The 228404-nt window shown below is 71.7% G+C and carries 192 protein-coding genes and 2 pseudogenes (2 of these 194 only partly in view); 106 read left to right on the forward strand and 88 right to left on the reverse strand.

The features are described from left to right. Positions 1-78 carry the start of an alpha/beta fold hydrolase gene (locus ACFY0P_RS20355; RefSeq protein WP_388914628.1) on the reverse strand. It extends 693 nt beyond the left edge of the window, so the window shows 78 of its 771 coding nt (coding positions 1-78); its start codon is at positions 76-78; its stop codon lies beyond the left edge, outside the window. A 1763-nt stretch (positions 79-1841) separates the two neighbouring features. On the opposite strand from ACFY0P_RS20355, the gene ACFY0P_RS20360 reads away from it, so the two are divergent. From ACFY0P_RS20360 to ACFY0P_RS20390, 7 genes are all read left to right on the forward strand, one after another. Beyond that, on the forward strand, positions 1842-2780 hold the full coding sequence (locus ACFY0P_RS20360) for a hypothetical protein (RefSeq protein WP_388914631.1): 939 nt from the start codon (positions 1842-1844) through the stop codon (positions 2778-2780). Between the two features lie 671 nt (positions 2781-3451). After that, positions 3452-4168 (forward strand): hypothetical protein, encoded by a 717-nt coding sequence (locus tag ACFY0P_RS20365; protein WP_388914634.1) that lies wholly within the window; start codon positions 3452-3454, stop codon positions 4166-4168. Then, positions 4165-4755: a cytochrome c oxidase subunit 3 gene (locus ACFY0P_RS20370; protein WP_388914637.1), complete on the forward strand. Its 591-nt coding sequence runs from the start codon at positions 4165-4167 to the stop codon at positions 4753-4755. Before ACFY0P_RS20365 ends, ACFY0P_RS20370 begins: the two co-directional genes overlap by 4 nt. Positions 4756-4758: 3 nt before the next feature. Next, entirely contained in the window at positions 4759-4995 is a 237-nt protein-coding gene (locus ACFY0P_RS20375) for a cytochrome C oxidase subunit IV family protein (RefSeq protein ID WP_388914640.1), read from the forward strand. Positions 4996-5183: 188 nt separating this feature from the next. Beyond that, positions 5184-5837: an MFS transporter gene (locus tag ACFY0P_RS20380; RefSeq protein ID WP_388914643.1), complete on the forward strand. Its 654-nt coding sequence runs from the start codon at positions 5184-5186 to the stop codon at positions 5835-5837. Positions 5838-5867: 30 nt separating this feature from the next. Next, a complete protein-coding gene (locus ACFY0P_RS20385; RefSeq protein ID WP_388914645.1) occupies positions 5868-5999 on the forward strand; it encodes a hypothetical protein in 132 nt (43 codons plus the stop codon). A 534-nt stretch (positions 6000-6533) separates the two neighbouring features. Continuing rightward, complete coding sequence (locus tag ACFY0P_RS20390; RefSeq protein ID WP_388914648.1) at positions 6534-7274, forward strand: alpha/beta hydrolase; 741 nt, start codon at positions 6534-6536, stop codon at positions 7272-7274. Here the strand turns inward: ACFY0P_RS20390 and ACFY0P_RS20395 are convergent. Further along, on the reverse strand, positions 7255-8145 hold the full coding sequence (locus ACFY0P_RS20395) for a hypothetical protein (RefSeq protein WP_388914650.1): 891 nt from the start codon (positions 8143-8145) through the stop codon (positions 7255-7257). The genes ACFY0P_RS20390 and ACFY0P_RS20395 overlap by 20 nt on opposite strands. Positions 8146-8701: 556 nt before the next feature. Between ACFY0P_RS20395 and ACFY0P_RS20400 the strand changes: the two genes are divergently transcribed. Next, positions 8702-9580, forward strand: a complete 879-nt coding sequence (locus tag ACFY0P_RS20400; RefSeq protein WP_388914652.1) for a LysR family transcriptional regulator — start codon at positions 8702-8704, stop codon at positions 9578-9580. Positions 9581-9748: 168 nt separating this feature from the next. Here ACFY0P_RS20400 and ACFY0P_RS20405 read toward each other — a convergent pair whose 3' ends face one another. Further along, positions 9749-10279 (reverse strand): hypothetical protein, encoded by a 531-nt coding sequence (locus tag ACFY0P_RS20405; protein ID WP_388914655.1) that lies wholly within the window; start codon positions 10277-10279, stop codon positions 9749-9751. Positions 10280-10289: 10 nt separating this feature from the next. Between ACFY0P_RS20405 and ACFY0P_RS20410 the strand changes: the two genes are divergently transcribed. Continuing rightward, the gene (locus tag ACFY0P_RS20410; protein ID WP_388914658.1) at positions 10290-10718 is read left to right on the forward strand and encodes a hypothetical protein; all 429 of its coding nucleotides are present in this window, start codon (positions 10290-10292) and stop codon (positions 10716-10718) included. Here ACFY0P_RS20410 and ACFY0P_RS20415 read toward each other — a convergent pair. Beyond that, positions 10637-12166, reverse strand: coding sequence for a glycosyltransferase family 39 protein (locus ACFY0P_RS20415; RefSeq protein WP_388914661.1), 1530 nt, complete (start codon positions 12164-12166; stop codon positions 10637-10639). The two genes, ACFY0P_RS20410 and ACFY0P_RS20415, sit on opposite strands and share 82 nt — an antisense overlap. A 128-nt stretch (positions 12167-12294) precedes the next feature. On the opposite strand from ACFY0P_RS20415, the gene ACFY0P_RS20420 reads away from it, so the two are divergent. Both ACFY0P_RS20420 and ACFY0P_RS20425 read left to right on the forward strand, forming a co-directional pair. After that, the gene (locus ACFY0P_RS20420; protein WP_388914663.1) at positions 12295-12975 is read left to right on the forward strand and encodes a response regulator transcription factor; all 681 of its coding nucleotides are present in this window, start codon (positions 12295-12297) and stop codon (positions 12973-12975) included. After that, the gene (locus ACFY0P_RS20425; protein ID WP_388914666.1) at positions 12962-14437 is read left to right on the forward strand and encodes a sensor histidine kinase; all 1476 of its coding nucleotides are present in this window, start codon (positions 12962-12964) and stop codon (positions 14435-14437) included. The genes ACFY0P_RS20420 and ACFY0P_RS20425 overlap by 14 nt, the downstream gene beginning before the upstream one ends. Before the next feature lie 188 nt (positions 14438-14625). On the opposite strand, the gene ACFY0P_RS20430 is transcribed toward ACFY0P_RS20425, so the two are convergent. Continuing rightward, the gene (locus ACFY0P_RS20430; RefSeq protein WP_388914669.1) at positions 14626-15243 is read right to left on the reverse strand and encodes an NAD(P)-dependent oxidoreductase; all 618 of its coding nucleotides are present in this window, start codon (positions 15241-15243) and stop codon (positions 14626-14628) included. A gap of 44 nt (positions 15244-15287) precedes the next feature. Beyond that, entirely contained in the window at positions 15288-16139 is an 852-nt protein-coding gene (locus ACFY0P_RS20435) for an inositol monophosphatase family protein (RefSeq protein WP_388914672.1), read from the reverse strand. Positions 16140-16258: 119 nt separating this feature from the next. Between ACFY0P_RS20435 and ACFY0P_RS20440 the strand changes: the two genes are divergently transcribed. The 7 genes from ACFY0P_RS20440 (at position 16259) to ACFY0P_RS20470 (ending at position 26691) form a co-directional block, all read left to right on the forward strand. Then, complete coding sequence (locus ACFY0P_RS20440) at positions 16259-17212, forward strand: LysR family transcriptional regulator (RefSeq protein ID WP_388914675.1); 954 nt, start codon at positions 16259-16261, stop codon at positions 17210-17212. 741 nt (positions 17213-17953) lie between these two features. Next, on the forward strand, positions 17954-18862 hold the full coding sequence (locus ACFY0P_RS20445; RefSeq protein WP_388914678.1) for a hypothetical protein: 909 nt from the start codon (positions 17954-17956) through the stop codon (positions 18860-18862). Between the two features lie 55 nt (positions 18863-18917). Beyond that, a complete protein-coding gene (locus ACFY0P_RS20450) occupies positions 18918-19331 on the forward strand; it encodes a hypothetical protein (protein ID WP_388914681.1) in 414 nt (137 codons plus the stop codon). After that, positions 19331-21238, forward strand: a complete 1908-nt coding sequence (locus ACFY0P_RS20455) for a GMC family oxidoreductase (RefSeq protein ID WP_388914683.1) — start codon at positions 19331-19333, stop codon at positions 21236-21238. The genes ACFY0P_RS20450 and ACFY0P_RS20455 overlap by 1 nt, the downstream gene beginning before the upstream one ends. A 59-nt stretch (positions 21239-21297) precedes the next feature. Then, positions 21298-23151: a peroxidase family protein gene (locus tag ACFY0P_RS20460; protein WP_388914686.1), complete on the forward strand. Its 1854-nt coding sequence runs from the start codon at positions 21298-21300 to the stop codon at positions 23149-23151. Between the two features lies 1 nt (position 23152). Then, positions 23153-25183: a trypsin-like serine peptidase gene (locus tag ACFY0P_RS20465; protein WP_388914689.1), complete on the forward strand. Its 2031-nt coding sequence runs from the start codon at positions 23153-23155 to the stop codon at positions 25181-25183. 263 nt (positions 25184-25446) lie between these two features. Next, complete coding sequence (locus tag ACFY0P_RS20470; protein WP_388914692.1) at positions 25447-26691, forward strand: serine hydrolase domain-containing protein; 1245 nt, start codon at positions 25447-25449, stop codon at positions 26689-26691. On the opposite strand, the gene ACFY0P_RS20475 is transcribed toward ACFY0P_RS20470, so the two are convergent. Then, positions 26692-29466 carry an AAA family ATPase gene (locus ACFY0P_RS20475; RefSeq protein WP_388914695.1) on the reverse strand — a complete coding sequence of 925 codons (2775 nt, stop codon included), beginning with the start codon at positions 29464-29466 and terminating at the stop codon, positions 26692-26694. Between the two features lie 214 nt (positions 29467-29680). Between ACFY0P_RS20475 and ACFY0P_RS20480 the strand changes: the two genes are divergently transcribed. The 5 genes from ACFY0P_RS20480 to ACFY0P_RS20500 all read left to right on the forward strand — a co-directional run bounded on the left by ACFY0P_RS20480 (position 29681) and on the right by ACFY0P_RS20500 (position 36648). Further along, positions 29681-32797: an AAA family ATPase gene (locus tag ACFY0P_RS20480; RefSeq protein ID WP_388914698.1), complete on the forward strand. Its 3117-nt coding sequence runs from the start codon at positions 29681-29683 to the stop codon at positions 32795-32797. Positions 32798-32828: 31 nt separating this feature from the next. After that, positions 32829-33839 (forward strand): alpha/beta hydrolase, encoded by a 1011-nt coding sequence (locus ACFY0P_RS20485; protein ID WP_388914701.1) that lies wholly within the window; start codon positions 32829-32831, stop codon positions 33837-33839. A 35-nt stretch (positions 33840-33874) separates the two neighbouring features. Beyond that, positions 33875-34903, forward strand: coding sequence for a helix-turn-helix domain-containing protein (locus tag ACFY0P_RS20490; protein ID WP_388914704.1), 1029 nt, complete (start codon positions 33875-33877; stop codon positions 34901-34903). Beyond that, on the forward strand, positions 34897-35856 hold the full coding sequence (locus ACFY0P_RS20495; protein WP_388914707.1) for a helix-turn-helix domain-containing protein: 960 nt from the start codon (positions 34897-34899) through the stop codon (positions 35854-35856). Before ACFY0P_RS20490 ends, ACFY0P_RS20495 begins: the two co-directional genes overlap by 7 nt. Before the next feature lie 327 nt (positions 35857-36183). Then, on the forward strand, positions 36184-36648 hold the full coding sequence (locus ACFY0P_RS20500; RefSeq protein WP_388914710.1) for a DUF5709 domain-containing protein: 465 nt from the start codon (positions 36184-36186) through the stop codon (positions 36646-36648). A 116-nt stretch (positions 36649-36764) separates the two neighbouring features. On the opposite strand, the gene ACFY0P_RS20505 is transcribed toward ACFY0P_RS20500, so the two are convergent. From ACFY0P_RS20505 to ACFY0P_RS20515, 3 genes are all read right to left on the reverse strand, one after another. Then, the gene (locus tag ACFY0P_RS20505; RefSeq protein WP_388914713.1) at positions 36765-37634 is read right to left on the reverse strand and encodes a LysR family transcriptional regulator; all 870 of its coding nucleotides are present in this window, start codon (positions 37632-37634) and stop codon (positions 36765-36767) included. 88 nt (positions 37635-37722) lie between these two features. After that, complete coding sequence (locus ACFY0P_RS20510) at positions 37723-38310, reverse strand: Dps family protein (protein ID WP_388914716.1); 588 nt, start codon at positions 38308-38310, stop codon at positions 37723-37725. A gap of 246 nt (positions 38311-38556) precedes the next feature. After that, positions 38557-39723: an MFS transporter gene (locus ACFY0P_RS20515; RefSeq protein ID WP_388915374.1), complete on the reverse strand. Its 1167-nt coding sequence runs from the start codon at positions 39721-39723 to the stop codon at positions 38557-38559. Positions 39724-40100: 377 nt separating this feature from the next. Here ACFY0P_RS20515 and ACFY0P_RS20520 point away from each other — a divergent pair, with 377 nt between their 5' ends. The 5 genes from ACFY0P_RS20520 (at position 40101) to ACFY0P_RS20540 (ending at position 44476) form a co-directional block, all read left to right on the forward strand. After that, entirely contained in the window at positions 40101-41072 is a 972-nt protein-coding gene (locus ACFY0P_RS20520; protein ID WP_388914719.1) for an alpha/beta hydrolase, read from the forward strand. Between the two features lie 301 nt (positions 41073-41373). After that, positions 41374-42099: an alpha/beta fold hydrolase gene (locus ACFY0P_RS20525; RefSeq protein WP_388915377.1), complete on the forward strand. Its 726-nt coding sequence runs from the start codon at positions 41374-41376 to the stop codon at positions 42097-42099. Between the two features lie 117 nt (positions 42100-42216). Next, complete coding sequence (locus ACFY0P_RS20530) at positions 42217-42939, forward strand: hypothetical protein (protein ID WP_388914722.1); 723 nt, start codon at positions 42217-42219, stop codon at positions 42937-42939. 166 nt (positions 42940-43105) lie between these two features. Then, positions 43106-43768, forward strand: a complete 663-nt coding sequence (locus tag ACFY0P_RS20535; protein ID WP_388914725.1) for a hypothetical protein — start codon at positions 43106-43108, stop codon at positions 43766-43768. Positions 43769-43900: 132 nt separating this feature from the next. Continuing rightward, on the forward strand, positions 43901-44476 hold the full coding sequence (locus ACFY0P_RS20540) for a sigma-70 family RNA polymerase sigma factor (protein ID WP_388914728.1): 576 nt from the start codon (positions 43901-43903) through the stop codon (positions 44474-44476). On the opposite strand, the gene meaB is transcribed toward ACFY0P_RS20540, so the two are convergent. The 4 genes from meaB to ACFY0P_RS20560 all read right to left on the reverse strand — a co-directional run bounded on the left by meaB (position 44464) and on the right by ACFY0P_RS20560 (position 50049). Next, positions 44464-45462, reverse strand: a complete 999-nt coding sequence (gene meaB, locus ACFY0P_RS20545; RefSeq protein ID WP_388914731.1) for a methylmalonyl Co-A mutase-associated GTPase MeaB — start codon at positions 45460-45462, stop codon at positions 44464-44466. The two genes, ACFY0P_RS20540 and meaB, sit on opposite strands and share 13 nt — an antisense overlap. Continuing rightward, positions 45459-47633 carry a methylmalonyl-CoA mutase gene (gene scpA / locus ACFY0P_RS20550; protein ID WP_388914733.1) on the reverse strand — a complete coding sequence of 725 codons (2175 nt, stop codon included), beginning with the start codon at positions 47631-47633 and terminating at the stop codon, positions 45459-45461. Before scpA ends, meaB begins: the two co-directional genes overlap by 4 nt. After that, positions 47633-49438 (reverse strand): methylmalonyl-CoA mutase family protein, encoded by a 1806-nt coding sequence (locus ACFY0P_RS20555; RefSeq protein ID WP_388914736.1) that lies wholly within the window; start codon positions 49436-49438, stop codon positions 47633-47635. Before ACFY0P_RS20555 ends, scpA begins: the two co-directional genes overlap by 1 nt. 113 nt (positions 49439-49551) lie before the next feature. After that, positions 49552-50049 carry a MarR family winged helix-turn-helix transcriptional regulator gene (locus ACFY0P_RS20560; RefSeq protein ID WP_388914739.1) on the reverse strand — a complete coding sequence of 166 codons (498 nt, stop codon included), beginning with the start codon at positions 50047-50049 and terminating at the stop codon, positions 49552-49554. Between the two features lie 101 nt (positions 50050-50150). Between ACFY0P_RS20560 and ACFY0P_RS20565 the strand changes: the two genes are divergently transcribed. Beyond that, complete coding sequence (locus ACFY0P_RS20565) at positions 50151-50666, forward strand: YceI family protein (RefSeq protein WP_388914742.1); 516 nt, start codon at positions 50151-50153, stop codon at positions 50664-50666. A gap of 17 nt (positions 50667-50683) precedes the next feature. On the opposite strand, the gene ACFY0P_RS20570 is transcribed toward ACFY0P_RS20565, so the two are convergent. Then, on the reverse strand, positions 50684-52435 hold the full coding sequence (locus ACFY0P_RS20570; protein WP_388914745.1) for a hypothetical protein: 1752 nt from the start codon (positions 52433-52435) through the stop codon (positions 50684-50686). 238 nt (positions 52436-52673) lie between these two features. Here ACFY0P_RS20570 and ACFY0P_RS20575 point away from each other — a divergent pair, with 238 nt between their 5' ends. The 4 genes from ACFY0P_RS20575 (at position 52674) to ACFY0P_RS20590 (ending at position 55553) form a co-directional block, all read left to right on the forward strand. Further along, positions 52674-53063, forward strand: a complete 390-nt coding sequence (locus tag ACFY0P_RS20575; protein WP_294005825.1) for a cell division protein SepF — start codon at positions 52674-52676, stop codon at positions 53061-53063. Between the two features lie 217 nt (positions 53064-53280). Then, positions 53281-54573, forward strand: a complete 1293-nt coding sequence (locus ACFY0P_RS20580; RefSeq protein ID WP_388914748.1) for an ATP-binding protein — start codon at positions 53281-53283, stop codon at positions 54571-54573. Next, positions 54570-54899 (forward strand): nucleotide pyrophosphohydrolase, encoded by a 330-nt coding sequence (locus ACFY0P_RS20585; RefSeq protein ID WP_388914751.1) that lies wholly within the window; start codon positions 54570-54572, stop codon positions 54897-54899. The genes ACFY0P_RS20580 and ACFY0P_RS20585 overlap by 4 nt, the downstream gene beginning before the upstream one ends. A gap of 195 nt (positions 54900-55094) precedes the next feature. Continuing rightward, positions 55095-55553 (forward strand): DUF6099 family protein, encoded by a 459-nt coding sequence (locus ACFY0P_RS20590; RefSeq protein ID WP_388914754.1) that lies wholly within the window; start codon positions 55095-55097, stop codon positions 55551-55553. A gap of 51 nt (positions 55554-55604) precedes the next feature. Here the strand turns inward: ACFY0P_RS20590 and ACFY0P_RS20595 are convergent, their stop codons facing one another. After that, positions 55605-55769 carry a hypothetical protein gene (locus tag ACFY0P_RS20595; RefSeq protein ID WP_388914757.1) on the reverse strand — a complete coding sequence of 55 codons (165 nt, stop codon included), beginning with the start codon at positions 55767-55769 and terminating at the stop codon, positions 55605-55607. A 244-nt stretch (positions 55770-56013) separates the two neighbouring features. On the opposite strand from ACFY0P_RS20595, the gene ACFY0P_RS20600 reads away from it, so the two are divergent. From ACFY0P_RS20600 to ACFY0P_RS20615, 4 genes are all read left to right on the forward strand, one after another. Next, on the forward strand, positions 56014-56937 hold the full coding sequence (locus tag ACFY0P_RS20600; RefSeq protein ID WP_388914760.1) for an LLM class F420-dependent oxidoreductase: 924 nt from the start codon (positions 56014-56016) through the stop codon (positions 56935-56937). Positions 56938-57057: 120 nt separating this feature from the next. Beyond that, positions 57058-57984 (forward strand): DUF4232 domain-containing protein, encoded by a 927-nt coding sequence (locus tag ACFY0P_RS20605; RefSeq protein ID WP_388914763.1) that lies wholly within the window; start codon positions 57058-57060, stop codon positions 57982-57984. Positions 57985-58147: 163 nt separating this feature from the next. Next, a complete protein-coding gene (locus ACFY0P_RS20610) occupies positions 58148-59611 on the forward strand; it encodes a 3' terminal RNA ribose 2'-O-methyltransferase Hen1 (protein WP_388914766.1) in 1464 nt (487 codons plus the stop codon). Next, entirely contained in the window at positions 59608-62154 is a 2547-nt protein-coding gene (locus ACFY0P_RS20615) for a polynucleotide kinase-phosphatase (RefSeq protein WP_388914769.1), read from the forward strand. Before ACFY0P_RS20610 ends, ACFY0P_RS20615 begins: the two co-directional genes overlap by 4 nt. Before the next feature lie 37 nt (positions 62155-62191). On the opposite strand, the gene ACFY0P_RS20620 is transcribed toward ACFY0P_RS20615, so the two are convergent. Together ACFY0P_RS20620 and ACFY0P_RS20625 are read right to left on the reverse strand one after the other, a co-directional pair. After that, on the reverse strand, positions 62192-63091 hold the full coding sequence (locus tag ACFY0P_RS20620) for a hypothetical protein (RefSeq protein ID WP_388914772.1): 900 nt from the start codon (positions 63089-63091) through the stop codon (positions 62192-62194). Beyond that, a complete protein-coding gene (locus ACFY0P_RS20625; protein ID WP_388914775.1) occupies positions 63088-64155 on the reverse strand; it encodes an SPFH domain-containing protein in 1068 nt (355 codons plus the stop codon). The genes ACFY0P_RS20620 and ACFY0P_RS20625 overlap by 4 nt, the downstream gene beginning before the upstream one ends. A gap of 148 nt (positions 64156-64303) precedes the next feature. Between ACFY0P_RS20625 and ACFY0P_RS20630 the strand changes: the two genes are divergently transcribed. The 3 genes from ACFY0P_RS20630 to ACFY0P_RS20640 all read left to right on the forward strand — a co-directional run bounded on the left by ACFY0P_RS20630 (position 64304) and on the right by ACFY0P_RS20640 (position 68224). Then, entirely contained in the window at positions 64304-65527 is a 1224-nt protein-coding gene (locus ACFY0P_RS20630; RefSeq protein WP_388914777.1) for an arginine deiminase, read from the forward strand. A gap of 136 nt (positions 65528-65663) precedes the next feature. Beyond that, positions 65664-66671 (forward strand): ornithine carbamoyltransferase, encoded by a 1008-nt coding sequence (argF, locus tag ACFY0P_RS20635; protein WP_388914780.1) that lies wholly within the window; start codon positions 65664-65666, stop codon positions 66669-66671. A 116-nt stretch (positions 66672-66787) separates the two neighbouring features. Beyond that, on the forward strand, positions 66788-68224 hold the full coding sequence (locus ACFY0P_RS20640) for an amino acid permease (protein WP_388914783.1): 1437 nt from the start codon (positions 66788-66790) through the stop codon (positions 68222-68224). Here the strand turns inward: ACFY0P_RS20640 and ACFY0P_RS20645 are convergent. The 6 genes from ACFY0P_RS20645 to ACFY0P_RS20670 form a co-directional block, all read right to left on the reverse strand. Next, positions 68184-68633 (reverse strand): ATP-binding protein, encoded by a 450-nt coding sequence (locus ACFY0P_RS20645; RefSeq protein WP_388914786.1) that lies wholly within the window; start codon positions 68631-68633, stop codon positions 68184-68186. The genes ACFY0P_RS20640 and ACFY0P_RS20645 overlap by 41 nt on opposite strands. A gap of 242 nt (positions 68634-68875) precedes the next feature. Further along, a complete protein-coding gene (locus tag ACFY0P_RS20650; RefSeq protein WP_388914789.1) occupies positions 68876-70090 on the reverse strand; it encodes a sulfate adenylyltransferase subunit 1 in 1215 nt (404 codons plus the stop codon). A 2-nt stretch (positions 70091-70092) separates the two neighbouring features. Continuing rightward, a complete protein-coding gene (gene cysD, locus ACFY0P_RS20655; protein ID WP_388914792.1) occupies positions 70093-70995 on the reverse strand; it encodes a sulfate adenylyltransferase subunit CysD in 903 nt (300 codons plus the stop codon). After that, entirely contained in the window at positions 70992-71546 is a 555-nt protein-coding gene (gene cysC / locus ACFY0P_RS20660; RefSeq protein WP_388914795.1) for an adenylyl-sulfate kinase, read from the reverse strand. The genes cysD and cysC overlap by 4 nt, the downstream gene beginning before the upstream one ends. A gap of 202 nt (positions 71547-71748) precedes the next feature. After that, complete coding sequence (locus ACFY0P_RS20665) at positions 71749-72561, reverse strand: PaaX family transcriptional regulator C-terminal domain-containing protein (RefSeq protein WP_388914798.1); 813 nt, start codon at positions 72559-72561, stop codon at positions 71749-71751. A gap of 106 nt (positions 72562-72667) precedes the next feature. Beyond that, positions 72668-72862: a DUF5999 family protein gene (locus ACFY0P_RS20670; protein WP_388914800.1), complete on the reverse strand. Its 195-nt coding sequence runs from the start codon at positions 72860-72862 to the stop codon at positions 72668-72670. Between the two features lie 271 nt (positions 72863-73133). On the opposite strand from ACFY0P_RS20670, the gene ACFY0P_RS20675 reads away from it, so the two are divergent. Then, a complete protein-coding gene (locus ACFY0P_RS20675) occupies positions 73134-73571 on the forward strand; it encodes a DUF6299 family protein (RefSeq protein ID WP_388914803.1) in 438 nt (145 codons plus the stop codon). Positions 73572-73632: 61 nt separating this feature from the next. On the opposite strand, the gene ACFY0P_RS20680 is transcribed toward ACFY0P_RS20675, so the two are convergent. Beyond that, complete coding sequence (locus ACFY0P_RS20680) at positions 73633-74511, reverse strand: alpha/beta fold hydrolase (protein WP_388914806.1); 879 nt, start codon at positions 74509-74511, stop codon at positions 73633-73635. Between the two features lie 57 nt (positions 74512-74568). Between ACFY0P_RS20680 and ACFY0P_RS20685 the strand changes: the two genes are divergently transcribed. Continuing rightward, positions 74569-76563, forward strand: coding sequence for a BTAD domain-containing putative transcriptional regulator (locus ACFY0P_RS20685; protein ID WP_388914809.1), 1995 nt, complete (start codon positions 74569-74571; stop codon positions 76561-76563). 120 nt (positions 76564-76683) lie between these two features. Here ACFY0P_RS20685 and ACFY0P_RS20690 read toward each other — a convergent pair whose 3' ends face one another. From ACFY0P_RS20690 to ACFY0P_RS20705, 4 genes are read right to left on the reverse strand one after another with little or no spacing between them, the layout of a single operon-like run. Then, positions 76684-77550: a sugar phosphate isomerase/epimerase family protein gene (locus tag ACFY0P_RS20690; RefSeq protein ID WP_388914812.1), complete on the reverse strand. Its 867-nt coding sequence runs from the start codon at positions 77548-77550 to the stop codon at positions 76684-76686. Then, positions 77547-78563, reverse strand: a complete 1017-nt coding sequence (locus ACFY0P_RS20695) for a Gfo/Idh/MocA family oxidoreductase (protein ID WP_388914815.1) — start codon at positions 78561-78563, stop codon at positions 77547-77549. The genes ACFY0P_RS20690 and ACFY0P_RS20695 overlap by 4 nt, the downstream gene beginning before the upstream one ends. An 18-nt stretch (positions 78564-78581) precedes the next feature. Further along, complete coding sequence (locus tag ACFY0P_RS20700; protein WP_388914818.1) at positions 78582-80006, reverse strand: sugar porter family MFS transporter; 1425 nt, start codon at positions 80004-80006, stop codon at positions 78582-78584. 12 nt (positions 80007-80018) lie between these two features. Beyond that, complete coding sequence (locus tag ACFY0P_RS20705) at positions 80019-80969, reverse strand: TIM barrel protein (protein WP_388914821.1); 951 nt, start codon at positions 80967-80969, stop codon at positions 80019-80021. Positions 80970-81183: 214 nt separating this feature from the next. On the opposite strand from ACFY0P_RS20705, the gene ACFY0P_RS20710 reads away from it, so the two are divergent. After that, complete coding sequence (locus tag ACFY0P_RS20710) at positions 81184-82197, forward strand: LacI family DNA-binding transcriptional regulator (protein ID WP_388915380.1); 1014 nt, start codon at positions 81184-81186, stop codon at positions 82195-82197. A 14-nt stretch (positions 82198-82211) separates the two neighbouring features. Here the strand turns inward: ACFY0P_RS20710 and ACFY0P_RS20715 are convergent, their stop codons facing one another. Continuing rightward, on the reverse strand, positions 82212-83216 hold the full coding sequence (locus tag ACFY0P_RS20715) for a substrate-binding domain-containing protein (protein ID WP_388914824.1): 1005 nt from the start codon (positions 83214-83216) through the stop codon (positions 82212-82214). A 488-nt stretch (positions 83217-83704) separates the two neighbouring features. Between ACFY0P_RS20715 and ACFY0P_RS20720 the strand changes: the two genes are divergently transcribed. Then, positions 83705-84823, forward strand: a complete 1119-nt coding sequence (locus ACFY0P_RS20720) for a CapA family protein (RefSeq protein ID WP_388914827.1) — start codon at positions 83705-83707, stop codon at positions 84821-84823. 4 nt (positions 84824-84827) lie between these two features. On the opposite strand, the gene ACFY0P_RS20725 is transcribed toward ACFY0P_RS20720, so the two are convergent. Beyond that, positions 84828-85535 (reverse strand): hypothetical protein, encoded by a 708-nt coding sequence (locus ACFY0P_RS20725; protein WP_388914830.1) that lies wholly within the window; start codon positions 85533-85535, stop codon positions 84828-84830. Positions 85536-85548: 13 nt separating this feature from the next. Next, entirely contained in the window at positions 85549-86223 is a 675-nt protein-coding gene (locus tag ACFY0P_RS20730; RefSeq protein WP_388914833.1) for an HAD family hydrolase, read from the reverse strand. Positions 86224-86309: 86 nt separating this feature from the next. Here ACFY0P_RS20730 and ACFY0P_RS20735 point away from each other — a divergent pair, with 86 nt between their 5' ends. Further along, entirely contained in the window at positions 86310-86735 is a 426-nt protein-coding gene (locus ACFY0P_RS20735) for a hypothetical protein (RefSeq protein ID WP_388914836.1), read from the forward strand. Positions 86736-86749: 14 nt separating this feature from the next. Here ACFY0P_RS20735 and ACFY0P_RS20740 read toward each other — a convergent pair whose 3' ends face one another. Continuing rightward, positions 86750-90019, reverse strand: a complete 3270-nt coding sequence (locus ACFY0P_RS20740; RefSeq protein WP_388914839.1) for a tetratricopeptide repeat protein — start codon at positions 90017-90019, stop codon at positions 86750-86752. 153 nt (positions 90020-90172) lie between these two features. Next, on the reverse strand, positions 90173-90577 hold the full coding sequence (locus ACFY0P_RS20745) for a hypothetical protein (RefSeq protein ID WP_388914842.1): 405 nt from the start codon (positions 90575-90577) through the stop codon (positions 90173-90175). Positions 90578-90781: 204 nt separating this feature from the next. Between ACFY0P_RS20745 and ACFY0P_RS20750 the strand changes: the two genes are divergently transcribed. The 4 genes from ACFY0P_RS20750 (at position 90782) to ACFY0P_RS20765 (ending at position 96742) form a co-directional block, all read left to right on the forward strand. Continuing rightward, on the forward strand, positions 90782-92296 hold the full coding sequence (locus tag ACFY0P_RS20750; RefSeq protein ID WP_388915383.1) for an SDR family oxidoreductase: 1515 nt from the start codon (positions 90782-90784) through the stop codon (positions 92294-92296). Between the two features lie 742 nt (positions 92297-93038). Continuing rightward, positions 93039-94145 (forward strand): sensor histidine kinase, encoded by a 1107-nt coding sequence (locus tag ACFY0P_RS20755; RefSeq protein ID WP_388914845.1) that lies wholly within the window; start codon positions 93039-93041, stop codon positions 94143-94145. Beyond that, positions 94142-94840, forward strand: coding sequence for a response regulator (locus tag ACFY0P_RS20760; RefSeq protein ID WP_388914848.1), 699 nt, complete (start codon positions 94142-94144; stop codon positions 94838-94840). Before ACFY0P_RS20755 ends, ACFY0P_RS20760 begins: the two co-directional genes overlap by 4 nt. Before the next feature lie 297 nt (positions 94841-95137). Continuing rightward, entirely contained in the window at positions 95138-96742 is a 1605-nt protein-coding gene (locus ACFY0P_RS20765; protein ID WP_388914851.1) for an alpha/beta hydrolase, read from the forward strand. A 273-nt stretch (positions 96743-97015) separates the two neighbouring features. On the opposite strand, the gene ACFY0P_RS20770 is transcribed toward ACFY0P_RS20765, so the two are convergent. Beyond that, positions 97016-97639: a TetR/AcrR family transcriptional regulator gene (locus ACFY0P_RS20770; RefSeq protein ID WP_388914854.1), complete on the reverse strand. Its 624-nt coding sequence runs from the start codon at positions 97637-97639 to the stop codon at positions 97016-97018. A 97-nt stretch (positions 97640-97736) separates the two neighbouring features. On the opposite strand from ACFY0P_RS20770, the gene ACFY0P_RS20775 reads away from it, so the two are divergent. Beyond that, entirely contained in the window at positions 97737-98552 is an 816-nt protein-coding gene (locus ACFY0P_RS20775; protein ID WP_388914857.1) for an SDR family NAD(P)-dependent oxidoreductase, read from the forward strand. A gap of 214 nt (positions 98553-98766) precedes the next feature. Here ACFY0P_RS20775 and ACFY0P_RS20780 read toward each other — a convergent pair whose 3' ends face one another. Continuing rightward, positions 98767-100296: a helix-turn-helix domain-containing protein gene (locus tag ACFY0P_RS20780; RefSeq protein ID WP_388914860.1), complete on the reverse strand. Its 1530-nt coding sequence runs from the start codon at positions 100294-100296 to the stop codon at positions 98767-98769. A gap of 198 nt (positions 100297-100494) precedes the next feature. On the opposite strand from ACFY0P_RS20780, the gene ACFY0P_RS20785 reads away from it, so the two are divergent. Both ACFY0P_RS20785 and ACFY0P_RS20790 read left to right on the forward strand, forming a co-directional pair. Next, complete coding sequence (locus ACFY0P_RS20785; protein WP_388914863.1) at positions 100495-100656, forward strand: hypothetical protein; 162 nt, start codon at positions 100495-100497, stop codon at positions 100654-100656. Between the two features lie 208 nt (positions 100657-100864). Further along, positions 100865-101557, forward strand: a complete 693-nt coding sequence (locus tag ACFY0P_RS20790) for a hypothetical protein (protein WP_388914866.1) — start codon at positions 100865-100867, stop codon at positions 101555-101557. A 73-nt stretch (positions 101558-101630) separates the two neighbouring features. On the opposite strand, the gene ACFY0P_RS20795 is transcribed toward ACFY0P_RS20790, so the two are convergent. Both ACFY0P_RS20795 and ACFY0P_RS20800 read right to left on the reverse strand, forming a co-directional pair. Beyond that, the gene (locus ACFY0P_RS20795; RefSeq protein WP_388914868.1) at positions 101631-101828 is read right to left on the reverse strand and encodes a DUF4236 domain-containing protein; all 198 of its coding nucleotides are present in this window, start codon (positions 101826-101828) and stop codon (positions 101631-101633) included. A 182-nt stretch (positions 101829-102010) separates the two neighbouring features. Then, complete coding sequence (locus tag ACFY0P_RS20800; protein WP_388915386.1) at positions 102011-102934, reverse strand: GNAT family N-acetyltransferase; 924 nt, start codon at positions 102932-102934, stop codon at positions 102011-102013. Between the two features lie 819 nt (positions 102935-103753). Here ACFY0P_RS20800 and acnA point away from each other — a divergent pair. Further along, positions 103754-106468, forward strand: a complete 2715-nt coding sequence (acnA, locus tag ACFY0P_RS20805) for an aconitate hydratase AcnA (RefSeq protein ID WP_388914871.1) — start codon at positions 103754-103756, stop codon at positions 106466-106468. Between the two features lie 64 nt (positions 106469-106532). On the opposite strand, the gene ACFY0P_RS20810 is transcribed toward acnA, so the two are convergent. Both ACFY0P_RS20810 and ACFY0P_RS20815 read right to left on the reverse strand, forming a co-directional pair. Then, positions 106533-107474 carry a response regulator transcription factor gene (locus ACFY0P_RS20810; RefSeq protein WP_388914874.1) on the reverse strand — a complete coding sequence of 314 codons (942 nt, stop codon included), beginning with the start codon at positions 107472-107474 and terminating at the stop codon, positions 106533-106535. Positions 107475-107591: 117 nt separating this feature from the next. Then, positions 107592-111278 carry a S8 family serine peptidase gene (locus tag ACFY0P_RS20815; protein WP_388914877.1) on the reverse strand — a complete coding sequence of 1229 codons (3687 nt, stop codon included), beginning with the start codon at positions 111276-111278 and terminating at the stop codon, positions 107592-107594. Positions 111279-111569: 291 nt separating this feature from the next. On the opposite strand from ACFY0P_RS20815, the gene ACFY0P_RS20820 reads away from it, so the two are divergent. Together ACFY0P_RS20820 and ACFY0P_RS20825 are read left to right on the forward strand one after the other, a co-directional pair. Then, a complete protein-coding gene (locus ACFY0P_RS20820; protein WP_388914880.1) occupies positions 111570-112295 on the forward strand; it encodes a response regulator transcription factor in 726 nt (241 codons plus the stop codon). Next, entirely contained in the window at positions 112292-113806 is a 1515-nt protein-coding gene (locus tag ACFY0P_RS20825) for an ATP-binding protein (protein ID WP_388914883.1), read from the forward strand. Before ACFY0P_RS20820 ends, ACFY0P_RS20825 begins: the two co-directional genes overlap by 4 nt. Positions 113807-113830: 24 nt before the next feature. Here ACFY0P_RS20825 and ACFY0P_RS20830 read toward each other — a convergent pair whose 3' ends face one another. After that, complete coding sequence (locus ACFY0P_RS20830; RefSeq protein ID WP_388914886.1) at positions 113831-114433, reverse strand: Uma2 family endonuclease; 603 nt, start codon at positions 114431-114433, stop codon at positions 113831-113833. A gap of 264 nt (positions 114434-114697) precedes the next feature. On the opposite strand from ACFY0P_RS20830, the gene ACFY0P_RS20835 reads away from it, so the two are divergent. Together ACFY0P_RS20835 and ACFY0P_RS20840 are read left to right on the forward strand one after the other, a co-directional pair. Then, the gene (locus ACFY0P_RS20835) at positions 114698-115789 is read left to right on the forward strand and encodes a lytic polysaccharide monooxygenase (protein ID WP_388914889.1); all 1092 of its coding nucleotides are present in this window, start codon (positions 114698-114700) and stop codon (positions 115787-115789) included. A 360-nt stretch (positions 115790-116149) separates the two neighbouring features. Beyond that, positions 116150-119422: a GH92 family glycosyl hydrolase gene (locus ACFY0P_RS20840; protein ID WP_388914892.1), complete on the forward strand. Its 3273-nt coding sequence runs from the start codon at positions 116150-116152 to the stop codon at positions 119420-119422. Between the two features lie 59 nt (positions 119423-119481). Here ACFY0P_RS20840 and ACFY0P_RS20845 read toward each other — a convergent pair whose 3' ends face one another. After that, positions 119482-123225, reverse strand: coding sequence for a GH92 family glycosyl hydrolase (locus ACFY0P_RS20845; RefSeq protein ID WP_388915389.1), 3744 nt, complete (start codon positions 123223-123225; stop codon positions 119482-119484). Positions 123226-123648: 423 nt separating this feature from the next. On the opposite strand from ACFY0P_RS20845, the gene ngcE reads away from it, so the two are divergent. From ngcE to ACFY0P_RS20895, 10 genes are all read left to right on the forward strand, one after another. Further along, complete coding sequence (gene ngcE, locus ACFY0P_RS20850; protein WP_388914895.1) at positions 123649-125100, forward strand: N-acetylglucosamine/diacetylchitobiose ABC transporter substrate-binding protein; 1452 nt, start codon at positions 123649-123651, stop codon at positions 125098-125100. A 29-nt stretch (positions 125101-125129) separates the two neighbouring features. Next, complete coding sequence (locus ACFY0P_RS20855; RefSeq protein ID WP_388914898.1) at positions 125130-126056, forward strand: carbohydrate ABC transporter permease; 927 nt, start codon at positions 125130-125132, stop codon at positions 126054-126056. 4 nt (positions 126057-126060) lie between these two features. After that, complete coding sequence (locus ACFY0P_RS20860) at positions 126061-126963, forward strand: carbohydrate ABC transporter permease (protein WP_388914901.1); 903 nt, start codon at positions 126061-126063, stop codon at positions 126961-126963. 349 nt (positions 126964-127312) lie between these two features. Next, complete coding sequence (locus ACFY0P_RS20865; RefSeq protein ID WP_293993554.1) at positions 127313-128512, forward strand: ROK family transcriptional regulator; 1200 nt, start codon at positions 127313-127315, stop codon at positions 128510-128512. Between the two features lie 134 nt (positions 128513-128646). Beyond that, a complete protein-coding gene (locus ACFY0P_RS20870) occupies positions 128647-129738 on the forward strand; it encodes a substrate-binding domain-containing protein (protein WP_351490023.1) in 1092 nt (363 codons plus the stop codon). A gap of 322 nt (positions 129739-130060) precedes the next feature. Next, positions 130061-130852 carry an ATP-binding cassette domain-containing protein gene (locus ACFY0P_RS20875; protein ID WP_388915392.1) on the forward strand — a complete coding sequence of 264 codons (792 nt, stop codon included), beginning with the start codon at positions 130061-130063 and terminating at the stop codon, positions 130850-130852. Beyond that, positions 130849-132201 carry a sugar ABC transporter permease gene (locus tag ACFY0P_RS20880; RefSeq protein ID WP_388914904.1) on the forward strand — a complete coding sequence of 451 codons (1353 nt, stop codon included), beginning with the start codon at positions 130849-130851 and terminating at the stop codon, positions 132199-132201. The genes ACFY0P_RS20875 and ACFY0P_RS20880 overlap by 4 nt, the downstream gene beginning before the upstream one ends. Before the next feature lie 283 nt (positions 132202-132484). Beyond that, the gene (gene dxs / locus ACFY0P_RS20885) at positions 132485-134401 is read left to right on the forward strand and encodes a 1-deoxy-D-xylulose-5-phosphate synthase (RefSeq protein ID WP_388914907.1); all 1917 of its coding nucleotides are present in this window, start codon (positions 132485-132487) and stop codon (positions 134399-134401) included. Positions 134402-134654: 253 nt separating this feature from the next. Beyond that, the gene (locus ACFY0P_RS20890) at positions 134655-136151 is read left to right on the forward strand and encodes an amino acid permease (protein ID WP_388914910.1); all 1497 of its coding nucleotides are present in this window, start codon (positions 134655-134657) and stop codon (positions 136149-136151) included. Between the two features lie 72 nt (positions 136152-136223). Further along, positions 136224-137672 carry an ArnT family glycosyltransferase gene (locus tag ACFY0P_RS20895; protein WP_388914913.1) on the forward strand — a complete coding sequence of 483 codons (1449 nt, stop codon included), beginning with the start codon at positions 136224-136226 and terminating at the stop codon, positions 137670-137672. A gap of 14 nt (positions 137673-137686) precedes the next feature. On the opposite strand, the gene ACFY0P_RS20900 is transcribed toward ACFY0P_RS20895, so the two are convergent. Beyond that, a complete protein-coding gene (locus ACFY0P_RS20900; RefSeq protein WP_388914916.1) occupies positions 137687-138058 on the reverse strand; it encodes an NTP pyrophosphohydrolase in 372 nt (123 codons plus the stop codon). Positions 138059-138448: 390 nt separating this feature from the next. Between ACFY0P_RS20900 and ACFY0P_RS20905 the strand changes: the two genes are divergently transcribed. Further along, on the forward strand, positions 138449-139465 hold the full coding sequence (locus ACFY0P_RS20905) for a hypothetical protein (protein ID WP_388914918.1): 1017 nt from the start codon (positions 138449-138451) through the stop codon (positions 139463-139465). 11 nt (positions 139466-139476) lie between these two features. Here the strand turns inward: ACFY0P_RS20905 and ACFY0P_RS20910 are convergent. Then, a pseudogene (locus tag ACFY0P_RS20910) lies at positions 139477-139749 on the reverse strand (LytR family transcriptional regulator); the annotation flags it as partial. Positions 139750-139918: 169 nt separating this feature from the next. On the opposite strand from ACFY0P_RS20910, the gene ACFY0P_RS20915 reads away from it, so the two are divergent. Beyond that, positions 139919-140083 (forward strand): hypothetical protein, encoded by a 165-nt coding sequence (locus ACFY0P_RS20915; protein WP_388914921.1) that lies wholly within the window; start codon positions 139919-139921, stop codon positions 140081-140083. 71 nt (positions 140084-140154) lie between these two features. On the opposite strand, the gene ACFY0P_RS20920 is transcribed toward ACFY0P_RS20915, so the two are convergent. The 3 genes from ACFY0P_RS20920 to ACFY0P_RS20930 all read right to left on the reverse strand — a co-directional run bounded on the left by ACFY0P_RS20920 (position 140155) and on the right by ACFY0P_RS20930 (position 145008). Beyond that, entirely contained in the window at positions 140155-142284 is a 2130-nt protein-coding gene (locus tag ACFY0P_RS20920) for a 3-hydroxyacyl-CoA dehydrogenase NAD-binding domain-containing protein (protein WP_388914924.1), read from the reverse strand. Further along, positions 142281-143498: an acetyl-CoA C-acyltransferase gene (locus tag ACFY0P_RS20925; protein ID WP_352359847.1), complete on the reverse strand. Its 1218-nt coding sequence runs from the start codon at positions 143496-143498 to the stop codon at positions 142281-142283. The genes ACFY0P_RS20920 and ACFY0P_RS20925 overlap by 4 nt, the downstream gene beginning before the upstream one ends. Before the next feature lie 469 nt (positions 143499-143967). Then, positions 143968-145008, reverse strand: coding sequence for a hypothetical protein (locus ACFY0P_RS20930; protein WP_388914927.1), 1041 nt, complete (start codon positions 145006-145008; stop codon positions 143968-143970). Positions 145009-145622: 614 nt separating this feature from the next. Between ACFY0P_RS20930 and ACFY0P_RS20935 the strand changes: the two genes are divergently transcribed. Next, positions 145623-146357 (forward strand): TetR family transcriptional regulator, encoded by a 735-nt coding sequence (locus ACFY0P_RS20935; protein WP_388914929.1) that lies wholly within the window; start codon positions 145623-145625, stop codon positions 146355-146357. A 42-nt stretch (positions 146358-146399) separates the two neighbouring features. On the opposite strand, the gene ACFY0P_RS20940 is transcribed toward ACFY0P_RS20935, so the two are convergent. From ACFY0P_RS20940 to ACFY0P_RS20950, 3 genes are all read right to left on the reverse strand, one after another. Beyond that, positions 146400-147680, reverse strand: coding sequence for an HRDC domain-containing protein (locus ACFY0P_RS20940; protein ID WP_388914931.1), 1281 nt, complete (start codon positions 147678-147680; stop codon positions 146400-146402). Between the two features lie 275 nt (positions 147681-147955). Continuing rightward, positions 147956-148615: a response regulator transcription factor gene (locus ACFY0P_RS20945; RefSeq protein ID WP_089104714.1), complete on the reverse strand. Its 660-nt coding sequence runs from the start codon at positions 148613-148615 to the stop codon at positions 147956-147958. Between the two features lie 323 nt (positions 148616-148938). Beyond that, positions 148939-149625, reverse strand: coding sequence for a DUF3000 domain-containing protein (locus ACFY0P_RS20950; protein WP_388914933.1), 687 nt, complete (start codon positions 149623-149625; stop codon positions 148939-148941). Positions 149626-149733: 108 nt separating this feature from the next. Here ACFY0P_RS20950 and hemE point away from each other — a divergent pair, with 108 nt between their 5' ends. Further along, entirely contained in the window at positions 149734-150801 is a 1068-nt protein-coding gene (hemE, locus tag ACFY0P_RS20955) for a uroporphyrinogen decarboxylase (protein ID WP_388914935.1), read from the forward strand. Positions 150802-150810: 9 nt separating this feature from the next. Here hemE and ACFY0P_RS20960 read toward each other — a convergent pair whose 3' ends face one another. Next, positions 150811-151635 carry a rhomboid family intramembrane serine protease gene (locus ACFY0P_RS20960; RefSeq protein ID WP_388914937.1) on the reverse strand — a complete coding sequence of 275 codons (825 nt, stop codon included), beginning with the start codon at positions 151633-151635 and terminating at the stop codon, positions 150811-150813. A gap of 121 nt (positions 151636-151756) precedes the next feature. Between ACFY0P_RS20960 and ACFY0P_RS20965 the strand changes: the two genes are divergently transcribed. Then, entirely contained in the window at positions 151757-152059 is a 303-nt protein-coding gene (locus ACFY0P_RS20965) for a hypothetical protein (protein ID WP_388914939.1), read from the forward strand. A gap of 102 nt (positions 152060-152161) precedes the next feature. On the opposite strand, the gene ACFY0P_RS20970 is transcribed toward ACFY0P_RS20965, so the two are convergent. Both ACFY0P_RS20970 and ACFY0P_RS20975 read right to left on the reverse strand, forming a co-directional pair. Next, the gene (locus ACFY0P_RS20970) at positions 152162-153547 is read right to left on the reverse strand and encodes an FAD-dependent oxidoreductase (protein ID WP_388914941.1); all 1386 of its coding nucleotides are present in this window, start codon (positions 153545-153547) and stop codon (positions 152162-152164) included. Positions 153548-153584: 37 nt separating this feature from the next. Further along, a complete protein-coding gene (locus ACFY0P_RS20975; protein WP_388914943.1) occupies positions 153585-154475 on the reverse strand; it encodes a DUF4349 domain-containing protein in 891 nt (296 codons plus the stop codon). A gap of 155 nt (positions 154476-154630) precedes the next feature. Here ACFY0P_RS20975 and hemG point away from each other — a divergent pair, with 155 nt between their 5' ends. Together hemG and hemQ are read left to right on the forward strand one after the other, a co-directional pair. Next, entirely contained in the window at positions 154631-156082 is a 1452-nt protein-coding gene (gene hemG / locus ACFY0P_RS20980) for a protoporphyrinogen oxidase (RefSeq protein WP_388914946.1), read from the forward strand. A gap of 5 nt (positions 156083-156087) precedes the next feature. After that, on the forward strand, positions 156088-156819 hold the full coding sequence (hemQ, locus tag ACFY0P_RS20985) for a hydrogen peroxide-dependent heme synthase (protein ID WP_388914949.1): 732 nt from the start codon (positions 156088-156090) through the stop codon (positions 156817-156819). A gap of 6 nt (positions 156820-156825) precedes the next feature. Here the strand turns inward: hemQ and ACFY0P_RS20990 are convergent, their stop codons facing one another. The 6 genes from ACFY0P_RS20990 to ACFY0P_RS21015 form a co-directional block, all read right to left on the reverse strand. Further along, positions 156826-158472 (reverse strand): alpha/beta hydrolase, encoded by a 1647-nt coding sequence (locus ACFY0P_RS20990; RefSeq protein WP_388914952.1) that lies wholly within the window; start codon positions 158470-158472, stop codon positions 156826-156828. Between the two features lie 154 nt (positions 158473-158626). Next, positions 158627-159406 (reverse strand): TIGR04222 domain-containing membrane protein, encoded by a 780-nt coding sequence (locus tag ACFY0P_RS20995; protein WP_388914955.1) that lies wholly within the window; start codon positions 159404-159406, stop codon positions 158627-158629. A gap of 96 nt (positions 159407-159502) precedes the next feature. After that, positions 159503-160294, reverse strand: coding sequence for a DUF4142 domain-containing protein (locus ACFY0P_RS21000; RefSeq protein WP_388914958.1), 792 nt, complete (start codon positions 160292-160294; stop codon positions 159503-159505). Between the two features lie 334 nt (positions 160295-160628). Next, entirely contained in the window at positions 160629-161912 is a 1284-nt protein-coding gene (locus tag ACFY0P_RS21005) for a DUF692 domain-containing protein (RefSeq protein ID WP_388914961.1), read from the reverse strand. A 126-nt stretch (positions 161913-162038) separates the two neighbouring features. Further along, positions 162039-162830, reverse strand: a complete 792-nt coding sequence (locus ACFY0P_RS21010) for a DUF4142 domain-containing protein (RefSeq protein WP_388914964.1) — start codon at positions 162828-162830, stop codon at positions 162039-162041. 106 nt (positions 162831-162936) lie between these two features. Then, positions 162937-163629 (reverse strand): aminoacyl-tRNA hydrolase, encoded by a 693-nt coding sequence (locus ACFY0P_RS21015; protein ID WP_388914967.1) that lies wholly within the window; start codon positions 163627-163629, stop codon positions 162937-162939. Positions 163630-163736: 107 nt separating this feature from the next. Between ACFY0P_RS21015 and ACFY0P_RS21020 the strand changes: the two genes are divergently transcribed. Both ACFY0P_RS21020 and ACFY0P_RS21025 read left to right on the forward strand, forming a co-directional pair. After that, entirely contained in the window at positions 163737-164621 is an 885-nt protein-coding gene (locus ACFY0P_RS21020) for an ATP-binding cassette domain-containing protein (RefSeq protein WP_388914970.1), read from the forward strand. Next, positions 164618-165289: an ABC transporter gene (locus ACFY0P_RS21025; RefSeq protein WP_388914972.1), complete on the forward strand. Its 672-nt coding sequence runs from the start codon at positions 164618-164620 to the stop codon at positions 165287-165289. Before ACFY0P_RS21020 ends, ACFY0P_RS21025 begins: the two co-directional genes overlap by 4 nt. On the opposite strand, the pseudogene ACFY0P_RS21030 reads toward ACFY0P_RS21025, so the two are convergent. Further along, positions 165281-165500 (reverse strand): annotated as a pseudogene (locus ACFY0P_RS21030) (hypothetical protein). The gene ACFY0P_RS21025 and the pseudogene ACFY0P_RS21030 sit on opposite strands and share 9 nt — an antisense overlap. A 75-nt stretch (positions 165501-165575) precedes the next feature. Here ACFY0P_RS21030 and ACFY0P_RS21035 point away from each other — a divergent pair. Beyond that, positions 165576-165797 carry a hypothetical protein gene (locus tag ACFY0P_RS21035; RefSeq protein ID WP_388915395.1) on the forward strand — a complete coding sequence of 74 codons (222 nt, stop codon included), beginning with the start codon at positions 165576-165578 and terminating at the stop codon, positions 165795-165797. 147 nt (positions 165798-165944) lie between these two features. Here ACFY0P_RS21035 and ACFY0P_RS21040 read toward each other — a convergent pair whose 3' ends face one another. From ACFY0P_RS21040 to zapE, 6 genes are all read right to left on the reverse strand, one after another. Next, positions 165945-166799 (reverse strand): polysaccharide deacetylase family protein, encoded by an 855-nt coding sequence (locus ACFY0P_RS21040; protein ID WP_388914975.1) that lies wholly within the window; start codon positions 166797-166799, stop codon positions 165945-165947. A gap of 64 nt (positions 166800-166863) precedes the next feature. After that, positions 166864-167700 (reverse strand): slipin family protein, encoded by an 837-nt coding sequence (locus ACFY0P_RS21045; RefSeq protein WP_388914977.1) that lies wholly within the window; start codon positions 167698-167700, stop codon positions 166864-166866. 143 nt (positions 167701-167843) lie between these two features. After that, complete coding sequence (locus tag ACFY0P_RS21050; protein WP_388914981.1) at positions 167844-169298, reverse strand: SulP family inorganic anion transporter; 1455 nt, start codon at positions 169296-169298, stop codon at positions 167844-167846. A gap of 8 nt (positions 169299-169306) precedes the next feature. Next, positions 169307-169885, reverse strand: a complete 579-nt coding sequence (locus ACFY0P_RS21055; RefSeq protein WP_388914984.1) for a carbonic anhydrase — start codon at positions 169883-169885, stop codon at positions 169307-169309. Between the two features lie 102 nt (positions 169886-169987). Next, positions 169988-170386 (reverse strand): hypothetical protein, encoded by a 399-nt coding sequence (locus tag ACFY0P_RS21060; protein WP_388914987.1) that lies wholly within the window; start codon positions 170384-170386, stop codon positions 169988-169990. 193 nt (positions 170387-170579) lie between these two features. Continuing rightward, entirely contained in the window at positions 170580-171686 is a 1107-nt protein-coding gene (gene zapE, locus ACFY0P_RS21065; RefSeq protein WP_388914990.1) for a cell division protein ZapE, read from the reverse strand. Positions 171687-171723: 37 nt separating this feature from the next. Between zapE and ACFY0P_RS21070 the strand changes: the two genes are divergently transcribed. The 4 genes from ACFY0P_RS21070 to msrB all read left to right on the forward strand — a co-directional run bounded on the left by ACFY0P_RS21070 (position 171724) and on the right by msrB (position 175252). After that, positions 171724-172554: a pyrimidine reductase family protein gene (locus ACFY0P_RS21070; protein WP_388914993.1), complete on the forward strand. Its 831-nt coding sequence runs from the start codon at positions 171724-171726 to the stop codon at positions 172552-172554. A 153-nt stretch (positions 172555-172707) separates the two neighbouring features. Next, positions 172708-173181 carry an indole-3-glycerol phosphate synthase gene (locus ACFY0P_RS21075; protein ID WP_388914996.1) on the forward strand — a complete coding sequence of 158 codons (474 nt, stop codon included), beginning with the start codon at positions 172708-172710 and terminating at the stop codon, positions 173179-173181. A gap of 258 nt (positions 173182-173439) precedes the next feature. Beyond that, positions 173440-174831, forward strand: a complete 1392-nt coding sequence (murC, locus tag ACFY0P_RS21080; RefSeq protein ID WP_388914999.1) for a UDP-N-acetylmuramate--L-alanine ligase — start codon at positions 173440-173442, stop codon at positions 174829-174831. A 13-nt stretch (positions 174832-174844) separates the two neighbouring features. Beyond that, on the forward strand, positions 174845-175252 hold the full coding sequence (msrB, locus tag ACFY0P_RS21085) for a peptide-methionine (R)-S-oxide reductase MsrB (RefSeq protein ID WP_293993618.1): 408 nt from the start codon (positions 174845-174847) through the stop codon (positions 175250-175252). Between the two features lie 12 nt (positions 175253-175264). On the opposite strand, the gene ACFY0P_RS21090 is transcribed toward msrB, so the two are convergent. Both ACFY0P_RS21090 and ACFY0P_RS21095 read right to left on the reverse strand, forming a co-directional pair. Further along, positions 175265-175834 (reverse strand): MBL fold metallo-hydrolase, encoded by a 570-nt coding sequence (locus ACFY0P_RS21090; protein WP_388915002.1) that lies wholly within the window; start codon positions 175832-175834, stop codon positions 175265-175267. A 230-nt stretch (positions 175835-176064) separates the two neighbouring features. After that, the gene (locus tag ACFY0P_RS21095; protein WP_388915006.1) at positions 176065-177330 is read right to left on the reverse strand and encodes an MFS transporter; all 1266 of its coding nucleotides are present in this window, start codon (positions 177328-177330) and stop codon (positions 176065-176067) included. Positions 177331-177427: 97 nt separating this feature from the next. Between ACFY0P_RS21095 and ACFY0P_RS21100 the strand changes: the two genes are divergently transcribed. Then, positions 177428-177820: an ArsR/SmtB family transcription factor gene (locus ACFY0P_RS21100; RefSeq protein ID WP_388915009.1), complete on the forward strand. Its 393-nt coding sequence runs from the start codon at positions 177428-177430 to the stop codon at positions 177818-177820. 58 nt (positions 177821-177878) lie between these two features. After that, complete coding sequence (locus tag ACFY0P_RS21105) at positions 177879-179168, forward strand: PP2C family protein-serine/threonine phosphatase (RefSeq protein WP_388915012.1); 1290 nt, start codon at positions 177879-177881, stop codon at positions 179166-179168. Positions 179169-179289: 121 nt separating this feature from the next. Here the strand turns inward: ACFY0P_RS21105 and ACFY0P_RS21110 are convergent, their stop codons facing one another. After that, complete coding sequence (locus ACFY0P_RS21110) at positions 179290-180795, reverse strand: sensor histidine kinase (RefSeq protein ID WP_388915398.1); 1506 nt, start codon at positions 180793-180795, stop codon at positions 179290-179292. Positions 180796-180854: 59 nt separating this feature from the next. After that, the gene (locus ACFY0P_RS21115) at positions 180855-181550 is read right to left on the reverse strand and encodes a response regulator transcription factor (protein ID WP_388915015.1); all 696 of its coding nucleotides are present in this window, start codon (positions 181548-181550) and stop codon (positions 180855-180857) included. A gap of 151 nt (positions 181551-181701) precedes the next feature. On the opposite strand from ACFY0P_RS21115, the gene ACFY0P_RS21120 reads away from it, so the two are divergent. The 3 genes from ACFY0P_RS21120 to ACFY0P_RS21130 are packed head-to-tail and all read left to right on the forward strand — an operon-like array spanning position 181702 to position 184202. After that, complete coding sequence (locus ACFY0P_RS21120; RefSeq protein ID WP_388915017.1) at positions 181702-183039, forward strand: ferric reductase-like transmembrane domain-containing protein; 1338 nt, start codon at positions 181702-181704, stop codon at positions 183037-183039. A gap of 10 nt (positions 183040-183049) precedes the next feature. Continuing rightward, on the forward strand, positions 183050-183457 hold the full coding sequence (locus ACFY0P_RS21125) for an FMN-binding protein (RefSeq protein WP_388915020.1): 408 nt from the start codon (positions 183050-183052) through the stop codon (positions 183455-183457). A 4-nt stretch (positions 183458-183461) separates the two neighbouring features. Next, positions 183462-184202, forward strand: a complete 741-nt coding sequence (locus ACFY0P_RS21130; RefSeq protein ID WP_388915023.1) for an FAD:protein FMN transferase — start codon at positions 183462-183464, stop codon at positions 184200-184202. Between the two features lie 169 nt (positions 184203-184371). Here the strand turns inward: ACFY0P_RS21130 and ACFY0P_RS21135 are convergent, their stop codons facing one another. Continuing rightward, the gene (locus ACFY0P_RS21135) at positions 184372-186483 is read right to left on the reverse strand and encodes an ArnT family glycosyltransferase (protein WP_388915026.1); all 2112 of its coding nucleotides are present in this window, start codon (positions 186481-186483) and stop codon (positions 184372-184374) included. Next, positions 186480-187361: a glycosyltransferase gene (locus tag ACFY0P_RS21140; RefSeq protein WP_388915029.1), complete on the reverse strand. Its 882-nt coding sequence runs from the start codon at positions 187359-187361 to the stop codon at positions 186480-186482. Before ACFY0P_RS21140 ends, ACFY0P_RS21135 begins: the two co-directional genes overlap by 4 nt. Before the next feature lie 243 nt (positions 187362-187604). On the opposite strand from ACFY0P_RS21140, the gene ACFY0P_RS21145 reads away from it, so the two are divergent. The 3 genes from ACFY0P_RS21145 to ACFY0P_RS21155 are packed head-to-tail and all read left to right on the forward strand — an operon-like array spanning position 187605 to position 190044. Beyond that, positions 187605-188735 (forward strand): ABC transporter ATP-binding protein, encoded by a 1131-nt coding sequence (locus ACFY0P_RS21145; protein ID WP_388915032.1) that lies wholly within the window; start codon positions 187605-187607, stop codon positions 188733-188735. Further along, complete coding sequence (locus ACFY0P_RS21150) at positions 188732-189382, forward strand: ABC transporter permease (protein WP_388915034.1); 651 nt, start codon at positions 188732-188734, stop codon at positions 189380-189382. The genes ACFY0P_RS21145 and ACFY0P_RS21150 overlap by 4 nt, the downstream gene beginning before the upstream one ends. After that, positions 189379-190044, forward strand: a complete 666-nt coding sequence (locus ACFY0P_RS21155) for an ABC transporter permease (protein ID WP_388915037.1) — start codon at positions 189379-189381, stop codon at positions 190042-190044. The genes ACFY0P_RS21150 and ACFY0P_RS21155 overlap by 4 nt, the downstream gene beginning before the upstream one ends. 71 nt (positions 190045-190115) lie before the next feature. Here the strand turns inward: ACFY0P_RS21155 and ACFY0P_RS21160 are convergent, their stop codons facing one another. From ACFY0P_RS21160 to ACFY0P_RS21175, 4 genes are read right to left on the reverse strand one after another with little or no spacing between them, the layout of a single operon-like run. Further along, positions 190116-190712, reverse strand: a complete 597-nt coding sequence (locus ACFY0P_RS21160) for an ATP/GTP-binding protein (RefSeq protein ID WP_388915040.1) — start codon at positions 190710-190712, stop codon at positions 190116-190118. Then, entirely contained in the window at positions 190699-191109 is a 411-nt protein-coding gene (locus ACFY0P_RS21165; protein WP_351712296.1) for a DUF742 domain-containing protein, read from the reverse strand. Before ACFY0P_RS21165 ends, ACFY0P_RS21160 begins: the two co-directional genes overlap by 14 nt. Before the next feature lie 54 nt (positions 191110-191163). Continuing rightward, positions 191164-191640: a roadblock/LC7 domain-containing protein gene (locus tag ACFY0P_RS21170; protein ID WP_089104678.1), complete on the reverse strand. Its 477-nt coding sequence runs from the start codon at positions 191638-191640 to the stop codon at positions 191164-191166. Then, positions 191637-194105 carry an ATP-binding protein gene (locus ACFY0P_RS21175; RefSeq protein ID WP_388915044.1) on the reverse strand — a complete coding sequence of 823 codons (2469 nt, stop codon included), beginning with the start codon at positions 194103-194105 and terminating at the stop codon, positions 191637-191639. Before ACFY0P_RS21175 ends, ACFY0P_RS21170 begins: the two co-directional genes overlap by 4 nt. A gap of 358 nt (positions 194106-194463) precedes the next feature. On the opposite strand from ACFY0P_RS21175, the gene ACFY0P_RS21180 reads away from it, so the two are divergent. The 3 genes from ACFY0P_RS21180 to ACFY0P_RS21190 all read left to right on the forward strand — a co-directional run bounded on the left by ACFY0P_RS21180 (position 194464) and on the right by ACFY0P_RS21190 (position 198477). Continuing rightward, entirely contained in the window at positions 194464-195426 is a 963-nt protein-coding gene (locus ACFY0P_RS21180) for an ABC transporter substrate-binding protein (RefSeq protein ID WP_388915047.1), read from the forward strand. A gap of 39 nt (positions 195427-195465) precedes the next feature. Continuing rightward, positions 195466-196911 (forward strand): aromatic amino acid lyase, encoded by a 1446-nt coding sequence (locus ACFY0P_RS21185; RefSeq protein WP_388915050.1) that lies wholly within the window; start codon positions 195466-195468, stop codon positions 196909-196911. A gap of 195 nt (positions 196912-197106) precedes the next feature. Further along, entirely contained in the window at positions 197107-198477 is a 1371-nt protein-coding gene (locus ACFY0P_RS21190; protein WP_388915053.1) for an MFS transporter, read from the forward strand. A 40-nt stretch (positions 198478-198517) separates the two neighbouring features. Here the strand turns inward: ACFY0P_RS21190 and ACFY0P_RS21195 are convergent, their stop codons facing one another. Next, complete coding sequence (locus tag ACFY0P_RS21195; RefSeq protein WP_132890095.1) at positions 198518-198973, reverse strand: tellurite resistance TerB family protein; 456 nt, start codon at positions 198971-198973, stop codon at positions 198518-198520. A 173-nt stretch (positions 198974-199146) separates the two neighbouring features. Here ACFY0P_RS21195 and ACFY0P_RS21200 point away from each other — a divergent pair, with 173 nt between their 5' ends. From ACFY0P_RS21200 to tatA, 3 genes are all read left to right on the forward strand, one after another. Further along, positions 199147-199509: an ArsR/SmtB family transcription factor gene (locus tag ACFY0P_RS21200; protein ID WP_388915056.1), complete on the forward strand. Its 363-nt coding sequence runs from the start codon at positions 199147-199149 to the stop codon at positions 199507-199509. Then, positions 199499-202054 carry a magnesium-translocating P-type ATPase gene (gene mgtA, locus ACFY0P_RS21205; RefSeq protein WP_388915059.1) on the forward strand — a complete coding sequence of 852 codons (2556 nt, stop codon included), beginning with the start codon at positions 199499-199501 and terminating at the stop codon, positions 202052-202054. The genes ACFY0P_RS21200 and mgtA overlap by 11 nt, the downstream gene beginning before the upstream one ends. Positions 202055-202193: 139 nt before the next feature. Next, positions 202194-202466 (forward strand): Sec-independent protein translocase subunit TatA, encoded by a 273-nt coding sequence (gene tatA, locus ACFY0P_RS21210; RefSeq protein ID WP_388915062.1) that lies wholly within the window; start codon positions 202194-202196, stop codon positions 202464-202466. 13 nt (positions 202467-202479) lie between these two features. On the opposite strand, the gene ACFY0P_RS21215 is transcribed toward tatA, so the two are convergent. From ACFY0P_RS21215 to ACFY0P_RS21225, 3 genes are all read right to left on the reverse strand, one after another. After that, the gene (locus tag ACFY0P_RS21215) at positions 202480-203439 is read right to left on the reverse strand and encodes a sporulation protein (RefSeq protein ID WP_388915064.1); all 960 of its coding nucleotides are present in this window, start codon (positions 203437-203439) and stop codon (positions 202480-202482) included. A gap of 195 nt (positions 203440-203634) precedes the next feature. Beyond that, positions 203635-204087 carry a DUF6114 domain-containing protein gene (locus ACFY0P_RS21220; RefSeq protein ID WP_388915067.1) on the reverse strand — a complete coding sequence of 151 codons (453 nt, stop codon included), beginning with the start codon at positions 204085-204087 and terminating at the stop codon, positions 203635-203637. Further along, positions 204087-204785, reverse strand: coding sequence for a DUF6230 family protein (locus ACFY0P_RS21225; protein WP_388915069.1), 699 nt, complete (start codon positions 204783-204785; stop codon positions 204087-204089). The genes ACFY0P_RS21220 and ACFY0P_RS21225 overlap by 1 nt, the downstream gene beginning before the upstream one ends. A 607-nt stretch (positions 204786-205392) precedes the next feature. On the opposite strand from ACFY0P_RS21225, the gene ACFY0P_RS21230 reads away from it, so the two are divergent. After that, a complete protein-coding gene (locus ACFY0P_RS21230) occupies positions 205393-206037 on the forward strand; it encodes a Tat pathway signal sequence domain protein (protein WP_388915072.1) in 645 nt (214 codons plus the stop codon). A gap of 17 nt (positions 206038-206054) precedes the next feature. Here ACFY0P_RS21230 and ACFY0P_RS21235 read toward each other — a convergent pair whose 3' ends face one another. Further along, entirely contained in the window at positions 206055-206990 is a 936-nt protein-coding gene (locus ACFY0P_RS21235) for a lytic polysaccharide monooxygenase (protein ID WP_388915074.1), read from the reverse strand. A 464-nt stretch (positions 206991-207454) separates the two neighbouring features. On the opposite strand from ACFY0P_RS21235, the gene ACFY0P_RS21240 reads away from it, so the two are divergent. Continuing rightward, positions 207455-208102 (forward strand): ScbR family autoregulator-binding transcription factor, encoded by a 648-nt coding sequence (locus tag ACFY0P_RS21240; protein WP_388915077.1) that lies wholly within the window; start codon positions 207455-207457, stop codon positions 208100-208102. A 79-nt stretch (positions 208103-208181) separates the two neighbouring features. Beyond that, the gene (locus ACFY0P_RS21245; RefSeq protein ID WP_388915079.1) at positions 208182-209339 is read left to right on the forward strand and encodes a damage-control phosphatase ARMT1 family protein; all 1158 of its coding nucleotides are present in this window, start codon (positions 208182-208184) and stop codon (positions 209337-209339) included. Here the strand turns inward: ACFY0P_RS21245 and ACFY0P_RS21250 are convergent. Further along, positions 209311-210576 carry a cytochrome P450 gene (locus ACFY0P_RS21250; protein ID WP_388915082.1) on the reverse strand — a complete coding sequence of 422 codons (1266 nt, stop codon included), beginning with the start codon at positions 210574-210576 and terminating at the stop codon, positions 209311-209313. The two genes, ACFY0P_RS21245 and ACFY0P_RS21250, sit on opposite strands and share 29 nt — an antisense overlap. A 194-nt stretch (positions 210577-210770) precedes the next feature. On the opposite strand from ACFY0P_RS21250, the gene cyc2 reads away from it, so the two are divergent. Further along, positions 210771-212933, forward strand: a complete 2163-nt coding sequence (gene cyc2 / locus ACFY0P_RS21255; protein ID WP_388915085.1) for a germacradienol/geosmin synthase Cyc2 — start codon at positions 210771-210773, stop codon at positions 212931-212933. Positions 212934-212954: 21 nt separating this feature from the next. Here cyc2 and ACFY0P_RS21260 read toward each other — a convergent pair whose 3' ends face one another. After that, on the reverse strand, positions 212955-213788 hold the full coding sequence (locus ACFY0P_RS21260; RefSeq protein ID WP_388915087.1) for a hypothetical protein: 834 nt from the start codon (positions 213786-213788) through the stop codon (positions 212955-212957). A gap of 69 nt (positions 213789-213857) precedes the next feature. Then, on the reverse strand, positions 213858-214592 hold the full coding sequence (locus tag ACFY0P_RS21265; RefSeq protein ID WP_388915089.1) for a hypothetical protein: 735 nt from the start codon (positions 214590-214592) through the stop codon (positions 213858-213860). 87 nt (positions 214593-214679) lie between these two features. Here ACFY0P_RS21265 and ACFY0P_RS21270 point away from each other — a divergent pair, with 87 nt between their 5' ends. The 4 genes from ACFY0P_RS21270 (at position 214680) to ACFY0P_RS21285 (ending at position 218547) form a co-directional block, all read left to right on the forward strand. Further along, entirely contained in the window at positions 214680-215564 is an 885-nt protein-coding gene (locus ACFY0P_RS21270) for a LysR family transcriptional regulator (protein ID WP_388915092.1), read from the forward strand. A gap of 91 nt (positions 215565-215655) precedes the next feature. Then, on the forward strand, positions 215656-216210 hold the full coding sequence (locus ACFY0P_RS21275) for a PDZ domain-containing protein (protein WP_388915095.1): 555 nt from the start codon (positions 215656-215658) through the stop codon (positions 216208-216210). Positions 216211-216408: 198 nt separating this feature from the next. After that, complete coding sequence (locus ACFY0P_RS21280; protein ID WP_388915098.1) at positions 216409-217536, forward strand: aminopeptidase P family protein; 1128 nt, start codon at positions 216409-216411, stop codon at positions 217534-217536. 63 nt (positions 217537-217599) lie between these two features. Then, positions 217600-218547, forward strand: a complete 948-nt coding sequence (locus ACFY0P_RS21285) for an aminoglycoside phosphotransferase family protein (RefSeq protein WP_388915101.1) — start codon at positions 217600-217602, stop codon at positions 218545-218547. Positions 218548-218606: 59 nt separating this feature from the next. Here the strand turns inward: ACFY0P_RS21285 and treZ are convergent, their stop codons facing one another. Then, positions 218607-220352 carry a malto-oligosyltrehalose trehalohydrolase gene (gene treZ / locus ACFY0P_RS21290; protein WP_388915104.1) on the reverse strand — a complete coding sequence of 582 codons (1746 nt, stop codon included), beginning with the start codon at positions 220350-220352 and terminating at the stop codon, positions 218607-218609. A 176-nt stretch (positions 220353-220528) separates the two neighbouring features. Here treZ and ACFY0P_RS21295 point away from each other — a divergent pair, with 176 nt between their 5' ends. The 3 genes from ACFY0P_RS21295 (at position 220529) to ACFY0P_RS21305 (ending at position 223002) form a co-directional block, all read left to right on the forward strand. Continuing rightward, positions 220529-221080 (forward strand): FHA domain-containing protein, encoded by a 552-nt coding sequence (locus ACFY0P_RS21295; RefSeq protein WP_388915107.1) that lies wholly within the window; start codon positions 220529-220531, stop codon positions 221078-221080. Between the two features lie 141 nt (positions 221081-221221). Further along, positions 221222-222589, forward strand: coding sequence for a M14 family zinc carboxypeptidase (locus ACFY0P_RS21300; RefSeq protein WP_388915401.1), 1368 nt, complete (start codon positions 221222-221224; stop codon positions 222587-222589). Then, a complete protein-coding gene (locus ACFY0P_RS21305; protein WP_388915110.1) occupies positions 222586-223002 on the forward strand; it encodes an SSI family serine proteinase inhibitor in 417 nt (138 codons plus the stop codon). Before ACFY0P_RS21300 ends, ACFY0P_RS21305 begins: the two co-directional genes overlap by 4 nt. Positions 223003-223050: 48 nt before the next feature. Here the strand turns inward: ACFY0P_RS21305 and ACFY0P_RS21310 are convergent, their stop codons facing one another. The 3 genes from ACFY0P_RS21310 to glgX all read right to left on the reverse strand — a co-directional run. Next, positions 223051-224301, reverse strand: coding sequence for a M14 family zinc carboxypeptidase (locus tag ACFY0P_RS21310; RefSeq protein ID WP_388915113.1), 1251 nt, complete (start codon positions 224299-224301; stop codon positions 223051-223053). A 272-nt stretch (positions 224302-224573) separates the two neighbouring features. Continuing rightward, positions 224574-226925 carry a malto-oligosyltrehalose synthase gene (gene treY / locus ACFY0P_RS21315; protein WP_388915116.1) on the reverse strand — a complete coding sequence of 784 codons (2352 nt, stop codon included), beginning with the start codon at positions 226923-226925 and terminating at the stop codon, positions 224574-224576. 138 nt (positions 226926-227063) lie between these two features. Further along, on the reverse strand, positions 227064-228404 hold the 3' portion of the coding sequence (gene glgX, locus ACFY0P_RS21320; RefSeq protein ID WP_388915119.1) for a glycogen debranching protein GlgX. Its footprint extends 768 nt past the window's final position; 1341 of the gene's 2109 nt are visible here — the last part of the coding sequence; its start codon lies off the right edge, out of view; its stop codon occupies positions 227064-227066.

Genomic DNA, 228404 nt, shown 5'->3' on the forward strand with positions numbered 1-228404 from the left:
CGGCTTCGTGCGGTGCGCCGTCTGCGAGGCGACGGCGTGATCGTTCGCCCCGGTCGTGACGGCGCTCGCGTTCGTCACGGCCAGCGAGGCTACGACCGCGCCACTCACGAGCCCGGCAGCCGCGAGCGTTTTGATTCGAGCGGTGGACTTCATGTGGTGTTGTTCCTCTCGAGTTGTCCAACCGAATCGTCAGAGGAAGCGGCGTGGTCCGCATGGACACGGAAACCGTATGTGTTGCGGCCTGCGGCGCTTCGCAAAATTGACTATGGCGGCCGCATCGACGGAACGCTAATGCCAATTCTGCTTCCGTCCATGTCGATCCGGCATGAGCCGGCGAACACTCCCAACGCTCTTCATGGGTGGGGCAGTCGTGCTAGCGTTCCGCAAGCTCCCAAGGCACCCCGTATTTCCTGCGCAGAATTTCTGCCGATTAAAGCGCGCAGAACTGCAGGAAATTGGGTCACATCCAGGCGTCTCACTGTCGGAATCCCGGGATTTGCCGGTGCGGCAGCGCGAGCAACGGGCAAGCTCGGAGCTGCCGGACGGTGAGCAGCTGGCTTCTGAGGAGAGGTGTGGGCACTGCGACGGGTACGAACGGGCACGGTCGCCGCAGGGCGGCCGTCGTCCCGGTGACCGGACGACGACCATGTGAAGGCGGTGACGTCAGCATGCCGAAATCTGAATTCACGGGGCTCGAACCCCTGCCACTCATCCAGGACTTGGAGGTTCAGTGCACTACGGACTCCGGGGCACGAAGTCTCAGTTCAGTGAGCGGGTGGCGACTTCTCCATCCCGTCCGATGGCCCAGGCATTTTCCCGGACTTTTCGATGAGGCCCATGAACAGCCGACCGGCCCACCTCGATCGAGGAGAGCCTGGAAGCCGTCGCGTCCGGCACCGGGTTCATCGTCGTCCCGGCCGGCCTCGCCGATTTCTACCGTCGCCCCGACATCCGGTGCCTGCAGCTCACGGGTGTTGCCCCGCGCATGGTGGCGCTGGCGTACGCCGAGAATCGGAAGATGCCGTCCATCGACCAGTTCGCCAAGATCGTGATGGCGGCGCTCGGATCGGCATAGCAGCACCATCGGCCGGCAGATGAGTGCATCCGGCGCTGAGGAGCTGTGCCTTCGTCGGGATCGCGCTGTCCTCCACCGCGGCCTGGGGCCTCTCGGCGGCCGGGCGGACCTCGGCTGTGCACGAACCGAGGCCGGCCTGCTGCCTGTCGCTCGCGCAATGCGGACTAACCGGTCCCCCCACCGTCACGGTGGCGGGGGCGAGGGCGAGCGGAACCGCGCTGTCCTGACGTCATGCCCGGTCGGCATGACGGTTCGGGTAATCGGCATTGGCGCGGCGAATCGCGGGCCGCAAAGCTGGGTGGACGAAGGAACTCGGCTTGGCGGAAAAGGTTTTGACAATGTGTCGTCGCGGGTCGCTCGTGCATGATGCGGGGCAGGGAGGCCATGCACCTGTGTCCTGTGCCGCGACGCGACAGAGCCGGAGCTCTCCCGGGCTGCCGACTCCATCCGACGTGATGCGAGACGGCCCTGAGCACCGGACGAATGTCCGGCGAAAGGCCGCGCGGTGGCCCCTGAACACGAAGGCACGGTAATGGTGAAGTTCTTGTGGCGGACGGTGGACGAAACGCTCGTCGGAGCAGTGATCTACGCACTCACGTGCAGGGCTGCCTCGCGAACTGCCTCGTACGGGCGCTGTCCGCGCGAACGGCCAACAGTCCCGAACGCCCGTACAGCGGGACTGAATTCCATGGGCGCAGACGCCGGCGCCAGGCCATGACCGCCTTCCGTCTGACGGAGGGCCCGAACATCGAGAAGGTTTTGCTCTATGCCGAGCACTCAATGGCACGAAGTATTTCTGCCCGACGAGAGTACCCAGCACGCGGAACAGGTGCACGTCTTCAGTGAACTGCAACGTAAGCGTCTGAAAAAGCAAGGGCACGGGAGGGCGTTGCACCGCAATCAAGTCGCTGCCTTGAAGGCCGTCCTCGCGGTGGAAGAAGGTCTTCCTGATTATGCGCGGCAGGGAATTTTTGCCGCTCCCGCTGTCCTTGAGGCACATGTCCGGCTGTCCAACGGGAACTTCTCCGTCGACCGGGCTCCCGACATTCGTGGTTTCGCGATCAAGGTGCTCGGGGCCTCGACGCCGTCGTCCGTCGATGTCGAGCAGAACTTCACCCTGGTCAGCCAGGAGACCCTGCAGGTCCGCGGCAGCGCGGACGTCGTCGGGATCGTCGATCTGTCCACGAGCGCGCCCGGCGCCGCGCTGCGCAAGGCCGCGATGAAGCCGCAGATCACGCGCAGCGCCGTCGCGAACGTCCGGGACATGGTGAAACCGTTCAGCGGATTCGCCACGCACGACTTCTTCAGCATCATGCCCATCACGTTCGGCGACTACGCGGCCCGGTTGAAGCTGTGCGCCGCCTCAACGAAGATCAACAAAGCAGCCCGCAGGAATCTGGCCGCCGACCTCTACAGGCGACTCGCGGACGACGACCTGGAGTTCCTCTTCCAGGCCCAGTTCTTCGAGGACGAGAGCCGTACGCCGATCGAGGATTCGGCGGTCCGCTGGGACGCGCCGTGGCTCACCGTGGGGCGGCTGCGCCTGCCTCGGCAGGCTCCGGACGAGGCTTTGGCCGAGATGGTCGAGAAGAGCAGCTTCAACCCATGGATCGCGGCACCCGAGCATCGGCCTCTGGGAGAGTTGATGCGTGCTCGCCGAGCAGCCTATTCGGTCAGCTGGCGCAACCGAGGCGTCACACCCTGACATCCCGTCCGTAAAACGCCGGCCGATTGTCGCTCCGCAAAGGTGATCGGGGCACGGCGGCACGCTCCCGTGTGATCCCTCCCGAAATCGCGAGCCTCGTCGGCCGCACCACGTGCCGGCAAGAGGGCTGATGCCGGACCGGCATGCGGAACCACCGGATAGGCATTGGCGAAGCATGATCGGCCCGGGCCAGGATGTTCGACGTGACCCGCTTCGATCTCGGGGTGCCCGCGCGGCAGTGGTAACACACCGCTTCGCGACGACCTTGGGCACCTGAGCGCGGCAGTCGCAGAGCCGGAGTGCTCAGGTGCGACGCGCGTCAACGGTGGCTGCGGCAGGCCGCACCCGGCTCGGCGCAGGCCCCGGAACGGACACCGCGCTGCGAGCCGCGCTCGACCGATCGAGGTGGCCGGTGCCGCGGCAGCTCACTCGGGTCCGTGGAACCGAACGTCCCGATCGCTGTCCACACAACAACTGCCGAGTCGGCAAGGCATCGCCATCGCCATGCCTCGTCCTGCTCATCCCTCACCCCCGCCATGTCCGGCGCACCTCAACACCCCGGCCCGGCGGTCCCCCAGGTCGACCGCCGGGCCGGCTGCCCCACCACGTCCTCAGGTCCGAGCAGCGAAGCCCGCTCCGTACCCGTCCCTCACGGAACCAGGAGATTCCACATGTCCCGCCGAATCCTGATCGCCTGCGCGAGCTTCGGTTACCTGTTCATCGCGCTGTTCTTCGCCGCTCTGCTGATCGCCCACTGGATACCGCCGATGGCGCCGAGCTGGTCCGCGGAGCGGGTCGCGGCCTTCTATACGGACCATGCCGACTCGATCCGTACCGGCCTCGTGGTCATGCTCGTCGGCGCAGTGGTGACCGCACCTTTCGTCGCAGCGCTGTCGAGCCTGATCCGGCGTATCGACCCGCGGCTGGAGCCGCTGGCTTCCATACAACTCGTCTGTGGCGCTGCGAACGTGGCCGCGATCTTCGTACCGGTCCTGATCTTCACGGCGACGGCCTACCGGCCGGACCGCTCGCCCGACATCACGACGGCGCTCAACGACCTGGCCTGGATCACCTTGGTCATGAACGCGTTTCCGGCCATCGGGCAGGCCACCGTGGTCGGAGTGGCGATCCTGGCCGACAAGCGCCCCACGCCGCTCCTGCCCCGTTGGTCCGCGTACCTGAACTTCTGGATGGCCTTCCTCTTCCTGCCGAGCATCCTGCTGACGTTCTTCAAGACCGGCCCCTTCGCCTGGAACGGCATCCTCTCGTTCTGGGTCGCGGCCGGCGCCTTCGGCGCCTGGTTCCTCGTCATGACGCACCTGACGGTGCGGGCCGCGAGCCGGGTAGACGACGACCGAGCCCCGGCCGTCCTCGAACCCGCGGCATGACCGCCACCGCGGCCCGTACCGGGGAATCGGCACCCCAGCACCACCGCCACATCCCTGGCGAGCCGGGTCTCTGGATCTTCCTCCTCGGCGACATGATCATGTTCTCGGTGTTCTTCGGCTTCATCGCGGTGCTGCACGGCCGACACCCGATGATGTTCCGAGCTTCCCAGCGGGCCCTCCACCCGGACCTGGGACTGCTGAACACACTGCTCCTGCTGACCGCCTCGGCGCTGGTGGCTCGCGGGCTGCGGCAGCTGCGATCCGGCAGGCCCGCACGGACACTGCCATGGGCGCTTCTGTGCGCGCTCGGATTCACCGCCGTCAAGAGTTTCGAATACGCGCTGGTGATTCACGACGGACATACACCGAGCAGCAACGACTTCTTCATGTACTACTTCGTGTTCACCGGCATCCACCTGGTCCACCTGACGATCGGGACAGGAGCGCTGACGGTCCTCGTCGTCCTGTCCCGTCGGCGGGCCCTGAGCCGGGGCCACCTGCTGGTCGCCGAGGGGGCGGCGGCGTACTGGCACATGGTGGACCTGCTCTGGCTCATCCTCTTCCCGCTCTTCTACCTGGTGGCGTGACACATGTGGGTCTTTCCGGCACTCGTCCTGGCCACGCTGTCGAGCTGGCTGCTGGGCATCGAAGGCAGCACGTCGACCCCGATCGGCTGCGCGGTCGTGGCGATCGCGCTGATCAAGGTACGCCTGGTCGGCCTGCACTTCATGGAGTTGCGCAACGCCCCGCGGGCCCTCCGCGGTGCCTTCGAGGTCTATGTCGTGGTCACGGGCGCCACTCTGCTCGCCCTCTACCTCATCCTCTGAGAGGTCCCGTCGGTGTCGTAGATCCCTCGGCGTGCACCGAAGGTGATTCCGTCTGCCCCGACGTGGAATCACTGGACAATTCGCCAAGATATCGGTCGCCGAATCGGAATCCGCCCAACGCCGATGGGCCGATGCCGAGTTGGCATGGTCGACGACAACATCGGCATGTGCGGGCCCCACGTCCTTCGGTGCCGGCGCCACTGCGCCATTCCGCGTTCAGAAAGCTCTGGTCCGCCACCACTCTGGCCGCCCTGGGCGATGCCATCTCCTCGGTGGCCCTGCCGCTGGCCGCGATCGAGGTCCTGGACGCCGACGCCGTCCAAAGCGCCGTCCTGTCGGCCGTGATCTGGCTCCCGAGCCTCTTCCTGGCCATACCGGTCGGCTCCTTCGCCGACCGCACGGGATACCACCGCAGGCTCCTGGCCGGCGCCAATCTCCTGCGGGTCGCCGCCCTGAGCAGCGTGCCGCTCGCAACGGCCTTCGGCCTGCTCTCGCTCATCCAGCTGGCCGTCGTCCTGGCCGTCATCGGCCGGTGCTCGGTGCTGTCGAATGTCAGCGAGAGCGGCCTGTTCGCCACCACCCTGCCGCCCGAGCTCTACGTGGCCGGACAGGCGGCCTCCTACACGGGCCAGACCGCGGCGATCCTGGCCGGACCTTCCATCGGTGGATCGCTGGTCCAGCCGGCGGGCGTACCAGCGGCGGTCGGCGTGGACGCGGCCACCGCCGTCGCGGCCGCCTGTTCCTCCTCCGGCTGCGCGGGGTCGAGCGCCACCACGAGCCCGGCTCCTTGGAGAGCCGCGACCGGCGGCCGGGTCTGGCCTTCATCCGACGAAATCCGCTGATCAAAACGGCCCGCGACAGCAGGAATTCCCGTGGCGCTGTGGGTCGGCGCGATCGGCGGAACACTGGCCTGCCTCAGGCTTCTTCCCTCACGCCTGCTGTCATTTGGCGGTCAGGACGACCTGTCCGAGGAGCCGGAAAGCGCCACCGCGCTCGCGCAATGATGCAGGGGACCCCTGTGTGGACGTGCGCCGCGGAACCGGGCTATGAGCCCCCGGTGTCACCGCGCAGGGACTGGGTCTCACGTGCTGCTCTGTCGAGTGGTCAGCCCTGATGACCGGTTCCGTGTCCGCGGCGAGGCGGTGCGGGCTGCCGGCCTCCGCCGACTTGAAGTCACAGGTCGAAGGGCTGGTGTGATCGGTGCTCAGGGTGCTCACGCCGGTCATGGGTGGCTGTCTGCGCCGTAGATCGTCCGTCAGCGGTTGCTTGCCGGTTCCTCGGTGCTCGAAGTGGTGGCGGGCGCGTTTCCCGACCGTATCCGGCGTGACTCCGACGCCGTGGTGTCCGGCCACGGAGCCCCGCGAAAACACGTTGGCGGAACCACGGCGGCCACTGCTACGTTTCCGGAGGCCGGGCGAGAGAACGAGGAGGTGGTACCCGTGAACGCAGTATCGACATGGGTGCTCCCCTCCGGGGTCGCGGTCGGGCGATAGGTCGTCCGGGAGCGCCGTTCAATGGCACTCCTGAAAGGCACGACCATGCGCTTCACTTCCGAACATCGCCTCGACGACGGCGTCCTCGAGCGCGAGTTCACCCTCGGCGAGATCCCCGGCATCCTGTGGACACCCGCACCCGCACCCGCATCCGCACCGGCGCCGCTGATCCTGCTCGGCCACCCTCCCCTGGGGCTGCGCAAGATGTACCCCCGACTGGTGGCCCGGGCCCGGCACTCCGCGGCGGAGGGCTTCGCCACGGCCACCATCGAGCTCCCCGGAAGCGGCGACCGGCCCCGTTGGCCCGCCGCCGAGCAGGCCCGCGCCGACCTGCGCCGGGCGATGGAGGCCGGCGAGCCGGTCAGCGACGAAGTCATCGACGCACTCATCCTCCCACTGGTCGACAAGGCGGTCCCGGAATGGCAGGCCACCCTGGACGCCCTCCTTTCGCTGCCCGAGATCGGCGGCCCGGTCGGGTACTCGGGAGGCGTGATCTCCATCGGGATCCGGCTGGCGGTGGTCGAGCCGCGCCTCTCGGCCGCAGGTCTGTTCGCCGGGAGTTTCGTGCCTCGCGCCATCTTCGAGGAGGCCCGGCAGGTCACCATTCCGCTGCACGTCCTGCTGCAGTGGGACGACGAAGGGAACGACCGGCAGGCCGCCCTGGACCTGTTCGACGCCTTCGGATCCAAGGAGAAGACCCTGCACGCCAACATGGGCGGGCACACCGGCGTCCCGCAGTTCGCGGGGGACGACGCGGCCCGGTTCTTCACCCGACACCTGAAGTGACGCCGGACCGTCGGGCCGCCGGCAGACAGTAAACGGTGTCGGCCGTGAGGCCGCCCCTCCAGGGGCAGGTCCCCGGCCCACGCCCCGTAGGCGGGTTCTGTGCCAGGAGCAGGCGCCGGCCGGCCAGGAACGCGGACCAGTCGAACGCGGGACCGGTGAGTCCGGTGACGCGGACGTCCTCGACGAAGGCCAGGGCTCCGGCGCTGCGCAGACGGGCCGCCGGATCGGCGCGCTCGGCAGGGGCGGAGTTGTCGAGCAGCACGACGAAGGGCACGTACGGAGGTGTCAGATCGAAGCCGAGCCGGGCGGCACGCTCTTGGTCCTCCACTGTGACGGGCAGGTCGGTGCGGAGACGGTCGAAGAGGGTGCGCGCCCGGCGGTCGCCCTGCGCGGACGGCAGGTCGGCCTGGTCCGCGTAGGCCTGGGTGAACATCCGCGTGACCATGTCCAGGTAGCTGTCGAGATGACGCCGCCCCTGCTCGGTCCAGTCCGCCGGCTGTGCGCGTTCCTCCTCGGCGGCCAGGCCGAGGACGGCGTCCCAGAAGACGCGCACGCCCCGGCGATGGAGGAGCAGTCCGCCGTCCAGCGGCTGTCCGGCGGCGGCGCACTCCCGCGCCCGCTCGTACATCTCCGACAGGACGTGTGCGTCCGGGGGCGTGCCGTTCACCATCCAGTGCAGGAGCAGGCCGGCCTGCCGGCGTAGCGAGGCGCGAAGAGCGGAAGCCTCGCAGTCGCACGCGAGGCGCACGTATTCGGGCGTACGGCGAAGTACGGGTTCCATGCGCTTGGCCACGGCATCGGCGTCGAGATGTGCCAGGACGTCGCGCAATGCCGCTGTCACGACGGCAGCGCGTTCGGGTCTGTCGGTCATGACGGACAGACGCGAACCGGGAGAACCAGGAAGAGAAGCGAGCGCGATGCCGTGCCGTCGCCTGCCGCAGCGCTCGCGGTGTGTCCGGTGGACGGCGTGGCCCTGCTCCGCTGCCGGCGTAATCCCATGGCGATTCCTTTCGTGGGGCGCATCGGCCCCGCAGGCCGGATGCGTCCGGTGCCCGAGGACGCGGGCGTGCTCCCGTGCGTAGACAGTCGTGTGACCGTGTCCGCGTTGGACGCGCGTAGGGCCCCGTCGCCCCGTGGCCGTTCCCGATCGGCGACGGTTTCGTGGCGAACGGTGTGTATGCGGCATAAGGCCGACCATGTATGCGGCATAAAGCTGACGGTGTGCATACCCCCGATTCACGGCGCGCGCCCACTGTCCTCGCGTGCTGGGCGTCACGCACAACTCCTTCGGCAGCGGCGGCCGTTCCGGCTCTTCGCGTCGGTCTCACCATGGCGGACCGGTCGGGGGCGACCGTGCCGGTGCCTATCTGTTCGATTCTGGAGCCGTTTCGGCATATGCCGTGATGGGCGCGGCTACGATGAGCCACATGGACCTCGACATACGCCGGGTGCGTTACTTCGTGGCCGTGGCCGAGGAGTGCAGCTTCGTGCGGGCGGCGAGCCGCCTCTACATGACCCAGCCGGCACTCAGCCGTCAGATCCGGGCACTGGAGGAGGATCTGGACGTGGTCCTCTTCCTGCGGGACCGGCAGGGCACCGTACTGACGCGGGCGGGGCGCCAGTTGCTGGAGGACGCCCGGCCGATGCTGGCGATGGCACAGGCGGTGCAGCAGCGGGTGCGGACGGCGAACCGGGAGGTGAACCAGTTCACCATCGGCTTCATGCCGGGTGTCACGGTCACCCCCATCGTGCGGGAGTTCGCCCGGATGGCGCCGCAGCTCGACATCGATGTCGTGCACACCTCGATCACCGACCAGGTCGACTTCCTGCTCGACGGGCGGGTCGACGTCTGCTACGTGCGACTGCCGCTGCCGGAGGGCATGTTCGAGGTGGTCCCGCTCTTCCCGGAGCCCCGTGTGGTGGCGCTGTCCAGTGAGCATCCGTTCGCGGACCTCAAGGCGGTGCACGTCGAGGACCTGCGTGACATGACTTTGCTGCAGGATCCGCGGGACGTACCGGAATGGCGTGGGCAAGTACCGCGCGATCCGGTGGCGTCGCCGGGAGACACCGGCCGGTTCCCGGTGACGATCGAGGAATGCCTGGAGACCGTCGCCTTCGGGTCCGGATGCTATGTCATGCCGGCCGGCATGGCCGGCTTCTACCGCCGTGACGACGTCGTCTACCTGACGCTGGAGGGCGTCGCTCCGCGCATGGTCGCCCTGGCCTACTCCAAGCACCGGACCATGCCCGAGCTGCTCCAGTTCGCCGAGCTCTCGCGTCGCATGCTCGGCCCGGGCCCGGACTGACGCCCGGCTCCGGTCCGTCAGCGGCGAAGCTCCACCACGGAGCCGGCGGGGCCCTCGGCGCCTGCGTAGCCGGTGAGCGGCGCGGCGCCCGATATGGACTCGACGGTGACGGCCGTCGTCGTCACCGGATCCGCTGTGGACCTCACGATCCGCCGCCCACGACGTCCGTCAGCACCCAGGCGGGCCAGGCCGTTCAGGCCGGTGGCGGCAAGAGGCCGGTCCGTTCTGTCGGAGGAAGTCCGCGAAGTTCCGGTAGTCGCGGTTCTCGGTGAAGAGCCCGTCGGTCCGCACGCCGATGGTGGCACCGGGGCACTCGAGCTTCTTGCCGGTGGCAGGTATTCCCGGGTCGGGGTTGGCGCGGTCGTGGGTGCCGGAGAGGACCCATGCGAACGAGTAGACGCTCGGCAGACTCATGCCCATCCCGTCGATCAGCGCCTTGACCGCCTCCACGACGTCGACAACACCCTCCCCGCGCCGGGCACCCGCCGTGGTGGCTCCGTCGGATTCACGCGCACCATCCGCCGCGCCGTCATCGAGCCCCTCCGCCGGACTCGGCGCCGAAGCGAGGAAGACGACGGACCCATCCGGCAAGGCGGCACCCCCGGACCCGAGCGAGGTGGCATCGGCCTCGCCCGAATGGACGACATTGACCGTGCGGCACACCAGCAGTTGATGCCGGGGGGAGTCCTGGGAGACCAACCGGACGACCATGACGATGGAGACCGACGGCAACCTCGTCATCTACGACGAGGACCACCACCGGCGCTGGTCCTCGGGCACCGGCTACCGCGCCATCATGCAGGCCGACGGCAACCTCGTCGTCAACAACAAAGACACCTGGGGTGTCTGGAGCAGCGTCACTTCCGGCCAGGACGGCGCCTACCTCTTCTTCGGTACCGACGGCGACGTCAGCGTGGTCTACCAGGGCACCACCCTCTGGTCGGCCGGCACCCGGCACTCACCGGTCACCGGTTCCCACACCCCCGCCGGTCACCGGTTCCCACACCCCGCCGCCGGTCACCAGTTCCCACACCCCCGCGCCGACACCAGTCGCGGTCACCTCATCGCCGATCCGCTCGCTCCCGGGCTGCTGGGTCCAGGGCCGGCCTGCGGAGACGCGTCGTGGTCTCGGACATAGACGGTGACTCGCGCCCCGTTGACACGGGTTGTTCCGTACGCGCGGAAGTGGCGCCGCAGGGTGCTTGTCTTCGCTGCCTCCTGCGGGTTGGCCGACGAGTGCGCACCCGTCGCGCGGACCACGACGATCCGGCCGAATTCCAGCATGCGTGCCGCGATGTCCCGGGCGGGAAGCTCGACACCTGCAAGTGTGTTCGACGAAACGGGGTCCTGTGCCAGGGCGAGGTCCGTCAGGAAACGGGTGTCCTCGGGGTCGGCCGCGGTCAAGCTCCGGTACTGGCCGGGGAGATAGAGCAGTCCGTCGCCCGGATGGCCTTCCTCGCGTACGGCCGCGCCGATGGCGGTGACATCGTTGCTCCGGCTCTGGGGCGTCCTCAGCGACATGCTCGGCTGGACGAGCGCGGCCAGTACGGCAACCACCGCGATCCACGCGTTGCGGGAAGACCGCCGCAGCCGGTGGACGTAATCCATCCAGGCGCCCAGCAGCAACGCACCTCCGATACTGCTGTAGAGCACGTACCGGTCGACGAAAACGGGCTTGACCAGTGAGGCGATCAGCAGCAGAAGGGTCGGAAGCACAAGGATCGGCACAGCCAGCACGGAAAGCCGCACGGGCCCCCTCACCCCCAGGGGCGCTCGGGCACACGCCACGCCCAGGACCGCCACGACCAGGACACCGGGAAGCCGCACCGGCCCGCCGACCCAGGACACCTGCCCCGACTGTCCCGCACTGCAGACCGCCAGCGGCAACAGCCCGGCCACGACGCCCGCGGCAGTCGCACTCCACGCCTTCAGCACCGGTCGTGGAACACGGGAGACGACCAGCGTGACGCCGTGTGCCACCAGGGCGAGGACGGCGAACTCATGGAGCAGACAGGCCGGCAACATGGTGGAGCCGTAGACCGCCCACCGCCACCGCGCGCGATGCCGGACGCTGACCACGAGCGCGTAGGTGGCCCAGGTGACCAGGGCGCAGACCATGGCGTACGAGCGGCCTTCCTGCGCGTACTTCTGCACCTGGGGAAGGAGCGCGAACACCAGCCCGGCCAGCAGCCCGGCACGGGGTCCCGCCAGGCGTAGCCCCAGCAGCCCGACTCCACTCGCCGCCACGGACATGGCCAGCACGGACGGCAGCCGCAACGGCAGCAGCCCACCGCCGAAGAGACCGAAGATCTCATGCATCACGGCGTAGTAGAGGGCATGGACCAGATCGACATGCTGGGCGGTGAGCCATATCTGCGAAAGATCGCGGTGCGCGAGCTGATAGGTGACGGCCTCGTCCCCCCACATGGTGTTCTGCCTGCGGATACCCCACAGCCCCAGAGCGACGGTCAGCGCCGAGGGCACGATGACGACAACGGCTTCGGCGGGGCCCGGTGACTGCCGACGGGCGGGTACGGGAGGGGAAACCGTCCCGGCCACGGCGGGGCCTCGTACATCAAGGGACATCGGCGACAGGGCCTTTCAGCAGGGGCGAAGACACCGCGCCAGCGTGCCCGGACCTCGTTGACCGGCTGCTGACCCAACCTGACCGGCCGATCAGGAAGGCGGTTCGGCGCTGTGCGAGGCTGCACCGCATGCGCATCCTGGTGGTCGAAGACGAGGTGGACCTTGCCCACACCCTGCACAGCGGTCTGACCGCCGAGGGCTACAGCGTCGACCTCGCCCATGACGGCCGACAGGGACTGTGGATGGCACGGACCGGCGAATACGCCCTGGTCGTCCTGGACTTGATGCTGCCCGGACTCAACGGCTACAAGGTCTGCGCCCAGTTGCGCCGGGAGGGCAACGCGACCCCCATCCTGGTACTCACCGCCAAGGACGGGGACTGGGATCAGGCAGAGGCCCTGGACACGGGGGCCGACGACTACCTGGCCAAACCCTTCTCCTACATGGTGCTCGTCGCACGGCTGCGGGCCCTGGTCAGACGGGCCGCCACGGTCGCCCCGCCCGTCCTTGCCGTGGGCGACCTCTCGCTGGACGTCGCCGGCCGGGTCTGCCGCCGGGCCGGGGTCCGGGTGGAGCTCACCCCCCGGGAGTTCGCCGTCCTTGAGCTGCTGGCCCGCCGGGCGGGCCAGGCGGTCTCCAAAGCGGATCTGCTCTATCACGCGTGGCCCGACGAAGCCCAGGATCCCAACCTGGTGGAGGCACGCGTCAGCGCACTGCGCAAGAAGGTGGACTCCGCGTTCGGCCGGCGGTCCCTGCAGACCGTACGGGGTACCGGCTACCGGCTGGTGGACGACCGTGAACGCGACTGAGCCGCGACGCCGCTGGTGGCCGCGTTCGGTACGAGCCCGCACGGCCCTGGCCGCCGCCTCGGCCGCCGCCGTCATCCTGCTCGGCATCGGCTGGTGGCTGCACCACGACGTCTACCGCCAGGGCACGCAGATCGCCGAAGGACAAGCCGAGCAACAGCTCTGGTCTCTCGTCGATCAGCTGAACGAGGGTGTGGTTCCCGCTCGCAGAGGCAGCGTGCTGCCGTACGAGGTCGTCGCGACCGGCCGACGCACCCCTGTCGCCTACGGCGGAGCCATGGACGCCTTCGATCCCGGCACCCGCCATGTGCTGCCCGCCCCATCGGAGGCCAGGGAGCCCGGGCTCTTGACGATCCTTCCCCTCCGTATACCGGTGCGCGACTCCGACTCCAGGGACAGATTCGACATGGCCGGCCGGACCTACCCGGTCATGCTCGCCGATATCAGCGCCCATGAACTCAGCAGTGACAAGGTCGCCGCTCTGGGCGTAGCCGCCGACGCCACGCTGCGGGTCTATGTGGTGGTGCTCCCGAACACAGCTGAGGCGATCGCCGAGACCACCGACCTCCTGCTGCTGCGGGCCGGGCTCGTCAGCGTCGTACTGATCGCCGCCGTCACCTACTTCGCCGTCCGCATCGCGCTGCGGCCGGTCGAAGCCATCCGCGTCCTCACCGCCTCGGTCACCGCGAGCGACCCCCGCGAACGCGTCACCGTTCCCGCCACGGGACACGAGATCGCCGCCCTGGCCACCACCATCAACACCACCCTCCAACGTCTCGACAACGCCGCCGCCCGGCAACGCCGCTTCGTCGCGGACGCCGCCCACGAACTGCGCAGCCCCCTCACCACACTGCTGGCCAGCCTGGAGGTCGCGCTCGCCTACCCGGAACGCACCGACTGGCCCGCCGCGGCCACCACCGCCGCACGACAGACCCGCCGCCTCCAGGCCCTCGCCGAAGACCTGCTGCTCCTCGCGCGCCTCGACACCCGCACCCCCCCAACCGGCCGGGAGACCATCGACCTGACAGCCCTCGCCTCCCGGCTGACCGAGCAATACCCCCTCACCGAACGACCGTTGACCCTCACCTGCGACAGCACCGCCCCCGCACACGTACACGGAAACCCCGACGAACACGAACGGCTGCTGCGCAACCTCATCGACAACGCCGCCCGCCACGCCGCACACCGCATCCAGATCACCATCCGAAACCAGGACGACTGGGTCGTCCTCACGGTGCACGACGACGGACCGGGCGTGCCCACCGAGGACGCCGAGCGCATCTTCGAACGCTTCGTCCGGCTCGACGACGCCCGCTCCCGCGACCACGGCGGCACTGGTCTGGGCCTCGCCATCGCCCGCGACCTGGCCCACCGCCACCGAGGCACCCTCACCCTCACCCCCCGGACCCTCGGAGCATGCTTCCAACTACGTCTTCCCCGAGCCCCCACCCCAGCCGAGAAATGACGCGCTCCACCGCGGCTGCCCTTCGGCCCCTGCCGGCCGGCCGACGCCATGAACGCTGAGGTCTCCGCCCGGCAGGGCGGCCGGATGCCGGCGCCGCGGGCCGACCCCGGCGGCCCCGGCAGCCCGGCGAAGGACTCGTCCGTCGGCGGGCCGCGGTCTTCGGGTGGGCGCTCCTCGCCGGGTGGGGATCAGTCCCCGAGGGGCACGGCGATCCGGCCGGGAAAACGTGGGGTCTGTGCCTCGTCGAGCATGGCGGCGGCGACCGTCTCGCGGGTGACGCGGGCCGGGAAGAACCGCTTCGGGGTCTCGTCCAGTCCGACGGTGCGGCGCGTCGCGTTGACCGGGCCGTTCGCGAAGGGCCCGGAGTGGAAGACGGTGCCTCCGGCCGCCAGTACGGCGGCGTCGGCGGTGACCTTGTCGGTCAGTTCCGCGCCCATCGCCTTGAGCAGGGTGCGGGTGGCGAAGCCGGCGGCCTGCGCGGACGGGCCCGAGCCGTACGCGCCGAGCCAGATGATCCGGCGCGGGTGCGCGTCCAGCACCGCGCGGGCGCCGGCTGTGAGTGCGCCGGGCTTGTCTCCCTTGGCCACCCCTAGGCCGGACAGGACGACCTCGCTGCCGCGCAGTGCCTCCGCGACGGTCGCCGGATCGCGCACGTCGGCGGCCACACGGGTCAGCCGGGGGGAGTCGGGCACGGCGATACGCGCCGGGGTGCGAGCGACCGCGGTGACGGTGAATCCGCGCTCCAGGGCCTGACGGGTCAGTGCGAGCCCGACGGCGCCGGAGGCGGCCAGGATGGTCACGTTCATGACAGATTCCAGTTCTCGATGACGTCGGATGACCGCACGCCCGGTCAGACGACCGAGGCCAGGACCTGGACGGCCGGGGCGTGCAGTGCCGGAGCGGTGGCCAGAACGGTGTCGGCGCCCGGGGTCCACGGCGTGCCGTCGATGCGGGTGACCGTGCCGCCGGCCTCGGTGATCATCAGGGCGCCGGCCGCCACGCCGGGGAGGACCGGCTCGTACTGCCAGAACACGTCGTTGTGCCCGGCGGCCACCAGAAGCATCGGGAACGTGGAGGGCACGTCGGCACGCACCAGCAGGGCACTGTCGAGCATCGCCGTGATCGACCGCCCGATGCGGCGGTAGGTGCCCTCCTGGTCGGCTTCGGCCTGCCCGGTCACCACGATCGCGGCGTCCAGGTCGGTCTTCGCCGAGACCTTCAGCGCCGTGCCGTTGAGATGGGCGCCCCCGCCGCGCAGGGCGGTGTAGGTCAGGTCGCCGACGGGCTGACGCACCACGGCCAGCACCGTCTGCCCGTCGCGCACCAGCGCCACGGTCACCGCCCATTCGGGCAGTCCGTGCACGTGGTTGACGTTGCCCTCGACCTCGTCGACCACCCACCACTCGCCCGGCGGCAGCTCGGTGGTCTCGTACTCGTCGGTGAGCCAGCGGGCCTCGGGGCGCAGGGCGGTCAGGGCCGGGCGCAGGATGCCGAGCGACACCTGCCCGTCGGCCGTGCCCGTCCGGAACATGTCCTGCCGTCCGGCCGGGCGGGCCGCGGTCGAGTACCTCGCCTCCAGGGCGCGGCCGGCCTCCGTGGCGATCCCGGCCACGGCGTCCAGCAGCTTCCGGTCCTGGACCGGGGCGATCGGGGTGGCGGAGGCGTCGGTCGCGGTCGTGGTGGCGGCGGTGCGAACGGTCATGATGCAGCCCTTTCTCATGGATGCTCGGGACCGGTCGGCCCCTCACACCAAGAACGCTATGAGCCCGTTCACATGATTACCAGTGCACTCTTGTAAGGCCATCCGTTACCGTGGTGCATGTGGATCTGAACCTGCTGGTCGCCCTTGATGCCCTGCTGGAGGAGAACAGCGTCGCGGCGGCGGCCGAGAGGCTGCACCTGTCCCCGCCCGCCATGAGCCGCACGCTCGCGCGCATCCGCAAGGCCACCGGCGACGACATCCTCGTGCGCACCGGGCGGACGATGACTCCGACCCCGCACGCACTCGCGCTGCGCGAAGAAACCCGGGACCTGGTCACCCGGGCCACCGCGGTGCTCACGCCCGTGACCGCACTCGACCTCGACACGCTCGAGCGCGGCTTCACCCTGCGCTGCCACGACGCCCTCGTGTCGGCGCTCGCCCCGCTCCTGACGGCGGCCGTCGCCGACGCCGCGCCGAACGTCTCGATCAGAATCCTCGCCGAACCCTCCGTCGACGTCGCCGACCTCGCGCGCGGACACACCGACCTGGAGGTCGGTGCCGCGGCGCCCGGGCGGCCCGAGATCGCCGCCACCCGTGTCGGCACCGACCGGATGGTGGCCGTGATGCGCGCGGACCACCCGCTGGCCACCGGCACGCTCACGCCCCAGCGCTTCGCCGAGGCCGAGCACGTCACCGTCTCCCGCCGCGGACGGCTCACCGGCCCCATCGACGACGCCCTCGCCGGACTCGGCCTACGCCGACGCGTCCGCGCCGCCCTGCCCACCACCACGGCAGCACTCGAACTCGTCGCCCGCACCACCATGGTCACGGCGGTCGCCGAACAGGTGTGCCGACCGGCCTGCACCGGGCTGCGACTGCGCGCCCGCACCCTGCCCCTCGACCTGCCCCCCGTGCCGGTCATCGTCGCCTGGCACCGCAGATACGACACCGACCCCGCCCACACCTGGCTCCGCACCGAACTCCTGGCGGCGCTGCGCACCATCCTCACCGCACCGGACCCGGACACGGCCACCGGCGTGGCGATTCCGGAGCCGGTCACCAAGGGGGTGTGACCCGCTGCGCGGCCACTGCGCTGACCGGCACGATACTGCGTGATCGATGACCAGCAAGCGGAAGGAGAGAGCGACTTCCTTCCCTGCGCCGTCGAGGACACCGTGGAGCAGTTCCTGCGACGCTGTCACGGAGGGAGGGAACTTCACATTGCCCTCGCACAGTTGCGCAGGCCGGCCCGACTGAGCGCTCTGGTCTGCCGGGAGACGGAGTGCGGAGCGGATGTCCCCGCGGACGAAGACCTCTTGGAGTTCCACGACACCTGCGCGGTGGGTTCTCTGTCCTCAAGTGAACAGCCCTGGCGAGAAGTCGGGGCCTGAGCGAGCGGATGAGGATCCGCTCCCGCCGTTTCGGCAGACCGCCTGACCGGCTGGCGAACCACGGTCGATGACGCACAGGATCGCCTTGGCCGTTGCCTGACGCACAGCTCGTCCTTGCCGTTGAGGTAGTTCGAGTCGTAGTTGTCCACGGGCGAGGTGATCTTCGCGTCATGGACTTGCCCGCGCTGCGGATGCGGTGCGGCCGTGGACGGCGCACGATGAACAAGGACGGCCCACCACGAGCGTGGAACGAGCTCGACAGGGCAGCCCGGCACAGGCTCGGGCGGGGCAGGGCGGGGCTGGGTGTCCGAAGCGTGCGTGAGGGCCTCCCCCGCAGACCGCGCACGATCGCGGCGCGGGGGGTCTCCGGCGTGCCCCGACGGCCGACCGCACGCGTTCATGTGCGAGGAAAAGGGGAGAATCATGAGGAGATCCCTGGTGGTCGCACTGGCCACTGCCACGTCCGCGACGGCCGTCCTGCTGGCCGGTCCGGTCACGCCGGCGACCGCCGCTTCGCCCTACTGCGGCCGGACGACCCCGAACAGCTCGATCCTGTTCTACAAGGCCGGGACCGGCGAGGCCGGCACCGGAACCCTCTCGGCCGGCCACTGGCAGTACAAGGCGGCGTTCACCCTCCCGGCCAACTACACGCACGCTGCCGCGAGCCGCGACTCACTGCTGCTGTACAACAAGAACACCGGGGCCGGCGAGGTCGGCACCTTCAAGAACGGTACGTACTCCCGCACCCGGACCTTCGACAACTTCTCGACCGGCTGGACCTTCGTCGAGGCGTCCGGCGACTCCGTGCTGTTCTACAACGGGGACACCGGCCACGGCGTCACCGGCACCCTCGAGAACGGCAGGTACCAGGGGGTGCGCACGTACGACAACTTCAGCAAGGGCTGGGGAACCATGGCCAGTTCGTGTGACACCCTGGTCGCCGCGGCCGGGCAGGGGCCGGTCGAGTTCCCCGAGAGCAGAGTGGGCTACGGCACGCTCGAGGACGGCGTCTACACGCAGACGGGCAGCATCCCGCGGGACGCGTACCTGGGTGAACTGACCGCGACCAAGGACTCCCTGCTGTCGTCGGCGAAGAGCGGCGGCGAGCTCACGCACCGGGTGAGCGACGCGACCGACGGCACGGGCATCGACTTCCGTGAGATCGGCACCTCAGGCGTCTGGGAGAAGATCGGCCGGACCTCGGACAGCCTGTTCTTCTACAAGAACGACGGGACCGCCTGGATCTCGACGCTCGCCGGGGGCCACTACGCCAACGTCGGCGCGCTCCCCAACGTCTCCTCGGGCTGGACCCTCATCGAAGGCGGCGTGTGACCACGAAGTCAGGGCCCACCCGCACCCGTACGCTTCCGCACCCCCAGGAGCGATCATGGCCACGGCCCCTGTCGCCAGCCGCCCGGTCCCGGTATACCTCCTTGCCGGCATCAGAATCTTCAACGGAGCCGCCGGTCTGCTGGCACCGGAACTGCTCATCCGGCGGTTCGAACCCGACCGCGATCCGCCCAGCCCGGCGGCCGTCTACGCATTTCGTCTCTTCGGCATCCGCACGATCCTGCTCGGCCTCGATCTGCTGACCCACAGCGGCGAACAGCTGAGGGAGGACCTCCGCGAGGGGATCCTGATCCACGGCAGCGACACCGTGACAGCGGCCACGCTCGGCATCCACGGGCAGGTCTCGCCGCGCACCGCGGTCATGACCACCCTCATCTCGGCCGTCAACACCGCCCTGGCCGTCAGCGCCACGGCCGCGCTCGCCGACGCCGCGAAGGACAAGCCGACGTGATGGCCGGGACCGGGGCCGTTTCCCCCGCCGAGACGGGCTTCGACTACGTCGTCGTCGGCGCCGGCGCGGGTGGCGGACCGCTGGCGGCCAACCTCGCGGCCGCGGGCATGCGCACCCTGCTCCTGGACGCCGGCGGTGCCGAGGACAACGACAGCTACCTGGTGCCCGCGTTCCACGCCGACGCCTCCGAAGACCCCGTGCAGTGCTGGAACTACTTCGTACGGCACTACGCCGACGAGCAGCAGCAACGGCGCGACACCAAGTTCGTACCGGGCAGGGGCATCCTCTATCCGCGCGCCGGGACGATCGGCGGGTGCACCGCACACCATGCGCTGATCACCGTCTATCCCTACGACCGCGACTGGGACGCCATCGCGGCGGAGACCGGCGACACCACGTGGAGCAGCACGGCCATGCGCCGCTACTTCGAGCGGCTGGAGCGCTGCACCTACCGGCCGCGGCCCAAGAAGCTGCCCGGCAACCCGCTGCTGGCCGCGGTGGTGCGGAACCTGCCCGTCGTGTCTGCCCGGTACCGCAACGACGCCCGGCACGGGTTCGACGGCTGGCTCCCCACCGCGCTGGCCGACCCCCGACTCGCGGTGCAGGACGCGGAGTTGCTGAAGGTCATCCTCTCCGCCGCGCAGGACACGCTGGCCGGCTTCCTCGACCGGCCGCTGTCCCCGCTGGAAGGGTTCGGCTCCTTCGTCGACCCCAACGACCGGCGGGTGCAGACCCGGGCGCTGCAAGGGCTGTGGCAGATCCCCATCTCCACGGCCGGCGGCCGCCGCAGCGCCGTTCGCGAACGCGTCCGGGCCGTGCAGCGCGAACGGCCGGATCATCTGGTGGTGCGTACCCACGCGCTGGCCGCCCGGATCGTACTGGACGAGGAGAACGCGGCGACCGGCGTCGACTACCTGGACCAGGCGCACGCCTACCGGGCCGATCCCAGCACCCGGCCCGGCTCCGGGCCGGTGGCGCCGCACCGGGTCCTCGCCTCCCGCGAGGTGATCCTGGCCGCAGGGGCCTTCAACACGCCCCAGCTGCTGATGCTCTCGGGCATCGGACCACCGGAGGAACTGGCGCGCCACGGCATCCCGGTGCGCGTCGGCCTGCACGGGGTGGGCGGGAACCTCCAGGACCGGTACGAAGTCGGCGTGGTCAGCCAGATGCGCCGCGCGTTCCCGGTCGCCGGGGAGTGCGACTTCCACGCTCCGCAGCCCGGGACCGAACCGGATCCCTGTTATCGGGCCTGGCAGGAGGGCGGGGGCCTCTACACCACCAACGGCGCCGTGCTCGGCATCACCCGCAAGTCGCGTCCGGACCTGGACGCCCCCGACCTGTTCATCTTCGGCGGCCCGTTCGACTTCCGGGGCTACCGCCCCGGCTACTCCCACGACCTGACACGGCACAAGGACCGCTTCACCTGGGCCATTCTCAAGAGCCGTACCCACAACACGGGAGGCCGGGTCCGGCTGCGATCCACGGACCCGCGCGACACCCCGCTGGTCGATTTCCACTACTTCGCGGAGGGCACGGACAAGGAGGGCCTGGATCTCGAGGCGATGGCCGACGCCGTGGAGTTCGTACGCGGGATGAACCGCAAGGCCGACTCCGTGGTCCGTCAGGAGCTGTGGCCGGGCGAAGAGGTCGGTGACCGCGACGCCGTCCGCCGGTTCGTCCAGGACGAGGCCTGGGGCCACCACGCGTCGTGCACCTGCCGGATGGGACGCGCCGATGATCCCTCGGCCGTGGTCGACAGCGCGTTCCGGGTCCGCGGGGTGGACCGGCTGCGGATCGTCGACGCCTCGGTCTTCCCCCGGATCCCCGGCTTCTTCGTCGCCGCCCCCATCTACATGATCGGCGAGAAGGCGAGCGACGTGGTCCTCCGCGACGCCGCCCACGCCTGACCCCCACCACCACGCCGTCCCTGAACGACACGATCAGGAGCCATCCAAGGAGTATCGCGATGAGCACGCACCGAAGCGAACCACGGCGGTCCCCGGCCGGATACCGCACGACTTTCCCCTGGCGGATCGTCACCGGCGCCGCCCAGTACATCGACCGCCGCATCGGCTGGGACAGACTGCCCGTGCCGGCAGGCCTGCTGACGCTCTTCGGGCTGCGCGTCAGGCTCCGGCAGAAGAACCTGTACGACACCGGCGGGCTGCCCGCGGTCGACGAGCCCGAGCCCGCGCCCCCGTCCGTGAGCCATCAGGTCAACCGGACCGCCGACGGCAGCCACAACGACCTCGGCGAGCCGCGCATGGGCATGGCCGGCACCCGCTTCGGCCGGAACATTCCGCTGGAGTCCATCGCCCCGACCGCACCCGAGGACGTCCTGTCCGCGCCCAGCCCGCGCGAGGTCAGCCGAACCCTGCTCACCCGCGACGAGCTCATCCCGGCCGAATCCGTCAACTCCCTGGTCGCCGCCTGGCTCCAGTTCATGATCCGCGACTGGTTCAGCCACGGCACCAGCCCCACGGACCGGCCCTGGGAGGTCTCCCTGCTGGACGCCGACCCCTGGCCCGAACACCCCATGACCATCCTGCGGACCCCGGACGACCCCACCCGTGACCCGCAGGCGCCCCCCGGCACGCCCGACACCCGCGTCAACGTGTCCTCCCACTGGTGGGACGCGTCCCAGATCTACGGGAAGAACGAGGCCGAACAGCAGCAGTTGCGCACCGGAGAAGGGGGCCGGCTGCACCTGTGGGACGACGAGCGGGCTCCCGTTCCGGCCGACCCCTCCCAGGACCCCACGCACGTTCCCGGCTTCTGGCTGGGGCTCGCCATGATGCAGGATCTGTTCACCCGGGAGCACAACGCGATCTGCGGCCACCTGCACGCGGCCTACCCGTCCTGGAGCGACGAGGAGCTGTTCCAGCGTGCCCGGCTCGTCAACTCCGCGCTGCTCGCGAAGATCCACACCGTGGAGTGGACACCGGCCGTGATCAGCCATCCCACCACCGTCAAGGCGCTGCGCGCCAACTGGTGGGGCGTCGCGGGCGAACGCGTCCACAACCTGTTCGGGCGTCTCGGCGACAGCGAGGTCATCAGCGGCATCCCCGGCGGGGAGACGGATCACTACGGCGTCCCGTACGCCCTCACCGAGGAGTTCGTGGCGGTGTACCGCATGCACCCGCTGGTCCGCGACGACTGGCACCTGCGTTCCGTCGCCGACGACTCGACCCTGCGCCACTGCACCCTGCGCGACATCTCGGGCCCGCAAGCGCTGAAGTTCCTGGAGACCACGGAGATGGCCGACCTGCTCTACAGCTTCGGCACGCTCCATCCCGGACTGGTCACCCTGCACAACTTCCCCAGGTTCCTCCAGGAGTTCCAGCGGCCTGACGGGCATCTGCAGGACCTCGCCGCCACCGACATCCTGCGCTCCCGGGAACTGGGGGTGCCCCGCTACAACGAGTTCCGGCGGCTGCTGCGACTCAAGCCCGCGGCGAACTTCACGGAGCTGGCGCACGATCCGGCCTGGGCCGAGCGGATCGAGCGGCTCTACGACGGCGACATCGAGAAGGTCGACCTGATGGTCGGGTTGTACGCGGAGAAGCTGCCGGCCGGATTCGCCTTCAGCGACACGGCGTTCCGCATCTTCATTCTCATGGCCTCGCGCCGGCTGAACAGCGACCGGTTCTTCACCACCCACTACACCCCCGAGGTCTACTCCAAGGCCGGCATGGCCTGGATCGACGACAACAGCATGGTCACCGTCCTGCTGCGCCACCACCCCGAGCTGCGTACGGCCCTCTCCGGGCTGGCCAACGCCTTCGTGCCGTGGCACAGCGCCGCACCGAAGGAGACCTGAGATGGGAGCGACGGAGCGGACGGGGCAGGAGCGCGCACGCCAGGTCGCCGCGGCCGCGGACAGGTACCGCGCGACCAGTGACGAGCGCGGCGCCGTACAGCGGCAGATGGATGCCGGCGTGCCCTTCCCGGACTCGCGGCAGGCGCTCGCCGCGCGCGCCACGCGTCTGCTGGACCGGCAGGCGGTACCCGCCGCCATGGCCGTGGAGGCCGTACGCGCGCAGCCGCTGACCGCGCCCGACGCCTTCGAACGCATCCTCGGGGTGTCCAAGGAACTGCAGGCGTGGAGCTTCCTGCCGCGTGGTGCCCGGGCGGCGCGCACCGTCGCCCGGATATCGGTACGGGAGAACGGCCGGGAACTCCCGCTGGGCACCGGCTTCCTGGTGTCGCCGAGGCTGCTGATGACCAACCATCATGTGCTCACCGACGCACCGGCGGCCCGGCAGTGCTTCGTCGAGTTCGACGCCCAGGTCACCGTGGACAACACCCCGCAGCCGCCGACGCGGCTGGAGCTGGACCCGGACGCGTTCTTCGTGGCCGACGAGCGCCTGGACTTCGCCCTGGTCCTGGTCGCCCCGGACCCGGGCGGGCGGCCGCCGGGCGAGACGTTCGGCTGGAACCGCCTCAGCGCCCAACCGGGCAAGCTGGTCATCGGCGAGCCGGTCAACGTGATCGGCCACCCGATGGGGCGCCTGAAGGAGATCGCCGTCCGCGACAACATGCTCCAGGTGCGGCTCGACGACTTCCTCCACTACATGACGGACACCGAGCCCGGCAATTCCGGCTCCCCGGTCTTCAACGACCAGTGGGAGGTCGTCGCGCTCCACCACAGCGGGGTGCCGAAGACCGACGACCAGGGGCGCGTCCTGCGCAGGGACGGACAGGTGTGGCAGCCGGGTGACGGCGACGACGCCGTCGACTGGGTCGCCAACGAAGGCGTACGCGTCAGCTCCATCCTGCGGCACCTCGCGCAACTGCCGCCCGGCGGCCCGCCCGACCCGGCCCCGCTGGCGGAGATGGGCACCGAGTCGGGTCTGGGCCTGACGGAGTCCACCGCGCCCGCTCCGGCGCCCACCGTCACCGCACCGGGACCGGCCGCCGCGACGGCGGTCACGCACACCGGCCTGCGCGCCCGGGACGGGGCCTTCGGCGGCGCGCGCCATCTGGTCTTCCTGCACGGGCGCTCGCAGGAGGGCAAGGTCCCGGACGACCTGCGCCGCGAATGGGTCTCCGGCCTCAACCAGGGACTCGTCCGCGCCGGGCTCCCACCGGTCGATCCGGCCGACGCCTGGTTCCCCTACTACGGCGACCGGCTGGTGCAGGCGCTCCCGGCGCACGAGGCCGTGCCACGTCTCGCCGAGGGCATGAGTCTCTCCCCGGCCGAGGCGGTCGCTCCCGCGTCGCCCACCTCCCGAGCGGTGTACGAGGAGCTGATCGGCGAGGCCGCGGGCAGGTGGAACCTGCCACCGGAGAGGTTGTCGGAGGCCGAGCGGATCGGCCTGGGCGACGTCGTCGGACACCTTCAGCGCCAGTTGAGCTGGCTGGCCGCGAGGAGCGACATCGACGCGTGGACCATCGCCTTGGTCCTCCATGACGTGGCCGCTTATCTCGACGACCGCAGCGTCAGGGACGCGGTCCTGGACTGTGTGCTGGAGACGCTCCCGGAGGAGGGGGAGGTGATACTCGTCAGCCACAGCCTCGGCACGGTGGTGGGGATGGACCTCACCACACGGCTGTCGCCCGCACTGCGCATGATCCACCTCACCACGGTGGGCAGCCCGCTGGGGCTGGACAGCGTCTACAAGAGGCTGCTCATCGGCGGGCCGAAGCGCCCCGACGCGGTGACGGACTGGCTCAACGCGTGGTGCCCGTCCGACGCGGTGGCCATCGGGTGCCCGCTGGCCGACGACTGGGCGGGCACGGTGACCGACGTCGCCGTCATCAACGCCCGCGACCGGGCCCACAACATCGTGGAGTATCTCTCCCACCCCGAGGTCGCAGGGGAGATCGGCGCCCACCTCGAACTCGGCTGATCGCGCGCGCCTGGTGCGTGCCGACGACGGTGTCCGGCAGGGCGGGTCGCCCTGCCGGACACACGTGTCATGGAGGCGGCGGCGAGTCCCGTCGCCCGCCGCCGCCCCGCTCCCGCGCGCTCACTCCGGCGTCGGCCCGATTCCGGCAGGGGGGCTACGTACACCCCTCATCCGGTGGGAAATCCCATGCACACGCGCTTCCGGCTCCTGTTGGCTGGTGGTCGTCACCGACAGCCACACCCAGAAGCAACGGGGATCCGCACATGCAGATGTCGTCGCCGAAGAAGGCCGGGGCCGCCCTGCTGACCGCAGCGCTGCTCCTGCTCGCTTCACCCATGGCCGCGACCGCCGTCACCGCCGGACACCACCCGGCCACGCGCCACTCCTACGGCGCGGACACACTCCGCCAGGACCTGGCGGCCGTCCGGCAGGCAGCCGGAGGCGATGTGAACGTGCTCGCCAGGGTCGACCGGGCGGACGGGGCGCCGCTCATGGCACGCATCGGGACCCGGACCGCCGGCTCCTCGGACCCGGTCCCGTGGAACGCGCACTTCCGCGTGGCGAGCACGACGAAGACGTTCACGGCCGCGGTGGTCCTCCAACTCGCCGCGGAGAAGCGGCTGTCGCTGGACGACACCGTCGAGCACTGGCTGCCGGGAGTCGTCGCCGGCAACGGCAACGACGGCAGCCGCGTCACCGTCCGCGACCTGCTCCGCCAGACCAGCGGCCTGTACGACTACGTCGACGACCCGGAGGTCCAGGACCGGCTGGTCAACCACTTCGACGAGAACCGCTACGACACCACCCCGGCCGTCGACCTGGTCGCGGTGGCGATGAAGCACCGGCCGCTGTTCGTGCCGCGGCCCGGCGGGGCCACCCGATGGGCGTACTCGAACACCAACTACCTCGTCGCCGGGATGATCGCCGAGAAGGCCGGCGGCGCGAGCTGGCAGGACCTGGTCGCCCACCGGGTGATCGCGAAGCTGGGGCTGCGGAACACCTCCGTCCCCGGACTCGACCCGTATCTGCCGGAGCCGTATGTGCGCGCATACCTGACGACCGCGGACGGCACCCGTCTCGACGTCACCGAGCACAGCTTCCAGCACACCGCCGACTCCGGCGTGGTGAGCACCACCGCCGACCTGAACACCTTCTTCCGCGCCCTGGCCGGCGGCCGGCTGCTCCCCGCCGAGCAGTGGCGCGAGATGCGGCAGACCGTCGAACGGACCGACGACCCGGAGGACGTCGCCGAGATGCCCGAGGGCACCTACGGCCTCGGGCTGCGCAGGATCCCGCTCTCCTGCGGCGGTTACTACTACACGCACGAGGGCGACGGGGCGGGCGTCAACACCCGCCCCGCGGTGAGCGCGGACGGACGGCGCGCGGTGACCGTCTCCCTCACCACCACGACCGCGCCGCCGGACCTCGCCGCCCTCAACCGCGCCACGGGCGTGCTCGTCGACCACGCCCTGTGCGACCGGCCGGGCACGGGCGCGCGGCAGGGCTAGTCAGCCCTGGTCCTCCTGCGTGAGGGCGTCCCGGAGCTGGGCTCTGGCCGTGATGCCGAGCTTGGGGAAGATCTTGTGCAGGTGGTAGCCGACGGTACGGGGGGAGAGGTAGAGGCGGGCCGCGATGTCGCGGTTGGTCAGGCCCTGGGCGGCCAGTTCGGCGATCTGGCGTTCCTGCGGGGTGAGTTCGCCGGCGGGAGCAGTAGCCGTCGCCGCGCCCGCCGCCCTGAGCTCCGCCCTCGTGCGCTCGGTCCAGGGGCGGGCGTCCAGGCGCTGGAAGCACTCCAGGGCCGCGTTCAGGTGTGGGCGGGCCTCGGCGCTGCGACGGCGCCGGCGCAGCCACTCGCCGAAGTCGAGATGAGCGAGGGCCTTCTCGAACGGCCAGCAGTCGGTGGCCGGGTCGTCGAGGGCGGCGCGGAAGTGCCGTTCGGCGTCGTCGGTCTCGGTCAGCAGGGCGGTCGCCCGGTGCAGTACGGCGGCCAGGCGGGGCGAGGGGTCGGGCTTCAGGTCCTGCCGCACGGCGTCGACCACCGTGCGCGCCTCGTCCGCCCGCCCGGCGCGCACCGCCGCGGCCGCCAGGTCGCCCAGGTAGTAGAGCGAGGCGTGGTAGTGGACGGGCGCCGGGCGGAAGTCCCGGGTGAAGGTCGCACGCAACTGCTCGTAGGCGTCGGCGTGATCGCCGGTGACGAACGCGGCCATGCCCATGGCGTGCCGGTGGCGGACCTGAAGGCTCAGCGACCTGCGCAGGTCCACGCCCCGTACGGCCTGCGTCGCCTCGGTCCGGGCGCTCGCGGGGTCGCCCTGGAGCGCACGCAGGGTGGCCCGCAGGATGCGGGCGCCCACGGTCACGTTGTCCGCCCCCGCCTCCGTCGCCATCCAGAACGCATCGTGCGCCGCGTCCTGGGCCGCCGTCCACGAGCCGTTCTCGAACAGGGCGAGGGCGAGCGCCTGGGTCACGGTCGCGTTCGTGCCCGCGCTGCCGGCCCGCCGCAGGAGGTCCATGGTCCTCCCGAGGACGCGCACGGCCTGCTCGGTCTCGTCCAGGATCCAGGTCGCGCCGCCCAGCGCGGTGAGGTTGCCGAGCGACTCGTCCTGCGCCAGGGCGGCCAGTCCCTCCGCCAAGTGCCGTGCCAGATGCGGCCGTTCGTGGACGGGGTCGATGACCGACCGGGCCCAGGCACGGCCGGCGGGGTCGCCGTCCCCGTGGATCAGGCCGCCGATCCTGTCGAGTTCGGCGCGGTAGTAGGGGGCGCCGGAGTTGTAGACGGAGGTGGCGGCGGTGCTCAGGGCGCCGAGGGCGAGGCCGGGGGCGGAGGCGGCGGTGGCTTCGGCGACGCCCAACAGGAGTGCCAGCGCCTCCTCGTGACGGAGTGTCACTCCAAGGGCCCAGCCGCCCAGCAGCGAGGCCTCGGCACGCAGCCGGGGATCCTCCGTCATCCCGCCGACGCGGCCGCTCAGCTCGCCGACCCACTGCGGATGACCGGCGAACATCGCCGCCTGCGCGGCCGTCAGCAGGCGCCGGGCCCGCAGGTCCGGCGCAGGGGTCAGCTCGGCGGCGCGTTCCAGCGCGGTCGCGGCCGCCGCGTAGCCGCCCCGGCTCCGGGCCCGCTCGGCGCTCTCCGCCAGGGCGTCGGCGACCTCCGCGTCCTGGCCGGTCGCCGCGGCGGCCAGGTGCCAGGCCCGGCGGTCGGGTTCCCCGGCCAGCGCGGCGGCCAGGGCGAGATGGGCCTGCCGGCGCTCGTGGAAGGAGGCCGCGTGGTAGACGGCCGAGCGCACCAGCGGGTGCCGCAGCAGCACCCCGCCGTCCGCCACCCGCACCAGGCCGGCGCGTTCGGCGGGGTCCAGCGCCGCTACGACGTCCAGCTCGGGGGCGGCCCGCATGAGGTCCGTCAGCCGGGCCGGGCCGGCCGCGGCCACCAGGAGCAGGGCCGCCCGGGTGGGCGCGGGCAGGCCGGGCAGGTCGGCGGCGAACAGGTTCTCCAGCCGCGCGGTCAGCGGCAGGGTGGCGCCCCCGGCTCCGCCGGCTCCCATGTCCCCGCTCCGGCCGCGGGCCAGGGCGCGGGGAAGCTCGATCAGGGCCAGCGGGTTGCCGGCCGCCTGCTGGAGGATCTCGGCCCGTACCTTGCCGCGCGGCGGATCCGGCTGCGCGTCCAGGAGCTGCCCGGCCGCGGTACGGCTCAGCGGGCCCAGGGTGATCTGCGGGAAGGCCCGGTCGAAGCGGGCTGGTACGCCGTCCTCGCGGGCGGCGAGCAGCAGCACCACCGGCCTGCCCTCGAGCCGCCGGGCGAGGAAGGCCAGTACGTCCACCGAGCCGAGGTCCAGCCACTGGGCGTCGTCCACCAGCAGGAGCAGCGGCCGGCGCGCGGCGGCCTCGGTGATGAGCCCGAGCACGCCGACGCACAGCGACAGCTGATCGAGTTTCAGCTCGTACCGGGCCGCGTCCGGCCCGAAGGCGCGGTCCAGCGCCTCCCGTTGCCCCGCGGGCAGGCCCTCGCCGGGCAGCAGCGGATGCAGCAACTGGTGCACGCCCGACAGCCCGAGACCGGCCTCGCCCTCGCTGCCGCGCACCCGCAGAATCCCGAGGCCCCGGTCCCGGCCCCGTTCGGCAGCCCGGTCGACGAGGGTGCTCTTGCCCGCCCCCGGCTCCCCGGTCAGCACCAGCACCTGCGGGCCGCCGCCGTCCACCGCCCCCAGCAGCCGGTCCAGGCGCCCCAGCTCGGCGGCCCGCCCCAGGATGCCCGGATCGGAGGGGTGGTCGGTGGTGCCGGCGTGCATGAACCGTCCTTGTCGTCGAGCCGCTGATACGACAATCCTGCCAGCGGCCGGTGGTGTGACGGGAACCGCGGGCCCGGCGGCGGGACCGGAGCCCCACCTGCACCGACCAGGCGTGAGGCGCAGGTGACTGGTCATGTGACAGAAGCGCACCACTCCGGACTCCGCGATGATGGCTCTGGTCAGGGAAAACGCGCACCGCCCGGGGAGTCAGTGCATGACGGTCCACCCACCCCAGCAGTCCACGATCGGCGAGGAGGCCGGCGGCGTCCTGGGCCGGGACGGCGAGATCGAGCGGATTCTGCGGTGCGTGACCCGCGAGCCCGGCACTCCTCAGACCCTGCTGCTCGTCGGCGAGGAGGGGATCGGGCGTACGACGCTGCTCCGGCACGTCCGGGACCGCGCCACCGCCGAGGGCGTGCTGGTGCTGTCCGCCCAGGGCTGGGCCGAGGACCCGCGGCATGCGCACGCCTGTCTGCACCAGCTGCTGACGCCGCCGGTGCGGGACGAGCTGGCCGCCCTGCCCGCCGACCGGCAACGGGCGCTGACGGCCGTACCGCCGGCGGACGGCCAGGTGGACGAGGCCGGGCTGCACGCGGCGCTGACGGCGCTGCTGGACCGGCTCGCCGGGGCCGGTCCGGTGCTGGTGTGCGTGGACGACGCCGACCTGTGCGGCCGTGCCTTCCCTGAGGCGCTGTTCGCGGCGGTCCGGCAGCTGGCCGGCCGTGCGCTGACGGTGCTGCTCGCCGCCCGCCACGAGGCGGCCCTGCCAGGTCCGCCGCCCGGCACCGAGACCCTGCGGCTGGGCCCGCTGAGCGGCACCGCGGCCGCAGCCCTCCTCGACCGGCAGCCGACGCCGCCCACCGGTCGGCACCGGCTGGAGATCCTGGCCGAGGCCGAGGGCAACCCGCTGGCCCTCGTGGAACTGGGCCGCGGCGCACCGGGCCCCGCAAAAGCGGTGCGGCACGCGCCCGTGGCGCGCGTCTTCGGCGTTCGGGTCGACGCGCTTCCCGCCGAGACCCGCCGGGCGCTGCTGTACGCGGCGACCGCGGGATCCGGCGGGGCCGTGGCCCCGGTCATGGCCGCCCTCGGCACCGGCGACCTGGCGGTGTGGGCACCGGCGGAGGCGGCCGGGCTGATCGCGCTGGCCGAGGACCGGTTCGACTTCCGGCATCCGCTGGCCCGCTCGGCCGCCTACCTCGGGCGCCCGGCCGGCGAGCGCCAGCAGGCCCACCGGGACCTCGCCAGGGCCGCCGGGCAGCCCGAGGTCAGGGCCCGGCACCTGGCCGCCGCCACCGTGGGCGCCAACGCGTTCGTCGCCGCCGCCCTGGAGGCCTCCGCCTGGCGGCGCGGGGACGCGGTGGAGGCCGCACGTGCCCTCGAACATGCGGCCAGGCTCAGCCCGCGGCCTACGGAACGCGCCCGCCGACTGGCCGAGGCCCTGACCGCGGCCCACGCGGCGGGTGACCCCGGCTGGGTCCGCGAGCTGTACGAACGGCTCGTCCAGGAACATGCCGAGCCGGAGTTCGGCTGTGCCGCGGCCGGTGCGCTGGCCTCCGCCCTCTCCCACGAGTCCGCCCAGCGCGAGGCCTTCGAGCTGCTGGCCGACGCCTCGGAGCACTTTCCCGTCGTCGACCGGTCGCTCGCGCTCGCCCTCACCGGCCTGGCGGCGGGCATCGCCGCCCAGTCCGGGCTGCCGGAGCACACGGCGGCCCTGCCCGCGCTGCTCGACCGGGCCCGGCAGGCCGACGCGTCCGGGCGGTGGCGGCCCGCCACGACCGGACCGCTGGCCCGCCTGGACACCCCGCACACCCGGCGGGCCCTGGCCGCACTGGTCACCGCGGTCGCCCGGCCGCGCTCCGCCACCGGCGGTCCGTCCGGCCGCGGTGACCAGCGCGGGCAGGGCCCGATGCACAGTGACTTGCTCGGCCGTGGTGCGATGCACAGTGACCTGCTCGGCCGCGGTGCGATGCACAGTGACCTGCTCGGCCGCGGCGCGATGCACAGTGACCTGCTCGGCCGCGGCGCGATGCACAGCGACCCGCTCGGCCGCGGTGCGATGCACAGTGACCTGCTCGGCCACCGCCCGACGCACAGTGACCCGCCTGGCCGCGGCGCGACGCACAGCGCGCCGCCCGATCCCGATCGGGCAACCGGCACCCCACCCGGCCCCGACCGGCAGCACAACACCCCGCACGATGTCCCACCCTCCCTCGGCCACCACCGCCACGTCCGCCACCCCGCCCAGCCCGGCGACCCGGCCGCCCGCGCGGTTCTCGCCGCCGTGGCCCACCAGGCGGACGAGGCGGACGTGGACCTCGGGCAGTCGCGGACGGCCGACGAGCGGCTGCGCGGCGCCCGCGCCTTCGGACTGCGCGGCTGGTCGGTGCTCCCGCTCGTGGACACCCTGCTGGCCACCGGGCGGTTCGCCGAGGCCGGGAGCGTGATCGAGGACGCCCTGACACAGGCCACGGTGCTGCGCCTGCCGCGCCTGCGGGCCGACCTGGAGACGCAGTCGCTGACCGTACGGGCGCTGCGCGGCACCCTGCCGCCGGAGCCCTGGTTCACCCCCTCCGTGTGGCGGGTCGTCTCCCTGGACGAGAACCGGGCCACCCATGCCCGGCTGCTGCGCGCCCGCGGACTCGCCTCCTTCACGCGCGGGGACATGGAGGACGCCTGGCGGCAGCTGCGCGGCCTGTTCACCGCCGACGGCTCGCCCCTGCACCCCTTCCTGTCCGCGCGGGCCGTCGCCGAACTCGCCGTCACCGCCCAGCGCACCGGCCGGTCGGCCGAGGCACTGCCGATCCTGGAACGGGTCGTGGCGGAGCAGGGAGACCGCCCCAGCACCCGGATGACGCTGCTGCTGCACCACGCCGCCGCCCTGGTCGGCCCGGACTGCGAGGCCGAACAGCACTTCCAGCTCGCGCTCGTCAACCACGGGGCGAACCGCTGGCCGTGGGAGTGCGCCCACGTCCGCCTCAACTACGCCATCTGGCTGCGCCGTTGCCGCCGGACCCTGGAGGCGCGCCAGCAGCTGACCACGGTCCTGGAGACCGCCGAACGCCTCGGCGCCGGCGCCCTCGCGGCCGCCGCCGGCGGCGAGCTGCGCGCCAGCGGTGCGGCCCCGGCCCCGGCGGACGCGGGGCTGCTGGAGCAACTGACCGCGCAGCAGCAACAGATCGTCGAGCTGGTCGCGCGCGGCCTGTCGAACCGGGAGATCGGCGAGCGGCTCTTCCTCTCGCCGCGTACGGTCGGCTCGCACCTGTACAACGTGTATCCCAAGCTCGGCATCAGCAGCCGCCATCAGCTCCGTGACCTGGTGCAGGGCCGGTGAGGGTGCCCGAGGGCAGGTCGGAGGAGCGCCCATGACACCCGGAGCACCGGGGCCGGCTGCCGCCGTCGTCCTCGACCCCGTGGTGCAGCGCCTGGTCAGCGCCGCCGCCGTGCCGCCCGCCCTCGACGACCTCGGACCGGACGCCGCGCGGCAGGCGCTGCAGGAGACCCAGGCCGACCGGTTCGAGGACTTCACCGTGGACGCGGTCTTCCACGTGGCGCAGGTCGGCCCGGCGCGGCTGCTCGGCTTCTGGACCGTACGCCCGGCCGGCGCGCGCGGCCCGCTCCCGGCCCTGCTGTACCTGCACGGCGGCCGGTGGGCGCTCGGCGACGCCCAGACGCACGCCCGGCTCATCAGCGAACTCGTCACCGGCGCCGGCGTGTGCGCCGTCGTCCCCGAGTACAGCCGCGCCCCCGAGGCCCGCTACCCGGTGGCGCTCGAGGAGTGCTACGCCCTGCTGGCCTGGGCGGTCACCCAGGCCGACGCGCTCGCGCTGGACCCCGGCCGGCTGGCGGTCGCCGGCGACTGCGCCGGAGCCACGCTGGCGGCCGCCGTCACCATGCTGGCGAAGACCCGGCACGGACCTCGGATCAGCGCGCAGCTGCTCTACTACCCGCTCACCGACGCCCGGTGCGACAGCCCCTCGCAACACCAGTTCGCCACCGGCTACCTGCTCAATCGCAGGGCGCTGCGCACCTATTGGAAGCGGTACGTCGCCGACCCGGCCCAGCGGAGCGAGCCCACCGCGGTCCCGCTGCGGGCGCGCCCGCAGGAGCTGGCGGGGCTGCCGCCGGCCCTGGTCGTCACCGCCGAGGCCGACGTGGCCCGCGACGAGGGCGAGCAGTACGCGCGGCAGCTGTCCGAGGCCGGCGTCGACGCGCTGTCCATGCGGTTCCTCGGGACCATCCACGACTTCGTGGCCCTGCACGCCCTCGCCGACAGCGCGCCCACCCGGGCGGCGCTGGCGACCGGTTGTGCCTTTCTCCGCGCCCGACTGCGGGTGACGGGTACGGCACCGGCCGAGGACCAGTCGGCCGACTGATGCGTCGGTACCGGTCGCCGGGCGAGGCTGACGGCATGGCAACCGCGATCGACTCCTACGAGGAGGGACGCCGGCCTCCGACGGGCGCGGCGAGCGAACGGACCAGGGTGCTGACCACGCGCTCGGTTCCGCCGGACGAGAGCCTGGAGTACTGGCACGACGCCGTGTTCGACACCCTGGTGGGGATGGACATCGCCGCCGAGGGCCGTACCTACGACGCCACCCTGCGCACCGACCGCCTCGGGGTCCTGCGGATCACCACGGTGGAGGCGGATCCCGGCCGGGTCCACCGGGCGCCTCGGTTCATCGCCCGCGGCGACGGCCGGGAGATCTTCGTGGCCGTCCAGAGCACCGGCCGTGCCCGGGTCGAACAGGACGGCCGCAGCACCGAGTTGCGGACCGGTGACATCGGGTTCTTCGAGACCCTGCGCCCCTTCCGCGCCACCTTCCCGGACCGCTTCCGGCTGAAGATCTTCGCCGTACCGCGCCCGCTGCTGGAGCTCGCCGAGGCCGACGTACGGCAGCTCACCGGCCGCGCGATCCACCCGGGCGACGGGCTCCCCGCCCTGCTCGGGCCGCTGCTGGAACGGCTGGCGGACACCTCCGCGTCGTACGCGACACCCACGGCCGAGCGGCTGGCCGCGAGCGTCATCGACCTGGTGGCGGCCACCGCCGCGGACCAGGTCGGGGCGGACCCCGCCGACCTGCGCGGCGCCGACGGCGTGCTGCTCCTGCGGATCAGGACGTACATCCGCTGGCACCTGTCGGACCCTGGGCTGACCCCGACCGTCATCGCCCGGGTGCACGGCATCTCGGTGCGCTATCTGCACCGGCTGTTCCAGACCGAGGGCACCACCGTGTGCCAGTGGATCCGCGACCTGCGGCTGCGCGAGTGCCGCCGGGAACTCGCGGCGCGGCCCTCGGGCTCGGTCAACCTGGGCCAGGTCGCCCGGCGCTGGGGGTTCAGCGGCGCGGCCGGGTTCGGCAAGGCCTTCCGCGGCTCCTTCGGGCTGTCCCCGACGGACTGGCTGGACCGGGTGCGGGCGGACGGTCCGCCATGCTGACCGCGGTGTCCTGCGCCACCCGGGACCTGGCACCCGGCGACCGCCTCGACGCCTGGCAGCGCGCCCTCTCCCGGACCTTCGTGGACGTCGAGGTCACCGCGGAGCGAGACCGCGCCTGGACCGGCGAACTGACCGCCGAACGGCTCGGTGCCCTCCAGATCGCCACCGAGGACTTCGGCCCCGGCACGATCCTGCGCCGCGCCCGCACGGCCGCCGCCGATCCCCGCACCCACATCCTGGTCCGCCGGCAGCTGACCGGCACCGCCCTGCTGCTCCAGGACGGCCGCACCGCCGAGCTCCACCCCGGCGCCCTGGCCTTCCACGACGCGCGGCGCCCGTTCCGGATCGTGCTCCCCGAGCGGCAGCGGGCCCGGATCCTCATGGTGCCCCGCGCCCTGCTGCGCCTGGAGGAACGGCAGCTGCACGCCCTCACGGCCACGGCGGTGGACGAGGCCGAGGGGGGTGCGGCGGCCCTGCTGCTGCCGCTGCTCGACGGACTGGTCGACGAGGTCACCCGGGTCACTCCGGCCCGCCGCGAACAGCTCGCCCGCACCGTCGTCGAGATTCTCGCCACCGTGGCCCTGGAGCGGATCGGCGGGCAGCCCGAGTCGGCTCTGTGGGAGCGGATCACCGGGTCCGTCCGGGCCCGGCTCGGCGAACCCGGACTCGCCCCGCAGGACATCGCCGACCAGCACGCCATCTCGCTGCGCTACCTGCACCGGCTCTTCCAGCGTCAGGGCACCACCGTGGGTGCCTGGGTCCGGGCGCGCCGGCTCGAGGCGGCCCACGAAGAGCTGGCCCTGCCCGGCGCCGCCCACCGGTCGATCGCCGCGGTGGCCGCTCGCTGGGGCTTCACCAGCCCCTCCCACTTCAGCCGGGCCTTCCGCGAGACGTACGGGATGTCGCCGGCGCAGTGGCGGCGGACGGCGGGCGCCGCCGGCCAGGGCGGCTGACGCCGTGCGCCGCCGCCTTCCGGCCCCGCCGGACGCCGTGCCCGATCCACCGGCCTGCGAGAGGGACGTACGGCGACAGGCTCTCCCGGGGCCGGCGCCGCGGGCTCGCCCTCGCGCGGGCCGTGCCGCGGGATCCGCGGGCCCCGCTGCCGGACGAGCCCACCGCCGGACCCGGCCGGGCCACCGCCCGCCGGGTCCTGGCCGCCGTCCGCGCACCCTTCCCACCACCGCTTTCGTGATCGCACCGCCCGACCGCGACCACGACCTCCTACTCTTTCCGGTTGACGGCCGGATCGAACTGACGGCCCGAGTGACGATGGAGCGCGTATGACCGACGAGGCGATGGGTGATGAGGTCTACCAGCCGGACGGTTCGGAGGTGCAGGACGACGCCGGTCTGCTGGATGCCTCGGACACGCTGGACTACCGGGCCGGCGAGGAGGCCCTGGACGAGGGCTACTCGCCGCCGGAGCGGCCCTGGGCCGTGGAGCACACGGGAGTGACGGCGGCGGAGGGGCTGCGCGGGGAGACCCTGGACGAGCGGCTCGCCGAGGAGGTGCCGGACATCGGCGTCCCGGAGGGCGACGACCTCGGCGACGTCTGGGACACCGACGGCGAACTCCTCGACGACGAGGTCGGCGACGACCGCGCCGGACGGCTGCTCGCACCGGACGAGGGCGCGCACGAGGTCACCGACTCCGACCTGTTCGCCTCCGACCGGGGCCTGGACGGCGCCGGGGCGTCGGCGGAGGAGGCCGCGATGCACGTGATCCCCGAGTCCGAGAACTACTGAGGCGACGCGGGCGGCACACGCGGGCGCGGGGACGGTTTCCGTCCCCGCGCCCGTGCCGCTCCCGCCAACCGAGGAGGGGTTCTGCGTCGCGTCGGTGTGGCCGAGGGGGAATCCGGTCACGTGATGTGGCGCAGCAGTGCCGCGACGGCGGCCGGGGGCTCTCCCGGCGGCCGTACCACCATCACCTGCCAGCTCGGCGCGTGCCGGGCGAACCGGTAGGTCGTCAGGTCCGGGAAGCGGTGGGCGATGGTCGGCGGCATGACGCAGACGCCGAGGTCGGCCCGGACCAGTTCGGAGGCGGCCACGATGTCGTTGACCTCGAAGGTCGTGGCGCGTTCGACGCCGGCCGCCCGGAACGCGCGGTCGGCCGCGTCGCGGATCGCCCAGCCGGGGGTGAACTCCACCTGTGGCAGCTCGGCGATGTCGGCCAGGTCGATCGTGCCGTCGGCACGGTTCGTGGTGAGGCTCCGGCGGGGCGAGGCCACCAGGACCATCTCCTCGCGGGCCAGCAGCCGGGTCACCAGACCGCGCTGCTGCTGGCGGTCCAGCGCCACCACCGCCAGGTCCACCGTGCCCTCGCGCAGCGCCTGGCGGATGTCGACGACCGCCGCCTGCCGCAACTGGACCACCACCCGCGGATGTTCCGCCCGCAGCGCGGCCAGCGCGCGGTGCAGGTCCGCCCAGACCCCCTGCATGGTGCCGACCGTCACCCGGCCGCGCAGCTCGCCCTTCGCCGCGTCGACCGCCTCGCGGGCCAGCTCGGCGGCGCGCAGGGCCTGCCGGGCCGCCGGGACGAACGCCTCACCGGCCGGGGTGAGCCCGACCCGGTGCGTGGTCCGGGTGAACAGCGCCGTGCCCAGCTCGCGTTCCAGGGCGCGGACCGTGCCGGAGACGGCGGACTGGACCACGTGCAGCCGCCGCGCGGCCGCCGTGAACCCGCCCGCGTCCGCCACGGCGACCACGACTTCCATCTGCCGCAGGTCCATGATCTGCTCCCGGTGGCACGGCGCCCGCCTCGGTGCGGCGGCGGTCTCCGCCGCATCCTAGGCAGGCGTCCGCTTCTCCCGGGTTCTCTCAGGCGCGGACCAGGGGAGTGTCCACCAGGTGCTCCGCCAGGAACCAGGCCTGCAGCTCCCCGGTGCGGATCACCTGCGAGACCAGCAGGTCGTTGGTGCCGTCGTCGCCCATCTCGGCGGCCCGGGCGGCCGCGTCGTGGGCGTCGACCAGGATCGTCTCGTGGGCCTCCAGGAGCCGCGAGAGCATCGCCGGGACCTCCTCGACACCGTCCGGCGGACGCGGGATCGACGTGATCTCGGCGACGTGCCGCGGGTCGCCCACCGCGACCCCGCCCAGGGTCTGGACCCGCTCGGCGACCGTGTCCACGAGGGCCAGCTGGTCGTCCGCGTGCTTGTCCAGCAGCAGGTGCAGCTGGTAGAAGGTCGCGCCGCGCAGCAGCCAGTGGTGCTTCTTGTAGAGGCCGTAGAGGATCTGGGTGTCCGCCAGGACCCGGTTCAGGCGCTGGCAGGAGTACATGCGCGCCTCGTACGAGAGGCCGAGGGGGAACTGCTTGACGGTCCCGAACTCCTGGATGACCTCGCCCTTCTGGTGCAGCCACGGCTGACTGTGCTGCAGGGCTTTCCCGGGCTCGGAGCTGGTGGTCATGGCGCGCCTCCTGGCGGATGTCCGATGCGGCTGGGTACGTGGGTGACGCTAGGCGCGGCGGCGGGGGAGGCGTTGCCCGGGAGCGCCCGGTCCGGCACCCGTGAGCGCACCCGGTTCACTCCACGGGCCGGGAGGCGGGGGCTTCCTCAAGCCGGTCGAGGACGCCGGCCGGGGTGTCCCGGCCGGCGCGACATGATCTACGCCTCCCCGGCCTTCCGTCGATCGGTCGAGGCGGCCCTGGCGGCTCTACGCTGAGCGCTTCGTGTTGTTCCTGTGTTCGGTGAGCCAGTACAGCAGGCCCAGCACCGGCAGGGCGGCCCCGAACAGGCTGACGGCGCTCCAGCCGCCGGACCGGTAGGCGATCGAGCCGAGCTGGGAGCCGAGGGCGCCGCCGATGAAGAAGATCGCGATGAAGGCGCTGTTGAGGCGGGCCCGGGCGAGGGGATCGAGTTGGTAGACGGTGTGCTGGCCGAGGATCAGGCTGGTCTGGACGGCCATGTCGAGGGCGACGGCCGCGAGTCCGATCAGGACGACGCTGTGCTGACCGAAGCCGGCGATCGCGAAGGCCAGTGCGGCGACGGCGAACGCGGCACCGGTCATCCGCCGGGTCAGCCCGCGGTCGGCCCAGTGCCCGGCCAGCGGTGCCACGGCCGCACCGGCGGCGCCGACCAGCGCGAACACCCCGACGCCGATGGCGGAGTAGTGGAAGCGGGGGCCGGTCAGGACGTACGAGACGGTGGTCCAGAAGGCGCTGAAGGCACCGAACATCGCCGCCTGGTAGAGGCCGCGGCGCACCAGCGCGGGGTGCGTGCGCACCAGCGCCGCGGTGGAGCGCAGCACGTGGTGGTACGGCACGGAGGTGGTCGGTGCGTGCTTGGGGAGGGCCAGTCGCAGGGCCAGGCCCAGCAGGGCCATCAGGACGGCCGAGCCGAGGTAGACGATCCGCCAGCCGGCGAGGCTGGAGACCAGGCTGCTGAGTGTGCGGGACAGCAGGATGCCGGTGAGCAGACCGCTCATCACCCGGCCCACCACCCGGCCGCGGGCGTGGTCGGGCGCCAGGCTCGCGGCGAAGGGGACGAGGATCTGTGCGACCACGGAGGTGGCCCCGCTGATCAGCGAGGCGATCAGCAGCATCGGGAACCCGGTGGCCAGGCCGGCCGCGACCAGGGCGAGCGTGGTGATGGTCAGCAGGGCGGTGATCAGGCTCCGTTTCTCCAGCCGGTCGCCGAGCGGGACCAGGAAGACCATGCCGATCACGTAGCCGACCTGGGTGAGCGTGATCAGCAGACCCGCGGTGGCCTCGCTGATGTGGAAGACACCGCGCAGCTCGGACAGCAGGGGCTGGGCGTAGTACAGGTTCGCGACCGTCATGCCTGAGGCGACGGCGAACAGCGCGATCAGCCAGCCCGGCACCCCGGGGGCCGCCTCGGCGGCTGCCTCCCGGCGCGGGGCGCGGACTTCGGACGACGACGACGGGGACACGGACACGGGGACCTTCCTCACAGGAGGCGTTGCTCTCGTCACCCATCAGCGCTTCGCCGCCCGCCATGCTTCCCTCTCCACGGCGATGGTTCGGGATGTCAGTCATCTCGGCAGGAGATGACCGTAGCCATCTCCCACCGACATCGCCGCCGAGCTGGTCGAGACCCGGTGCGCCCGGGCCTCGGGGTGCGCTGCGGGACGGGTGGCCCTGCACTCGGGGGCAACTGCCCGCCACACCGGGCTCCTACGGTGAATCGCGGCGGCGCCGGACGGCCCGGTGTGCCGCACGCAATCCCAGGAGACTCGCAATGTCCGAAGCCGTCACGCCCGTCACGCCGGTGCTCGAGCCCGCCGCCCAGGCCTTCGTCGAGGCCACCGCCGACCCGCCCTACCTCTTCGACCTCGCCCCGGCCGAGGGCCGCAAGGCCGTCGACGAGGTCCAGTCCGGCGAGATCGCCAAGCCGGCGGTCGACGAGGAATGGATCACCGTCGAGGGCGGCCCCACCGGAAGCGTCCGCGCCCGCATCGTCAAGCCGGCCGGTGCCACCGGCACCCTGCCCGTCGTCATCTACATCCACGGCGCCGGCTGGGTCTTCGGCAACGCCCACACCCACGACCGCCTGGTCCGCGAACTCGCCGTCGGCGCGAACGCCGCCGTCGTCTTCCCCGAGTACGACCTCTCGCCCGAGGCCCGCTACCCCGTCGCCATCGAGCAGAACTGGACCGTCGCCCAGTGGGTCGTCGCCCACGGCGCGACCAAGGGCCTGGACGCCACCCGGATCGCGGTCGCCGGCGACTCCGTCGGCGGCAACATGACCGCCGCCCTCACCCTGATGGCCAAGGAACGCGGCGGCCTGCCCCTGCTCCAGCAGGTGCTGTTCTACCCCGTCACCGACGCGAGCTTCGACACCAACTCCTACCACCAGTTCGCCACCGGCTACTTCCTGCGCCGCGACGGCATGTTCTGGTTCTGGGACCAGTACACGACCGACGAGACCGAGCGCGCCCAGATCACCGCCTCCCCGCTGCGCGCCACCACCGAGCAGCTCACCGGCCTGCCCCCGGCCCTGGTCATCGTCGCCGAGGCCGACGTCCTGCGCGACGAGGGCGAGGCCTACGCCAACAAGCTCCGCGAGGCCGGCGTACCCGTCACCGCCGTCCGCTTCCAGGGCATCATCCACGACTTCGTCATGCTCAACGCCCTGCGCGAGACCCACGCCGCCGAGGCCGCCATCTCCCTGGCCGTCCGCACCCTGCACACCGCCCTGCACACCGCCTGATCCGGGAGCCGGTGTGACCACGAACGAGACGTCGGAACCGTCGGAGCCGTCCGCCCACGACGGCCACCCGCGCCTGCGGCACCTCAAGGACCAGCTGACCGAGCACCACCGCCGGGCCAAGGCGGAGCGCGAGGAAGCGGAACTGGAGGAGGCCGTCAAGACGGCGGCCTTCGACCTGGGGACCGACATCGCGCACCCCGCCCCCGGCCACGCGGAAGCCGCCTACGACATCGACACCGACATCGGCGTCGACCCGCGCCGGCCGCCCGCCCACGCCTCGCACAGCCGACAAGGAACTCCCATGACCGACTCCACACCCACCGTCGTCCTCGTGCACGGTGCCTTCGCCGACGCGTCCAGCTTCGCCCGGGTGATCCCCGAACTGCTGGCCGACGGCGTGAAGGTGCTCGCCCCGGCCGTGCCCAACCGCAGCCTCACCGGCGACGCCGCCTACATCGCGTCGGTGGTCCGGGCGATTCCCGGTCCCGTCGTCCTGGTGGGCCACTCCTACGGCGGTGCGGTCATCACCGTCGCGGGCGCCGAGGACAACGTGCGGGCCCTGGTCTACCTGGCCGGCTACGCCCTGGAGGAGGGCGAGAGCCTCGGCGAGCTGCAGGGCCGGTTCCCCGACTCCGAACTCGCCTCGGCCCTGGTGTACACGCCGTTCCCGGTCGAGGGCTCGGACGAGCCCGGCACCGACGTGACCGTCGAGATCGACAGGTTCCCCGCGATCTTCGCCGCCGACGTGGACCCGGACCTCGCCCGGGTGCTCGCCGTCTCCCAGCGCCCGCTGGCCGGCGCGGCCTTCGCCGAGGCGGCCCCGGTCGCGGCCTGGAAGACCAAGCCGTCCTGGGGCCTGGTGTCCTCCTCGGACCACACCATCAACCCCGACGTCGAGCGCTACGGCTACGAGCGCGCCGGCATGACCACGGTCGAGGTCGACTCCTCCCATCTGGTCATGCTCGCGCACCCGAAGAAGGTCGCGGAACTGATCCGCGAGGCCGTCCGGAGCCTCGGTACGGAGTAAACGGCGCACCCCGCACGGGTGATGCCGAGCGGGCCGCGCACCGGTGCCGACCGGGCGCGGCCCGTCCGCATGTAGGTACATGTCATGCGGACTGCGGCGACGAAGGTACGAGCACGGATGCGATCCCCCTGGACCTGGACGGCCCTCGCCGCCGTCACGGGCGTGTGCGCGACCCTGCCGTTCCTCCTCGCCGACGGCGACGGTCCCCGCCCTCTGTCGGCGGCCGAGGCCCGGCGCTTGGCCCTCACCCCGCTCCGCGCGTACCGGGACAGCCCGGCCGAGGTGACGGTACGGGCGCCGCTGCCCGGCGGTACGGCCGTGGTCCGCGCGGTGGTCGACGAGCAGCGGCACCGGGCGGTGGGCTGGTTCGACACCGGCGACGCGGCGGAGCGGGGGCTGCTGGCGTGGGACGGCGCGGGGCTGGAGGTCGCCCGCCCCAAGGTGGACGGCAGCGCGGGCCCGCTGGCGAGACCGGCGTCGACGGCGGAGGCGGTACGGGACGCTGCGCGGCTGAGGCCGACGGCGTGGATCCGCCGCAGCTACGGGCCCGCCTCGCTGGACACGGCCCTGCGGCTGACGCTGTCCCTGGCCGCCGCCCGCCCGGACGACGCACGCCGGATCGCCCGCTCGGGCCGCCGCCACCTGGGAACGGACCGGATCGACGGCCGTCGCTACGACGTCTTCTCCGCAGGGGATGCGCCGGTGCGGTACTGGATCGACGGGGAGGGGCGGTTGCGCCGGGTCAGGGAGGACCTGGACGACGACCGCACGATCGTGGTGGACGTGACGGGGGCGAGGGTGCGGCCGGGGGTGCCGGAGGGACCGTGGGTGAAGGGCTGAGCTGGGCTGGGGCCGGGGGAGGAACTGCGCGACCAGCCCCCACCGGCCCGCAGCCGACATGCGGCCGCTGTGAACCACCCCACACCACCTGTGAGTTGAGCGCACTGCCTGTGGATCTCCGTACCACTCCCTGACGCGGTTGATCCAGATGCAAGGATGATGCGCCATGACGGCAGGGTGGTGTGCACGCACGATACGGTCCGCGGTGTTCGCGGCCGTCTGCGTGCTGCTCGCCGCCCTCGGCCACGTCCTGATGTCCGGGACCCGGGTGCCCGCCTGGGCCCTGGCCGCCGCTCTGGCGCTCACCGCCGCCCTCGGCTGGGCCCTGTCCGGACGCGAACGCGGGCTGCCGCTGGTCGTGTCCGCCGCGGTGGCCGCCCAGACGGCACTGCACTCCGGCTTCTCCGCGGCTCAGGTGTGGACCACCCACACTGCACCCATGGGCTCCATGCACATGGACATGGCCGGGGACATGGGCGCCATGAACATGGGGTCGATGCACATGGGCCCCGCCCACACCGACCCCGTCGAATACCTGGGCTTCGGCACCGGCGGCACCGCCTCCACCGGAATGTTCGCCGCCCACCTCCTCGCCGCGCTGCTGTGCGGACTCTGGCTCGGCCACGGCGAACGCGCAGCGTTCCGTATCGTCCGGGCCGTCGCCGGCCGCCTCGTGGCGCCGCTCCGGCTGCTGCTGGCCCTGCCGGCCACCCCCGAGCGACCGCGTCCCCGGCTGCGCCGCCGCCGTTCGGACCGGGCGCCACGGCTGCTTCTCCTCGTCCACGCGATCACTTCCCGGGGTCCGCCCGTGCGGACGGCTGTCGCCTGACGACAGCTGGTGCTCCGGGGCGCCCACCCGCGCCCCGGACGAACACGGCGGCCGCACGCCCGATCGAGCCCCGCGCCGCGGCGGGCATCACAGGGCCGTCTCCCCCTTCTCCCTTTCTCACAAGGACACCGAGTGATCACTTCCGTCCTGCCCGCACGCCCTGCGCCGGACGAGAAACGCGACGCGTCGATCACGGCCTGGGCGCTCGCCGCCCGGTCCGGCGACACGGCCGCCGTGGACGCGTTCGTACGGGCTCTGCACCGCGACGTCCTCCGCTACGTCGCCCATCTCTGCGCCGACCCGCAGGCGGTCGACGACCTCGCCCAGGACACGTTCCTGCGTGCGCTGGGCAGCCTGCACCGCTTCGAGGGCCGTTCGTCGGCCCGCTCCTGGCTGCTGTCGATCGCCCGCCGGGCCGTCGTGGACAGCCATCGGTACGCCGCCGCCAGGCCCCGCCCGGCGGACGTCCCCGACTGGCAACAGGCGGTCGAACGGGCCCAGCCGAACGGGCTCCCCGGCTTCGACGACGGCGTCGCGCTCCTCGACCTCCTGGCGGCGCTGCCCGACGAGCGGCGCGAGGCGTTCGTCCTCACCCAGCTCGTCGGGCTGCCGTACGCGGAGGCCGCCGAGGTCAGTGACTGTCCCGTCGGCACGGTCCGCTCCCGCGTGGCCCGGGCCCGCGAGGCGCTCCAGGATCAGCTGGCCTGAGGGCCGTCCGGGGATTCGCCGAACGCCTTCAGGATGCGCTCGGCGGCCAGGGTCGCCGTCAACGTGCCGTCCCTGACCTGTTGTTCGAGGCCGGGGGCGGCCGCGCGCACCGCCGGGTGGGCGGCGAGCCGCCCGAGCAGGTCGTCCCGGACCATCGACCAGGTCCAGCCCACCTGCTGCTCCCGCCGCTTGTCCGCGAGCCGCCCGGTGGAGTCGAGCAGCGACCGGTGCTGCTCGAGGCGTTCCCAGACGACGTCCAGACCCGTCGATTCACGGGCGCTGCAGCTCAGCACCGGGGGAGTCCAGAAGGCGTCCTTGCCGTGCATCAGGCGCAGCGCGCCCGCCAGCTCCCGGGCCGCGGAACGGGCGTCACGCTCGTGCGGGCCGTCCGCCTTGTTGATCGCGATCACGTCGGCCAGTTCCAGGACGCCCTTCTTGATGCCCTGGAGCTGGTCGCCGGTGCGGGCCAGGCTGAGCAGCAGGAAGGAGTCGACCATGTCGGCGACCGCGGTCTCCGACTGGCCGACGCCGACCGTCTCGACCAGGATCACGTCGTATCCGGCCGCCTCCATGACCACCATCGATTCGCGGGTCGCCTTCGCGACACCGCCCAGGGTGCCCGCGCTGGGGGAGGGGCGGACGAAGGCGTCCGGGTCGACCGCCAGCCGCTCCATGCGCGTCTTGTCACCGAGGATCGAGCCCCCGGTCCGCGTCGACGACGGGTCCACGGCCAGGACGGCGACCCGGTACCCCAGCCCCGTCAGCAGCGTGCCGAACGCGTCGATGAACGTCGACTTGCCCACGCCCGGCACCCCGCTGATGCCGATCCGCCGGGCCCGGCCGCTGTGCGGGAGCAGCTCGGTGAGCAACTCCTGTGCCAGCACCCGGTGCTGTGGCCGGGTGGACTCGACGAGGGTGATGGCGCGGGCGACGACCGCGCGCTTCCCGTCGAGCACACCCTTCACATAGGCGTCGACATCGATCACAGGTCGTGCCCGAGTTCCGCCGACAGCCGCTTCACCAGGTCGTAGGCCGCGTCCGGAATCACCGTCCCGGGCGGGAACACGGCCGTGGCGCCCATCTCCAGGAGGGTCGGCACGTCCTGCGGCGGGATGACACCGCCGACCACGATCATGATGTCCGCCCGGCCCTCCTCGGCCAGCTGCTCGCGCAGCGCCGGGACGAGGGTGAGGTGGCCTGCCGCCAGCGAGGACACGCCGACCACGTGGACGTCCGCCTCCACCGCCTGACGGGCGACCTCCTGAGGGGTCTGGAAGAGCGGGCCGACGTCGACGTCGAAGCCGAGGTCGGCGAAGGCGGTCGCGATCACCTTCTGGCCGCGGTCGTGACCGTCCTGGCCCATCTTGGCGACCAGGATGCGCGGGCGGCGCCCCTCGGCCTCGTCGAAGGCGTCGACCAGGGCCCGGGTGCGGTCCACGTTCGGGGACTCGCCGGCTTCGTTGCGGTACACACCGGAGATCGTACGGATCTGGCTCGCGTGCCGGCCGTACACCTTCTCCAGAGCGTCCGAGATCTCGCCGACGGTCGCCTTGGCGCGGGCCGCGTTCACCGCCAGCTCCAGCAGGTTTCCGTCGCCGTCCGCCGCCCGGGTCAGCGCGTCGAGTGCGTCCCGGCACGCCGTCTCGTCCCGCTCCGCGCGCAGCCTTCGCAGCTTCTCGATCTGCTGCGCACGCACCGAGGAGTTGTCGACCTTGAGCACCTCGATCTGCTCGTCGCTGTCCACCCGGTACTTGTTGACGCCGATCACCGGCTGCCGTCCGGAGTCGATCCGGGCCTGGGTGCGGGCCGCGGCCTCCTCCACCCGGAGCTTCGGGATCCCCGCGTCGATGGCCTGGGCCATGCCGCCGGCCTGCTCGACCTCCTGGATGTGCGCCCAGGCCTTGCGCGCGAGGTCGTACGTGAGCCGCTCCACGTACGCGCTGCCGCCCCACGGGTCGATGACCCGGGTCGTGCCCGACTCCTGCTGGATCAGCAGCTGGGTGTTGCGGGCGATGCGCGCCGAGAAGTCCGTCGGGAGCGCGAGGGCCTCGTCGAGGGCGTTGGTGTGCAGCGACTGGGTGTGGCCCTGGGTGGCGGCCATGGCCTCCACGCAGGTCCGCGTGACGTTGTTGAAGACGTCCTGCGCGGTCAGCGACCAGCCCGAGGTCTGCGAATGGGTGCGCAGGGAGAGGGACTTGGTGTTCTTCGGCTCGAACTGCGAGACCAGCTTGGCCCACAGCAGCCGCGCCGCCCGCAACTTGGCGATCTCCATGAAGAAGTTCATGCCGATCGCCCAGAAGAAGGAGAGCCGGGGCGCGAACGCGTCCACGTCCAGGCCGGCTTCGCGTCCCGCCCGGAGGTACTCGACGCCGTCCGCGAGCGTGTACGCCAGCTCCAGGTCGGCCGTCGCGCCCGCCTCCTGGATGTGGTAGCCGGAGATGGAGATCGAGTTGTAGCGGGGCATCCGCTGCGAGGTGTAGGCGAAGATGTCGGAGATGATCCGCATCGACGGCTTCGGCGGATAGATGTAGGTGTTGCGGACCATGAACTCCTTGAGGATGTCGTTCTGGATGGTCCCGGCCAGCTTCTCGGGCGGTACGCCCTGTTCCTCCGCCGCCACGATGTAGAGCGCGAGCACGGGGAGCACCGCGCCGTTCATCGTCATCGACACGGTCATCCTGTCCAGCGGGATGCCGTCGAACAGCTGACGCATGTCGTAGATCGAGTCGATCGCCACGCCCGCCATGCCGACGTCACCGGTCACGCGCGGGTGGTCGCTGTCGTAACCCCGGTGCGTGGGCAGGTCGAAGGCGACCGACAGGCCCTTCTGGCCGGCCGTCAGGTTGCGCCGGTAGAACGCGTTGGACTCCTCGGCGGTGGAGAAGCCGGCGTACTGGCGGATGGTCCAGGGCTGGTTGACGTACATCGTGGGGTAGGGGCCGCGCAGGTACGGCGCGATGCCCGGGTAGGTCCCGAGGAAGTCGAGGCCCTCCAGGTCACGGCCGGTGTAGAGCGGCTTGACCCCGATGCCCTCGGGGGTCTCCCACAACGGGGCCTCGCTGCCCGTGGCGTGCTTGACGGCCGTACGCCACTCGGTGTCACCGCCCTCGGTGACGGGGGTCCCCAGCTCGATGCCGGAGAAGTCGGGGATTCCCATCAGGACACTCCCATGCGGTCGAGGGTCTCGGACAGCACGGCCACGGCGTCGCAGCCCGCGAAGACGTAGGAGTCGACACCGGCGAACTCGCCCCGGCCCGCGAGGACCACGTGCCGGGCGCCGGCCGCCTTCAGCGACTCGGCGGTCTGCGCGGCCTGCTCGGCGTAGAGCGCGTCGCTGGAGCAGAGCACCGCCTCGGTGGCGCCGCTCTCCTCGAAACTGCCCTCGGCGACGGGTTCGATGCCACCGGCCTGGAAGAGGTTGGCGGCGAAGCCGGCCCGGGCGGTGTACGCGGCGGCCGGGCCGAGCGTGGCCAGGTAGATCCGGGGGCGGCTGCCGGTCGCCGCGAGGTGGGCGTCCGAGCGGGCGCGCAGCTCCTCGTACGCCTCGTCGCGGCGGACCCGGGGCAGGCCTCCGGACGGCGGCTCGGGCGCGGGCTCGCGCTCCACCGGCCTCTCCGCCAGCAGCGGGAACTCGCTGACGCCGGTGACGGGTTCGCGGCGCTTGGCGAGCTTCTTGGACCGCTCGGCCCAGGTGGTCGCGAGGTCCGTGCGCAGGCGGCCGGAGCGGAGCACGGCCGCCTGGCCGCCGTCCCGCTCGACGGTCCGGAAGAACTCCCAGGCCGCGTGGGCGAGTTCGTCGGTGAGCCGCTCCACGTACCAGGAACCGCCCGCCGGGTCGATGACCCGGGCCAGGTGGGACTCCTCGACCAGGATCGTCGAGGTGTTGCGGGCGATCCGGCGGGCGAACGCGTCCGGCAGGCCGATCGCGTGGTCGAACGGCAGCACCGTGACGGAGTCGGCGCCGCCCACCCCGGCGGCCAGCGTCGCGACCGTCGTGCGGAGCATGTTCACCCACGGGTCGCGGCGGCTCATCATCACCGGCGAGGTGACCGCGTGCTGCACCTGCGCACCCGCGTCGGCGGCCCCGCTGACCTCGGCGACCCGCGCCCACAGCCGGCGGGCCGCGCGCAGCTTGGCGATCGTCAGGAACTGGTCGGCACTCGCCGCGTACCGGAACTCCAGCTGCCCGAGGGCCTGCTCGACGCCGAGACCGGCCTCGGTCAGCTCCCGCAGGTAGGCCACCCCGGTGGCCAGCGAGGCACCCAGCTCCTGCGCGGCCGAGCCGCCCGCCTCGTGATACGGCAGCGCGTCCACGGTCAGCGCGCGCAGGCCCGGGAACTCCTCGACGCAGCGCCGCGCCAGGGCGGCGACGGGCGCGAAGGCCGGCGCCTCGCCCGTGCGGGCCTCGTACCCCAGCGGGTCGGCGCCCAGGTTGCCGCGCACCGTCTTGGGGTCGACGCCCCTCTCGTCGTACAAGCGGAACAGCTCGGCCGCCGCTGCCTCGGTGTCCCGGCCGGCGTCCAGGACCACCGGGGCCAGGTCCAGGTAGACGCCGTCGAGGGCACGGGCGAGGCCGGGCACGGGGATGCCGCCCCGGCCCACGAGCAGCCAGAGCGAGGTGACGCCGTTCTCCAGGTCGGTCACGAGCGCACCGTCGGGGGCCGCCGCGTGCCGCTGCCGTACGTCCCAGCCGCCGGCGATGCCGCCCTCCGGACGGCCGCCGCGCACGTACGGCGCGAAGCCGGGCAGACCGGGGTCGGGTGCGGAGTCGTGCGCGGTGTACAGGGGACGGGTGCGCAGCCCGTCCTCCAGCGTCGTGGACAGGGCGTCCTCGGCGGCCTCGCCCGAGACTTCCCTGCCGGACTTGCGCAGCACACCTTCGACCAGGCGTTGCCACTGCTCTTGCGTCGCGTCAGGGAACTCGGCGGCCAGTGAGAGCCCGTCGTCAGGCAGGACCGTCATGCTCGGATGCTAGGGCAGACCGCTTGAGTCGACCTGGTGACAGGGCTGTGACCTTGCCCTCCCCGTGGTTGTGACCTGTGCCTCCCGGGGGTGAAGTGGCCGGATTCGTACGGTCAGGGCGTCTCGTCGGCGAGCTCCGGGATCAGCGCGCACAGCGCCTCGCGCTGCTCCGGACCGATGACGTGGCCGACCGCCTGCCCGACCGTCTCGGCGAGGGCGGCGGAGGCGTCCTGGATCTGGCGGCGGGCCTTGTCGGTGAGGGCGACCTCGATGCCGCGCTTGTCGCCGCAGGCGGCCTTGCGGGTGACGAGACCGGCGTGCTGGAGGCAGGCGATCTGGTAGGTGAGGCGGGTCTTGGGGCGGCCCAGGAGCTCGGCGATCCGGGTCATGCGCAGACCCTCGCGCGGCAGTTCGGCCAGCAGGCACAGGATCAGGAACTCGTCGTGCGAGACGTCCAGCGTCTCCTTCACCACCGAGCGCAGCCGCTGCTCCACCGCGCCGGTCGCGGCCAGCAGCAGCATCCACGCGCGCAGTTCGGCCGGGAGCAGCCCGCCGCCCGTGTGGGACGGGCATGGGGGCAGCTCTGCGGGGTGTTCCTGGGCGGCGGCCATGGCATCGAGTCTACCTGTTGTCCAAATTTGGATATTGGGCTAGCGTGCAGTCGTCCCTGTAGTCATCCAAATTTGAATCATCAATGGATCGGAGTACGGCCATGACCGTCACCGTGGAAACCGGCCTCTGGCAGCTCGACCCGACCGCCTCCACCGTCGCCGTCCGGCACAAGAGCTTCTGGGGCCTGGTCACCGTCAAGGGCACCTTCACGGGCGTCACCGGCCGGGGCGAGGTCACCGCCGACGGCGCCGCCACCGGAAGCCTGACGATCGACGCGGCCTCCCTGGACACCAAGAACAAGAAGCGGGACGACCACCTGCGCTCGGCCGACTTCTTCGACGCCGGGAACCACCCGGAGATGACCTTCGCGGTGCGCGGTGCCGAGCGGGGTGCGGGCGACGCGGTGCACGTCGACGGTCAGCTCACCGTCCGGGGCATCAGCAGGCCGCAGCAGGTCACCGCGAAGCTGGTCTCGGCGGACGCCGACGGGCTCACGCTGGAGGCGGAGTTCACGGTCGTGCGCGAGGAGTTCGGCATCACGTTCAACCAGATGCGCATGATGGGCGGCCCGACCACGGTGACCGCCACCCTGCGCTTCACCCGCGCGACGGCCTGACGGGGCGTCCGGCGGACCTAGCGGGCCGTCCTGCGGAGTTTGACGTCCTGGCTGGACAGCGTCTGCGGATCCGCCGTGAAGGCACGCAGCCGGATCCGGGTGCTCGGCTTGGCCGGGATGCCGAACCGGCCGTTGTCCGGCTTGAGTTCGACACTCGCCGTGCCGTGCCCGGGGATCGTCGCCGGCCCCCGCACCAGCAGCCAGTACCTGCTCATGCCCTGGCCGGTGGTGAGCGTGTAGTGCGGGGTGAGCGGCACGCTCCCCGTGTTGACCACCTTCAGCGTCATCGTCCTGACCACCGAGGCCTGCTGCCCGGTGCGCCGCAGCGCGGTGATCTCCATCCGCAGCGGCGGTCTGCCGGACACCGCGAGCGCCGCGCTCACCAGCGCCGGCGTGAGCAGCAGGACGACCGTCACGATCAGGGCGGGGCGCCGGCGGGAGCCGGTCAGCAGGGCCGGGCGCGGCTGCCAGGCACGCTCGAACTCCGAGAGCGGGGCCGTGACGGCCGCCGCCAGCCACAGCGGGGTCATCAGCAGGTAGTAGCCGTCCTGGGAGCGGGTCGCCAGGAAGAAGGCGAGCCACGGCAGCACGGTCGCCGCCGGGCCGAGACGCCGTACGAACAGCACGAACAGGGCGAGCAGGGCCGCCGCGAGGAGCATGCTCGCGTGCGAGTACCAGTCGATGCGGTCGCTGCCGTTCGTGTAGTAGAGCGTGATGTCCACCAGGCCCTGGCCGTGCACCACGGCGCCCTGGGTCAGCGGCAGCGCGATCCCGCCCAGCCAGCGGCCGGGCTCGGACGCGATGAAGTACGTGTTGATCAGCAGCCACACCGTGACGGCCAGCCCGGCGATCCGCAGGACCACCAGGGCGGCGGCCCGGCCGCCGAGCTCCCCGCGCCGCACGGCGTAGATGCCGGCCAGCAGGAACGGCGTGACGAACCACGGCAGTTGCTGCGCCGCGCACGCGGCCCCGAGGCATGCCGCCCGCGCGATCCCGGCCGCGCCCAGCCGGCCGCCCTGCCCGATCCGCGGCCAGCGCACCACCACCGGGATCAGCAGCGCCAGGGCGATGACCGCCGGGTAGCCGACCCGGGCGTACGTCGAGAGGAAGCCGAAGCCCAGGCAGGACAGCGTCGCCGCCGACCGCCACGGCACCGGGAGCATCCGCCACAGCGCGACCGTGCCGGCGATCAGCGCGCCCGCGCACGCCGCCGTCGCCGGAGCGCCGTGGTGGCCGAGCCACAACAGCGGGACGGTCAGCAGCGGCGCCAGCGGGGGATAGCCGTACGTGTAGTCGTAGCCGCCGCCTATCGTCGGCGTGAGGGCGATGCCCGTGTCGTGGAACAGCCACGGCCAGGCCTGGCCGTAGATGGGGTGGCCGGCGAGCAGTTCCCTGGCGGCCTGGGTGGTGAGGGCGCCCTCGTCGCCGCCGTTGTGGTTCAGGATCCAGGCGCACAGCGCGAGCGTCACCGCCGTGACCAGGACGACCAGGTCGAGGCGGGCCAGCGACCGGGTGCTGCGGACCGTCAGCGTCAGCACGCCGGTCACCAGGATCGAGACGTAGCAGAGGGAGATCAGGACTGCCAGGACCAGGTGGTGCGTCACCGCCTGCGTCCACACCGACCGGGTGCCGATGAACAGACCGATGTCGGCGAGGAGGGTCAGGACCCGGTGCCAGGGAGCGGGGGCTCCGGCATCGCCCGGACCGGCGGACACCGCCGACTGTGTCCGCCGGTCGGGTGTCACCTGTTGTGTTTCTGCCAAGTGCACGGACCGGACGGTAATCGCGGGCGGTGAGCAGGGCGGCACAGGAGGAGAAGAGTCCGGTGTGAGGGCGGTAAGAAGCCCCCAATGCGCGGCAATCGCCTGAATAGTGACAAGATCACTTCTTTCGTGCACGGGCGCCCGGAAACGCTCGCCCTTCGTGTCGCTGTTGGGCCGAACGGGTGACTTGGCGTAAGAATTGGCTGGTGCAGGCATCGAGTGTGAGTCAGGTCAGGGGGAGCCGGTGAGCCGTTACGACGTCACCGATGAACAGTGGGAGGGGCTCGCCCAGGTGGTGCCGCTGCGGGGCCGCGACGCCTGGCCGTCGGCGGTGGACCACCGGGCGCTGCCGGACGCGGAGACCGAGACGCGCCGCCGTTTCGTCGTCCTGCGGGTCAACGTCTTCGCCGACGCCCGCGACGTCGCCGAGACGCTGATGGCCGGGATACCGGTCCTGCTCGACCTCACCGGCGCCGAGACGGAGGTCGCCAAGCGCGTCCTCGACTTCAGCACGGGCGTGGTCTTCGGCCTGGCCAGCGGAATGCACCGGGTCGACCGCAATGTCTTCCTCCTCACCCCGCCCGGCACGGAGGTCAGCGGGCTGATGGAGGGGGCGGGGGTCTCCGGGGGCTGAGTGCCCGTCCCCCGATCGTAGGAAGGTCCCGACGAGGGAACGGTTCGCCGGGCGGCCGGAGCCCTACGGTCCGCATATGGCCGTGCCCTCCGCCTCGTCCGCGTCCCACCCCTCTCCTTCCGCCCGCTGCGCCCGTTCCGCTCCGGGCGATACGCCGGTCCCGTCGCCGTCGCCGTCGCCTTTGCTGCCGCTGTCGCCCGAAGGCAGGGTGCCGTCGGTGGCGCCGAACGTCCCGGCGGGGCCCGGCGGCCCGGCGCCCGAGCGGACCCGTCCGGCAGGCTCCGGCGCGTCCGCCGAGCCGTCGGAAACCGTCCCGCGCGCCTGCTCGGGCGGCCGGGGATCGCCACCGGCCGCCGCCCCGGCTCCCCGCCCGGCGCCTGCCGCCCCGCCCCGTCGCGACCCCCGCCCCCGGGTCACCGAGCTCCGGCTCTCCGCCTTCGCCCGGCATCGTGGTGCGACCTTCCCCGTCGGGCAGGTCACGCTGTTCGCCGGGCCCAGCGGGAGCGGGAAGAGCGCGGCGCTCGCGGCCTACGAGGCGCTCGCCCGGCTCGGCGGCGGGGCCGCGCTCGCGGAGGTGTTCCCGGACCCGGGCGCGCTGGTGCCGGAGCGGGCCCGGCCCGACGCGCAGCGGCGCCGGGGGTTCCGTATCGGGTGTACGGCCGACGGCGCCGAGGGGCCGGTGCGGCTCGACCTCGCCGTGCAGGCCGAGCCCGAACTGCGCATCGTCGGCGAACGGTTGACCGCGGGCGGCCTCGTGCTCCTGGAGACCGCGCTGCGCGACCCGAGCCGCCCGTCCGTGCAGGCCGCCTGGCACACCGCGGGCTCCGCGCCGGTGACCCGGGCCCCGCTCCCCGACGACCGCCTCGGCACCGCCCTGCTGCCGCTGCGCGTCGCCGGGAAGACCGACGGGCAGCGGCAGGTCCTCGCCGCAGCCGAGCAGATGGTCGTCGCCCTGCGGTCGGTGTTCCCCTGCGATCCGCGGCCCGACGGCATGCGTACCCCCGTCCTGACCGGCTCCGGCCGGCTGCTGCGCGGCTGCGACAACCTCGCCGACGTGGTGTGGCGCACCCGCTCCGAGTGCGGGCGCCGGCACGGTCTGCTCGTCGACGCGGTGCGCACCGGCTGCGCCGGCCCCGTCGTCGACCTGCTCGCCGAGCCGCTCGGCGACGGCACGGTACGGGCGCTCCTCGACCGCGGCGACGGCCACCGCACGGAGCTGGAGCGGCTCGGCGACGGTGAACTGCGCTACGTCGCCCTCGCCCTGGTCCTCTTCACCGGCCCCGGCGTCCTGGCGGTCGACGCACCCGGCGAGGTTCCCGACGCCATGCGCGGTCTCACCGTCCTCGCCGACGGCTTCGACCGCAGCCTCGACCCGGGCCAGCGCGCCGAACTCCTGCGCACGGCCGTCCTGATGGGCGAGCGCGGCCACATCCGGCTGGTCGGCGCGGTGAGCGACGCCTCGTGGGCCGACGGAGCGGGGGCGATCACAGTGGTACACCTGGACGTGTGACCGACGAACCCCTGGACGTGGCGGGACTCCAGCGCCGGCTGGCCGAGTTCGCCGCCGCCCGCGACTGGCGGCAGTACCACACCCCCAAGAACCTCGTCTCCGCCCTCAGCGTGGAGGCCTCCGAACTGGTCGAGATCTTCCAGTGGCTGACCCCGGAGGAGTCGTCCCGCGTGATGGCCGACCCCGGCACCGCCCACCGGGTCACGGACGAGGTCGCCGACGTCCTGTCGTACCTCCTCCAGCTCTGCGACGTCCTGGACATCGACCCGCTGGCCGCACTGGCCGCGAAGATCGACCGCAACGAGGAGCGTTTCCCGCCCGCCTGAGGGGCCGTCGGTACGGCCTGGGCGAGGAGTACGGCACTCCGGTTTAACGCTCAGTAGCCATCATCCCGCCCGAATCCGAATTGTTGTCCACAGATTTCCGTCTTCCCCTGGCTCCGTGTCTCAGGAACCCTCACTCTGGGTAGTGAACTACTGAGTGCGGCAAGGCAGTTCGGACCGACGGGGACGGGGCGACGGATGGACGCGATGCGGCTCATCGTGGCGAGCAGACAGGCGCTGGCGCACGGCGCGGGCGTTCCGGAGATGATGACCGAGGTGTGGCAGGCTCAGGCCCTGGCCCAGGCGATCGGCAGCCGGCTGGCCGTCTCCGGCCCGCCGGAGCTGCGCGGCGAGGCCCTCGGCCTGACCGAGCTCGCGGGCCGGGGCTGCGGCGTGCTGGGCACCCCCGATCTGGACCCCGGCACCCTGCGCGCCGCCCAGCTCACCGAACTGGACGACGCCCGTGCCACGCTTCTCTCCCTCGGCGGCCTCCTTGCCGAGGTCGGCATCGCGCTGGTCGGCATGGCCAGTGCCGCGGCCGACGAAGCGACGTACTGGCAGTGCATGGAGGCCATCGACGCGGCCGACGAGTCCCGGGACAGGGTCCTGGAGATGCTCCGCAAGCTGGCGGCCCGGGAGGAGGTCCGCGAGGGGTAGTTAGGGGCTGGGAGGAGGTCCGCGAGGGCTGGCTAGGACTGGGAGGAGGTCCTAGCCGAGGTGGTCGGCCTCTATCCGCGGGGGCCGCTGCAGGTCCGCGTCCAGGGCGGAAAGGTCCGCGTTCAACGCCGCCATGAGTTCCTCCATCTGCTGGAGCAGCCCCTTCGGCTGACCGGACGAGGGGCCACCCTGCGGTGGAACGGGCTCTTCGGACAAGACGGCCTCCTCGACCCCCCGGCCCGCCGTCGGCGGCGGGCCACGAACGACGCGCGGCGACGGCGACCGTCCGGCGCGGGTGCCGGACGGCCCGGCTCCCCCCACCCAACGATCACTGCACTGGCCGGTCACTGGCCCGCGCCGCCCGGTGGCCCCGCCGTTGACGATATTCACCCGAGGGTGGACGCCCGTGACGGGTGGCGCCGATGCGGTTGACGGGGCGGGAGCCGTGCAGGATAGGTATATGGACCTTCGTATCTTCACCGAGCCCCAGCAGGGCGCGAGCTACGACACCCTCCTCACCGTCGCCAAGGCCACCGAGGACCTCGGGTTCGAGGCCTTCTTCCGGTCCGACCACTACATGAAGATGGGCGACGTGGACGGCCTGCCCGGCCCCACCGACGCCTGGATCACCCTCGCCGGACTCGCCCGCGAGACCAAGCGGATCCGCCTCGGCACCCTGATGACCGCAGGAACCTTCCGCCTGCCCGGCGTGCTCGCCATCCAGGTCGCCCAGGTCGACCAGATGTCCGGCGGCCGGATCGAACTCGGCCTCGGCGCAGGCTGGTTCGAGGAGGAGCACAAGGCGTACGGCATCCCCTTCCCGAAGGAGAAGTTCGGCCGCCTGGAGGAGCAGCTGGCGATCGTCACCGGGCTCTGGGAGACCAAGCTCGGCGACACCTTCGACTTCCACGGCACCTACTACGACCTCACCGACTCGCCCGCGCTGCCCAAGCCCGCCCAGGCGCGGATCCCGGTGCTGATCGGCGGCCACGGCGCCACCCGCACCCCGAAGCTGGCCGCGCGGTACGCCGACGAGTTCAACATGCCGTTCGCCTCGGTCGAGGACAGTGAGCGGCAGTTCGGCCGGGTGCGGGCCGCCGCCGAGGCGGCCGGCCGCGGGGCGGACGAGCTGACATACTCCAACGCCCTCGTCGTCTGCGTCGGCAAGGACGACCAGGAGGTCGCCCGTCGCGCCGCCGCGATCGGCCGCGAGGTCGCCGAACTGAAGGAGAACGGCCTGGCCGGCACCCCCGCCGAGGTCGTCGAGAAGATCGGCCGCTACGCCGAGATCGGCTCCCGCCGCTTCTACCTCCAGGTCCTCGACCTCTCCGACCTGGACCACCTGGAGCTGATCTCCGCCCAGGTCCAGCCGCAGCTGTCGTAACCGGCCGGGTCCTCGCGCATCCGGTCAGCGGCCGGGTATCCGGTCCGCTGTGACAGGGCTGTGACCGGAGTTATGGCTTCCGTCACAGTCGCCCGGCGTTCGCCCTGATGGGGTGACCGGATGCGCAGACCCCGCCCTCGTCTCCTCGCCCCTGCCGCCGTCCTCCTCCTGGCCACGGCCTGCGGCACGGAGCACCCGGACACCGGCGGCGGAGCCCGCGCGGCCGTCCCGGCGCCCTCCGCCGCCGTCACCGACCCCCCGGTGGACGGCGTCCGGATCACCTCGGTCACCATCCCCTCCGCCTCCCCGGCCCCGTCCGCCTCCCCGGGCTCGGTGCACGCGGACCGGCTGCCCGGCGACTCCGGCATCTCCGCCGCCTACCAGGTCGGCAACGACGGCGACGAGGCCATGACCTACACCGTGCTCTTCGCCTTCACGACGGACACCGGCGCGGTCATGGACACCACGGAGGTGACCGTGCCCGAGGTGGCGCCGGGCCGCACCACGACCGGAACCGTCGACCTGGGCACGCTCGCCCCGGGAGCCTCCCCGGTGACCAGGGTGAAGGTCGAGAAGGTCACCAAGGTCCCCGCCGCCGAGGCACCCGCCAGGACCGGCGCCTGCCCCGCCTCCGGTGTGCGGCTGTGGGCCGACGACGGCGACGCCGCGATGGGCCTGCGGGTCGTCGGACTCCACCTGGAGAACTGCGGGAAACGGGACTACGCGCTCGACGGCTATCCCGAGCTGAGCCTCCTGGACGAGAACCGCCGGCCCGTCGACGGCATCCGCATCCTGCACGGCGGCGCCGCCGTCGCCACGGGAACCGGCTTCGACGACCCGCCGAGCCGGCTGGTCCTGAAGCCCGGTGAGACCGCCCTCTCCGGCCTGACCTGGCGCAACACGACCCTTGCGGGCACGGCCGTGAACGTGCCCTACGTCCGGGTCCTGGCGAAGCCGGGCGCCGACCCCGTCATGGTCACCCCGCACCTGGATCTCGGCACCACGGGCAAGCTCGGCGTCGGCGCCTGGAAACGGGCCGACGGCTGAGCGTTCCGCTTGTCTGGCCGCGCTGCGCCGTCGTTCGTCTGCCCCGCTCTGCCGGGAGAAATTCCGCGCACCCGCCCCGCGTCCCTAGGTACGTTGGAACCGCGAACATCCGCGCGACCAGCGCTTTCGCGCCCTTCCCTGACCCTTTTCGAGGCGACCCACCGTGTTCCTGACGATCACCACCACCGGCACTCCCGAACGTCCCGCGACCGACCTCGGGTTCCTGCTGCACAAGCACCCCGACAACGCGCAGACCTTCACCACCTCGCACGGCGTCGCGCACGTCTTCTACCCCGAGGCGGACGCCGAGCGCTGCACGGCGGCGCTGCTCCTGGAGGTGGACGCGGTGGCGCTGGTGCGGCGCGGCAAGGGCAGGGGACGCGGCGGAGCACCCGACGCGGCGCTCGCGCAGTACGTCAACGACCGCCCGTACGCGGCCTCCTCACTCCTCGCGGTGGCGATCGGCAACGTCTTCTCCAGCGCGATGCGTGGCGTCTGCAAGGCCCGCCCCGAAGCCCCGGCGCGGACAAGGCCGTTGCGTGTCGAGGTGCCCGCGCTGCCCGCCCGTGGCGGCCCCGACCTCGTACGGAAGCTCTTCGAGCCGCTCGGCTGGACGGTGACCGCCGAACCGGTCGCCCTGGACACTGCGTTCCCGGAGTGGGGAGAGTCGCGGTACGTCGGACTGGTCCTGGAGTCCGAGGCGCTGACCCTCTCCGAGGCGCTGCGCCACCTCTACGTCCTGCTCCCCGTCCTCGACGACGCCAAGCACTACTGGGTCTCCTCCGAAGAGGTCGACAAGCTGCTGCGCGCGGGCGAGGGCTGGCTGCCCGGCCACCCCGAGCAGAAGCTCATCACCAGCCGCTACCTCTCCCGCCGCTGGTCGCTGACCCGGCAGGCGATGGAACGGCTGGAGCTGGTACGGCTCGCCGAGGCCGACGACAGCGAGGTCGAGGAGATCGACAACGCGGTCGAGGAGGAGACGGAGACCGAGGAGAAGCCGACCCCGCTCGCCGTGCAGCGCCGCGAGGCGATCATCGAGGGGCTGCGGCGCGCCGGTGCCGCCCGGGTCCTCGACCTCGGCTGTGGGCAGGGCCAGTTGGTGCAGGCGCTGCTGAAGGACCCGTCCTTCACCGAGATCGTCGGCGTCGACGTGTCGATGCGGGCGCTCACCATCGCCTCCCGGCGGCTCAAGCTGGACCGGATGGGGGAGCGGCAGGCGTCCCGCGTCACGCTCTTCCAGGGCTCGCTCGCCTACACCGACAAGCGACTCAAGGGATACGACGCCGCCGTGCTCAGCGAGGTGATCGAACACCTCGACCTGCCGCGGCTGCCCGCCCTGGAGTACGCCGTGTTCGGCGCCGCCCGCCCCCGCACGGTCCTCGTCACCACGCCGAACGTCGAGTACAACGTCCGCTGGGAGACCCTCCCCGCCGGCCACACCCGGCACGGCGACCACCGCTTCGAGTGGACCCGCGAGGAGTTCCGCGCCTGGGCCCGCCGGGTCGCCGAACTCCACGGCTACGACGTCGAGTTCACCCCCGTCGGCCCGGAGGACCCCGAGGTCGGCCCGCCCACCCAGATGGCCACATTCACCGTTTACATCGCGAAGGAGGCGAAGGCGGCATGACCGAGACACAGCGCACCGGGCGGGTCCTCCCCGTCACCGACCTCTCCCTGGTCGTCCTCGTCGGCGCCTCCGGCTCCGGCAAGTCCACCTTCGCCCGGCGCCACTTCAAGCCGACCGAGGTCATCTCCTCCGACTTCTGCCGGGGTCTGGTCTCCGACGACGAGAACGACCAGAGCGTCACGAAGGACGCCTTCGACGTCCTCCACTACATCGCCGGCAAGCGGCTCGCCGCCGGCCGCCGTACGGTCGTCGACGCGACCAGTGTGCAGCAGGAGTCCCGGCGGCAGCTGATCGACCTGGCCAGGCGGTACGACGTGCTGCCCATCGCCGTCGTCCTCGACGTGCCCGAGGAGGTGTGCGCCGAACGCAACGCGGCCCGCACCGACCGCGCCGACATGCCCCGCCGGGTCATCCAGCGCCACATCCGCGAACTCCGCCGCTCCCTGCGCCACCTGGAGCGCGAGGGCTTCCGCAAGGTGCACGTCCTGCGCGGTGTCGAGGAGATCGAGTCGGCGACCGTCGTCACCGAGAAGCGGTTCAACGACCTGACCCACCTCACCGGCCCCTTCGACATCGTCGGCGACATCCACGGCTGCGCGAGCGAACTGGAGTCCCTGCTCGCCAAGCTGGGCTACCAGGACGGCGTCCACCCCGAGGGCCGTACGGCCGTCTTCGTCGGCGACCTCGTAGACCGCGGCCCGGACAGCCCCGGCGTGCTGCGCCGCGTCATGTCGATGGTCGGGTCGGGCAACGCCCTGTGCGTGCCCGGCAACCACGAGAACAAGTACGGCCGCTACCTCAAGGGCCGCAAGGTCCAGCACACCCACGGACTCGCCGAGACCATCGAGCAGATGGACCGCGAGAGCGAGGAGTTCAGGGCACAGGTAAGGGAGTTCATCGACGGACTGGTCAGCCACTACGTCCTCGACGGCGGGAAGCTGGTCGTCTGCCACGCCGGGCTGCCCGAGAAGTACCACGGCCGCACCTCCGGCCGGGTCCGCTCGCACGCGCTGTACGGCGACACCACCGGCGAGACCGACGAGTTCGGCCTGCCCGTGCGCTACCCGTGGGCCGAGGACTACCGGGGCCGCGCGGCCGTCGTCTACGGCCACACCCCGGTCCCGGAGGCGAGCTGGCTGAACAACACCATCTGCCTGGACACCGGCGCCGTCTTCGGCGGCAAGCTCACCGCGCTGCGCTGGCCGGAGCGGGAGCTGGTCGACGTACCGGCCGAGCGGGTCTGGTACGAGCCGGCCCGCCCGCTGCACACCGAGGCGCCGGGCGGGCAGGACGGACGCCCGCTGGACCTGGCGGACGTCCACGGGCGACGGGTCGTCGAGACACGTCACCAGGGCCGGATCGCGGTCCGCGAGGAGAACGCGGCAGCCGCCCTGGAGGTGATGAGCCGCTTCGCGATCGACCCGCGCCTGCTGCCGTACCTCCCGCCGACCATGGCCCCGACCGCCACCTCGCACGTCGAGGGCTACCTGGAACACCCGGCGGAGGCCTTCGCCCAGTACGCCACGGACGGGGTCGCCCGGGTGGTGTGCGAGGAGAAGCACATGGGCTCGCGGGCGGTGGCGCTGGTGTGCCGGGACGCGGAGGTCGCGCACAAGCGCTTCGGCGTCGCCCCCGGCCCGACCGGCTCCCTCTACACCCGCACCGGACGCCCGTTCTTCGCCGACGAGTCGGTGACCGAGGAGATCCTCGGCCGGATCCGCGCCTCGGTCGACGCAGCCGGCCTCTGGGACGAACTCGCCACGGACTGGCTTGTGTTGGACGCCGAACTGCTGCCCTGGTCGCTCAAGGCCTCCGGCCTGCTGCGCACGCAGTACGCGGCCGTGGGCGCCGCCTCCGGCGCGGTCTTCCCGGGCGCACTGGCCGCCCTGGAGCGCGCGGCGGGTCGCGGTGTCGACATCGGTGAGCTGCGCGACCGGCAGCGTGAACGCGCCGCCGACGCGGCCGCGTTCACCGACGCCTACCGCCGCTACTGCTGGCCCACCGAGGGCCTGGACGGGGTGCGCCTCGCCCCCTTCCAGATCCTCGCGGTCCAGGGCCGCAGCCTCGCCGCGCTCCCGCACGACGAGCAACTCGCCCTCCTGGACCGACTGGTGGAGCACGACCCCACGGGCCTGCTGCAGACCACCCGCCGCCTGCACGTCGACACCGGCGACCCGGAGTCGGTACAGGCGGGCGTCGACTGGTGGCTGGAGATGACCGGCCGGGGCGGCGAGGGCATGGTCGTCAAGCCGGCCGGCGCGGTGGTCCGCGACCCGCAGGGCCGGCTGGTCCAGCCCGGCATCAAGTGCCGGGGCCGGGAGTACCTGCGGATCATCTACGGCCCCGAGTACACCCGCCCCGACAACCTCACCCGCCTGCGGGGCCGCTTCCTCAACCACAAGCGGTCCCTGGCGATCCGCGAGTACGCCCTCGGCCTGGAGGCCCTGGACCGCCTGGCGGACGGTGAGCCGCTGTGGCGCGTGCACGAGGCGGTCTTCGGGGTGCTGGCACTGGAGTCGGAGCCGGTCGACCCGCGGCTGTGAACCGCGGCGGTGTCCCGCGGCGGCTGCGGCCGGTCGGTCAGCCGACCAGCCGCAGCCGCCGCGCGCACGCCCCCACCCGGACCGTCTGCCCCCACGTCAGCTCCAGGGCGTCGGTCTCGATGCCGTCGCCGAAGGCGATCAGGCGGTCCGACTCGACCGTGAGGGTCAGGGCCGCCGAGGCCGTCAGCTCGCCGGCGACCAGGGAGGTCCCGGTCGCCGGTGACGGCCAGGCCTCCCGGACGAACCAGAGGAGGCGGTCCTCCGTGGGGGCGGGCAGCGGGAGCCGGGCGCCGCGCTCCTGCCACACCGAGCGCAGCCAGCCGGTGGCGCCGGTGCCGGTGCCCACCAGCACCCCGGAGGAGGCCTGGGCCTCGACGACACCCCCGTCGTTCTCGAGGCCCAGGCGGTATCGGGCGGTCTGATGACCGGCGGTACCGAGGTAGATCTCGTTGAGCGCCACGAGCCGCTGGGTGTCGTCGGCGACCGCCTCGACCATCGTCAGCTCGTCGGCACCGGTGGCCGTGGCGCCCACCGAGGCCAGCAGGACGGGCGCCTGCTCCGGGCGGTGCCGTACCAGGACCCCCGGGTTGCGGCCGGGGTCGGTGTCGACGCCGATCACCGGCTGGCCGTCCAGGTACTTGGCCACGTTCGCCACCAGTCCGTCCTGGCCGACCACCACGACCACGTCCTCGGGCGCGAACAGGAAGCGGTCCAGGTCGGCCCGCTCCACCCGGGCCTGGCGCCAGGCCAGCGGCACCGCCGAGGTCACCTCGGCGAGCGCCCGCCGGGTGCGCCGGTGCCGTTCGGCGACCTCGGCCATGTCCCGGCCCCGGGAGGCGAGGAAGAAGGCGGCCTGGCCGTGCGTGCCGTGCCGGGCCACCAGCTCCTCGTACTCCGTGGTCCGGTGGACCAGCACGGCCCGCGGCGCGAGGCTCACTCCCGCTCCCCGCCCAGCCTCGCGAGCAGCCCGGTCAGCACGTCGGGCGACACGGTCACACTGTCGATGCGCGGCAGGTTCTCGGCGAGCCGCGCGCCGGTGAGGGCGTGCAGCGTGGCCACGTCCGCCTCGCCGTGCACCCGCAGCCAGGCCGCCTGCGCCGCGGCCCGTGCCTCGCCGACCTCCCGCGCCCCCGCGGCCTCGGCCCGCGCGAGGGTGACCGCCCGGGCCGCCTCCGCCTCGCCCAGCTTCACGGACCGGGACGCCTCCGCCTCCGCCAGCTTCACCGTCCGGGTCGCCTCCGCCTGCGCGCGCACCGCGTCGGCAGCCGCGTGCTCCTCCGCCTCGCGCCGCGCGTTGGTGCCCCGCTGCTCGACCAGCTGTTCCTCGCGGCGGGCCAGCTCGATCTGGCTCGCCAGCTCGTTCTCGGCGATCGCCCGCTCCCGCTCGACGGCCACCGCGCGCCGCTCGTAGGTCGCCCGGTCGGCCTCCTGCTGGATCTGCTCACGGGCCGGGGTGCGCAGCGCCCGCTCCACCTCCGGCTCCGGCCGCAGCGCCATGACCCGGACGGCCACCACCTCGATGCCGGTGGCGGGCAGCCGCGGTTCCGCCGTCAGGCCGGCCGCGACCCGCTCCCGGACCACCGCCACCCCGTCGACCAGCGCCTCCGCCAGCGGGGTGCGGGCCAGCGCGTCCAGCGCGTGCTGCTGGGCCGTCTCCGTCAGGAGGGTGCCGAGCTGTTCGAGGGGGGTGCCGCGCCAGACCCCGGTGTCCGGGTCGATGGAGAAGTCGAGGCGCGCGGCCGCGAGGGCCGGGTCGCCGACGCGGTAGGTGACGGTCGCCTGGACCGCCACGTCCTGGAAGTCGGCCGTGCGGGCATGGAAGGTCATCGCCAGTTCACGGTCGTCCACCGGTACTTCGGAGATCGCCGCGGTCAGCGCGCGGAACCAGAAGCTGAGCCCCGGTCCGTCGTGCAGCAGCTTCTCGCCGCGGTGGTGTCTGACGTGCGCCGTCGGCGCGCCGCGCAGATGGCGCCAGCCCAGGCGCCGTGTGATGTCGGCCATCGGATCCGCCCCCTCGCTTTTAGAGTCAAGTTGACCATAATCCTGGACCGTGTTTGTCGTCAAGAGGACGAGAACAAGAACAAGAGGGCGGGAACAAGAAACGGTCGAGCAGGGGGTGAACACGGTCGCCGATGGTCAGGATGGAGGCATGGGATTCCATGTCGACTCCGAGGCCGGGCGGCTGCGCCGCGTCATACTGCACCGGCCGGATCTGGAGCTCAAAAGGCTCACCCCCAGCAACAAGGACGCCCTCCTCTTCGACGACGTCCTCTGGGTGCGCAGGGCCCGGGCCGAGCACGACGGCTTCGCCGACGTGCTGCGCGACCGCGGGGTCGCCGTCCATCTCTTCGGCGACCTGCTCGAAGAGGCGCTGGACATCCAGGCCGCCCGCACCCTCGTCCTGGACCGGGTCTTCGACGAGAAGGAGTACGGTCCTCTCGCCACCGACCACCTGCGCACCGCCTTCGAGAAACTGCCGGCGCGCGAACTGGCCGAGGCGCTGGTCGGCGGCATGACCAAGCGCGAGTTCCTGGCCGCCCACGAGGAGCCCACCTCGGTCCGCTTCCACGTCATGGACCTCGACGACTTCCTCCTCGAACCGCTCCCCAACCACCTCTTCACCCGCGACACCTCCGCCTGGGTCTACGACGGCGTCTCCATCAACGCCATGCGCTGGCCCGCCCGGCAGCGCGAGACCGTGCACTTCGAGGCGATCTACCGGCACCACCCGCTCTTCCGTGGCGAAACGTTCCACGTCTGGTCGGAGGGGCAGGCCGCCTACCCCTCCACCATCGAGGGCGGCGACGTCCTGGTGATCGGCAACGGCGCGGTCCTGATCGGCATGAGCGAGCGCACCACCCCGCAGGCCGTCGAGATGCTCGCGCACAAGCTGTTCGCGGCCGGCTCGGCACAGACCATCGTCGCCCTGGACATGCCGAAGCGGCGAGCGTTCATGCACCTCGACACCGTGATGACGATGGTCGACGGCGACACCTTCACCCAGTACGCGGGCCTCGGCATGCTCCGCTCGTACACCATCGAACCGGGCGTGGGGGAGAAGGAACTCAAGGTCACCGACCATCCGCCGGAGCACATGCACCGGGCGATCGCGGCCGCCCTCGGCCTCAGCGAGATCCGGGTCCTGACCGCCACCCAGGACGTGCACGCGGCCGAGCGCGAACAGTGGGACGACGGCTGCAACGTCCTCGCCGTGGAACCGGGTGTGGTCGTCGCCTACGAGCGCAACTCCACGACCAACACCCACCTGCGCAAGCAGGGCATCGAGGTGATCGAGATCCCGGGAAGCGAACTGGGGCGGGGGAGGGGTGGGCCGCGGTGCATGAGCTGCCCGGTGGCGCGGGATGCCGTGTGACGCGTGACGCGTGACGCGTGACGCGTGACATGTGACATACCACTGAGGCTCGACCCAGGAGGCCTGTATAGAAATGTGGAGCATCGTATAGACTTCCAAGGTCCCCGAAGTCGACCCCAACCGCTGGAGCGCCCCCATGGCGACTGTCCCGACCGCCCTCGCCGGCCGCCACTTCCTCAAGGAGCTGGACTTCACCCAGGAGGAGTTCCGCGGGCTGGTCGAGCTGGCCGCCGAGCTGAAGGCGGCCAAGAAGGCCGGGACCGAGACGCAGTACCTGCGCGGGAAGAACATCGCGCTGGTCTTCGAGAAAACCTCCACCCGCACCCGCTGCGCGTTCGAGGTCGCCGCCGCCGACCAGGGCGCCGCCACCACCTACCTCGACCCGGCCGGCTCGCAGCTCGGGCACAAGGAGTCGGTGAAGGACACCGCCCGGGTCCTCGGCCGCATGTACGACGCGATCGAGTACCGCGGGCACGGCCAGGGCGTCGTCGAGGAGCTGGCCGCCTTCGCCGGAGTGCCCGTCTACAACGGCCTCACCGACGAGTGGCACCCCACCCAGATGCTCGCCGACGTGCTCACCATGACCGAGCACAGCGACAAGCCGCTCACCGACATCGCCTTCGCCTACCTCGGTGACGCCCGCTACAACATGGGCAACTCCTACCTCGTCACCGGCGCCCTGCTCGGCATGGACGTCCGGATCGTCGCGCCCCGGCTGCTGTGGCCGGACGACACCATCGTCGAGCTGGCCCAGCAGCTGGCCGGCGCGTCCGGCGCCCGGATCACGCTCACCGAGAACGTGAAGGACGGCGTGCGCGACACCGACTTCGTCGCCACCGACGTCTGGGTGTCCATGGGCGAGCCCAAGGAGGTCTGGGACGAGCGCATCGCGCTGCTCGGGCCCTACGCCGTCACCATGGACGTGCTGCGCGCCACCGGCAACGCCGACGTCAAGTTCCTGCACTGCCTGCCGGCCTTCCACGACCTCGGTACCGTCGTCGGCCGCGAGATCTACGAGCGGCACGGGCTGACCGAACTGGAGGTCACCGACGAGGTGTTCGAGTCCGAGCACTCGGTCGTCTTCGACGAGGCCGAGAACCGGATGCACACCATCAAGGCCGTCCTGGTGGCCACGCTCGCCTGACCAGCCCTGTTCATTGCCCCTATGCTGTGCGGCGGCCCGGCACCACCCCTTGCCGGAGCCGCCGCCGCGACCGACCCCGGATCGCACCCGCACCACCAGAAACGAGCACCACCCGCATGCCCCGCATCAAGTCCCCGCACCTCCTGGTGGCCGAATCCGGCGCCGACCGGGAGGGCCACGGCCTCCGCCGCACCATGGGCCTCTTCCAGCTGATCTGCTTCGGCATCGGCGCGATCGTCGGCACCGGCATCTTCGTCGGCCTCTCCGACTCGGTCGCCCAGGCCGGCCCGGCCGTCGTCGTCTCCTTCGTCCTCGCCGCGGTCACCTGCGTCTTCACCGCCCTCTCCTTCGCCGAGCTGGGCGGGGCGATCCCGGTCTCCGGATCGTCGTACTCCTTCGCCTACGCCGGACTCGGCGAGTCCACCGCGTTCCTGGTCGGGTGGTGCCTGCTCCTGGAGTACGGCATCTCGATCTCGGCCGTCGCGGTCGGCTGGAGCCAGTACGTCAACGAACTGCTGCGCAGCCTCACCGGCCTCCAGCTCCCGCACGCCCTGTCCGCGGGCCCCGGCGACGGCGGGATCGTGAACCTCCCCGCCGTGATCGTCATCGCGATGGCCGCCGTGCTGCTGGTGCGCGGGGTCCGGGAGAGCGCCCGGGCCACCGCAGCGATGGCGGCCGTGAAGCTGGTCATCCTGCTCGCGTTCTGCGCGATCGGCTTCAGCGCCTTCAAGGACGGCAACCTCGTGCCGTTCTCCCCGGCGGGCCTCGGCGGCATCGGCGCGGGCACCACCGCCGCGTTCTTCTCCTACATCGGCTTCGACGCGATCACCACGGCCGGCGAGGAGGCGAAGAACCCGCGTCGGGACATCCCGGTCGCGATCCTCGTCTGCATGGGCGTGGTCACCCTGCTGTACTGCGCGGTCGCGCTGGCCGCGATCGGCGCCATCGGCGGCGACCAGGTCGCGGGCCGCCCCGCCGCCCTCTCCTACGTCGTCAACCAGGTCACCGGGTCCGCGATCGGCGGCGGTGTGATCGCCTTCGGCGCGGTCGTCGCCATCGCCTCGGTCGTCCTCGCGGTGATGTACGGCCAGACCCGCATCCTCATGTCCATGTCCCGGGACGGCCTGATCCCGCGCGTCTTCGAGAAGGTCTCCCCGAGGACCGCCACCCCGGTGGCCGGCACCCTGATCGTCGCGGCCGTCTTCGCGCTCCCGGCGGCCTTCGCCTCCCTGGACGCGGTGATGAACCTGTGTACCATCGGCACCCTCGCGATCATGGCCGTGGTGAACATCGCGGTGATCGCCCTGCGCCGCCGCGAACCGGCCCTCGCCCGCACCTTCCGGGTGCCGCTCTACCCGGTCGCCCCACTGCTGGGCGTCGGCTTCTGCCTCAATCTGATGTACGAGACCGGGTGGACGACCTGGATCCAGTTCGCCGTCTTCCTGGCCGTGGGCCTGCTGGTCTACCTCGGCTACGGGCGCCGGAACTCGACGCTGGCCGCCGCCGGGACGCTCACGCCGGACGCCACTGACGCGGTACTGCAGGAAGCCTGAACCACACCGCCTTGCCCGACTCGGTGGGGCGGTGCCCGCAGGACGAGCTGAGGGCGCGGATCAGCAGCAGGCCGCGCCCGCCCTCCTGCATGGGGTCGGGCTCCTCGATCACCGGACGGGTGAGATGCCCGGGCGGCGCCGGGTCCGGGTCGTGCACCTCGACCTTGCAGCCCCCCGGCACCAGCTCGACGACCAGCTCTATCGGTCCCCTGCCGGCGGTGTGCTCCACGGCGTTGGCGACCAGTTCCGCCGTGAGCAGTTCGGCGGTGTCGGGGTCGGCCGCGTGGTCCGCCTCCTCCATCGCCGAGCGCACCAGGGCACGGGCGACCGGCACGGCCGCGACGGTGTGCGGCAGCGCGATACGCCAGGAGGCGGCGGAAGGTGGTTCGTACACGGCGATTCCGTTCATGGCGCAGGCGATCACTGCTTGTCCTGCTTTCAACTGTAGGAATGGTACGGGTCCCGTCCCGGACACCGGCGGCGCCCCCCTGACGAGACGTTCGTCCCGGTAACGGGTGGCTTACCCCGCCGGTGGGCCCGTCTCGCACATCCGGCTCCGCTGTTACCGCGTTATTGACGCGCCGTGACCTTGTGACGCGGCACATACGGAAGAGCCCCCGGTTCCCGGGGGCTCTTCCGCAGGGGGAGGGATCAGCCGAACTCCACCATTCCCGCGGTCAGCGTCGCGCCGTCCGCCGGGTCGATCAGGATGAACGCGCCGGTACGGCGGGAGACCGCGTAGGCGTCCAGCGGCAGCGGCTCGGCGCTGCGCAGGGTGATCCGGCCCAGGTCGTTGGCGACCAGCTCGGCCGCGCCCCCCAGGTCCCGGACGATCGCCTTGACGGTCCGGGTGGCGTGCTTGAGCAGCACCCGGTCGCCGACCCGGAGCGGCCGGTCGGCCAGGTGGCACACGGCCGCCGTCACGTCCTGCGTGAGCACCGGCGCCTCCGGGCCCGTGGTGATCATGTCGCCGCGCGAGACGTCCCGCTGGTCGGCCAGGCGTACCCCGATGGACTGCGGGGCATGGGCCGATCCGGCCCCGGCGCCGAGCACGTCGATCGCCGCGATCGTGGAGGTGACCCCGGACGGAAGGACGGTGACCCGGTCGCCGACCCGCAGCGAGCCGGAGACCAGCTGGCCCGCGTAGTGGCGGACGTCACCGTGCCGGATGACGTACTGGACCGGGAAGCGGGCCGGGGCGTCGGCGGCGTCCGCGGCCACCGGGACGTTCTCCAGGAACTCCAGGAGCGCCGGGCCGTCGTACCAGCCCATGTGCGCGGAACGGTCGACGACGTTGTCGCCCACCAGCGCCGAGACCGGGATCGCGGTGACCTCGGGGAGCTCCAGCTCCGCGGTCTGGGCGGTGAAGTCGGCGACGATCCGCTCGAACTCGGCCCGCTCGTAGCCGACCAGGTCCATCTTGTTGACGGCGAGGACGACGTGCGGGACGCGCAGCAGGGCGGCGATCGCGGCGTGCCGCCGGGTCTGCTCGACGACCCCGTTGCGGGCGTCGACGAGGATGATCGCCAGTTCGGCGGTGGAGGCGCCGGTGACCATGTTGCGGGTGTACTGCACGTGGCCGGGTGTGTCGGCGAGGATGAACCGGCGCTTCGGGGTGGCGAAGTAGCGGTAGGCCACGTCGATGGTGATGCCCTGCTCGCGTTCGGCGCGCAGTCCGTCGGTGAGGAGGGCGAGGTCGGGTGCGTCCTGGCCGCGTGAGGCGGAGGCGCGCTCGACGGCCTCCAGCTGGTCGGTGAGGACCGACTTGGAGTCGTGCAGGAGCCGTCCGACCAGGGTGGACTTGCCGTCGTCGACCGAGCCGGCGGTCGCGAACCGCAGGGTGTCGATGGTCGCGCTGGTGCTCATGGCTAGAAGTACCCCTCGCGCTTGCGGTCTTCCATCGCGGCCTCGGAGAGCTTGTCGTCGGCACGCGTGGCGCCGCGCTCGGTGAGCCGGGAGGCGGCGATCTCGGCGATCACCTTCTCGATGCTGTCGGCGTCGGAGTCCACCGCGCCCGTGCAGGACATGTCACCGACGGTCCGGTAGCGGACCTGGCGCTTCTCCACGGTCTCGTTCTCCCGCGGCCCGCCCCACTCGCCGGCGGTCAGCCACATCCCGCCCCGCTGGAACACCTCGCGTTCGTGCGCGTAGTAGATCCGGGGCAGTTCGATCCCCTCGCGGGCGATGTACTGCCAGACGTCCAGCTCGGTCCAGTTGGACAGCGGGAAGACGCGGACGTGCTCGCCGGGGGCGTGCCGCCCGTTGTAGAGGTTCCACAGCTCGGGGCGCTGGCGGCGCGGGTCCCACTGGGAGAACTCGTCCCGCAGCGAGAACACCCGCTCCTTCGCGCGCGCCTTCTCCTCGTCCCGTCGGCCGCCGCCGAAGACCGCGTCGAAACGCTCGCTCTGGATCCTCTCCGTCAGGGGCACGGTCTGGAGCGGGTTGCGGGTGCCGTCGGGCCGCTCGCGCAGTACACCTCGGTCGATGTAGTCCTGTACGGAGGCCACATGGAGGCGCAGCCCATGTGCGGCCACCACACGGTCCCGGTACTCAAGGACCTCGGGGAAGTTGTGTCCCGTGTCCACGTGCAGCAGTGAGAAGGGGATCGCGGCGGGCGCGAACGCCTTCAGGGCCAGGTGCAGCATGACGATGGAGTCCTTGCCGCCGGAGAACAGGATCACCGGCCGCTCGAACTCGCCCGCCACCTCGCGGAAGATGTGGACCGCCTCGGACTCCAGCGCGTCCAGGTGCGACAGCGTGAAGGTGCTCATGCCAGCAGCCCCCGCTCCGCCAGCAGCGCGTGCACCGCGTCCGCCGACTGCTGCGGGGTCTGGTCCTGGGTGTGGAGTACCAGCGCCGGATCGGTGGATGGCTCGTACGGGTCGTCGACGCCGGTCAGCCCGGTCAGCCGACCCGCGGCCTGCCTGGCGTACAGGCCCTTCACGTCCCGCTCGCTGCACACCTCGACGGGGGTCGCCACATGCACCTCCAGGTACGGCGTCCCGCTCTTCTCGTGCCGGCCCCGGACCGCCTCGCGGCTGTCGGCGTAGGGGGCGATGACCGGGACGACGGAGAGCACGCCGTTGCGGGCCAGCACCTCGGAGACCAGGCCGATGCGCTGCACGTTGGTGTTGCGGTCCTCCCGGGAGAAGCCGAGGCCGGCCGAGAGGAAGCGGCGTATCTCGTCGCCGTCGAGGACCTCCACGCGATGTCCCTCGGCCCTGAGCCGGTCGCCGAGGAGGCGGGCGATCGTCGTCTTGCCCGCGCTCGGCAGCCCCGTCAGCCAGACCGTGGCTCCCTGAGCCTTTGGCGTGGTGGTCATGCGCAACAGACCTCTTCCTTACCTACTCGTCAAACTCGCGTACGACCCGTCGAAGGGTAGGTAAGAAGTCTGAGAGGAGTGGTGAAGGAGCCTGAGGTTTAGCTGAGTGACTCCTGGTACGCAAGAGGTCACACGTCGTGCAATGAACATTTCACAAAGAGGCGCCTGTTCACAGAGCCGGTCACAGGCCGCGCGGATTCGGTCACAGGCCGACGAACGTGCCCCCGGCCGCCCGCAGCCGCTCGTGCAGGGCGCGGAAGACGGCCGCCGAGCGGGTGCCGGGCCAGTCGGCGGGCAGCAGGTCCGTCGGCAGCCCGGGGTCGGTGTACGGCAGGTGGCGCCAGGTGTCGAGGGCACGGAGATAGTCGCGGTAGGCGTCCTCGGGCGGGGTGTCACTCCGGTGCTCCCAGCCGCGCAGCACCGGCTCGTGGGCGTCGAGGAACTGCTCGTGCGCCTTGGCGATCGCCGTCAGGTCCCACCAGCGGGCGACCGCCTCGACGGTGGGCTGGAAGCCGAGGTGGTCACCGCGGAAGAAGTCCACGTACGGGTCGAGGCCGAGCCGGCTCAGGGTGTGCCTGGTCTCCTCGAACAACCGGGCCGGGGCGATCCACACGCCCGGCGCGGCCGTGCCGAAGCCGAGTCCGGCCAGCCGGGAGCGCAGCACGTGCCGCTTCTGCCGTTCCGACTCGGGCACCGAGAACACCGCGAGCACCCAGCCCTGGTCCTGCGGCGGGGCGGAGGCGTAGACCCGGCGGTCGCCGTCGTCGAGCAGCTGGCGTGCATCCGCGGAGAGCTCGTACCCGGCGGCGCCCTGCGCGGTACGGGCCGGCGCCAGCAGCCCGCGCCGTTTCAGCCGGGACACCGACGAACGTACGGAGGGGGCGTCCACGCCCACGGCGGCCAGCAGCCGGATCAGCTCGGCGACGGGCACCGGGCCGGGCAGGAAGCGGCCGTACGCGCCGTAGAGCGTGACGATGAGGGACCTCGGGGCGTGTTGCTCGGGCACGTTGATCATTTTAGGTCCCCGGCATCACTGCTGGTCACCTTCGGTGCACGGCTGAATGAGAGTCAGGGTTCCGGGGCCCGTCCCGGAGGCCCCGTGCCGGCTGCCGGGGGCCGGGTCAGGCGGCGACGGCGAGGCGCTCGGCCGGGCCGCGGTGCGGCGGGACCACGCTGCCGTCGGCGTGCAGCTCGCCCGTGTCGTCGAAGACGATCGCCCCGTCGCACAGCAGGGTCCAGCCCTGCTCGGGGTGGGCGACGACGATGTGCGCCAGGCCGCAGTCGGCCGTCGCGCTCGGGGACTGGTGGGAACACATGGCGCACCTCCACGGGTCTGCCTCCGGCACGGTCGCCGACCGGCATGACCAGACCATGCTCCTGCCGTGAACGCCGGGGAACCTCCCGCGGCGACCTGTGACAACACGCGGACAACTCCCGGACGCCGCCAGGACGGCCGCCGCGGCTCCGGGACACGCCCGGGGGCCGAGGCGCGGCGGGACGCGCCACCGAAGGAGTGACGGTCACGCTCGCGGGCCCGGCCGCCCGGTATCCAGGGCGTGCCCCCCCTCACGTTCCGGGAAGGAAGCCATGCCCCTACGCCCCGCCCTCGCCGCGGCCCTCGGTTCCGCCGCCCTGCTGTGCGCCGCCGTCGCCCCCGCGACCGCCGCCCCGACCGCCGCCCCCGCCGAGTCCGTCAAGGTCGACGCCACCGGCCGTCTCGCCGCCGACGGCACCGTCACCCTCTCCGGCACCTACACCTGCACCGATGCAACCGGACCGGTGTTCATCAGCTCCTCCCTCAGCCAGGGCTCCCCGAACTACCGGCACGGCATCGGCGGCACCCAGGCCGTGTGCGACGGCGCCGAGCACCACTGGAAGAACACCGGCACGGTCGTCTCGGAGAAGCTGAAGCCCGGCGCGGCCCACGTCGAGGCCACGATCATGGAACTGCGCAACACGGGCGGCCTGCCGCTGCCGTCCTTCCACGCCACCGGTGAGCAGGACATCACCCTCACCAAGGCCTGAGCCGCCACTCCTGGTGGTCCGGCACCTCAGGGGAGCCGGGCCTCCGGCCGCCCCGCATCCGTCAGCGACTCAGCAGCTTCCGCAGCGCCGAGCTCACCTCGTCCGGCGCCTCCTCCGCCATGAAGTGCCCGCAGTCCACCGTGCGGTGATCCAGATCCGGTGCCCAGGCCCGCCACAGCGCGGCCGCGTCGTAGCCGAGGGCGGCGCCCCAGTCCTGCTGGAGGACGGTGACCGGCATGCGCAGCAGGTTCCCGGCGGCCCGGTCGGCCCGGTCGTGCTCGGTGTCGACGCCGGCCGAGGCCCGGTAGTCGGCCACGATCGAGGGCACCGCCGCCCGGCAGGCCGCGAGATAGGCCGCGCGGACGTCGCCGGGGATCGCCCCGGGGGCGCGGGTCCACAGGTCGAGGAAGTGGCCGAAGAACAGATCCGGGGCCGCGCCGATCAGCTCTTCCGGCAGACCGGGCGGTTGCGCCATCAGGTACAGATGGAACGCGACGGCGGCCGTGGCGCCGTGCAGCACCTCCCACATGTCCAGGGTGGGCAGCACGTCCAGCAGCGCCAGGTGCGTGACCGCGTCCGGGTGGTCGAGCCCGGCCCGGAAGGCGACCAGCGCGCCCCGGTCGTGCCCGGCCAGTGCGAAGCGCTCGTGGCCGAGGGCCCGGGCGAGCGCCACGACGTCGGCGGCCATGGTCCGCTTCGCGTACGACGTCCCGCCGTCGTCGGCCGGCTTGTCGCTGGCGCCGTAGCCGCGCAGGTCGGGACAGATCACCGTGTGCCCGTCCGCGAGGGCGGCGGCCACGTGCCGCCACATCAGGTGGGTCTGGGGGAAACCGTGCAGCAGGACGACCGGGCTGCCGGCGCCGCCGACGGCCGCGTGCAGGGCGACACCGTCCGCGACCGGGACGCGGTGCTGCCGAAAACCGGGGATGTTCATGTTCATGCGCCGAGGCTCCCGCGCCCGGATCAGCAGCCGATCAGCAGCACGTACGGTGGGCGGGTGAGGAACGACCAGGTCGCCTTCGGGGTGCTCGGACCCGTGACGGCCGAGCGCGCCGGCCTCCCGCTCGCCCTGAAGGGCCCCCGGCACCGCGCCGTACTGGCCCGGCTGCTCGTCGCCCGCAGGCGCGTGGTGCCCGTCGCCCGGCTGGTCGCCGACCTCTGGGAGGAGCCGCCGCCCAGCGCCGTCGGCACCGTCCGCACCTTCGTGGGCGATCTGCGGCGGGCCCTCGAACCCGGCCGGCCGCCCCGCACCCCGGCCCGGTTGCTGGTCACCGACGGCCCCGGCTACGCGCTGCGCGCGGAGACGGTCGACGCCTGGCGGTTCGAGCAGGCCGTGGAGACCGCCGCGCAGCAGGAGCCCGCGCGGGCCGCGCAGCTGCTGCGGGAGGCGCTGGAGCTGTGGCGGGGGCCCGCCTACGCCGAGTTCGCGGACGAGCAGTGGTGCGGGGGCGAGCGCGGCCGGCTCGCCGAGCTGCGGCTACGGGCCGTGGAGCAGCGGGCCGAGGCGCTGCTGGCGGCGGACCGGGCGGCCGAGGCGGTGCCCGATCTGGACGCGCACCTCACCGGGCACCCGTGGCGCGAGGAGGCCTGGCGGCTGCTGGCGCTCGCCCTCTACCGGACCGGCCGCCAGGGCGACGCCCTCGCGGTGCTGCGCCGGGCCCGCGCCACCCTCGCCGGCCGGCTGGGTCTCGACCCGGGCCGGGCGCTGCGCCGACTGGAGGCCGACGTGCTCGCCCAGGACCCCGGGCTGGACGCCCCCGCCGCCCGGGAGGCCGCCGCGGCCCGGGTCTGGTCCCGGGCGGCCGAGGCCTACGACCGTACCGTCGCCGCCGGTGCCCGGGTCCGGCTCGAATCGACCGTCGGACTGCTGCGCACCCTCGCGGTGACCGGCTCCGGCGGGCTGGCCGCCGCCCGCGAACACCGGCTCGCGGCGATCACCGCGGCCGAGGAGTCCGGCGACCCGGAACTCACCGCCCGGGTCATCGGCGCCTACGACGTCCCGGCGATCTGGACCCGGTCCGACGACGAGACGGGCGCCGCCCGCATCGTCCGGGCCGCCGAACGGGCGCTCGCCCGCCTCGCCGCCACCCCGGCCCAGGACGCGGCCCGCTGCAGGCTGCTCGCCACCGTCGCCCTGGAGTCACGCGGCACCGGGTCCGGCCGCGCCGTGGCGGCCGCCGCCGAGGCCGAGCGCCTCGCCCGCCGCCTGGACGACCCGGCGCTGCTCGCCTTCGCCCTCAACGGCGTCTTCATGCAGTCCTGCACCCGGGCCGGCCTCGCCCCGCGCCGTGACGCCGTCGGCACCGAACTGGTCGCCCTCGCCGTCCGGCACGGCCTGGTCACCTACGAGGTGCTGGGCCACCTGATCAGGGTCCAGGCGCGGGCCGCCCTCGCCGACTTCACCACGGCCGACGACCACGCGGCGGAGGCCGACCGGCTGGCCGACCGTCATGAACTGCCGCTGGTCCGGGTGTTCACGGAGGGGTACCGGGCGCTGCGCCTGGCGGCGACGGGTGAGAACGGGCGCGGCGGGGGAGGGGCCGGTGCCGTCGAGGCCGCCTATCGCGAGGTCGATCGGCTGCTGGAGGGACCCGGCATGCCCGGGGTGCGCGACGGGCTGCTGCCCCTCGCGCTGCTCTGCGCCCGGCTGGCAGGACGGCCGTACGGCATCAGGGACGCCGTAGACCCGGGCGCCGACTGGGGGCCGTACCTCCTTTGGATCCGCCCCGCGCTCGCCCTCGCCGCCGACGACGAAGGGGCGGCCCGCGATGCGCTTCGCGAGCTGCCCGAGCCTCCTGCCGACCTCGTGCAGGAGGCACTGTGGTGCGTCGCGGCGGCCGCTGCCCTGGAACTCGGCGACCGCCCGACCCTGCGCCGCTGCCTGACGGCACTCCGCCCGGCCGCCGGCCAACTCGCCGGCGCGGGCAGCGGCTTGCTGACGGCCGGCCCGGTCGACGACTGGCTGACGTTGATCGGAGACGCCCTCGGCTGAGCAGCGCCCCGAAGGGGCGCTGGGGGTACCCCCGGCCGAAGGCTGGGGGAGGAACTGCGCGACCAGCCACGACGACGCCGCAGTCGACTGACGGCATGTCCCGGCCCTCCCAGCGCAGTGCTATGCCGCCAGCTCCTTCTTGATGCGGTCCAGCATGAACGCCGAGGACTCGCGGGCCCGTTCCTCCCAGGCGAAGACGCAGGCGGTGGCGACACCGTCGAAGTCCAGCTCGCGCAGGGTGCCGAAGAACGCCTCCCAGTCGACCTCGCCCTGGCCGACGTCCAGGTGCTGGTGGATGCGGGCCGCGGTGCCGGGCGGGTTGAGGATGTAGCGCAGTCCGCTGGAGCCCTTGTGGTTGAAGGAGTCCGCGATGTGCACGTGCTGGAGCTTGTCGCCGGCGTAGCGCATCATCGCCGCGATGTCGGCCGTGGGGTCGGCGCCGGAGAGGTGGAAGGAGTGCGGGGCGCAGTACAGGTAGTTCACCCACGGCTTGTTGATCGCGCGGACCAGGTCGACCGCGGGGGTGTTCTCCTCGCAGAAGTCGTCCGGGTGGGCCTCCAGGTTCAGGGCGATGCCCTCGCGCTCGAAGAGGGGGAGGAGCTCCTCCAGCGAGCGCCAGAAGGCCGCCTCGCTCTCCGCCGCCCGCTCCGGACGGCCGTTGAACTCGCTGTTCATCAGGGTGCATCCGAGATCCGCCGTGATCTCGATCATCCGCTTCCAGTAGCGGACGGCCGCCTGCCGCTCCGTCTCGTCCGGGGACGACCACTTGTACAGCGGGAGGACGGAGGAGAGCTGGACGCCGTGCGTGCGCAGCGAGTTCTTCAGCTCCGCGATGCGGCCGTCGTCCGCGCGCGGGTGCCGGAAGAACGGCATGAAGTCGTCGCGCGGCGACAACTCGATGTACTCGTAGCCGAGTTCGGCCACCGTGCGCACCATGTCGTCGATCGGCAGGGCGCGGAACATGTAGGGGTCGAGGGCGATCTTCACGCGGTGCCTCCGTAGAACGCCGGGCGGGGCTTGAGGTCGGTGGCGACGACGGTGCCCGACTCCAGGGCCTCGACGGTCGCGGCGGTGATGACGGTGGCGGCGTAGCCGTCCCACGCGGACGGACCGGTGGGCGCCTCGCCCGCCGCCAGGTTGGCGATCCACTCGCGGAACTCGGTGTCGAAGGCGTCCCGGAAGCGGCCCACCCAGTCCGTGAGGACCTCGGTGCTGTGCTGTCCTGCGGTGCGGACGCCGACCGCGGCCGGGTCGGGCAGCCGGACCAGGCCCTCCTCGCCCACCGCCTCGCACTGGATGTCGTAGCCGTACTGGCAGTTGACGAAGACCTCCAGGTCGATGCGGACGCCCTTGGCGGTCTCGAAGAGCATGAGCTGCGGGTCCTTGAGGTGCTCGAACCGCTTGCTCGTGGCGCGCGGGGTGATCACCTGGGTGGAGACGATCTCGTCGTCGAGGAGCCAGCGCAGTACGTCGACCTCGTGCACCGCCGTGTCCAGCGCGGCCATCGCGGACGTGTACGACTCCGGGACGGTCGGGTTGCGGTGGGCGCAGTGCACGATCAGCGGCGCGCCGATCTTCCCCGAGTCGATGACCGACTTCAGCTGCCGGTAGCCGGCGTCGTAGCGGCGCATGAAGCCGACCTGGACCAGGCGGCGGCCGTGCGCCTGCTCGGCCTCGACGATGCGCAGGCAGTCCTCGGCGGTGGTGGCCAGCGGCTTCTCGCAGAACACCGGCTTCCCGGCGGCGATCGCGTTCAGCACGTGCTCGGCGTGGGTGGGGCCCCAGGAGGTGACGAGTACCGCGTCCACGTCGTCCGCCGCGACCACGGCGGCCCCGTCGGGCAGTACCCGGGCGCCGACCGGCTCCGCGGCCTCGGCGGCGCGGGCCGGGTCGATGTCGGTGACCGCGGTGACACGGGCTCCGGTGACGGTGTGGGTGAGGCGCTGGATGTGCTCGTTGCCGATCCAGCCGGCGCCGATGACGCCTACACGTACGGTCATGGTCGTCCCTTCAGGGGGTCAGGAGAAGCGCGCCCGGAGTTCGGCTTCGAGGGTTTCGAGGGTGCGGCCCTTGGTCTCGGGGACGTAGAGCTTCACGAAGGTGAGCGAGACGATCCCCGCCACGACGAAGAGGAAGAAGGTGCTGGAGATCCCGATGGCGGAGACCAGGGACGGGAAGACCAGGCCGATCACGAAGTTGGTCAGCCACAGCACCACGGCCGCCACACCCATCCCGAAGCCGCGCATCCGCATCGGGAAGATCTCCGACAGCATCAGCCAGGTCACCGGGGAGATCGCGCCCTGCTGGAAGGCGAGGAAGGTGACGGTCATGGCGAGCACGGCGTAGGCCCGGCCGTCCCCGGCGGGCAGCACCAGGGAGAAGACGCCGATGAACAGCAGGGCGAGGGTGGTGCCGATCTGGCCGGTCATCAGCATGGGGCGGCGGTTGACGCGCCCGAGGAGCCAGATGCCGACGAAGGTGGCCAGGACCGAGATCACGCCGTTGGCGATGTTCGCGGTCAGCGCGGTGTCCGAGGCGAAGCCGGCGTCCGAGAGGATCTGGGTGCCGTAGTACATGATCGTGTTGACGCCGGTGATCTGCTGCACGATCGCGATGCCGAAGCCCACGAACATCAGCCTGCGCAGCCACGGCGTGGCCTTCATGTCCTGCCAGCCGCCGAGCTTCTCCTGCTCCTCCTTCACGGCGAGCGCGGACACCTCGGCGAGCTCGGCCTCGGCGCGCTGCGCGGACCGCACCTGCTTCAGCACCTCCAGCGCCTCGCTGAACCGCGTCCTGGACGCCAGCCAGCGGGGGCTCTCCGGCATGACCAGCATGCCGAACCACAGCACCACGGCCGGGACGGTGGCGATCACCAGCATCCAGCGCCAGATGCCACCGCTCTCGCTCCCGACGTTCGCGATGACGGCGTTGGAGGTGAAGGCCAGCAGCTGCCCGCTGACGATCATCAGCTCGTTGCGGGTGACCAGCGCACCGCGCCGCTCGGCGGGCGAGATCTCCGCGAGGTAGACCGGCACGGTCACCGACGCGCCACCGACCGCGAGGCCCAGCACGAAGCGGGCCACGATCATGAACGCGGTGGTCGGGGCGAGGGTGGCACCCAGCGCGCCGACGAAGAACAGCACCGCGAGGGTGAGGATCGTACGGCGGCGGCCCCGCGCGTCCGACACCCGGCCGCCGGCCACCGCGCCGAGTGCGGCACCCAGCAGCAGCGAGCTGGTGACCATGCCCTCGGTGACCGAGTTCAGCCCGAGGTCCTTGCTCATGTAGGGCAGGGCACCGTTGATGACGCCGGTGTCGTAGCCGAAGAGCAGTCCGCCGAAGGTGGCGATGACCGTGATGATCCGCAGCCGACGGGAGGCCGCAGGGGAGGGCCGGTCGGTGACGGGGGCGGTGGCCTGGAGCGTGTCGTCCCTGACGTTCATGCGGCCGCCTCCTCAGCGGTTCGGGGCCGGACGCCGGGTACCGGTCAGGCCGCAGCCGTTCAGGTAGGTGCGGGTGCTGGCGGCGATGGGCAGCGGCACCTCGGGGGCGCACGGGTACAGGTCCTGCTCGACGATCACGAACAGCTCGGCGTCCAGCCCGGCCAGCTCGGCGATCACGTCGGCGGGGTCGGGTACCCCGGCCGGCGGCGAGACGCACACGCCCCGCTTGACGGCCTCGCCGAAGCCGAGGTCCTCGGCCGCGACCTGGGCGAGGACCTCCGGGTCCATCTGCTTGATGTGGACGTAGCCGACGCGCCCGCCGAAGCGGCGGATCAGGTCGACGTTGTCACCGCCGCCGTAGGCCACGTGCCCGGTGTCCAGGCACAGGTTCGTGTACCGGCCGTCGGACTCGTTCAGCAGCCGCTCGATCTCCGGCTGGGTCTGGATGTGGCTGTCGGCGTGCGGGTGGATGACGAGGCGGATGTCGTACTCGTCGAGGAGCAGCCTGCCCAGCCGGTCGGCGGCCCTGCCGAAGCCCGCCCACTGCTCGGCGGTCAGCTCGGGCGACTCGGTGAACGCGCCGGTCTTCTCGTCCCGGTACATGGGCGGGATGAGGACCAGGTGGTGGGCGCCCGCGGCCTGGGTCAGCGTGGCGACCTGCCGGACGTGGGCGAGCATCTCGTCCCAGGCCTCGGGGCGGTGCAGCGCGCCGAACGCGGTGCCGCCGGAGACCTTGAGCCCGCGAGCGTCGAGCTCTTCCCGCAGCCGCTCGGGGTCGGTGGGGAGGTAGCCGTAGGGGCCGAGTTCGAACCACTCGTAGCCGGCCTGCTTCAGCTCGTCGAGGAAGCGGGTGTACGGCACCTGGTGCTCGTCCTCGGGGAACCAGATGCCCCAGGAGTCGGGGGCCGAGCCGAGGCACAGGTTGCCGGCGGTGGTGCGGATGGCGGATGGCGCCGTTGCCATGGCGTGTCCTTCGGGGGAGGGGACTCTGCCGCGTGGGGCGGGTTGTCGCGCTCTACTAGCGCGCTCTAGTGCGAGTACGATGACCTCTGTCCGAATGTCATGTCAATACCTTGTTGCCGGGGGATTTCCGGGAGCTTCCGGGGACAGGCCCTAGGGTGGGCTTCGTCGAAGGGTGGGTGCACAGGTGGATGCAGCGCGCAGACAGCGGCCGACGATGGCCGACGTCGCCGACCGGGCGGGGGTCTCCCGGGCGCTGGTCTCGATCGTGTTCCGCAACCAGCCGGGTGCGAGCCAGGAGACCCGCGAGCGGGTGCTGCGGGTCGCCGACGAGATCGGCTACCGCCCCGACAGCGCGGCCCGGTTGCTGGCCCGGGGCCGCAGCCGCACCCTCGGTGTGATGTTCACCGTCCACCAGACCTTCCACACCGATCTCATCGAGAGCATCTACCCGGAGGCCGAACGGCTCGGCTACGACGTGCTGCTCTCCGCCGCCGCCCAGGGCCGCAGCGAGGAGAAGGCGGTCGAGGCGCTGCTCGGCCACCGCTGCGAGGCGCTGATCCTGCTCGGCCCGGACGCGGACCCCGCCTACCTGGACGAACTCGGCCGGCGCGCCGTGACCGTGTCGGTCAGCCGCCGGGTGCCGCGGGCCCGGGTGGACTTCGTGCACAGCGCGGAGAGCAAGGGTGTCCGGCAGGCCATGGACTACCTGGTCGAGCTCGGCCACCGCAGGATCGTGCACATCGACGGCGGCCGGGGTCCGGGATCCGCCGAGCGGCGGCGCTCCTACCGGGCAGCGATGCGCCGGCACGGACTGGAGCCGGAGATCAGGGTGATACCCGGTGCGCACACCGAGCAGTCCGGCATCGAGACCGGGCGGCTGCTGCTCGCCGAACGCGACCGCGGCCTGCCGCTGCCGACGGCGGTGCTGGCGGGCAACGACCGTTGCGCGATGGGCGTGCTGATGGCGATGACCCGAGGCGGTGTCGAGGTGCCGGGGGACCTCTCCGTGGTCGGCTTCGACGACAGCCATCTCTCCCACCTCATGCCGGTCGGCCTCACCACCGTCCGCCAGGACGCGCGGCTGATGGCCGAGTACGCGGTGCGGTTCGCCGTGGAGCGGCTGGAGGAGCCCGAACTGGAGCCCCGGGAAGCGGTGCTGGACCCGAAGCTGGTGGTGCGGGGCACGAGCGGGCCGCCCCCCGCAGGGGACGGCCCGCTCGCCCGCTGATCGCCGACCGAACGTCAGCGGGTCCCGTTGGCGGCGAACTTGGCGATGGAGTCGGCGTTGTCCTTGGTGACGAACGCGGGGCCGGTCAGGACGGGGGCGGTGCCGCCGCCGCTGTAGTTGCCGTTGTTCTTGTAGAGCCACAGGGAGTCGACGGCGAGGTAGCCCTGGAGGTAGGGCTGCTGGTCGACCGCGAACTCGACGGAGCCGTTCTGGACGGCGGACACCAGGTCCTTGTTGAGGTCGAAGGTGGCGACCTTGGCCTTGCTGCCGGCGTCCTTGACGGACTGGATGGCGGTCAGGGCGATCGGGGCGCCCAGCGTGACGACCTGGTCGATCGAGGAGTCCTGCTGGAGCTTGGCCGTGATGGTGGACTTGACCGAGGGCATGTCGGTGCCGTTGACGTAGATCTTGTCGGTCTTGCCCTTGAAGCCCTTGGCCAGGCCCGCGCAGCGGGCTTCGAGGGCGACCTGGCCCTGGGCCTGCACGACGCACAGGGCGTGCTTGGCGCCCAGCTGGTTGAGGCGCTGGCCGAAGGCCTCGCCCGCGATGTTCTCGTCCTGGCCGAAGTACTCGAGCATGCCGAGCTTCTTCCAGGCGTCCAGCCCGGAGTTGAAGCCGACGACCGGGATGTTCGCGGCCTTGGCCTTGGTCACCACCGCCTTCAGGGCGTCGGGCGTGGCCGCGGTCAGGGCGATGCCGTCGACCTTCTGGTCGATCGCGTTCTGCACCAGGTTGGCCTGGTTGGCGGCGCTCGGGTCGGCGGAGTAGACCAGCTTGATGTTGTCCTTGGCGGCGGCCGCGGCGGCGCCCTTGCGGATCAGGTCCCAGAAGGTGTCGCCGGGCTGGGCGTGGGTGATCATGGCCACCGTCATGCGGGGCGTGGACGCCTTGCCGGCGGACGCGGCGCCGCCGCTGTCCTGGGACTTCTTGCCGCCGGAGCTGCTGGAGCAGCCCGTGGCGAGCAGGACGCCCGCGAGAACGGTCGCGGCCATGGCGGCGGCTCGGTGGTTTCTGTGCATGTCCCTTGCACCTCGCTGTGCGGTCTGGGTCGGCTCTGGAGAGCGGGAAGAGCCGGCGATGAAACGGGGAAGGCGGGGGCTCCGGCGCCGGACTGACGGTCGATGAGTCAGGGATCACCACCGCCGTCGCGACGGCGACAGCGGTGGCCCGCCGACGGTGGGGGCTCGGCACCGGTGGCCGACCGGGTGCCTCGCACAGGCGGGGGTGGAGCTCCGTGCCGACGGCCAGAGGGTGCGGCCGACGACGGCTGGTTCTGTGCTAGAGCGCTTTATTAGCGCGCTCTAGTGACACGTACTATGGGGCGGCCTCCAGGGGATGTCAATCACTTTGTCATGACGTTCCAACAAATCCCGAAGGCCGTCCGTGTGGATCGCCGGCGGCCTGGCAGCGGGGCGCCCGGAGGGCGGACGGCGATGTGCCGGACGGTGCGCGCGACCACTGGTGTGCCGTGCCGCTCCGGGGCGGCGGGGCTCCGTAGTGTGGAGCCATGGGCGACGGCACGGTGACGCTGTTCCTGTGCGGGGACGTGATGCTCGGGCGCGGTGTCGACCAGATCCTCGCGCGGCCCGGTGATCCGGCGCTGCGGGAGGACTACGGCGGGGACGCCCGGTCCTACGTTCGCCTGGCGGAGTCGGCGGGCGGCCCGATCCCCGCTCCCGTCGCCCCGTGCTGGCCGTGGGGCGAGGCGCTGCGGCTGCTGGAGGAGGCCGCGCCGGACGCGAGGGTGCTGAATCTGGAGACGTCGGTGACGCGCAGCGACGCGTTCGCACCGGGGAAAGCGGTCCACTACCGCATGCACCCGGACAACCTGCCCGCACTCACCGTCGCCCGGCCCGATGTCTGTGTCCTGGCCAACAACCACGTGCTCGACTTCGGCCGCACCGGCCTGACGGAGACGCTCGACTCGCTGGACCGTGCCGGGCTGCGGACGGCGGGCGCCGGCCGCGACGCCCCGGAGGCGTACGCGCCGGCCGCGGTTCCCCTCCGCGACGGCCGCCGCCTCCTGGTCTTCGCCCTGGGGGCGGGGTCCAGCGGCATCCCGGCCGACTGGGCGGCGACCGGGCACCGGCCCGGTGTCGCATACGTTCCCGACTTGTCGGCCTCCTCGGCCGCGGAGGTGGTCACGGCCGTGCGCCGGGCGCGGGGCGCCGGCGACCTCGTGGTGGTGTCCGTGCACTGGGGCTCCAACTGGGGCTACCTCGTCCCCCGGAACCAGGTCCGCTTCGCACACGCCCTCGTGGACGGCGGCGTGGACGTCGTCCACGGACACTCCTCTCACCATCCCCGCCCCGTCGAGCTGTACCGGGGGAGGCTGATCCTGTACGGCTGCGGCGACTTCATCGACGACTACGAGGGGATCACCGGCTACGAGGAGTATCGCGACGACCTCCGTCTCGCCCACCTCGTCACGCTGGCCTCGGACACCGGCCGGCTCGTCGGCCTGCGGATGGTGCCGTTCCAGGTCCGGCGGCTGCGACTGGAGCCCGCCACGGCCGAGGACCGAGGCTGGCTGTGCCACACTCTCGACCGGATCAGCCGGGGTGTGCACATCACCCTGGCGCCCGACGGCGCCCTGACCCTGGGCGGCGGGGAGTCGAGCGTGTGACGGCTCAGCTCGGCGGCGGGTGGAGGATCGACATCAGCGCGTCGCCCAAGAAGGTCACGCCGGGGCCGGAGCGTCCTGTTCCCCCGTGGACGAGGTCGTGGCTTCGGCCGGCGTCCACGAGTGCGCCGGCGAGGATCCCGTGTGCGGTGGTCGTGGAGTGGCTGGAACTCGTGTAGACGCGGGACAACTGCGCGATGACCCCGGCCACGGCGGGGTCCGGGACGTCGTCCTCGTACTCGATGTGCCGTGCCAGCTGCCCGCACGCCCGTCGGACGCCCTCGGGAGGGCCCTGCACTTCCAGATCGAGGGCCCTCCCGGCCCGCCAGACCTCGTGGATGACCTGGCCGATCAGGCCCCGTAAGCGATACCGATCGTTCCGGTCGCAGAGCACGCGGGCCCACTCGGCCGCTGTCCAAGCGGCCAGGCTGACCTTTCCGGCATGGATCTGCTGGAGCGGCTCGCTGAGGTACTGGTCTCTTCCGCAGCGCTGCGCGGCAACGAGCACCTGGTCGAACATGACGTATCTGTCGTCGAGTTCGACGCGGTCGTCGACGGCACAGGTGTGGACCGTGGTGGCGAGGACCCGGGCGGCGTCCTGGAACGCGCCGGACGCGGCCCGTGCCCGGCGTGGCCAGTTCGCGATCTCGGAAGCCGTCGGCACCTGACGCAGCAGGGCTGCGGCGCGACCGTCCGAGCCGTATACGGAGCTCATGGTGCCTCCTTGGTCAACGCCGGGTGATGCCGGGCAGGATCGCGTCACCCAGCAGGCCGGGGAGTTCGCGCATGTCCTGGAAGAGGCGGGTTCCGGGCCCTTCGAGTCGCTCGGCCGTGTTCACCCCGCCGGTGTAGCCGAAGGTGCGCATTCCGGCCGTGCGGGCACCTTCGAGGCCGAAGGGGCTGTCCTCGATGACCACGCAGTGCTGCGGAGGGACGCCCATCCGTGCCGCGGCGTGCAGGTGGAGGTCGGGGGCGGGCTTGGGACGGGCCACGTCGTCCGCGCTGAACATCCGCCCGGTGAACAGGGCCAGCAGGCCGGCCCGGCCCAGGGAGCGGGTCATCTTGTAGTGGCTGCCGTTGGAGGCGACGCAGTAGGGGACGGCGAGGTGCTTGATGACGTCCCTGACGCCGTCCACGGCGGTGAGTTCCTTGTCGATCAGGTCCCAGTAGGCCTGTTCGAAGGGGTCCTGCCAGTCGTCGGGCAGGGGGCGGCCGAGATGGTGCTCGATCTGCTCGCGCATGTACTGCCTGGAGTGGCCGACGAAGCGCTGGGCGATGTCCTGGGGGGTCAGGGGCCAGCCGAGCTCGGTGATCAGCGCGGAGTCGACGCGTACGGCCAGGCGTTCGCTGTCGACCAGGACCCCGTCACAGTCGAAGATGACCAGTTCGGTCGGGGAGTTCATGAAATGCCGGTCCAAGAAGGTGAGTTGGCCAATATGGTTGCGGTCGGCGACACCGGAGGGGTCGCGGTGCGGAGGGCGGAGGCACGATGGGCACCTGGTCGGTGGAGATAGCGGTCGCCTCGCCGGTCGTATCCGACGATTCGGTTCAGGCCGTCCGCGGGGCGCTGAAGGACATCCGGGGCGACCTGGCGGGTCTTCCGGCCGTCTCCGGCGGGGTGGACCGGGTGGCGGACGCCTCCGTGCCCGGCCGCCAGGGCGGCGAGTTGCTCCGGTTCGCCCTGGAGATGGCTCCCGGGACGCTGGACGTGGTGCTCATGGTCGTCCGTGCGCGGCGGGAGGCCCGCTCGCGCGACGCGTCGGTTCCCCTGGAGACCTCCGTGCGGGTCACCGATCCGGACGGTGTGGTGCGCGAGACGGTGCTGCGGGGCGAGAGCGAGGACGTGGTGCGCGCCCTGCGTGAGCTGCGGGGCGCGCCGGACGGCGATGACGCGGAGGCCGACCGGGAGGAGTGAGGGGGCGGGCGGGCTCACGCGCCTGCCTGCTGCTCCAGGGCGGCGATCTCCTCGGCGGTGCGCAGGGTGTTCGGGTGCTCGTGCCCGATGGCGGCCCGCTGGTCGCGCAGCAGGTCGCGCAGGTTGGCCAGGGCGCCCGCGGAATCTCCCTGTGCGGCCTGCCATTTGGCCTGGTTGAAGCGGGTGCGCAGGGTGTCCTGGTGGTGCGGGCCCAGGACGGATTGCTGCAGCGGCAGGAGTTGTTCGGCGAGTTGGCGGGCGCGTGCCGGATCGCCGGCCGCGCCGGTGAAGTCGATGATGTTGTTGACGGTGCGCATCGTGTCGGGGTGGGAGGCCCCGAGGGTGCGGGTACGGCGTTCGCGTGTTTCCTCGAGGACGCGGATGGCGTCGTCGTAGCGGCCCATGACGCCGGTCCACCGGCCGAGGTTGTTCAGGGTGCGCAGGGTGTCGGGGTGGTCGGGGCCCAGGACGCGGATGCGCGCGGGCATGAGGTCGGTGAGGATCCGGATGGCTTCGGCCGGATCGCCGTTGACGCCGCTCCACAGGCCGATGCCGTGCCGGGTGCGCAGGGTGTCGGGGTGGTCCTCGCCGAGGCCCTCGACCTGCTGCTGCAACAGGTCGCGCAGGAGCGCGAGGGTCCGCTCGGGACGTCCGGCCTCCCCGTTCCAGTAGGCGATGCTGTAGCGGGTGCGCAGGGTTTCGCGGTGCAGCGGGCCGAGACGGCGGATCTGCAGCGGGAGCAGCGCCTCGAACTCCTCGACCGCCTGGGCGGGGTAGCCGGATTCGCCGGTCCAGCGGGCCAGGCTGTTGCGGCACGACAGCGTCTCGGCGTGCTCTTCGCCCAGGTGCTCGCGGCAGTCCCGCAGGACCTCGCGGATCTGGTCCATCGCCGCTCTGGGGGCGCCGGCCAGCCCGGTCCAGCTTCCCAGGGCGTGCCGGGCCTCCAGGGTGAGTTCGCTGTGCGGGCCCTGGGCCGCGCCGAGGCGCGGCACCAGGTCCTGGAGGAGGTCGCGGGCCTCCGAGGCGTGACCGGAGACGCCCCGGGTGAGTGCCGCGTCCAGTTCCACGCGCATGGAGAGGGTGTCGTCGGTGCCCAGGGCGTGGGTGACGTCGGGCAGGAGCTGGGTGTAGAGCCGGGTGGCGGACGCGAACAGGCCGCAGCGGCTGGTCCAGGACGCGAGTTCGCGCCTGGCCCGCAGGCTGCGCAGGTCGGCGGGGCCCAAGGTGTCGGTGATGGTGCGGGTCCAGCGCTCCCAGCGGAGCCGGTTCTCTCCGGCCAGCGCCGCCGGACGGCCGATCAGCACGTCGATGGCGCCGTCGGGGTCTCCCGCCTCCCACCGGTGGGTGGCTTCGCTGCGCTCCGCGTAGGCGCGCACCGGATCATCGCCGCTGTTCCTGCCCTCGGCCATGGGAGCGAGCTTAGCCAGGGCGTCGGCGATTGCCGAGTGGGCACGGACGGCGCTCGGAAGCACCGGGGTCCCCGAGCGTTGCAGGTGCTGGATGAAGGTCGGGTGGATGGCGGTGAGCTGCTCGCTCTCGGTGCCCGGCTCGACGCGCTCCACCAGGTGGTGCAGCGCGACCAGGGCCGTGCGCACGCCGGCGACGGTCGCCGGACCGTCCAGGTTCCGGGACGCGGCGCACAGCACCGCCAGCGGGACCAGGACGCTCTCGCCGCCGTAGGCCAGCACGGCCAGGACCGCGGCCAGGTGCCGGTCGGCGTCCTCGCGCCGCTCGCGGCGGTACTCGCCGAGGGCGCGGGCCAGAAGCCGGTCGTAGAGCTCCTCGCGGGTGGTGGGCAGCCCCGTGTCACGGTCGGTCTCGCGTTCGGGGCGGCCGCTGAGCTCGTTGCACAGCAGGGTGACGATCAGCCAGTTGCCCTCCGCGATCCGCACGATGTCGGTGACCCGGTCGGTGGGAATGTTCCTGCGCTCCGCGTACCGGCGCACCTGGCGCTCCGTGGACGGTGGCACCGTGACACAGGCGAAGCCGGCCGGGACGATGGCGGGGTAGCCGTACTCGGGCCGGTGACGGACCGACACCACCGTGCGCACGTGGCCGTAGCGGTCCGCGTCGCCGAGTTCGGTGATGCATGCCGTCACCGCCGTCTCGGCCTCGGCGGGCAGCTGGTCCAGCGCGTCGACGACCAGGAGGACCTCCACCTCGCCGGGAAGGTGCCGCAACGGCCCGGTGAGCCAGCGCTCGGTGGCCGGCAGCGCTTCCACCTCGTCCTGCGGCATGGTCTGCAGGAAGGATTCCTCCGCTTCGAGGAAGGCCTCGCGGGCCGACATGTACAGCTGCTCGTTGATCTCCCTTGCGAACTCCTCCGGCGTCGTGTCGGCCGCGATCGGGAAGAACGCCACCGCCTGACGGGGCAACGACCGGTCCGGGTTCGGGCCCGCCCGGCCCGGATCGATGCGGTCGATCGCCGTCATCTGCAGCGTGGCGCTCTTCCCGGAGCCGCTCGCCCCCAGTACGGCCACCCTGCGGTGCTCCCGCACGGACCGCGCCACCGGATCGTGGCCCTCGGGGCGCTGGTAGCGGCGGTGGATCTCGTGCAGACCGCCCTGCCGGCGGGTGACCCGGGCGACCAGGTCCGCCACCAGGCCCTTGCGGCTCGCACGATTCGCGCTGATCCACAGACCCGCGTCGTCGCTCTCGTCGTGGACGAAGTGGTGCGGGAACTGGTCCTCCCACTGCGGGATGTGGCGCTGGAAGTCCGACGCCCTCAGGTACCGGCCCGCGTCGTCGATACCGGACTCCAGGTACCCGCCCACCACCCGGCTGAAGCGCGCCTTCCAACCCGCCTCGTAGCTGGTGGCGGTGGACACCGAGATCCGCTTCATCGGCATCGACCACCTGCGCTCACCGGCCAGCCGTCCCGACTCGCAGGTGTCGATGACCAGGATCACGCCGTCCGAGCCGGGGAACTCGTCGTGGAGGGCGCGCAGTCGGGCGCCCAGCGGGTATCCCCGGGCCGGCAGTTCCGTCAGGCTCACAGGGTGATCGGCCGGGATGAAGTGGTACAGGTCGTCGTCGAAGTCCGAGGACCCGTGCCCGATCAGGTACAGCACCAGCGTGGCACCGGCGAGCGAGGCGGCCGCGAAGGCCTCCCGGATCCGCTCCTCCAGGACCTCCTTGGTCGGGTCCAGCAGTATCCGCAGCCCCGCGACCGCGGGCTCGCAGGCCCCCAGGACCGGGTCGTACAGGGCGTCCGCGATGACCTCGGCGGCCTCGTGCAGGTACGCCTGATCATCTTCGTACGCGAGCCATCGCGCACTGACCACCAGCCCCACACGCCCTGACCGGCCCACGGCACCCCCCAGGCGGCAACGACCCGAACCGCAGCGACAGCAAGCGACTGTAACGGACGGTGCAGGCGCGTGTACTCCCTTTCGAACCGGTCTGCCGCACACCACGAAGCCCGGTCGTGCAGCCCGTCACCGTGTGCTGCACACCATCCGCGGAGCCGCTCTGCCGTCGGTGCCCTGCGCGGACCCGGCGTCCTGCACCCGCTGCCCATCCTGGAGAAGGCGCGGGATGCCCGGGTCCTGGCCCGCGGCGACCCCGGCGATGGTCTGCAGGACGGCCTCGTAGAAGGCGTCCCGTACGGCGGGCGCCATGACGTCCGAGGCGTCCAGGCAGCGCGGGCCCGTCCGGAGCCGCTCGGAGATCTCGTGTTCGACCGCGCCGTGCTCCGGTCTCACCTGACGTTTCGCCGAGAAGACGTCCAGGTCGGCCCACTTCTGCCGGCCCTCCTTGGAGGCCAGCTTCTGGATCAGCGCCTTGGCCTGGGAGCGGCTGCTGAACAGCGCCGCGAAGTCGCCGGACCGGCCACCGGCCACCGCACCCGCTCGATGCCGGGTGCGGCGGCGTCCGTGGTACGGACGGACGGGACAGGTGAGAGTTCCGCGTCACCCGGATGGCGCAGTCGCCCGGCGGACCCGGACGGGCGGGCGGCACCGTAGAGGTACCGGGGGCGCGAGGGCACACGGACGGCGACTGAGGTGGTTCGCGTGGCGGACGAGACGGCCGGGACGACGACGAACGTGAACGGAACCGCTGCCACCGGTCCGAGGACCTGCCTGGTGACAGGGGCCAGCGGTTACATCGGCGGGCGGCTGGTGCCGGAGCTGCTGGACGCCGGGTACCGGGTGCGCTGCCTGGCGCGCACGCCCGGGAAGCTGCGTGACCAGCCGTGGGCCGGGCGGGTGGAGGTCGTACCGGGCGATGTCACCGACCCGGACTCGGTGGCTGCGGCGCTGGCGGGCGTCGATGTCGCCTACTACCTGGTGCACGCGCTCGGCGCCGGACGCGACTTCGAGCGCACCGACCGGCAGGCGGCCCGGGTCTTCGGCGAGCAGGCCCGCAGGGCCGGCGTCGGCCGCCTGATCTACCTGGGCGGGCTGACCCCGGCCGACGTGCCCGAGCGGGAACTGTCGCCGCACCTGCGCTCCCGCGCCGAAGTGGGGCGTATCCTCCTCGGCTCGGGCGTGCCGACGGCCGTACTCCGGGCCGCTGTCATCATCGGTTCCGGCTCGGCCAGCTTCGAGATGCTGCGCTACCTGACCGAGCGGTTGCCGGTGATGGTCACACCGCGCTGGGTGCACACCCGCATCCAGCCGATCGCCGTACGGGACGTGCTGCGCGTCCTGGTGGGGTGCGCCGGCCTGCCGTCCGACGTCAGCCGCACCTTCGACATCGGCGGCCCCGAGGTGCTCACCTACCTCGAGATGATGCAGCGGTACGCCGCCGTCGCCGGGCTGCCCCGGCGGCTCATCGTGCCCGTCCCGGTGCTCACGCCCGGCCTGTCCAGTCAGTGGGTCGGCCTGGTGACCCCCGTGCCGGCCGCCATCGCCCGCCCGCTGACGGAGTCGCTGCGGTACGAGGTGGTGTGCCGGGAACAGGACATCGGGCGGTACGTGACCAGCCCGCCGGGTCACCCGGTCGGTTTCGACCGCGCCGTCGCCCTCGCGCTGCAGCGCGTGCGGGACGCCCAGGTCGTCACCCGCTGGTCCTCCGCCGCCGTGCCGGGCGCTCCCAGCGACCCGCTGCCCACCGACCCGGAGTGGGCCGGCGGCAGTCTCTACACCGACGTGCGCGAACGCCACGCCGAGGTGGCTCCCGGCGCACTCTGGGAGGTGGTCGAGGGCATCGGCGGCGAGAACGGCTGGTACTCCTTCCCGCTGGCCTGGGCGGTACGCGGCTGGCTCGACCGCCTCGCCGGCGGGGTGGGCCTGCGCCGGGGGCGACGTGACGCGCGGCGGCTGCGGGTCGGCGATTCGCTGGACTTCTGGCGGGTGGAGGAGATCGAGCGCGGGCGGCTGCTGCGGCTGCGCGCCGAGATGCGGCTGCCCGGCCTGGCCTGGCTGGAGATGTACGTCGACGAGGAGGGCGCCGGTGGCGCGCGCTACCGGCAGCGAGCGCTGTTCCACCCGCGGGGACTGCTCGGCCAGCTCTACTGGTGGAGCGTGTCGCCCTTTCACGCGGTCGTCTTCGGCGGCATGGCCCGCAACATCGTCCGCGCCGCCGAACGCGGGCAGAAGCCGCGCACCGCCCTCTGACCTCGCCCCGCACCGCAGGCCCGAAGGTGGTCGACTGCAACGCGTCGAAGGCGCCGCCGGTCAATTTCTCGAAGGCGCGTACCGGAGGCGCCGCCGCCTCCCCTCCCGTCCCACATGAATGCGGGTCAGCAGGGCGGCGGCCTCTCGTGGGGCACTCAGATGTCGCGGAAAGGACCGGCGAGCCCTGAGAACGGCCCCCAGCACCGGGTTCAGGAAGCCCGCCACGAACCCACTGACGGCGAACACGGCCAGTACCGCCCCCATCGGTGCGTCGGAGGCGAGAATCAGCCGCGACTCCTGCGCGTCGTCACCGACGGGTGGGCACTTACCGCCTTTGCGGGTCCCCCGAGCGAGCCACCCGGCTGTCCTCTCCCGGGGGACGCAGCCCCCGCCCCAGGACGCTAGGCTCACAGTGCAAGACTGTCCGGCCCGCGGCGCCGTGTGGTGTTCGATACCGAACAGGTCGTAGCGAACGGGCGGGCGGGTAGCGGACCACGGCCCGGTCCTCATGCCGCTCAGCGCCGGACCTACGGGATCGTGGATGATGATGACGGAAGACCAAGCGGCGCGTGAACCGTCGGGCTCGGCATCCCCCGCGCCAACGGCGCGTGCGCAGGACAGGGGCCCCTCCGCACGCGTGAACCCGGTGGCCGTCGCAGCCGCACGGCTCCGCGTGCTGTCGCGGTGGTGGGGATCACGCTCTGCCGCCACCAGGGACCGCGGAGTCGCGCTTGTCTTCACGGTGCTGTCGTTCGCGGCGCCGCTGTCGCGGCTCGGGGCGCAGTTCGGCGGCCTTCCCACCCACGGCACCTCGGTCGCGAGTGTGCTGCTGACCCTGGGGCAGACCCTGCCGCTTGCGGTGCGCACCCGGTGGCCGGCCGCCTGCCTCGCGGTGGTGGGGCCCTCGTTCGCGGTGCACGAGTGCCTGGGCTACCCGCCGACCTTCGGCAGCCTGGGGGTGTACATCGCGCTGTACTCCGTGGGTGCCCACCAGGACCGCCTCCGGCGGGTCGTACCGCTGGCGGCGACGGGCGGCTACGTGGTCTTCGGCGTCGTGCTGCATGTGCTGGGCTCGCCCGACGGACTGACCGACTACCTGCTCTATTACATGGTCCTGGCGGTGGTGTGGGGCCTGGGTGTCCAGGTCCGCGGGCGGCGGGCGCAGGAGGCCGAGCATCGGCGCCTGTCGGTGCAGGTGGCCATCGCGACGGAACGCAGCCGCCTGGCCCGGGAACTGCACGACGTGGTGACCCACCATGTGACCGCGATGGTGGTGCAGGCAGGTGCAGCACAGTACCTGACCGAGTCGCCGGACCGCCTCCACGAGTCCCTCGACGCCATCAACGGCACCGGCCGTCGCGCGCTGGCCGAACTCCGGTTCCTGCTCGGCGTGCTGGAGGCGACCGGTGATTCGGTGCCCCGGGAGCGGACGCCGCTGCCGGGCCGGGTGCCTGATCTGGTGGAGCAGACACGAGCGGGCGGCCAGCCGATCGAACTGGTCGAGGACGGAGAGCAGCCGGGCATGGCCGTAGGTGCCCAACTCACGGCGTATCGCGTCGTGCAGGAATCCCTGACGAACGCCGTGAAGTACGCCGCGGGTCGGCGGACGCTGGTACGGCTCGCGCACACCTCCGACTGGACGGACGTCGAGGTCACCACCGCGGGGACGGCCGACGGCGCTCCCGCGTCCGCCGCCCCGCCGGGCGGCGGCCCGCAGGTCTCGGGCGGCCGGGGCCTGACCGGGCTGCGGGAACGGGTGGAGATGCTGGGGGGCGAGTTCGCGGCGGGGCCCTGCCCGGATGGCGGGTTCCGCGTGCACGCACGCATCCCCGCGGGAGGTGCCGTGTGAGTGTTCCGCCCGCTGCGATCAGGGTGCTGGTGTGCGAGGACCAGGCCCTCGTGCGTGCCGGCTTCGTCACTATCTTCTCCGCCCAGCCCGACATGGAGGTCGTGGGCGAGGCCGTCGACGGCCGAGCGGCGATCCACAGCGCGCAGGAGCTGAAGCCGGACGTCGTCGTCATGGACATCCGCATGCCCGTGCTCGACGGAATCGAGGCCACCCGGCGCCTGGCCGGGCCGGACTCCGCCAGCCCCGCCAGGATCCTCGTCGTGACGACCTTCAACGTCGACGAGTACGTGTACGAGGCCCTGCGCGCCGGCGCCAGCGGCTTCATTCTCAAGGACGCCCCACCGCCCGAACTGATCAATGCGGTACGCGTCGTCGCCCGCGGCGAGTCCCTCCTGGCCCCCGCCGTGACCCGCACCCTGATCGGCCGCTTCGCCGAACGCGTACGCCCCTCCGCCGCCCACGCGTCCCCCGAGCGCGAGCGCCTCAAGGTCCTCACCCCCCGCGAGCACGAGGTCCTCCTCCTCATCAGCGAGGGCCTGTCAAACGCCGAAATCGCCACCGAGTTGGTCATCAGCCACGAGACCGTGAAGACCTACGTCTCGCGCATCCTCACCAAACTGGACCTCCGCGACCGCGTCCAGGCGGTGGTCCTGGCCTACCGGGCGGGGTTGGCAGGGGGCGGCAACCGAGCCTGACGGCCCTGAGATGCCGGCCGGGGCGGGCAAGCGCGGCCACGGCCGCGCTCCTCCCCGACCGACCGCCCCGCCGAGGCGGTGTTCCGGACTCATGGACTGGCTGCCCGATCAGCGTGCTCCCCGCCCTGCGCAATGGCTCTCGCAGATGTTCCAAGGGTCCCCGCATCCCCCGAGCGAGCTACCGGATTTGTCCTCTCTGCGGTGACGCGTGCCACCGGTGGTCTCTTGTTGACTCGAACCGTCAACACAACGGCCGGACCAGGCAGGCCGACCAGCCGAGTAGCTAAGGACAACGCCATGACCACGACACGCAGTTCCGCGAAGCACGGTTTTCCCAGAGGCCGCCGGCTTGCCGCGGCTCTGCTGGTTTCCACGCTCGCAGGAACCGCACTGGCCGCGTGTGGCGCCGAGGCCCAGGGCGCGCAAACGGCCAAGGCCTTCGGCAGCCCCCGAGAGACCGCGGGCGACGCCAAGATCACCTGGGGCACATGCCCGGCACTGGCCGAGGGACAGACCCGTAACCCCCACCTGGCCTGCGGGACGTTGGAGGTCCCACTGGACTACCAGAACCCGGGCGGCGCGAAGATCGACGTGGCGGTCTCCCGGCTGTCCACCGCCAAACCCGGGAAGCGACGTGGCGTCGTGCTGCTGAACCCCGGCGGGCCGGCCCTGGGCGGTCTCGACATGCCCGGAACCATGGCGTCCACCCTGCCGAAGTCCGTGCTGGACCGTTACGACCTGATCGGCTTCGACCCGCGCGGCGTCGAACACAGCACCCCGCAAAGCTGCGGTCTGAAGGACCCGAGCGTGACCGGGCTGTTCCCCTATCCCGCCGCGGACGGCTCGATCACCAAGAACGTGGCCCTCGCCAAGGCCGACGCCAAGCAGTGCGCCGACACCGTGGGCAAGAACCTGCGGTACTACAACACCGCCAACACCGCCCGCGACATGGACCGCATCCGCCAGGCACTCGGTGAGAAGAAGATCTCCTACTGGGGCCAGTCCTACGGCACCTACCTCGGCGCCGTCTACCGCTCGCTCTTCCAGAACCACACCGACCGGATGATCCTGGAAGGCAACGTCGACCCCACCAAGGTATGGGCCGACCAGGTCGCGGACACCTGGGGCAAGGGCATGTCGGACCGGTTCCCCGACGCCGCCCGCGTCGCCGCGGCGCAGAACAGCACCCTCCAGCTGGGCACGAACGTCGCGCAGGTGACCCACACCTACCTCACCCTCGCCGACCGGCTGGACCGCATGCCCGCAGCGATTCCCGGCGCATCGGTGTCACTGGACGGGGCGCTGCTGCGGAACATGACCTACGCCCTGCTCCTGCACAACAGCACCCTTCCCGTACTCGCCAAGTTCTGGAAGGCCGCCGACGACCTGTCCCACGGCAGCACCACGGCCGCCGACGCCGCGGTTCTCAAGGAGGTGTTCGCCGACTCACCGTCGTCCCCGGGCGTCCCCGCGGACAACCAGGCCACCATGTTCATGGCTCTGACCTGCAGCGACGCCGAATGGCCGCACGATGTCGACGGCTACGCCACCCGCACCGCCGCCGACCGCGAGAAGTGGCCGCTCACCGCGGGCATGCCCGCCAACATCTGGGCATGCGCCTTCTGGAACAAGCCGGCTGAGGCGACTGTCAAGGTCGTGGCCGGCGGCCCGCGCAACACTCTGATCCTGCAGAACCGCCGGGACAACGCCACCCCGTGGGAAGGCGGCGTCGGGCTGCACAGGGCCCTCGGCGACGGCTCCGCCTTCGTCGGTGTCGACAACGGCGGGCACTACGTCTACAACGAGGGCTCCGCCTGCATCGACAAGGCCACCGTCGGCTTCCTGACCACCGGCCACCTGCCGAAGAATGACGTCTACTGCACCGACGTCACCCAGAAGTAACCCGCCGGAACCCGGTGGTCCCATCCTCCAGACAGCCCGTGCCCTCCACCACGCAGTATCCGCGGATCGGGCCCTCGCCCGTCCTGTCGAGCTCGCCGGAAGGAGCCGGGGCGCAAACGGTGCTGGGCCAGGCCATGTTGGCTCGTTCCGGCACCGTATCCGATCTCAGTGCGCCCGAGGCATCCGCGTGTTCTTCGCGGTCGGGCACCCCGTCACCGAACCGTGCGCCGAGCGATCCGCGCGGGGTAGCCGCCGGGCCGGGCATGTTCCGGCTCAAAAGCTGTTACGGAGGGCTGCGAGCGCCTGGTCGCAGTACTGTTCGAGTTCCTCGATCCCGCCCTGGCCGCCGCGTTCGAGCCAGCTGGTCGTGGCGGTGTCGAGGCAGGCCAGCGCGGTGGCCACGATCACCTGCCCGCGCAGGCCGGGCGGAGCGTCGCTGTCACCGAGGCGGCGTTCGACCTCGGGGGCGAGCTGCTCCTGCCAGCGCAGGTGCTTCTCCAGGTGAGCGGCCCGCAGGCTGGGGCTCGTGGCGATCAGCCGGGCGATGGCCATACCTCGCTGCGGCTCGGCTCGGGCGCTCAGTACAAGGAACGCATGCCGCAGCGCGTTCCAGATCGGCTCCTCGTCCGGGCGGGCGCGCAGGGCATCCAGGATCGCTGGCCCCTGTTCGGCGAGATCGCCGAAGACGATGTCCTCCTTGGTGCCGAAGTAGCGGAAGAAGGACCGCTTGGAGATTCCCGCCGCGTCAACCACCTGATCGACTGTCGTTTCCTCGAAGCCCTGTTCCAGGAACAGCTCCAGTGCGACGTCCAGGACCTCCTCACGAACCCGGCGTCGCGTCCGTTCCCACATCGACTCCCCGGCCGACCTCCTCAGTCGCTCCTGGTGCGCTGTCATGCCGGTCACCCTAACACCTTGGTGCCCAGCTGAACTTCGATGCCCTGTTGGCACCTGATGATAACCTGGCACTAAATGCCAACCAGGAGGTTTCCCCATGCCCCTTGACCACCGTGGCTGCCTGACACTGGTCACTGGCGCCAGCTCGGGAATCGGCGCGGAGTTCGCCCGCCAGCTCGCCGGCCGGGGCTCGGACCTGGTGCTGGTCGCCCGGCGAGAGGAGCGACTCAAGGCGCTGGCCGCCGAACTGCTGGCGGCCCACGGCGTGGCCGTCACCGTGCTTGTCCGCGACCTCACCGAGCCCGGCGCCGCCGCCCGTATCGCCTCAGAGCTTCACGACCGCGGCCTGAAGCCGACCGGGCTGGTGAACAACGCCGGCTTCGGCACCCACACGCCGTTCGACCAGGAAGACCCCGACCGGCTCCGCACGGAGATCGCCCTCGACGTGCAAGCCGTCGTCGAGCTGACCAGGGCATTCATCGAGGACCTGCGAGGAGCCGACCGCGGCATTCTGATCAACGTAGCGAGCATGGCCGCCTACGCGCCCGTGCCACGGATGGCCGTGTACGGCGCCGCGAAGGCGTTCGTGCTCAGCTTCACCGAAGCGCTCTGGTACGAACACCGCCACGCACGCCTACGAGTCCTTGCGCTGTCCCCCAGCGCCACCGAGACCGAGTTCTTCGACACCGCCGGCTCCGAAGCGGCCGGCAGTCAGCGCCTCCAGACGCCGCAGCAGGTCGTCGAGACCGCCCTGCGCGCGCTCGATCGACGCAACCCACCGCCGAGCATCGCCGTAGGCAGAATGAACCGGCTGATGCTCGCGGTGGGGCGGCTGGCCAGCCGTAAACAATCGGTCATGCTGATGGGCAAGTTGACCGCCCAGGCTCGCCGAAAGCAGCCGGCGGCGCAATAGGAGACAGAATTGGCCATGGTGGCTCGACTCCGTCCCGTTCGAGGCGCTGCTGACCGGCGACCTGTGGCTACGGAACGCGTCCCACGCCAACGCGGTGACGCAGGCGCACGATGCCCTGCACTACGCCGTGGTGGTCCCACAGATGCCGCCACACCCCTCCCGCCTTGCATTTATGCAGGTCAGGAAGGGTGTAGCGGTGCTTTTCCGAGAACCTTCAGATGTCCCGGAAGATCTCGATCTGCGCCCCGATCGAGTTGAGGCGTTCGGCGAGGTCCTCGTAACCGCGGTTGATGACGTACACGTTGCGCAGGACGGACGTGCCCTCGGCCGCCATCATGGCCAGCAGGACGACCACCGCGGGGCGCAGGGCCGGCGGGCACATCATCTCGGCGGCGCGCCAGCGGGTCGGGCCCTCCACCAGGACCCGGTGCGGGTCGAGGAGTTGGAGGCGGCCGCCGAGGCGGTTCAGGTCGGTCAGGTAGATCGCGCGGTTGTCGTAGACCCAGTCGTGGATCAGGGTCTTGCCCTGCGCGACCGCCGCGATGGCGGCGAAGAACGGCACGTTGTCGATGTTCAGGCCGGGGAAGGGCATCGGGTGGATCTTGTCGATCGGCGCCTCCAGCTTGGAGGGGCGGACCGTGAGGTCGATCAGGCGGGTACGGCCGTTGTCCGCGCAGTACTCGGGGCTGCGGTCGTGATCGAGGCCCATCTCCTCCAGGACCGCGAGCTCGATCTCCAGGAACTCGATCGGCACCCGCCGGACCGTCAGCTCCGACTCCGTGACGACCGCGGCGGCCAGCAGGCTCATCGCCTCGACCGGGTCCTCGGAGGGGGAGTAGTCCACGTCCACGTCGATGTTCGGGACGCCGTGCACGGTCAGCGTCGTGGTGCCGATGCCCTCGACCTTGACGCCGAGCGCCTCCAGGAAGAAGCAGAGGTCCTGGACCATGTAGTTGGAGGAGGCGTTGCGGATGACGGTGACGCCGTCGTGCCGGGCGGCGGCCAGCAGCGCGTTCTCGGTCACCGTGTCGCCGCGCTCGGTCAGGACGATCGGGCGGTCGGGACGGATCGCACGGTCGACCTGCGCGTGGTACTGCCCCTCGGTCGCCGCGATGTCCAGGCCGAACCGGCGCAGCGCGATCATGTGCGGCTCGATGGTCCGCGTGCCGAGGTCGCAGCCGCCCGCGTACGGCAGCTTGAAGTGGTCCATGCGGTGCAGCAGCGGCCCGAAGAACATGATGATCGAGCGGGTGCGTACGGCGGCCTCGGCGTCGATCGACGCCATGTCGAGGTCGGCGGGCGGCACCAGCTCCAGGTCGACGCCGTCGTTGATCCAGCGGGTGCGCACGCCGATGGAGTTGAGCACCTCCAGCAGGCGGTACACCTCCTCGATCCGGGCCACCCGGCGCAGCACCGTGCGCCCCTTGTTGAGCAGCGAGGCGCACAGCAGCGCCACGCACGCGTTCTTGCTGGTCTTCACGTCGATGGCGCCGGACAGCCGACGGCCGCCCACCACCCGCAGATGCATCGGGCCCGCGTAGCCCAGTGAGACGATCTCGCTGTCCAGGGCCTCACCGATTCGAGCGATCATCTCAAGGCTGATGTTTTGGTTGCCGCGCTCGATGCGGTTGACAGCGCTCTGACTGGTGCCGAGCGCCTCCGCGAGCTGTGTCTGTGTCCAGCCGCGGTGTTGCCGGGCGTCACGGATGAGCTTGCCGATGCGTACGAGGTAGTCGTCTGCCATGAGGCCGAGGTTATCTCAGATATGAGATGGCGCCCGCTGGGGGGTCCGTTCGGGTGATGCTCTGTCAACGAGCCCAGTTGTTCGGCCCGTCGACCGTCGTTCCGAATCGTCCAAGGGTGGAGTGAGAGCGCATCAAGGCGGCTCCCGACGTTCGGTCAGGAATTCCACCGGCTGTGGCTCACGTCGGAGGTACGACAAATGCCCCAGGTGGCCATGGAGACCACCCTGTCCGTCGGAACTCCGGAAGCCCCGGAGATCACCCCGCCCGGCTCCCCCGACGCCGATCGGGGAGTGATAGCCGTGACGCCCGAGGGGGAGAACCCCAAGCCGTTCCTCGCGATCATCTGCAACGGAATCTGATACACGGTCCATTGTCCCCGAGGCTGCCTCCGGTGCCCTGTTCCAAGGTGTGCCGGAGGCGGCCGCAGGGAATTCCTGCACTCTCACCCGACGTATTGGCGATCGCATATGTCTCGAAGGATCTGGGTGGCGAAAGGGATTGCGACCGGCGGTGACATGTACGGCCGCGCCCTGAGGATTCCGGACGGGATTCCGGGACCCGGCGCGGATGCCGGAGGGGGCGTGCGGTGGGCGGGCGCCCGCGGTCCTCAGGAGCCATCTGGGCGACATCCCGACCTGCCCCGGGCCCGGTGTGCTGTGGATTCCACCGGCCTCCTTCTCCGCCGATCCGCGGGTCGCCGGACACGGTCTGGAAAGGTTCTCCGAGATCGGCATCCCGGGCTGTATCGCGGCGAACCGCCGGATCATCTCCGAACTCCTCCTGATCCGCGAACGAGTACGCATGACCGGCCCCGGAACCGATCTCGCCGCCCGCCTTCCGGAACGACTCCAGCTCTCCGGTCGTACCCGTCCGGAACTTCTCCCGGACGAACACTCCACCATCGGAAACCACTTCGAGGTGGCCGTGTCGCCGACCGATCCGGCCGGCCGGGTCGACACCGACCTCACCGTTTCCGGAACGTTGCGGACGGAATCCGTACTCGTCGCCGAGCACCGTGTATCGACGGGTGCCCGCGCGGGCCAATTCAGGGCCGCCCTGAAAATAGCGAAGGAGATGCGGAAATCCTGTCCGCTGTCCGTGGGGATCCAGGACGACCGGTTCGCCGACGGCATCCTCGCGACGAGCGGCCCCGAGTACGGGGGTGCGGCCACCGAGGTCGCCGTCGGTACCGGTGTGCTGTCCGCCGACCGGGTGGACTGGAGCGGGAGACCCGGAAGGCGGATCGTCGGCGTGTCGTAAACCTGGTCAGAGAGTGTCGAACCGGGCCTTCCGTGACCCTGCATCTCCGTCCGGTTCCTGAACCCCACGGCCGTCACCGGCGCCGGGTCCTGCTGGTGCGCCGCCACCCGAAAGGACCCGGCAGATCGATCGACGTCGTACGGCGTCCCGTACTGCTGTGTGTGTGGCGCGGCCCGTGCCGGCCGCCGGTGGTGAGGGACCAGGAGTGCCGGTTGATGTTCAGGCGCACGCCCGGCAGGATCCGGAAACTCTTGCGGAACGTGAGGGGCACGGTGTCTCCTTCCACCTCGCTGTGAGGCTTGCCGATCCACCGTCGGTTACCCCGACGCAGCGCCCTCAGGCCGCCCGGAGGCTTGCTTCCCGGCACGGCGCAGCGTGTCTCGTCTCGATCGACCTGAGGCAGCCTGGGTGTTTGCGGGGGCGCCGTCTGTGGCGCCCCCGCCCGGTGCTCGATCAGTTCCAGGTCATATTGATCTCACGCCCGAAATTGACGTATCCAGCGCGTTGGAAGGCGTTCGCCATCGGGACGTTGCCCAGGTCGGTGGACGCGCTGATGCGGGGGACGTCTTGCTCGGCAAGGATGCGGGTGCCCTCGGCGAGGAGGTCGTCGATGTAGCCATTGCCGCGGTGTGTGGGCAGGACCGCGATGTAGGCGATGATCGCGTTGTAGCCGTTGTGGGCCGGGAGGACAAACCCCACTGGCTCTCCGTCGGGCAGTGTTGCTATCCGCCACCAGTCTCGCGGGCTTGTGTAGCGTGCCAGCTCGTCCTCGTAGTGCTTGGCGGCCGCCTCCTGGGCGGACATCCGGGTCAGGTCGTCACGGCCATGTGCGTCCAGCGTGCCGTCCAGAACCGAGGTCATCAAGGCCACGAGCTCTCTGGCATCGCGGATCGGCCGGAACGCAAGGCGCTCGGTGGGCTTGGGGACTGGCGATTCCGGGCGCCATTCCAGGCGCAGTCGTTCGACGAAGAGCCGGGCACCGGTCCTCTCCAGTGCCGTCATGCGGTCCTCGACGGCTTGTCTGGTCACCGTGTTCTCGCGCCAGTCCGGCGGGACGAAACGGCTGTACTCAGGGGGACGCGATCCGTTCGGAAGGATGGCGGCCATCGCGGTGTGCAGGAGTCGCACCCCGATGTCCCTGTGATCGGAATTCGCGGCGTTGTCGTCGATGTCGAGGACATCCAGGATGAGGGGTGTGTCGCTGCCGGCTCGACTCCACCAGGCAGCTCTGGCCAGTAGGCGGTCACCGCGCAGGGCGACCCACATCCATTCCGGGCGTCGGCGGCCGACGGCAAGGTCGTCTGCCAGCTCCTCGTTGAGGACGTAGGGCAGTTGGGAGAAGAGGTCGAGTTCTTCGGGTCCGTTGATGGGACGCATGGTCAGGTCGTTCTGTTTCACGGTTCAGGCACGCTCCGGTGAAGGCGCCCGTCCGCGCCGGGGTCAGACGCGGTCCGCGCCCCGGGAGGACGCAAGCGCGGTGATCATGGGGATCATCGGCTTATCCCTCCTTTCGCTGTCGTGCCCTCACCCTTGTGGCAGGGGCCCGGTCGCAACGTCTATCCAGCCGCGGCCCCTGTGCGCAAACCGTTTTCGATCACCTCGCATGTGGCCGGCCGTGTCAGTAACGGGGGAATGTCAGGGGACAGGTCCGGAAGTCCTTTGTGGGCTGGTTGGCGGCTCTGGCGGGTTGTCCCGTTGCGCAGGATCAGCGAGAGCGTGTCCCATCCGGTGTGGTGGAGGGCGAATCGAACCGCACCGGCCACATCACGGACAGCGGCCCCTCACGCTGGACACCATCCGGCCCGACCAGCCGCACCCAGAAGTCCGCTGCATCCATCCGGCCCCCATGGCCAAGCACCGACGCGGTACAGCGACCGCAGGCAAGGCGCGTCAGTAGCACCTCGGAAAGACGGAGACATCGCCCTACTTGCCCGAGAAAGACTGAGACGCGGTCGCCGATGCCACGGAAAGACCGAGACTGCCCCAGGTCCGCTGAGACAGGACACAGCGGGTCCGGGCATGACCAACCGGCGACCGTGTACTAGAGTTATCTCGACATCGAGATATCTGCCTAGGCGCACCGTAGCCGCCATTCCGGTAAGGCATGCCTAACTTAGCCTGACCTTACTGGATGGGCCAAGTCGGCGTGGCGGCACGATTGACGGTGGTACGCGCACATCAATGAAGGAGACTGTCGTGTCGGCGAACAGCTTCGACGCCCGCAGCACGCTGCAGGTGGGCGACGAGTCGTACGAGATCTTCCGGCTGGACAAGGTGGAAGGCTCGGCTCGCCTTCCGTACAGCCTGAAGGTGCTGCTGGAGAACCTGCTCCGCACGGAGGACGGCGCGAACATCACCGCCGACCACATCCGCGCCCTCGGCGGCTGGGACTCGCAGGCCCAGCCCAGCCAGGAGATCCAGTTCACGCCGGCTCGCGTGATCATGCAGGACTTCACCGGTGTTCCGTGTGTCGTGGACCTCGCCACGATGCGTGAGGCCGTGAAGGAGCTGGGCGGCGACCCGGCGAAGATCAACCCGCTCGCCCCGGCCGAGCTGGTCATCGACCACTCCGTCATCGCCGACAAGTTCGGCACCCACGAGGCCTTCGCGCAGAACGTCGAGCTGGAGTACGGCCGCAACAAGGAGCGCTACCAGTTCCTGCGCTGGGGCCAGACCGCGTTCGACGAGTTCAAGGTCGTACCCCCGGGCACCGGCATCGTCCACCAGGTGAACATCGAGCACCTGGCCCGCACGGTCATGGTCCGGGGCGGCCAGGCCTACCCGGACACCCTGGTCGGCACCGACTCGCACACCACCATGGTCAACGGCCTCGGCGTCCTCGGCTGGGGCGTCGGCGGCATCGAGGCCGAGGCCGCGATGCTCGGCCAGCCGGTCTCGATGCTCATCCCGCGCGTCGTCGGCTTCAAGCTGACCGGTGAGCTGAAGCCGGGCACCACCGCCACGGACCTCGTCCTCACCATCACCGAGATGCTCCGCAAGCACGGCGTCGTCGGCAAGTTCGTCGAGTTCTACGGCGAGGGCGTGGCCGCCACCTCCCTGGCCAACCGCGCCACCATCGGCAACATGTCGCCGGAGTTCGGCTCCACCGCTGCGATCTTCCCGATCGACGGCGAGACCCTGAACTACCTGCGTCTGACCGGCCGTGACGCCCAGCAGGTCGCGCTCGTCGAGGCGTACGCCAAGGAGCAGGGCCTCTGGCTGGACCCGAAGGCCGAGCCCGACTTCTCCGAGAAGCTGGAGCTGGACCTCGCCACGGTCGTCCCCTCCATCGCCGGCCCGAAGCGCCCGCAGGACCGTATCGTCCTCGCCAACGCCGCCGAGCAGTTCAAGAGCGACGTCCGCAACTACGTCGCCGACGACGACGAGGCGGGCAAGGAGTCCTTCCCGGCCTCCGACTCCCCGGCCACCGCCAACGGCGTGCCGACCAACCCGGTCCCCGTCACCGCCCCCGACGGCACCACGTACGAGATCGACCACGGCGCGGTCACCGTCGCGGCCATCACCTCCTGCACCAACACCTCGAACCCGTACGTCATGGTCGCCGCCGCCCTGGTGGCCAAGAAGGCGGTCGAGAAGGGCCTGACCCGCAAGCCCTGGGTCAAGACCACCCTCGCCCCGGGTTCCAAGGTCGTCACCGACTACTTCGAGAAGGCGGGCCTGACCCCGTACCTCGACAAGGTCGGCTTCAACCTGGTCGGTTACGGCTGCACCACCTGCATCGGCAACTCCGGCCCGCTGCCGGAGGAGGTCTCCAAGGCCGTCAACGACCACGACCTCGCGGTCACCTCGGTCCTCTCCGGCAACCGGAACTTCGAGGGCCGGATCAACCCCGACGTCAAGATGAACTACCTGGCCTCCCCGCCGCTGGTCGTCGCCTACGCGCTCGCGGGCTCCATGAAGGTGGACATCACCAAGGACGCCCTCGGCACCGACCAGGACGGCAAGCCGGTCTACCTGGCCGACATCTGGCCGACCGAGGCCGAGGTCAACGAGGTCGTCGCCAACGCGATCGGCGAGGACATGTTCAACAAGTCCTACGCCGACGTCTTCGCCGGCGACGCCCAGTGGCAGTCGCTGCCGATCCCGACCGGCAACACCTTCGACTGGGACCCGCAGTCCACCTACGTCCGCAAGCCCCCGTACTTCGAGGGCATGCAGCACGAGCCGTCGCCGGTCACCGACATCGCCGGCGCCCGCGTCCTCGCCAAGCTCGGCGACTCGGTCACCACCGACCACATCTCGCCCGCCGGTGCCATCAAGGCCGACACCCCGGCCGGCAAGTACCTCACCGAGCACGGTGTGGAGCGTCGTGACTTCAACTCCTACGGCTCCCGCCGAGGCAACCACGAGGTCATGATCCGCGGCACGTTCGCCAACATCCGCCTGCGCAACCAGATCGCGCCGGGGACGGAAGGCGGCTACACCCGCGACTTCACCCAGGCCGACGCTCCGGTGGCGTTCATCTACGACGCCTCCCGCAACTACATCGAGCAGGGCATCCCGCTGGTCGTCCTGGCCGGCAAGGAGTACGGCTCCGGTTCGTCCCGCGACTGGGCCGCCAAGGGCACCGCGCTGCTCGGCGTGAAGGCCGTCATCGCCGAGTCCTACGAGCGGATCCATCGCTCGAACCTGATCGGCATGGGCGTGCTGCCGCTCCAGTTCCCGGAGGGCGCCACCGCCGAGTCCCTCGGCCTGACCGGCGAGGAGACCTTCTCCTTCACCGGCGTCGAGGAGCTCAACAACGGCACCACCCCGCGCACGGTCAAGGTCACCACCGACACGGGCGTCGAGTTCGACGCGGTCGTCCGGATCGACACCCCCGGTGAGGCCGACTACTACCGCAACGGCGGCATCATGCAGTACGTGCTGCGCAGCCTGATCCGCAAGTAGCGGACCCGGTACGGCAGTCGGGGCCGGGCTCCTGGTGGAGGGAGCGCGGCCCCGCACCGTTCCGCTACAGCCAGCCGCGCTGAGCGGCCCGCAGCCCGAGCTGGAACCGGCTCGCCGCCCCGAGCCGATCCTGCAGGTCGCTCACCCGCCGCCGCACTGTTCGCAGACTCACTCCCAGATGACGGGCCACCGCCTCGTCCTTCATCCCGGCCGCCAGCAGCCGTGTCAACGTCTGCTCGTCCTCGGAGAGTTCGCCGTTGCCTTCGGGCCGGCCGAGCGGAGTCGCCTGCTGCCAGGCCAGCTCGAAGAGCTTCTGCAGCGCCTCGGTGACCGCCGAGTGCCATACGACGACGGCGCAGTAGCCGCCCGCCGCGGACGAGGTCAGCGGGAGCATCGCGCGGCGTCCGTCGACCACCAGCAGCTTGAGCGGCACGGACGGCAACACCCGTGCCTGCTCGCCGAGTTCGACCATCTTCCAGGCGCGGGACAGCGTGTTCGGATCCTCCAGGCCGCTCGCCGCGTAGACGCCGCGTGAGACGATGCCGCGCTTGAGCAGATCGGCCTGGAGGTCCACCTGCGGTGCGGGCGGGGCGAGGTACGGCGGAGTGTCGAAAAGGCACACCTCGTGCTCGGCACGGGCGTACATCTCCTCCAGACGGGCCGCGATGGCGCCCTCGCCGGAGGCGACCTCGATCAGCCGGGTCGGCTCCTCGCGCAGCAGCCCGGCCTCGTACGCCGTGGCCATCTCCTCGGCGGTGGCGGCCAGCAGTTCGGACTCCGTCTCGCGCCGCCGGATCAGCGCACGGATCGCCACCCGCGGGTCGACCGCTCGTAACCCGCCCATGGAGTCCGGCGGTTGGAGCAGACCAAGGGTGAGCAGCCGGTTGCAGGCCTCGCGCAGCTGGGCCGGGGTCGCCCTGGTCAGCAGCGCCCAGCCGGCCGCGCCGGCGTCGGGCTGATGCAGAATCGACCGGTACACCATCTCGTCGAAGGCGGAGACCCCCACCGCGGACCAAGGGCTCGCGGCAGGGGTCTGTCTTGCAGGATCATGTGCCGTGTTCACCATGGCTCGCCACGGTAGAGGTGCTTTGTTAAGAATCCTTACAGTGGCTCGGGCCGTCGCTCACTTCAGGCCGAACGCCCGCAGCACGGTCTGGTCGATCCGGTTTCCGTCACGGTCGGCGGCCCGCACCCGGAGCGACACCGTCTCGGCGCCCTTCGCGGGCTTGAACCGCACCTTGCCGCCCTTGACTTCCACTTCCTTCCATGAGGTGCCGTCGTCGTAGGAGACCCAGGCCTTCAGACTGCTCGCCTTCACACTCCCCAGCTGGTTCGCGACCGGCAGCTTGACCTTCGCCTCACGCCCGCCGTCGGCCCGGTTGAGGAGGTCGAGACGCTTCGGGGCGATACCGACCGTGAGCAGCGGCAGCGCCGTCTCCGTGTCGGTGTGCGCCGAGGAGAAGGTCCACTCGGTGTGCGTGCTCGTGGAGTACCTGGCCCAGGCCGCCCGGCGCTGCACGTCCAGATCGAAGCGGTACGAGGATTTCGCCGCGGGGACGTCGTAGACGCCGTATCCGCCGAGCGTGGAGTCGCCCACCAGCTGTCCGTCCGCGTAGAGCTTGCCCTTCGCGGTGTTGTCGGTGCCGTCGACGTATCCGTAGTGGCCCGGCGTGGAGTCGGTCAGCTCCGGGATCGACAGGGTGAGTTTGTCTCCGTCGCGGACGGAGAGGCCGTACTCCTCGCTGCTTCCCGGCCGGACGACCTGGCGCAGCCAGTCCTCGGTGGGCTCCCTACCCGGTTTGCCGAAGGTCCGCAGCGGGCTCCACTCGCCCTTGTACGCCGCCCAGTTCGGATAGACGACGTGCCAGGTACGGGTGTCGGGGTCGACGTAGTAGTACTCGTCGCGTTCCGTGCCCAACTGCGTGGGCACGCTGCTGTCGACGCCGAAGCGCTGCCAGGGGCGGAAGGTGTACAGGGTGTCCGCGCCCATCTCGCCGGCCGTGCCACCGTAGTAACGGGCGTGCCGTTTCACGGTGTTGGACTTGTCGAGGCGGTAGGTCTGGTTCGCGGTGATGGCGCCGCTCTGCGCGGCCAGCAGGTTGTAGACGTACGGGCTGACCGGCGTGCCGCTCAGCTTCAGCGTGACCTTCTTGCCGGTCGTCAGCAGGGCGGCCAGGCCGGCGCCCTGCTCGCCGGTGGCGATCATCAGCGGGACGGTGGTCGCCCGGTCCACGGCCTCGATCCAGAAGCCCGGTGTCTTGCGGTAGACGATGAGGTAACCCGCCCCGGCCTTGGTCGCGTTGTCCAGCGCGCTCTGTGCCCGCTCGGTGGCGCCGATCCCGACCACCGCCACCTTGCCCTTGACGTCGAGCCCCGCGAACTCGGCCGCGGTACCGCCGCCCGCGTCCACCGCCTGTACCTTGTGGTCACCGCTGATCTTCAACGGGAAGTCGTTGTACGTCTGGGAGTAGTAGAGCGAGGACAGCGAGGTCTTCTCCGGACTGGTGACGCTCGCCGTCAACTCCTTGGCGTACAGCCGGAACTTGGCGTAGAAGTTCAGGGTGCCCACGGTGACCGGCTGGGTCGGCGCCACATAGATGTGGTCGGTCCAGAAGCCCTGGCTGTAGGTGATTCCCCAGGCAGTGCCCGGCCCCTCCCGGTGCCAACTGGTGGTGAATCCCTGGAACTCGGAGTCCTCCTTCGTCCTCGGTTTGATCTCCACCGCCTTGCGGGCGTCGAGGACGACCGCCGTGTTGCCGTCGACCTTGATCTCGGGATTGCCGACGACCGACGTGCCCACGGCCAGGCCGGCCGCGTCCCGGTCCGGGATCCAGGTCGCGATGGAGTAGGTGCCGGCCGGCACCTGCCAGGTCGCGCCGGTGCCGAGGAAGCCGTACTGGTCGTCGTAGGCGCCGTTCAGTTCCTGGAGTGCATAGAGCGACGCCCCGGTGGACGGTCTGCCCTCGCGGTCCACGAGCGAGACCTTGAGGTTGTACGTCTTCGGCGCCTTCTCGAAGCCGACACTGGTGGTGACCTGGATTCCGCCGTCGGCGGTCGCCGTGACACGGCCCGTGTGCCGGCCCCCGGCCTCCTGCGCCGGGTCGACGCCGACGGAGACGGTCGCGGTACCCCGCGCGGGCACGGTCAGGGTGTCCGCACCCAGAGCGAGGTCGGCCAGCGACGACGAGAGCTTCAACTCCACCGTACTGTCAGTGGTGTTGGTGTACGTGATGTCCTTGCTGACGACACCGGTGTCACCGTCCTCGAACTTGCCGAAGCTCAGAGTCGAGGTCGCGAAGACGTCCTGCTCGACCGCCCGTACGGCGTCGACCCGGCCGTCGCCCTGCTCGAACACGGAGTTGACGGCGTTCGTCTTCGCCGTACTGGCCAGCGCCTCCTTGAGCTGCTCGCCGGTCCAGTCCGGATGCGCCTGCGCGACCAGAGCCGCCGCGCCCGCGACATGCGGGGTGGCCATCGACGTACCGCTCGCCGTCGTGTAGTAGTCGTCGACCGGCGTACCACCAGGCATGGTGGTGCCGGCGGCGCGGGCCGCGGTGATGCTCACGCCCGGCGCGGTGATCTCCGGCTTGACCGCGGAGTCGCCGAGGCGCGGACCCCGGCTGGAGAACGAGGCCAGCTGGTCCGACTTGTCGACCGCGCCCACCGTCAGCGCGGAGTCGGCGATGCCCGGGGTGCCCACGGTCTGCTCGCTCGGACCCGCGTTGCCGGCCGCGATCACGAAGAGGGTGCCGGTGGACGCGGACAGGTCGTCGACGGTCTGGCTGAGCACGTCGGAGGGGCCGTACGCCGTACCGCCCAAGGACATCGAAACGATCTTCGCGCCGGAGTGCGCCGCCCACTCCATGCCCGCGATGATCCAGGACGACTGGCCGCTGCCCGTGTTGTCCAGCACCTTGCCGACCAGCAACTGGGCGCCCGGCGCGACCCCCTTGTACCGGCCGCCCGAGGCCGCGCCCGAGCCGACGATCGTGGACGCCACATGGGTGCCGTGGCCGAAGCCGTCCTGCACGGTCTCGTCCGGTACGAAGCTCTCCGAGCCGGCGATCTTCCCGGCCAGGTCCGGGTGCCCGAGGTCAACGCCGGTGTCCAGGACCGCGACCTTGACGCCCGTGCCGTCGTAGCCCGCCTTCCACACCTCGGGCGCGCCGATCTGCGGCACGCTCACGTCGAGGGACGCCTTCACCCTGGCGTCCAGCCAGATCTTGTCGATGCCGTCACCGAGCTGCTTCGCGGCCTTCGCGGTCGGCTCGGTGCCCAGCGGCGGGGCGATGTCCGACCAGAACGCGGTCGACTTCTTCGCGCTGAGCGCCGCGCCGTCGATCCCGGGCAGCGCCAGCGTCCGGCGCGTGCCCTCGGGGGTCTCGGCGCCCGTGCCGTACGTCGCGATGACCGGGGTGCTGCCGGTCTTCGCGTCCGTGTACCCCTGCTCGATCAGCTGGGAGACGTTGAACAGAGCCGGGTCGAGACGGCCCGCCTTGATCAGCGGGATGGCGTCCGCCGGCAGGACGCTGATCTCGCCGTCCTTCTCGCTCGACAGGAAGGTGGCGGCCTCACGGCCCTTGCCGCGCCGGACGTCGACGGCCTTCTTGCCGTCCGGTCCGACGGTGAGGGTCACGGTGTCGCCGGTGATGAGGGTGACGGTCTGCGGCGGGGCGATGGTGCTCGGACCCGTGAGGGGTGTGACGGGTGTGGTGACCGGGGAGCCCGGAGCGGCTGTCGCGGGCATGACAGCCCCGGCGAGCAGTCCGGCCGCTCCTGCCACGGCCCACAGGGCGTGGAGTCTTCGCATGGGTGGACGTCCTCCGCTGAACGTGGAAACGCTTCCGCCCGGTAAAGCGGAAGCCAGAGATCAGAGTGGGCGCCGGGGCGGCGGCGGCTCAAGGGAACACGGTGGCCGGAGCGTGCCAATGCCCGCTTCGGTCAGCAGAGTTGGCGCGAGCACCCCACCCGGCGGACCCGGCCGCGGCCGGTCGCCCCCGGTCCTCACGTCCGCATTCCGGCCCCCGCGCCCGTCCTGTCCCACGGCTTCGGCTCAGCGGGAACACAGCATTCCCCCAGGAGACCGGCACAGACTTGCTACATGTCTGCCACCGCAGGGGGCCGAACCGCCCGAGTCCGCGTCCTGATCGTCGACGACGAGCCCGGTCTCACCGAGCTGCTCTCCGCCGCCGTCGCCGACGCGGGCTGGCGCCCCTACCCGGCGCTCGACGGACAGACCGCCCTGCGGCTGGCCCGCGGCTGCGCCCCGCACGCGGTGGTGCTCGACGGGATGCTGCCCGACCTCGACGGTCTCCAGGTGCTGCGCAGACTCCGCTACGAGATGCCGAGGCTGCCCGTCCTGATGCTCACCGCCCGCGACGCCATCGAGCACCGGATCGACGGCCTGGAGGCCGGGGCCGACGACTACGTCACCAAGCCCTTCTCCCTCGAGGAGGTCGTGCTGCGGCTGCGCGGACTGCTGCGCCGGGCCGGCAGCGAACAGCCCCCCGCCGACGACTCGGTACGCGTCCTCGGTGACCTGGTGCTGAGCGGCGAGTCCCGCGAGGTGCAGCGGGCCGGCACCCCGATCAGGCTCACCGCCAAGGAGTTCGACCTGCTCAGCCTGCTCCTGGACCATCCGCGCCAGGTGCTCAGCAAGGCCCAGATCCTCGACCACGTCTGGAGCACCTCCTTCGACGGCGGCGGCAACCTCGTCGAGGTCTACATCTCCAGCCTGCGCCGCAAGATCGACCGGGGCCGGGCGCCGATGATCCACACGGTGCGCGGGATGGGCTACGTCGTACGGCCCGTGGAGGACGGCAGATGACCGCCCGGCTGCGGAGCCGGTCGCTGCGCACGCGACTGCTCGTCTTCATCACCGCCGTCCTGGTCTGCGTGTGCGCCGCGATGGCCCTGACCACGGTCTTCGCCCAACGCGCCTATCTGATGGGCAACCTGGACAACCAGGTGAGCGACGCGGCCGAGCGCGGCGTCGGCGGCGCCGCCCTGCACCCGGAACTCACCCGCGACCTGACCTTCCTCAACGAGAGCGGCCACCCGGCCGGCATGCTCGCCGCCCGCCTGGACGCCAAGGGCAACATCATCAACGCGGCCGTCGTCAGCCAGGACGCGCCCCCGCGTTCCCTCTCCACCGCCCAGACCGGCGCCCTCAAGGGCCTCGCGCAGGACGGCTCCACCCACACCCGCCAGGTCCCCGGCCTCGGCACCTACCGGGTCACCGCCCTGAACGCCAGCGGCGTCCGGGTCCTGGCCGGCCTCCCCATGGACGACGTACTGGACACCATCAGCGGCCTGGTCGCGGTCGAGATCGCGGTCGCCGCGGTCGGCCTCACGACCGCCGGCTGCGTCTGCGCGGTGGTGATACGACGGCAGCTGCGCCCCCTCGGCCGGGTCGCCGCCACCGCCGTCGAGGTCTCCCACGCCCCGCTCGGCCGGGGCCAGGTGACCGGCCTGACCCGGGTGCCCGAACGCGACACCGACCCCGGCAGCGAGGCCGGCCAGGTCGGCGCCGCCCTCAACCGGATGATCGACCACGTCGAGGCGTCCCTGGCGGAACGCCAGCACAGCGAGGAACAGGTGCGCCGGAGCGAGGAGCGCATGCGCCGCTTCCTGGCCGACGCCAGCCACGAACTGCGCACCCCGCTCGCCTCGATCGCCGGGTACGCCGAGCTGATGAACCGCGGCACGGACCGCATCGAGCCCGGCCTCGCGTGGCGCCGGGTCAACGCCGAGTCGGCCCGGATGCGCAGCCTGGTGGAGGACCTGCTGCTCCTGGCCCGCCTCGACGAGGGCCGCCCGCTGCAGTCCGCCGAGGTGGACATGGCCGCGCTGGTCGCGGAGGCGGTGTGGGACGCGCGGGCGGCCGGGGCCGGTCATGTCTGGCAGCTGGAACTCGATCTCGACGACGGCCCGGCGCTGGTGCTGGGCGACGAGGCCCGCCTGCACCAGGTGGTGGCCAACCTGATGGCCAACGCACGGGTGCACACCCCCGCCGGTACGACCGTGACCGCGACCGTCGAATCCACTGCCACCACCTGCGTGATCCGGGTCAGGGACGACGGCCCCGGCATCCCGCCCGCCCTCCTGCCGACCGTCTTCGAACGCTTCACCCGGGCCGACACCTCCCGCACCCGCGCCGGCGTCCTGGAAGGCGGCTCGGGCCTGGGCCTCGCGATCGCCTCGGCCATCACCACGGCCCACGGCGGCCGCATCGACGTACAGAGCACCCCGGGCCGTACGGAGTTCACCCTCGAACTCCCCGTCACCGAACTCCCGCCGGCCGGAACGGCGACCGTCGCCCGCACGGCACCCGTCTGACGGGCCCGTCGAAGTCCGCCGCGGTCAGAACCCGACGAGGGCGTCGAGGTCGATCTCGACCGGGAACGGCAGTTCGGTGATGAGCTTGCCGTGGTGCACCGGGTGCATGGGGGCCGGGATGTACGACAAGGTGTCCGCGTTGAGCCAGTACTCGTGCACCGTCAGCCTGTGGTCCCGGTCGAGCTCGACGCGCCAGTAGCACGGGACCCTGGCGGCGGCGAACTGCGCGGGCTTGCTCACGCGGTCGTCGCGGCGGGAGCCGGGCGACACGACCTCGACCACGAGGGTGAGGTGAGCCGTGGGAATGCACTCCGCCTCGAAGAAGTTCAGTGCTCGAGGGTCGAAGACGATCACGTCGGGTTTGACGACGTTCTGGTCGTCCAGCAGGACGCATTGTTCGTTCAGGACCCGGTAGGGCTGCACAAGGGCCGCCTTGAGGGCATCGGCGATGCCGTCCCGCACAGCGTTGTGCCAGACGTTGGTCTGCCCACGGGCCACGATCACTCCGTCCACGAGTTCCCAGTCGAAGGGCAGGTCCAGATTTTTGACCTGGTCGAATGTCCAGCCGTCAGCAGGCGGGAACATCCAGTTGTCCTCGTTGGCCGGTCCCTGCTGGCGTGTCGTCATCACTGCTCCCATGGGCGAGAGTGTGGACGCGGTTACGCGTCGTGATCCTCTGTACGACGGTATCGCCACTCGAAGCAGTGAAGCCATGCCGCGCCGTTTACACCCGCCCCCGTCCGCGCTAGCTTCACAGGGGAGTGGGGTGGGAGCGCTCCCATATTCGCCCCTGCGGACCGGAACCCGCCGGGGCGGTGGGCCCGCTTCCTCCCCACGTTCGTCTCCACGACCCGCGTACGGCCGGTCACCCCACACAGAGGTAAATCTGTCATGCATATGTCAATCAGGCGATGCCATTCCCGCCTGCCCCGATTACCCCTCCCCACCCGAGGCCGAGCCCTCTTCCTCACCCTGCTCGCCCTCCTGACCACCGTCCCCGCCCTCGCCCTGATCCTGGCCACCGGCACCCCGGCCCAGGCGCACGGCACCCCCGTGAAGCCCGGCAGCCGTACCTTCCTGTGCTGGCAGGACGCGCTCACCGACACCGGTGAGATCAAGCCCGTGAACCCGGCCTGCAAGGCGGCCCAACAGGTCGGCGGGACCACGCCGTTCTACAACTGGTTCTCGGTGCTGCGCTCGGACGGCGCCGGCCGCACCCGCGGCTTCGTGCCGGACGGCTCGCTGTGCAGCGGCGGCAACCCCAACTTCACCGGCTTCGACCTGCCGCGCGACGACTGGCCGGTCACCCACCTCACCGCCGGCGCGACCGTCGACTTCTCCTACAACGCGTGGGCGGCGCACCCGGGTTGGTTCTACGTCTACATCACCAAGGACGGCTACGACCCGACCAAGCCCCTTGCCTGGGACGACATGGAGGACACGCCCTTCCTCACCGTCGACCACCCGCCGCTCAACGGCACCCCCGGCACCGTCGAGGCCAACTACTCCTGGACCGGGCAGCTTCCGGCGAACAAGACCGGGCGGCACATCATCTACATGGTGTGGCAGCGCTCGGACAGCACGGAGACCTTCTACTCCTGCTCGGACGTCGTCTTCGACGGCGGCAACGGCGAGGTCACCGGCATCCACGACCCGGGCAACCCCACAGAGCCCCCGCCCGGGACCTGTACGGCCACCCGGACCACCACCAACAGCTGGCCCGGCGGCCACCAGTCCGAGGTCACCGTCACCAACAGCGGTGATGTGGCGATGCTCGGCTGGATGGTCGGCTGGACGCTCCCCGGCGGCCAGTCGGTGGCCAGCCTCTGGAACGGCAACGCCACCTACAGCGGCCAGGACGTGATGGTCCACAACGCCGACTGGAACGGCTCGCTCAGTCCCGGACAGAGCGCGACGTTCGGGTACGTCGTCCAGGGCGACGGCGGGGACAGCGCAACCGACCTGCCGTGTCAGGTCGGTTGACGTACGCGATCAGCTCTGGGCGGACCCGGTGTCGATGCGCACCGGGTCCGCGAGCCGGGCAGGCGAGGGGGGTGGGTGGCCTGTCCGGGTGGGAGTTGCTCGAAGTGTCTCTTGCAGGTCTGTTGCGCGGCTTGTGTCGACGCCGTGACGGGCGACAACGTTGTCTCATGGTCTGTACATGACTCTACCGCCCCAACCGACAACGATGTCAACCCACTTAGGGTCACCCGACCGGGTGAACCGCGGCCGCGCCGACCCAGGCATTCGCGGTCTTCCGTGGTACGGGTGGCGCACGTTACTGTCCCTGCGGCTTGTGCGACCCGTGGTGCGCGACCCGTCCGGAGGAGGAAGGGCCGCGTCATGCGTTTCCGACCCATGTCCCTGCTGCTGGCCGCGGTACTCGCGGCCGGCGGCTCCACCCCCGCCCTCGCGGCGACCGCCGGCGCACCACCCGAACTGGTCAAGGACCCCACGGCGTACGTCGATCCGCTGATCGGCAGCAGGAACGGCGGCAACACCTTCCCGGGTGCCGTCGTGCCGTTCGGGATGCTCTCCTGGAGCCCCGAGAACACCAGGGGCGACGCGACGAGAACGGCCGCACCGGGCGGCTACCAGTACGACGCCACCCGGATCCGCGGCTTCAGCCTGACCCACATGTCAGGCACCGGCTGCGCGGGCGGCAGCGGCGACATCCCGTTCTTCCCGTACGCGGGCGAGGTCACCTCGTCCCCCGCGAGCGACACCAAGGACGCCGTCTACGCCTCGGACTTCAGCCACACCGACGAGACCGCCGAGCCCGGACACTACAAGGTCGGCCTCGCCTCCGGCGTCACCGCCGACCTCACCGCGACCACCCGCACCGGCTCGGCCCGCTTCACCTACCCGGCGGGCAAGCCCGCCTCCCTGCTGATCCGCACCGCCAACTCCGAAGTCGGCTCCGCCGATTCGACGGTCACCATCGACCCGGACACCCGCACCGTCTCCGGCTCGGTCACCTCCGGAGACTTCTGCGGCTACCTCGACCCCGAGGGCCAACGCTCCTACTACACGCTCTACTTCACCGCCCACTTCGACCGCGCCTTCACCGCCACCGGCACCTGGCGGGACGACAGGCTCAGCCCGGGCTCGACGAGCGCGTCCGGCGGCACCGGCGGCTTCTCGGCGAACGGCGGGCGGCCCGTCGCCGGCAAGGGGGCCGGCGGGTACCTCCAGTTCGCGCCCGGCTCCGGCCCGGTGAACGTCAAGGTCGGTATCTCGTACGTCAGCCGGGCCGCCGCCGAGGCGAACCTGCGAACGGAGAACCCGCCGCGGCGCTCCTTCGGCGCCGTCCGCGACGCCGCCCACCGCGCCTGGCGCGACCGCCTCGACGCCATCCGCGTCGGCGGCGGTACGGACGCCGACCGGACCACCTTCTACACGGCTCTGTACCACTCCCTCTTCCACCCGAACGTCATCAGCGACGCGGACGGCCGCTACCGGGGCGGCGACGGCAAGGTGCACCGGGTCGCCCGCGGCCACCGGGCGCAGTACGGCACCTTCTCCGGCTGGGACGTCTACCGTGACCAGGTCCAGCTGCTCACCCTGCTGGATCCCGGGACCGGCTCGGACGTCGCCCAGTCGCTCTACGAACTCGCCCGGCAGAACGGCGGGGTCTGGGACCGCTGGCTGCACGGCGCGAGCGGCACCCACGTCATGAACGGCGACCCGTCACCGACCGCCCTCGCCGGCATCCGCGCCTTCGGCGGCACCGACTTCGACCTGAAGGGCGCGCTGGACTCGCTGGTGACGGCGGCGACCGTCCCGACCGCCCAGGATCTGTCCCCGGCCGGCAAACCGGTGCTGTCGGCCGGCCAGCGCCCCTCCCTCGACAAGTACCTGGCCCACCACTACATGCCGTCCGTGTCCAACGCCTGGGGCGGCGCCGCCGAGACCCTGGAGATGTCCACGGCCGACTTCTCCCTCTCCCAGCTGGCCGCGGCGGCGGGGGAGGAGGATACGGCGGCCGCCTTCGCCGACCGCTCCCAGTGGTGGCAGAACAACTTCGACATCGCCGCCGACGCCACCGGCGGCTACATCGCCAACCGCAAGGCCGACGGCAGCTGGGTCACCGGCTTCACCCCGGGCACCGGCAACGGGTTCGTGGAGGGCACCGCCGCCCAGTACACCTGGATGGTCCAGCACAACCCGGCCGGGCTCTTCGCCGCGATGGGCGGCACCGACAAGGCCCTCGCCCGCCTCGACGCCTTCTTCCACGACAGCGACGGCAGCTGGGCCTTCACCGGCAGCGGTGGCGACAAGTCCGAGCTGGACAACGAGCCCTCGCTCAACGTGCCCTATCTGTACGACTATGCCGGCGCCCCCTACAAGACGCAGGAGACCGTCCGCGCGGCGATGACACAGCTCTGGTCGACGCAGCCCGGCGGCATCCCCGGCAACGACGACCTCGGCGCGATGTCCTCCTGGTACGTCTTCTCGGCGCTCGGCATGTACCCGCAGGTCCCCTCCCGCGCCGAACTCGTCCTCACCTCGCCCCTGTTCCAGCGTGTGGAGATCGACCGCCCGGGCGGCAACGACATCTCGATCCACGCGACGGGCGCGGCGAGCGACGCTCCGTACATCCAGTCCCTGAAGGTCAACGGGCGTACCAGCGAACGCTCCTGGCTCCCCGCGAGCTTCGTGCGCGACGGCGGCCGCCTCGACTACACCCTCGCCGCGACCCCGAACCGCACCTGGGGCACGAGCACCCCGCCCCCGTCCTTCCGCCGTGGCGAGCAGCCGTACCAGATCGGGGTCGGTCCGACGACCGCGACGATCGCACCCGGCGACAGCACGACGCTCACCGTCCGCGCCCTGTCCCTGTCCGGCGGCAGCGACCCCGAGGTGCGCTTCCGCGTCGAGACACCGGACGGCGTCACGGCCACCCCCGCGGAGGGAACGGTCACCGGCGGATCCCGGCAGATCACTCTCGCCACCCCCGCGGGCACCCCGCAGGGCTACTACGACGCGAAGGTCACCGTCACCTCGGCCGACTCCTCCTACGTCCAGCCGGTAGCCCTCACCGTCGCCGCACCCGGGACCCTCCTCGCGGCCTACTCCGACACCGGCATCTCGAACGACTCCGGCGACCACGACGAGGCCGACTTCGACGGCGGCGGCTGGAGCTACTCCCGCCAGGCCCTCGTGGCGGCCGGCCTCACCCCGGGCGGCCGGGGCACGGTCGACGGCCTCACCTACACCTGGCCGGACGCCCCCGCAGGCCGTCCGGACAACGCGACGGCCTCCGCCCAGACCATCGAACTCCCGACCCCCGCGGCCAGGTTGTCCTTCATCGGCAGCGCCACCAACGGCAACCAGTCCGCCCGGGCGACCGTCACCTACACCGACGGCACCACCGGCACCGTCGACCTCTCCTTCACCGACTGGACCATCGGCGGCGGAGGCGGCACCGTCCAGTACGGCAACGAGATCGTCGCCAGGACCGCATACCGGAACGTGGCCGGTGCGGACAAGGATCCGGTGGCGACCTACGTCTTCGCGACCGAGCCCTTCACGGCCCCGGACGGCAGGACTGTGAAGAGCGTGCGACTCCCGGAGAACAGCGACCTGCACGTGTTCACCCTCGCCACCGGCTGAGCGCCGAACGACAGAGGGGGCGGACCCGAACGGGCCCGCCCCCTCTCCGTGCCGCTGTCTCAGGCCAGCAACTCCACCTCCGCCAGCGTCGATGGGCCGTCCAGGACGAGCCGGTAGTGCGCGTACGTCCCCGGCTTCTGGACGGTGAACGCCCGTGTCTGCAGGTCCCAGCCGAAGGATTCGCCGGAACGGCGGTCGATCGTCTTCCAGTTCGCGCCGTCCGCCGACGCCTGGAGGGTCCAGCCCGTCGGGGTCTTCGTGCGGTCCGACGGTGAGGTGAGGGTGTACTGGATGCCCTTCGCCGACCTGGTCACCGGCAGGTCCACCGACGTCACCGTCTGCTCGGTCGCCGAGGTGTTGTCGAACAGGGAGCCGTCGGCCTTCAGCACGTCCGCGCGCGGGGTCGGGACCTTGTCGTCCCGGGTGATCGAGACCGGCGCGGCGTCCTTGCCGGTGCCCCAGTTCGACGGCTTCGGGCCCATCGTGAAGTCGATGACGCCACCCTTGGAGACGAGGGAGTGGGGGAGCGAGGTCGACTTCCAGGCTTGGCCGTTGACGCGGACACTCTGCACGTAGACGTTCTTCGCGCTGTTCTGCGGGGCCTTGATCACCAGGTCGTGGCCGTTCTCCAGGTGGACCGTGGCCTTCTTGAACAGCGGGGAGCCGATCGTGTAGTCGCCGCTGCCCATCACCAGCGGGTAGAAGCCGAGGGCCGAGAAGAGGTACCAGGCCGACTGCTCGCCGTTGTCCTCGTCGCCGTGGTAGCCCTGGCCGATCTCGCTGCCGAGGTAGAGCCGGGAGAGCGCCTCACGGACGTCCGCCTGCGCCTTCCAGGGCTCGCCGGCCGCGTCGTACATGTAGATGACGTGGTGGGCGACCTGGTTGGAGTGGCCGTACATGCCCATCCGGACGTCCCGGGCCTCGGTCATCTCGTGGATGACCCCGCCGTAGGAGCCGACGAAGTCGGGGGATGCCGTCTCGGGCGTCGCGAAGAACTCGTCGAGCTTGTCGGCGAGGCCGGACCGGCCGCCGTACAGGTTGGCCAGGCCCCGGCTGTCCTGCGGGGCGGTGAAGGCGTAACCCCAGCCGTTGGTCTCGGTGTAGTCGTAGCCCCACACGCGCGGGTCGTACGACGACGAGTTCACCCGCCAGTCGCCCTGCGCGTCCTTGCCCTGGAAGAAACCGGCCTTGGAGTCGAAGAGGTTCACGTAGTCCTGGGCGCGGTTGAGGAAGTAGTCCGACTCCTCCTTGTACCGTTTCTCGCCCGTCTTCCTGTACAGCGCCTTGCCCATCTCGGCGATGCCGTAGTCGTTGACGTACCCCTCCATCGCCCAGGACAGGCCCTCGCGGGTGTCGTCGCTGGTGTAGCCGAGGAAGGGGGAGGTCGACATGCCCTTGCGGCCGACGCCCGAGGAGGGCGGTACGACGGTGGCGTTCTTCAGGGCCGCCTCGTACGCCGCCTTCGCGTCGAACCTCACGCCCTTCACGTAGGCGTCCGCGAACGCCACGTCCGAGGAGGTGCCGGTCATCAGGTCGGCGTAGCCGGGGGAGGACCAACGGGAGGTCCAGCCGCCGTCCTTGTACTGCTGCACGAACCCGTCGACCATCTCACCGGCCTGACCGGGTGTCAGGAGGGAGTACGCCGGCCAGGTCGTGCGATACGTGTCCCAGAAGCCGTTGTTGACGTACACCTTGCCGTCCACGATCTTCGCGCCGGTGTGCGTCGGGGTGTCCTGGCTCGTCATCGGGGAGAAGGGGGAGGCGTACTGGTACGTCGAACCGACCTTTTCGAAGCCGGAGTTGGGGTACAGGTACAGCCGGTACATGCTGGAGTAGAGGGTGGTCAGCTGGTCGGCCGTGGCGCCCTCCACCTCCACCTTGCCGAGCAGCTTGTCCCAGACCTTCTGGGCCCGCGCCTGCACCGTGTCGAAGGAGGTGCCGTCCGGGATCTCCTGGCGCAGGTTGTCCTTGGCCTGGTCGACGCTGATGAGGGAGGTGGCCAGGCGGAGCGTGACGGTGTGGTCGGAGCCCGCGTCGAAGCGCAGGTAGCCCTTGACCCCGCCGGCGTCCCCACCCGTCACCGGCCTGTCGAAGACGCCGTAGACGAAGAGCCGGGTCGCGCCCGTCGACAGGCCCGACTTGACGTCGGAGTAGCCGGTGACGATCCCGTGCTCCTTGTCGAGGGTCAGGCCCGCCTGCTCGGTCACGTTGTCGAAGATCACGCTCGCGTCGTCGCCCGGATAGGTGAAGCGCAGCGCGGCCGCGTGGTCGGTCGGTGTCATCTCGGCCTTGAGGCCGTTCTCGAACCTGACCCCGTAGTAGTACGGCCGCGCGGTCTCGTTCTCGTGCCGGAAGGCCAGCTCCCGCGCCTCCCGGCCGGTGTCCGGGGTGCCGGAGGCGGCGGACGGCATCATCTGGAAGGTCTGCCGGTCACCCATCCACGGACTCGGCTCATGGCTCGCGCTGAACGCCTGGATCGTCGGCAGGTTGTCGTCGTTGTTCGCGTGCGCGTACTCGTACAGCCAGCTTTCCGAGGACGCGTTGGTCACCGGCGTCCAGAAGTTGAAGCCGTGCGGCAGCGCGGCCGCCGGGAAGTTGTTGCCGCGCGAGAAGCTGCCGCTGGAGTTGGTGCCGCGGGTGGTCAGCGCGTAGTCGGACAGGTGCGCCTTGGGCTTCTCCGGGGCCACCGGCTTCAGGGACACGTCGTCGATCCAGCCGCGGAACTTCGCCGGCCCGGCGGCGGAGTCGTAGCCCACCAGGATCCGGTCGACCGTCTTGCCGGCCGCGACCGAACCGATCACCGACGAGATGTCGTTCCACTGGTTGACGTACAGCGCCTTCGACGCGCCCTGGGCGCGCGGTGACAGCCCGAACCCGTGCTGGTCGACGGCCCCGAGGTCGCTCAGATAAGTGCCGTCGGTGAAGGCCAGGTCCACCGATACGTTGGTGGCGTCGTAGTCGAGGTCGCCGTCGGCCATCGAGGGGAAGATCCGGTACGCCAGCTGCGTGTCCCGGCCGACCTCGACGTTCACGTCGAAGATCTTGTTGTACGAGTACGCCCGGCCGGTCGCCGTGTGCCGTCCGGCGTAGCGCAGGGCGTGCGTCCCGGTGAACCCGGCCCGCGCCTTCGCGGTCGGCGAGCCGCTCGGGCCCTTGTCGACCAGCGACAGCATGTCCTGGGGCACCGGACCGCCGCTGCCGCCCGTGGAGAACTGGACGTCGGCGAGCTGGAGGATGTCCGGGGCGCCGTTGTTCTTCGTGACGTCGAGCCGGAAGTGCTGGTACTCGGCCGGTGCGGAGAGGTCGTACGACTTGGTCTGGAACCGCTCGGTGAAGGCCTCACCGCTCCGGGTGTCGACGGTCTTCCAGTCCTTGCCGTCCGCCGAGCCCTGGAGGGTCCAGTCCGCGGGGTCGCGCTCGTCGTAGTCGTTCGCCGAGGTGAGGGCGTAGGTCACCAGCTTGATGGGCTTGTCGAAGTCGAACTCGACCCAGCCGGTGGGCTCGAAGGTGAGCCACTTGGTGCCGGACTCCCCGTCGACGAGGTTCTCCTTGACCTCGCCCGCGCCGGTGTTCTCGCCGCTCGCCCGTACGTCGGTCACGTGGTCGGTGACGTTGCCGGGGATGCCGGTGCTGTAACCGCCGTCCACGCCCGAGGCGCGCGGGGTGCCGGCCGGGTCGGTGTCGACGGTGTCGGTCCAGTCCGGTGACGGATCGCCAGACTCGAACGAGGATGCGAACTGGGTCGCGGCGGCCGGTGCCTTGGCCGGCAGGGCGACCGCGGCCCCCTGGGAGCCCAGGGTCATGACTACGGCGGCCGCGATCACGACCGCCGTACCGGATCCGTGCCCTGTTCTTCGCTGCGTTCTCCGCTGCATCACAACGGGTACCCTCCCTGCCACATGAGACAACGTTGTCAGCTGCGTGGCGCAGGAACCAGTAGGTGGCCAAGTGGCCCGTGATGTCAAGGGTGTTGAGTGCGGCATTCAGGGGTGTATGCGGCTCTTTTTCCGGCAAGGCGTACAGAGATCGCTCATATTTCCGACAGGTCTCAACTAGGAAAAGACCCGTGGCCAACCTTGCATTCGATCTTGCCCCGCTGACGGGAAGTGGACTATACCTGTCGGCGTTTCCCGCATGACTTCCTGCACGACCCAGCACTACCCGACCGCGGTGCCGGGGAGGATCCGGTTCACCGCCTGAGTCCTGGAGAAGGCGTGGACTTGAGCATGGGATCCCCTTCCGCAGCGAACCCCGGTTCCGGGGACGTCGGCCGTCGCGATCTGATCAAGCGTTCGGCCGCACTCGGCCTGATTTCGGTCCCCACCGTCGGATTCCTCTCCGCCTGCGCCAGCAGTGGCGGCGGTGGCCAGTCCAAGGACAAGGCCGGCAAGAAGACGGCCAAGAACCCGCTGGGTGTCAACGACACCGCGCAGATGGAATTCGTCCTCTTCGACGGCGGTTTCGGCAAGGAGTACGCCGAGGACGCGGTGAAGATCTACGAGAAGGACTTCCCGAAGGCCAAGGTCAAGTTCTCCGCCACCCAGAAGATCCAGTCCACCCTCCAGCCGCGCTTCAACCAGGGCACCCCGCCCGACCTCATCGACAACTCCGGCGCCGAGCAGATGGACATGGGTGTGCTCGTCGGCAAGAAGCAGCTCGCCGACCTCACCCCGCTCCTCGACGCCCCGTCGTACGACGACCCGAACAAGAAGGTCCGCGACACGCTGCGCCCCGGCATCGTCGAGATGGGCCAGTTCGACGGCGACCCGGTCTGGATCATGTACTACGCCTACACGGTCTACGGCGTCTGGTACTCGCAGAAGGCCCTGGACTCGCTCGACGCGGAGTACCCGCAGACCTGGGACCAGATGATCGCCGTCTGCGAGAAGGCCAAGAAGAAGGGCATGGCCGGCTGGACCTACGCGGGCAAGTACCCGTACTACATCCCCTTCTCGCTCTACCCGATGATCGGCAAGGTCGGCGGGGTCGAGGTCCTGAACGCGATCGACAACCTGGAGCCGAACGCCTGGAAGCACCCGGCCGTCAAGGCGTGCTTCGAGGCCTACTACGAGCTCTACAAGAAGGGCTACATCCTCAAGGGCACCCCCGGCCTCGACCACATCCAGTCGCAGACCGCCTGGGCGCAGGGCAAGGCCCTGTTCATCCCGAACGGCTCCTGGGTGGAGAACGAGTCGGCGAACGTCATCCCCTCCGACTTCAACCTCGCCGTCTCCGCGCCCACCGGGATCGACAAGAACGACAAGATGCCGTTCGGCACCATCTGGGCCTCGGGCGGCGAGCCGTTCATCGTCCCGGCCAAGGCGGCGAACGCCGAGGGCGGTATGGAGCAGCTGCGCATCATGCTCAGCGAGGCGTCCTCGAAGAACTTCACGACGAAGGTGAAGTCGCTGACCGCGTACAACGGCGGCACCGACGGCATCACCCTGACCCCGGGCCTCACCTCCGGCGTGGCGGCGCTGAAGCTGGCCGGGTCGAACGTGGTCAACCCGCGGCTCCAGGACTGGTACGTGCAGCTCCAGAAGGAGAAGATCGGGGTCGCCGGTCTCGGCGAGATGATGGCCGGCCGGCTCACCCCGGCGGAGGCCGTCAAGAAGATCCAGGGCTTCGCCGACGAGGCCGCCAAGGACACCTCGATCAAGCACTACAAGCACCAGTAACCAGAAACCGTCTCGGCACCGGAGTGGCGATGCAGCACGGCAAGTACCGGTTCATCGTGGGGTTTCTGGCGTTGCCCCTCGGACTGTACGCGCTCTTCGTGGTGTGGCCGTTCATCCAGTCCATCTACTACTCGTTCACGGACTGGACCGGCCTGAGCCCCGAATTCAAGATGGTCGGCCTGGACAATTACCGGAGGATGCTGCACGACGACGTCTTCTGGAAGTCCTTGCAGCACAGCTTGATGTTCGCGGTCGTGCTGCCGCTGGTGACGATCGGTCTGGCGCTGTTCTTCGCCTTCATGATCAATGTGGGCGGCCGGAGAAGGAAGGGCGGCCCGGTCATCTCCGGGGTCCGGGGCTCCTCCTTCTACAAGATCGTCTATTTCTTCCCGCAGGTGCTGTCGATCGCGATCGTCTCGCTGCTGTTCGCCTTCGCCTACAACCCCGACAGCGGCGCCATCAATTCACTGCTCCGCGGAATTGGTCTGGACAATATCCAGCCGCTCTGGCTGGGCGACCCGAGCCTCGCCCTGTGGTGCGTGATGGCCGTACTGGTGTGGTCCACGGTCGGTTTCTTCGTGGTCCTCTTCTCGGCGGGCATGGCGTCCATCCCCATGGATCTCTACGAGGCCGCCCTGCTCGACGGCGCCGGCCGCGCCACCACCTTCTTCCGCATCACCCTGCCGCTGCTGTGGGACACCGTGCAGTCGGGCTGGGTCTACATGGGCATCCTCGCGCTCGGCGCCGAGTCGTTCGCAGTCGTACAGATCATGACGACAGGACCGGGCGGCCCCGACTACTCGACGACCGTGATGGTCCTGTACGTGTACCAGAAGGCGTTCCGGGACGGTCAGGCCGCCTACGCCACCACCATCGGCGTCGCCCTGCTGGTCGTCACGCTCGCCTTCGCGGCGGTCGTGATGCGGCTGGGCCGTCGCGAGCGGCTGGAGTACTGAAGCGATGACGACGACCGAGACCGACGACGTCACTGTCACCGAGACCGAGCCCGCCGCGCCGAAGCCGCCCCGGCAGAAGCGGGAGGGCGGGGTCCTCAACGTCTTCTCCCACGGCATCCTGGTCATCTGGGCGGTCATGGTGGTCACGCCGCTGCTGTGGGCGGTGATGACGTCCTTCAAGGACGACCGGTCCATCTTCACCTCGCCCTGGGCGCTCCCGGACAAGCTGCACTTCGAGAACTGGGCGCGGGCCTGGACCGACGCCAACATGAGCGACTACTTCGTGAACACCGTCCTGGTGGTCGGCGGCTCGCTCATCGGCACCCTGGTCCTCGGCTCGATGGCCGCCTACGTCCTGGCCCGCTTCGACTTCCCGGGCAACCGCTTCATCTACTACCTCTTCATCGGCGGCATGAGCTTCCCGATCATGCTCGCGCTGGTCCCGCTGTTCTACGTCGTGAACAACCTGGGCCTGCTGAACACGATCCACGGCCTGATCCTGGTCTACATCGCGTACTCGCTGCCGTTCACGGTCTTCTTCCTCACGGCGTTCTTCCGCACGCTGCCCACGTCCGTGGCCGAGGCGGCCTTCGTCGACGGCGCCTCGCACACCCGCACGTTCTTCCAGATCATGCTGCCGATGGCGAAGCCCGGCCTGATCAGCGTGGGGATCTTCAACTTCCTCGGGCAGTGGAACCAGTACATGCTCCCGACGGTCCTCAACACGGACCCCGACAAGCACGTCCTCACCCAGGGCCTGGTCCAGCTGGCGGTCAGCCAGGGCTACAAGGGCGACTGGTCCGGCCTCTTCGCCGGCCTGGTGATGGCGATGCTCCCGGTCCTGGCGGCGTACATCGTCTTCCAGCGCCAGGTGGTGGCGGGCCTGACGGCGGGTGCTCTGAAGTAGCCCGAACGTTCGCAACCCGAAAGAGACGCGCCTTTGAAACGTCCGGTCCCAGCCGCGCCCTGAAGGGGCGCGGGGAACTGCGCGACCAGCCACAACGGCGCCGCACCCGCTCCACCACGGTCACCCACCACCCCCTCTCCCACCTGCTGACCAGTGGCCTAGACATGTCGAAAGCATGACCGTCAGGCAACCCCCGAACCGCCAACGATTTCTGTCAAGGACTTGACGGCGGTAACCCGTTCAGCAGAGCTTGGAGTTCATAACTTGTAAGTGACCCGGTCTCAGTGAGGTGATCTGGGTCACGTTGGCGGCACCGTGGCCGCCTCCGATGGCAGGAGTGGATGGGTCGATGGAGACTCCGGGGTCGCAGTCGTCGCTGCACCGAGCCAATCTGGAACGTGTCGTACGGGCCGTACGCCTGGCCGGATCGCTCACGCAGGCGGAGATCGCGCGCACGACCGGCCTGTCCGCTGCGACGGTCTCCAACATCGTGCGCGAGCTCAAGGACGGCGGAACCGTCGAGGTCACGCCCACGTCGGCGGGTGGCCGCAGGGCCCGCAGCGTGAGTCTGAGCGGTGACGCCGGCATCGTCATAGGCGTCGACTTCGGCCACACCCACCTGCGCGTCGCGATCGGGAACCTCGCCCACCAGGTGCTGGCCGAGGAGTCCGAGCCACTCGACGTGGACGCGTCGTCCAGCCAGGGCTTCGACAGGGCGGAAGAGCTGGTCAACCGCCTGATCGCGGCGACCGGCGTGGACCGCTCGAAGATCGCAGGCGTGGGCGTCGGCGTCCCCGGCCCGATCGACGTCGAGTCCGGCACCCTCGGCTCCAGCGCCATCCTGCCCGGCTGGATCGGCGCGAGACCCGCGGAGGAGCTCCGGCTCCGCCTCGGCGTCCCCGTGCACGTCGACAACGACGCCAACCTCGGCGCCCTCGGCGAGCTGGTCTGGGGCAGTGGCAAGGGCGTCCGTGACCTCGCGTACATCAAGGTCGCGAGCGGTGTCGGCGCCGGTCTGGTGATCAACGGGAAGATCTACCGGGGGCCCGGCGGAACGGCCGGCGAAATAGGACATATTACACTCGACGAGTCCGGCCCGGTCTGCCGTTGCGGCAACCGTGGCTGCCTGGAGACCTTCGCGGCGGCCCGCTACGTCCTGCCGCTCCTCCAGCCCGGTCACGGCCCCGACCTGACCATGGAAGGCGTCGTGCGGCTGGCCCGGGACGGCGACCCGGGCTGCCGCCGGGTGATCGGCGACGTCGGCCGTCACATCGGCAGCGGCGTGGCCAATCTCTGCAACCTGCTGAATCCCAGCCGGGTGGTCCTCGGCGGCGACCTCGCCGAGGCCGGTGAGCTGGTCCTGGGGCCCATCAGGGAGTCCGTGGGGCGCTATGCGATCCCCAGTGCCGCACGCCAGCTCTCGGTGCTTCCGGGGGCCCTCGGCGGCCGTGCGGAGGTGCTCGGAGCGCTTGCTCTCGCGCTCAGCGAGATGGGCGATTCGACCCTTTTGGACGGCTCTGTGCCCGCTGTTGCACCTGTCTTCACTTAGAGAACGCATGGCGCCGTTGCCATCTCGTTAAGTATTTACTTCTTGACGTCGAACTTGCGGCCGAGTTGACTTCGAGCCACCTCGGCCGCAGCGTTGCGGCCCTGTCAGGGAGGCACCCCCAAATGAACGCAACGATGCGTAGAGTCGTGATCGGCACCGCCGCGGTTTCCATGGCGCTGTCCGTCGCCGCCTGTGGCAAGGCCGGCGACGACAAGAAGAGCGACTCGAGCAGCAGCAGCTCCTCCGGTGGCAAGACCATCGGCCTGCTGCTCCCCGACAGCGTGACCGCGCGCTACGAGAAGTTCGACCACCCGTACTTCGAGGCCCAGGTCAAGAAGCTGTGTGCCGACTGCACGGTCGACTACGCGAACGCCGCCGGTGACGCCGCCAAGCAGGCCCAGCAGGTCAGCACCATGGTGACCAAGGGCGTCAAGGTCATCGTGATCTCCGCCCAGGACTCTGCGGCCATCAAGTCCTCCATCGACGCCGCCGTGGCCAAGGGCGTCAAGGTCGTCGCGTACGACCGCCTCGCGCAGGGCAAGGTCTCGGCCTACGTCTCCTTCGACAACGTCAAGGTCGGCGAGCTCCAGGGCCAGGCCCTGCTCGACGCCCTCGGCTCCAAGGCGACCACCAAGTCGAAGATCGTCATGATCAACGGTGACGACGCCGACCCGAACGCCGGCCAGTTCAAGCAGGGCGCGCACAAGGCCCTCGACGGCAAGGTGAACATCGCCTACGAGCAGTCCGGCCTGTGGAAGGACACCGTCGCCGCGCAGAAGGTGAAGGCGGCCATCACCCAGCTCGGTGCCAAGAACATCGCGGGCGTCTACTCCGCCAACGACGGCATGGCCGGTGGTATCGCCACCACCCTCAAGGGCGCCGGCATCAGCGGCATCCCGCTGACCGGTCAGGACGCGGAGCTCGCGGGCATCCAGCGCATCGTCGCCGGCACCCAGTCCTCCACCGTCTACAAGGCGTTCAAGCCGGAGGCCGACGCCGCCGCCACCATCGCCGTGGACCTGCTGCAGGGCAAGAGCATCGACTCGCTCGCCACCAGCACGCAGACCAGCGGCTCCGGCGACAAGGTGCCCTCGCAGCTGCTGACCCCGGTGTCGGTCACCAAGGCCAACATCAAGGACACGGTGATCAAGGACGGTCTGTACACCGTCTCGGACATCTGCACCAGCGAGTTCGCCAAGGCCTGCAAGGCCGCCGGTCTCCAGTAGTCCCGCCCTGGAGCCGTGAGGCTCCGGCCGCCAGCGCCCGGGTGGTCGCAGTACGACACCCGGGCCCCGGCCGCCCGACGCCGGCCCTTCCGCAAGGTGCCCCGGCCGTCCGGCGGTCTCGCGAAACCCCTCCGACGCCCGCTCCGGCCTTCAGACCCCGCTGCCGGAGCGGGCGTCGGACGGACCCGTTGCCAAGCGCAGCGGATTCGCGCATGTTCATCTTGTAAACCGCGTGCGTACCCGGCGCCAGTCCGAGGTACCGCACGACCCTCCGCGCCTGATCACCAAGCGCGGCATCCCCGCCGGTCAGGCGGCGAAGGAGATGGTTCACGTGTCCGCTACGCCCGTGCTGGCGTTGCGCGGAGTCTCCAAGCGATTCGGTGCGGTCCAGGCACTCACCGACGTCGATCTGGAGGTCCACGCCGGAGAAGTGGTCGCCCTGGTGGGCGACAACGGCGCAGGAAAGTCGACCCTGGTCAAGACGATCGCGGGTGTGCATCCCATCGATGAGGGCGTCATCGAGTGGGAGGGCAACTCCGTCAGCATCAACAAGCCGCACGACGCCCAGGGACTGGGTGTCGCGACGGTCTACCAGGACCTCGCGCTCTGCGACAACCTCGACGTGGTGGGGAACCTCTTCCTCGGCCGTGAGCTGCTGCACCGCGGCGTCATCGACGAGGTGACGATGGAGAAGCAGGCCCGCGAGCTGCTGAGCACGCTCTCCATCCGCATCCCGAGCGTGCGCATCCCGATCGCCAGCCTCTCCGGCGGTCAGCGTCAGGTCGTGGCCATCGCCCGCGCCTTGATCGGCGACCCCAAGGTCGTCATCCTCGACGAGCCCACCGCCGCCCTCGGTGTCGAGCAGACCGCGCAGGTCCTCGACCTGGTCGAGCGGCTGCGCGAGCGCAACCTCGCCGTCATCCTCATCAGCCACAACATGGCCGACGTGAAGGCGGTCGCGGACACCGTCGCCGTGCTGCGTCTGGGCAAGAACAACGGTTTCTTCCCCGTGAAGAGCACCAGCCAGGAAGAGATCATCGCCGCGATCACGGGTGCCACGGACAACGCCGTGACCCGTCGTTCCGGGCGACGCACCACGGAGGCGGCAAAGTGAGCGAGACGTCGAACAAGACCGTGAAGGGCGACGAGTCGCCCGAGCTCGGCAAGACCGAGGCGGCGGCCGCGGCCCCGACCACGGTCGCCCCCGCCGACGACCCGACGGCCGCGCCGGTCACGGTCGTCGACCCGCGGCTGCTGGTCCGTGAAGAGGGCTTCAAGGGCTACCTCACCGAGTTCACCCGCCGGGTGAAGGGCGGCGAGCTGGGCTCGCTGCCGGTGGTCCTCGGCCTGATCATCATCTGGACCATCTTCCAGGTGAAGAACAGCCTGTTCCTCAGCGCGGACAACCTGTCCAACATCAGCTACTTCCTCTCGGCCACCGGCATGCTCGCCATCGGCCTGGTGTTCGTGCTGCTGCTCGGCGAGATCGACCTGTCCGTCGGTTCGGTGAGCGGTCTGGCCTCGACGGTGTTCGCCGTCTTCGTGGTCAACCACGGAATGAACCAATGGCTGGCCCTGGTCCTCACGATCATCACGGGCATCGGCATCGGCGCGTTGCACGGCTGGTTCTTCGCCAAGATCGGTGTACCCGCGTTCGTCGTCACCCTGGCCGGCTTCCTCGGCTGGAACGGCCTGATGCTGTGGCTGCTGGGCGACAGCGGCACGATCAACATCCCGGCCGACAAGGGCCCCGTGCACATCCTCGGCCAGTCCTCGTTCTTCATGGACCAGGCCATCATCGGCGCCTACCTGCTGGCCGGCCTCGGTGTCGTGCTCTCGGCCCTGGGCCAGTTCAACGAGCAGCGCCGGCGCCGTGCGGCCGGTGTGCCGTTCCGGCCCACCAGCGAGATCCTCATCCGCATCGCCCTGCTCGCGATCGCGTCCTTCGCGGCGGCGGCCGTGCTGAACAACGCGGCCGGTGTCTCCAACGCGCTGGTGATCTTCCTCGCGTCGCTGGTCATCGTCGACTTCGTGCTGCGCCGCACGACGTACGGCCGCAAGGTCTTCGCGGTCGGCGGCGGCATCGAGGCGGCCCGCCGTGCGGGTATCAGCGTGCCGATGGTCCGGATCACCGTGTTCGCGATCTCCGGTGGCTTCGCGGCGATCGGCGGTATGTTCTTCGCCGGCCAGACGGCGAGCGCGACGCTCAACGCCGGTGGCGGCAACACGCTGATGCTCGCCATCGCGGCGGCCGTCATCGGTGGTACGTCGCTGTTCGGTGGCCGCGGTACCGTCTGGTCCGCCCTCCTGGGCATGCTGGTCATCCAGTCCATCCAGACCGGCCTCGACCTGCTGAACATGAACACGTCGATCCAGTACATGATCACCGGTGGTGTTCTGCTGGGTGCGGTTGTCATCGACTCCGTCTCCCGCAAGAGCCAGAAGGCCGCGGGTCGCGGCTAGCGCCGTAGGGCGCGGGGTGCGCTGCCGGGTGCCGGTCCGCTGTGGCTGGTCGCGCAGTTCCTCCCCCAGCCTTCGGCCGGGGGTACCCCCAGCGCCCCTGGGTTTCCGACTGTGCCCGGCACTGGAGAGTGCCGGGCACAGTCGTGTCATAGGTGGGGCTCATGATGGGTACAGCCGATCGCGTGACCCATGACCCAAGGGCCGGAGTCGTTCCGCCCGGGCGGAACATTAGACTCGACGAGCCCGGCAACAGCTCGATCAGCTCTACTGCAAGGAGGCACGGGTGCCGCTGCTGACCCGTATCAGGGGACCGCGCGATCTGGACCGGCTCAGCCCCGAGGAGCTGGTCCAGCTGGCTGAGGAGATCCGGAGCTTCCTCGTGGAAGCGGTCTCCAAGACCGGCGGACACCTCGGTCCCAACCTGGGCGTGGTCGAGCTCACCATCGCCCTGCACCGTGTCTTCGACTCCCCGAAGGACAAGGTGCTGTGGGACACCGGCCACCAGGCCTACGTGCACAAGCTGCTCACGGGCCGGCAGGACTTCTCGAAGCTGAAGCAGAAGGGCGGCCTGTCCGGCTACCCCTCGCAGGCCGAGTCCGAGCACGACGTCATCGAGAACAGCCACGCCTCCACCGTGCTGGGCTGGGCCGACGGCATCGCCAAGGGCAACCAGCTCCTCGCACGCGACAGCCACGTCGTCGCCGTGATCGGTGACGGCGCCCTCACCGGCGGCATGGCCTGGGAGGCGCTGAACAACATCGCCGACGCCAAGGACCGCCCGCTCGTCATCGTCGTCAACGACAACGAGCGCTCGTACGCCCCGACCATCGGCGGCCTCGCCAACCACCTGGCGACCCTGCGTACGACGGACGGGTACGAGCGGTTCCTGGCCCGCGGCAAGGACCTGCTGGAGCGCACGCCGGTCGTCGGCAGGCCGCTCTACGACACCCTGCACGGCGCCAAGAAGGGCCTCAAGGACTTCATCGCCCCGCAGGGCATGTTCGAGGACCTCGGCCTCAAGTACGTCGGCCCGATCGACGGCCACGACATGGAGGCCCTGGAGTCGGCCCTCGCCCGGGCCAAACGGTTCGGCGGCCCGGTGATCGTGCACTGCCTCACCGAGAAGGGCCGCGGCTACCAGCCCGCCCTCCAGGACGAGGCCGACCGCTTCCACGGCATCGGCCCCATCCACCCCGACACCGGCCTGCCGGTCAAGGCCTCCGGCGCCGACTGGACCTCCGTCTTCGGCGACGAGATGGTCGAACTCGGCAAGGAGCGCGAGGACATCGTCGCCATCACGGCGGCCATGCTCCAGCCGGTCGGCCTGAAGAAGTTCGCGGACACCTTCCCGGACCGCATCTACGACGTCGGCATCGCCGAGCAGCACGGCGCCGTCTCCGCGGCGGGCCTCGCCACCGCCGGCCTGCACCCCGTCTTCGCCGTGTACGCCACCTTCCTCAACCGCGCCTTCGACCAGGTGCTGATGGACGTGGCCCTGCACAAGTGCGGGGTGACCTTCGTGCTGGACCGGGCCGGCGTCACCGGCACCGACGGCGCCTCCCACAACGGCATGTGGGACATGTCGATCCTCCAGGTCGTCCCCGGCCTCAGGCTCGCCGCCCCGCGCGACGCCGACCAGGTCCGCGCGCAGCTCCGCGAGGCCGTCGAGGTCGACGACGCCCCGACGGTGGTCCGCTTCTCGAAGGGCGCGGTCGGCCCAGCCGTGGCCGCCGTCGGCAGGGTCGGCGGCATGGACGTGCTGCGCGAGCCCGGCACCGACACCCCGGACGTGCTCCTGGTCTCGGTGGGCGCCCTCGCCCCCATGTGCCTGGAGATCGCCGGCCTCCTCGACAAGCAGGGCATCTCCACGACCGTGGTCGACCCGCGCTGGGTCAAGCCGGTGGACGAGGCCATGGCCCCGCTGGCCGAGCGCCACCGGGTGGTCGTCACGGTCGAGGACAACATCCGCGTCGGCGGCGTGGGCTCGGCGGTGGCCCAGTCGCTGAGGGACGCGGGCGTCGACGTACCGCTGCGCGACTTCGGCATCCCGCCCCGCTTCCTCGACCACGCGTCGAGGGCCGAGGTGATGGCGGAGATCGGCCTGACCGCCCCGGACATCGCCCGCCAGGTCACGGGCCTGGTGGCGAAGCTGGACGGTCAGCCGGCGGATGTCAGCTCGGTGGAACCGGCGAGGGACTGATCAAAGCCGCCCCAGCCGGAGCGCCCCTTTAGGGGCGCGGGGCTGTATTCGATATGCGGCTCCGCCGCGTGGGCGCGACCAGCCCCCACGCACCCGCACCCCCCGACGCACCCCGCACCACCCCAATGGGTCGGTCTCTCCACTCCTCCAAGTGGCGAGACCGACCCATCTGCGTGAACCTGCCCTTGCCGGGGCATACGCACCCCCGGCCCTCTCGATCATGTCGAGGACGACAAACGTGGGAGGTAGGCACGTGAGCAGTACGCTCTTCAGGACCAAGAACGTCGAACAGTCCATCAAGGACACCGAGGAACCGGAGCACGCGCTCAAGAAGTCGCTGTCGGCCCTGGACCTCACGGTCTTCGGCGTGGGTGTCATCATCGGCACCGGCATCTTCGTCCTGACCGGCACGGCCGCCAAGAACAACGCAGGGCCCGCGGTCGCCCTGTCCTTCGTCGCGGCCGGCGTCGTCTGCGGCCTCGCCGCACTCTGCTATGCCGAGTTCGCCTCCACCGTCCCGGTGGCCGGCTCCGCGTACACCTTCTCGTACGCCTCCCTGGGCGAGTTCCCCGCGTGGATCATCGGCTGGGACCTGGTCCTGGAGCTGGCGCTGGGCACGGCGGTGGTCGCCGTCGGCTGGTCGGGGTACATCCACTCGCTGCTCGACAACGCCGGCTGGCACCTGCCCGAGTACCTCAGCGGCCGCGACGGCGCCCACGGCTTCGGCTTCGACATCCTCGCCGCCGCCCTGGTCCTCGTCCTCACCGCGATCCTCGTCGTCGGCATGAAGCTCTCCGCCCGGGTCACCTCGGTCGTCGTCGCCATCAAGGTGGCCGTCGTCCTGGTCGTCATCATCGCGGGTGCCTTCTTCATCCACAGTGGCAACTACGACCCGTTCATCCCGAAGGAGCAGCCGGTCCCGGCGGGCGGCAACCTCAAGGCACCGCTGATCCAGCTGATGTTCGGCTGGGCGCCCTCCAACTTCGGCGTGATGGGCATCTTCACCGCCGCGTCGGTCGTCTTCTTCGCCTTCATCGGCTTCGACGTCGTCGCCACCGCCGCCGAGGAGACCCGCAACCCCCAGCGGGACGTGCCGCGCGGCATCATCGGCTCCCTGGTCATCTGCACCGCGCTGTACGTCGCCGTGGCCATCGTGGTGACCGGCATGCAGAAGTACAGCGAGCTGTCCGTGGACGCCCCGCTGGCCGACGCCTTCAAGGCCACCGGACACCCCTGGTTCGCCGGCCTGATCAGCTTCGGCGCCGCCGTCGGCCTGACCACCGTGTGCATGATCCTGCTGCTCGGCCAGTCGCGGGTGTTCTTCGCGATGAGCCGGGACGGGCTGCTGCCGAGGTTCTTCTCGCACACCCACCCGCGGTTCCGCACCCCGTACCGGCCGACCATCCTGCTCGGCGTCGTCATCGCGATCGTCGCCGGCTTCACCAGTCTCAGCGAACTCGCCGAACTGGTGAACATCGGCACGCTCTTCGCCTTCATCGTCGTCGCGATCAGCGTGATCATCCTGCGCAACACCCGGCCGGACCTGGAGCGGTCCTTCCGAACCCCGTGGGTGCCGGTGCTGCCGATCGTGTCCGTGCTGGCCTCGCTGTGGCTGATGCTCAACCTGCCCGCCGAGACCTGGCTGCGGTTCGCCGTCTGGATGGTCATCGGCTTCGTCGTCTACTTCCTCTACGGCCGCTCGCACAGCCGCCTCGCCCAGGCCGAGCGGACCCCCGCCGACACTCCGTGACCGGCACTCTCGCCACTCCGGCCCCGTATGTCCCGTCCGGGTGGGACTGCGGGGCCGGATAGCGTGCTCCCCATGCTTCTCGCGCCCCTCGTCCCACCACGGTCCGCAGTCGCAGGGAAGGGGTACTGGACGCGGCTGCTGCCGCTGCTCGCCGTGCTGGCCTGCGTGACCCGGGCGCCGTCCTTCCTCCGGCCGCTGTGGAACCCGGACGAGGGCTATCTCGCCGTACAGGCACGCATGCTGGCACGCGGCGGGCAGCTGTACGAGACGGTCGTGGACCGCAAGCCGCCGCTGCTGCCGTGGCTGTACGAGGGGACGTTCGCGGTCTTCGGGTCCGGGTCGCTCACCCCGGTCCGGATCCTCGCCGTACTGGCCCAGCTGGCCACCGCCGCACTGCTCGCGTCCATCGCCCGGCGGCGCTGGGGCGACCGCGCGGGCCGCACCGCCGGGGCGCTGTACCTGCTGGTCTCGGTCGGGCTCAACCCCGAGGACGCGCAGGCGGCCACCTTCGAGGTGTTCATGCTGCCCTGCACGGCCGCCGCGATGTGGTGCGCCGACCGCCGCCGCTGGGGAGCGGCCGGGGCCGCCGTCGCCTGCGCCTTCCTCACCAAGCAGACCGGCGGCGCGGTCCTGCTGCCGGTGCTCTACCTCCTCAACCGGTACGGCGGTGCGCGCGCGGGCCTGCTCAGGCTGGCGGCCGGCGCGGCCCTGCCCGTGCTGGGCGCGGCCCTGGCCACCGACCCGGCCGGTTTCGCCTTCTGGACGGTCACCGGCTCCGGCGCCTACGCCTCCTTCACCGGCTCGGAACTCCATGTTCTGGCACGGGCCTTGACCAACAGCGCGATCCTGGGTGCGGCCTCGGCCGGTCTGCTCCCGCCCATCGCGCGCGCTCTGCGCATGGCCCGCACCGGCGCCGCCGACCTGTGGCTGTGGCTGGCCGCGTCGGTGGTCGCCGTCACCCTGGGCTTCCACTTCTTCGGCCACTACTTCCTGCAACTCACCCCACCCCTGGCCCTGCTGGCCACGGCCGCGTTGCAGGTCCTGTCGTGGGAGCGCACCTCGGCCGCCGTCCTCGCCTCGGCCTGTGCCTGCACCCTCTTCCTGACCTGGGGCGTCCTGGCCCCCCGCCCCGAACTCGCGCACGCGCAGCGGCTCGCGCTCACCCTCGACCGCCGTACCGCGCCCGGCGACCGGGTCCTGGTCTGGGGCATACACCCGGAGACGTACTGGCTCGCCGACCGGACCCCCGCCACCCGCTATCTCACCGCCGGCCTCCTCACCAACTTCAGCGGCGGCCGGGACGGCCCGCAGGTCGGCGAGAAGTACGCCGTCGCCGGCACCTGGCCCGTCTTCCGCGCGGAACTGGCCGACCAGGCACCGGCCCTGGTGATCGACGACTCCCGCGGCAAGCCCTACGGCCCCGACCGCGTCCCGAGCCTGCGCAGGCTGCTGGCGGCGGGGTACGAGCAGGCGGGCGAGGTGGACGGGGCGGTGCTGTACGTGAGGGCGGCGGGGGAGTAGGGGCCTGCCCCAGCTCAGTGGAGCAGGGCGCTCGGGCCGATCACCTCGGCGCCCAACTCCGTAACCCTGCGGCGCAGCTCGCGGTCGGCGGTGACGACGAGCCGGGGCCGGCCGGGGTCCTCGGCGGCCAGTTCCACGATCCGGTCGTCGCCGCTGCCGGGTGCCGAGTCCACCCGTACCCCGGGCACCGACTCCACGCCACGGGCCGCGCCCTCGACGACGAGCACCAGCTCCACCGGGATCGGGTGGCCGGGCAGCCCCCGCTCGGCCAGCCGGTCGCGCAACCGCTCGGCGGCCCCCTTGCGGTCCCGCCACCAGCCGTCCGGCCGTGACCCGACGACGTTCGCGCTGTCGACGATCACCAGCAGCGGAGCTTCGTCTTCCATGCCCCCAGCCTCGCACGCCGGGGGCCGCACCACTGCTCCGAACGGCCCCGCTTAGATTGAATCCTCACCTCATTGAACGGAGATGATTCCTGGCTCACGCTGCCTCTCAGGCCGACGGCCTGTCAGGTCTTCCGCGATCGACACCAGCCGGGTTGAAACCGGCCCGGGCAGCTCACCTGCTGCAAGGTCACACAACTTCAAGGAGACTCCGCGTGCTTGGCTCTCGCGACGCATCGTCCGCGGCTAACGCTACCAGCGCGCCGTTCCGCCCTGGGGGCGAACCGGATTTGCCTGCCCTGCTGCACATGTGTCCGATTCTCCCCCGCAAGCGGGACGTGCCTCCACCCCGGACTGAAGGTCAGGGCGTCCTCGGAAGGATCCGGTGAAGCGGTGAACGGCGACTGGCTCCTCCGCGGCCGTGACGGTCGGCTCAGCGTCTATCTGCCGTCGGGCGACGCTGTGCTGTGCCGGGCGGAACGCGGTCCCGGCGGGCCCTGGGGCACCCCGCGGAAGATGGGCGGCGACCAGCGGCTGCATCCCGGCTTCTCGGTCGGCCAGGGTGCCGACGGATACGCCCACCTGGTCGCCTGGCGGCCCACCGTGAACGGCGAGTCGGGCCTCGTCCACTCCACCCACTACCGCCCCCATCTGGCCGCCCTGGACTGGCAGTCGATCGGTCACCCGAGCAAGAAGGGCGACGTCACCGGCGTCCCGGCCGTCGCCGTGGACGCGCAGGGTCGCGCCCATGTCTTCGTCCGCAACCGGGGGCGCGGGGTGAGCATGGTCGCCCAGAAGGAAAAGGGCGGCTGGGATCCGTGGCGTGACCTGAAGGGGCGGCTGGTCGAGGACGGACTGGCCGCGGTGACGGGTGAGTCCGGCCGGGTCGCGGTCTACGCGGCCGTCCCAGGCGGCATCCTGCACTGGTACCAGGAGCAGGCGGGTAAGCCGCCGGTCCTCCAGGAGGCCCTTGAGGCCCCGGTCCGCCCGGGCACCCTGTCCGCCCTCGCCACCTCGCCGGAGAGCACGACCCTCTTCTACACCGACGAGTCCGGTGACCTCTGCGCCTGGCGTCCGGGCGGCAAGCCGCACGCCCTGCTGCCCTCCGCCGGGCCCGGACCGGTGGCCGCGGTCCGCTGCGAACTCGACGGGTACGACTGCACGCTGCTCGCCCAGCGCTCGGCGAGCGGCCGGGTGGCCTTCGCCGCGTATCCGACCCAGGACGAGCGGGCCGGCGCCTGGTGGACCGAGTCGGGGCCGCAGCTCCCGGCCGACGCCCAGGTCGCCCTGGCCACGGACGCGGAGGGCCGGGTGGCCGCGGCGAGTCTGTCCCCCTCCACCGGCCGGCTTCTCCTGACCCGCCGCAAGGACGAGCCCGGGCTGGCCCTCGAGGCCTGGCGTGAGGTGTGACGCCCGTACCGTCAGCTGCCGCCGGTGGCAGGGGACTTCTTGGCCGACTCGGGGATCGTGGCGTCGGCGCGGATCGCCTTCCACAGCGTGGACGCCTGCGGTTCGGCGGCCACCACCCGGTTCGGGTCGGCCTTGTCGTACGCCACCGGGAGCATGATCGTCTCCATGGTGGACGGGTTGACGCCGTTCAGGCTGCGGCCGAACTCGGCGAGCTTGGTGAGCGAGGCCAGGGCCGAGTCGGTGGTGAGCGCGGCGGTCAGCTTGTCGGCGATCCGGTACGCCTTGACCTGTTTCTTGCGAGGAGGCCCCGGCGTTCACGCCGGGGAGGAATGGCATCCGGGTGTCGTGACGCGGAGCGTCGCCGTATCCGGTTCAGGGCGCGGAGCGCCCGTACCGCCGTAGGTGTCGCCAGGGTGATGCGAACGCTTGTGCCCGTGATCACTGGTCGAGGTGGTGGCTGGGGAATCGGGGGGCGTTTGTGCGGCTGTCGGCGAACGCGTCTTCGACGCCATCGACGCGCTCGGTACGGCCTCTGCCGCGGAGCTGGCTCCGGGCGGGCCGATCGGCGCCCTGCCGGCCGCCCGGTCCGTCACCGACCGGTGGATCGACGCGGCCTGACCTTCCCGGCGGCACACGAAAGGGGCCCTCCGCACGGTGCGGAGGGCCCCTTCACTCTGCTGCTGTGGCCGTTACGCGGGGACCGAAGCCACGCCCGGGGCCAGGAACTTCTTGCCGTTCACGCGCTCCGAGACACCCTCGCGGTCCAGGTACGGCGTGATGCCGCCCAGGTGGAAGGGCCAGCCGGCGCCCGTGATCAGGCAGAGGTCGATGTCCTGCGCCTCGGCGACGACACCCTCGTCGAGCATCAGCCCGATCTCCTGGGCGACGGCGTCCAGCACGCGGTCGCGGACCTGCTCCTCGCTCAGCACGACGTCACCCTGCTTGAGCAGCGCGGCGACCTCGGGGTCCAGCTCGGGCTTGCCGCTGTCGTACACGTAGAAGCCGCGCTTGCCCGCCTTGACGACGGCCGCGAGGTTCGGGGAGACCGTGAAGCGGTCCGGGAAGGCCCGGTTGAGGGTCTCCGAGACGTGCAGACCGATGGCGGGACCGACCAGCTCAAGGAGCACCAGCGGGGACATCGGCAGGCCCAGCGGCTCGACCGCCTTCTCCGCGACCTCGACCGGGGTGCCCTCGTCGATGACGTTCTGGATCTCGCCCATGAAGCGGGTGAGGATGCGGTTCACGACGAACGCCGGGGCGTCCTTGACCAGCACCGCGGTCTTCTTCAGCTTCTTGGCGACGGCGAACGCGGTGGCCAGCGAGGCGTCGTCGGTCTGCTCGCCGCGCACGATCTCCAGGAGCGGGAGGATCGCCACCGGGTTGAAGAAGTGGAAGCCCACGACCCGCTCGGGGTGCTGGAGCTTGGACGCCATCTCGGTCACCGACAGCGAGGAGGTGTTGGTGGCGAGGATCGCGTGCGCCGGGGCGACCGCCTCGACCTCCGCGAACACCTGCTGCTTGACGCCGATCTCCTCGAACACGGCCTCGATGACGAAGTCCGCGTCGGAGAAGCCCTCGGCCTTGTCCAGCACACCGGTGACCAGGGCCTTGAGGCGGTTGGCCTTGTCCTGGTTGATCCGGCCCTTGCCGAGCAGCTTCTCGATCTCGGCGTGGACGTAGCCCACACCCTTGTCGACGCGCTCCTGGTCGATGTCGGTCAGCACGACCGGCACCTCCAGGCGGCGCAGGAAGAGCAGCGCGAGCTGCGAGGCCATGAGGCCCGCGCCCACGACGCCCACCTTGGTGACCGGGCGCGCCAGGTTCTTGTCGGGCGCACCCGCCGGGCGCTTGCCGCGCTTCTGTACCAGGTTGAACGCGTAGATGCCGGCGCGCAGTTCACCGCCCATGATCAGGTCGGCGAGGGCCAGGTCCTCGGCGTCGTAGCCCTGCTGGAGGTCGCCGTTCTTGGCGGCGGCGATGATGTCCAGGGCGCGGTAGGCGGCCGGGGCGGCGCCGTGCACCTTGGAGTCCGCGATGAACCGGCCGCGCGCGACGGCCTGGTCCCAGGCCTCGCCGCGGTCGATCACGGGACGCTCGACCTCGATGTCGCCCTTGAGCACCTGGGCGGTCCAGATCAGCGACTGCTCCAGGAAGTCGGCACCCTCGAAGAGGGCGTCGGCGATGCCCAGGTCGAAGACCTGCTGCCCCTTGAGCTGCTTGTTCTGGTTGAGGCTGTTCTCGATGATGACCGAGACGGCCTTGTCGGCGCCGATCAGGTTCGGCAGCAGCGCGCAGCCGCCCCAGCCCGGGACCAGACCGAGGAAGACCTCGGGCAGCGAGAACGCCGGGATGGCCTTCGAGACGGTCCGGTACGTGCAGTGCAGACCGACCTCGACGCCACCGCCCATGGCGGCACCGTTGTAGTACGCGAAGGTCGGCACCGCGAGGCCCGAGAGCCGCTTGAAGACCTCGTGGCCGCCCTTGCCGATGGCCAGCGCGTGCTCGTGCTCCTTGAGGAGCTCGACGCCCTTGAGGTCGGCGCCGACGGCGAAGATGAACGGCTTGCCGGTGATGCCGACGCCGACGATCGCGCCCTCGGCGGCCTCCTTCTCCACCTGGTCGATCGCGGTGTTGAGGTTCGCCAGCGAGGCCGGCCCGAAGGTGGTCGGCTTGGTGTGGTCGAGCCCGTTGTCCAGGGTGATCAGCGCGAAGCGGCCCGCACCGGACGGCAGGTCGAAGTGGCGCACGTGCGCCGACGTCACGACCTCGTCGGGGAACAGGTCCGAGGCCTGCTTCAGAAGCTCGGCGGTGGTGCTCACTTGTCCCCCTCGAAGTGCGGGTTCTCCCAGATGACCGTTGCGCCCATGCCGAAGCCGACGCACATGGTGGTCAGGCCGTAGCGGACGTTCGGCTGCTCCTCGAACTGGCGGGCCAGCTGCGTCATCAGACGCACGCCGGAGGAGGCCAGCGGGTGACCGAAGGCGATGGCGCCGCCGTACTGGTTGACGCGCTCGTCGTCGTCCGCGATGCCGTAGTGGTCCAGGAAGGCGAGCACCTGGACGGCGAAGGCCTCGTTGATCTCGAAGAGACCGATGTCGGAGATGGACAGCCCCGCCTGGGCGAGGGCCTTCTCCGTGGCCGGGATCGGGCCGTAGCCCATGACCTCGGGCTCGACGCCCGCGAAGGCGTAGGACACGAGCCGCATCTTCACCGGCAGGTTGTTCTCGCGGGCGAAGTCCTCGGAGGCGATGATCGAGGCGGTCGCACCGTCGTTCAGACCGGCCGCGTTACCGGCGGTGACCCGGCCGTGGACGCGGAACGGCGTCTTCAGACCCGACAGGTTCTCCAGGGTGGTCCCCGGCCGCATCGGCTCGTCGGCGGTGACCAGACCCCAGCCGGTCTCGCCGCCCTCGGGGTTGGTCCGACGCACGGAGATCGGGACCAGGTCGGCCTGGATCTTGCCGTTGGCGTACGCCTTGGCGGCCTTCTCCTGCGAGCGCACCGCGTACTCGTCCGCGCGCAGCTTGGTGATCTGCGGGTAGCGGTCGTGCAGGTTCTCGGCGGTCATGCCCATGAACAGCGCCGACTCGTCGACCAGCTTCTCGCTGACGAACCGCGGGTTCGGGTCCACGCCCTCGCCCATCGGGTGGCGGCCCATGTGCTCGACGCCGCCGGCGATGGCGACGTCGTACGCGCCGAAGGCGACGGAACCGGCGACCGTGGTGACGGCGGTCAGGGCGCCGGCGCACATGCGGTCGATGGAGTAGCCGGGCACGGAGGTCGGCAGGCCCGCGAGAATGCCCGCGGTACGGCCGATGGTCAGGCCCTGGTCACCGATCTGCGTGGTCGCGGCGACGGCGACCTCGTCGATCTTCTTGGTGTCCAGCCCGGGGTTGCGGCGCAGCAGCTCCCGGATCGCCTTCACGACGAGGTCGTCGGCACGGGTCTCGTGGTAGATGCCCTTCGGGCCCGCCTTGCCGAACGGGGTACGGACGCCGTCGACGAAGACGACATCCCTGACGGTACGAGGCACGATTGGCTCTCCTCCAGGGTGCGGGATGGCACTGCTGCGATGCGCTGAGCGCGCGCTCAGGACCCATGCTACTTATGAGTAACGTGACTGCCCAGTCCTGGCGTGGGGAGCGGCGAAGGTCACATGTGAAGCACCGGCCGGGAAGCGCACCTTCAGGGGCGCGGGGCTGTGTGTGATACGCGGCCCCGCCGCGTGGGCGCGAGCGCCCACCACGACCCGCAGCCCGTACGGACCTTACCGAGGCGGCGCGGTGGACCCTCTCGGCGTCAGTACCGGAGTGGCCACCGCATGCGACCGCCCCTCCCCGAACAACGTCCGCGCCACATCCGCCGCTCCGTGCCCAGCTCGAAGATGCGGGTGTTCCCCGTCAGCACCCGCCGGGAGCCGGCGGGGCGGGACCGGGGTGCGGGTGACGTGAGCACAGGGGCTCCTCTCGGGCGGTGGCGCGCGCGTGCGGACGGCCGGCGGGTCATGAACGGTCCTGGAAGAGCGGGATGGTGGGAGTGGGCCAGGCGGGCCAGGGGGCCGGGACGCCGACGGCCCGGTGGCCGGCGGTCGCCGGGCGCGGTGTCTCGTCGGCCTCGTCGGCCGTGGTCATGACGGGCGCCGCGAGAGCGCAGATCAGCAGTGGCCCGCGGCCTGCCGTGTCACCGTCGGCGTCGCCGTACGCGAGACGGACGGTGGTGGGGCCGCACACCACGCCGAGCGCGTCGAGCACCCGGATCGTGTAGCGCACGAGGGCCTGCGCCGGCGGACTGCCCGGCGCGCGTGGTCCGGCACGGCCGTCCGCCCGCAGGCCGGTGACGACGTGCTCGGGCCGTCCGTCCGGGCCGGGGCGGGTGACGGTGTCGACCGTGTACCGGCGGCGACCGGGCAGCTCGGTCAGTACCAGGTGCGGGCTGCCGGAGTGCCGGGCGGCCGCGTGCCACAGGGCCGGCCAGGCCGCGCCGATCTGGCGCTCGTTCGCGCATTCCACGGCGTCGACCGGGGTTCCGGCGGCCGCCGGGGCGAGCAGGTAGCCGGCCGCGGGGTAGGACCGCGCCCAGGCCACGGCGTCGGCCGGACGCGCGGTGCGGATGCCCCGCGGCGCCGGAATTCCCAGCCGGGTCAGCCGGGCCGCCTGGGCGCCGCGGTCGTATCTCAGCGGCGACGCCGCCGGATCGGCTCCGGGAAGACCGAGCTGCCAGGCGATCCGCTCGGCCAGCTCGATGCCCCCGGCCCCGCCCGCGACGACGGCCGACACCCCCAGCGCCCGCAGAGCCTTGACCGTCTGCCGCAGGCCACCCCGGTGCACGACCGTGTCGCCGTACCCGGCGGGCAGCGTCGCGTTCCGGTACGCCGGCGGGCGCAGCCGGTGCTCCGGAAGGACGGCCACCGTCCGCCAGCCGTACCGGGCGAAGGCCCGCGGATACGGGTCCCCGCCGTCGTACGGAGCGACCACCGCCGCGGCGCCGACGGTGGGATCGGTCCGTGACACGGCCGCGGCGGCGGAGGAGGGGACGGTGGTCATGACGGCGGACTCCCGAGCGGGTGTGGGCGGGGGCGGGGCCACGGTTCGGCTCGCCGCGCGGCCGGTGAAACTGTCTGAAAGGGCACTGCCGTGCCGTGTCCGGCCGACGGCATCCAGCCCTGCGTATCAGGCCTGTTGGGACCAAGTGGTCTCTTCTGCTCTGCTTCCCCCTGTTCGGACAGAACGGCGCGCCGGTTCCTCGAACTACCGGGCAACTTACCGGATGTGGGGCGCGACTCTCCGGACCGGATAGCCGGCCGTGCACTCACGGCAATCTGAAAGCATCACCCAAAGGGGAGCAATGTCCATATTGCTACTGGGGCCTCCCGGCTAGAAGGGACCACTCGGTCTGTTCTGTCGTTTCCAGTCTGGAAGCCGGGCACGGTGACGTCAAGCGAGCGACGGTCGCAGGCCGTGTCCACCCGGTGGGCGACGGGGGCGCGGAGTGGTCTCTTCTCGGCCCCACAAGGCCCTCACCCGGTCCGATCTCCGCGGTAGTATCGGGAGGCTGATTAGCGCGTACGCGCAGGGGTTTTTCGAAATGCGTGCGCAGCTGCCCCGGACAAAGCCCGTTCGGTCATCAACCCGTCAATGGGCCTCGAAGGCGAGATCGAATGAGCAACCCGCGCAGGCCGCGACGTCAGCAACAGCGTGCCATCGACACCAGGCAGCGAATCCTCGACACCGCCGGGGCGCTTTTCGTGATGGACAGCTACGAAGGGACGTCGGTCGGTGACCTCATCACCGCCGCACGGACCAGCAAGGGGGCCTTCTACAGGCATTTCCCGGGCGGAAAGATCGAGGTGGCGACTGCCATCATGCGCAACACACTGACCATGGACGGTCTGCGGGAACAGCGGATCATGCTCCAGGAAGTGGTAGACATCGGAATGATCCTGGCTTACCGGATCTCCCACGAGAACGCCCTTCAGGCCGCTTTGAAATTGTCGTTCCACAGCAATGCGTCGGAGACCTACGGAACGCCTTGGCCGGACTGGATCGCTTTCAATGCGGGGCAGCTCGCCGAAGCACGGCGACGCGGAGAGCTGAAAGCCTTCGTCGATGTCGAGCAGCAGGCCTACCAAATCGCGGGGAACTGGGCCGGAGTGGTGCTCATCTCGAACACCCTCGACCGGAACATGGGGAATGTCGAGGCGCGGATTTCGCGCATGTACCGCAATCTCGTGACCGCGATCGCGGTTCCGGACCTCCTGCCCGAGATCGACTTCTCCGTGGACCGGGGCAGGCATCTCTACACCGCGTTCCTCGAAGGCCCGGCCGGCCGGACCGAACCGGCCGCACCGGAACCGCCGCGGGGCGAACCGTCCGAGGAGACCCGGAGCGAGTGAGCGAGGCGGACCGGCCGCCGACGCCGTACGCCCGCTGTCCGCCTAAGCGGACAGCGCCGCCACCAGCACCGGTGTCACCTGCTCCACCTGCCACGGCCGGGCGCCGTACCCCGCCAGCGCGGCCCCCACGGTCTCCGCGTCGACCACCTGCGGCGGCTCCCAGCAGAGCCTGCGTACGGTGTCCGGCGCGATCAGGTTCTCCTGCGGCATGGTGAGCTGCTCGGCCAGCGCCGACACCGCGGCCCGGGCCGCCGACAGGCGGGCCGCAGCGGCCGGGTCCTTGTCGGCCCACGCCCGGGGCGGCGGCGGTCCCGTCACCGGCTGCCCCGGCTGCGGCAGCGCGGCGTCCGGCAGCGCCTTGGCGCGGTCCACCGCCGCCTGCCACTGCTCCAGCTGCCGGCGCCCCATCCGGTGGCCGTAGCCGTTCAGTCCCGCGAGGGCGTGCACATTGGCCGGCAGGGCCAGCGCGGCCTCCACGATCGCCGCGTCACTGAGCACCTTGCCCGGTGACACGTCCCGCTTCTGTGCGATCCGGTCCCGGCTCTGCCACAGCTCCCGCACCACCGCCAGCTGCCGGCGCCGGCGCACCTTGTGCATTCCCGACGTGCGGCGCCAGGGGTCCTTGCGCGGCTCGGCCGGCGGCGCTGCCGCGATCGCGTCGAACTCCTGCCGGGCCCACTCCAGCTTCCCCTGCCGGTCCAGCTCCTTCTCCAGGGCGTCCCGCAGGTCGACGAGCAGCTCGACGTCCAGTGCCGCGTACCGCAGCCAGGGCTCGGGCAGCGGCCGGGTCGACCAGTCGACGGCGGAGTGGCCCTTTTCGAGCACGAACCCGAGGACGCCCTCGACCATCGCGCCCAGTCCGACCCGGGGGAACCCGGCGAGCCGCCCGGCCAGCTCGGTGTCGAAGAGGCTGCTGGGCGTCATGCCTATCTCGCGCAGGCAGGGCAGGTCCTGGGTGGCGGCGTGCAGCACCCACTCGACGCCGGCCAGCGCCTCGCCGAGGCCGGACAGGTCGGGGCAGGCGACGGGATCGATCAGCGCGGTCCCGGCGCCCTCGCGGCGCAGCTGGACGAGGTAGGCGCGCTGGCCGTAGCGGTAGCCGGAGGCGCGCTCGGCGTCGACGGCGACGGGCCCGGAGCCGGCGGCGAACGCGGCGATCACGCGGGCCAGCGCGGCCTCGTCCACGACCACCAGCGGAATGCCCTCGCGGGGCTCCAGCAAAGGGATCGGCGCCCCCGTCACAGAAGATCCGGCGTCGTCCGGAGGGGTGCCCCCGGTGGTGCGCAGTGAACTGTCTGCTGCGGTGTCTTGGGCGTCGGTCACATGTCAAGGGTATCTGTGTGTGGACGGCGCCCGTCGACGGAACGTTCCGTCGACGGGCGCCGGAGGGTCGTAAACCAGTCAGGCCGGTGAAAGATCAGGTCTACGAACGGGGGACAGCGGATGACGACATGGCGCCGGACCAGCGGCCGGTCCGGTCACGTCGGTGAACGTATGACCGGTCGGTGACCGGCGACCGGTGGGACCCGTGACCGACTACCGGGGTGGCCGACGGTCGGCGGCCGGCCGTCGGTGGTCGGCCGTCAGGGGTGGGTCGGTCAGTGGATGATGCCGGTGCGCAGGGCCACGGCGACCATCCCGGCGCGGTCGCCCGTGCCGAGCTTGCGGGCGATGCGGGCGAGGTGGCTCTTGACGGTGAGGGCGGACAGTCCCATCGAGACACCGATCGCCTTGTTCGACTGGCCCTCCGCGACCAGCCGGAGCACCTCGACCTCGCGGCCGGAGAGCTCGCGGTAGCCGCCCGGGTGGCTCGGGGCACCCGGGGGGCGGCGGTGCATGCGGGAGGCGGCGCCGATGGGGGCGGCACCGGGTCGGGTGGGGAGCCCGATGTTGGTGCGGGTGCCGGTGACGACGTAGCCCTTGACGCCGCCGGCCAGGGCGTTGCGCACGGCGCCGATGTCGTCGGCGGCGGACAGGGCCAGGCCGTTGGGCCAGCCCGCCGCGCGGGTCTCGGACAGGAGGGTCAGGCCGGAGCCGTCGGGGAGATGGACGTCGGCGACGCAGATGTCGCGGGGGTTGCCGATGCGGGGACGAGCCTCCGCGATGGACGAGGCCTCGATGACATCGCGCACGCCGAGCGCCCACAGGTGGCGGGTGACGGTGGAGCGGACGCGCGGATCGGCCACGACCACCATGGCGGTGGGCTTGTTCGGGCGGTAGGCGACCAGGCTTGCGGGCTGCTCTAGGAGAACGGACACCAGGCCTCCTGGGGTGGGGGACGGGGCCGGCTTGTGGGGATGAAGCCGGGACGAACCGTGCTTTCAAGGTCACAGTCGTCTTCGGCACCAAACCCGTCCGCCTTTAGAGAATGATCACGATCTGGTGAGTAACAATACGTGCAATTCGGACACGCGATCGATCATCCGAAGATCGAATCGGATCGAGCCGTTGTCGTACGGGACAGAAAGTGGCCGTATCGACAAAGAGATGGTCAATGAAGGGTGAGTCGACGGGACTCGGGTGGACGGGGTGAGTGGACGGGACCCGGGTGGACGGGTCCCTGATCTGCGACGGTGCGGGTTCAGCGCGCCTGCGGGTCGCGGCGCTGCGGAAGGGTGACCACCGAGGCGTCGCCGGGGGCGGCCGGCGGCAGCCCCGCCACCTGCGCCAGCAGGTCGCACCAGGAGGCGAGGTGGGCGGCGGTGTCCGGGACGCCGCTACGGCCCTCCCGGGGCGTCCAGGAGGCCCGGATCTCGATCTGCGAGGCGGCGGGGCGCGCGGACAGCCCACCGAAGTAGTGCGAACTGGCGCGCGTCACGGTCCCGCTCGGCTCGCCGTACGACAGGCCGCGCGCCTGGAGGGCACCGGTCAGCCATGCCCAGCAGACGTCCGGCAGCAGCGGATCGGCCGCCATCTCCGGCTCCAGCTCCGCGCGTACCAGCGTGACCAGCCGGAACGTGCCCTGCCAGGCGTCGTGCCCGGCCGGGTCGTGCAGCAGCACGAGACGCCCGTCGGCGAGATCCTGCTCGCCGTCGACCACCGCGGCCTCCAGGGCGTACGCGAACGGGGCGAGGCGCTGCGGGGCGGGCGTCGGCTCCACCTCGACCTGCGGCCGCAGCCGGGCACCGCGGAGCGCGTCGACCGCGGCCCGGAAGGCCGGCGGTACCGGTGGCGCCGCACTCCCGGTATGTCCTTCGTCCTCCTCGGTGTCCTTCCCCTCGCCCATCCCGCCAGCGCCGTCCGACAGTCGTCCCTGAGCCGCAGCCATGCGGGGAAGAGTAAGGGGAACGACGCCTTCGCGCAGGGAGAGACACCACCTAAGGACCATGTAAGGGCGCTGCGATGCCGGGTTCCGGGGCGTGCGAGACTTGCCGTCGTGAGTGCGAACGGAAGCCCCGCGGGCCAGCAGCCGACAGCGACGTACGACAGCGCCTTCCTGAAGGCGTGCAGGCGCGAACCCGTGCCGCACACCCCGGTGTGGTTCATGCGGCAGGCCGGGCGCTCGCTGCCGGAGTACCACAAGGTCCGCGAGGGCATCTCCATCCTGGAGTCGTGCACGCGGCCCGAACTGGTCACCGAGATCACACTCCAGCCGGTGCGCCGGCACAACGTGGACGCGGCGATCTACTTCAGTGACATCGTCGTCCCGCTCAAGGCCATCGGCGTCGACCTGGACATCAAGCCCGGCGTCGGCCCGGTCGTCGCCAACCCGATCCGCACCCGCGCCGACCTCGCTCAGCTCCGCGACCTCACCCCCGAGGACGTCTGGTACGTCACCGAGGCGGTCGGCCTGCTCACCGCCGAGCTCGGCCCGACCCCGCTGATCGGCTTCGCCGGCGCCCCCTTCACCCTCGCGAGCTACCTCGTCGAGGGCGGCCCCTCACGCACGTTCGAGAACGCCAAGGCGATGATGTATGGCGACCCGGAGCTCTGGGCCGACCTGCTCGACCGCCTCGCCGACATCACGACCGCGTTCCTCAAGGTGCAGATCGAGGCCGGCGCCTCCGCCGTCCAGCTCTTCGACTCCTGGGCCGGGGCGCTGGCCCCCGCCGACTACCGCCGTTCGGCGCTGCCCGCCTCCGCGAAGATCTTCGAGGCCGTTGCCGGGTACGGCGTCCCGCGCATCCACTTCGGCGTCGGCACCGGCGAACTGCTGAAGCTCATGGGCGAGGCCGGCGCGGACGTCGTCGGCGTCGACTGGCGCGTCCCGCTCGACGAGGCCGCCCGCCGCGTCGGCCCCGGCAAGGCGCTCCAGGGCAACCTCGACCCGACCGTCCTGTTCGCCGGCAAGGAGGCGGTGGAGACCAAGGCGCGCGAGGTGCTCGACGCGGCCGCCGGTCTCGAGGGCCACGTCTTCAACCTGGGCCACGGCGTGATGCCGTCCACCGACCCCGACGCGCTGACCCGCCTCGTCGAGTTCGTCCACGCCGAGAGCGCGCGCTGACCCGGTCCGCTACCAGCCGTGCCGGGGCCGGGCCCGCCTGCCGAACAGCAGGCCGCGCGGCTCCGGCGGCGGGGGCGTGCCCGGCTTGAGCGGCCAGGCGAGCACCATGCCCACCAGGAAGCCCACGATGTGCGCCGCGTACGCCACCGTCCCGGCGTCGGAGACGCCCTCGCCGGACGAGTAGACGGCCTGGAGCACGAACCAGAAGCCCAGCACCAGCCAGGCCGGCAGCCGCAGCGGCAGGAAGACCAGGAACGGCACCAGTACCCAGACCCTGGCCCTCGGGTAGAGGACCAGATACGCGCCGAGGACGCCGGCGATCGCGCCGGACGCGCCGATCAGCGGGTCTCCCGACGAGGCGTTGAGGAGCGCGAAGCCGTAGCCGGCCGCGTAGCCGCAGAAGACGTAGAAGAGGAAGAAGCGGATGTGCCCCATCCGGTCCTCGACGTTGTTGCCGAAGATCAGCAGGAACAGCATGTTGCCCAGCAGGTGCAGCCAGCTGCCGTGCAGGAACATCGCCGTGAAGACCGACAGCGCGGGCGACTTGTCGTAGCCGGGCGGCCCGACCACACAGCCGGCGCCGTTCCGGCCGACGCCCACCTGGCCGGTCGGGACCACCTGCGGCATCTGATGGTGGATCAGCTCCCGGGGGACCGCCGCGTAGTGGTCCATGAAAGCCTGCAGATGACACAGCTGCGCCAGGTCGCTGCCGCCGGCCACGGAGCCGGCTATGCCGGGCGTGAACAGGAAGACGAGCACGTTCGCGGCGATCAGCGCGTACGTCACGTACGGCGTGCGACGCACCGGGTTCACGTCATGAACGGGGATGACCACAGCTGACTAGTGCCCAGAGCGGGGGCGCTCGATGCGCGGGGAACCTCGGTGAACATCGTCACGCGCGCGTGCGTATGTCCTTGCGACCGACGTGAGGTACAGGCGACGTGAGGAACAGGCGATGAACGAGCGGGTTACTCCTCAGGCATTCCCTCCCATGCAGGCCCTGCCCGACGGTGAGGCCGAGATCTCCCTTGTCGTACGGCTGCCCTGGGAGGACGTGGCACGGCTCGGCCAGGAGGCGGGGCGGCTGGCCGCGCAGATGCAGCGGCCGGTGACGCTGGACGAGGCGGTGAGCAACCGGCTGCGGTCGACGCGGCCCGCGGCCGCGCATGCGCGGCAGGGGGCCGAGCAGCCTGCTGCCGTGGCTGCGCCGGGAGGGGCCGGAGTCACTTCGTTGCCGCGGATCAGCGGGACGGCTTGATCGTCGTTGCGGGGCGCGGGTGGGCTGTGGCTGGCCGCGCCCCGCGGCGGAGCCGCACATCGACTACGCCCCGCGCCCCTGGGTAGGTGACCCTGGGGCCTCTCAGGAAGCTCGCACCTTTGTCGTGGCCTTGCGTGCGGCTACCAGTACGGGGTCCCACACGGGGGAGAACGGTGGCGCATAGCCCAGGTCCAGGGCCGTCATCTGTTCCACCGTCATGTTCGCCGTGAGGGCGACCGCCGCGATGTCGACGCGCTTGCCCGCGCCCTCCCGGCCGACGATCTGGACGCCGAGCAGGCGGCCCGTGCGGCGTTCCGCGAGCATCTTGACCGTCATGGGGTTGGCGCCGGGGTAGTAGCCGGCGCGGCTCGTGGACTCGATGGTGACCGTCTCGAACTGCAGGCCCGCCCGGAGGGCGTCCTTCTCGCGCAGGCCGGTGCGCGCGATCTCCAGGTCGCAGACCTTGCTCACCGCCGTACCGACGACCCCCGGGAACGTGGCGTAACCTCCCCCCACGTTGGTGCCGATGACCTGGCCGTGCTTGTTGGCGTGGGTGCCCAGCGGGATGTACTGCTCCTGGCCCGAGACCAGGTTCAGGACCTCCACGCAGTCCCCGCCCGCCCAGATGTCCTCGTGCCCGCGCACCCGCATCGCGAGGTCGGTGAGCAGGCCGCCGTGCCCGCCGACGGGCAGGCCCGCGGCCTCGGCCAGGCCGGTCTCCGGGCGGACGCCGATGCCCAGGATCACCACGTCCGCCGGGTACTCGGCGTTCTCCGTGACCACCGCGCGCACCCTGCCGTCCTGGCCGGTGAGCACCTTGGTGACCTCGGCGTCGTTGACCATGGTGATGCCGAGGCCCTCCATGGCCTCGTGCACCAGGCGGCCCATGTCCGGGTCGAGCGTGGACATCGGCTCGCTGCCACGGTTGACGACCGTCACCTCGTAGCCCCGGTTGATCAGCGCCTCGGCCATCTCGACGCCGATGTAGCCGGCGCCGACCACCACGGCCCGGCGGCCACGCGTGCGTGCCAGCGTGTCGAGGAGGGCCTGGCCGTCGTCCAGGGTCTGCACGCCGTGCACCCCCGGCGCGTCCGCGCCCGGCATGTCGGGGCGGATCGGGCGGGCGCCGGTGCCGATGACGAGTTTGTCGTACGGCGTCCAGGACTCGGCGCCGGAATCGACGTCACGCGCGCGTACCCGCTTCCCGGCCACGTCGATCTCCGTGACCTCGGTGCGCATCCGCAGGTCGATCGCGCGGGCACGGTGCTCCTCGGGGGAGCGGGCGATCAGATGCTCCCGCTCCTCGACGTCCCCGCCCACCCAGTACGGGATCCCGCACGCCGAGTAGGAGGTGAAGTGGCCGCGCTCGAAGGCCACGATCTCCAACTCGTCCGGTCCCCGCAGCCGACGTGCCTGGGACGCCGCGGACATGCCCGCGGCGTCACCGCCGATCACGACCAGTCGTTCCCGCCCACCGTTCATGCTCATGCGAACACGCTACGGGGCGCGGGCATTTCGGGCTCGCTCAGGTCTCACTACCGGGCCGCGCGGTGGTGCGGCGCCGGCGGGCGAGCCGCCACCACAGCAGTGCCAGTACGGCCGCCAGGGCGGCGAACGGCAGGGCCGCGCCCAGGGCCAGGGCGATCCAGCGCAGCATGGTGACGAAGACGTGCCAGCCGCCGGACACGGCGTCCACGAACCCCGGGGAGTCGTCCTTCGCGGCCTTGTGCACCGGCGTCTGGGTGAGCGACAGCGTGATCGTGGCCATGCTCGTCCGGTCCTTCAGGGACGCCTGCTGGGCGAGCAGCGCCTCCAGGTCGGCCTCCCGGCTGCTCAACTCCCCCTCCAGGGTGACCACGTCACTGAGCTTGGCCGCCCGGTCCATCAGCTCGCGGACCCGGGCCACGCTGGCCCGCTGCGACCTGACCCGGCTGTCCACGTCGACCACCTGGTCGGTGACGTCCTGCGCCTTCGCGGTGCGGTCGATCAGCTTGCCCGCGCCCTGGAGGTCGCCGAGCACCTCGTCGTACTTCCCGGTGGGCACCCGGAGGACCACGCGGGTGCGCTCGCGGCCCCCGGAATCCCGGGTGGTGGTCTCGTTGCCGACGTAGCCGCCGGCGTCCTCGGCCGTGGTGCGGGCCGCGTCGAGGGCCTTGGGGACGTCCTTGACCTGCACGGTCAGGGAGGCGGTGCGGATGATCCGGTTCGCCGTGAGGTCGGGCGTGGTCCTGCCGGTCCCGCTGCCGCTGTCCTTGGCGCCCGCCGAGCCCGCCGCCTCCTGGGCCGCGGCGTTCGCGCCGGCCTTGGCATCGCTGGCGGAGCCGCCGTCGGCGGTGTCGTTCGCACTGCATCCGGTGAGGGCGAGCGCGGCGGCGAGCAGGAGGCCGGCGAGGGCGGGTCGTACGGGATGGCGCATGGTTCCCCCCGAGGGTGGTGATGACTGACGCGACTTCGACGCCGGGGCGGGGCGGGACGTTCGGCGGCGACGGTCCCGGTGCGGTCACGGTCCGGACGCGTACGGGTCACCGGGCCGGGGCGGGGCTGTCAGCGGGGTCTGAGAGAGTGGGCCTCATGAGCGCAACGGGTACGGGCACGGGCCAGGTCGTCGTCATCGGAGCCGGGATCGCGGGGCTGGCCGCGGCGCACCGGCTGCTGGAGCGCGGTGCGCGCGTGACCGTCCTGGAGGCCTCGGAGCGAGTCGGCGGCAAGCTGCTGCCCGGCGAGATCGCGGGCGTGCGGGTCGACGTGGGTGCCGAGTCGATGCTGGCCCGCCGGCCCGAGGCGGTCGCCCTCGCCCGCGAGGCCGGGCTCGGCGAGCGGTTGCAGGCCCCCGCCACCGCCACGGCCGCCATCTGGACCCGGGGCGCCCTGCGCCCCATGCCCAAGGGCCATGTCATGGGCGTCCCCGGCACCGCCGCCGCGCTGTCCGGTGTGCTGTCCGACGAGGGCCTCGCCCGCATCGAGGGCGACGCCGACCTGCCCCGCACCGAGGTCGGCGACGACGTGGCGGTGGGGGAGTACGTGGCCGCGCGGCTCGGCCGGGAGGTCGTCGACCGGCTGGTCGAGCCCCTGCTCGGCGGGGTCTACGCGGGCGACGCGTACCGCATCTCGATGCGCTCCGCGGTCCCCCAGCTCTACCAGGCCGCCAAGAACCACGACTCGCTGACGGAGGCCGTCCGCGAGATCCAGGCCAAGGCAGCCGCGGCCCAGCAGACCGGGCCGGTCTTCATGGGCATCGAGGGCGGCGTCGGCACCCTGCCGCTCGCGGTGGCCGAGTCGGTGCGGGCCCGCGGCGGGGAGATCCTGACCGGCACGCCCGTGACCGAGCTGCGCAGGGAACCCCAGGGCTGGCGGATCGCCACGACCGGCCGGGTGCTGCACGCCGACGCCGTGATCGTCGCCGTTCCGGCGCCCGTCGCCGCCGGTCTGCTGCGCGCCGAGGCACCCGCCGCCGCGGCCGAACTGGCCGCCGTCGAGTACGCCTCGATGGCCCTGATCACCCTCGCCTACCGCCGCGCCGGGCTCGACCTCCCCGCCGGCAGCGGCTTCCTCGTCCCGCCCGTCGACGGTCGCACCATCAAGGCCTCCACCTTCGCCTCCCAGAAATGGGGCTGGATCGCCGACGAGGACCCGGACACCGTCGTCCTGCGCACCTCGGTCGGGCGGTACGGCGAGACCGCGATCCTCGGTCGCGACGACGCCGACCTCGTCGACCTCTCCCGGCACGACCTGCGCGCGGCCACCGGCCTGGACGCGGCCCCCGTCGCCACCCGCGTCACCCGCTGGACCGACGGCCTGCCCCAGTACCCGGTCGGCCACCACGCGCGCGTGGCCCGCGTCCGCGAGCACGTCGCCAAGCTCCCGGGCCTCGCGGTGTGCGGCGCGCAGTACGACGGTGTCGGCATCCCCGCCTGCATCGCGAGCGCGTACGCGGCGGTGGACCAGCTGGCGGGCGACCTCGGCGGGGTCGAGGAGCTCACGGCCAACCCGGTGCAGAGCCTGCACGGCGGCGCGGGAGAATAGGGACCATGAGTGACGACGCCCCCACCACCGAGTCCGGCAGGATCCCGAACAAGGGCAAGCTGGCCAAGGACCTCAACGAGGTCATCCGCTACACCCTGTGGTCGGTCTTCAAGCTGAAGGACGTGCTGCCCGAGGACCGCGCGGGCTACGCCGACGAGGTCCAGGAGCTGTTCGACCAGCTCGCCGCCAAGGACGTGACCGTCCGCGGCACCTACGACGTCTCCGGCCTGCGCGCCGACGCCGACCTGATGATCTGGTGGCACGCGGAGAACAGCGACCAGCTCCAGGAGGCGTACAACCTCTTCCGCCGCACGAAGCTGGGCCGCGCGCTCACGCCGGTGTGGTCGAACATGGCGCTGCACCGCCCCGCCGAGTTCAACCGCTCGCACATCCCGGCGTTCCTCGCCGACGAGACCCCGCGCAACTACGTCAGCGTGTACCCGTTCGTGCGGTCGTACGAGTGGTACCTGCTGCCGGACGAGGACCGCCGCCGGATGCTCGCCGACCACGGCAAGATGGCCCGCGGCTACCCGGACGTGCGCGCCAACACGGTCGCCTCGTTCTCGCTCGGCGACTACGAGTGGGTGCTGGCCTTCGAGGCCGACGACCTGCACCGCATCGTCGACCTCATGCGCCACCTGCGCGGTTCCGAGGCCCGCCGGCACGTCCGCGAGGAGGTCCCGTTCTACACGGGCCGCCGCAAGGACATCGCGGAGCTGGTCGCGGGCCTCGCCTGACGGTCGTCAGCGCTGGCCGGTCTTGCCCTTCAGGGAGTCCCGCAGGTTCTTCCGCCGGGCGTGGTCGGCCGGCGCCGCCGCCTTCGGCTCCGCGTGCCCCGCACACGAGGCGTGCCGCTTCGGGAGCCGGCCCTCCAGCAGGTAGGCCTCCAGGTAGCCGTTCACGCACTTGTTGGGGCCGCCGCCGATGCCGTGCGTGCCCGCGTCCCGTTCGGTCACCAGTACCGAGTCGGACAGGCGCCGGTTCATCTCCAGTGCGCCCGCGTACGGCGTGGCCGCGTCGCGCTCGGCCTGCAGGATGAGCGTCGGCGGCAGTTCGCCCGGGCCCGTCCGCACGTCGAGGGCCTTCTGCCGGGGCACCGGCCAGTAGGCGCACGGCAGGTTCATGAAGGCGTTGTCCCAGGTCTCGAAGGGCGCCACGCGCGCGAGCCGGGTGTTGTCCCGGTTCCACGTCTCCCACTTCGTCGGCCAGGACGCGTCGTTGCACTCGACGGCCGTGTAGACCGCGTTGCCGTTCTCCGCCTCGGCGGCCGTCTCCGCGGTCGGTGCCGCCAGCCGGACCAGGGGCTTGGCGTCCCCCTTCAGGAACTTCGACAGCGCCTCCGCCCGGCTCGGCCAGAAGTCGTCGTAGTACCCGGCCGACAGGAACGCGGCCTGCAACTGCCCCGGTCCGACCTTCCCGCCGGCCGCCTTCTTCGCCAGCCGCCTGCCGGCCTTGTCGTAACTCGCCTGCACCTTGGCGGCCGTGTTGCCGAGCTTGTACACGGCGTCGTTCCTGGCGATCCACTCCCGGAAGTCCGTCCAGCGGCTCTCGAACGCGGCCGACTGCTCGAGGTTGTCCCGGTACCAGATCTGCGCCGGGTCCGGGTTCACCGCCGAGTCCAGCACCATCCGCCGTACGTGCGAGGGGAAGAGGGTCGCGTACAGCGCGCCGAAGTAGGTGCCGTACGAGGCGCCCATGAAGGTCAGCCGGTTCTCGCCGAGCGCCGCGCGCAGCACGTCCAGGTCACGGGCGTTGTTGAGCGAGGTGTAGTGGCGGAGTCTGCTCCCGGAGCGCTTGAGGCAGCCCTTCGCGTACGCCTTCGCCTCCTTGATCCGGGCCTTCTTGTACTCCTCGGAGGGATGCGTCGGCGACTGCGACGGCGCCTTGTAGAAGCGCTTGGGGTCGACGCAGGACAGCGGGGCGGAGCGGTCGACGCCGCGCGGGGCGTAGCCGACCAGGTCGTAGGCCGCGGCGATGCGCTTCCACTCGGGCAGTACGCCGATCATCGGGAACAGCATGCCGGAGGCACCGGGGCCGCCCGGGTTGTAGACCAGGACGCCCTGCCGGGGCACCCTGCGCTTGCTGTTGTGCGGATCCCTGTGGGTGGCGGCCACCCGGCTGACGGTCAGTCTGATCTGCTTGCCGTCCGGGTGCGCGTAGTCCAGCGGGACGCTCACCGTGCCGCACCGGAGGGTGTCCGGTGCCTCCAGGTCGGCGGCGCACCTGCCGAAGTCGATGCCCTTCGCGTGTGCCCGCGCGGCGGCCACGGCGGTGCCGTTCAGTTCGGCCGCCACCGTGTCCGGGACGCGCGGGGCGCTCCCGGCCGGGGCGGCGGCCAGGGTGGTCAGGATCAGGGACCCGGCTGCCGAGTACAGGGCGGGGGCTCTCATGGCGTATCCCTTCGGTGCTACGGCTGCGGTGGCGTGGCGGCAAGGGCACCGCAGCGACTGCACGGCAGCAATAAAAGGGATATTTCGACCGGTTGGCGGTGAAGGCAAGCACCATCGGGCCGGTGTCGGCGCAATGCCCCCTATGCGCCCCCGCTCACTCCCGTGGCAGCTGGTCCCGGTGTGCGAAGGCCGCACGCAGCTCCGGCTCGCCGATCGCGCGGATGCCGCGGACCGCGACGGACGCCAGCAGCGAGTGGTCGTCGGCCGTGCGGTTCGCCCGCCGGTGCAGCGTGCCGAGGAGTCGCAGACCGGCCGGGGAGGCCCAGCGCGAGTACGGGTGCACCTCGACCCGGGCGATGGCCAGACAGCTCAGCGTCAGGGTGAGGGGCAGTGCGAACCAGACGGCGACCAGGTCGCGCGGCATCTCCGTCGGGGCGGGCAGCGTGAGCGCGACGACGCCGAGCCCGAAGACCGCCAGCGCGGCGGCCCTGACCTGCCGGACACCCGACGCGACCGTCGTCCGGGCCGCCGCGTCCGGCACCGCGAGCCCGGCCCGCACCAGCCCCTCGCCGAGACTCCGCACGGCGTCCGTGTCGGCCGTCGCCGAGCGCACCGGCGCTATCCGCGACTGCCCCTCGGGCCCGATGGCCCCTATCACCGACCGCTCCATCTCGTCCCGCCCCCGCGGGTCCACGACGGTCGCCCAGCCGGTGTGGGCGAGCAGCAGCCGCCGTTGCCGGGCCATGGACACCAGCGTCAGATCGGCGACCCGCGCGGGCCCGCCGGACAGGAAGGCGGCCTCGTACAGCGTCAGATCGTGTCCTCGGCCCGCGTCCGCGTCGACGGCCGCCGTCCGTACGGCGGCCAGGCACAACCGGGTACAGGCGGTGCCGGCGACGGCCCAGGCCAGGAGCAGGAGAAGGACCCAGAACATGACACGTTTCTATGCCAGGGTCCTGGCCACCGCCATGCCCTGTTCACATTCCGGACCGAGTGTTGTCGGTATGTGACGTTCCGTTTGCCGCGCAGGTCAGGGATTGCCGGAGGTCGGCTCCGGGCTGGCGGTGGCGGGCGGCAGCGTGTACGTCGAGGACGGCGACGGGGTCGGTGCCGGCCCCGGGGCGACCGGGGTCGCGTCCGCCGGGGCGACGACGGGCGGTGCGGCGACGGGGGAGGGGGTGACGGCCAACTGCTGCGCCAGTGTGCCGAAGTCGACGTAGCCGGTCGCCTCCAGGACCTTGATGTGGTCCAGGACGGTGGTGTTGGCGTCGTCGGCGAGATCGCGGACCAGGGTGTTCTGGGTGGCGGCGCGGACCTGGGCGACCACCGAGAAGACCCGGCCGTGCGCCAGCCGCACGATGTTCGCGAACTCCCGGTCGAAGTCCTGCCCCTGCGCGGCGTTCAACGTGGCGAGCCACTGCTGCTGCTGGGCGTTCGGGGCGTTCGGGATCGGCACGCCGAGCTGGGTGGCGACGGTGCGGACGTGGGCGTCGAGGGAGGTGTGCCCGTCGACGAGGTGCTGCCCGGCCGTCCGTACGGCCGCCGTGGTGCCCTTCTGCTCCGCCATCTCCCCGGCCGGCAGCTCCCAGAGCCCGGCGAGCCGGACCTTCACGATGAAGTCCCGGTCCTGCGCGGACAGCGGACCGTACGCCGTCGACACGGTCTGCGCGCTGAGCACGTTCACCGAGCCGGTCGGGTCGGAACGGTCGGCGTACGACCAGATCGGGAACACCAGGGCGGCGAGGGTCGCCGCGAGACAGACGATGATCAGCCCGGTACCGCTGAATATGCCTCGTCCCTGGACGGGGGGTCGGGGTCGCATAGTGCCTCCAGCACCGCACGCCGGTTGGGTGCGGGGTTGGCATATTACCGACGAGTGAGGAGCGCGGTCGGATGGTGTGACGGACGTAGCAGCGCGGTGGGGGCCCTGTGTCGGCCGCGGGCCGGTGGGGGCTGGTCGCGCAGTTCCTCCCCCAGCCTTCGGCTGGGGGTACCCCCAGCGCCCCTTACGGGGCGCTGCAGTCGCGTCGGCCACATAGCTGCGGGCAGGCGTGCCGCAGGGCGGCACGGGTGGGCGGTGGGGGTCCCCCGCGCGAGCGAAGCCGAGCGTGGGGGAGGCACCCTGCCGGCGCCGGTAAGCGTCCCACCCCCGACCGCTAACCTCGCCGCAGCAGCACCCTCCGCTTCAGCGGCCGTCGCGGGGCCGACCCCGCCCGCTCCTGCCACCACTGCTCCAGCCGCCGATGAGAGGCCCCGCCCCCCGGCCGCCCCGCCCGCAGCAGTTCCCCCGCGAACTCCAGCGCGTCCCGCCGGTAGCCCCCTGCCATCGGCCGCTCCTGCGCATACGCCAGGAACGCCGCCCGATACCCCGCCCCCAGAATCTCCGGCAGCTCCGGTGCGATCTTGGCCACCACGTCCGCCCGCTTCGCCGCCAGCGCCCGCGCCTGCACCCCCATCCGCACCCGGTCGAACCCTTCCGGCACCGGTGTCCCCGCGACCAGCGACGACAGCACCGCGGTCTGGGCGAGTCCGACCCGCTGCCGGGTGGCGTCGGAGACCTCGGGAGCCGGAGCCGCCGGCGAGGGCTGCCACGGGCCGCCGGCCACCGCACCGCCGGCCACGACGGCCGCCCGGATCGCCGCCACCTCCCGCTCCAGCTCGGCCGGTTCCGGGAAGTTCTCGTCGCGCTCCAGCAGCACACCCGGTGGCGCGACCCGGGACGCGAGGCCGGTCAGGATGTCCAGGACCGCCGGAGGCACCGGGTGGGCGTGGCTGTCGTGCCAGACGCCGTCCCGCTCGAAGCCGCCCGCGACATGGACGTAGGCGATCGCCTCGACGGGCAGCTCGGCGAGCGCCTTGGCCGGGTCCTCACCCCGGTTGACGTGGTTGGTGTGCAGGTTCGCCACGTCGATCAGCAGCCGTACCCCCGTACGGTCCACGAGGTCGTACAGGAACTGTCCCTCGGTCATCTCCTCCCCCGGCCACGAGATGAGCGCGGCGATGTTCTCGACGGCGAGCGGCACCGGCAGCGCGGCCTGCGCGATGCGGACGTTCTCGCAGAGCACGTCGAGGGCGTCCCGGGTGCGCGGGACGGGCAGCAGGTGGCCCGCTTCCAGGGCGGGCGACGCCGTGCGCGGGCCGCCCGCGCGGACGAACGCGATGTGCTCGGTGACCAGCGGCGAGCCCAGCGCCGTCACCCGCTCGGCGAGCCCGGCGAGCCGCTCCTCGTCCGGGCGGTCCGCGCCGCCGAGGCCCAGCGAGACGCCGTGCGGTACGACGGTCACCCCGCGCTCGCGCAGCCGTCGCAGCGACTCGGGCAGGTGGCCCGGACAGGTGTTCTCGGCCACGACCTCGACCCAGTCGATGCCCGGCATACGTTCCACGGCGTCCGCGATCTCCGGCCGCCAGCCGATGCCCGTGCCCAGCCGCTCCAAGGCCATGGTCGTCCCCCCTCTGCTCCGAATGACGGGGGTATGACCCCGGAGCGCGTCCGCGAACCGCGTTGCCTGCCGCTTCAGAGCAACATTTGAGGTTCGCGGACGCGCTCCGGGGAGCTGTTCGGCCGGCTATCCGCCGAGCACGCCCAGGGAGTCCACCGGGTCCGGGCGCGCGGTGTTCACCGTGCCCGGCGCGCCGGGGGAGGGCCGGGACGTGGTGCGCACGTTGCCGCTGGCCTGCGCGGCGGGCGCGGAGGGCACCACCACCCCGGGCGCCGGCACCGGCGGACCGGTCGGGCTGGCGGTGCTCGCGCCCGCGATCTCGTTGGCGATGGCCTCGAAGTCGACCTTGCCGGTCTTCTCCAGGATCGTGATGTGGTCCAGCACGGTCTGGTTGGCGTCCGAGGCCAGTTGCCGCACCAGACTGTTGCGGGTGGTGTTCCGTACCGTCCCGATCGCCGGGAAGATCTTGCCGTGCGCGGCGCGCAGCAGGTTCACGAACTTGTACTCGTACTCCGCGCCGGTCGCCGCCGACATCTCCTGGAGCCAGCCCTGCTGCTGCTCGTTCGGCACGTTGGGCAGCTCGACGCCCAGCTGCCCCGCGACGATCCGGACCCGGCGGTCCAGGTCGGTGTGGCCGACGATCAGATGGTCGCCGGCCTCCTTGATCGCCGTGCTCGGCGCCCGCTCGATGGCCTGCTGCCCGGCCGGCAGCTCCCACAGCCCGGCCAGCCGGACCCGCACGATCAGATCGCGGTCGGCGGCGGACAGCGGACCCCACTGGGTGGCCACGGTCCCCGCCGCCAGGTTGGCCTGCCCGGTGCCGGACCGGTCGGCGTACGACCACACGGGGTAGGCAAGCGCCCCGAGCGTGGTGGCGAGGGCCGCCATGATCATGGCCGTACCGTTGAAACGCCGCAAGGGATGCCTCCCCGTGTCGCTGGTTCAGTGCCAGGACGTACGGGTGGGACGGCGACGGTGTTCAAACAACAGGCAAAGTTTGTCAGGGGAGTTAAAAAAGACCAGGTCAGCGAAGTGCCGGATGGTCCGCGACCACCGTGCAGCTGCCCGGCGCGATCTCGGTGAACCCGGCGTCCCGCACCAACGGCAGCCCGCTGTCGGTCAGTTGACGCCACTCGGCCGGGTCGGCGGTCCGCACGGCGAGCGGGAACCCGGCGTCGCGCCATGCCGCCCGCTCCTCCTCCGGCAGCGCCCACCAGGCCAGTTGGGCCCCGTGCCCGGCCTGCGCCATCGCCTTGCCGGCCGACATCTCCAGCTCCGGGTTCAGCCACAGCACGGGCGCGGACCGGTCGGCGCCCACGGGCGGTTCGGGGTTGTCCAACTCGGTCCCGGACACCTGCAACTTGGCCAGCTCCTTGGGCCACCCGTCCAGGGGAACCGGCGGAAACACCCGTACCTCGGCGGACTTCCCCGTGAGGGTGATCCCGGGCAACTCCCCGGCCCGCCGCCACTCGGCCCCCCGGGCCCGCCGCACGACCTTCCGGATCCGCGCGTCCTCCCAGTCCCGAACGGCCTGGGCCCACTCGCCGTCGCCGAGGGCCCGCGGATCACTGAGCAGGGTCAGCACGGCCCGAGCGGCGGTCTCGAGTGCGTCGGTGCGGGCAGGCGGATCCGACTTCTCTATCCGCACGACGAGAGGCAGCACGAACTGGGGTGCTTCGTCCCGACTGTTCGCCGAGACCTGGAAAGGAGCGCTCACTGCACCAACCTATAAGGGGCGCGGGGAACTGTGCGAACAGCCCCCCCTGTCCCGCAGTCCGCACACCACCGCAACCCACCACCTCGATCCCGCTCCACAATGTCCCCATGCACCGTGATCTTGAACTGGCCCGCGTAGGCCGCCGCTACGGCATACGCGGCCCCTGGGTGTTAAGAGGCGTCGACCTCACCATCACCCCCGGCTCCCTCACCCGTGTGGAAGGAGCGAACGGCACCGGCAAGTCCACCCTGCTCCGCATCGTCGCCGGCATAGACACCCCCAGCGAGGGCCGTGTCACCGGCCGCCCCCGCACCGCGTACGTGCCCGAGCGCTTCCCCTCCGCGCTTCCCTTCACCCCCTCCGGCTACCTCACCCATCTCGGCACCGTCCACGGCCTCTCCCGCAGGTCGGCCGCCGCCCGCGCAGCGGACTGGCTGGAGCGGTTCGGCGCCGCGGCCCACGCGGCCACGCCCATGGCCCAGCTCTCCAAGGGCACCAGCCAGAAGGTCGCGGTCGCCCAGGCACTGCTCGCCGACCCCGAACTCCTCGTCCTCGACGAGGCCTGGACCGGCCTCGACGCCGAGGCCCGCGCCGAGCTGGAGCGGGCCGTCGCCGAGCGCACCGCCGCAGGGGGCGCCGTCGTGTTCGTCGACCACGATCCCCGGCGCCTCGCGGGCGCACCCGACGCGATCCACCAGGTCGTCGACGGCACCCTCAAACCCCGTACCGCACAGGCGGCTCCCCCCGTCGGCCCGCTCACCGTGGTCACCGTCCGGGGCCCGGCCGACGGCCGGCTGCCCGCCGACGCGACCCGTACGGCGGCCTCGGCGCAGGAACCGACCCCCGGCACCTACCGTCTTACGGTTCCCGCGTCCCACTCGGACGTGGTCCTGCGCGCCCTGCTCACGGCCCACCCGCCCTGGCACGTGGTCTCCGTCAGCCCTCCGGACAGCCCCTCGGACGTCCCACCGGACGAGAAAGACCGCCCATGACCGCACTCCTGCGCTACCAGACCGCTCTCCTCCTGCGCTCCCAGCGCTGGCTGCCCCCGGTGATCCTGTACGCCGTGTTCCTGGGCGTTGGCGTGCAGAGCGGTCAGCCGGTGCTGGACTCGCTCGGCTACACGGCCGCCGCGCTGCTGCCGGTGGCCGCCTGGCTGGTGCGGATCTGTGTCACGGGCGAACCGCCGGCCGCCCGCGCCTGTGTCACCGCGGCGCGCGGCCCGGCCAGGGCGCATCTGTCCGCCCTGCTCACCGCCCTGGCCGCCGCGGCCCTGCTCGGCACGGTCGCCACCCTGGTCGTGACGGTGATCAGCCACCACGCCACCAACGACCACCGGCTCCCCGTACCGCCGGTGCGGGCGGGCGCCGCCGGTCTCCTCGCCAGCCTCGCCTGCGCTCTCCTCGGCACCGCGGTCGGCGCGCTCACCAACCGGCCGCTGCTGCTCTCGCCCGGCCGGGCGGTGCCCGCGATGCTGCTGGCCGCGCTGCTCGCCGTGGTGGCCGGGGGCTCCCCGGCGCACGCGGCGGTCAGCGGCCTGGTCTCCGGTTCGGAGTCCGGCCGGATCCCCGTCTCCCCCCTGCCGGTGGCCGCGGCGGCCCTGCTCACCGCCGCGGCCTTCACCATGGCCTGCGCCCTGGGCGGCCGCCGCTCACCCTGAACAGGCGGTCCGCTGAGCCTCCCGCCTCCCCCACGCTCGGCTTCGCTCGCGCGGGGGGACCCCCATGCACCGGGGACCCATCGTGATGCCCTTGTACGACTCCGGGTACTCCGTCGGCTCCCGGCACAGCACGCACTCGGCGAACGGCGGCCCCTCCGCCGCCGGCGGCTCCCGATGCCTCGTCGACCGTGCAGTAGCCTTCGTCGCTCATACCTCCAGCGTAGACACCTCGCGTACCCGTGTAGCGTGATCGCCTGTCCGAAGGAGGGCGGGAGCGTTGGCCGACGTGGTGCGTGTCATGGAAGCGCTCGCCGAGCAGGGCGTCACCGTGCTGTTCAAGGCGGATGCGGAACGCATGCGTGACGGAGTGCGGCCGTGGACGTTCGTCGCGAACGGCCTTCCCTTCCACGACGACCTGCTCGTGCGCACCGACGCCTCCTCGGTGGAAGCCTGTCTGGAGATCTGCCTGCCGCAGCTGCGCGAGCGCGGGCTGGTCGTTCCCGAGTGAGCCGCTGTGCGCACCGTGCGGGCCAGGCCGCCACGATCGAGCTTCCGGCCGCGGCGCTGGAGGCTCTGGAGGATGTCCCGACCCCCGGCCACGGCGGCGCGGGCTGATGGAGACACGCACCGCCGCTCGTCCTGATCGCCCGGCCGGTCACCGGTGCCCCGGTGTCTCCCCGATCAGCTCGGAGACCTTCACGAACCGGAAGCCCCGCTTGCGCAGTTCCGGTACGGCGGTCCGGACCACCTGTTCGGTGGTCGGGGCGGCGCTGCGGGTGCAGTGCATGACGACCACGGAACCGGGCTTCACCCCGTCCAGCACCTGCTTGGTCACCGCGTCGGCGTCCGTCGCGAACGCGTCCCCGCTCACCACGTCCCACTGCACCGCGGTGACCCCGAGCGCGCCGACCGCGCGCAGTGCCTGCCGGTCGTAACAGCCGCCGGGGAAGCGGAAGTACGGCATCGGGTGCGGTACCCCGGCGCGGAGCAGGGCGGCGTAGGCGCGCTCCACGTCCGACTTCATGTTCGCGGCGGCGACGGTCGGCAGGCCGTAGCAGTCGCCGGTGAACGCGTAGTGGCTGTAGGAGTGGTTGGCGACCTCGAACTGCGGGTCGCGCCCGAGGGAGCGGGCCTGGGCCGGGTACTCGTCGGCCCAGCGGCCGGTCATGAAGATCGTGGCCGGCACCTTCAGCCTGCGCAGGGTCGCGATCAGTGCGGGGTTGTCGAAGTGCTCACCCTTGGCCGCGCGCGGCCCCTGGTCGGCGGTCATGTCGGCGTCGAAGGTGAAGGCGACGGTCTTGCCCAGATTGCGCGGACCGTTCGTGAAGACGGGTGCCGTACCGCCGGGCCCGAGGGCGAGCGTGGGTGGCGGGGTGGCCGAGGAGGAGGCCTTGGCGGGGGCCGGGGGGCCGGCGTGGGGAGCCTCGTTGGTGCCACAGGCGGCGAGCGCGGCGCCCAGGGCGACGCAGACGGCGGTCGTACCGGAAAGACGGCGTGCTAGTCGGATCACCGTACGAACGTAGGTCGGTATGTCCTATTTTCTCGGGTGGCGCGGCGGGCGGCACGGTGCCGGGTCACCCGGGCGGCGGCCCCGTCCGCGCCGTGCTCTCGCCGATCTCGGCCGGGGTGTCGCCGTTCGGCCCCGGCTGCTGCCTGCCGGCCCGCTCCAGGAACCGCAGCAGCTCCACCGGGAACGGCAGGACCAGCGTGGAGTTCTTCTCGGCGGCCACCGCCACGATCGTCTGCAGCAGCCGCAGTTGCAGGGCCGACGGGGTGTCCGCCATCTGCTGGGCCGCCTCGGCCAGCTTCTTGGACGCTTGGAACTCGGCGTCGGCGTTGATGATCCGGGCCCGGCGCTCCCGGTCGGCCTCGGCCTGGCGGGCCATCGAGCGCTTCATCGTGTCCGGCAGGGACACGTCCTTGATCTCGACCCGGTCCACCTGCACACCCCAGCCCACGGCCGGGCTGTCGATCATCAGCTCCAGGCCCTGGTTGAGCTTCTCGCGGTTGGAGAGCAGGTCGTCCAGGTCGCTCTTGCCGATGATGGACCGCAGCGAGGTCTGGGCCATCTGCGAGACGGCGAACTTGTAGTCCTCGACCTTGATGAGCGCGCTCACCGCGTCGACCACCCGGAAGTAGACGACCGCGTCCACGCGCACGGTGACGTTGTCGCGGGTGATGCCCTCCTGGGCGGGGATCGGCAGCGTGACGATCTGCAGGTTGACCTTGTGCAGCCGGTCCACGAACGGGATCACCAGATTGAAGCCGGGCGCCCGGACGTCACCGGAGACGCGGCCGAGCCGGAACAGCACGCCCTGCTCGTACTGCTTGACGATCCGCGCACCGGCGGCCAGGTACAGCGCGCCGAAGCACAGCGCCGCCACCACCGCGACCAGGAGCTCCTGAACCATCACGACCTCCAGGTAAAGAGGTCCGATATGTCTGTTACTGCAACGATATGCCCGGCAGGAGGTTCGGGGCCACGGCCCCAGGTGGCAGGTCCGGGCCGGGATGCCGAGGGGCGTCGGCACCCCGGCCCGGTGCGGCCGCCGGTTCAGGCGGCCGTGACCTTCACCGGCTCGGTGTCCGCGTCGCTGTGCCGCTGGGCCCAGCTCTCCAGTGCGGTCCGGCAGGCGTGATCGAGGTGGTGCAGCCTGGAGAGGTCCACCCGGATCGGGCGGTCCTGCGGCAGCGCCTCCAGGCTGTCGAGGATCTTCGGCAGCCGCAGGAAGGTCGCGTTGCCCGACAGGTGGGCGTCGATCGGCCCCGAGCCCTTGTCGACGACCTCCAGCTTGAGGTGCGAGGCCTCCCAGGCCGTCTTGACGATCGACAGGGCGAGCCCGATCAGCACGCCCTCGAACATGCTCACCGCGACGATCGACACCGCCGTGACGACGAGGACGATCGCCTCGCCCCGGTGCTCGCGCCACAGCGCGGCCAGCGCGCGCACCGGAATCAGCTTGGCGCCCGAGTGGACCAGGATTCCGGCGAGCGCTGGGATCGGTATGTATCCCAGCACTCCCGGCAGCAGGGCCGCGAACAGCAGCAGCCAGACGCCGTGCAGCACCCGGGACGCCTTGGTGCGGGCGCCCGCCTGGACGTTGGCCGCGCTGCGCACGATCACCGCGGTCATCGGCAGCGCGCCGAGCACCCCGCAGAGCGCGTTGCCCGCGCCCTGGGCGATCAGCTCCTGGTTGTACCGGGTGCGCGGACCGTCGTGCAGCCGGTCCACGGCGGCGGCGCTGAACAGCGACTCGGCGGACGCGATCAGGGTGAACGCGACGATCGTGCCGATCAGCCCGACGCTCGCCAGCTCGCCGAAGGCGCTCAGCGGCGGCGGCTGGACGGAACCCAGCAGCCCCTGCACCTCGACGGTGGCGATCGGGAGATCCAGGAGGAAGGCGGCCAGGGTGGCGAGGCCGACGGCGGCCAGCGGTCCGGGGACCGTCCGCACCTTCGCCGGGGCGTACTTCCACAGCACCAGGACCGCGACCGTGCCCGCGCCGAGGGCGAGCGAGGCCAGCGCCCCGCCGTCCCCGAGGGCGTCCAGGAACGCCCCGGGCAGCCCGGCGATCTTGCCGGGGCCGGATTCGGGGGCCTTGGCGGCGAGCGCCGGATACAGCTGGCCGGCGATCAGCACCAGGCCGATTCCGGCCAGCATGCCCTCGACGACCGAGACCGAGATGGCCCGGAACCAGCGCCCCAGCCGCAGGACGCCCATGGTGATCTGGAGGACGCCGGTGGCCAGCACGATCACCCCGAGCAGCGGCAGTCCGAACTCCCGCACCGCCTCGAAGACGAGCACGGTGAGGCCCGCGGCCGGCCCCGACACCTGAAGGCTGCTGCCCCGCAGCATCCCGGTGACGAGACCGCCCACGATGCCGGTGACCAGGCCGAGTTCGGCCGGGACACCGGAGGCCACGGCCACGCCCACGCAGAGCGGGAGCGCGACCAGGAACACGACGAGAGAGGCGGCGAAGTCCTGACGTATGTGAGGGAACTTGGTCATCGCGGCGCTCACAGGGCCTCGAAGGTGTCGGTGTCGGCGCGGTGTTCGCGCACGGCACCGGTGTGGACCTCGTAGTACCAGCCGCGCAGGGTCAGTTCGCCCTCCGTCAGCTTCCTGTCGATGAAGGGGTACGAGCGCAGCCGCAGCAGCTGGGCGAGCACGTGGTTCTGCACGCCCTCGGCGACGGCCGGGTCCTCGGCCGCCCCGCTCGGGCGCGGCTCGGCGCTGGCCAGCCAGTCCCGCACGGCGGGTACGGCGGTCAGGTCGTCGCCGCGCACCAGCGCGCCGACGGCACCGCAGTGCGAGTGCCCGCAGACGACGATGTCGCGGACGCCGAGCACCTCCACGGCGTACTCGATGGTGGCCGCCTCGCTGGTGGGGTGGACCGAGGCGTACGGCGGGACGATGTTGCCCGCGGTGCGCAGCTCGAAGAGCTCGCCCGGGCGGGCGCCGGTGATCAGGGCCGGGACGACCCGGGAGTCGGAGCAGGTGATGAAGAGCACCTGCGGGGACTGGCCTTCGGCGAGCCTGGCGAACTCCTCAGGGCGCTGTCCGAACGTACGGGCGTTGTCGATGAGGGGCTGCATGGTGTGTGGACTCCTCCTGGCGCGCTACAGCGGCGCGTCGGGCTTGCACGACGTTTGTGGGGGGATGAAGGGCATGGAGAGCCCGGGGCAGAGCCCGTCCCGTCAGCAGCGGAAGACCTGAAGCGTGGCCGGTGAGTGGGCTCTCGACGCTCTCGACGTGCGGTGGTGCCTGGCCGTGGGAGGCACCGAGGTGCGTATGGCCTCGGTGTGCCGCGCGGTGGGCGGACGGTCGTCCGCCCAGCCTGCGGTGGCGCTGCGATGGCGGTCGGCGTTCTGCGGCGGGCTGGGCGGCTCGCCGCAGTGGCCGTGGAGGTCGCGGAGGATGGGCGAGCCGGCGCGCACGGCCTGCGCCGAGGACTTCGGCCCCGGCTGGGCTTTGGCCTCGACATGACTGAGGGTGTGCGCAGCTGCGAAGGTTGCCGCAGGCGCGAAGAACTGGACGGCGAGCAGGGCGGCGGCCAGGAGCGAGAGCACGGTCCGGGCTGTCGTACCTCGGAACATGAGCCTCCCTCGCGGCAGTTCACGCCTCTTGTGTGCACCAAGCACAGGTCAATGGTTGGTCAAGAAACACGTTAACCCTGCAAAGTTGTTTGCAGGGTTAACTCGGTGTTGCGAGCCGAAGAGAGCGTGAAAAGTGCCGGTGGCGTGGCCTGATCAGGCTCTTGACCTGGGGAGCTTGATCAATTAATAGCGCCTAGTCGGCGGCCACGAGCCCCTTGGCGTCCCTGGCCAGGGCGGTGAGCCGGGATATGGCGCGGAAGTACTTCTTCCGGTAGCCGCCGTTCAGCATCTCCTCGCTGAACAGCTTGTCGAAGGGCAGCCCGGAGGCCAGGACCGGGACCTCGCGGTCGTAGAGCCGGTCCGCGAGGACCACGAGCCGCAGCGCGGTCGACTGGTCGGGCACCGGCCGCACGTCCGTCAGGCAGACGGCGCTCAGGCCGTCGGTGAGCGCGCCGTACCGGCTCGGGTGCACCTTGGCCAGGTGGTCCAGGAGGTGCGGGAAGTCGTCGAGCGAGGCGCCCGGGGTGGCGTACGCCGCCTTCGTCACCTGCTCGTCGGAGTACGGCGCCGGCGCCTCGGGCAGGCCGCGGTGGCGGTAGTCCTCGCCGTCGATGCGCAGGGCGCGGAAGTGGGCCGACAGGCCCTGGATCTCACGCAGGAAGTCGGCGGCGGCGAACCGGCCCTCGCCGAGCTTGCCCGGCAGGGTGTTGGAGGTGGCGGCGAGCGCGACACCGGCGTCCACCAGCCGGCCCAGCAGCGTCGACACCAGGACCGTGTCGCCGGGGTCGTCCAGCTCGAACTCGTCGATGCACAGCAGACGGTGGCCGGAGAGGGTCTGCACGGTCTGCTGGAAGCCGAGGGCGCCGACCAGGTTGGTCAGCTCCACGAAGGTGCCGAACGCCTTCAGCGCGGGCTCGGCCGGGGTGGCGTGCCAGAGCGAGGCGAGCAGGTGGGTCTTGCCGACGCCGTACCCGCCGTCGAGGTAGACCCCGCGGGGCCCGGCCGGGGCCTTGGGGGCCTTCGCCTTCCCGAAGCCGAAGAGGCCGCGCCTGCCGCCGGCCACCGCGTGCGCCCCGCCCAGACCGCCGGCGAACCCTTCCAGGACCCGTACCGCCTCGGTCTGGCTCGGCTGGTTCGGGTCCGGGATGTAGGTGGCGAAGCGGACGGAGTCGAAGCGGGGCGGCGGCACCATCTCGGCGACCAGCCGGTCCGCGGGGACGTGCGGCGAACGGGCGCACAGGGACAGCGGGGCCGCGTCGGCTATGGGGCTGACCTCGGATGCGGCGGGAGAAGACGACACGGTCACCCATGCTAGTTGCCGTGCCACACTGCACGACATGCGACGCCTGTTCCCTGTGACCGAACGAACAACAGCCCAGGCCTCCGGCGGTGCGGCCGAGGGGGCGCGGCCCGCGGGCGGGGCCGGGGGCTCCGGTTTCGTCGACCGGGAGTGGAGCCTCGCCGAGCTGGCCCTCGCCTATGCCTACCCGGAGTCCGTCGGGCGGGAGGTCTGGCTGCGGGCCAACATGGTGTCCACGCTGGACGGGGCCGGGCAGCACGAGGGCCGGTCGCAGCCCATCTCCGGCGCCGCCGACATGCGGATCTTCGGCACCCTGCGCGGACTCGCGGACGTCGTCGTCGTGGGCGCGGAAACGGTACGGCAGGAGGGGTACCGGCCGGTACGCGAGCGGGCGGAGTTCGCGGGCGCCCGGACCGCGGCCGGCCAGGCCGCGGTCGCCGCGGTCGCCGTCGTCACCGCGAGCCTCGACCTCGACTTCTCGCTGCCGCTGTTCGCCTCGCCCCTCGTGCCCACGCTGGTCCTGACCGGCGCGGCCGCCGCCCCCGACCGCGTCGCCGCCGCCGAGAAGGCCGGCGCCCGCGTGGTGATCGCCGGTGACGGCGTCGGCGTCGACCCCGCCCGTGCGGTCCGCGCTCTCGCCGATCTCGGCCACACCCGGCTGCTCACCGAGGGCGGACCCCGGCTGCTCGGGCAGTTCGTCGCCGCCGGTGTCCTCGACGAACTGTGCCTGACGGTCTCCCCGATGCTCACGGCGGGGAACGCGCAACGGATCGCCGGGGGGCCCGGTGTCGCCGTACCCCGACGCTTCGAACTAGTGTCCCTTCTGGAAGAGGCCGGATTCCTGTTCGGCCGCTACCGCCGGTCCTGAAATCAGCGGAATATACCGTTCCGCTTAGCTTTCCGGCGGGCAAACTGAATCCGGCAGTACCCGTGCGATCACGGGGCAGGATGGTTTCCGCAGGGGGGCCGGCCCCACGGAGGACAGAGGGTCGAGCGACCCTCTAGGGAGAAGAGGCGCCTGGTGTTCACAAGCGTTCTGATGATCGAGAAGGCCCTGACGTCCGCCGACGTGGAGTTCGTCACCACCTTGCACGGGGACGAGCAGGTCGCCTTCCATGTGCTGCTCCAGCCGCGCGGCGACCAGGCGGACCGCCTGCTGCGGGCCATCGACGACATCGCACTCGGCGAACTCGACGAGGCCGCGCGCGAGCGGGAGACGCCGGAGGGAGATGCCGCGAAGGGCCCGGCCGAGCAGGCACTGGACGTGTCCCTGACGGCCCTGCGGGCGGCCGGCAGCACGGCGGACGGGCGGATGGTCGAGGACCACCCGCTGGACGCGCTGCGGAAGCTGGTGGAAGAGGTGGGCGCGGACGAGGTGATCGTGTTGACCGATCCGCACTATGTGGAGGAGTTCTTCCACCGGGACTGGGCCTCGCGGGCGCGGCACAAGGTGGGGGTGCCGGTGCTGAAGCTGTTCTCGCACAGTAAGGCGTAGGTGCGGAGGGGGCGGTGCGGTGCGTTTTGCGGCTGCGGGTGCGTGGTGGCTGGTCGCGCAGTTCCCCGCGCCCCTGCAGGCCGGCTGCGCCTGCGTCGGCGGTGATGTGCCGCTGGTCGCGTCCACGCGGCGGTAGCCGCACATCGATACGGCCCCGCGCCCCCAGGTGGGTGTGCCGGGCGTCCCTTGCGAAGTGACCCGTGGTGCAGCACATAGGCTAGGGCTGCTTTCGCATGTCACCGTCTCTGGGAGAAATACATGGCACCCGGGCTTCCTTCCGCCATGGAGCGTCCGCACTTCATCGGGATCGGCGGCGCCGGGATGTCGGGGATCGCCAAGATCCTCGCCCAGCGCGGGGCCGAGGTGGCCGGGAGCGACGCGAAGGAGTCGGAGACCGCCGGGGCGCTGCGGGCGCTCGGCGTGACCGTGCACATCGGGCACGCGGCCGGGCACCTCGCCGACGACGCCAGCTGCGTCGTCGTGTCCTCGGCGATCCGCAAGGACAACCCCGAGCTGGCCCGCGCGGCCGAGCTGGGCGTCCCGGTGGTGCACCGCTCGGACGCGCTCGCCGCCCTGATGGACGGTCTGCGCCCGATCGCGGTCGCGGGTACCCACGGCAAGACCACCACCACGTCGATGCTCGCGGTGTCCCTGACCGCGCTGGGCCGCAGCCCCTCCTACGCCATCGGCGGCGACCTCGACGCGCCCGGCTCCAACGCCCTCCACGGCGAGGGCGAGATCTTCGTCGCCGAGGCGGACGAATCCGACCGCAGCTTCCACAAGTACGCGCCCGAGGTCGCCATCGTCCTCAACGTGGAGCTCGACCACCACGCCAACTACGCCTCGATGGACGAGATCTACGAGTCCTTCGAGACCTTCGCGGGCCGGATCGTGCCCGGCGGCACGCTGGTGGTCAACGCCGACCACGAGGGGGCGCGCGAGCTCACCCGGCGGGTGGCGGGGAAGGTCCGGACGGTGACGTACGGCGAGGCCGCCGACGCCGACGTCCGGGTGCTGTCCGTCGTACCGCAGGGCCTGAAGAGCGAGGTCACCGTTCTGCTGGACGGGACCGAGCTGACGTTCACGGTGTCCGTGCCCGGCCGGCACTACGCGCACAACGCGGTCGCCGCGCTGGCCGCGGGCGTGGCCCTGGGGGTGCCCGCCGCCGAACTCGCCCCCGCCCTGGCCGCGTACACCGGCGTGAAGCGGCGCCTCCAGCTCAAGGGCGAGGCGGCGGGCGTCCAGGTGATCGACTCCTACGCCCACCACCCGACCGAGATGACCGCCGACCTGGAGGCCATGCGCGCCGCCGCCGCCGGGGACGCCCGGATCCTGGTGGTCTTCCAGCCGCACCTCTTCTCCCGCACCCAGGAGCTGGGCAAGGAGATGGGCGACGCACTGGCCCTCGCGGACGCCTCGGTCGTCCTCGACATCTACCCGGCCCGTGAGGACCCGATCCCCGGGGTCACCAGTGAGCTGATCATCGAGGCCGCGCGGGCCGCGGGCGCCGACGTCACCGCCGTGCACGACAAGGACGAGGTCCCCGCAGTGGTCGCGGGAATGGCGAAGCCCGGTGATCTGGTTCTCACCATGGGCGCGGGCGATGTGACCGACCTGGGCCCGAAGATCCTGGAACGCCTGGCGAAGTAAGGGGCTGAGAGTCATGTCGTACGACGTCGAGAAGCCGGACGAGCAGTGGCGGGCGGAGCTGTCGCCGGCGGAGTACGCCGTGCTGCGTCAGGCGGCGACCGAGCCGGCCTTCAGGGGTGAGTACACCGACACCAAGACCAAGGGTGTGTACTCCTGTCGCGCCTGTGGTGCAGAGCTGTTCACCTCCGGCACGAAGTTCGAGTCCCACTGCGGGTGGCCGAGCTTCTACGACCCGAAGGACACCGACGCGGTCGAGCTGGTCGAGGACCGCACGCACGGGATGGTGCGCACCGAGGTGCGCTGCGCGCGGTGCGGCTCGCACCTCGGACACGTGTTCGAGGGTGAGGGGTATGCGACCCCGACCGACCAGCGGTACTGCATCAACTCGATCTCGCTGCGGCTGACGGCCGACGAGAGCTGAGTCCGGGGGCGGTCAGGAGAGCCGCACCGGGCTGGGCAGAAGGGCCCGGGACGGCACCGGCCGCCATTGGACGTCTCCGGCCGCGTCGCGTACGACGCGGCCGAAGGCCTGGTCCCCGAAGTGGAACGCGAAGGCGTAGGTGCGCGGGGCGAGAAGCTGGTCCAGGAGCGTCCTGCGGGCCTTCAGCACACCTTCGACGTCCACGTCCGGCCCGGAGGGCCACTCGGGATGGGTCAGTTGAGCGGGTGTGTGGAAGGCGTCCCCGAGGACCAGGATCCGCCTGCCGCGCGAGGCCGAGACCACGTAGGTCGTGTGTCCGGGGCTGTGTCCCGGAGTGATCAGCGCGGTGACGCTCGGCCACACTTCGTCGCCGTCGCCGAACTCCCGCAGGACGCGGGACATCGGCACCATGAACCCGTCCCAGGACGGGGCACCCACCTTGATCTCGCCCCGCCAGAACGGGCCCCATTCGGCGCCCGCCACGAGGTAGTCGGCGCGCGGGAAGGCCTTGTGCAGCGCCTGGCCGCGGTCCGGGACGAAGCCGACGCCGGTGTGGTCGGTGTGCAGGTGGGTGAAGGCCACGGTGTCGACGCGATCCGTGCGTGAGGGCCCCTGCCCGGTACGGCGGGGGGGCCCCCCCCCGGGGGGGGGGGGGGCCCGGGGGGGGGGGGGGGGGGGGGGGGGGGGGGGGGGGGGGGGCGCGGGCGGGGGCCGGCCGCGGGGGGGGGGGCGGGCCCCGCCGGGGGCCGGCCCCCCCCCGGGGGGGGGGGCGCCCCCCCCCCCCCCGGAGGGGGTGCGCGGGTGCCGGACGGTCACGCGGGCTCGGCGACCTTGCGCCGGGAGGCGACGACCACGAGGCCGCCGATGACGGCGAGGCCCATCAGGACGACCGCGAACACGGTCGCGCCGTCGGTCAGCCCGATGGCGTCGCTGAGATAGCCGGCCGAGACCGGCAGCAGGCCCGCCGGGACGTAACCGCCCACGTTGAGGGCCGCGTTGGCCTCGGCGAGCCGCTGTGCCGGGACGCTGTGGTTGAGCAGCGAGAGCCCGCCGAGCTGCCCCATGCCCTGGCCGGCCCCGGCCAGCAGCGCGGAGGCGATCAGCACCGGGACCGACGAGGTGTGCACGGCGGTGACCAGCGCGACCATGCTGAGCATGGTGCTGACGGCGCCGGCGGTCAGGATGGTGCGCCGGGGCAGCTTCTGCACGGCGAACTGCACGCCGGTGGCGGCCAGGAACATCACGAAGGCCATGGCACCGGCGACGATCCGGCTGGTGGTGCCGAGCAGCCCGGACAGCAGCGACGGGCCGAGCGAGAGCACGACCGAGGTCGCGGTGATGCCGGGCGCGAACACCGCGATGCCGAGGGTGAGTTGCCGGCCGTTGCCGTGCGGGACGCCGGGAACGCGGATCCAGGCGCCCTTGGCGGGGGCGGCCGGGCGGCGCACGGGCATGCGCAGCACGGCGAGGACGGCGGTGGCGAGCAGCGCCATCTCCACCATGAAGACGGTGACGGTGGGGCCGGGCAGGGTCTCGGACAGGACGCCCGCGAGGAGCGGACCGAGACCGGCACCGAAGACCATGGCGCAGGAGGCGAGCAGGGCCGCGAGCCGCTTGCGGTGCTGCCCGGCCACGTCCGTCACGGCGGCCATGCCGGCGGAGACGACCGCACCGACGGCGATACCGGTGAACAGCCGGGCCACGATCAGCGCGGCCACGCTCGACGCGGTCGCGAAGATCACGCAGGCGGCCAGGGCCAGCCCCAGGGCGGGCAGCAGGACCGTCTTGCGGCCGAGCCGGTCGGAGACGACGCCGGAGACGAGCAGCGACCCGAGCAGGCCGACGATGTAGAAGGCGAAGATCACGGTCAGGGTGCCCTTGGAGAACCCGATCTTGTGCTGCCACAGCACGTACAGCGGTGTCGCCGCGTTGGACAGGATGAAGACCGCGGTCACCGGCCAGGCGGCCAGCCATACCCACCAGGTGGGAGCGGGGGAGGCGCTTGCCTTCGGCGGTCCACCCGCCGCGCCTGCCGGCTCATCCACCACCTTCACGGGCGCGGTTCGACTCTCCGACATGGCAGGTCCCTCCTGCTGACGCAGTACGAGTTTTCTCGAACATAGCATGCAGTACGATTGGAGTCGTACAAAGGATTCGGGTCACGAGGAGTTGCCTATGCCTGCCACGGCGCGTCCGGCGTTCGTACGGGTGCCGGAATTCAAGGTGCTGCCGGAGCCCGCGGATCTGCCCGAGCCGCTGCCCGAGCCCGCGCCGGCGGACCTGCGCCTGGAGACGGTGCTGGGTGCGCTGAGCGACCCGCTGCGGTTGCGCATCGTGCAGAAACTCCTGCTGGAGTCCGAGCAGTTCGACCACACCTGTGGCTGGTTCGGCTTCGACCGCCCCAAGTCCTCGTTGACCCACCACTTCAAGGCCCTGCGCGAGGCGGGCGTCACCCGGCAGCGCCAGTACGGCCTGGAACGCCGCAGCCACGTCCGCGTCGCCGACCTCGACGCGCGCTTCCCCGGCCTGCTGGACCTGGTCGCCGCATGGACGCCGGACGGGGTCTGACACCCCGCGCCCGCGGGCGGCTGGTGCCCGGAGCGGCGCTGTTTGAGATTCTGTGAGGGTGTCGCATGTCGCGCGATGGTTCCAGTCCCGCAGGGGACCCGCGGCCGCCGAGGGCCCGGGCGGACCGGACGGGCTCGCCGCGGGCGCCGACCCCGCCGCGCCGTTCAGGGAATTGCGCACGGCGGCGGCCGGCATCGGCACGACCCTGGACGAGTCCACCACCTGTACGGAACTGACCCTGGCGGCGGTACGGCTGGCGGGCGGCTGCGCGGCCGTGGTGCGGCGGGCCGGCGACACCGTCTCCGGCTACGAGTCGATCACCGGCGACGCCGACCTGCTGCCCGACGCCCGCTGGGCCACCGCGGTCGCACGGGACGCCGGCACCCCGGCGGCCGACCACTGGGCGGACCCCTGGCTGCTCCGCCCGGTCGGCAGCCACCTCCGCCCGGCCCTGTGCGCACCTCTGACCAGCGGCTCCGACCAGTACGGCGTCCTGGTCTGCGCCCGTGAGGGGGCGGCGTTCGCCCGCGTGGAGGCCGAACTGCTCGCCCTCCTCGCCGAACGCGCCGCCTCCCACATCCGGCACGCCCGCGAGTACGACCAGGTCAACCGCACCGCCGGGGACCTGCAGCGCGCCCTGCTCTCCGAGCCGGGCCGGCCGCACCCGAACCTGGACGTGTCGGTCCGCTACCTCCCGGCCGGCGGGCGGGTGCTGGTCGGGGGCGACTGGTGCGAGACCGTACGGCTGCACTTCGGGCGCACGCTGCTCGTCGTCGGCGACGTGATGGGCCACGGCCTGGAAGCCGCCGTGGACATGAACGCGTACCGGTCCTCCCTGCGCTACATCGCCTCCTCCGAGCTGCCGCCGCACCGGGTGCTGCGCCAGCTGGACGACATCGCCGCCACCGAGGCGGACCGAAGACCCGCCACCTGCCTGCTCGTACGCGTCGACCCCGGCCGCGGGCAGGTCACCCTGGCCAGCGCAGGCCATCTGCCGCCCGCGCTGATCACCAGGGGCGGCCGCACCGCACTCCTGCGGGTCCCCGTCGGGCCTCCGCTGGGCACCGGTTTCGGCGGCTACGAGTCGGCCACCCACCGGCTCGAACCCGACGAGGCGCTGGTGCTCTTCACCGACGGCCTGGTGGAACACCGCGGCGAGGACATCGACCGCTCCCTGCAACGCCTCGCCGAACTGCGCTTCACTCCCGCCCTCGACGTCGACGGCCTGCTGGAGTCCATCCTCACCCGCCTCGACGCCCGGCACGCCGAGGACGACGTCGCGGTGCTGGCGGCGCGCCCGCACCCCCGGCAGGGCGGGTTCAGCTCCATGGAGGAGGCGGGGGGCTGAGCGCTCCGCCGGATGTGCCGCGATGCCCCGTCTGCCGTCTGCCGTGTGCCGTGTGCCGTCTGCCGTCTGCCGTCTGCCGTCTGCCGTCTGCCGTCTGCCGTGTGCCGTCTGCCGTCTGACGTCAGCTGTCTGCGGCGCCGTCGTGGCTGGTCGCGCAGTTCCTCCCCGAGCCTTCGGCCGGGGGTACCCCCAGCGCCCCTTCGGGGCGCTGCGAACCCGCCGGCTTCCTCGGCAGTGTCAGGGTGAACACCGTGGTGCCGGTGGGGCCGTCGTCCAGGGCGATGGTCCCACCGTGCGCCTCCACCAGTGCCCGGGCCACCGACAGGCCGAGCCCGCTGCCGCCGCGGTCCCGGCTGCGCGCCTTGTCGACACGGTAGAAGCGGTCGAAGACCCGGGCCCGGTCGTCGGCCGGGATGCCGGGGCCGTGGTCGGTGACGCTCACCGACGCCGAGCCGGCGGTGACGGCGACCGCGACGGAGACCGGGGTGCCGGTGGGCGTGTGGACGGCCGCGTTGGTGAGGAGGTTGTCCAGCACCTGGCGGATCCGGACCGGGTCGAGGCGGACCGGCACCGGGTCCGGGCCGGCGGTCACCGTCAGCGGGTGGTCGGCGTGGGCGGCGCGGAAGGCGTCGGCGGCCTCCCGGACCAGTTCCGTCAGGTCGGCCTGCTCCAGCCGCAGCGGGGTCTCCACCTCGGCCGCGTCGAGCCGGGCGAGGAGCAGCAGGTCGTCGAGGAGGATGCCCATCCGGGCGGCCTCCGCGCGCAGCCGGGCCAGATGGCGGTCGCGTTCCTCGGGCTCGTTGGCGGCGGCGTACTGGAAGAGGTCGGCGTAGCCGCGTACCGACATCAGCGGGGTGCGCAGCTCGTGCGAGGCGTCCGCCACGAAGCGGCGCAGGCGCTGCTCGGCCTCGGCACGCACGGCCAGCGAGTCGTCTATGTGCTCCAGCATCGTGTTGAAGGCGGTGCGCAGCTCCTCGACCTCCGGACCCCCGCCCCGCTTCGCCGCGCGCAGCGGCAGCCGGGCCGCCGACTCCGTCAGGTTGTGCGAGGCGATGCCGTGAGCCGTGTGCGCCATGTCGCTCAGCGGTTCGAGACCGTGCCGCAGCAGCCGGCGGCCGAACACCACCAGCGCCAGCAGCGCCAGCCCGAACGCGACCACCTGGACCGTGACCAGCCGCCGTACCGTGCCGTCGATGCTGTCCGTCGGCGCCCCGCTGACCAGCACCACCCCCGGCTCCACCTCGCAGCCGCGCAGCCGGTACTCGCCCTCCCCGGTCAGGTCCCTGGTGCGCAGCACCTCGGTGCCTGCGGCGATCTGCGCCTTCGCCACCGAGGTGAGCGGGGCGATGTCCGCGGGCAGGTCGCTGCTCTCCTCGGGCTTGCGCAGCACCGGGGTGCCCTGCGAGACGTCGTACACGGCGTAGTACCAGTGGTAGTACTTCTTGCCCTGGAGCGTGCCGTTCTGCGCGATGCTCTTGGACTGGGCGACCTGGGCCAGCCCCAGCTGGTCGTCCAGCTGGGCCGACAGGTAGTCCCGCATGTACATCGTCAGCGAGGTGCCGACGACCGCGAACACCACCAGGGCCAGCGCCCCGAGCCCCAGCGCCAGCCGGGTGCCCAGCCGCATGGTCTGGTACGAGTGCCGCAGCCGGCAGATCCGTTGCAGGCCGATCCGGAACCGGGCGATCACTCCGCCGCCTGCTGCCGTATGACGTATCCGAAACCGCGCACGGTGTGGATCAGCGACTCCCCGCCGTCCTCGTCCATCTTGCGGCGCAGCCGGCTGACCACCAGCTCCACCACGTTCGAACGGCCGCCGAAGCCGTACTCCCACACGTGGTCGAGGATCTGCGCCTTGGTGAGCACGGTCGGCGACTTGCGCATCAGGTAGCGCAGCACCTCGAACTCGGTGGGGGTCAGCGAGAGCAGCCGGTCGCCGCGGCGGACCTCGCGGGTGTCCTCGTCCATCGTCAGATCGGCGACCCGCAGGACCGAGCGCTGGAAGCCGGGACCCGCGCTGCGCCGCAGCACCGTACGCAGCCGGGCCATCAGCTCCTCCACCGCGAACGGCTTGACCAGGTAGTCGTCCCCGCCCCGGGTCAGCCCCGCGACCCGGTCGGCGACCCCGTCGCGGGCCGTGAGGAACACCACCGGCACCATCGTCCCGGAGCGCCGCAGCCGGTCGAGCACACCGAAGCCGTCGAGGTCGGGCAGCATCAGGTCGAGCACGACGATGTCCGGCCGGAACTCGGCCGCCCGCGCCAGCGCGTCCTCACCGGAATACGCGGTGACCGCGTCCCAGCCCTCGTACCGCGCGACCGTCGCGACCAGGTCGGCGATCGGCGGGTCGTCGTCCACGACGAGGAGTCGTACTTTTTCCACCCGCTCATACTGCGCCACCGGGCCGGATGCGCCAGACCCCGTCCCACACGGAGAAGACATCGATAAGGAGTTGAAAGTCGTCCGACAGGAAAACGACAGCGACCACGGGTGAAGCTCGACTCCCAGGAGCCGATCAAGGAGCTGCCGACCCGTGACGACCGTCCAATCACCCCCTGCGCCCCCCACGGCGATACGCCCCAGGGTGGTGGCCCGCACGGGCCTGTACGCCGTGCTCGCCGCGAACGCGGCCGTGGTCGCCTGGTTCTTCGCCCAGGCGGGCTTCGCCTCCAACGCCCTGATCGTCATCGGCCGTTTCTTCGGCCTCTACGGCGCCCTCGTCATGGCCTTCCAGCTGGTGCTGGTGGCCCGGCTGCCCTGGCTGGACCGCCGGATCGGCATGGACCGGCTGACCTCCTGGCACCGCTGGACCGGATTCGCCCTGCTCTGGACGCTGCTCGCGCACGCCGTCTTCATCGGCTTCGGCTACGCCGACGGCGCGGGTGTCGGCCCGGTCGGCGAGCTGGTCGACCTCGCGGAGACGACGGAGGGCGTGCTCCGGGCCGTGGTCGCGCTGGGCATCATCATCGTGGTCGGCGCCGTCTCGGCCCGCTACGCCCGCCGTCGGCTCGCCTACGAGACCTGGCACTTCATCCACCTGTACACCTACGTGGCCGTGGTGCTCGCCTTCAGCCACCAGGTCGCGGTCGGTACGACGTTCACGGCGTCGTCCGCCGCGAAGACGTACTGGTACGCGCTGTGGGGCGTGGCGCTCGGCGCGGTCGCCCTGGGCCGGCTGGTCCTGCCCCTCTGGCGCAACCACCGCCACCAGTTCCGGGTCTCCGCCGTCGTCCCCGAGTCGGACAACGTCGTCTCGGTCCACGTCACAGGGCGTGACCTCGACAAACTCCCCGCCCAGGCGGGCCAGTTCTTCCTGTGGCGGTTCCTGACCAAGGACCGCTGGTGGCAGGCGAACCCGTTCTCCCTCTCCGCCGCCCCCGACGGCCGCACGCTGCGCCTGACCGTCAAGGCGGCCGGTGACGGCAGTGCCGCCCTGCGCCACATGAAGGTCGGCACCCGCGTCTTCGCCGAGGGCCCCTACGGCGCCTTCACCGCCCTGCACCGGCGCAAGCCGGACACCCTGCTCATCGCGGGCGGCGTCGGCGTCACCCCCATCCGCGCCCTCCTCGAGGACCTCGAAGGCCACGCGGTCGTCGTCTACCGCGTCGGCACCGAACGGGACGCCGTCCTCTACGACGAACTCCGCGACCTCGCCGTGGCCAAGGGCGCCGAGTTGCATCTGGTCACCGGCCCGCCGGTCCCCGACAAGCTGGCCGCGCGCGAGCTGGTCCGGCTGGTTCCGGACATCGCCGACCGGGACGTCTTCCTGTGCGGGCCGCCGCCGATGATGAACGCGGTACTGCGCACCCTGGGGGACCTGGGCGTGCCCAAGCCGCAGATCCACTTCGAGCGTTTCAGCCTGGCGGGATGAGAGAGACACCGTGAAGCGAGCCATACCTGTCGTCGCCCTCAGCATCGCGGGCCTGATCCCCGTCTGGCGTTACGAGCCGTCGATCGGCGGTACGACGTCCGCCACCGCCGAGCCCGCCCCCGCGCCGTCGGCGACCTCGACCACCGCTTCGGGCGCGGCCGGGACCGTCGTCAAGGGCACCACCGTCACCACGGACAAGGGGCCGGTGCAGGTCCAGGTGACCTTCTCCGGCGACAAGATCTCCGCGGTGGCGATGCTCCAGCAGCCGAACCATCCGCAGACCGCGGCCGCCGTGCCGGTGCTGATATCGGAGACACTGAAGGCACAGAGCGCGGACGTCGACACCGTGTCCGGGGCGACGATCACCAGTGACGCCTACAAGGAGTCCCTCCAGGCCGCGATCGACGCGAAGGGCTGAACGCATGCAGCGGGTCGAACACGTCATGGGCTTCCCCGTGTCCCTGCGGATGGACGACGAGGGGGACTACGGGGAGGCGGCGGACGCCGTGTTCACCTGGCTGCGCGCGGTCGACGAGAGGTTCAGCCCCTTCCGGCCGGACAGCGAGGTCTCCCGGCTCGACCGCGGGGAGATCGCCGCGTCCGAGGTGAGCCCGGACCTCGCCGAGGTGCTCGCGCTGTGCGAGGAGTACCGGCTGGCGACCGGGGGCGCGTTCGACGTACGGCTGCCGGGGCGGGGTCTCGACCCGTGCGCGGTGGTCAAGGGCTGGTCGGTGCAGCGGGCCGCGGACCTGCTGTCGGCGGCCGGGGCGCGCCGGTTCGTGCTGAACGCCGGCGGTGACGTGGTCGCCGCCGGCGGGCCCTGGCGGGTGGGGGTACGGCACCCCGAGCACGCCGACCGGCTGTGCACGGTCCTCGAACTCACCTATGGGGCGGTCGCCACCTCCGCCCGCTACGAGCGCGGCGACCACATCATCGACGGCCGCACCGGGCGTCCGGCGACCGGCCTGCTCAGCCTGTCGGTCGTCGCCTCCTCGCTGACCGAGGCGGACTCCGTGGCCACGGCCGCCTTCGCGATGGGCGCCGAGGGCGTCGGGTGGGCGGCCGCACGCCCCGGCTGCGAGGTGTTCGCCGTGGACGCCGGGCGGCAGGTGTTGCGGACGGCGGGCTTCCCGGTCGCGGGGCAGCCGTCGGCGGCCGCCTGACCCTCGCGGCGGCGGGGAGGTGCGCCAGACGGAACCGTCCGGCGGGGGAGCGACCGGATCCGGTGGCTGCTGCGGGTTGCCCGCGGTCACCGCCGAGACCCGGCGGACAGACCTGGGCGGGCCGCCGGTGGGAGATACCGGCGGCCCGCCCGCTTCGGGGGAGGGGGTGTCAGCTGACGTCGGAGGCGTCCAGGCGGTACAGGCCGCTGTAGGCGCTCACCGCCGTCCCGTGCTTCTTCACCCAGGTCGCGATCTCGGTGTCGGTGCCCTGGCCGCCGTCGCTGCTGACGACGATGTAGTGCAGCTTGCCGGCCTTGACCAGGTTCTTGAGCTTGGCGAGGGTCATCGCGTTGTCGCTGCCGGACCAGCCGCCCATGGAGATGACGGGCTGACCGGACTCCAGGATGATCGAGGACGCGGTCTGGTCGGTGGCCACCGCGACCAGCCAGGTGGCGCCGTCCTGGTGCTTCTCGAGGTACGTGATCATCGCGGAGCTGACCTGGGTGCCGCCGCCCATGCCGCCGGCGGTCCGACCGGACTGCGACCGGCTGCTGGAGCCGGTGCCGGTGCCGGTGCCGGTGCTTGCCGTCCCGGTCGGCGGCTGTCCCATGGACTGGCCGCCGGAGCTTGCGGAGCCGCTCGGGGCGGTGCCGCTCGAGGTCCCGCTCGGCGCGCTGCCGCTCGGGCGCCGGCCACCGCCGCCGCTCATGCCGCCACCCGTGTTCGGTCCGGCCGTGGGGTTGGTGCCGTTGCTGCTCGTGCCGGTGGCCGCCGAGACGGAGTAGGCGGCCGGGCCGGCCAGCAGGGCGACGACCGCCGCCACCGCCGCGAGGCCCATCAGCCTCTGCCGCCTCATGAACCGCCCGACCAGCAACCCGGTCACCGCCACCGCACCGCCCAGCGCGGCCACCACCTCGGCGACCGTGTACACCGTGCCGGAACCGGAGACCCGCTGGAGCAGCACGACCGCCCAGACCGTGCTGACGCCGACGGCAGCCGGAAGCACCCAGCCCCTCCCCCACGCTCGAATGCGCTCGCGCGGGGGGACCCCCATGGCCGCAGAGCCGTCCCGGAAGGCCTTGTGGAGCATGACCCCGCCCGCGCCGGCCAGGGCGGCGATCCCCGGCGCCATGGCGGTGACGTAGTACGGGTGGAAGGTGCCCTCGGCGAGGGAGAAGGTCAGGAAGTGCAGGACGAACCAGCCGCCCCACAGCATCAACGCGGCCCGCCTGGCGTCGGTGCGCGGCGCGCGGCCGCGCAGCACCAGTCCGCCGACGAGGGCGATCGCGGCGAACGGGATCAGCCACGATATCTGGCCGCCCATGATGTCGTTGAACATCCGGTACAGGCCCGCACTGCCGCCGAAGCCGGCGCCGTTGCCCTGCGAGCCCACCGAGGAACTCGCCCCGAAGATCCGGCCGAAGCCGTTGTAGCCGATGACCAGGTCCCAGACCGTGTTGTCGGTGGAGCCGCCGATGTAGGGCCGCGAGGAGGCCGGGATCAGGTCGACGACCACCATCCACCAGGCACTGCTCACGACCAACGCGGCCGTGGCGACGGCGAGGTTGCGGATGCGCCTGCCCAGCGACAGGTTCGTGGCCCACAGGTAGACCAGGAAGAACGCGGGCAGCACGACGTACGCCTGCATCATCTTGGTGTTGAACGCGAAGCCGATCGCGACCGCCGACCAGACCAGGGGCATCAGCCTGCCCGTCCGCACGGCCTTCAGCAGGGCGGCCGCGCCGAGCAGCATCAGGAAGACCAGGATCGGGTCGGGGTTGGTGTCGCGGTCGATGGCGACGGTGATCGGCGTGAGGGTCAGGAGGAGGGCGGCGATCGTGGCCGCCACGACCCCGAAGTCCCGCTTCACCAGCCGGTACAGCAACGCCACCGAGCCGACGCCGACGGCGACCATCGGCAGCATCAACTGCCAGGTGCCGTACCCGAAGACGCGGGCGGACAGGCCCATCACCCAGAGGGCGAAGGGGGGTTTGTCGACGGTGATGAAGCTGCCGGCGTCCAGGGCGCCGAAGAAGAACGCCTTCCAGCTCTTGGTGCCCGAGTAGACCGCCGCGTCGTAGAAGGTGTTGCCGGTGATCGAGGTGAGGTTCCAGGCGTACAGCGCGGTGGCCAGGAGCAGGATCGCCCACAGGGCCGGGCGGGCCCAGCGCGGGTCGTCGGGGGCGCCCAGGAAGAGCCTTCTGGCACGGGAGACCGGCGGGGCGGCGGCCCGGTGCCGGCCGTCCTGGACCGGGGCGGGAGGCGGGGCGAGGGTCGTCATGACGCGTACTCCATGGGCTCGACGGCGGAGGCTGCCCCGGCGGGCAGGGCCGTGACGTTCTGGGGGACGGGGGTGTGGCGGGGTACGGCCTGGACGCGGGTGCGGCCGGTGACGGTGGCCCGGAGCATGCGGGCCATGCCCTTGAGGTCGTCGACGGCGGTGCGGACGATGTCGACCCGGCTGTCGGGGTCGTCGACCCGGTCGACCGGGAGCTCGTGGACGCGCAGGCCGTTGCGCTGGGCGAGCACGAGGAGTTCGGTGTCGAAGAACCAGGCGGTGTCCTCGAGGTGCGGGGCGAGCGCGCGGAACACCTCGGTGCGCACGGCCTTGAAGCCGCACTGCGCGTCCGGGGTGGGGGTCCCCCCGCTCGAGCGCAGCCGCGAGTGGGGGAGGGCCCCGAGCCCGGCCTTGAGCAGCAGGTTGCAGGAGCGCGAGACGAACTCCCGCCTCGGGCCGCGTACGACGGCCGACTGCCGGTGCAGCCGGCTGCCGATGGCGAGGTCGCTGTGGCCGGAGAGGAGGGGTGCGACCAGGGGCAGGAAGCCGTCGAGCCCGGTGAAGAGGCCGACGTCCATGCAGGCGACCACGTCGGCCGTGGACCGGCTCCACACGTGCTTCAGGGCGCGGCCCCGGCCCTCCTGCTCCAGCCGCTGTGCGTGGACGTGCGGCAGGCGCAGGGTCAGGTCGGTCGCCACCGTCCAGGTGGCGTCCGTGCTCGTGTTGTCCGCGATCGTGATGCGGAACGGGAACGGGAAGGAGTCTTCGAGGTATGCGTGGAGACGGCCGATGCTGCCGGCGAGGACGTGTGCCTCGTTGTACACCGGCACCACGATCTCGACCGACCGGCGCCGGACGCCTCCCGCGTTCGTTTCGTTCATGACCATGACGATCGGGGCGCTGTCTGGGGCGGTCCTGAGGCTTCACTGAGCGGGGAATGAGAATCAGGGAACTCACAGGTGCGGCACAGCTGGAGGTCGGCAGGTCACAAACTGAAGAGGATCAGTCAGCCGCCAAGGTGCTGAAACACTTCCGGTTTAAACTCTGTCCACAACTGCCTGAGCCACGGCGACCGTGGTCGAAAACTGGGCACTTTCTGGCAAACCCGAAGGGTATTCGGCGTTTTGATACGGATAGATTCAGTCACCAAGCGGTACCCGGACGGAACGGTCGCCGTCGACCGGCTCTCCCTGGAGATACCGGACAGCTCGATCACCGTCTTCGTCGGCCCCTCGGGCTGCGGCAAGACGACGACCCTGCGGATGATCAACCGGATGGTGGAGCCCAGCGAGGGCCGCATCCTCCTGGACGGCGCCGACATCCAGGCGCAGCCGGTCAACACCCTGCGCCGGTCGATGGGTTACGTCATCCAGAACGCCGGCCTCTTCCAGCACCGCACCATCATCGACAACATCGCCACCGTGCCCCGGCTGCTCGGCTGGACCAAGCAGAAGGCGCGGGCCCGGGCGGCCGAGCTGATGGAGCGGGTGGGCCTGGACTCGGCGCTCGCCAAGCGGTACCCGTACCAGCTCTCCGGCGGCCAGCAGCAGCGCGTCGGTGTGGCCCGGGCGCTCGCCGCCGACCCGCCGGTGCTGCTGATGGACGAGCCGTTCTCCGCCGTGGACCCCGTGGTCCGCAAGGGTCTCCAGGACGAACTCCTGCGCATCCAGGACGAGTTGGGCAAGACCATCGTCTTCGTCACCCATGACATCGACGAGGCGATCAAGCTCGGCACGATGGTCGCGGTGATGCGTACCGGCGGCCACCTCGCCCAGTTCGCCCCGCCCGCCGAACTGCTCACCGACCCCGCGGACGCGTTCGTCGAGGACTTCCTCGGCGCCGACCGGGGCATCCGGCGGCTCTCCTTCTTCCCGTCCGCGGACCTCGAGCTGCAGACGGCGCCGATCGTCGCGATCGACGCCGACGCCACCCGGCTCGGCGTCCGCGCCACGGCCGACGCCCCCTATCTCCTCGTGACGGACCTGGACGGCAGGCCGCTCGGCTGGGGCGAGCCGCGGGCCCTCACCGCCGGCTCGATCCGCCCGGAGCAACTGATCCCGTACGGGCGGCCCTTCGTGCCCGGCCGGGACTCGCTGCGCGCCGCCCTCGACGGCTCCGTCCTCTCGCCGACCGGCTGGGCGGTGGCCGTGGACGGCGAGGGACGCGCGGTCGGCGTCGTCTCCCAGCAGGTCATCGGCGCCGCGATCCGTACCGCCCACGCCGAGGGCCGCGACGACGCGAAGGTCGGGGGATGAGCGGCTTCTTCGACATCCCGAGCGACCTCCAGAACACCTACTTCGGACTGATCGGCCTCCACCTGCGCGAGGCCCTCATCCCGGTCCTGGCGGGCCTGCTGGTGTCCCTCCCGATCGCCCAGCTCTGCGTGCGCTTCCGCTGGCTGTACCCGCCGGTGCTGGGCGTGACCACGATCCTGTACGCCATCCCCTCGCTGGCCTTCTTCGTCGTCCTCATCGACTACACGGGCCAGACCGAGACGACGGTGATGATCCCGCTCTCGGTGTACAGCCTGGTGGTCCTGGTCCCGGCCATCGTGGACGGCGTCCGCTCGGTCCCGGCGGAGACCCTGGCCGCCGCGACCGCGATGGGCCTCGGCCCGGTACGCCGCTACTTCCAGGTGCAGTTGCCGATCGCCGTCCCCGCGATCATCGCGGGCCTCAGGGTGGCCACCGTCTCCAGCATCTCCCTGGTCAGCGTCGGCATGCTGATCGGCAACCAGGGCGCGCTCGGCAACCTGCTCAACGACGCGAACATCTACCACCGCCCCGAACTGGCGGTGAACTCGGTCGTGACCACAGCCGTGCTGGCCATCCTGGCCGACGCCGTCCTCGTCCTCGTACGCCGTGTGCTGACGCCCTGGATGCCGAAGGAGAGCGCCCGGTGAACGTCCTCAACTTCGTCCACGCCTTCTTCAGCGACAGCTCCCACTGGCACGGCTACGACGGCATCCCCACCCGCCTCTGGGAACACATCCAGTACTCCCTGGAGGCGCTCGCCTACGCGGCGGTCATCGGCCTGCCCGTCGGACTGATCACCGGCCACTACGGCCGCGGCGGCAACACCCTCGCCCTGATCGCCACGGCCGGCCGGGCGCTGCCCAGCTTCGGCCTGCTGGTCCTGATGTTCATCTGGCTCGGCTTCGGCATACTGCCGGTGATGATCCCGCTGGTGATCCTCGCCGTACCGCCGATCCTGGTCACCACGTACGAGGCGATGCGCTCGGTCGACCCGTCCCCGGTGGACGCGGCGCGGGGCATGGGGATGCCGGAGGCACGCGTCCTCTTCCAGGTGGAACTCCCGGTCGCCCTCCCGCTGATCCTCAGCGGCCTGCGCTCGGCGGCCATCCAGATCGTCTCGACGGCGACCATCGCGGCCTATGTCAGCCTGGGCGGCCTCGGCCGCTACATCATCGACGGCCTCTACCAGAAGAACTACGAGAAGGTCGTGGGCGGCGCCACCCTGGTGGCGGCCATGGCCCTGGCCACGCTGGGGATCTTCTGGGCCATAGCCCGGGTGACAGTTTCTCCCGGAGTACGGAGGGGATAGCGCGCCCCTTCAGGGGCGCGGGGAACTGCGCGCTCAGCCACACACGGCCCGCAGTTCCCCACCCAACCGCACTAGCCCCCAGTCCGCGCCAGCGCCAGTTCCAGCACGACAAGCAGTGCATCCCGCACAGAACCCCGTTCCCTCGCGTCGAAGACGACCAGCGGCGTCCCCTCGGCGACGTCCAGCGCCCACCGCACCTCGTCCAGCGTGTGCTCGACGCGGCCGTCGAACGCGTTGATCGCGACGGCGAACGGAATCCCCTTGTGCTCGAAGTAGTCGACCGCGGCATAGCAGTCGTCGAGGCGACGCGTGTCAACGATGACGAGCCCGCCGAGCGCCCCTTCGACGATGTCGTCCCACATGAACCCGAACCGTTCCTGCCCGGGCGTGCCGAACAGGTACAGCTTCAGCGTCGGGTCGATGGTGATGCAGCCGAAGTCCATCGCCACGGTCGTGGTCGTCTTGCGCGGGGTGAGCGTCAGGTCGTCCACACCCGCCGCGACCTCGGTGATCGAGGCCTCGGTGGTCAGTGGCTCGATCTCCGAGATCGAGCCGACGGCGGTGGTCTTGCCCACGCCGAAACCGCCCGCGATGACCATCTTCACCGGCAGCGGCGGCCGTACGGCCGTACGCCCGGTGCCCCGGGTCAGCGAGTCAGTCGGTGTCACGGAGTACCCCTCGGGAGTCGGGGATGGCCCGCAGGCCATCGATAACCCTGCGCAGGACGGACGAGTCGTGGGTGGCCTCGAAGTCGGGCACGTGCACCGTCAGCTGCCCGGCCTCGCGCAGGTCTTCGGCCAGCACCCGGACCACGTTCAGGTGCAGCCGCAGCCGGGCCGCCAGTTCCGCGAGCGACTGCGGAATCCGGCACGCGGCGACGATGTCGTGCTGCTCGAAGGAGAGCCGGTCGAGCACGGCGAGCCCGGCGGCGGTGGCCACCACCTGGGTCTCGACGGGCATCGCCGGTCCGGAGGCGCTGTCCGCCACCCGGCCGGCGGTGACCAGGAACGGCCGTACGGCGGGGGCGGGGCCGACCGGGTCCGGGCCCGGGGGCGGGTCCGCCATGGCTGTGTCTTCCTCTCTCGGCCTTCTCGGCTGCTCGACCGGCGGCGCTGCCGGTCAGCGCGTCTGCGGGACGCCGACGCTGTTCTTCAGTTCCAGGACGAGCTGCGGACTGAGCGCCGCGCCCGCGCGGTTGGCGAACAGCGTCATCTCGTAGGCGATGTTGCCGAGCTTGGCCTCCTTGTCGGCGACCACGCCGAGCACGGCGCCGCTGCCGATCGCGGAGACGATGACATGGCCGCCCTCCAGGTCGATGATGACCTTGTTGAGGCCGCCCAGGCCGTAGTTGCCGGACGCGCCGGCGGCCAGGCTGGTGATGCCGGAGACGATCGCGGCCAGCCGCTCGGAGTGGGCGCGCTCACGCAGTTCCGAGACGGCGATCAGCAGACCGTCGGAGGACACGGCGATCGCGTCGACCACGCCAGCGGTCTCGGTCGCGAAGCGGTTCAGCAGCCAGGTGAAGTCGGCTGCGGCCGCCTGCAGGTCGGTCGGCGTGATGCCGCCCGTAGGGGTGTCACCTGTCGACGTGCTCACTGCTCGGCTCCTTCCGGAAGGTGGTTCTGGTCCTGCGGGGGGTGTGTGGGGTCGATGGGCGGCAGGGGCCGCTCGTGGCTTCCGGTGTCGCTCTCGCGCCGGGCGCGCTCCACCGCCGCCTCGAACTCGTCCAGCGCGTCCCGCTCGGCCTCGGCGTCGCGGGTGCGCGGTGCCTGGGCGAGGGTCTGGGCGGCGCCGACGGTGGTGCGAAGGGTCGCGCCGCGTACCCGGCGGCGCAGCGGGCGGGGCCCGTCGCCGGCGTCGGAGTCGGCGGGGTCCGCCGGGGGCTCGCCGGAGCGGGCGGCCGGGATCAGCGGGGCCTCCGCAGCCGCGGACTCAGCGGCGGGCTCGCGCCGCGGCAGCCTGCGGGGGAGCAGGCTCTCCGGTTCGGCGGCGGCCGGCAGCATGACCGCGGGGGTCGGGCCGGTCGCCTCGGCGGCCGGCACCGGTGCCGGCGGCGCCGCCGCTTCCCCGGTGACCGGGGTGCCGGAGGTGTCCGCCACCGCGCTCATCGTCAGCAGCAGGCGGGCGGGCAGTGTCACCTCGGCGGTGACACCGCCGCCCGGGGTCCGGGTCAGCTCGACGCCGATCTCCCAGCGCCGGGCCAGGGCACCCACCACGAAGAGGCCGAGCACCTTGGTCGGCACCAGGTCGAGGCGCTCACGGCGGATCAGCCGCTGATTCTCCTCCGCCAGCCGCTCGGCGCTCATGCCGAGGCCGTGGTCGGTGACGACGATGTGCGCGCCCTCGTCGCTGGAGCGGACGGTCACCTCGACGGGGCTGCCGGCCGGTGAGAACGACACCGCGTTCTCCAGGAGTTCGGCCACCATCAGGGTGAGGTCGCCGATGATGTCCGGCTCGATCATGGCGTCCGTGCCGGCGTACAGCCGTACCCGCTGGTAGCCCTCGATCTGGCCGAGCGCTGCCCGGACGACGTTGGATATCGGGGTCGGGCCCGCGGCCAGCACGGTCTCGCGGATGCCGGCCAGCAGCATCAGGCTGTCCGCGTTGCGGCGCAGGCGGACGGCGATGTGGTCGATGGAGTAGAGGCGTTCGAGGAGGGCGGGGTCGGTCTCGGCCCGCTCCACCGCGTCGATGAAGGCGAGCTGGCGGGTGGTCAGGTTGCTGACGCGGCGGCCGACGTTGCCGAACATCTCGGCGGTGTTGCGGCGGCTGAGCACCTGGCGTTCCAGCAGGGCCGCGGCCGTGGTCTGCACCTGGTTGAACGCCTCGGCCAGGTCACCGATCTCGTCGCGGGCGGTGACCGGCATGTCCCGCAGCCGGGGCGGGCCGGAATCCTCGGCGTCGTCGTCGGCGACGCGGGCGAGTTCGCGGCCCGCCACCTCGGCGACCTCGTGCGCGACCCCGGTCAGGGCCTGCACCGGGCGGATCACCGAGCGGCGGACCAGCGCGGCGAGGGTGATCCAGAGGACGAAGCCGAGCAGCGAGGCGGTCAGCAGGTAGATGGCGCGCCACTTGGCGGAGCCGGCGGCGGCGTCGGCCCGCTCGGCGATCTGGCCGATGAGCGAGGTGGTGATGGTCAGCCGGGCGGAGGCCTGGTCGTGGTAGGCCGGGTAGTCGCTGAGCGCGTCCTTGACGGCCAGCCGGATCGCGTCCTGGCCGCCGGCATCCAGCTTGGTCGGGTCGATCTGCAGCTCGGCGAAGGACTCGGCGATGGTGCTCTGCGCCTTGGTGTGCTCGACGTCGGCCAGCTGCCGGGCCTGCCCCTCGGTGGCGAACCGGGTGAACCGGTCGGCCTGGTGCTGGTAGAGGTCGTAGGCGCCGACCGCGTTGGTGAACTCGATCAGGGCGTTGGTGTCGCCGGTGGTCGCCGCGAGCACGTTGGTCTCGAAGGCGCCGTGGGCGGCGTCCGCGCGCAGCAGCGAGTCCAGCAGGTTGCCGGTGAAGGTGGCGGCGAGGTCGGTGTCGCGGTCCAGACCGAGGCCGTCGATCAGGTCGTTGGACGCGTTGCTGTACGCCGGGTCGATGTTGTCGGCCGGCAGGTAGGCCTGCTCGACCGAGTCGCGCAGGCTGGACAGGCCTTCGACCTGCCGCAGGGCGTCCGCCTCGGTGTTCGGCAGCCGGTCGCCGAAGGCGTCACGGACCTTCGTGACCTGGGAGTCCACCGCGTCCTGGGCCTTGCGGTAGGCGGCGGGCGAGGGCTTGGCGTCACCGGACTCGTACCGCGCGGAGAGCAGGATCGCCTGCTGGTGCTCGGCCTCGACGTTGTCCACGAGGCGTGCCACCTGCGCGCTGTCCCGGACCGTTTGAGCGGCGTCCCCCGCGCTGGTGGACTGCCGCACCAGGTCGGTGAAGACGTACGCCAGCAGTACGGCGATGACGGCGAGCGGCACACCGACCAGCAGGTTGAGCTTGCGCCGGAAGGGCCAACGGTCGGCGAAACCCCGTATCCCGCCCCGCGCCTGGGCGGGCCGGACGGGCGCGTCCACCTGGTTCGTGGACACCGGGCCTCCTTCATGAGGGTGTCTGGTCTGGGGGGCGTCTTCACCCCGAGCTGTTGCGGAACGACACCGAGTAGCGGGCCCCGTGCACCGCTGTGACCGATATCAACTGCCGTGAGACTACAGCGTTCTTGAAGCCCCATTCCGCTTGCTGTTTATCAAGAATCCGTTACAAAGAGACCGCTGTCCGTCCACAACTGGCCACGGATTGAAGCCAATCGGTAACCCGGAGATACTTGACTGATCGAGAACCGGCTGGATTGGATCGTCGGGAGTGGTTCACAACAGCCCCGTGGCACGCAACACCTCCCGCGTGGTTCGCAAGACCCCCACCCTTCCCACAGCTCCCGGAACGGCAACCGTGACTTCCAACACCCTTCCCAGCAGGTCAATCCGGACATACCGAGGCGTGGCGGCCGTCGCGCTCGCCGCGACGACGGCCCTGCTGGCGGGCTGTTCCTCTTCCGACGACAGCAAGTCCGACCCGCTGTCGGACAGCAAGGCGAGCGGGGACACCGTTGTCGTCGGCTCCAACAACTTCTCCGAGAGCACCCTGATCGCGGACATCTACGGCGAAGCACTCAAGGCCAAGGGCGTCAAGGTCACTTACAAGCCGAACATCGGCAGCCGGGAGACGACCTACGGTCTGCTCAAGAACGGTTCGATCTCCGTCCTGCCCGAGTACAACGGTGCCCTGCTCGCCTACCTCGACCCCAAGGCAGCCCCGAAGACCATCGAGGCGACCACCTCGGCCATCGAGGCCAAGCTCGACTCCAAGCTGACGCTGCTCGACCCGGCGGCCGCGCAGGACAAGGACACGGTGACGGTCAACGCGGCCACCGCCGCCAAGTACAACCTCACCGAGAAGTCCTCCATCGCCGACCTCAAGACCATCGCCAAGGACCTGGTCATCGGTGCCTCGCCGGAGTTCCAGACCCGCCAGCAGGGCCTGGTCGGCCTGAAGTCCGTCTACGGCCTTGAGTTCAAGTCCTTCAAGGCGCTCGACGCGGGCGGCGCGCTCACCGAGGCCGCCCTGAAGAAGAACGCGGTGCAGGCCGCCGACATCTTCAGCACGGACCCGACCATCACCAAGGAGAAGTTCGTCGTCCTCCAGGACCCGGAGAACCTCTTCGGCTTCGAGAACGTCCAGCCCCTCGTATACAAGAGCGCCCTGAACCAGACGGCCACCGACGCCCTCAACGCGGTCTCCGCGAAGCTCGACACGGCGACCCTGCTGGACCTGGACACCCAGGTCCAGTCGGGCAACAAGGACCCGCTGGACGTGGCCCAGGCCTGGCTGAAGAAGGTCGGCCTCAGCAGCTGACCCGTGCCCGACCTGCCACGGATCCTCCCTGGACCATCCTTGGACCGTGTCGTGCTCGACGGCAACGGCCTCGGCCTGACCGGACTCGTCCGGCTCGCCGACGCCGTTGCCGGTCCCGTCGTACCGCCCGAGGCGCTCGACCGGGTCCGCCGGGCCCATGAGAGCGCCGGCAGCCTCGCCGCACAGGGGCATTGGTACGGCCGCGGCACCGGCGTGGGCGCCCACCGCTCCGTCGCCGTCGACCCGTCCGACGCCGCCGCCCACACCCTGCGCCTGCTGCGCAGCCACGCCGGCGGTGCCGGACCGCTGCTGCCGGCCCGCCAGGCCCGGGCGCTGCTGGCCGTCCGGGCCAACCAGCTGCTGGCGGCCGGCTCCGGCATCCATCCCTCCTTCGTCACGGCACTGACGGACGCCCTGCGCCTCGGTGTGCACCCCGCGATCAACGAGTACGGCGGTGTGGGCACCGGCGACCTCACCGCGCTGGCCCAGACCGGCCTCACCCTGATCGGCGAGCGCCCCTGGCTCACGGCGTCCCCCGAGGCCGAACTGCCCGCCCCGGTCACCCTCCGCCCCGGCGACTCGCTCGCCCTGCTCAGCAGCAACGCCCTCGCCCTGGGCCGGGCCGCCCTGGCCTGCCACGACCTGGACGTGCTGCTCCGGGCCACCCACGCGGTGGCCGCCCTCTCGCTGGCAGCCGTCTCGGGCTCCCCGGAGGCCTACGCCCCCGCGGTGCACGCCCTGCGCCCGTACCCCGGCCCGGCCAGGGCGGCGGCGGAGGTACGACGCATCCTGGCGATCCCCGACCACCCGCTCACCACCGGCCGCCGCATCCAGGACCCCTACGGCTTCCGCGCCTTCCCGCAGGTGCACGGCGCGGCCCTGGAAGCCGCCGACAGGCTCCGCCACGTCATCGAGACGGAGATCAACTGCCCCACCGAGAACCCCGTCCTGGCCCCCGACGGCAACGTCTACCACCACGGCGGCTTCTTCGCGGCCCCGCTCGCCCTGGCCCTGGACGGCCTCGATCTCGCCGTCCTGCAGACCGCCCAGCTCTCCGCCGCCCGCCTCCAGGCACTGACCCGCGCCGACCTCACGGGCCTGCCCGCCTTCCTGGCCGTGGGCCCGGCGAGCAGCTCCGGCACGATGATCCTGGAGTACACCGCCAACTCGGCCCTGGCAGAGCTCCGTTCCAACGCGGCACCGGCATCGGCCGGCCATACCGTCCTCTCCCACGGCCTGGAGGAGGCGGCGAGCTTCGCCGGCCAGGCGGCGAAGCAGGCCGAACGGGCGGCCGAGGCGTACCCGGTGGTACTGGCCTGCGAACTGGTGGCGGCGGTACGCGCGTTGCGCCTGGGCGCGGTGGAGCCGACGGTGCCCGCCTTCCGGCTGGCGGCAGCGGCCCTGTCGGGGGACATGGAGGACCGCGCGCTGACGGGAGACGTGACGGCGGCGATGGAGCTGCTGCCCCTACTGGCCGACGTCTGAGCAGCCGACGTTTCCTGGGGGCGCGGGCTGTATCAAGTCCGCGGCTCCGCCGCGTGGGCGCGACCAGCCCCCGCCCACCCGTGGCCAGAACTCAACGCGTGGGATTCCGTCACAAACACCGGGCCCGATGGAGGAAAACCTTCTCTTCCCCTCAGGAACCGTCGGCCCGTGCTTCGCGATACGCACGCTGCCCCCATGACAACGACACCCACGCAAGCCCCCACCACCCCGACCCCCTACCGCTGGCGCCGGCCTGCCCTCCTCGCGCTGCTCCTCGCCGAGGCGATGAACCTCCTGGACGCCACGATCGTCCAGGTCGCCGCCCCCGCCGTGCACGCCGGTCTCGGCGGCTCCCTCTCCGACGTCCAGTGGTTCAGCACGGCCTACACCCTGCCCTTCGCGGTCCTCCTGATCACCGGCGGACGGCTCGGCGACATCGCAGGCCGCCGCCGGCTCTTCGTCCTCGGCGTCACGTTCTTCACCGCGGCCTCCGTTGCCTGCGCACTCGCCCCGACGGCGGGCCTGCTGATCGCCTTCCGCGCGGTGCAGGGCGCGGCGGCGGCCGTGATCATTCCGCAGACCATCGGGCTGATCAAGGCGATGTTCGAGGGCGACGAACTGTCCCGGGCGCTGGGCAGCATCGGTCCGGTGATGGGCCTCGCGGCCGTCTGCGGACCGGTCCTCGGCGGTGTCCTCACCCACGCCGACCTGTTCGGCCTCTCGTGGCGGGCCGCCTTCCTGGTGAACGTCCCCGTGGCCCTGGCCGTCCTCGCCCTGTCCCCGAAACTCCCGGAGAACCGCGCCCCGAACCGCCCCGCCCTCGACTGGCCGGGCACGGTACTCGCGGCGACCGGCACGGGCCTGCTGGTCTACCCGCTGATCGGCACGAACCTCACCGAACTCCCGCTCCATGACTGGGCGTTGCTCGCGTTCGGCCTGCTGACCCTGACCGTCTTCGCACGGCACCAGCGCCGCACGACCGCGCCCCTCCTGGAGCCGACCCTCTTCACCCACCGGAGCTTCCTGCCCGCCCTCGCCACCTCCACGGCGTTCTTCGCCGTGACCAACGGCCTGATGACGGTGGTCGTCCTTCAGCTGCAACTGGAGGCGGGCCAGGGCGTACTGGCGGCGGGCCTGAGCCTCACGCCGTGGTCGATCGGCCTGGCGGTGTCGTCATGGCTGTCGGGCCGCCGCGGTGCCCGGCCCCGGATGATGCCCTACGGCCTGCTCCTCGTGCTCACGGGCCTGACGGCCGCCGCAGTCGTGTACGCCACCACGGCCGGCGCAGCCCCCCACCGCTACCCCTGGCCGCTCCTGCCCGCACTCGGCCTGGTCGGCCTGGGCGCGGGCCTGTTCACCCCCGCCTTCTTCACGCTGGCGCTGCGCCCCTTGCGCCCCCAGGAGGTCGGCTCGGCGGCGGGTGCGCTGAACGCCGTACAGCAACTGGGGGCAACGCTGGGCGTGGCGGTCCTGGGCAGTACCTATCTGGACGGCTCGGCCGCGGCGGCCTGCGCCGTGGCCGTGGCCCTCACCGCACTCTGCTGGGCCACGAGCCGGCGGATGTGAGCCGCCGCCGTGCCGCCGCCCCTCGTCCCGCCGGCGCCGGTCAGAGGTCGAACTCGTGCGGCGGCAGGTCGAGGGTGTAGCACGCCTCGCGGACCACGGCCTGCTCGGTCTTGTCGAAGTCGCCGTCCGCGCCGCCGATCACGATGCCGATCTGGATGACGGCACGCGCCTCGGCCGGCTTCTTCTTCGCCTTGGCGACCTCCTGCAGCACGCTCACCTTGCCGAAGGCGAAGTCGGTGGTCAGCTTGTTCAGGTTCTCCTCGAAACGGCGGCGCAGGTCGTCCGCCGGGAAGTTCTGCAGCACCTCGTTGGTGGCGATGAGCTGGGCGACCCGCTGCCGCTCCGCCGGGTCGATGGTGCCGTCGGCGGCCGCCACGAGCGCGCACATCGCCATGCTCGCGTCGCGGAACGCACCGCTCTTCAGGTCGTTCTTCTTCGCCACGAGCTGGGTCTGCATCTGCGTCGCGGAATCCTTGATGCGGTCCCACAGGGCCATGCGCACTCACTCCTCGGTCGGTAAGAGGCCTGCTTGCCAAGAAATTACTTCTACAACACCGTAGAAACTTGCGCGGCGGCCGATAAGTTCCCGCGACCTAAACTGTCCCTCCGACCCGTGACGGGTCACTTCGACGCGGTGGACAGAACGCGGTGGACAGGAGGACCACGACGGTGGCGACGGTGCCCGGCAGCGGCTACGAGGACCCCACCGCGGATGTGCTCACGGAGGCGGCCGCGGCCTTCGGGCTGCTCGCCTCGCCCGCCCGGCTGCACATCGTCTGGGCGCTGGCCCAGGGCGAGAGCGATGTCACGGGCCTCGCCGAGCGGGTCGGCGGCGCGCTGCCCGCCGTCAGCCAGCACCTCACCAAGCTGAAGCTCGCCGGCCTCGTCCGCTCCCGCCGGGAGGGCCGCCGCCAGGTGTACCTGGTCGACGACCCCGACGTCGTCGACGTCGTACGCCTGCTCGTCGGCCGCCTCACCGCCCGCACCCCGGGCGCCGAACTCCCGGCGCCCCGACGGCTCCGTGGGCTCTGAGGGCGAGGCCGCCACCTCGCTGCAGGTGCTGCGCCGACTGGACACGGGACCGCGCGGGCTGACCGAGGCCGAGGCCGCGGCCCGGCTCGCCGACCTCGGCGAGAACTCCCCGCCCCTGCCGCACAGCGCCTCCTGGCCACTGCGCTGCGCCCGTGCCCTGCGCGACCCCTTCACCGCCGTCCTGCTCACCCTCGGCCTGGTCTCCGCCCTCGTCGCCTCCTGGGGTACGGCGGTCGTGATCCTCGCCCTGGTAGCGGTCAGCTGCGGACTGCGCGCCGCGGGCGAACACCGCGCCGACCGCTCGCTGGCCGCCCTGCGCCAACTCGTCGCCGGCACCGCCACCGTGCTGCGCCGCGGCGGTGCGGACGCGGAGCCGCGGGCGCGCGAGGTCCCGGTCGCCGACCTGGTGCCGGGGGACGTCGTCCGGCTCGGCCCGGGCGACCTGGTCCCGGCCGACGTACGACTGCTGCGCGCCCGTGGGCTGACCGTGCACCAGGCCGTACTCACCGGCGAGTCGGCGCCCGTCGCCAAGGCCGCCGTCGACGTCCCCGCCGCCTTCGACGCCGCCGACGGGACCGACGGGGCCGACACCGGGCCCTTCCAGGTGCCCTACCTCTGTTTCCAGGGGAGCGGGGTCGCCTCGGGCGGTGCCACGGCGGTGGTCCTGGAGACGGGGGAGCGGACCCGGTTCGCCGTCGCGCAGGGCGCAGTCGCACCGCGGGAGGCGAGCGCCTTCGACCGGTCCGTGCACGGCATCTCCTGGGTGCTCATCCGGTTCATGCTGCTCACTCCGCCACTGGTCCTCATGGCCAACGCCGCCCTGCGCGGCCGCGGACTGGAGACGCTGCCGTTCGCGGTCGCGGTCGCGGTCGGGCTCACCCCCGAGATGCTCCCGGTGATCGTCACCACCTGCCTGGCCCGGGGCGCCGCACTCCTGGCCCGCGCCCACCAGGTCGTCGTCCGGCGGTTGCCGGCGCTGCACGACCTCGGGGCGGTCGACGTGCTCTGCCTCGACAAGACCGGCACCCTCACCCAGGACCGGCCCGTCGTCGAAAGCGCTCTCGGACCCGATGGCGACGACGACCCGGAGGTGCTGCGCTGGGCGGCCGCCGGCGCCTGGTGGACCCTGCAACTCGCCGAGCTGCCCGCCCCCGACGCCCTCGACGAGGCCCTCCTCGCGGCCGCCGGGCCGGTGGGAGAGGAGTACGACGGCATCGGCGCCGTCCCCTTCGGTCCCGAGCGGCGCCTTGCCACCGCCGTCGTCACCGGCGCCCTCGGCACCCACGTCCTCGTCACCAAGGGCGCCGCCGAGGACGTACTGGACCGCTGCGACCTCGACCCCGCCGAACGCGAACGCCTCCTCGCCCTCGCCGCCCGCGAGGCCGGCGCCGGGCTGCGCGTCCTGGCCGTCGCCACCGCCGAGGGACCCGCCCGCACCCGCCCCTACACGGCGGCCGACGAGCACGGACTCACCTTCCGCGGCCTGGTCACCTTCCGCGACGCCCTCGCCCCGGGCGCCGCCGAGGCCCTGCGCGGCCTCACCGACCTCGGCATCACGATCCGGATCCTGACCGGCGACCATCCGGCCACCGCCGTGCGGGCCTGCCGGGACCTGGGACTGGGAGCCGTCGAGGCGGGGGTGGCGGCGGACGGGGCCGGTCCGGAGGCGGGCGGGCCGGCGCCGGAGCACACCGGGACGGTCCCCGGCCCCGTCGTCGTCGCCCGCTGCACCCCCGAGGACAAGGCCCGGATCGTCGCCGGGCTGCGCGCCGCCGGGCACACCGTCGGGTTCCTCGGGGACGGCGTCAACGACGTCCCCGCCCTGCGCGCGGCCGACGTCGGGATCGCGCCCCGCACCGCCGTGGACCTCGCCCGCGAGACCGCCGACGTGGTGCTCGCCGAGAAGGACCTCGGCGCGATCGGGCACGCCGTCACCGCGGGCCGATACAGCAGCGCCAACATCGCCTCCTATCTGCGGGTCACGCTCTCCTCCAACCTCGGCAACGTCATCGCGATGCTCTGCGCGGGGCTGCTCCTCCCCTTCCTGCCGATGCTCCCGGTCCAGGTGCTCGCCCAGAACCTCTGCTTCGACGCCGCCCAGCTCGCGTTCGCCTACGACCGCCCCGGGCCTGCGGCACTGCGCCGCCCGACCGTGCTGCGGCCGGGTGCCTTCCTGCGGTTCATCACCGGCTTCGGGGTGCTCAACGCGATCGCCGACCTCGCCACCTTCGGCGTCCTCGCGCTCGCCCTGCGCGGCCCCGACGCCCTCGACGACCAGGCCGTCTTCCACTCCGCCTGGTTCACCGAGAACCTGCTCACCCAGGCCCTGGTGATGTTCCTGCTGCGCGGCGGCACCCGCTTCGGGCCCGTCGGCCGGGCCGCCGCCGCCCTCGCCGCCGTCGGCCTGCTGCTCCCGCCCGGCCCCGTGGGCGCGGCCCTGGGCATGACCGGGCTGCCGCCCGCCTACCACGTGCTGCTCGCGGCCGTCCTCGGGCTGTACGCCCTGGCGCTGCGGGCGGTGCGGGCACGTCACCACCGGCGGTAGCGATGGCGGGGCGGGTCCGAGGGGGGTTTCCCACTCCGGGTTGTACAGTTGCGCAATGTAGCAATCGTCGCTGCCCGGCCGAGGCGCGTGAAGCACCCTCCGTCGGCACGAGCAAACGTGAGAAAGGGAGGGGGCGGCCATGCTCCGCAACGGACTCGAACCCTGGCACCTGCTGATCGTCGCGATCGTCTTCATCGTGCTCTTCGGTTCCCGGAAGCTGCCCGACACCGCGCGGGCCCTGGGCAAGTCGATGCGCATCCTGAAGAGCGAGGCGAAGGCCATGAAGGCCGACGACACGGCCGCGGCGGCGCCGGTGGAGCCGACGTCGGTGCAGATGGCGGCGGAGCCGGCCGCGGCCCCCGCGCAGCCGGAGCCCAAGACGGTCGGCGAGCCGACCGTCTCCGCGAGCTGACCCCGCCCCGGCGTCAGTCCTCCTCCCCCTCGAAGAAGTCGCCGATCTCGTCGACCACCTCGGCCGCCACCATTCCGCCGACCACGCCCAGCGCGAGGCCCGCCGCACCCGCGGCGACCGCCGTGCCGAGGCCGGGTCCGGAGCGGTGGTGGCCTTCGTGGTGCTCGCCGTGGCCGTACGCCGCGTGGGCGCCGTAGGCCTCGCGGTGGGCGATCAACTGGCGGATCCAGCCGTCGACCTCGCTGTTCCAGTCGAGGGCGTGGGCGTCCTCGTGGCGGACCGTGAAGCGGGTCAGCGCGTCGTGCCCGGCGGCGAACAGGCCGCCGCGCTTGTCCGCCTCCAGGACCACCTCCAGGCCCGCGGGGGAGGCGAGGAAGGTCAGCTCGATCTCGGTCACCGCGTGCGCGTACTGCGGCGCCGGGGTCAGCTCCACCTCCTGGTAGAACGGCAACCGCTGGCCGGTGCCGCCGATCCGGCCGTACTCCAGATCCGCCGAGCGGAAGCCGAAGCCCAGTTGGCCGAGAGCTTCCAGGACCGCCTCCTGGACGGGCAGCGGACCCACGGCGAGCGGGTCCAGATCGCCCTTGTCCCGGGCGCCGGCCACGCCGACCTCCGTGCGTACCCCGAGCGCGATGCCCAGCGGCCGGCCGTACAGCTCGGTGACCGGCGTCTCCCACGGCACCGGCACACCGAACGGCACCTCCCGCTCCTCCTCCGCACCGAGCCGGAAGCCGCCGCCCACGGTGAACCGCTCGAAGACGACCGCGCCCTCGCTCTCCCCCTCCTCGTGCTCGGCCTCCACACGCGCGAGCAGCTCAAGGCCGACGTGCTCGACGTCCACCGGCGCCGAGCCGCCCTTCAGCCACACCCGCCCCGACAACACCCCGCCGGGCACCACCGCGCCACCGTCGAGCACCGTGTCCACCGAGGGACCGCCGACCCCGATCGCCCCCAGCAGCCGTTTGAACACCATGAAGCCGCCGCTCCTTCGCCGCACTCGTCTCGCACACCCCGGCCGGCCACACGCCGTCCGGCTGCCCGATGAACTCACGACAACGGCAAAGAAGTTCCCAAGTCACCTGTTCGGGGGAGTGCGCCCCGCAGAAGGCCCCCCGCACACACGAGAAGAGGCGGACCCGAACCCACGGGCCCGCCTCTTCTGCGAATATCAGACCGCTTCCGCGCCCTCACCGAACCCCTGCGCCGCCGCCCGCGCGGCCTTGCGCCGCTTGCGCCGGCTGATCCGCGGCTCCTGGTCCGGCAGCCAGCCGAAGATCATGCAGCTGCCGACGGCCCCGAGGGCGAGGCCGATGAAGAAACCGCCCAGGTTGGAGGTGACCCAGGTGCCCAGGGAGCACAGGATGCCGAGGATGGAGTAGAAGAGGCGCTGCGAGGGGCTGAAGAGGGTCAGCAGGCCGCACACCACCATGACCACCGGCAGCAGATAACCCACCAGACCCTGCATGCCGATATGTATGACGACCTTCAACGAGGCCTTCTCCGTGAGCAGGATCCACGTGCCGCCCAGGGTCAGCAGCAGCCCGCCCACGAACGGCCGACGGGCCCGCCAACCGTGGAAGGCGGGCCGCCACCCCTCATGGGGAGTCTCTGTGCCGGACATCAGCAACCCGAGCTGCTGAAGCTGAGTTTCAGGCCGGGAAGCTTGAACACCCCAGCGGTGGTCGCGTAGTTGGTCTGCCGCAGGCCGTCGATGTGCACGGTGTCGGCCTGCTGGCTGAAGACGCCGATAGGTCCCTTGACCCCGGCCTTGGTGAGGGTGCTCGCGTCGTTGCCGATCTCGATCTTGTTGAAGGACGCGTCGCCCGACAGCTCGGTCGAGTCGGTGGTCAGGTCGGTCGCCTGCACCTTCGACGAGCCGCTGCCCGCCTTGATGAGCAGGTTGGTGCCACCGAGGTCGACGCTCTGGCACAGGCTGTCCAGGGTCGCGTTCTTGATCGCGGAGGTGACGACCAGCACCTGGCCGCCGGTGTCACCGGCGTTCGGGCTGCCGTCGGCCATGCTGTCGAGCGCGCCGAACTGCTCGAAGCCGGTGCCGTCCAGCGACTTGGCGGTGACCGTGAAGGGCATGCCGGAGATGGAGAACGACACCCCCAGCGCCCCCTGTGCGGTCAGGACCGCGAGGCCGGCGAGGCCCAGCGTGGCCGGCACGGCCATCACGGCGGCCCGGCGTGCCCGGACCCGTCCACGTCTCGGTGCCCCTCCGGTGCCCCCGGTGGTGTCTGGTGTTTCGGAAAGAGAACCGCTTCCCGGGTTCTCAGGCGTGTTGTCGGCGGACGGAACGTCCGGGGACTCGGCCATGTCTGCTCCCATGCATTAGTCACGCGGGTTGGGCTTCAGTGGCACGTTGTCCTGGCGCGGACAGCGGCTGCCGCGCACGCCTCCCCACAACTCCCGGCGGGCGCAAGGGCTTTCTCGTTACGCAGCAGTAGCCAAGCCGCAAGTTACCGGCGGTTACTTTTCAGGGTCAAGACAGTTGTGAAAAAAGGGTGTTGAATTCGCGTCAGTTGTGTTCCGACCATGCATTCCCATGATCAAATGCTCAACTCGCTTGATCGGCCTTGACGTTGACGGGCGATCAGGTCTACAACTCTCCCTGTTTCCTTCGGGTCCGTGGCGCCGGATCCGCCGAGCGGCATCGACCGCTTCCCGGCCTCTTCGATCACCGCTCCGCTCAGCGGCGTGGGCACGGTCGCTTCCCCCCAGGGGCCGTACCCGTACGCCTTTGACCGGCCCGGCCGGAGGCCTAACCCCCCCAGGCTTTCGGCCGGTGTCCGGCCTGACCGCCGTTGCCGGCCCGTCACGTACGGAGAAGGCGTGACGAGCCGGCAACGGCCGGCGCTGCGTTCGCGCCCTCGAACCCCCCACCCACCCCACGCAAGACCCCCAAAGAAAGAGGCAAACCCGCATGCGTACGCGAACCCTCATCGCCCTCGCCGGTACCGTCGTCGCCCTCTCGGTCGCGGCCACCGTTCCGGCCTCCGCCGACGGCGCCGTGCTCACCACGGGCAGCGCCGGCGGCACCGCCGTCGCGGTCGGCGACACCCTCAGCGCGTCGCTGGCCAGCGGCACGACCGCCACCCTCTACTCCAGCGCCACCAGCACCAGCGGCATCACCTGTGCGGCCTCGACCTTCACGGCGACGGTCACCGACAACCCGGCCGCCTCCGGCACCGCCACCGAGTCGGCCAGCGCGCAGACCTTCAGCAGCTGCACCAGCAACGTGACCGGCGTGACCGGCGTCTCCAGCATCACGGTCAACAACCTGCCGTACACCACCACGGTCTCCTCGGACGGCACGGTCGCGGTCACCCCGCCGAGCGGCTCGACCATCCAGACCACGGTGAAGCTGACCACCCTCCTGGGCAGCATCACCTGCGTCTACCAGGCCCCGAGCCTGTCCGGTACCAGCTCCAACACCGACAACAGCCTCGCCTTCAGCAACCAGGCGTTCACGAAGTCCTCCGGCTCCATCCTCTGCCCCTCCGCCGGTTACTTCACCGCCAAGTACGCCCCGGTCAGCGACAACGGCGCCGCCGTCTTCGTCAACTGACCCTGCTACAAAGGCCGTTAGCGTCGACGCAGATGCAACGCCAGGGCGGCGCCGCCGGTGAGCACCAGCACCGCGGCGGCGCCGCCCGCCACCAGTGGCGCCGACGGACCCGAACCGGCGTCCGTGTCGGAGGCCACGGGAGTGCTGTCGGCGGCGGTGGTTCCGGTCGTTGGGGAGACCGGGGTCGCCGCCGCCGTCTTCCGTGCCCGCGCGGCAGCGCTCTTCGAGGCGCCGGCAGCCGGCGTCGCACTCGGCCGCGGCTTCGCGCTCGCCGTCGCCGCGGCGTCCTTCCCGGCGTCCTTCGTCGCGTCCTCCTTCGCCGTGAACACCACGTCGGAACACGAGTAGTAGGTGTCCGGCGTGCTGCTGGTCTGCCAGACGGTGTAGAGCACCTGACGGCCCGTCCGGTCGGCGGGCAGGGTCGCGCCGAAGTGGTACGCCCCGTTCGTCAGCGGCGGGTCCTTGACCTCCGCGAAGGGCTGCGCGGACAGCTCGGACCACGTCAGCGGCTTCGCCGGGTCGTAGCCGGGCTTCGTCAGATACAGCTTGAACGTGCCGGAGTGCGCGATCGTCGCGGCGTACGTCATCGTCATCCGGGCGCCCGGAGTCAGTTCGGTCGCGGGCCAGTCCGCGCGCGCCAGGTCGAGCCCCTTGTACGCCGGCAGACTGCCGCCGCACAACCGGCCGTCCGGAATCACCTGCCGGTCCCGGCCGTTCACGCCCGCCACCCGCACGTCGTCCCACGCGACGAAGTTCTGCCCGCTCGCAGCGATCGCCGCCTTGCAGGCCGCCGTCGTGGCGCCGCCGCCGCTGGGGGAGCAGGCGTAGGCCCGGCTGACGGGATAGGTGGGCGCGCCGTGCGCCCGGGCGGACCCCGCCGCCCACGACAGGAGCAGGAGCGGGGCCGCGACGGCGGCTCCCGCGACTCTCAGGCGGGCTGTCGTCCGAGTCATCCGGGACGTCTCCTCGGCGGGCGCGGGTACGGGGGATCTGCTGAAGTGAGTACGGGAATCGGGGCCGCACTGTTCAGCGCGGTTGATCACAGGGCCGGTTGAAGTGCCCCGCACCGACCGGATCGCTCGTTTTGCCGACTTTCCGGGCGCCGTTGAGAACCAACCGTCCGGCTCGTATCGTGGCGATCACCGATGGCCGCCCGGCCGCCCGCAACGCTTCCGGAAACCGGCGCGAACACGTGGGAGGGGCGCGTTCTGATCTCGTCCTTTCATGCGCCGCGGACCCGTGTTCAGGTGGTCGCACGCGCGACTTACACGTGTCCGTCACCAGGTCCGCACAGTTGCCTCCCGTTGCCGCACGGTGAGCTATCGTGTGCACGGGGTAAAAAACAAACCGCATGCCCCGTCGGTTTGGAAGCCGTGGCGTCGTTGAAGTCGTGAAGTCGTGAAGGAGCGTCGAGTCGATGGCGAGGCAGTTACGCGCGGAGCAGACCCGCGCCACGATCATCACGGCCGCCGCCGACCTCTTCGACCGGCACGGCTATGAATCCACCAGCCTGAGCGAGATCGTCGAACACGCCAGGGTCACCAAGGGGGCGCTCTACTTCCACTTCGCCGCCAAGGAGGACCTGGCGCACGCCATCATGGAGCTCCAGTCCCGCACCTCCAGCCAGTTGGTCCGGGAGATGGACAGTCGCGGCTACTCCTCCCTGGAAGCCCTTATGCGCACCACGTTCGCGATCGCCCGGCTCTCCGTCGACGGCCCGATCCCACGCGCCGGCCTGCGCCTGGCCACCGCGGACGTCACCGTACGGCCGCCGCTCAGGCACCCGTTCACGGAGTGGCTGGAGTTCGCCACGCGCAAACTCTTGGGCGCCGTCAAGGAGTCCGACGTCCACCCGGACGTAGACGTCGGCGCGGTCGCGCACTCCCTGGTCTGCTTCTTCGTCGGCACCCGGGTCGCGGGCCGCAACCTGGAGCCGGTGGGGCGGCTGCCGCGCAGGGTCGCCGAGATGTGGTACCTGATGATCCGCGGCCTGGTCCCGGTGCACCGGCGCGCCCGCTACCTGACCCTCGCCACCCAACTGGAGCGCGAGATCAGAACGGCGTGACGGACGGCGCGCGGGACGGCGTGACAGGCGTCCCCGCGGTTCGGCGGAGCCGGGCGGCCCGCGCGATAGCGTGGCGACCATGCCCGACTCCGCCGCCCCGCCCGTGATCCTCGGTACCACCGGCCCGTTCCCGCACAGCGTCCTGGCCGAACGGCACCCCGCGATCATCCGACAGGTGCGGGACGCCTTCCCGTACGGCCCCGAGCAGCACCGCGCGCTCGACGCGCTGCTGCACAACTGCACCGAGGGCGTGATCGAGCCCCTGCCCGGCGACGCGAGCGGCTGGCGCGACTGGGGCCTGGACACCTACGCCGGCCGGTCCTGGTTCGACGTGCCGTGGCTGTGGTCGGAGAGCTACTTCTACCGCCGACTCCTGGACGCCGTCGGCTACTTCGGCCCCGGCCCCTGGCAGGGCATCGACCCCTTCCGCCCCTTCAAGCTCGCCGAACTCGACGCCAAGGAGACCGACGAGGAACTGGCCGCCCTCGACGACCTCGGCGGCGACCCGGACCGGGCCCTGCTGCACGGCTCCCTCTGGGGCAACCGCGCCGACCTCGGATTCCGGCTCTCCGCCGCCGAGTCGGGCGAGGCCGTCGCCGCCCTGGTCGCCGACGACAGCGCCGCCCTGTGGCCGCTGCTCCGCGGCGGCACCCTGTGTCTCGTCGCCGACAACGCGGGCCGCGAACTCGTCCCCGACCTGCTGCTGATCGCCCACCTCCTGGACACGGACCGCATCGCCCGCGCGGTCCTGCACCTCAAGCCCTACCCGTACTACGTCTCCGACGCCACGACCGCCGACGTGCTCGACGCCCTGCGCAGGCTCACCGGGGCCCCGGGTGCCGCCGCCGGGTACGGCCGTACCCTCTGGTCGGCGATGGCCGACGGCCGCCTCACCGTGCGCGCCCACCCCTTCTCCTGCGCCCCGCTGCCATACGCCGAGATGCCCGGCGACCTGCGTGCCGAGTTCGCCTCCGCCACCCTGACGATCTTCAAGGGCGACCTCAACTACCGCCGCCTGGTGGGCGATCGGCTCTGGCCGCCGACCACCCCCTTCGCCGACGTCACCGCCTGGTTCCCCGGCCCGGTGGCCGCGCTGCGCACTCTCAAGTCCGACGTGATCACCGGGCTCGCCGCGGACACCGAGGCAGCCCTGGACGCGGCCGAGGCGGAGCGCTGGCGCACGGCCGGCACCCATGCCCTGATCCAGGTCAACCCACATGCATCGGCAGCGACTTGAGCCCGTTGATGAAGTTCGACACGAGCCGCTCGGCGGGACCGGCGGGCTGCAGGACGGCCGGTGCCTGCGCGTAGAGCGTGCGCAGCTGGAGCCGGGCGAAGTGGGCGCCCAGACAGACGTGCGGCCCGTCCCCGAAGGACACGTGCGGGTTCGGCGCCCGGGTGAGGTCCAGCCGGTCCGGCCGGGCGAAGGCCCGCTCGTCGCGGTTGGCCGAGGCGTGCAGGACGACCACCTTGTCGCCCTTCCTGATGCGCCGGCCGCCCAGCTCGGTGTCCCGCGCGGCGGTACGGCGGAAGGTCAGCACCGGGGGATGCCAGCGCAGCAACTCGTCCACCGCGCTGTCCGCTCCGGCCTTTCCGGCGCGCAACAGGCGGTAGGAATCCGGGTGTTCGGCCAGCGCCAGCAGTCCGCCGGGGGCGGCCGAGCGCACGGTGTCGTTGCCCGCGACCGTCAGCAGGAAGAAGAACATCTCCAGTTCGCCGTCGGCGAGCTCCGCGTCGTGGGCCAGGGTCGTCATGACGTCGTCGGCGGGATGCCTGCGTTTGTGCGCGGCGAGTTGCCGGGCGTACCCGAACATGTCCGCCAGCATCGCGGGCGATCGCGGATTCACCGGCCTGCCCTCGCCGTCGAGCATCCCGGGCCCGGCCTCGTCCGGGTCCTGGTAGCCGATCACCCGCCGCGTCCAGTGCAGCAGGAGCCCCCGGTCGGTCTCCGGGACACCCAGCAGATCGGCGAGGTTGAGCAGCGCGTACTCGTCGGTGACGGCGGCCACCAGGTCCACCGTGCCGTCCCCCGCCCGGGCCGACTCCAGCGCCCGGGCGAACAGGGTCCGGGCCCGCTCCCGGACCACTGCCTCGAACCGCTCGATCCGCCCCGGAGTGAAGGCCCGGCTCACGGTACGCCGCAACCGCCCGTGCTGCGGCGGATCCTGGTTGAGCATCATGCGCCGGATGAAGGGCAGGTCCTCCGGGTCCGGATCCCGGATCTGGGTCGCCCCGAGCCGCGACGAGTACGTCCCCGGGTCCTTGAGCACGCGCACCACGTCCGCATGCCGCGCCACCGCCCAGAACCCCGGCCCGGCCGGCCACCCGAGCACCTCCGGCTCCCGCTGCCAGGCCACCGGATGGTGGTCGCGCAGGACGCGGTAGTCGGCGTACGGCACGGCGACCGCGTACCGGCGCGGATCGAAGACGTCGGGGACGGGCGGGGCTTCACCGCCGCCGGCTGAGGTGGTCATGCGGCCACGGTGGTCCGTGCGGCGGGGCCGGGCAAGACGGGCCGCCCCAGGCGGCAGCCCGAAGGCGCTCAGCGCACCCGTCGCAGGAGGCCTGTCCGCCCGGAAGTTCCCGGATTCCGTCCCGGTTCACGCGATGGTGTGATCATGTGCCGCGCGGTGGATGGCCTTCGAGGCGCGCGGGTAGGGCCCCGGCCATGACGCAGCCGTTCGAACTCCCGCACTTCTACATGCCGTATCCCGCGCGGCTCAACCCGCATCTGGCGGAGGCCCGGGCCCATTCCACCGAGTGGGCCCGCGAGATGGGCATGCTGGAGGGGTCCGGGATCTGGACCCAGGCCGACCTGGAGGCACACGACTACGGCCTGCTGTGCAGCTACACCCACCCGGACTGCGACGGCCCCGCCCTCTCGCTGATCACCGACTGGTACGTGTGGGTGTTCTTCTTCGACGACCACTTCCTCGACATGTACAAGCGCACCCAGGACCGCGCCGCCGGCAAGGCCCATCTCGACCGGCTCCCGCTGTTCATGCCGCTGGACCCGGCGACGCCCGTGCCGGAGCCGCAGAACCCGGTCGAGGCGGGCCTCGCCGACCTGTGGGCGCGCACGGTGCCGTCGATGTCGGTCGACTGGCGGCGCCGCTTCTCGGTCGCCACCGAGCACCTGCTGAACGAGTCGATGTGGGAGCTGTCCAACATCAACGAGGGGCGGATCGCCAACCCCGTCGAGTACATCGAGATGCGCCGCAAGGTCGGCGGCGCCCCCTGGTCCGCGGGCCTGGTCGAGTACGCGACGGCCGAGGTGCCCGCCGTCGTCTCCGGTTCGCGTCCGCTCCGGGTGCTGATGGAGACCTTCGCCGACGCCGTCCACCTGCGCAACGACCTGTTCTCCTACCAGCGCGAGGTCGAGGAGGAGGGCGAGAACAGCAACGGCGTGCTGGTCCTGGAGACCTTCTTCGACTGCACCACCCAGCAGGCCGCCGACGCGGTCAACGACATCCTCACCTCCCGCCTCCACCAGTTCGAGCACACCGCCCTCACCGAAGTCCCCGCCGTCGCCGCCGAGAAGGGCCTCACCCCCGACCAGGCCGCCGCGATCGCCGCCTACACCAAGGGCCTGCAGGACTGGCAGTCCGGCGGCCACGAATGGCACCTGCGCTCCAGCCGCTACATGAACCAGGGCGCTGTCCCGTCCGCTTCCTGGCAGCACCTCACCGGCCCCGGCACCTCCGCCGCCGACGTCGGCGCCTTACTGGCCGCGGCCGCCGCGGAGCGCCTGCGCGCCTACTCCCACGTGCCCTTCCAGCAGGTCGGGCCCTCCCTGCTGCCCGACTTCCACATGCCGTACGAGGTCGAGGTCAACCCGCGTCTCGACGCCGCCCGGCCGCGGCTGACCGCCTGGATGCACAGCACCGGAATGCTGTCCGAGGGCGTCTGGGACGAGGACCGGCTCGCCGCCTCCGACCTCGTGCTGTGCGCCGCCGGCCTCGACCCCGACGCCGGCGCCGAGGAACTCGACCTCAGCGCCCAGTGGCTGGCCTGGGGCACCTATGCCGACGACTACTACCCGCTCTGCTTCGGCACCCGGCGCGACCTGGCCGGCGCCCGGCTCGCCACGGCCCGCCTCTCCGCCTGCATGTCCCTCGCCGACGAGCCCGTGCCGGTGCCGGCCACCGGCATGGAACGCGGCCTGATCGACCTCTGGGCCCGCACCACCGCGGGAATGAGCCCCGCGGACCGGCTCGCCCTCAAGCAGTCCGTCGACCGGATGACCGAGAGCTGGCTCTGGGAGATGTCCAACCAGCTCCAGCACCGCATCCCCGACCCGGTCGACTACCTGGAGATGCGCCGATCCACCTTCGGCTCGGACCTCACCCTGAGCCTGGCCCGCCGCGGCCGCGGCTCCGCGATCCCTCCGGAGGTCCACCGCAGCGGTCCGGTGCGCTCCCTGGAGAACGCCGCCATCGACTACGGCATGCTCGTCAACGACGTCTTCTCCTACCAGAAGGAGATCCAGTACGAGGGCGAGCTGCACAACGCCATCCTCGTCGTCCAGAACTTCTTCGGCGTCGACTACCCGACCGCGCTCCACGTCGTACACGACCTGACGACCCAGCGGATGCAGCAGTTCGAACATGTCGTGGCGAGCGAACTCCCGGTCGTGTACGACGACTTCGAGCTGACGGCCGAGGCGCGCGAGGCCATGGACTGCTACGTCCGCGACCTGCAGAACTGGATGGCCGGCATCCTCAACTGGCACCAGCGCGTCGACCGCTACAAGGCCGACCACCTCGCCCGGCGGGCCCACGGCTTCCTCCCGGACCGACCGCCGCTCGCCCCGTCGCTGCCGGTCGGCTGACGGCGCCCGGCACGCGGGTACCTACGCGAGGGAGGTGTGCAGACCCCGGGCCCGCTCGGCCTGCGCCAGGTCGCCCAGCCGCTCGAACTCCCCGGCCAGCCAGAGCAACGGCGACAGGTCGAGGTCCTTTCTGCTGCCGGGCCGCAGCAGCAGGCTCTGGTCCATGAATATCTCGTCCAGCCGGCGGATCAGCGCCACCCGGGCGAGCTCGGTCATCCCCTGCTCGGCCGCCAGCCGGGTCCACGTCGACAGCGGCTGGTCGGCCGGATCGCCGGGGACCTCGTGCCGTACGCACTCCCACAGGGGCGGCCGGGGGTGCGGGTCGAGCAGGTCGTAGGCGCCGCCCTCCTCCGCGTTCAGCAGGAGGAAGTCGGGCTCGGTGCGCAGCAGGGCCGTGTGCAGCATGCCGAGCAGTTCGACGGGGGAGCGGTCGGGCAGGTCCAGGGCGGCGCGGAGTTCGGCGCGCTCCTCGTCGATGCCGTGGTACTCGCGGATCTCCTCCTCGATCTCGGCCACGCGCGCGAGGATCGCCGTCTCACCGTCCGCCGGGGACAGGAGCAGGAGGTCACGCCAGCCCGGCAGACCGATCACGATCTCCAGCGCCTCGTCGACGGACGATCCCATGATCCCGGCCGAGCCCTCCGAGTCCGCGTAGAGCATCGAGCCGTCCGCGCACACGAAATACGTGCCGCCGGTGTCGCTTCCCGCCACCGCTTCCAGGGAGCCACCGGAGGCGAGGCGAACCGGCTCGGCATGGCCGTGGGCGGCTCGGTCCAGGTCGAAGTCGAAGGGGAACGCCGCGAGTTCGGCCAGGCGGCGGTGCTGCCGGAGCAGCCGCAGGCAGTGATCGGTCATGTCACAGAACGTAACAGCCGCCACTGACAACGGCCTCGGGTCCCGGCGGGCGGCGGAGCGGCGCCGTCCTCACACCGAGGCGCGCACCCGCTCGTCGGCATGCGCGACCGCCGCCCGGGCCAGCGCCCGGATCACCGGATGCGGGCGCGAGCCGTCGCCCGACAGCTCCGGCTGGAAGAGCGTGGCCAGGAAGAAGGGGTGGCCGGGCAGTTCGGCCACGCGGACGTGGCCGTCCTCGTCGTGGCCGGACAGCCGCAGCCCGTGGGCGCGCAGGGTGTCGAGGTGGCGGGAGGGGCCGTACGAGCAGAAATAGCGCTCGACCGTGTGCCCGGAGCCGATCGCCGACTCGGCCAGTGTGCCCGGCTCGACGCGCACCACGGCCTCGTGACCCACCAGCGAACAGGCCAGCGGCTCGATCAAGAGGTCCTCGGCGCCGGGGTCGTTCTCCGCGTGCGCGACCCGGGTCAGGCCGCAGACGTCGCGGGCGTACTCCAGGAGCGCGTGCTGGAAGCCCCCGCAGGTGCCCAGGAAGGGGATGCCCTCCTCACGGGCAGTGCGGATCGCGCGCAGTACGCCCGCCTCGCTGCGGTACGGGCTGCCCGGCAGCACCCACACCGCGTCGAAGCCGCGCACCGCGGCCGCGTCCTCGGCGTCCTCGGAGGGGATCCAGTAGGCGTCGAGGACCAGTCGGTCGCGCTGGGCCAGGGCGTCGAGGAGGAGCGGGATCCGGGTGTGCGACACGACGTTGGGGGAGCGGTCCCCGACCAGGGCGATCGTGGCGGTCCGAGCTGCGGAGTTCGTCATGGGCTCATCCTGGGCGCCCGCTCCGGTTCACGTCCAACGATGATTGATGCACTCTCGATAAGCATCACTGATGCCATGCTGTGCGGCATGGACCCGCACCTCCTGCGCACGTACGTCACCGTGGCCCGCCTCGCCTCCTTCTCGGAGGCCGCGCGCGAGCTGGGGTACACCCAGTCCGCGGTCTCCCAGCACATCGCCGCCCTCGAACAGGACCTCGGCGCCCCCCTGCTCACCCGGCGTCCCGTGGTCCCCACGGCGGCCGGTGAACGGCTCCTGGAACACGCGGGCCCGCTGCTGCTGCGCCTGGAGGCGGCCCGTGCCGACGTCGTGCGGATGGCCGCCGCACCCACGCCCGGCCTGACCCTCGCCGCCACCCCGACCGCCCTCGGCCCCGCCGTCCTCGCCGCACTCCCCGCCGCCGGCGTCACGCTGCGCGTCCTGCCCCGCGACGGGATCCCGGCCGCCGTCGCCACCGGCACCGCCGACCTGGGCCTCCTCGACGGCCTCGCCGCCCCCAGCGACCCGCTGCGGCTGCCCGACGTGGCCCCCCTGACCACACACGGCGCCGGCGAGGAGCCCGTCGCCGTCCTGCTTCCCGCCGGGCACCCCCTCGCCCGCCGCCCCGGCCTGCGCCTCGCGGACCTCGCCGACGCCCGCTGGCTGGACGCACCCGACGCGGCCCCGCCCCTGAGCCGGCTGCGGACCGCGACCGGCGGCGGCGCCTTCCGCCCGGCCTTGCGCTACGACGGCTCCGACGTGCGCACCCTCACCGCCCTGGCCGCCGCCGGTCACGGCCTCACCCTGCTGCCCCTGCGTGCGGCCACCGGCGTCCCCGGCACGGTCGCCGTCCCCGTCACCGCACCGCGCCTCGTCCACCGTGTGGAACTGGTGTACGGCGGGACCCCCGCGGGAGCGGCGGCGGACCTGGTGGCAAGCCTTCTGGACGGTGCTCATGGCGCAGGTGGGAGCTAGGGCTTCCCGCTGCTGACCCAGGGTCAGTCTCACTCGTTCGTGTCTCGTCGCGCCCGCGCGCGCCGGGTAGGGCTCGGGGTGGAGGCGAACCATGGAACAGACCGCATTGCGTCCCAAGCCGATCCCCGGTCAGGAACGCGGGGACAGCCCCCCGCCCGGCCCGGCCCGGCGCCCGCACGCCGCCCGTCGGCGCGGCCGCCACATCAGGACCCTGCTGTTCGGATCGCTCGTCGGCTCGGTCCTGGTGCTGTCCGGGGTCGGGCTGGGCACGGTGGGCGCCAGCGTGATCGGCATGAGCAGACTGGCGGAACTGCGGCAGCAGACCCCGCCGACGACGCCGAGCCATGCACCCCCGGCCACCCCGGCCCCCTCGCCGGCGGCCACCGCGACCCTGGGCGTGGAGGCCGTGGACGCCGAGAAGGTGGGTGCGCTGGTGACGGGCGTCCATGTGCCGGGCCCGGGCTACTCGGCGGGGCTGGTGCGCGGCGACGTCCTGCTCCAGTTCGGCGACACGCGGATCGACAGCGCGGCCGACCTGGTCCGGGCAGTGGCCCACGCCCATCCGGGCAAGGAGGCCAAGCTCACGGTCCGGCACGCGAGCGGGGGGTATCAGCAGCTGACGGTAGTTCCCGGCGTCGTGACGTGACCGACCCGGGGGCGCGGGGCGGCATCGAGATGCGGCTCCGCCGCGTGGGCGCGATCAGCCCCCACACACCTGTACCGGCGACACAACCGCAATCCACAACGGCGGCTCTGCCCGAACCGGCTCGCGCGGCCACGCCGCACCCGGCAGGATGCATGCCAACGCCGACACAGCTCCGTCACCCGTGCAAGGAGGCCCTGGATGACCGGCACCGCCGCCGCGCCCTTCACCGCCGGCGACTACAGGTCCCGCATGACGCGCGCAGTGCACACCGCGGCGGACGCCGGCCTCGCCGGCCTTCTCATCGCCCCTGGCCCCGACATGGTGTGGCTGACCGGCTACACCCCCACCGCGGTCACCGAACGGCTCACCCTCCTCGTCCTGGCCCCCGGCCGGGACCCCGTGCTGATCGTGCCCACCCTCGAGGCCCCCGACGCCGAGAAGGCCGACGGAGCGGCCGCGCTGACCCTGCGGGACTGGACCGACGGCACGGACCCCTACGCCGTCACCGCCGGCCTGCTCGGCAAGACCGGCCGGTTCGGTGTCAGCGACAACGCCTGGGCCATGCACCTGCTGGGCCTGCAGAAGACACTCCCCGGCACGTCCTACGCCTCCCTCACCGACGCGCTGCCCATGCTCCGCGCCGTGAAGGACGCGGCCGAGCTCGAACTCCTCGCCGCCGCCGGAGCGGCTGCCGATTCAACGTTCGAGGAGATCCGCAAGGTTCCCTTCGCCGGCCGCCGCGAGTCCGACGTCGGCCACGACCTGGCCGACCTGCTGCGCCGCTTCGGCCACGACCAGGTCGACTTCACCATCGTCGGCTCAGGACCCAACGGCGCCAACCCGCACCACGAGGTCGGCGACCGGGTCATCCAGGACGGCGACATGGTCGTCCTCGACTTCGGCGGCCTCAAGGACGGCTACGGCTCGGACACCACCCGCACCGTGCACGTGGGCCCGCCCACCGCCGAGGAGCGCGAGGTGCACGACATCGTGCGCGCCGCCCAGGAGGCCGGCTTCCGGGCCGTACGCCCCGGCGTCGCCTGCCAGGAGGTCGACCGGGCCGCCCGCGCGGTCATCGCCGACGCCGGGTACGGCGAGTTCTTCATCCACCGCACCGGGCACGGCATCGGCGTCACCACGCACGAGCCGCCGTACATGATCGAGGGCGAGGAGCAGCCGCTCGTGCCCGGGATGTGTTTCTCCGTGGAGCCCGGCATCTATCTGCCCGGCCGCTTCGGCGTGCGCATCGAGGACATCGTCACGGTGACCGCGGAGGGCGGCCGTCGTTTCAACAACACCACCCGCGAGATGGTCGTCGTGGGCTGACCGACCCGGCCCCGGAACCACCCGCTCGCCCCTACCCCATCCCGAACGGCAACGGCGCGATCCATGACCCAGGCACCGACTCCCACCGCGGACACCGTCCGCCGACTGGTCCGTTCGCTGCTCAAGGAGAGCGCGGGCGGCGCCTCGGGCCCCGACGTGCGGCCCGTCGCGGAGGGCGGTGAACACTTCACCTGGTGGGTCGGCACCCGGCATGTGCTGCGCCTCGCTCGCGACCGCGAGGACGCCGCCCGCCGGCGCCGCGAACTGCGCCTGCGCGACCTGGTGCGACCGCACCTGCCCGTCACCGTCCCGACCAGCGTCGCGCACGGCGAGTGGGCGCCGGGGCTGACCTACACGCTGGACACAGCGATCCCCGGGGGCACGGCCGAGGAGCACGACGTCTCCGCGGTCGGCGAGGCGGACCTGGCCGGGCTGCTCACCGGGCTGCGCGAGGTGCCGGTACGGCAGGCCGAGACGCTCGGCGTGCCGCGCACCCCGCCGCGCTCCCTGGAGGCGCTGCGCCGCATGGCCGTGCCCGCCGCCGGACGCCTCGCCGCCGACGACGAGTTCGACCCCGCCCGCCTGCTCCAGCTGACCCCGCCGGGCGCCGCCCAGCTCGCCGCCCAGCCCGGGACCGCCGTGCTGACCCACCACGACCTCAAGGGCGAGCACCTGGTGGTGAGCGCCGACGGCAGGGTGCGCGGCGTCCTCGACTGGACCGGCACGGTGGTGGGCGACCCGGCAGAGGACATCGCAGGGCTCGCCGTCGCGGTCGGCTCCGGCGCGGCCGTCCGCGCGGCCACCCTCGCCGGCTACGGCGCCCGCCCCTGCCTGCGCGGCCTGTGGCTGGCCCGCTGCGACACCGTCATCCGCCTCACCGACGGCCTCGAAGGCCGCGACGACCGTCCCCTGCCGCTGCTGCGCACCCAACTCCGGCGTGCCTGGGAGGCGATCCTGCTGGAGCGGGTGACGGAACTGCGCGAGGACACCGAGGACGACGAGGAGCTGTAGCGGGACGGCCGGTGCGCGGGCTTGAGGCAGGCCTGGGCCAGGCCTGCCTCAAGCCCGGGTCAGGCCTGGGCCAGCACCACGCACGACTCGCCCGGCACCCGCAGCACCCCGTCCGTGTCCGGTGCCGCCACGGTGTCCCACGCGGCGAGGACCTCCGCCCGCCCGGTGCCGAGCGGGATCTCGGCCGGCTCCTTGCCCAGGTTCACCGCCACCCGCACGTCCCCGCGCCGGAACGCCAGCCAGCGGGCCGCCTCGTCGTACGCCACCTTGGTGTCGGCGAGATCGGGGTCGGTGAGGTCCGGCTGCTCGCGGCGCAGCGCCAGCAGCCGGCGGTACCAGGCCAGCACGCGCGCGTGCGGCTCGCGTTCCGGCTCCGACCAGTCCAGGCAGGACCGCTCCCGGGTCGCCGGGTCCTGCGGGTCGGGTACGTCCTCCTCGGCCCACCCGTGCGCCGCGAACTCCCGCCGCCTGCCGCGTCGTACCGCCTCCGCGAGGTCCGGGTCCGTGTGGTCGGTGAAGAACTGCCAGGGGGTGCCGGCCGCCCACTCCTCGCCCATGAAGAGCATCGGCGTGAAGGGCGCGGTCAGGCTCAGCGTGGCCGCGCAGGCCAGCAGACCGGGGGAGAGGGTCGCCGAAAGCCGGTCGCCCTGGGCCCGGTTGCCGACCTGGTCGTGGGTCTGGGTGTAGCCGAGCAGCCGGTGTCCGGCCACCCGCGCGCGGTCCAGCGGGCGGCCGTGCCGTCGGCCGCGGAAGCTGGAGTACGTGCCGTCGTGGAAGTAGCCGCCGGTGAGCGTCTTGGCGAGGGCGGCGAGCGGGGCGCGGGCGAAGTCGGCGTAGTAGCCCTGGGACTCGCCCGTCAGCGCGGCGTGCAGGGCGTGGTGGAAGTCGTCGTTCCACTGCGCGTCCAGGCCGAACCCGTGCTCCGCGCGCGGGGTGATGACCCGCGGGTCGTTCAGGTCGGACTCGCCGACGAGGAACAGCGGCCGGTCCGACTCGGCCGCCAGGCCGGCCACGGCCGCCGACAGCTCCTCCAGGAAGTGGCACGCGCGCGTGTCGCGCAACGTGTGCACCGCGTCCAGGCGCAGCCCGTCGATCCGGTAGTCGCGCAGCCAGGCCAGCGCGCTGCCCACCAGATACGCACGCACCTCGTCCGACCCGGGCGCGTCCAGGTTGACCGCGGCCCCCCAGGGCGTCTGGTGCGCCTCCGTGAAGTACGGCCCGAACGCGGGCAGGTAGTTGCCGGACGGGCCGAGGTGGTTGTGCACGACGTCCAGGACGACACCGAGGCCGAGTTCATGAGCCCGGTCGACAAAGCGTTTCAGCGACTCGGGGCCGCCGTACGGCTCGTGCACCGCCCACAGCGAGACGCCCTCGTACCCCCAGCCGTGCCGGCCGGGGAACGGGCACAACGGCATCAACTCCACGTGTGTGACACCCAGTTCCCGCAGGTGGTCGAGGCGGGCGGCGGCCGCGTCCAGGGTGCCCTCGGGGGTGTACGTGCCCACGTGCAGCTCGTAGAGCACCGCGCCGGGCAGCGCACGCCCCGGCCAGGCGGCACGCCACTCGTGGCGCCGGTGGTCGACCACCGCGCTGAGCCCGTCGGGTCCGTCCGGCTGGCGGCGCGAGCGCGGGTCGGGCAGCACCGGGCCGTCGTCCAGGGCGAACCCGTACCGCGTGCCGTCCTCGGCGTCCGCCTCCCCGGTCCACCAGCCGGACCGCTCCGGGTCGCGCTCCAACGCTCGAGTGGCGCCGTCGCAATGGAGCGTCACACGGTCTGCCTGTGGTGCCCACACCTCGAACTGCACGGACGTTCCCCTTCGTCTGGCTCCTCGTGAGGTAGTAGGTCCATCGTGCCGTGAAAGGAGATCAATCCGCTTTGAATCCCGGCTTTGCGGAACGGGTGTCGCCATACGTACGCGCGCGTGACGGCCGTTTTCCCGTTTTCTGGACACCCGGGGTTCACTGACCCAGAATCGGCAGCGTGACGTCGTCCTTCGAGTTCCACACCTACCCCGCGCGGCTGTCCGACGCGGAGCGCGACAAGGCGCTGAGCGTGCTGCGTGACGGCGTCGCCATGGGACGGCTGTCGCACGACACGTTCGTGCGCCGCATGGAACTGGCGCTCGCCGCCCGCCGCTCCGACGAACTCGCCGCGCTCACCGCCGACCTGCCCCAGGAGAACCGCTTCGCGCGCGTGCTCTTCGGCACCGTCGAGGCCGTCTCCGGCTTCACCGTGCGGCTGCGCCGGGCCTGGCAGGCCGAGCGGCTGCCCAAGCTGCTGCTGCCGCACCCGGGCAACGGTCACCCGCTGCGCATCGGCCGCGACCCCGCCAACGGGCTGCGGCTCAACCACGAGACGGTCTCCCGGGTGCACGCCGAACTCCGCCGCCAGGGCGGCCTGTGGGTCCTCAGGGACCTCGGCTCCACCAACGGCACGACCGTGAACGGCCGCCGGGTGATCGGCGCCGCCGTCGTCCGCGAGGGCGACCAGGTCGGGTTCGGCCGGATCGCCTTCCGGCTCGCGAGCGACTGAGTCCCGGGCCGGACCGCCGTCACCTGGGCGGGTCCTGCGCGATGGCCGAAAAGTGTTTGTCCGTCGCGGTGTTGACGTACCCCTCAAGTCGTGACTGACTGTGCGTACATCATGCACACCATGTGAATCGACGGCGCCGCTCTGTGGAGGTGTGACCTGCCGCCCCTCCTCCGCTACCCGTCCGTCGGCGAACTCGCCTCGCGGGCGGCCGCACTGGTCGCCGACCGCCCCCGGGACGCCCGGCTGCGCAGGGCAGGGACCTCCCGCGCGGGCACCCCGATGTGGCTGCTTTCCATCGGTCACGGCACCCGTCACGCCCTCGTCGTCGCAGGCCCGCACGCCAACGAACCCGTCGGCGGTGCCACCGTGCTGCGCCTCGCCGACCGGGTCCTCGCCGACCCGAGGCTCACCGAGGACGCGGACGTCACCTGGAACCTGCTGCTGTGCCTGGACCCCGACGGCTCACGGCGCAACGAGGGCTGGCTGGCCGGGCCGTACACCCTGGGCCACTACTTCCGGAACTTCTTCCGGCCCGGATTCCTGGAGCAGCCCGAGTGGCTGCCCGACGGGGCGGCCGCCGCCGCGCTGCCCGAGACCCGGGCCCTGCTCGACCTCCAGGACGAGTTGCGGCCCTTCCTCCAGTGCTCGCTGCACGGCGTCGACGTCGGCGGCGGCTTCGTCGAGCTGACCCGTGAGCTGCCGGGCCTGGACCGGCGCCTCGCGCACACCGCGACCCGGCTCGGCATCCCCCGCGAACTGGGTGCCTACGACACCCTGTACTGGCCCACCCTGGGTCCGGCCGTCTACCGCGTCCCGCCGCCCCGCCGGGGCGACCTGGTCGCCGCCATCACCGAGGCCGCCGTCGAGTCCACCTGGTTCCACCCGCACCGGCACGGCACCGTCACCGCCATCGTCGAGGCGCCCATGTGGGGCGTGGCCGCCGTCCAGGACGGCACACCGCCCGCCGACCGGGACGCGGCGCTGCGCTCCGTCAGCCGGACCCTGCGGCGCGACACGGACCTCCTGGACGGCGTCCTGGCCCGGGTCCGGCCGCAGCTGTCCGCGGCGCCGGACGCGGCCCGGCTGCTCGCGCCGGTCGACGACTACCTGCTGGTCTGCCCCGGCCTCGCCGACGCCTGGGACCCCGACACGGACGCCGGCAGCGCCCGCCCGCTGCCCCCGCTCAGCTCCGCCCACCTCGCCGCCCTTCGCATCGCCGGACGCCGGCTGGCCCTGCGCACCGCCGGGCTGCTGCACCAGCTCCTGCGCAGCACCGGCCACGACCCCGCCGCCGCCCTGCCCGACCTGGACCGGCTGATCGACACCTGGTGCGCGTACTACCACGACGCCCTCGGCGCGCGCTGGATCCCGGTCGCGCGCCAGGCCGAGTACCAGACACGGGTGGTCCTGAGCGCCTTCGAACTGGCGCACCGCCACGCGCGCGTGCGTGCCCGATCGGGTGAGTCGGACTGGGGGACCGAGCCCGCCGTGCCGATGCACGGGGAATGACGCATCTCAGCAAAGTGACAGCGGCCGGCGGTGCCCTGCTGGCCGCGGCCGCCCTTCTCACCGCCGGCCCGGCCCAGGCCGCGCCGGGCGTGACGCGCGGTGGCGACTACCTGTACCTGACCGTCACCAAGGGCGAGAGCCCGTCCGACGACGCGCGCGGCACCATCCTGCTGTGCGACCCGCCCCAGGGGTACTCCCGGGCGGCCGAGGCCTGCGCCGAACTGGACGCGGTGGGCGGTGACATCGCCCGCGTCACCCCGGTCAAGGACGCGATGTGCCCGATGGTCTACGCCCCGGTGACCGTCCAGGCGCGCGGGCAGTGGAACGGCCGGCCGATCGAGTACCGCGAGACGTTCGCGAACTCCTGTCAGCTGGCGGCCCGGACCGGCCCGGTCTTCGCCCTCGACGACTGAGCCCGAGGGCGGCGTGCGGTCCCCGGGGCCCGGCCCCGGAACCGGACCTCACGCCGCCCGCTCACGCGCGTGCTGCGCGGCCGCCAGCACCGTCCGGGACTGATGCTCCACCTGGCGCTCCACCGGCACCCAGCGGGCCTGGAAACGCTCGCCGTAGGCCTCGCACCAGGCGGCCACCAGCTCCTCCAGCCGCGGCGCCGCGCGGTCGTCCGCTTCCCGCAGCACCCGCAGCAGCATCGACGCGGCCCGCAGCGGCAGCCGCCGCCCGAAGGCGTCCACGCTGCCCACGTACGCCATCGTGGTGTCGACCGGCGGTCGCTGGATCCAGTCCTCGGCCAGCCCGGGGATCAGGCCCAGCGCCCAGCAGGCGGCCCGCAGCAGCGGCCCGTCCAGGCCGTCCAGCCGGGGCAGCGCCTCGGCCAGCACCCGCTCCACCTCCCGCGAGTCCCGCAGCAGCCGGCGCGCCAGCCGGCGCATGGCCGCCGCCGGCGCCGGGTGCGGCGCCGGGTCGTCGACCAGGTCGCTCGCCCACATCGGCACCTCGACCACCGCGGTGAGGCCGCCGTACCGGTGGGCGTGGTACCAGGTGCTGTGCCGCGCGTCGTCCGGCATGCTCGGGTACGCCACCCCCGTCTCCGGACCGGGCATCACCCGTACCCCGGGCCCGGAGTGCGGCCAGCCCGCGGCGTCCGAGGCGCCCGTCTCCACCGGGATGTGCAGCTCGGCCGCGGACTTGGCGAACGGCTCGGCGAGCCCCGGCACGTCCCTCGTCAGCTGCACCCAGCTGCCGCCCAGATCGGTGCAGTGCAGGGTCACCTGGAGGTAGGGGCGCAGTTCGTCGATCACCCCGAGCAGGGCCCGGGTCTCGGGTGGCAGCCGGTCCGGCGGCAGCACCGACGGCGACCACTCCGGCTGCTCCGGGCCTGCCGGCCGGTAGAAGCCGAGGTGGTAGTCGAACAGGCTGCGCGGGGCCGGGGTGACGTGCAGGCTCGCCCCGTCCGGGTCGGCGCAGAGCAGGAAGTGCCAGGAGTTCTCAGCCCGCAGCTCCCGCTCGTTCAGCACCCGTTCCGCCAGTACCTGGAGGGTGCCGCCCCCGGTCGGCTCGTTGGCGTGGGCACCCGCGACCACCAGGACCGCCCGCCGGGCGTGTCCGACGGACAGCAGGTGCAGCGGTCTGCCCGCGCGGGAGACGCCGATCTGCCGCAACGTGCACAGGCCGGGCCGGTGAGCGGCCAGCGCCCGGGCGGTGGCGACGAGTTCGGGAACACTGGGGTAACGCAGCTCCGGCAGGAGACTCACCCCCGATTTGTCCGCCCTGCTTCGCATTCCCCAGTCCCGCACGGCATAGGTGAACTGTCAAGAACCTCCCGGGGGAGGCTCCAGGGGGCGCCCAGAGGCATGTGCCGTCGGCCGGTGGGGCTGTTGGCGCGGACGGGGGTGCGAAGCCACTACGGGGCGCGGAACCGCTCCGCGCGCCGATAACCGACGCGGTCCGCGCCCGGCGAGTTTCAGCAAACCGACGGATCAGCCACATATTCACTCGTACGAGTGAATTCTGACGTCAGCTCCCGTCAGCCCTCGTCGCCCACTCGCTCCAGCAGTGCCACCGGCAGCCCCTCGAAGAGCTCGCCCACGCGCGCGTGCCCCGTGAACTCCCGCCCCGGCGCCAGCACGTCGGCCCACCGCCCAGGAGGCAGCGGCAGGACCGTGTCCCGCCAGCCGCCCGCCGCGGCCAGCCGCAGCGACAGCCGGGTCACCGCCGTGACCACCTCCCCGGAACGCGCGAAGGCCAGACAGTGCGCCGCGGCCGGCCCCGCCGCGGTCAGCGGCGCGTACGTCGCCGTGTCGCCGAAGACGTCCGGTCGCCGCGTCCGCAGTCGCAGCGCCGCCGCGGTCATGGCGTCCTTCTCGCCCGGGTGTTCCGGCGGGAAGGAGACCGGCCGCCGGTTGTCCGGGTCCACCAGCGCCCGGTACTCGCCCTCCGTGCCCTGGTAGACGTCCGGCACCCCCGGCATCGTCAGATGGACCAGGGCCGTGCCCAGCACGTTCGCCCGGACGTGCGCCGCCAGTGAGTCCCGGAAGGCGGCCACGCGCTCTCCCGGCGCCCCGCACGGCCCCGCCGCGACGAACGAGACCACCGCCTCCTCGTACGGCGGCTCCTGCTCCGTCCAGCTCGTGTACAGGCCCGCCTCCCGCACGTGCTTCACCAGCGCCCCCCGCACCCGCTCCGGGTCCGCCGGGCCGAGCCCGAACACCGTCTGCCAGGCCGCCCAGGCCAGCTGCGCGTCCGGCACCCCCTCCCCGTCCCGGGTCACCTCGGCCAGCACGTCGGCCCAGCGCTCCGGACACTCCGTCAGCACCGCGAGCGCGGCCCGCACGTCGGCGCTGCGCTTGGTGTCGTGGGTCGTCACCACCGTCCCGGTGAGCGGCCAGTCGCGCTGCACGCGCGCGCAGTACGCGTGGAAGGCGTCGGGCGAGACGCCCGGGCTGCCCGGGTCCCCGCCCACCTCGGTCGCCGACAGCAGCGGCACATAGCGGTAGAACGCCGTGTCCTCCACGGACTTGGCCCGCAGTGCCGAGGCGGTCTGCGCGAACCGCGTCCGGAACTCTACGACCCCCGGCCCGTCCCCCGTCAGCAGCAGCCCGCGCACCACGTCCACCGCGCCGCTCTCCGCGGGCACCACGAAGGCCAGCCGGGCCTCCTCGGCGGCCTCCGCGGTGACCACGGCGGCCACGTCACCGGAGGCGTACGGCCGGTACACCCGCATCCGCACCAGCAGCTCCTGCAGCGCGGTGCGCAGCGCCCAGGGCGCCCGGTCGCGCAGCGCGGGATCCGGCGACGTCGCGCACACGCGCGTGGCCGCCCGCGTCAGCCGGTCCGTCTCGGCCGCCAGCTCGTGCGTGATCACCTTGTACGCCGCCCGCCGCGCCGTGGCCGCCCAGTCGCCGCCCCGGTCCGTCTGCGGGGCCGCGAACCTCCGGTACCGGCCGAGCAGTTCACCGGCGCCCGCGGGGTCCGTGAACAGGCCGTCCACGTGCCGCAGGGCGTCGTACCCGGTGGTCCCCGCGACCGCCCAGCCGGCCGGCAGGCGCTCGCCGTCCGCCAGGATCTTCTCCACGACCGTCCAGCGCCCACCGGTCGCCTCGTGCAGCCGGGCGAGATAGCCGTCGGGGTCTGCGAGGCCGTCGGGATGGTCGACGCGCAGCCCGTCCACCACGCCCTCGCGCAGCAGCTGAAGGATCTTGGCATGGGTGGCCTCGAACACCTCCGGGTCCTCGACCCGCACGCCGATCAGCTCCGAGATGCTGAAGAACCGCCGGTAGTTCAGCTCGGTACGGGCCAGCCGCCACCACACCGGGCGGTACCACTGGGCGTCCAGCAGCTCCGGCAACGGCAGGTCCGCGGTGCCGTCGCGGAGCGGGAAGGCGTGCTCGTGGTAGCGCAGCACGTCCCCGTCGACCACCAGCTGCCCGAGCACCTCGCCGACCGGGCCGCCCAGCACCGGCACCAGCAGCTGCCCGCCCTGCGCCTCCCAGTCGATGTCGAACCAGCGGGCGTAGGGCGACTTCGGGCCCTCCCGGAGCACCTCCCACAGGGCGTGGTTGTGCCGGGGGGACATCGCCATGTGGTTGGGCACGATGTCCACGACGAGGCCGAGACCGTGGTCCCGCGCGGTGCGCGACAGCGCCCGCAGCCCCTCCTCGCCGCCGAGTTCCTCGCGCACCCGCGCGTGGTCGACGACGTCGTAGCCGTGTGTGGAGCCCGGGACGGCCTCCAGGACAGGGGAGAGGTGAAGGTGGGAGACGCCGAGCGAGGCCAGGTACGGCACGGCAGAAGACGCCGCCGAGAAGGGGAAGCCGGGCTGGAGCTGGAGTCGGTAGGTGGCCGTCGGGACGGTGGGGGCAGTTCGCTCGGCTGTCATGCGGACGTATGTACCCGTCTGGTCGGCTTCTGTGTCACCGGGTGCGGTACCCGCGCCCGAAGGGGCGCTGGGGGAGGAACTGCGCGCCCAGCCCCCACCGGCCCGCACGTGCGCACCGGCCCGTCGGAGCACGCGTCCCTACGCCGGCCTCTTCAACACGGCCAGGCTCCGGCCCACCAGAGTCAGCCGTGCCCCCGCATCGACCTTCGGCCCCGGCGGTACCCCCTCGGCATGCGCCGTGTCGACCACCACCTCCCACTGCCGGCCGTGATTCACCGGCACCACGAACTCCAGCGGATCCGGTGACGCGTTGAACATCAGCAGGAACGAGTCGTCGGCGATCCGCTGCCCCCGCGTGCCGGGTTCCGAGATCGCGTTCCCGTTGAGGAACACCGTGAGGGCCGACGCCTGGGCCGAGTCCCAGTCCCGCTGGGCCATCTCATGGCCCTCCGGGGTGAACCAGGCGATGTCGGAGAGCTCGTCGTGGGTGCCCTCCACCGGGCGGCCGTGGAAGAAGCGGCGGCGCCGGAAGACCGGGTGCTCCTTGCGCAGCCGCGCCATCGCGCGCGTGAAGGTGAGCAGCTCGCTGTCGTCCTCGGGAGCCGGCCAGTCCACCCAGGACAGCTCGTTGTCCTGGCAGTACGCGTTGTTGTTGCCCTGCTGGGTGCGGGCGAACTCGTCACCGTGGCTGATCATCGGCACGCCCTGGGACAGCATCAGCGTGGCGATGAAGTTCCGCATCTGCCGCTCGCGCAGCTCGAGGACGGCGGGATCGTCGGTGTGGCCCTCGACCCCGCAGTTCCAGGACCGGTTGTAGCTCTCGCCGTCCCGGTTGTCCTCGCCGTTGGCCTGGTTGTGCTTGTCGTTGTACGACACCAGGTCGTGCAGTGTGAAGCCGTCGTGGCAGGTGACGAAGTTGATGGAGGCCAGCGGGCGGCGGCCGTCGTCCTGGTAGAGGTCGGAGGAGCCGGTCAGCCGGGACGCGAACTCGGCCAGTGCGCGCGGCTCGCCGCGCCACAGGTCACGCACGGTGTCCCGGTACTTGCCGTTCCACTCGGTCCACAGCGGCGGGAAGTTGCCCACCTGGTAGCCGCCCTCGCCGACGTCCCAGGGCTCGGCGATCAGCTTCACCTGGGAGACGACCGGGTCCTGCTGCACCAGGTCGAAGAACGACGAAAGGCGGTCCACCTCGTGGAACTGCCTCGCCAGGGTCGCCGCGAGGTCGAAGCGGAAGCCGTCGACGTGCATCTCGGTGACCCAGTAGCGCAGCGAGTCCATGATCATCTGGAGGACGTGCGGGGACCGCATCAGCAGCGAGTTGCCGGTGCCCGTGGTGTCCATGTAGTAGCGGGGGTCGTCCGTCAGGCGGTAGTACGACTGGTTGTCCAGGCCGCGGAAGGACAGGGTCGGGCCGAGGTGGTTGCCCTCGGCGGTGTGGTTGTAGACCACGTCGAGGATCACCTCGATGCCGGCCTCGTG

Origin of the sequence: Streptomyces sp. NPDC001714 (assembly GCF_042892755.1) — a bacterium.
In the GTDB taxonomy this organism is placed as follows: Bacteria; Actinomycetota; Actinomycetes; order Streptomycetales; family Streptomycetaceae; genus Streptomyces.

What these genes read in the sequence shown, in the direction of transcription:
- ACFY0P_RS20360 (WP_388914631.1), top strand. Translation starts at nt 1,842, where the DNA reads ATGCCGAGCACTCAATGGCACGAAGTATTTCTGCCCGACGAGAGTACC.
- ACFY0P_RS20365 (WP_388914634.1), top strand. Translation starts at nt 3,452, where the DNA reads ATGTCCCGCCGAATCCTGATCGCCTGCGCGAGCTTCGGTTACCTGTTC.
- ACFY0P_RS20370 (WP_388914637.1), top strand. Translation starts at nt 4,165, where the DNA reads ATGACCGCCACCGCGGCCCGTACCGGGGAATCGGCACCCCAGCACCAC.
- ACFY0P_RS20375 (WP_388914640.1), top strand. Translation starts at nt 4,759, where the DNA reads ATGTGGGTCTTTCCGGCACTCGTCCTGGCCACGCTGTCGAGCTGGCTG.
- ACFY0P_RS20390 (WP_388914648.1), top strand. Translation starts at nt 6,534, where the DNA reads ATGCGCTTCACTTCCGAACATCGCCTCGACGACGGCGTCCTCGAGCGC.
- ACFY0P_RS20395 (WP_388914650.1), bottom strand. Translation starts at nt 8,145, where the DNA reads ATGACCGACAGACCCGAACGCGCTGCCGTCGTGACAGCGGCATTGCGC.
- ACFY0P_RS20400 (WP_388914652.1), top strand. Translation starts at nt 8,702, where the DNA reads ATGGACCTCGACATACGCCGGGTGCGTTACTTCGTGGCCGTGGCCGAG.
- ACFY0P_RS20410 (WP_388914658.1), top strand. Translation starts at nt 10,290, where the DNA reads ATGACGATGGAGACCGACGGCAACCTCGTCATCTACGACGAGGACCAC.
- ACFY0P_RS20415 (WP_388914661.1), bottom strand. Translation starts at nt 12,166, where the DNA reads ATGTCCCTTGATGTACGAGGCCCCGCCGTGGCCGGGACGGTTTCCCCT.
- ACFY0P_RS20420 (WP_388914663.1), top strand. Translation starts at nt 12,295, where the DNA reads ATGCGCATCCTGGTGGTCGAAGACGAGGTGGACCTTGCCCACACCCTG.
- ACFY0P_RS20430 (WP_388914669.1), bottom strand. Translation starts at nt 15,243, where the DNA reads ATGAACGTGACCATCCTGGCCGCCTCCGGCGCCGTCGGGCTCGCACTG.
- ACFY0P_RS20435 (WP_388914672.1), bottom strand. Translation starts at nt 16,139, where the DNA reads ATGACCGTTCGCACCGCCGCCACCACGACCGCGACCGACGCCTCCGCC.
- ACFY0P_RS20445 (WP_388914678.1), top strand. Translation starts at nt 17,954, where the DNA reads ATGAGGAGATCCCTGGTGGTCGCACTGGCCACTGCCACGTCCGCGACG.
- ACFY0P_RS20450 (WP_388914681.1), top strand. Translation starts at nt 18,918, where the DNA reads ATGGCCACGGCCCCTGTCGCCAGCCGCCCGGTCCCGGTATACCTCCTT.
- ACFY0P_RS20455 (WP_388914683.1), top strand. Translation starts at nt 19,331, where the DNA reads ATGGCCGGGACCGGGGCCGTTTCCCCCGCCGAGACGGGCTTCGACTAC.
- ACFY0P_RS20460 (WP_388914686.1), top strand. Translation starts at nt 21,298, where the DNA reads ATGAGCACGCACCGAAGCGAACCACGGCGGTCCCCGGCCGGATACCGC.
- ACFY0P_RS20465 (WP_388914689.1), top strand. Translation starts at nt 23,153, where the DNA reads ATGGGAGCGACGGAGCGGACGGGGCAGGAGCGCGCACGCCAGGTCGCC.
- ACFY0P_RS20470 (WP_388914692.1), top strand. Translation starts at nt 25,447, where the DNA reads ATGCAGATGTCGTCGCCGAAGAAGGCCGGGGCCGCCCTGCTGACCGCA.
- ACFY0P_RS20475 (WP_388914695.1), bottom strand. Translation starts at nt 29,466, where the DNA reads ATGCACGCCGGCACCACCGACCACCCCTCCGATCCGGGCATCCTGGGG.
- ACFY0P_RS20480 (WP_388914698.1), top strand. Translation starts at nt 29,681, where the DNA reads ATGACGGTCCACCCACCCCAGCAGTCCACGATCGGCGAGGAGGCCGGC.
- ACFY0P_RS20485 (WP_388914701.1), top strand. Translation starts at nt 32,829, where the DNA reads ATGACACCCGGAGCACCGGGGCCGGCTGCCGCCGTCGTCCTCGACCCC.
- ACFY0P_RS20490 (WP_388914704.1), top strand. Translation starts at nt 33,875, where the DNA reads ATGGCAACCGCGATCGACTCCTACGAGGAGGGACGCCGGCCTCCGACG.
- ACFY0P_RS20495 (WP_388914707.1), top strand. Translation starts at nt 34,897, where the DNA reads ATGCTGACCGCGGTGTCCTGCGCCACCCGGGACCTGGCACCCGGCGAC.
- ACFY0P_RS20500 (WP_388914710.1), top strand. Translation starts at nt 36,184, where the DNA reads ATGACCGACGAGGCGATGGGTGATGAGGTCTACCAGCCGGACGGTTCG.
- ACFY0P_RS20505 (WP_388914713.1), bottom strand. Translation starts at nt 37,634, where the DNA reads ATGGACCTGCGGCAGATGGAAGTCGTGGTCGCCGTGGCGGACGCGGGC.
- ACFY0P_RS20510 (WP_388914716.1), bottom strand. Translation starts at nt 38,310, where the DNA reads ATGACCACCAGCTCCGAGCCCGGGAAAGCCCTGCAGCACAGTCAGCCG.
- ACFY0P_RS20520 (WP_388914719.1), top strand. Translation starts at nt 40,101, where the DNA reads ATGTCCGAAGCCGTCACGCCCGTCACGCCGGTGCTCGAGCCCGCCGCC.
- ACFY0P_RS20525 (WP_388915377.1), top strand. Translation starts at nt 41,374, where the DNA reads ATGACCGACTCCACACCCACCGTCGTCCTCGTGCACGGTGCCTTCGCC.
- ACFY0P_RS20530 (WP_388914722.1), top strand. Translation starts at nt 42,217, where the DNA reads ATGCGATCCCCCTGGACCTGGACGGCCCTCGCCGCCGTCACGGGCGTG.
- ACFY0P_RS20535 (WP_388914725.1), top strand. Translation starts at nt 43,106, where the DNA reads ATGACGGCAGGGTGGTGTGCACGCACGATACGGTCCGCGGTGTTCGCG.
- scpA (WP_388914733.1), bottom strand. Translation starts at nt 47,633, where the DNA reads ATGGGAATCCCCGACTTCTCCGGCATCGAGCTGGGGACCCCCGTCACC.
- ACFY0P_RS20555 (WP_388914736.1), bottom strand. Translation starts at nt 49,438, where the DNA reads ATGACGGTCCTGCCTGACGACGGGCTCTCACTGGCCGCCGAGTTCCCT.
- ACFY0P_RS20560 (WP_388914739.1), bottom strand. Translation starts at nt 50,049, where the DNA reads ATGGCCGCCGCCCAGGAACACCCCGCAGAGCTGCCCCCATGCCCGTCC.
- ACFY0P_RS20565 (WP_388914742.1), top strand. Translation starts at nt 50,151, where the DNA reads ATGACCGTCACCGTGGAAACCGGCCTCTGGCAGCTCGACCCGACCGCC.
- ACFY0P_RS20590 (WP_388914754.1), top strand. Translation starts at nt 55,095, where the DNA reads ATGGACGCGATGCGGCTCATCGTGGCGAGCAGACAGGCGCTGGCGCAC.
- ACFY0P_RS20600 (WP_388914760.1), top strand. Translation starts at nt 56,014, where the DNA reads ATGGACCTTCGTATCTTCACCGAGCCCCAGCAGGGCGCGAGCTACGAC.
- ACFY0P_RS20605 (WP_388914763.1), top strand. Translation starts at nt 57,058, where the DNA reads ATGCGCAGACCCCGCCCTCGTCTCCTCGCCCCTGCCGCCGTCCTCCTC.
- ACFY0P_RS20615 (WP_388914769.1), top strand. Translation starts at nt 59,608, where the DNA reads ATGACCGAGACACAGCGCACCGGGCGGGTCCTCCCCGTCACCGACCTC.
- ACFY0P_RS20625 (WP_388914775.1), bottom strand. Translation starts at nt 64,155, where the DNA reads ATGGCCGACATCACACGGCGCCTGGGCTGGCGCCATCTGCGCGGCGCG.
- ACFY0P_RS20630 (WP_388914777.1), top strand. Translation starts at nt 64,304, where the DNA reads ATGGGATTCCATGTCGACTCCGAGGCCGGGCGGCTGCGCCGCGTCATA.
- argF (WP_388914780.1), top strand. Translation starts at nt 65,664, where the DNA reads ATGGCGACTGTCCCGACCGCCCTCGCCGGCCGCCACTTCCTCAAGGAG.
- ACFY0P_RS20640 (WP_388914783.1), top strand. Translation starts at nt 66,788, where the DNA reads ATGCCCCGCATCAAGTCCCCGCACCTCCTGGTGGCCGAATCCGGCGCC.
- ACFY0P_RS20645 (WP_388914786.1), bottom strand. Translation starts at nt 68,633, where the DNA reads ATGAACGGAATCGCCGTGTACGAACCACCTTCCGCCGCCTCCTGGCGT.
- ACFY0P_RS20650 (WP_388914789.1), bottom strand. Translation starts at nt 70,090, where the DNA reads ATGAGCACCAGCGCGACCATCGACACCCTGCGGTTCGCGACCGCCGGC.
- cysD (WP_388914792.1), bottom strand. Translation starts at nt 70,995, where the DNA reads ATGAGCACCTTCACGCTGTCGCACCTGGACGCGCTGGAGTCCGAGGCG.
- cysC (WP_388914795.1), bottom strand. Translation starts at nt 71,546, where the DNA reads ATGACCACCACGCCAAAGGCTCAGGGAGCCACGGTCTGGCTGACGGGG.
- ACFY0P_RS20665 (WP_388914798.1), bottom strand. Translation starts at nt 72,561, where the DNA reads ATGATCAACGTGCCCGAGCAACACGCCCCGAGGTCCCTCATCGTCACG.
- ACFY0P_RS20670 (WP_388914800.1), bottom strand. Translation starts at nt 72,862, where the DNA reads ATGTGTTCCCACCAGTCCCCGAGCGCGACGGCCGACTGCGGCCTGGCG.
- ACFY0P_RS20675 (WP_388914803.1), top strand. Translation starts at nt 73,134, where the DNA reads ATGCCCCTACGCCCCGCCCTCGCCGCGGCCCTCGGTTCCGCCGCCCTG.
- ACFY0P_RS20680 (WP_388914806.1), bottom strand. Translation starts at nt 74,511, where the DNA reads ATGAACATGAACATCCCCGGTTTTCGGCAGCACCGCGTCCCGGTCGCG.
- ACFY0P_RS20695 (WP_388914815.1), bottom strand. Translation starts at nt 78,563, where the DNA reads ATGACCGTACGTGTAGGCGTCATCGGCGCCGGCTGGATCGGCAACGAG.
- ACFY0P_RS20700 (WP_388914818.1), bottom strand. Translation starts at nt 80,006, where the DNA reads ATGAACGTCAGGGACGACACGCTCCAGGCCACCGCCCCCGTCACCGAC.
- ACFY0P_RS20705 (WP_388914821.1), bottom strand. Translation starts at nt 80,969, where the DNA reads ATGGCAACGGCGCCATCCGCCATCCGCACCACCGCCGGCAACCTGTGC.
- ACFY0P_RS20710 (WP_388915380.1), top strand. Translation starts at nt 81,184, where the DNA reads ATGGCCGACGTCGCCGACCGGGCGGGGGTCTCCCGGGCGCTGGTCTCG.
- ACFY0P_RS20715 (WP_388914824.1), bottom strand. Translation starts at nt 83,216, where the DNA reads ATGCACAGAAACCACCGAGCCGCCGCCATGGCCGCGACCGTTCTCGCG.
- ACFY0P_RS20720 (WP_388914827.1), top strand. Translation starts at nt 83,705, where the DNA reads ATGGGCGACGGCACGGTGACGCTGTTCCTGTGCGGGGACGTGATGCTC.
- ACFY0P_RS20725 (WP_388914830.1), bottom strand. Translation starts at nt 85,535, where the DNA reads ATGAGCTCCGTATACGGCTCGGACGGTCGCGCCGCAGCCCTGCTGCGT.
- ACFY0P_RS20730 (WP_388914833.1), bottom strand. Translation starts at nt 86,223, where the DNA reads ATGAACTCCCCGACCGAACTGGTCATCTTCGACTGTGACGGGGTCCTG.
- ACFY0P_RS20735 (WP_388914836.1), top strand. Translation starts at nt 86,310, where the DNA reads ATGGGCACCTGGTCGGTGGAGATAGCGGTCGCCTCGCCGGTCGTATCC.
- ACFY0P_RS20765 (WP_388914851.1), top strand. Translation starts at nt 95,138, where the DNA reads ATGACCACGACACGCAGTTCCGCGAAGCACGGTTTTCCCAGAGGCCGC.
- ACFY0P_RS20770 (WP_388914854.1), bottom strand. Translation starts at nt 97,639, where the DNA reads ATGACAGCGCACCAGGAGCGACTGAGGAGGTCGGCCGGGGAGTCGATG.
- ACFY0P_RS20775 (WP_388914857.1), top strand. Translation starts at nt 97,737, where the DNA reads ATGCCCCTTGACCACCGTGGCTGCCTGACACTGGTCACTGGCGCCAGC.
- ACFY0P_RS20780 (WP_388914860.1), bottom strand. Translation starts at nt 100,296, where the DNA reads ATGGCAGACGACTACCTCGTACGCATCGGCAAGCTCATCCGTGACGCC.
- ACFY0P_RS20785 (WP_388914863.1), top strand. Translation starts at nt 100,495, where the DNA reads ATGCCCCAGGTGGCCATGGAGACCACCCTGTCCGTCGGAACTCCGGAA.
- ACFY0P_RS20790 (WP_388914866.1), top strand. Translation starts at nt 100,865, where the DNA reads ATGCCGGAGGGGGCGTGCGGTGGGCGGGCGCCCGCGGTCCTCAGGAGC.
- ACFY0P_RS20800 (WP_388915386.1), bottom strand. Translation starts at nt 102,934, where the DNA reads ATGCGTCCCATCAACGGACCCGAAGAACTCGACCTCTTCTCCCAACTG.
- ACFY0P_RS20815 (WP_388914877.1), bottom strand. Translation starts at nt 111,278, where the DNA reads ATGCGAAGACTCCACGCCCTGTGGGCCGTGGCAGGAGCGGCCGGACTG.
- ACFY0P_RS20820 (WP_388914880.1), top strand. Translation starts at nt 111,570, where the DNA reads ATGTCTGCCACCGCAGGGGGCCGAACCGCCCGAGTCCGCGTCCTGATC.
- ACFY0P_RS20825 (WP_388914883.1), top strand. Translation starts at nt 112,292, where the DNA reads ATGACCGCCCGGCTGCGGAGCCGGTCGCTGCGCACGCGACTGCTCGTC.
- ACFY0P_RS20830 (WP_388914886.1), bottom strand. Translation starts at nt 114,433, where the DNA reads ATGACGACACGCCAGCAGGGACCGGCCAACGAGGACAACTGGATGTTC.
- ACFY0P_RS20835 (WP_388914889.1), top strand. Translation starts at nt 114,698, where the DNA reads ATGCATATGTCAATCAGGCGATGCCATTCCCGCCTGCCCCGATTACCC.
- ACFY0P_RS20840 (WP_388914892.1), top strand. Translation starts at nt 116,150, where the DNA reads ATGCGTTTCCGACCCATGTCCCTGCTGCTGGCCGCGGTACTCGCGGCC.
- ACFY0P_RS20845 (WP_388915389.1), bottom strand. Translation starts at nt 123,225, where the DNA reads ATGACCCTGGGCTCCCAGGGGGCCGCGGTCGCCCTGCCGGCCAAGGCA.
- ngcE (WP_388914895.1), top strand. Translation starts at nt 123,649, where the DNA reads ATGGGATCCCCTTCCGCAGCGAACCCCGGTTCCGGGGACGTCGGCCGT.
- ACFY0P_RS20855 (WP_388914898.1), top strand. Translation starts at nt 125,130, where the DNA reads ATGCAGCACGGCAAGTACCGGTTCATCGTGGGGTTTCTGGCGTTGCCC.
- ACFY0P_RS20860 (WP_388914901.1), top strand. Translation starts at nt 126,061, where the DNA reads ATGACGACGACCGAGACCGACGACGTCACTGTCACCGAGACCGAGCCC.
- ACFY0P_RS20865 (WP_293993554.1), top strand. Translation starts at nt 127,313, where the DNA reads ATGGAGACTCCGGGGTCGCAGTCGTCGCTGCACCGAGCCAATCTGGAA.
- ACFY0P_RS20870 (WP_351490023.1), top strand. Translation starts at nt 128,647, where the DNA reads ATGCGTAGAGTCGTGATCGGCACCGCCGCGGTTTCCATGGCGCTGTCC.
- ACFY0P_RS20875 (WP_388915392.1), top strand. Translation starts at nt 130,061, where the DNA reads ATGGTTCACGTGTCCGCTACGCCCGTGCTGGCGTTGCGCGGAGTCTCC.
- ACFY0P_RS20895 (WP_388914913.1), top strand. Translation starts at nt 136,224, where the DNA reads ATGCTTCTCGCGCCCCTCGTCCCACCACGGTCCGCAGTCGCAGGGAAG.
- ACFY0P_RS20900 (WP_388914916.1), bottom strand. Translation starts at nt 138,058, where the DNA reads ATGGAAGACGAAGCTCCGCTGCTGGTGATCGTCGACAGCGCGAACGTC.
- ACFY0P_RS20930 (WP_388914927.1), bottom strand. Translation starts at nt 145,008, where the DNA reads ATGACCACCGTCCCCTCCTCCGCCGCCGCGGCCGTGTCACGGACCGAT.
- ACFY0P_RS20935 (WP_388914929.1), top strand. Translation starts at nt 145,623, where the DNA reads ATGAGCAACCCGCGCAGGCCGCGACGTCAGCAACAGCGTGCCATCGAC.
- ACFY0P_RS20950 (WP_388914933.1), bottom strand. Translation starts at nt 149,625, where the DNA reads ATGGCTGCGGCTCAGGGACGACTGTCGGACGGCGCTGGCGGGATGGGC.
- ACFY0P_RS20965 (WP_388914939.1), top strand. Translation starts at nt 151,757, where the DNA reads ATGAACGAGCGGGTTACTCCTCAGGCATTCCCTCCCATGCAGGCCCTG.
- ACFY0P_RS20970 (WP_388914941.1), bottom strand. Translation starts at nt 153,547, where the DNA reads ATGAGCATGAACGGTGGGCGGGAACGACTGGTCGTGATCGGCGGTGAC.
- ACFY0P_RS20975 (WP_388914943.1), bottom strand. Translation starts at nt 154,475, where the DNA reads ATGCGCCATCCCGTACGACCCGCCCTCGCCGGCCTCCTGCTCGCCGCC.
- hemG (WP_388914946.1), top strand. Translation starts at nt 154,631, where the DNA reads ATGAGCGCAACGGGTACGGGCACGGGCCAGGTCGTCGTCATCGGAGCC.
- hemQ (WP_388914949.1), top strand. Translation starts at nt 156,088, where the DNA reads ATGAGTGACGACGCCCCCACCACCGAGTCCGGCAGGATCCCGAACAAG.
- ACFY0P_RS20990 (WP_388914952.1), bottom strand. Translation starts at nt 158,472, where the DNA reads ATGAGAGCCCCCGCCCTGTACTCGGCAGCCGGGTCCCTGATCCTGACC.
- ACFY0P_RS20995 (WP_388914955.1), bottom strand. Translation starts at nt 159,406, where the DNA reads ATGTTCTGGGTCCTTCTCCTGCTCCTGGCCTGGGCCGTCGCCGGCACC.
- ACFY0P_RS21000 (WP_388914958.1), bottom strand. Translation starts at nt 160,294, where the DNA reads ATGCGACCCCGACCCCCCGTCCAGGGACGAGGCATATTCAGCGGTACC.
- ACFY0P_RS21005 (WP_388914961.1), bottom strand. Translation starts at nt 161,912, where the DNA reads ATGGCCTTGGAGCGGCTGGGCACGGGCATCGGCTGGCGGCCGGAGATC.
- ACFY0P_RS21020 (WP_388914970.1), top strand. Translation starts at nt 163,737, where the DNA reads ATGCACCGTGATCTTGAACTGGCCCGCGTAGGCCGCCGCTACGGCATA.
- ACFY0P_RS21025 (WP_388914972.1), top strand. Translation starts at nt 164,618, where the DNA reads ATGACCGCACTCCTGCGCTACCAGACCGCTCTCCTCCTGCGCTCCCAG.
- ACFY0P_RS21045 (WP_388914977.1), bottom strand. Translation starts at nt 167,700, where the DNA reads ATGGTTCAGGAGCTCCTGGTCGCGGTGGTGGCGGCGCTGTGCTTCGGC.
- ACFY0P_RS21050 (WP_388914981.1), bottom strand. Translation starts at nt 169,298, where the DNA reads ATGACCAAGTTCCCTCACATACGTCAGGACTTCGCCGCCTCTCTCGTC.
- ACFY0P_RS21055 (WP_388914984.1), bottom strand. Translation starts at nt 169,885, where the DNA reads ATGCAGCCCCTCATCGACAACGCCCGTACGTTCGGACAGCGCCCTGAG.
- ACFY0P_RS21060 (WP_388914987.1), bottom strand. Translation starts at nt 170,386, where the DNA reads ATGTTCCGAGGTACGACAGCCCGGACCGTGCTCTCGCTCCTGGCCGCC.
- ACFY0P_RS21070 (WP_388914993.1), top strand. Translation starts at nt 171,724, where the DNA reads ATGCGACGCCTGTTCCCTGTGACCGAACGAACAACAGCCCAGGCCTCC.
- murC (WP_388914999.1), top strand. Translation starts at nt 173,440, where the DNA reads ATGGCACCCGGGCTTCCTTCCGCCATGGAGCGTCCGCACTTCATCGGG.
- msrB (WP_293993618.1), top strand. Translation starts at nt 174,845, where the DNA reads ATGTCGTACGACGTCGAGAAGCCGGACGAGCAGTGGCGGGCGGAGCTG.
- ACFY0P_RS21095 (WP_388915006.1), bottom strand. Translation starts at nt 177,330, where the DNA reads ATGTCGGAGAGTCGAACCGCGCCCGTGAAGGTGGTGGATGAGCCGGCA.
- ACFY0P_RS21100 (WP_388915009.1), top strand. Translation starts at nt 177,428, where the DNA reads ATGCCTGCCACGGCGCGTCCGGCGTTCGTACGGGTGCCGGAATTCAAG.
- ACFY0P_RS21110 (WP_388915398.1), bottom strand. Translation starts at nt 180,795, where the DNA reads ATGCGGCTGGGCACCCGGCTGGCGCTGGGGCTCGGGGCGCTGGCCCTG.
- ACFY0P_RS21130 (WP_388915023.1), top strand. Translation starts at nt 183,462, where the DNA reads ATGCAGCGGGTCGAACACGTCATGGGCTTCCCCGTGTCCCTGCGGATG.
- ACFY0P_RS21135 (WP_388915026.1), bottom strand. Translation starts at nt 186,483, where the DNA reads ATGACGACCCTCGCCCCGCCTCCCGCCCCGGTCCAGGACGGCCGGCAC.
- ACFY0P_RS21140 (WP_388915029.1), bottom strand. Translation starts at nt 187,361, where the DNA reads ATGAACGAAACGAACGCGGGAGGCGTCCGGCGCCGGTCGGTCGAGATC.
- ACFY0P_RS21150 (WP_388915034.1), top strand. Translation starts at nt 188,732, where the DNA reads ATGAGCGGCTTCTTCGACATCCCGAGCGACCTCCAGAACACCTACTTC.
- ACFY0P_RS21165 (WP_351712296.1), bottom strand. Translation starts at nt 191,109, where the DNA reads ATGGCGGACCCGCCCCCGGGCCCGGACCCGGTCGGCCCCGCCCCCGCC.
- ACFY0P_RS21190 (WP_388915053.1), top strand. Translation starts at nt 197,107, where the DNA reads ATGACAACGACACCCACGCAAGCCCCCACCACCCCGACCCCCTACCGC.
- ACFY0P_RS21195 (WP_132890095.1), bottom strand. Translation starts at nt 198,973, where the DNA reads ATGGCCCTGTGGGACCGCATCAAGGATTCCGCGACGCAGATGCAGACC.
- tatA (WP_388915062.1), top strand. Translation starts at nt 202,194, where the DNA reads ATGCTCCGCAACGGACTCGAACCCTGGCACCTGCTGATCGTCGCGATC.
- ACFY0P_RS21215 (WP_388915064.1), bottom strand. Translation starts at nt 203,439, where the DNA reads ATGGTGTTCAAACGGCTGCTGGGGGCGATCGGGGTCGGCGGTCCCTCG.
- ACFY0P_RS21220 (WP_388915067.1), bottom strand. Translation starts at nt 204,087, where the DNA reads ATGTCCGGCACAGAGACTCCCCATGAGGGGTGGCGGCCCGCCTTCCAC.
- ACFY0P_RS21225 (WP_388915069.1), bottom strand. Translation starts at nt 204,785, where the DNA reads ATGGCCGAGTCCCCGGACGTTCCGTCCGCCGACAACACGCCTGAGAAC.
- ACFY0P_RS21230 (WP_388915072.1), top strand. Translation starts at nt 205,393, where the DNA reads ATGCGTACGCGAACCCTCATCGCCCTCGCCGGTACCGTCGTCGCCCTC.
- ACFY0P_RS21235 (WP_388915074.1), bottom strand. Translation starts at nt 206,990, where the DNA reads ATGACTCGGACGACAGCCCGCCTGAGAGTCGCGGGAGCCGCCGTCGCG.
- ACFY0P_RS21240 (WP_388915077.1), top strand. Translation starts at nt 207,455, where the DNA reads ATGGCGAGGCAGTTACGCGCGGAGCAGACCCGCGCCACGATCATCACG.
- ACFY0P_RS21245 (WP_388915079.1), top strand. Translation starts at nt 208,182, where the DNA reads ATGCCCGACTCCGCCGCCCCGCCCGTGATCCTCGGTACCACCGGCCCG.
- ACFY0P_RS21250 (WP_388915082.1), bottom strand. Translation starts at nt 210,576, where the DNA reads ATGACCACCTCAGCCGGCGGCGGTGAAGCCCCGCCCGTCCCCGACGTC.
- cyc2 (WP_388915085.1), top strand. Translation starts at nt 210,771, where the DNA reads ATGACGCAGCCGTTCGAACTCCCGCACTTCTACATGCCGTATCCCGCG.
- ACFY0P_RS21260 (WP_388915087.1), bottom strand. Translation starts at nt 213,788, where the DNA reads ATGACCGATCACTGCCTGCGGCTGCTCCGGCAGCACCGCCGCCTGGCC.
- ACFY0P_RS21265 (WP_388915089.1), bottom strand. Translation starts at nt 214,592, where the DNA reads ATGACGAACTCCGCAGCTCGGACCGCCACGATCGCCCTGGTCGGGGAC.
- ACFY0P_RS21270 (WP_388915092.1), top strand. Translation starts at nt 214,680, where the DNA reads ATGGACCCGCACCTCCTGCGCACGTACGTCACCGTGGCCCGCCTCGCC.
- ACFY0P_RS21275 (WP_388915095.1), top strand. Translation starts at nt 215,656, where the DNA reads ATGGAACAGACCGCATTGCGTCCCAAGCCGATCCCCGGTCAGGAACGC.
- ACFY0P_RS21280 (WP_388915098.1), top strand. Translation starts at nt 216,409, where the DNA reads ATGACCGGCACCGCCGCCGCGCCCTTCACCGCCGGCGACTACAGGTCC.
- ACFY0P_RS21285 (WP_388915101.1), top strand. Translation starts at nt 217,600, where the DNA reads ATGACCCAGGCACCGACTCCCACCGCGGACACCGTCCGCCGACTGGTC.
- ACFY0P_RS21305 (WP_388915110.1), top strand. Translation starts at nt 222,586, where the DNA reads ATGACGCATCTCAGCAAAGTGACAGCGGCCGGCGGTGCCCTGCTGGCC.
- treY (WP_388915116.1), bottom strand. Translation starts at nt 226,925, where the DNA reads ATGACAGCCGAGCGAACTGCCCCCACCGTCCCGACGGCCACCTACCGA.